The sequence below is a fragment of the Secundilactobacillus paracollinoides genome, assembly GCF_001702155.1.
In the GTDB taxonomy this organism is placed as follows: domain Bacteria; phylum Bacillota; class Bacilli; order Lactobacillales; family Lactobacillaceae; genus Secundilactobacillus; species Secundilactobacillus paracollinoides.
In genome coordinates, this window is the sequence record NZ_CP014912.1 from 2,652,888 (window position 1) to 2,883,573 (window position 230,686).

The following is a 230,686-nucleotide window of genomic DNA, read 5'->3' on the forward strand; positions in this document are numbered from 1 at the left end:
TGTTATTTTTAAAATAGCGACTCGTACACCCGTAACCGTGGGCAAGAAGCAGCGCAGGACCAGATCCTGTGTCGGTGAAGTAAATTTGTGGTCATCTGAAGTTATGTATTGAGCCATGATGTTGCCTCCTGAAATTAGAATATATTTTATTCTAATTATATTTTAATGTAAACAGAATCAGTTATTATTAAGAAACTATAAAAAGTCATGATAGCGTATCATGACTTTTGAGTAGTTATCGTTTGACTGACTTGATGCATAGCATTGAAATACCACCAATCAATGAGAAAATGAATGAAACGATGAAGATGGCAGAGAAACCGAACCAGGCTATCACGGCAGCAGCAATCACTGGTGCAATGGCTTGCGTAATGGTATTGCCAAGATTATAAATACCAAGGAAGAACGCGACTCGATCCGGATCTGGAATAACTTCTAGGTTCAACAGATTATCGAGTGAGTTCCAAATACCCATCCCAAGACCAGCTGCAAAGGCGTAGATGATGATTCCCGTGTTGTTACGTAATAAGAAGAGTGACAGGGTGCCGATTGCCAGAAAGATCGTGGAGAAGCCGACTGGCCATTTTAACACTTTAAATTTGTCTGAAAGGGGCCCAGCAACAAATCCCATTAAAATACCGAATACCAACATGATTGCATTGATAAGTTGGATTGAAGACTGGGTCTGATTACCTCTGTGAAGAAAATCGGTCATGATGTAGAGGATGTATCCTGTAATGGCGAAGTTTCCAACCCCTTGGAAGAGTTTTCCGATTAAAGCCAGATAATAATCACGGCCAACATGCCAGCTTGGAAAGATGGATTCTAAATCTTTGAGGGACATCCGTCTTTTCTTTTCTTTGGGCTGCGCTGTTTGTTCAGCAAGATTGCTTGGCTCATGAACGATGATGACGGCAATGAGCGTTCCAATGAAGGCGAAGATCCCAAAAATAATGAACCCAAGTCGAAACTGCCCTAACAACATTGCGCCAACCACGTTAAATGCATTGTTCCCAAGGGCCATTCCTAAACCACCATAGGCTGACGATGCGGTGCCACGACCATCCTTTGGGGCAAAAATCGATCCAGGCCACCATTGGTGCAACAATAAAGTTTAGGGCGGCTTGACCAACCATCCAGGCAATTAGTAGGTATGGAATGGTTGTTGAAAATGAAGCCAGGATCATGGCTAACATGAAGACGAAGGCGCCACCAATAATCCAGGGTGCTCGCTTGCCAAAACGAGAGCGGGTCTTATCTGAAAGCGCACCTGCAATCATGTTTGAAAGTGCAGCGACAATCATGCCACAGGTTGAGAACAGCGCAACAAGGTTAACCTTATTAGCGGCATCTAAGTGTTGAATTAATGCAGGGAGAAACAAGCTATTCATGACGATGTAGGGACCCAACCAACTGGCGGGACCAATAATGAGTCCTGGCACCAGTCGTTTAAGCGAAATCGTAGTTTTATTTTCCATTATTATGGTCTCCTTGTTCGTGATTGATGACGGTATAGTAGTTAAATTCGGCGTGTGAGTTGTGCTGGTAAGCGTCGACACTGCCAATAAAATTAAACAGGCCAGTGAAACCACCGATCTCACCTGGATCACCGTTGACACCTTCATCAGATAGATAAGTGACATCTAGTGTCTTACCAAATGGCGTCCATGCTGATTGTTCAGGTAAACGATCGAATAAAGACAGACTGCCATTGACGTACGTTAACTGCAACTCTGCCGTGCTATTAGGAACGGCAATTTCAGTAAACACGTGGTCAATCCGCTCACCGAGTTTTGCCTGCAGTAACTTTAAAACGGTACCGCTTTCATTTTCGGCTTGAGTGAGGTGCAGATAGACCCAATTATTTGAATCGTAGTACAACCCCAATCCCGCAGTTTGTGAATAGTGCGTTGGTTTAAAGGTTAATTGAGTTGTGACCGAATAATTGAACGAGGTTGCGCGGGTGGCCATAATGGCTGGGTTTAACTTTGAGAAGAAAGAGTTTTCACCTTTAATTGTTAACTGACCAGGATTTGAAGTGGTGTTGACCCAAGCAGATTTTTGCTCACGATAAGGGGTCATAAAACGGTTGTCATAAGTTGCGCCTTGGAAGTCCTCATGAATGTCGTTAAGCGTAAGATCCTGCCTGACGTCAGAACTGTTTTTCGGCGCCTCAACAGTGGCTTTTGCTAAGTTAGACCCGTCTGCCATCCGTAGCCACCCATCGGCTGTCCATGTCATTTTTTGGAGTGCCGTTTCGCGGCCAAGAGGATTTAATTTTGTGTTTGGTAACGGGCGAGACATCAGATGCGCAACGTACCATTCGCCGTCGGTCGTTTGAACGAGTGATCCATGGCCGGATTTTTGAATTTGTGCCTTAGGATTAAACATTTCGAAGTGCCCAGCGTCGGGGTCACCCAGTGAAAACAAATGGTTAGGCGATGAGGTAATAATTGGTTCGTTTGTTGGGTCCGACTCGTAAGGACCGAAAATCCGTTTCGAACGGCCAATTTCTACACCATGTGCGTAACCAGTGCCACCAGCCGCGAGTAGGAGGTAATAATAGCCGTTGTGCTGATAGAGCTGTGGAGCTTCAGCACAACCGCGTGTGGTAAAGCCGGTTGTGACGCGATGCCAATCGCCAATGATACCACCATTATCCAGGTCCACTTCGGCAATGACAATGTGGCCGGGGGCTTGATACCCAGTTCGAGTTTCCCATTCCAAAATTGATAGGTAATGTTTACCATTCTCTGCGTGTAATAAAGCTGGATCAAACCCGATCGAAGTTAAATAAATGGGCTTTGACCAGGGCCCTTCAATATCCGTCGCCCACATCGCAAAGGAGTCTGAATTAAATTCTCGACCAGCCATGTTTTGCATGTGGGAATAGGCTAACCAAAACTTCTTCGTGGTTGGATCATATGACAGGTGGGGTGCCCAGATACCTGCTGGTGTACTGGTCCCGCGAAGATCAATTTCATGATTGGTTAATGCGTAGGTCAGTAGTTGCCAATTAACTAGGTCCGTTGAATGAAAAATTTGAACGGCAGGGGTCCAGTGAAAAGTTGAGGTTGCAATGTAATAATCATCACCCACACGAATAATTGATGGGTCAGGTGCCATTCCAGAAATAATTGGATTTTGAATGGTTGCCATTATTAAACACTTCCATTTCTATTGTTGATAATTGCATTAAACAGGCGCTTTCTTAATAGTGAGCTGAAACGATGACTGTCTAGTGAACGAGATTCATGGTATTATGAAAGCGAATACACATCAATCGTTTCAGTTGGTTGTGTCATTAAATTAATGCTTATAGGTAAGAAATGTCACTTTTAGGAGGGTTACAATTAATGACAGCCCATCATGAACAAATTGTCTCAAATCTGGATATTGGTGTTCGCTTCTATGCGTCAAATGTGACCACAAGCGGTTACGTGCCGTTTCACTGGCATAGCAGTATTGAACTTGTTTGCGTGATGTCGGGAAAACTGACCTTTAAGTTTGACGGGGAATCACACATTGTTGGCCCGCACAGTTTATGGTCGTCTCGTCTGGCGTTGTCCACGATGTGACTAACAGTCCTAACCGCGCATTTGTGTTGCAGATTCCGCTCAGCTTCTTTGCACAATACTATCAACACCCTGAAACATTGAATTTTCGCATTAACCCCTCTAACTCAGTACGCTATCAACAGATAGTGGCGTCTTTTCTGAAGCTGAATGACATCGTCCTTGCTCATCGTGAGGGGTATCGCTTCGATATGGGGGTTCAACTATTAACGATGCTAAAAATACTGATTTTAAACTTTACGGATGCGGATGAACCGCTGACGAAAGATACGTCTGGTATCAAAGAGATCATTGTGTACATTAACGGACACTACGCAATGCCGCTGCAGGTTGAGACGCTCGCTCGTCAATTTGGATACAACGCCAGCTATCTTTCACGACTTTTTAAGTCACAAACCGGCGTCACTTTAATTCGCTACATCTATAACATTCGTCTCAATGTCTTTTATCAAGATCTAATCAAATCTGGCACTCCTATTGATAAACTGTACGCCAAACATGGATTAACGAATAAGCGGACCGCACGTCAATTGTTTAGCGACCAGTATGGTAGCTTGCCAAATGAGGTCCGACGTCGAGCACAACAAAAACGCACTACAGTTCAAGACGGGCTGTAGTGCGTTTTGCATTTTATTTAAATGGAAATGTTATTTTGGTTCTTGAAAACTTGGGAATGACTACTTCTCGCGTGCGTCCTCAAACGCCGTATTCAACACCCCCCGCAGCTGGGCTTCCCCGCCAACTGTCAACAGCCGCTGGTAAGACCGGTTTAGATCCGCCCATAACTGTTTCAGTGTGGGTTGCAGCTGCTTGCCATCGATCGTCAGCGTGACAATGACGCTGCGGCCGTTTGCGGTTCGCGTGATCAGGGTGCGTTGTTCAAGTTTGTCTAAAAAGCGGGTAATGGTTGAGCGATCGAGTGACAGGTCATCCGCTAATTGCGAAGGTGACACGTCGTCGCCGTCATTCAACGACATTAAAATGAAGGCCGCGGTCGGGGACAGGCCAACGCGTTTGAACTGCTGGTCACTAATTTTGGTAATTAGTCGCGTGAAGCGGGCGCTGGAAAAATAGAGACAGTCCGCAAAATCAATTTTACTCATTTGGATACTCCTTTTTAAAGTGGGATGTTAAACAAATTATACACCCGCTTGAACACTGGTCATGCCGCCGTCGATCACGAGCTCTTGGCCGTTGACGTAGCTGGCAACATTAGATGCTAAAAATGCTACTGCTTTAGCGATCTCATCCGCAGTCCCAAATCGACCCGCGGGCACATTGGCCATCATCTTAGTGAGTCGGTCAGTCGCAATCGTTGTTTCATTGAATTGTTCGGTGTTGGTGTAGCCTGGTGACACTGCGTTAATACGGATGCGGCGATCCGCAAGTTCAAGGGCCAGACTTTTGACGAGGTAGGCGATGGCGGATTTTGTTGAGGAGTAGAGACTAGCATCAGCCAGACCGCGGTGGTAAGTCCAGGATTCGTTGATGATTATACTGGCGTCCGTTGGCATTAATGGCAGTGCCTGTTGAATCGTGAAAAAGGTGCCTTTGTAGTTCAGGTTTACTTGCGCATCGAAATCCGCTTCTGTAATGCGATCAAAGGGTTTAAACACCCCAAAGCCAGCATTGGCAAACAGGGTATCAATATGGGTAAACTGTTCTTTGATTTGGGCAAACACTGATCTGATGGCACTTACCTGTGAAAGATCAGCTGTCAATACGATGAGCTTCGGGTACTCCTGGGCTACCTGTTGTGCTTTGGTTGCGTTGCGGCCGATCACGATGACATTGTCGTAAGTGTGCGTGAGGCGAAGGGCAGTGGCGAGGCCAATACCAGAAGTACCGCCAGTGATGACGGCGTTTTTTAATTGAGACATGTTTGGAACCATCCTTTTTAAAGTAATTGTTGTTGACTGTACATACAATTATAAACGCTGTCAAGGCATAGGAACCTAAACTGAACCTTAATTTCGCTGGTAAATATTAACGCTTTGGTAGTCTAGTTAACATAACAAAAATTATTCCAAGTAAGTAATCAAGAATATCAATCACCGACGATCGTGACAACAACAGGCCGTATCCCTCATTTATCAGTCAAAATCCCCGGGTCGTTTAAAGTTGAAATTCAGAATAAAAACTTAATCATTTTTTGCTGCGCATCCTAGCTCAGAAGGCGTAGAATGAATAAATTGAATTCAAAACGCAGAACGTGAGCGTTGATGAGGGGTGAGGGCATGAAGAAACGGCTTTGGGTCATTGCAGTGACGATTTTGATCATGATGGTTGGGTTCAGCCAGTTTACGGATGGCAAGCAGGCCAGCGTGAAACGACCGCTAAGAGCCGTAGCAACCCTGTATATTCATGGACATCATGCGGATCCCGGCGCCATGAACTTTTTGATGGCCAGTGCGGCTTGGGAGGACAACGCTCACTTCGTCGTCACGGCAACCGTGTCGTCTAAGGGAAAGGTCCACCTCAGCGGTAAATGGCCAGCTGGGACGAAGCACCCCATGGTCAAAGTGCTGTTCCAAAACAATCGCACGCGGAATTACCGCCTCTTGCGCGTTTGGCTGCATAACGTGTTGGTCACGCTGCATCATCGGTATGGCATTAAACGGTTTAACGTGGTTGCCCATTCCCTTGGCAACGCGGCAGTCATGAACTATGAATTAGCAAACGGGCATAAACGGGGGTTGCCGAGACTGCATAAGTACGTGGCGATTGCCGGTAACTTTGATGGCATTCCGGGCCGGCATAAGCATCAGCATCCGAACTACACGATGGCGGATGGCCTGCCACACTGGCGCGCACCATGGTTTAAATATGCTTACCGGCATCGCAGCCAGTTCAACATGCGCCAGGCTTCTATCCTGAACATCTATGGTAATTTGCGAAACGGCACGCATTCGGACGGTAAGATCCTGAACGCTAGTACGAAGTCGCTCAAGCCGCTGATTCAAGGGCACATTGGGCATTACGAAACGCAGGAGTTTGTGGGTAAAAATGTTCAACATCGCCACTTACGCGAGAATCCGCGCGTGGCTAGTCGTGTGAACCGATTTTTGTTTCACTAAAAGATGTCACGACAAAAAGCGCTTCTATCAGGTTGTCACAACCGCTGATAGAAGCGCTTTTTGTCGTGCAATGTGTTAAGACTCGGGATGACCATTTTTTATTGCCTGCAGTAGGCCGATTCCTTGAGGAGTCCAGTCGAGTTCCTGTTGGGTAAGCGAACTGCTGCCCCAAATATCGCGTGAGACAAATGGGGATAACCAGCCAAAGGTGGCGGGGGCGTCCGCGACGCTACTCTCTTTTACGGGAAGCTGATTTTCTTGTCCAATTAACGCAGCGATGTCCTTGATGGCCAATGATTGTTCGCCAATGCCGTGGTACACATGTCCTGGAAGCCCTTTTTCAACCGCAAGTCGATACAAGTCGGCAATATCGGCGACGTGAACTGAAGCCCAGTGCTTGCCGGCGATGTAGGCAGCACTCTTGTTTTCAACAGCAAGATGTTCTAGTTCAGCAGCAAACCCGTGTGCCGTTTCACCGTGCACGGTTGGCGCTGGTCGAACGATGCAAGTCGTGACCCCCTTTGCGGCATAGTCGAGGGCTAACCGTTCACTTGCACTGCGATCAGATCTCGCGAATGCCGGATCGTCTAAAACAGCAGCTGTTTTTTCGGTCGGCATGGGGTCGGCAGGAAGTTGACCTAACGCCGAGGTGATCACAAACGGTTTTGGGGTCCCAGACAATGCATCACCAACGGTTTTGATAAAAGCCTGATCCTGCCCGCTGGGGGTGTCTTCGAATGGGGTTCCAGGTTTTGGAAAACGCAGATCAAACGCCAGGTGGATGATAGCGTCAGCCTGAGTTGCTTGCTGAGAAATGAGGTCAAGTGAGGTGATATCTCCCATGACGGGGATTGCACCATTTGCAGTCGCCACTGCAGCTGAAGCATCTGAACGCGTGAGTGCCGTCACATGATGGCCGTGAGCGATGAGATTTTTGGTCAGCTCACTGCCGATAAAACCTGTTCCGCCAGTAATAAAAATGTTCATAAAGAAAGCCTTCTTTCATTGATCGCACGCTTAAGTCGTTTAAAATGAATCACATATTGGGCAGTATAACGAAACCTATTCCAAGCCCTCCGGAAAGGCATTCGCCAGCATTCCCTTTGCCATTTGGTGTTCGGCAGTATCAGGGTCAGTCATTGCCAACTTCTGCAGTTCGGCTGCATACCCGGCGTTGACGCGGATCTCATTGGTCGTCATACCAGAGATGGCCTCCGCAACCAGATCAGTCAGTTTCATATTGTTTGGTGCATCCGTTGAGACACTGTCCTCAAGGTTCGTTTCGGCAACCAGCGGCGGGACGAGTTCCATGACGTGAACGTTGTCGTGCCCTGCAAACCGCAACTGTTCGCGCAGCGCGTCGGTAAACATGTGAACACCCGCCTTTGATGCAGAGTAGGCCGGGTGAACGGGGGTCGTGAGGTTAGCGAGACCAGAAGAAACGTTGATGATCAGCGCTTCTGTTTGTGCAACAAGTTGCGGCAATAGCAGTTTATCCACGGCCATCGTCCCCAGTAGATTGATCTGAATATCCTTGACCATCGTTTGTGGATCAATGGTGTCGTCAAAGAGACTGAACCGGGACATGGTACCGGCAGAGTTGATGACGATATTTAAAGCGGGGAATTGTTGGCGCACCTTAGTCAGTGGTTCGGTGAGCGATGCCAGGTCACTGACGTCCGCCTGAACGGTGTCAAAACTGGGGTGAGCTGCCTTGACAGCGGCCAATTTGTCAGCGTTGCGGCCTAAAACGATGATGTGGTTATCCTGAGCACTTAGTGTTTCTGCCAGCGCGAGGCCGATACCTGACGTGCCGCCAGTAATTAAGATCGTGTTGTGTTGTAGATTCATAGATGTTGCCTCCTAATCGCAATTGGTTACATTTTATTTATATTGTAACTTAGAGACTAAGATACACGTTCCAGTTACAAAAGTCAATAAATGTTACCGAAAATGAATTTATGGTATACTTTGGCTATGGAAAAAATAACGAAAAACAAAATACTGGATGCGGCAGCCGCGCTGGTTGAACAGGGGAACATGCGCCAAGTAACGCTCACCCAGGTGGGCGACCAGCTGGGCATCAGCCACGCAGCGCTCTACAAACATTTTAAAAATAAGCGTGATCTGTGGACGTCCCTGTCATTGCGGTGGCTTGACCAAATTTTAGTTGCCTTATTTCCGTTTGACACGGCCGGTTACACGTCGAAACTGACGATTGCTCACGACTGGCTGTGGACGTTGGTCGAGGGAAAACTGCAGGCCAACGTGCGCGACCCGAAGATGTTTAAGCTGTACACGACCTACATTGATGATAATCCAGAAGTGCTGTCGATTCACCAAAACGACCTTAAGCAAAGTCTCATGCGGGCGTTGTCAACGGATAATGAGACTGCTGTTTCAGCGTTGCTGACTGCGTTCACGGTCTTCTCTGCGCCAGCGTTTTCCGCTTCGTGGGGTGATCACACGCAAACAGAATTTGAAGCCGTGTGGCAATTGATCGCACCTGGGTTACAGCGCACGCTAGACGAATAAACTGTTCCGGTTGTCAACTAGACTGGCCGGGGCAGTTTTTTGGTCTGCCAGATGAGAAGGGCGACATCTATGGTGATTGAAACTAGTGAATGACTGTTATTTTAAAAGAGCATCCATTTAATTAAAGGAGAAATAATCATGAGCAATTATTTAACATTTGACTGTTACGGCACACTGCTGAACGAGGCAACCTTGTACGACAAAGTGGCTGCCATTGCGTCTGAACTCGGGGTGGACCCGCAGGCAGCTCGCATACAGTTCACGAGCTACCAGGACAGCGCCGATAACGTCCATCCGTACCTGGATTACACGGTGTTATTGCGCAACAACTTGATTCATCTGGACTATGTTTTTGGCCAACAGCACGGGTTTGAGGCCCACTTCTTTGAGGTACTCGATGCTAATCGACAGCTCCAGCCGTTTCCAGAAGTTATCGACACGCTTAAAACGTTGCAACAGCGCGGGTATCAACTGATCTTGATGTCCAATTCGGCCTGGGATATCATGCCGGCTAATTTGGCCACCCTGCAGGTGCCAGTGGACGTTTGGACGGCAGAGGACGTTCACGCCTACAAACCAAACTTGAACTTCTTCAAGACGGTTGCTGACCACTATGGCTTTACGGCTGAAAACCACATTCATTTGGCTCAGGGGTACGGCACTGATATTGTTCCGGTTTCGCTATTACCGGATTGGCGCGCAATTTGGGTCAACCGCAATCATGAGACGGGTGGGGCAGCACGACCATGGCGGGAGGTTTCCCGATTGGATGAAGTATTGCGTATTTTGGTATAGCATATGTTATAGTGCCTGTGCTATAACATATGCTATAGGCAGTCGAGATGAAGCTGATGGCTATCCACTGGCTGAAATTGTGTAAATTGCTTGAAAGCGCACCTGAATGTGAGCTTTGAATTCACAAAAACCGACTTGATTCAATGATTTTGGCAAGCTTTCTGGCCGAATAAAGGTACTACACTTGAGAACACTATTACTAACGAAGAAATATCAGTTTAGTAGTCTTCTTTTGCTTGACTTTAACTGAACAACCACTTACTATTCTTGATATGAGATATAAAGATCAAAATAAAATTGAGGCCCTCCATCAGGCAGTAATTGATGTCATGCTGCACGACGGCTATCAAAACCTGAGTGTCGCAAAAATTGCAAAGCGTGCCGGTGTGTCACAGGCGACACTCTACATTTACTACGCCGACAAACAAGCCATGCTGGGACAGGCGTACCTGAACATTAAAAATAAGATTGACCCGATGCTTTTCTCGGGGGTGGATCCTCGAGCGGCCGTTGAAGACCAGTTCCGACTGGTGCTCAAAAACTATGCGGATGCGATGAACGCCTATCCGCGTGAAGGCGAGGTTATGCGGATCTTCAATAGTCACGCTGATCTGGTGCCGGAAGACGTCTTTACCGCTGGTATGGATCGCGCCAAACCGCTTGATTTTATTTATCAGAAAGGCGTTTCAGAAGGTATTTTGCGTGAACTTGCACCGGAGTTTATCATTGCGTACACCTTTACACCACTGGACCAAATTGCGGAAATTCGGTATCGGCATGATAGCAAGTTAAGTGATACAGACGTACATGCGCTGATTGATATGGCTTGGCAGGCGTGTCGGAAACCACAAAAAGAATAGCGTAAAAGTGCAAGACTATGGCCCACGGAGAATCCGATGGGCCATTTTTGACGATTTGAAGAATAGTTGTTTAGTTATAAACTGAACTAAAAGATAATCCAGAGATGTAGCCGTTAAGTGATTGATCGGTCATCATTGATAGTCTTGAAATGCTACTATATGTGTCCTTTGAATATTAATTTAACAGCATTTATTTGTCTAATAGTTGTTGAATATATATTCGTGATGATTTTACGTTGTTAATACAGGGTGCTCATTCTTTTATGGACATATTGTTAGAGCGCGCTTTGTGGATCAATCCTAAACCTCACAAGGTTAATTAATTGCTTTTCTAATTTCAGAACAGTAGTCTATTTTTAAATATGACGATACTCACAACGAAAAGGAGAATCCCTCATGAAAAAAGTACTGATATTAGGCGCGGGTGGCCAAATTGCACAGTTTGCCGAAGCTGAACTTGCTGATAAAACGGACCTGACGCTTTTCCTACGTCATCCAGAAGCTCTAAAAGCGCCAGTCGGTCATGTGATTACTGGTGATGTGTTTGACCATGATCAACTGGTAGCGGCCATGACGGGGCAGGACATTATCTATTCCAACCTCGGCCCACAGCCCATGGCGAAGATGGCACAGGCGGTGATCGAAGCTGCGGAACAGGCTGGCGTGCAACGCTTGATCTGGGTCGCAACGGTGGGCATCTACCGTGAGGAACCGGCTGACCACATTGCCGATGCCGAAGCAGTGTACGGGTCAACAGATGATCCGACCAGCTACTTTGGTGACGAACGCGTGGGCGCCGACTTGATCGATGGCAGCAGCCTCACCGCCACGATCATTCGCCCCAACACACTGACCAACAGCAATGACATTGAACCAGTAATCGTGGACGGCCGGCACGATACGGTGAGCGGCCAGCCCATCAGTCGGCGGACAGTTGCCCATTTCATCAGTGATCTGATTTTGAATGACGACCAGTATCAAAACGACTCAATCGCGATCAGCGCTCAATAATGAGTGGCAGATTACCGATCACATAAGGACTATTGAAGACCACCACGATGTCAGTAAGAGGGCATCGTGGTGGTCTTTTGTTTTTTCTATGCCTCATAGCTATGCTTACTATCCAATCTGGGCAATCGTTTCAGCTTCATTAGGGCGGTATACTAACCCTATAATGACCTGCTGCGCAAATCGCACACGTGTGCTATACGGTTTTGGTCAAAAGGTGATAAACTAGAACTGGAATTTGTATGCAATTGAACAAGCGTGTTGCGCACGGTTGCAGCAAAGTCTTCCGTCATTAATGAAGTGAAAGGATGATACCTTAATTATGAAATCTACTATTTTTGTTAAACCAGGCGAAGTTGCTGTCAAAGACATTGCGATGCCAACAATTCAAGCAGCGGATGACGTGATCATCAAGGTCGTTTTGACCTGTGTTTGCGGGTCTGACCTCTGGGCTTACCGTGGCCTGCAGGATGCTGAACCAAATTCGGAAAACTCTGGCCATGAAGCGATTGGGATCGTTACTGAAGTGGGCGATGACATCACGACCGTCAAACCAGGGGATTTTGTGATTGCCCCATTTACGCACGGCTGTGGCCACTGTGCCGCCTGTCGCGCTGGATTTGACGGTGATTGCCGAGACCACACCGATAACTTCAGCAGCGGCGTTCAGGCGGAATACATTCGCTTTGAACATGGCGAATGGGCGCTCATTAAGATTCCTGGGCAACCAGAAGACTACAGCGACGAAATGTTGAAATCATTATTAGCACTCGCTGATGTGATGGCGACTGGCTACCATGCGGCTCGCGTCGCCAACGTCAGCGCCGGTGACACCGTTGCGGTCGTCGGTGACGGTGCCGTTGGACTGTGCGGTGTGATTGCTGCTCAGATGCGCGGTGCTAAGCGGATCATCATCATGAGCCGCCACGAAGACCAGCAAAAATTAGCCGTTGAATTTGGCGCCACCGACGTTGTTGCTGAACGGGGCGACGAAGGGGTTGCCAAGATCATGCAGTTGACCAACAACGCTGGTGTCGACGCTGTTTTGGAATGTGTTGGTACTGAGCTGTCCAACGAAACGGCGATCAACATTGCGCGTCCGGGTGCCATTGTCGGGCGGGTTGGCTTGCCGCACGAACCTAAGATGGACATGAGCCGCTCATTTGGCACGAACACGATCATTGCCGGTGGCCCAGCATCCGTTACCACCTACGACAAGGCAGTGCTGCTGAAGGCCGTTTTGGATGGCGACATTCACCCTGGAAAGGTCTTCACTAAGCGCTTTAAATTAGCTGACATCAACGCGGCTTACCAAGCCATGACGGATCGTGAAGTGATCAAGGCGTTGGTTCAACCAGCTTAAGTCAGTCTGTTAGTTTGTAAATAATCAAAAATAACCGTATGCCGAAACTGGCTGCGGTTATTTTTTAATGCCATTTTACCGATCTTAGGCTATCATGATGAGTAACTATAAATGAAGGAAGGGTGTTTCGATGACGGATGAGACGCTATTGAAAGCCATTCAAGACCAGCTGCAAACCGTTTACGAACCGCAGCTGATGGTGGATGTTTACAACTTAGGGCTGATCTATGACATTACCGTGGCGGCCGGCCACTGCTACATTACCATGACACTGCCATCGATGGGCTGCGGCTGCGTCCCGCAAGTCACTGATAACGTGCAACAGGTCTGTAATCAAGTTGACGGGATATCGCAGACAACGGTGGCTGTCGTTTGGCAACCGGCCTGGACACCGGCTAAAATGAACCGGATCGCACGGATCACCATGCAGACGAACCGGGGCTGATTCTATTAATGAGTCGAAAATGATAAAAATATTTTGTTTGAAAGCGTTATCCTCGCTCAGGCTGGTTTTCATCAATTCAAATCGTGGTAAGATATTGAGTAATGGTTTATTCACGACGACACTAAACAAACATAGGAGCGAGTACATATTATGAGCGACAACGGTGACGAACACGCACTGGAAAACGAAAAGCTACCCCAAAATCACCATATGAAAATTCCCTGGAACCGCATTTCGGACGATGAAGATATCCCGGCGATGGACGCAACGGTTAAGTTAAAGTCGTCGCTGGTCGGCCGGGTCGGCATTCAAATGCTGTCGTGCGGGACGGGGGCCTGGCGAGTGCGCGAGGCCATGAACACGGTGGCGCGGACGCTGGGACTGATCTGTTCAGCCGACATTGGGCTGACGTCGATCCACTACACGTGTTTTAACTACGAACACAGCTATACGCAGGTGTTGGCGCTGGCCAGTACTGGCGTGAACACGGATAAACTGAATATTTTGGAACATTTTGTGAAACGATTTCCCGATGAATACGTCCATTTGACCATCCGCGAACTCCACCAGAGACTGGATGCCATTCAGGTGCGGCGGGGCAACTATCCGCCCTTTATTGCGGGCTGTGCCGCGGCGTTAGCGTGTGCCGGGTTTACATTTTTACTGGGCGGCGGACCCATTGAAATGATCTGTGCCTTCTTTGGCGCTGGCGCTGGGAACTGGCTGCGTCAGATCATGATCCGCCATCGGTTGACCTTGCTGGCGAACTTAGCAGTGAGCGTCATGACGGCTTGTCTGGTGTACTTTTTCGTCTTTGAAGGCATGCGGGTGTTCTTCCACGTGCCAGAAGCGCACGAGGCAGGGTACATTGGCGCGATGCTGTTTGTGATTCCCGGGTTCCCGTTCATTACGAGTATGCTGGACATTTTTAAATCGGACATGCGGTCGGGACTGGAGCGGCTGACATCGGCGTTGCTAATCACGATCGTCGCGACGCTGATCGGCTGGCTGGTGGCCATGCTGGTGAACTTCAGGCCGGAAAACTTCCTGCCGCTTGGTCTCGGTGTGGTTCCCATGTTGTTGCTGCGGCTCCCAGCAAGTTTCTGTGGGGTCTACGGTTTCTCCATGATATTCAACAGTCCGCAGAAAATGGCGATTACAGCAGGCGTGATCGGTGCCTTTGCGAACACGCTACGGCTGGAACTCACAGATCTGACAACGCTGCCGCCAGCAGCCGCAGCGTTCTGCGGGGCATTGTTGGCGGGCCTGCTGGCGTCACTGATCAACCGGTATAACGGCTATCCAAGAATCTCACTGACGGTTCCATCGATCGTGATCATGGTCCCGGGACTGTATATCTACCGCGCAGTGTATAACATCGGCTTAAACAACATCGGTGTCGGTGCGGAGTGGCTGACGAAGGCCGTTTTGATCATTATGTTCTTGCCGCTGGGACTGTTTGTGGCGAGAGTGCTGATGGATAAGGATTGGCGGCATAATGACTAGAGTAGAGTGTGGAGCAAGGCGGTTAGAAGGCGGAGTGTAAGTAACTCTGGTCAGAAAAGTCCGGGCCTGACTTTTTTGACCAGAGTTGCTTACACAGGAGCCTTCTGCCTTGCGGAACACGTTTCGGCAATATAAAATCAAACCACGTCGCCAAGACAACTTTGTAACAGAAGCGCTCCAACTCCGGGTCTGACTTTTAGGCCACAGTCCGTTACACGTTAACCCCTGCCTGGAACACGTTTCGACATTGCGAAATCAAGCCACGTCGCCAAAGTTACCTCAAAAAAGAGAAAGCCAAAGCAAGAAACAGAAAACAGACTCTATAATCAACTAAGCACCACCCAGAACTTCCATGAAGATTCTGAGTGGTGCTTTTTAAATTATTCGAGCACAATGATTACAAGCAATCATTACCCCTCAATAGCGACTAGGTAAAAATGCAGTAGTTCCAGTCCGCTCAGCAATCATCACAATCAGGTCCCAAGTATTTTCCGGCAAAGGCACAACTGTCCGCGGCGTTCCCAATTTAATTAAAGCTACTTTTGAAGGTCGTTCAACCTTGGAATCAGTTTGACTAGGTGCGGCCTTTTTCTTGTCAGGATCAGAACCTTGATACCCTTTTTAACGTAGCTCGTGACTCGGCCGTTAAACGCAAGCACATCACCGGCTTGCAAGTCACCAAGACGACGAAACTGCAGCCCCAAATTCAGCCAGAGATGGTCGGTAACCAGTTTTCCAGTTTCATCACGAAGGCCTTCCAACACAAGGGTTGGCTTGGCATGTGATTGGTAAGGTGCCACTTTGAAGCCGTAACGGCTAAATGTACCCGTAAAACGGTGTCGTTCAGTGTTGCCGATGACTTTTAGCTGGGTGCGAATTTCTTTATTGTTGGTCATAGTGAGGCGCCTTCCTTATTGCCAATAGCTACGCAAAGAAGTTTCTATTTTGACCAAAAAAGAGGTGTTTCAGTCTGAATGACCGGTATGCTAAAATAAATACGGGTTGAAAAGAAAGGAGCATTTCCATGATTAAAGAAATTGGGTTAGGGGTCGCATTTGCGGCCACCGTCACTATTTGCGGCCTAGCAACCGCACCGACGGCAAATGCGAAAACAACGTATCTGCCAACCAGCATCCGCAACCACGTTTGGTACCAGATCACGAGTGGCACCGAGGGCGGTTTTCACGATAAGACGACGTTTAAGGGAAACGCCATGACCGTGAATATTGCCGGCACCAATTATAAGTGGCATTTTACAGGGCTGAAGAAGTCCAGTAAAACAGTGTATTACGGGCGGTTACACTACGCTGGTGGTAAGTCTGACTTGGTGAAGATTAAGATCAAGAGCAGTAAGAAATTCGATATTATCCCAAAGCATTTCATGAATTTAAAGGGCAACTACACCGGCAACGAATCGTATGGTGCAATGATCTACACGCGCTAATTAAAAAGGTGCTCAACTCGCAGAAATTGCGGTTGAGCACCTTTTACTTTGTCTTGGTAAATGGCTTTATAGTTGGTAACGATGGCAAATGAACTTCAGGCAATTTAAGCTGTGGTTTCACACTGTCCGTCAGTTCACCGACAAACGTCGTTAACAGTTGACCGGTGACGCTGCGCCACTGGTGCCTAATTTGCGGTGTCGTGTCGCTGATCGCTTTCAAAATGAGGCGCAACGAGGTCTGCCAGTTGGCGCCCATATCCCGAAAGTCCTGATAGTGGGTGGCTTTGAGAATACTGAACAGGGAGTCCAAGAATTCCTGCTTGGTGGCGTTATCCAACTGAGTTAGCCAGGATGTCACGGATTGTTGGGTGAGCTGCGAAAACCGGCTGGTTGTGGTTAGGGTATCGAAACCGGTGCCACGCACGTTCCAGGTAAACGGGTCGTGTTGTTTGAAGCCGATGCCGTTGCTTTTAACGACCTGGTAGTCTGTTTCGGGCTCCAGCAGTAAACCAATAATGGATGCCTGAGGAATGAACTTTTTCACCTTCGATTGAATTGCGACTGGCAGTGGTTTCTTCGTACCAGGGCCGTCCACGGAATAAACCTGTTGAATCCGGTCTTGGAGGAAACCGCGACTATGCAGACACGTGAAAACGGCCAGGTTACCGCCCTTTGAATGGCCGCCTAAATAGTAGGTGCCCGGATGCCGCGTTGCCATTTTTTGGTAGTAGCGCAGCGCTGACCGTTGGGAGGGGATATCGCGCATGAAGGTCATATTGAAGTCTTCCTTCCAGTCGGTGAGTGTGGCAGTGGTGCCGCGGTAGGCGATGTAGTGGAAGTCGTGACCAAGGTCAAAAGTGACCGCACAGAATTGTTTTTCCGCAGCCGTATCGGTGTCCTTGACGAGGTCGTGCCAACGGATGTTGCGGAACCGTGGGCTGCTTCTAAGTGCCAGTAGGAGGTTGAAGTTGGCGGTGGGATTCCAAGTGAGATCGACAACGTGCTGCATCAGAACAGGATCAGTCAAATCAGCAAAGCCCGTGACGTGGTGCGCGACCAATGTTTCAAAGTCAACGTAGGCGAGTTGTGCCAAAATGACACCGTCCACGTCCGTCATGGGTAGGTCGGCAAATGACCGTTTCCCATTTGCGTTGACATAAGCAATTAGATCCGTCATCGTGAGGCCCCCCAATATCGTAGTCATTTCTTATAGTTTACCGCATTTGACGGCACAATTGTTACGACAACCTTTCTACAGATCCTTATAGAAATAGTAGTGCGATGTACCTGTGACAGGTGAGTCTTTGAACTCGTGCATGACCTGATAGCCGTGTTTCTTGTAGAAGGCGGGCGCGTTGAAACTCATGGTCTCCAGCGTGATAAACGTACAGTGATTGTCCCGGGCAATGGTCTCTGCCTGGTCGATCAAAAATGAACCAACGCCGTGCGACCGGCTTTCTGGTTTAACAGCAAACAGCGCGATGTGCATGCTGTTAAAAAAGATGCTGGCAACGAGGCGGCCAAGGATTTGGTCATCCTCCACGGCGCCAAGGCTGACGGCCTGACTGCCGAGCTGGACCCGATCACCCATTTTAAGTTGGGTATCGGTGTTGAGCCAATCGCCTGTGGTGGCCTGGTTTTCTTCGACGTTTAAGTGAACTAATTTCATGGCGGTGCTCCTTTTTTCTGAAGTCATTATTAGAATCTAATCTCTAGCATACACGATTATTTTTAGTCCTGACAATGAACGGTGACTGTTTTTAGGGATTCTATAATTTTTTGTGATCGTCGAGATAGACTTTATATTGCAAGATACGAACGTATGTTCTAAAATAAAAGTAATATCAACCGGGGAGTGGTCGTTCATGTCAGCGATTATTGCGCAACTTAAAACTGCATACCAAGCACATCAGGCTGTCCAACTATGGTTGCGGGTTGATCCAGACACGCCCTTGGACTCGGCAGCCTTTCGTGGTCGGCTACTGGCTGTCGATGACGTGACGATCGAAGTGTTAAATGAGGCGGATGAGGTCTATCGGGTTTATCATAGAGACATTGAACGTGTCACGACACTGGAGTAGTTGGAAGAAGGGCCTGTTTCTCATGACATTGACACACCATCTAGATGACCAATCACCAGCCGTTATTCACCTGATGCAGGTGGATAAACGACTCGCCAAATTAATCACCACGATTGGGCCAATTGATTATCGTGTTTCGGAAAATCCGTTTGGCTACCTCGTCGCAAACATTGTGGGACAGATGCTGTCAAATAAGGTGGCGGCTGTTATTTTAAAGCGTCTGCGCGATCTTTGCGGCGGTGAGATTACAATCACGGCGATTAAATCACTGTCAGATGAAGCCATTCATGGCGTCGGATTATCGCATGCTAAGGTTGGCTATATTCGTAATTTGACAGCTGCGGTCGAATCAGGAGAAGTTGTCTTTGACCAATATCCTGAGATGACGGATGCTGAAGTTTTAAAGGCGTTGACTGCCGTTCGCGGTATCGGCAACTGGTCGGCGAAAATGTATCTGTTTTCGGTGCTGGATCGGCCGGACGTCTTGCCAGTTGAAGACAAGGCATTCTTGCAGGGGTATCGCTGGTTGTATCACACTAGTGATGCTAGTGCAGCGGCAGTTCAGAAAAAGGCGGCAAAGTGGCGCCCATATCGCACCGTTGCTGCCAAATATTTGTATCGGGCGGTTGATCTGGGCTTGACCAAGAGCCCATTTCACCTGTTTAAGACTTAATTGGAGGCAAATTGATGAAAGCTTACGTAGTTGACCACGCTGGCGGGCCAGAAGTGTTGCAGTTAAAAGAGATTCCAACACCAAAAATCAAACCAGGGTGGGCGCGGTTGAAAGTGCTGGGATTTGGCATCAATCACTCTGAAATTTTCACGCGGGAAGGCAAGTCACCCAGCGTGCAGTTTCCCCGGGTCCTCGGCATCGAAGTCGTTGGTGAAATTGATGAAACGAGCGCGCCAGACACCTTCAAGGCTGGCCAGCGCGTCGTGTCGATCATGGGTGAAATGGGCCGCGCGTACGATGGCAGTTACGCGGAGTACGTACTGGTACCGAACGCCCAAATTTACCCAGTCAAAACCACGTTGCCGCTTCGAGACCTCGTGGCAGTTCCGGAAACGTACTACACCGCCTATGGCATCGTGAAGAGTCTGCAACTCAAATCAACGGATAACGTGCTGGTTCGGGCGGCAACCAGCGGTGTCGGCATCGCTGTCTTGCGGTTGATTCGCGGGTTTGACCCGCACATTCAGGTGACGGGGACGACGCGGGCGGAAGATAAGCTGAATGCCTTGTTGACAGCGGGATTTGATGACGTGATTATTGCTGCGGATAGTGAAAAATTACCGGCGGGCGTTGGGCGTTACGATAAAATTATCGATCTAATTGGACCACTGAGTGTCAAAGATTCTCTGCAACATCTGAATCCGTTTGGAATCGTGAGCGCCAGTGGTCTACTGGGAAACGTGTGGACGATGCCGGACTTTGATCCCATGATGGACGTGCCAAATGATGGCTATCTGACCGGCTTTTACTCCGGGATCGTCTCTGGCGCGCTGATGCAGGAGCTGTTTGACTTTATTGACCAGTATGACGTGCAGGTGGCACCCACTAAGGTATTTAATTTCAACGAGGTGGCGCAGGCACACGCTTATTTGAGTGAGAGTGACGGGTTGGGGAAGGTTATTGTGATGGTTGAACCGTAATGTGCATGCGGGTGTCTATGGGATTTAGTAACGCTTCAGCGGTTAACTGCTGTAAAATAAGATGATAAATACAGTTGAGCAGTGAGGTAGGTATGGTAAAGAATATTGATAAGCGGGCTGAAGTTCTGAAGGCAACGCTAAAAATCGTAGAAGATAAGGGCATCGAAGCCTGTTCCGTGGCGGAGATCGCCAAGGTGTCGCAGACCAGTATGGGCACCATCTATTACTATTTTAAAAATAAGGCCGGTTTACTTGATGACCTGTACGTCAGCATTCGCAAGGAGGCTTCGACAGCCACGGTGAAGGATTTGCGTGTGCCGGATAATGCTGCGAACATGCAGAGCATGGTGACGACCCTTTTTTCAAACTACGTTAATTTCTATGTTGCCCAGCCAGCAAAATTTCATTTTATGACGGCGATTCAAACATCCAAAACCTACACGACAAGCTCAACGCAAGCCTACGATGATTTTAAGCTGTTGCGCGCCCTATACCAGGTTGGCGTGCAGCAAGCGTTTTTCCCCAAACGGACGTTGATGATGCTGATTGCGTGCACCACAGGCGCCTGTAATCAGGTGATTGCCTCTGCACTTGCACAGGCGATACCGCTGACGCAGCCGATTATCGATGATGTGACCAGGATCTGCTGGGCGATGTTTACGGCACCGATTGCTTAATTTAAGAATGATGAGTAGAATCCCGAAATATTCGGGATTCTTTTTTTGGTGCGCCCGGCATGGGCGCCAACTAGACGGTGAAAGTCCGTTGCGGGCCGTAGTAGTCGGAACCGCAAGTCAATGACAAGGGTGTCCATCGTGAGGTGGAATCTGAAGGAAGTCGGCGACAAAGTACCGCATTGATGTACAAGAATCAGCTATAAGGCTGTGTTGGTCGGACGAGGTTGCCAAACAAACCAAAGTCCAATACTACTCGAGGCCATCGCAGTAAAGCTGGCAATGACATGGTACGAAAGTGGGCGTTCTTACCCGGGGAGGCCTGTATCGTACGTTCCCGACAAGAGGCGCGCTAAGCGCCACAGGAACAAACATCGCAGTGATGTGGTGCAGAACGATACAGGAGTCAGCCGAGGCCATAGTAGTGGTATCTGCCACGAAGGGCTGAACAATAATAGGTCATCATTGATATTGGAGGTGGAGACAGTGCAACAACCGCAGAATACAGAAAAAGCTGACCGCCGGCGGACAGTAGGACTGGAAGCCCAAGAACAAGTCGGGGTGCGTAGCACTGACTCTGGTGAAAATACGATGATGAACGGCACTAAGTTTCAAGAGTTAGTCTTAGACCGAAATAACCTGAACGAGGCTTATCTTCGCGTCTGCAGAAACAAAGGTGCAGCAGGACTAGACGGAATGACCGTTGACGAACTGTTGCCCTACTTGAGGAAACATAAACAGGAATTACTGCAAGCTTTACAAAACGAGACCTATCGGCCTCGTCCCGTTAAGCGGGTTGAAATTCCAAAACCTAATGGTGGTAAACGCAAGCTCGGAATACCAACTGTGATTGACCGACTTGTTCAACAAGCCATGGCGCAAGTCATGGTGCCAACATTTGAGCGTGTCTTCTCAGATAATAGTTTTGGGTTCCGACCGAATCGAAGTGCTAAAGATGCCATTGATAGAGTGGTTCAGTTCTACAATCAGGGCTATCACTATGTCGTGGATCTCGATTTAAAAGCATACTTCGATACGGTCAACCACGATCTGCTTATTAAATTTATTGAGCAGTATATTACGGATCCATGGATACTGCATCTCATTCGTCGCTTCCTAACCAGCGGTGTCATGAATGGTGGTCTATTTGAACGAAGTGATAAAGGCACCCCTCAAGGTGGCCCCTTATCGCCACTTTTGGCTAACATTTATCTCAACGAACTGGATAAGCTGTTAACTTCCAGAGGTCATAAGTTTGTCCGCTATGCGGACGATTGTAATATTTATGTCCGAAGCAAACGTGCTGGAGAACGGGTTCTGACTAATGTTACTCGCTTTCTTGAAGGCGACCTAAAGGTCACCGTCAATGAGGACAAGACATCAGTAAGTTCGCCTCTGCGGGCCAAGTTCCTGGGATTTTCCTTGGGGGTTGGTCGAGGAGGTGCGTATGCGCGACCTGCTTGGCAGGCCAAGCAACGCATCAAGTCTGCACTCAGGAAAATGACCAAGCGCAATCGGGGCGTTTCGTTAAACCTGGTGTTTAACGAGATTCATCAAAAGATGCGTGGGTGGTTACAGTACTATTCGGTCGGGAAAATGACCAATTTTATCCGTCACTTAGACGAATGGTTGCGAGCAAGGATTCGCCAGTATATTTGGAAACAGTGGAAGAAGCTCAAAACAAAGGTCAATCATCTTGTAAAACTGGGGCTTTCTGGCACCAGTGCTTATACAATGGCCAATACCCGTAAGGGTTATTGGCGAACTGCGCATAGCAAGACATTGACCTATACTCTGACAAACAAAAGACTGGAACGCCTTGGACTCATCAATATGAGCAAGACACTCCAGTCAATACAAAGTGCTTAAATTATTGAACCGCCGTATACGGAACCGTACGTACGGTGGTGTGAGAGGTCGGTAATTGAATTAATCAATTACCTCCTACTCGATTGGGTTGCGGAATCGCTCACTTTTAAACGGAATTTTTTAAAAAGTTGATATTCATTTTAGACCTATCTGTCCTTAGATAAAAGGCACTATAAGCTGTTCTAATATTAATTTTAGAGCATTCACTCTAAAACTGTTGACTTCCCATTCAACAGTGACTATGATGAACAGCAATTAGAGCAACCACTCTAAAATTTAAACTCAAAAAGGACGATCATAAAATGAAATCAGAAAACATTACAGTTCAACGCGCTAACTTAACTTTACGAGGGGTACTGAACACCCCGGAAAATGCGACAGACTATGATTTAGCACTCATCATGCACGGGTTTACAGGTGATAAGGGTAAGGCGCACGAGGACATGTTGTACGAACTGAGTGAAAAGTTAACAGCGAAGGGCGTGGCCACGATTCGGTTTGATTTTGACGGCCACGGCGAAAGTGACGGCGACTTTTCCGAAATGACCGTCCCAAGTGAGATTGCGGATGCGAGCGTGTTCTTAAACTACGCACGTCATTTGCCAAATGTAAACCAGATCTATCTACTGGGCCACTCCCAGGGCGGCGTGGTCGCCAGCATGGTTGCCGGGCTCTACCATGACGAGGTCACTAAATTAGTCTTGATGGCACCGGCAGCGACCCTAAAGGAAGATGCTTTGAAAGGTCGGCTGCAAAGCGCCACCTACGACCCAAACCATATTCCAGAAAAATTGCCACTGGGCGCACCGCTGGACTATTTGAATCTCGCTGTTGGTGGCCTGTATTTACGCACAGCGCAAGTGATGCCGATTTATGAAGTCGCTCAGCAGTTTGAAGGTCCTGTTTCGCTGATTCATGGGTCGGCGGATGTGATCGTAGATAATAAGGCTTCCCGGAAGTATGATGACGTCTATGCAAACTCGGAATTGCATATTGTTGATGGTGCCGGGCATACGTTTGAAGGGGCGACTCGGGAGATTAGTACTGATTTGGCTGTGGCCTTTTTGACTGAATAGATGATGACCTGTAAGAGGACTCAACTAAACCCCAAATTTAGGGGGTTAGTTGAGTCCTCTTTTTCCTGGAAGCAAAGCGTTTCTTTGTTACAGGGTCGTTTTTTTAGATGATGACTTTAGTCGTAAGGATAGGATGAATCCAAGTATTGCCATTAGGAAAGCGATAAGAAATGAGAACCAGTAGCCATGATTTAGTTGACTCACACTGGAAAGATGTTCAGACTTACCAATTTGAGTCCCGAATGAGACTAACATCATTAAAATAGCGGTACCAAGGGAGCCAGCGATTTGCCGAACTGTGGAAGACGCAGCGTTGCCGTGAACGCTAAGGCTTGGCGACAACGCATTGATGCCTTCAGTAAATGTTGGCATCATGACCGTCGCAATCCCGATGATTCTAAATGCGTAGGAGGTTGCAACGATCACGAGGTTTGTTGTTGGCGTGAAAAACAGCATTGGTAATGTGCCCAGTGCAACAATAGCGAAGCCTATCAGTGAAATGGTTTTAATGCCGTATTTATCATACAGCCTTCCTGAAATGGGGCTGAGTAATCCTTCAAGCAACGCACCCGGTAATAGTAGTAATCCTGACTGAAAGGCGGACAGCCCGTGGACACGTTGCAAATAGAGCGGTAAGACCAGTTCGACGCCCAATAAGGCTACGTTACTTAGCGCGCTTAAGGTGGTTGTGAGGGTAAATGTCCGATTCTTAAACACTGTTAAGTTGATGGGCGGGTTTTTAATCGTCAATTGACGATGACCAAAGGCAACAAGTATTAACATACCGATCAGTAGCGAGGACGCGCTGGTAATGGTCAGACTACCCGTGTTACCGATAGCTGAGAAGCCGTAGAGCAAGGTGCCGAACCCAAGGGAAGACTCGACAATGGACAACCAGTCGACATGCACCTCTTTTGACGCTACCACTGGGTGAACCCAAATGGCGGATGCGATGATAAGGAGTATTGCGAGTGGTATTAAAACGCCTGATAACCATTTGAGACCAAGATTATCAATGATCCAGCCGCCGACAGTTGGACCAAGTGCTGGTCCAAAGCCAACGACTAAGCCAATAATGCCCATGATCGTGCCCCGTTTACTTTGCGGATAGAGTAATAAAACCACGTTTTGAATCAGCGGAATCATTGACCCAGCTGCGATGGCTTGAATCAGCCGGCCAAGGAGCAGCAGGATAAAACTATTCGCAAAAAAGCCAATGATCGAGCCAACCAAGAAGATCGACGCGAGCACGATCACTGTGTGTCTAGTATTGAATTTGTGAAACATCCAGGCAGATAGTGGGATCATTAGCCCGGCCACGAGTTGGTAGCCCGTACTGATCCACTGGGCAGTGGCTTGTGTCACGTGATAGACACTGATAATGGTGGGAATGCCATTGTTGAAAAAGGTTTCGGTGAGGAGCATGGTAAAGGCGCCAATTAACAGGACGGCCAACATGAAGTTGCGTTTTTTGGCGGATGAATTGATCGTGAGTATAAGCAACACACCTTTCTTATGTAGCTAGCTACATATTTATTTAAAAATAAAACGCCAACTGGCGCTAATTTTCGTCTAAACTGGTAATCATCTTCGTCACTAATTGCGAGAGGGTTTGCGTTTCATCGAGGGTTAATCGACTGGTCAACTTGGTTTCAGAACGAGCGGTTTGCGCTTTTATTTGTGCTGAATTTTTTTCTAGAAAGGTGGCACCCGCAGTGGTTAACTGCAAAATAATTTGTCGTCGGTCAGTCGCGTCGGGAATTGTTGTGATCGACCCGGTGGCTACCAGTCGCTTAACAATACCGCGGGTGGTCGGATGGCTCAACCGCAACGTGGCTTCCACTTCTTTTTGCGTGAGCTGTTGCGGATCTCGGCTTGCTACCTGCATCAAGACCGCTGTTTGCGTGCCTGTTAGTGAAATACCAAGCTGTTTTAACCCGTTATTCATTTCTTTTTCAAAAAGAATGTTTAGAATCTTCAGTTGTTGTCCAAGGCTGTTGGGAAAAGATGAGTCTGACATCGGATCGCCTCCTTTTTATAATATGTAGCATACTACATATTTTTAAAAAGTCAAGGTGGCTGGTTAGTGCGTTGGTTGCTTGGTTTGTTAAGTGTCTTTCTAATGTTTGTTGGATCGCATAGTGCTGACAGGTCGCTTCGTTGCACGTTTCGGTCATGTAAGCGTGTTGCTCTAGCGATATTAAACGGGGCGACTACGCTAGGATCCCAGTAATCTATAGATAGTCACTTTCGCAGGTGGTGTTATGAACCCTGTAAAGTTGATGGTTACCGTAATTAGCAGATTATGAGAAGTAATAGGGATAAGAGCCTTACTAGCAGTCGAGCGCGGATTCTCTTCAAACTCGGTTTAACGCCGATGTGATGCTTAACTAGCTGAAAAAGTCAGCTCAATATCAGTGAAATTGTGTAATGCAACGGATTATCACCTAACAGTAGAAAGACCCTTTGGTAAACACGTTTGACGGTAATTCATTTGTACAGCATATTGACAACCGCCCCCGTCACGCTTATCATTGGAACAGAATTGAATAGTGATCGGCAATGACAAAAGAAGGTTGGTCAACCTAAGTGACAGCGATTTCGGAACAGTGTGAGCCGGGAAGACAGGTTGATCGATTGGCACTTTTCGAGCTGAACCAATTAAGCTGCTGGGTGCATCCCAGAAGTAGGGTGGAACCGCGAAATTAAACTTCGTCCCTATGTAGGTCTATAAGTCTACGTAGGGGCGTTTTTCTGTCTGCCGATCACAATTAATAGGAGGAATCATTTTTATGACCAAGAAATTGACCATGCAGCAAATTATCTTGACGCTGCAACAGTATTGGTCCGCTCAGGGCTGCATGCTCATGCAGGCCTACGATACTGAAAAGGGTGCCGGAACCATGAGTCCTTACACCTTCTTGCGTGCCATCGGCCCCGAACCATGGAACGCTGCCTACGTGGAACCTTCACGGCGGCCAGCTGACGGCCGGTACGCTGAAAACCCTAACCGGTTGTACCAACACCACCAGTTCCAAGTGGTGATGAAGCCTTCACCTGAAAACATTCAGGAACTTTACCTGAACAGTTTAAAGGAACTGGGCATTGACCCATTGGAACACGATATTCGTTTCGTTGAAGACAACTGGGCGAACCCATCAATGGGCTGTGCCGGTGTTGGTTGGGAAGTTTGGCTTGATGGGATGGAAGTCTCACAATTTACCTACTTCCAGATCGTCGGTGGGCTTGAAGTCGACCCAGTGACGTCTGAAATTACCTATGGGTTGGAACGACTTGCTTCCTATATTCAAGACGTCGATAACGTGTTTGACCTCGAATGGGGCGACGACGTGTTATACGGCGACATTTTCCGGGAACCCGAAATCGAACATTCCACCTATAGTTTTGAAAAGAGCAACCAAGACATGTTGCTGCATATGTTCGACGACTACGAAGCCGAAGCTAAGAAACAGATTGCAAATGGTCTGGTGCATCCGGCTTACGACTACGTGCTGAAGTGTTCACACACCTTCAACCTGCTGGACGCCCGCGGTGCCGTTTCCGTTACTGAACGGGCCGGCTACCTTTCCCGGATCCGTAATATGGCCCGCAGCATTGCCAAGGCCTTCGTTGCTGAACGAAAGAAGTTTGGTTTCCCACTGATCAAGGACGAAAAACAACGTCAAGCATTACTCGCAGATGGGGAGGACAAAAAATAATGGCACGTACCTTTTTACTTGAAATTGGCTTGGAAGAAATGCCCGCCCACGTGGTGACCCCAAGCATTAAACAACTCGTTCAAAAAACCCGTAAATATTTGAAGGAACAGCGCATCGCGTTTGACGACATCAAGCCGTTTTCAACGCCGCGGCGGTTAGCGCTTCAAATTACCGGTTTAGCTGATAAGCAACCCGATATCAATGAAGAAGTTAAGGGTCCTGCTAAGAAAATCGCCCAGGACGCTGACGGCAACTGGTCAAAGGCTGCCATGGGATTCACTCGCGGTCAGGGACTTACCGTTGACGACATCACGTTTAAAGAATTAAAGGGTGTCGAATACGTTTACGTTGAAAAACACATCGCTGGACAGCCCGTCGAAGAAGTTTTGGCTGGCCTGAAGGATGTGTTGACGTCCATGACCTTCCCAACGATGATGAAGTGGGGCACCTACCACTTTGAATACATCCGGCCGATCAAGTGGCTGGTGGCCCTGTTAGACGATAAGGTGATCCCATTCCAGATCCTGGACGTCGACACTGATCGGATCACCCGCGGTCACCGCTTCCTGGGGAAGGACATCACGTTAAACAACGCAACCGATTACGAGGCTGCCTTAACCGCAGAATTTGTGATTGCGGACGCTGACAAGCGTAAGAAAGAGATCAAGACGCAGATCGAACGCTTAGCTGCCGACAACAACTGGACCATCAACATTGATGCCGACCTGTTGGAAGAAGTTAACAATTTGGTTGAATGGCCAACGGCGTTCGGTGGCAGTTTCGACGACAAGTATCTGACCATTCCAGACGAAGTCCTGATCACATCGATGCGTGATCACCAACGGTTCTTCTACGTGCTCGACCAAGATGGCAAGCTGTTGCCGAAGTTCGTGTCAGTGCGGAACGGGAATGCTGAACACATCGAAAACGTGGTCAGCGGGAACGAAAAAGTTTTGGCTGCACGTCTGAGTGACGCCATGTTCTTCTATGAAGAAGACCAAAAACAGACCGTTGCCGACTACGTTGAACGCTTGAAGAACGTCAGCTTCCATGACAAGATCTCGACCATGTACGAAAAGATGCAGCGGGTTGCTGTGATTGCGAAGCAAGTTGGGACTGCGCTTGGGTTAAACGACACCCAGTTAGCTGACGTGGACCGCGCTGCCCACATCTACAAGTTCGACCTTGTCACTGGGATGGTCGGTGAATTTGCGGAACTGCAAGGGGTCATGGGTGAAAAGTACGCTCTGTTAAACGGTGAAAATGCCAACGTGGCCACGGCCGTTCGCGAACACTACATGCCAATTTCAGCCGATGGCGCATTGCCTGCTACAACGGATGGGGCTGTGTTAGCCATTGCTGATAAGATCGACAGTATTGTGACCTTTTTCAGTGCTGACATGGTGCCAAGTGGTTCCAATGACCCATACGCGCTGCGTCGGCAGGCAACCGGGATCGTCCGGATCATCCGCGCACAGAACTGGCATCTAGACCAGAGCTTGATCGAGGCCGCTATTAAGGCTGAAACTGACGCTAACGTTGCGCCAGACTTAGACCAAGCTGCTCAGATCGATGCTGTGATGGCCTTCTTGAAGGATCGAATCAAGGTGACCCTGTTGGACGAAAAGACCCGTCACGATATCGTGGACGCAGTGATTGCTGGACCAAACACGGATCTGCTGGACAACTTTGAGGCCGCAAAGACCTTGAGCGACCACCAGAACGATGCTGACTTTAAGGGCACCATTGAAGCCTTGAACCGGGTCTTGCGGTTGGCTGAAAAGGCGGATGCATCAACCGTTAAACCAGTGGATGCCAGCCTATTTGATAACGACAGTGAACCCAAACTTTTAGAGGCCGTGAACGCAGTGGCTGCCAAGGCAAACGACTTGGATATCCCAGCCTACTACGAAGCATTAGCCGGTCTTCAAGGGGTTATCAACGAATACTTCGAAGCAACTATGGTCATGGATAAAAACGAGGATGTGAAAAATAACCGTTTGAGTCAACTCAAACAACTGGCAGACCTCATCCTACGTTTAGGTGACCTGAACCAATTGATCGTCAAATAAGCACACTAGTTGGCGTCCAATCTAAAAAGTGCTATCATTAAGATGCTATTAATGAAAGCCACTTAATGTATTGAAACGCCAAAGCCAGTTGAGGAAGGATATTCCTGAGCTGGCTTTTTTGAGAGTGCAGAACCAGGGGCGGTTAGAGAGCGGAGCATAAGTTAACTTTGACAGAAATTTTCTGGTCTTGGAAATTTGTGTCGAAGTTGGCTTATGTGCAGCTCTCTGCCCCGTGTCGCACGTTTAGGCTAGATAGGATTAGTGCGGGATTTAAAAAGGCCTTTAGTAAAATCAAAAAGAGAAAACAGAGTGCAGAAGAAGGACGTCCTCAAGTGCTGTAAAAGAACGCAGGCTAAATTCCTTGTTTTAGCATAGAAAATCACCCAAACCCCACAATTTCATTCACCAACTACCCGCAATCATGTTCAAAATGGTACAATCGCATTAACACTAAACGGAATATGTTACTGCGCGGATGACCAAATCCGCGGTGCATCGATTCAGGGAGCAGGTGGTCAATTGAAAACAGAAAACACCGAAAAAACGGAAACAACGACAGCCCGCCTCATTTGTGCGGCCTGTGTGCTAGTCGGAATCGTCATAATCGTTGGCCTGCTTTATGCGCTTTCGAAAGATTTTCAGCAGGTGATTCAAAACGTGATCCACTATAATGAAAGTGTCCAAAAACAGTTTTGGGCGGGCATTCGACAACACCAAACCTCACCCATCACATTGCTGATTGTGTTCGCACTGGTGGCCATGTTGGCGGCGGTACCTGGCTTCCCAATTTCAGTGGCCTGTATTTTAATTGGGGTCATCTATGGCCGTTATTGGGGCTTTTGCATTAATTTAGTCGGCATCGTTTGCGGAAATTTGATCACATACTCAATTCTGCGAAAAGTTGGCTTGTCTAAGTCAGCGCAGCACCATGATGGTCGAGTGGTGCGCAACATTATGAAAATGAAAAAGCCAGTCGTTGGTCTCACTATCGGTTACGCAGTCCCAATCGTGCCAACGATTTTCGTGAATTACGCGGCATCAAAGCTGCACCAACCGCTAAAGGATGTTCTGATCGCGATGGGCATCGGCTCGATTCCAACGGCGTTGCTATACGCGATGGGCGGCGATTTCTTGAACCGCGGTGATTACAAAATCGCCCTGATCAGTGTGTTGGCGGTTGGCATCTTATTCCTATTGGTTAAAGAATTACGCAAGCACGAGGAAACACATGCAGAAAAAGAAGCTTAATCAAGGATTCCCGGTATTGGGAATGCGCTTGGTTAAGCTTCTTTTTCTGGTTGGAGATGCGGCTGATTCAAAACAATACTGTCAGGACAGCGATTCGCATGCACCTCACCCCAGTGGCAAAGCTGCATTAAAATAGTTTTTAACGACTCGCCGTATTCGGTGAAATGGTATTCAACGTGTGGCGGCGTTTCAGCGAAAACCTGGCGTTCCAAAATAGCATCGTTGATGAGCTGCTTTAACTGTTCAGTCAAGACTTTCTGTGAAAGACTTGGTAGTGCCTGTAACAGTTGCCCGTTGCGATTCGTCCCCGCACCGATCAGACACAGGATCGCTGGTTTCCATTTGCCAGCAATCACATTTAGTGACACATCAACGCCAACGTTAAATTTTTTGGGTTGCGCAACCATTGGAAACTCCCTTCATGACGCAAGCCTTACTTTGAAGTAAGCCACCTTACCTAAAAGTGCGGACTAGTGGTTTATCGGCTGGCTTGCTATCCTCTTACTTGTTGTTAGTCACTATTATAGAAAACAAGAGGAGAATATCAACTATGACAAACCAATACCCAATTAATTTTTCACACATCGGACTTTCGGTACCTGATATCGAACGTGCTGTTGATTTTTACAGCAATGTGATGGGGTGGTATACCATCATGACGCCAGCAACTGTCACCGAGGACGATTCTGCGATCGGCGTGATGTCCACTGAAGTCTTCGGCCAAGGATGGGGCAGTTATAGGATCGCCCACATGACTACTGGTGATGGTGTCGGCATCGAGTTATTTGAATTTAAGGACAATCAAAAGCCCGATGACAATTTCAAGTTTTGGGAAACCGGGATTTTCCACTATGGTGTGCAGGATCCTGATATTGAGGGGCTAGTGAAGAAGATTGTTGCTAATGGCGGGAAACAACGGATGCCGATCAAGGCTTATTATCCCGGTGAAAAGCCGTTTAAGATGGTTTATATGGAAGACCCATTTGGCAACTTGGTTGAGATTTATACGCATGCTTATGATTTAACGTATTCAGCGGGTGCTTATTAAAAAAAATGCGACCAGCAAAAATTCTTTTGCTGGTCGCATTTTTTAATCTTCTTCAGACCCGAAATTCAATTCACCCATTGAATCCTCAAGGCCTTCCAACATATCATTATTATCCATGTAACTGATCCACTGGTCTTCGGTGGCGCTGCCGGGAAGCTGAGACGTCATGCGACCGTAAATATTTCCGATAAACTCGTCAAATAATTTATCGGCTTCACGTTGCAGCATGGTGTCATTTAACCGGCGAGCCGGCGCTTTTTCCTCATTTTGTGACTGCAGGTAGGGCAGGCATTTATCCATGAATAGGTCGGCCACCCGGCTGTTTTGGGTTAAGTAGGTCTTTAATTCGTCTTCATTCATTACATATCACTTCCTGATTATAGTTTAGCAAACAAACGTTCGAAATGTAAACAGGAAGATGAAATCAGTGGCAATTAAATCAGCGTTTGTTTGCTCGTAAGCCCTGAATTGCGCGAGTGTTATTGATTGTAAAATAAGGTGAGCGTGGTACAATTTTAATTCTGGAAATGGACGAATAAAGCCCTAATCAGTCAGTCTTAGTCACCATTGTCAGCGCAAAATAAAGTTGTTCGTGCAGTACCTTATTTTTCGAGCAAAAAGATAGCTTTTTTCATGTTATGTGCTATCATATATTATGACTGTTTACGCCGTAATGAGAATTACGGCGTTTCCCAACAGTCCGATTTTCCGATTAAGCACTATTGCGAAAGGGGTGTTAAGCCAGTGGCAAAGATACCCGAAGCCGTGATTGAACAAGTCCGCGATGCCACCGATATCGTGGATTTTATTAGTCAGTATGTTCAGTTACAAAAATCAGGTAAAAATTTATTTGGCTTGTGTCCGTTTCATGAAGAGCGGACGCCTTCTTTTTCGGTATCGGAAGACAAGCAGATCTTTCACTGCTTTAGCTGCGGTCGCGGCGGCAATGTGTTCAAGTTCATTATGGAACTGGAAAACATTGGCTTCCAGGAAGCTGTTGTTAAAGTGGCTGAATTTTCCCACGTGGATTTGCCAGACTCAGTGGCGAACTCGGCCGCTTCAGGTCAAGCGCGCCAGGATTCACCTGCTAACCATCTGATTCAACTGCACGAAGGGGCGCAAAAACTCTACCACCATATCTTAATGAATACCGAGATCGGTCAGCCGGCGTTAGATTACCTGCATCAGCGGGGACTCACCGACAAAACAATTGAAGATTTTGGGTTGGGGTTTGCGCCTGATCAGCAGTTACTAAAACAATATTTTGATCAGCAAAAGGTGGATTACCAAGAGTTACGGCACACGGGGCTGTTTATTGAAAACCAGTCCGGTGAGTTGCGTGACCGATTCTTCAACCGGGTGATGTACCCGATCAAGAATGAATCGGGGCAGCCAATCGCGTTTTCTGGTCGGCTGTTAGTCAAGGTCGATGATCAGCCGAAGTACTTGAACAGTCCGGAAACGGACATCTTCAACAAGCGGCGGGTGCTGTTCAACTTTGACCAGGCGCGCAACGTGATCCGAAAAGAAGGGTCTGTGATCCTATTTGAAGGGTTCATGGATGTCATGTCGGCGCACCAGTCGGGTGTCGGTAACGGCGTGGCTTCCATGGGAACCAGTCTGACTGAGGAGCAGATCTACGCGATGCAGCGGGTCACCAAACAGGTGTATGTCTGTTACGATGGTGATACGCCTGGGCAACGGGCAACCAATCGGGCGCTAACGATCCTGCGAGATAATTCGAGTTTGAACCTGGGTGTCATTCAGATGCCTGAGGGAATGGACCCGGATGAATATCGCAAGAAGTATGGCGAGGAAAAATTGGCCAGTGCGTTGCAGTCAGCCAGGGAAACGCCAATTGCGTTTGCCATGCATTACCTGAAGTCGGAACACGATGTGAATACGGATGCCGGGCGGCTAGACTACATCGACCAGGTGTTGAAGTTACTCGCTACGGTGACCTCACCAGTGGAACAAGACGTGTACCTGACCCAGTTGGCGAATGATTACCAGCTGGATAAGGGCAGTCTAAAACAACAGTTGCTGATGATCAAACCAAAGCCCGCGAAGCCAACCCGTCCGGCACCGGCTGCAGCACCGTATAGCGGGGATTACCCGCAAGCTGGTTATCAAAACCAAGAACCGCCTGCCGAAGTCACGCAGTATCAGCAGGCGCCACCGCTGAACCGGACTGAAAAGGCTGAGCGTGGATTACTCCTGCGGATGCTTCACGACCATTCCGTTTGGTTGCGCGTCACTGGGATCGAGAATTTTAGTTTTGACAGTGACGATTATGAATTGATCTACATGCTGGCGCAGAAGTATTTTCAAACGCACCAGACGTATGCGCCAGCGCAGTTCATTGATCTCATTACGGATGATCATCTGCAAAACATGGTCATTGAACTGGAATCGCTCAATATCAACGAAGAGGCAGCCGACGAGGAAGTTGATGATTACTTACGCGTGATCATGAACGAAGCGCCACTTGAAAAACGGTTAAAACAAAGCCAGCAAGCATTGAATGAGGCGAAACGGTTGGGTGATGCCGACCGTCAGCGTCAGCTGGTGATTGAAATTATTAAGTTACAGCAGCAAAAGCAGTCTAATAAACGAGCTTAGGGGGCTTTATACATGGCAAAGGAAACAAAGAGCACCAACACGTTTGACCAAAAGGGATTTGACAAGGCTGTTAAGGACTTGATCAAGACCTATAAAAAAGACGGTTCTATCACTTACGATGTACTGTCCGACAAAGTAGCTTCCCCATTTAGCTTAAACGCTAAGAAGATGGACGAGCTGTTAGAAAAGGTTGAGGACGCTGGGATCAGTGTCGTTGACGCTAACGGTGACCCAGATGCACGTGCCGTTAAGGCTGCAAAAAAAGTCACAAAAACTGAATTAAAGGATACCTCCGCCCCATCCGGCGTCAAGATCAATGACCCGGTTCGGATGTACCTGAAGGAAATCGGTCGGGTTAAGCTGTTAACGGCTGACGAAGAAGTTGCCTTAGCCTTGCGGATCGAACAGGGTGATGAAGAAGCCAAGCAAGAATTGGCTGAAGCCAACTTACGGTTGGTGGTTTCCATCGCTAAGCGGTACGTTGGTCGTGGGATGCAGTTCTTGGATCTGATCCAAGAAGGAAACATGGGACTGATGAAAGCCGTTGAGAAGTTTGATTACCGCAAAGGGTTCAAGTTCTCAACCTACGCCACATGGTGGATTCGTCAGGCCATCACACGTGCCATCGCTGACCAAGCTCGGACCATTCGGATCCCAGTCCACATGGTTGAAACCATCAATAAACTGATCCGAATCCAACGTCAGCTCCTGCAAGACTTAGGTCGTGAACCGACGCCTGAAGAAATTGGGGCTGAAATGGACATGCCAACGGAAAAGGTTCGGGAGATCTTAAAGATCGCGCAAGAACCTGTTTCATTGGAAACCCCTATTGGTGAAGAGGACGATTCTCATCTAGGTGACTTCATCGAAGACGATGATGCCACTAGTCCTGCTGATCACGCGGCTTACGAATTACTGAAGGAACAGTTGGAAAGTGTTCTCGACACCCTGACTGATCGTGAAGAAAACGTGCTGCGGTTGCGGTTTGGGCTGGACGACGGCCGGACCCGCACTTTGGAAGAAGTCGGCAAGGTCTTCGACGTTACCCGTGAACGGATTCGCCAAATCGAAGCCAAAGCATTACGCAAGCTCCGTCACCCATCACGTTCAAAGCAACTGAAGGATTTCTTGGAGTAGCCAACTGAATTTAACTGATACGAGAACCACGACCTGTTATGGGTTGTGGTTTTTTTTTGCTCTGGGAGTCCGTTGCATTGCGCGATTTGGCACTCCATTCCACTCACAAGGTGCATATAAGTAACAGTTGCTAAACGTTGAAATGCAGTTAAAGATAGTTTGCAATGAATCCGCCCTCGACTGCTTAAACGGCCATTGTCAGCAATGCTTGCGATGATACTTGTTCAAATTATGGCAATTAATTTGATGAGTTAGATTTCTTTGATTGACTATGTTGATGGATAACTCATTGTAGCAAATCCTAACAATGTAGCGCAGTGGAGCTGGTCGGCATTGCAGGCTGTGGTGTCGGTGTTTGTTGGCGAGGGTTCTTTCCTCGCCTACAAACACGGGAGACGGAGGAGATCCTTGAATTTCTGAAAGACATTCACTAGCTCCCCAGAGCGACCCACTACAGCCTGCAGGGCCGACCGGCGTAACGGAGCGACAATTAACCACTCATCTTAACAGGTGAAATTTCTAGTTTAACAGTAGCCGAACACAGCGTTCATGTCCTATAATTAAAGGGTAAACTAAAACAGAGGAGTCGTTTAAATATATGAATGCATCGCATCTATCACTGCGCCTGCAGACCGTCGCGGATTTTGTGCAACCTGGCGCGCGGCTGGCCGATATTGGGTCGGATCACGCGTATCTGCCGGTTCATTTAGCCAAACAGGGGCTGCTCACTAAGGCGGTGGCCGGTGAAGTTGTCCGCGGACCATATGAAAACGCGGTGAGTGAAATTGAAAAAGAAGGCCTGGAAAACGTTATTATGGCGCACTTAGCTGATGGCTTGGCTGCCATTAAACCGGAAGACCAGATCGATACGATCACCATTGCTGGCATGGGCGGGACATTGATTACCCAGATTTTGGACGCAGGGGTGGACCGTTTGCGTCATGAAGAACGGTTGATCCTGCAGCCTAACGTTGGCGAAGATAACGTCCGTCAGTGGTTACAGAACCACGACTACGGCATCATTGCGGAACGCATCTTAGCGGAGGATGGCCACATTTACGAAATTATCGTCGCTGATCCAGTTGACACACCGACAACGTTTAATCCGACACAGTTAAAATTTGGGCCGTTTCTGTTACAGGAAAAATCCCCGGTTTTACAGGATAAATGGCGTAAAGAACAGGCCCGACTGGATGATGTTATTGCAACGATGCAGCACGCCCAACAGGCACCACAGGCGAAAATCGATGCCTTTATCGCCCAACGAAATCAAATTCAGGAGGTCATTTTAAATGAAGGTTAAAGAACTCATTGACCGGTTTGAACAATTCGCGCCGAAAGCGATTGCGGAGCCAAAAGATCCAGTGGGTCTTCAGCTGGGGTCATTGGACGCAGAATTTCACCACGTTTTAGTGACACTGGATGTGCGGCCTGAAGTGGTCCAAGAAGCCATTGAAATCGGGGCAGACCTGATTTTTTCACACCATCCGGTCATGTTTCGACCAGCGAAGAATTTAGATCTCAGTGACCCGCAAAATCAGATGTATGCAGATATTTTGTCACACCACATCACGGTGTATTCAGCGCATACCAATTTGGATAGTGCTGATGGCGGGATGAATGACTGGTTGGCAGATGCGTTGAAACTCAGCGATACCACCGGTTTGTGGGACGGTGTCGTGGATCCTCAGTACATGCTGACGGTACGTGTTCAACCCATGTATGCTGACGCGGTGCGGCTAGCCATGGTTGGTGCCGGTGCCGGTGATTTAGACCGGTATGCGGGTGCCAGTTTTGAATGGAACGGGACGACCTGGTACACGCCGCTAGAAGGCGCGGATCCAGAACTTGGCCCCGTTGGTGAGCGTAACCACGTGGATGAACTCAGTATTCAAGCACGGGTTCAGGGTAACCAACTGGCTAAAATCACCCAAGCGGTAAGTGAAGTCTATCCGGGTGGTCACCCTGCCTTAGAAGTGCTGCCGTTAAAAAACGGTGGGCACCAATATTCAATGGGACGGATCGGGACGTTAGCCCAATCAATGACTGTTCGGGAATTCGCAGACTACTGTAAAACGGTCTTTCAGGTACCAGGATTACGGTTGGTTGCGCGCGACTTGGACAAACCCGTTCAACGCGTGGCCGTCCTTGGCGGCGATGGTGGCAAGTTCTTCAAGCTTGCCCAGTCAAAGGGCGCAGACATTTACGTGACGGGTGACGTGTATTATCACACGGGACATGATATGCTGGCAGCAAACTTCCCAGTAGTTGATCCGGGCCACCATATCGAAAGTATTTGTAAACCGAAATTAGCCGAATTATTTGGTAAGTGGCGGATAGAAAACCGGTGGGACTTTGAGATCAGTGTCTCACAGCTGAACACGGATCCGTTTACGTTTATTTAGCCATCGTGTTGTTGAAATTGAGATGAATTGCCCAAAAAAATCGTTGAACGATTAACGACTTGTGAAAAAGGAGTGGTATGAAATGACCTACGAAACATTAATTCCACGTTTTTTGAAGTATGTGCAAATTGAGACCCGGTCTGATGAGACCAGCGACACGATCCCGTCAACCCAGTCCCAGGTTGCGTTTTTAAACCAGCTGGCTGAAGAACTGACGGGTATCGGCTTGGACAATGTGCACATCAATCAGCAGAGCGGCTACTTGTTTGCGACGCTGCCAAGTAATCTGGATAAGCCAGTCAAGACACTGGGCTTTATTTCACACGTTGACACGGCGGACTTCAACGCGAAAAATGTGACACCCAAAATCGTTGAAAACTACGATGGCCACTCAGTGATTCCACTTGATGACGCGGGTGAATACAAGCTGGATCCAGCCGTCTTTCCAAGTCTTAAAGGGTATCAGGGCTATACACTGATCACAACCGATGGCAGCACGCTGCTGGGGTCGGACGATAAGTCTGGCGTTGCTGAAATTATTACGGCGATGAGCTATCTTTTACAGCACCCAGAAATCAAGCATGGGACGATTCAGGCCGGCTTCGGCCCTGATGAAGAAATCGGTACCGGCGCTGACAAGTTTGACGTGGCTGACTTTGGCGCTGACTGGGCCTACACCGTTGACGGTGGGCCGCTCGGACAGTTGGAATACGAGACCTTTAACGCGGCTGACGGCCGGTTGCACATCACGGGGACGAACGTGCACCCCGGGAGTGCCAAGGGCGTTATGGTGAACGCCCTGCAACTGGCCATGGACTTCCACGCCGCTCTGCCAGTCCACGACCGGCCGGAAACGACTGAGGGTCGTGAAGGGTTTTATCATATTTATAAGCTGACTGGAGACGTGGATAGTGCCGATATGGGCTACATCATCCGCGATCACGACCGTGCCCGGTTTGAAAATCGTAAACAGCTGTTCCAAAGCATTGCGGATCAGTTGAACGCTAAGTACGGCGACGGGACGGTTACGGTGACCCTTAAAGACCAGTATTACAACATGCGCGAAGTCATTGAAAAGGACATGAGTGTGGTGGAACTGGCCAAAAACGCCATGGAAGACCTCGATATTGAACCAGACATTGCGCCAGTTCGGGGCGGAACTGATGGCTCCAAGATCTCCTTTATGGGGTTACCGACACCAAACTTGTTTGCGGGTGGCGAAAATATGCATGGCCGGTTTGAGTACGTGTCCGAGCAGGTGATGGCTCAGGCGGTGGATGTCATTTTAAAGATGATCGAACTCAACGCTGAATAACAGTTTGAAAAGGGGGCTTTTGACCGACAACTCGTTGATCGAAGGCGCTCTTTTTTTTAAGATTTTGAAAGAATTTATTATTAAAGGTCAAAAAAAGTCAAACTATTATCGCTTCACTTAGAATTTATGATATGATACCAATTGTTCACAAAACACAATAAATTCTAATAATGACACTTTAAAAACTAATAAAGGATGATGACAATATGAACCCAGACATCTTGACCCAATCGGTGACGGATGCAATTTCTGAAGCCCAAAAAATTGCCGTGACCCGGCAGCAGCAAAACATTGGCGTCTCACACCTCTTTAAATTTCTGACCCAGCCAGGTGAACTAGACCGTCAAATTTTTAGTGATTTGGGACTGGACTTAACCGAACTGGATAAGGAACTTGATCACGAGATCGACTCGATCAGCAGCGTGTCCGGCAGCGGCGTTCAGTACGGCCAAAATCTGTCACCAGACATGTACCGCCTGTTACAAAAAGCCGACGACGTGCGCAAGGAACTTGGTGACGACTACGTTGCGACAGATACCCTGGTCATCGCGGTCATTCAACTGGATGGCAGCCGGTTGGCCGACTATTTACAACAGAAGGGCATCACGTTACAACAGGTGAAGAACAAGGTTGCTGACATTCGGGGAGGCGAGCGGGTGACGTCAAAGAATCAGGAAGAAAACTACAAAGCTCTTGAAAAATACGGCGTTGAATTAGTTGCCGCAATGCGCAAGGGTGAACGCGACCCTGTTATCGGACGGGACGATGAGATCCTGTCAGTCACGCAGATCTTGTCGCGAAAGACGAAGAATAACCCGGTCCTGATCGGTGAACCTGGTGTCGGGAAAACGGCCATCGTGGAGGGCCTTGCGCAACGGATCGCCCGCGGTGACGTGCCCGAAAACCTCAAGGATAAGTCGATCTTCTCACTGGATATGGGGTCATTGATCGCTGGTGCCAAGTATCGCGGCGAGTTTGAGGAACGCTTGAAAGCCGTTTTAAACGAAGTGAAAAAGAGTGAGGGTCAGATCATCATGTTCATCGATGAGATCCATAACATCGTGGGCGCTGGCAAGACCGAAGGCAGCATGGATGCTGGAAATTTGTTGAAACCCATGCTGGCCCGTGGTGAACTGCATTTGATCGGTGCTACGACGCTTGATGAATACCGGCAATACATGGAAAAAGACCGGGCCCTTGAACGCCGGTTCCAAAAGGTCCAGGTCAATGAACCTAGCGTCGAAGACACCATTACCATTTTACGGGGTCTGCGCGAACGGTTCGAAATCCACCACGGCGTCAAAATTCACGACAACGCGCTGGTTGCAGCAGCCAAACTCTCTGACCGGTACATTACGGGCCGGTTCTTGCCGGATAAGGCACTGGATCTTGTCGACGAAGCATCCGCATCAATTCGGGTGGCAATGAACTCGGCGCCAACGGAACTGGACCAATCCCGCCGGCAAATGATGCGCCTGCAGGTTGAGGAAGCCGCGTTAAAGCAGGAAACTGATGACAACTCGCAGAAACAATTGACCGACGTGCAAAAAGAACTCGCCAACGTGAAGGAAAAGGTCGATAACCTGAACGCCCGCTGGCAGGATGAAAAACAGGCGCTTGGTGCCTTGAGCGCCAAGAAGAATGAGCTGGATAAGGCCAACCGTGATCTGGCGGATGCTGAAGCGCAGTATGACTTAGACAAGGCGGCTGTGTTGCAGCACGGGACGATTCCCGAATTAAAGAAGGAATTAAACACCATGGAGCAAAAGGACCACTCTGGCGAATGGCTGGTCAGCGAATCCGTTACGGAACAAGAAATTGCTGAAGTTGTTGCTAAAATGACGGGGATCCCAGTGAATAAACTTGTGGCTACCGAACGAGAAAAATTGCTGCATTTGGCGGATAACTTACACGAACGGGTTATTGGCCAAGACGAAGCTGTTCAAGCCGTTTCGGATGCGGTCCTGCGGTCACGTGCCGGGTTACAGGACCCCAGCAAGCCGCTTGGTTCATTTCTGTTCCTTGGCCCAACCGGGGTCGGGAAAACGGAGCTTGCCAAGGCGTTAGCCGAAAACCTGTTTGACTCCGAAGAACAAATGGTTCGGATCGACATGAGCGAGTACATGGAAAAGGAATCCGTTTCCCGACTGGTTGGGGCAGCCCCCGGCTACATTGGGTATGAGGAGGGTGGCCAGCTGACCGAAGCGGTTCGGCGCCACCCGTATACCATTGTGCTCTTTGATGAAATTGAAAAGGCCCATCCAGACGTGTTTAACATTTTACTGCAGGTCCTGGATGACGGTCGGTTGACGGATAGTCAGGGGCGGACGATCAACTTTAAGAACACCCTGTTGATCATGACCTCGAACCTGGGTTCTGACATTTTGTTGGAAGGTACCGACAGCAACGGTGTGATCTCAGACGACGCGAAGAAACAGGTGGCGACGTTACTGCAACGGTCATTTAAACCGGAATTTTTAAACCGGATTGATGACACCATCATGTTTAAGCCATTGTCGTTAGCTGACATTGATTTAATCGTTGATAAACTGATTACCCAACTGTCTGACCGGTTGCAGGAACAGGATATCACGCTGACGATTACGGATGAGGCCACCCGCTGGCTTGGTCAACGCGGGTACTTGCCTGCGTTCGGTGCGCGGCCACTGCAACGCACCGTGACGAATTTGGTGGAAACGCCACTTGCTAAGCAGATCATTGGCGGCGAGATTAAAGCCCAGTCCACGGTTGAAATTGGACTGAATGAGGCAAATGATGGGTTGGCATTTACTGTCACCAGTCACGCGCCAGCAGCCACGGAGACAACTGACTAACATGGTATTAGGAAAAAGGCTGCGTTCAGGAGAACGCAGCCTTTTTTGTGATATGATGATGGAAACGATGTTTAAAAAGGAGACACCATGGGAAAACGGACTTTGGTCGTCATCGATATGCAACGTGGTGTTCGGCCACGCTATCAAGAACAGCAAACACGCGCAACCATTAACCGGCGTTTAGACTGGTACCATGAATAGCACCAAACCGTTATTTTGGTGCAACATGAGGCACCAGAGATGCCGTATCAATCGACGCCTTGGCAGTTAGTGGCGAAATTGCATGTGTCGTCAACTGATCACCGGGTGCGAAAAACGCATGCGGATTCTTTTTACAAGACTGATCTTGCCGCAATACTTGACGAGCTGACGATTTCAGATATTGAAATTTGCGGGGCTGAAGTGCCATTTTGTGTTGATGCCACGATTAAGGCCGGCTTTGATCACGGCTACCGGATCTGGATGGTCCCTGGGGCAGTTTCGATGGTGGCAAAGGCTCAGCCACTGATTCCGGAAGGGACGTTGCTGACGCACTATGCCCGTATTTGGCGAGATCGGTTTTTAACTTATGTTGATGAGTAGGGAATCGTGGAGGTGCTTCGGAGGTGTTGTTGAGCAGCCAAGGGTAAAAGGTTGTTCATTAACTTACTCTGATATAAAAGTTCAGATTTTTCATCTTTCTCTGTTATGTAGCTGAAACGCGTTACAGATGGGGAGAAAGGTTGCGTACAAGCCTGCTCAGACAGGAAAGTTAAACCCGGACTTTACTTCTTTTTCTGTTATATAGCTGGAACGCGTTCCAGAAAACTGAGGGCTACTGCGTAAGCGACTCTGGCAAAAATGCCCAAACCCAGGCATTTCTGCCAGAGTCACTTACGCGCCGCCCTCAAACCGTTTTCTTCCACGCTCTACTCCACAAAAAGACCGCCAGTCTCAGACTGGCGGTCGATGTGCACCTTTAACTTACAGGTTAAGGGTTATTTAGCTTCTGCTTTGGTATCGGAAAGACCCAGTAACTTCACACCGTTGACGATAATGATACCGGCAATGGCAGCGACGATACCGATCTGCATCGTGTTGTAGGTCATAATTTCCAATGCACCACCGATGTAGCCTAAGACTTCACCGAAGATGACTGACCAAAAGATGACAACTAAGTTTGCTTCTAAAGTTTTCATGAAAGACACCTCTCAATCAATAAAAGTTTAGCACAATCGCTTAAAAAAGCAATTGGAAAATGACGAGCAAACGAATGTTTGGTATACTGATTGGAGAAGAAAGGGTGGTTAAAAATGGGCTTTGTGCCGTTACACGTTATCAGCAGCTACAGTCTGCTTCAAAGTACAATTGAGCTCAAAACATTAGTCACTACGGCGGTTGAACGCGGCTACAAGGCACTAGCGCTCACCGAAAACAACGTGATGTATGGCACCGTTGAATTTTATCAGGCGTGTCAGCAGGCGGGGATTCAGCCAATTATCGGGCTGACATTGACTCTGGAAGGCATTCTGGCCAGTGACCAGCAGTTTCCGCTGATTTTTTTGGCTAAGGATCTAACGGGTTACCAGCATCTGATGATGTTGTCGTCGCTGCACCAGCGACTGACGGGTGATCAGACGTTGACCCTGGCGGATATAAAACCCTACATGACACACTTAATGGTAGTGACACCCACCAATGGGGAAACGGCCTACTGGCTCAATCAGGGCAATCAGCAGGCGGTCAGTGACTACCTGACGACCCTTAAGTCAGCCACGGATGACAATAGTGTGTTGCTTGGGGTGAGTGCCCAACAGTCGGCTACGTACCGCCAATTGCTCAGCAAAACGGCTGCCGATCTGCGGACACCGCAAGTGGCGTTGCCCACGGTGCAGTATCTGAATGCGGACGACCGGTTTGTGGTGAGTGTGTTGGAAGCCATTAAGGATGGCACGACCATCAGTAATTTAGCCGAGGCCCAACAAAAAACGGGTCAGTACTGGTTAAAACCAGCAGCGACGTTTGACCAGGAGTACCAAGAAGTGGGTCTACAATCGGCGGCAGAAATGACTGCGCAGGTTGCCGCTACTTGTCAGGTGCAATTGAAATTTCAACATCCGCAACTCCCACAGTTTAAAACGCCAGATCAAACACCATCTAAAACCTATTTGCGCACCCAGTGTGAAACGGGGTTAAAACAGCGGCTGACAACGAATCAGATCACGGATGCTGATCCGTACTGGGACCGACTGAATCACGAACTTGACGTGATCGACCGGATGGGCTTTGATGACTATTTTCTAATTGTTTGGGATGTCATGCAGTTTACAAAAAAGGCGGGCATCACAACTGGTCCCGGCCGGGGGTCTGCTGCGGGCTCTCTGGTGGCGTATAGTTTGGGTATCACGGATGTGGACCCGATTTTGTATAATTTGTTGTTTGAACGATTTTTGAATGAGGAACGGGCTCAGATGCCGGATATCGATCTGGATATTCCGGATAACCGGCGTGAGGAAGTGTTGCAGTATGTCCATGACCAGTACGGCCACGAACGGGTTGGGCAGATCATCACGTTTGGGACGCTAGCGACCAAGCAGGCGATTCGTGACGTGGGTCGGGTCTTTGAGTTGCGCCCCTATGAGCTCAGTGAATGGAGCGCGACGATTCCAAATCTCCTGCACATTTCGTTAAAGGAAGCGTATAAACAATCGCAGCCGCTGCAGAATCTTGTGGCGGATGCCAGTCTCAATAAGTTGTTGTTTGAAACAGCCGAAAAGCTGGAAGGGCTGCCGCGACATTACTCCACCCACGCTGCTGGGGTCGTCCTCAGTGACCAGCCGCTGACCAACATTGTGCCAGTTCAAAACGGCTCGGAGACCATGTTGATGACGCAGTACACCAAAGACTACGTTGAACAGGTCGGGCTACTCAAAATGGATTTTCTGGGGCTCCGGAACCTGTCGATCATGGCTGCTGCCCTGGGTATGATTCAAAAACAGTACGGCAAGCCGCTCCAGATCAGTCAGGTCAACCTCAATGACCAAGCGACCTTACAGTTATTTCAAAATGGCGACACGAACGGTGTTTTCCAATTTGAATCTGCCGGGATCAAAAATGTGTTACGACGGTTAAAACCAGACTCCTTTGAGCTGATTGCCGCGGTGAACGCGCTGTATCGGCCAGGGCCAATGGAAAATATCGACCACTTTATTAAGCGGCGTTTCAACCAGGAACCGGTCACGTATCCGGATGACTCTTTGAAACCGATCCTAGCACCAACCTATGGCATTCTTGTGTACCAAGAACAGGTCATGCAGGTGGCGTCTGTTATGGGTGGGTTTACGCTGGGGCAAGCCGATTTACTGCGACGCGCGATGAGTAAGAAGAAAAAGGCCACCATGGACGCGATGCAAAAGAAGTTCCTTGAGGGTGCCGCCGCGAAGGGGTACCCCCAGGCAGCTGCTGAACAGACGTATAACTATATCGACCGATTTGCCAACTACGGGTTTAACCGTTCCCACGCGGTCGCTTATAGTAAGATGGCGTTTGAACTGGCTTACCTTAAGGTCCATTTCCCCGGCGCATTCTTTGCGTCGCTCTTAAACTCGGTCTTAAATAATACGGCGAAGACTAAACTTTACTTAATGGAAGCAAAGCGCCATCAGGTGACCATTCTGCCACCCGATATTAATGCCAGTGCGGCTTACTTTAGACTGACGAAGGATGGCATTCGGTTTGGACTGTCTTCAATCAAGGGCATGCGGCGCGATTTTCTGCAAGCAATCCTTGACGAACGTCAGCAGCAGGGACCGTTTAAATCCCTGCATCAGTTCCTAGTGCGCCTGGATAAAAAATGGCTGAAGGCGGACCTGATCGAAGGCTTGATCTACGCCGGTGCCTTTGACCAGTTCGGTAATAACCGGGCAGAAATGATTGCGAGTCTGCCGGAATTTTTAAGCAGCGTCGAATTAAGCGGGGATAACTTGGAGCTGTTCGAAGCACTGGCACCGAAGATCCAACGCCAGCCAGATCTGTCCCTTAGCGAAAAACTCGAAAAAGAAAACGAGTATCTGGGGGCTTATTTATCTGGCCATCCAGTTGAGCAGTACCACGACCTGGCAATATCGCGCCACACAGTTTCAATTGGCGACTTGGCTGCCGATCAACAGGTAAATCTGTTGGTCTACGTCACCAAGGTGCGCACGATTCGAACCAAGCGCGGTGACCAGATGGCCTTTGTGACCGGTTCTGACCTGACTGGCGAGATCAGTTTAACTGTTTTTCCCAACCTGTACCGCCGCGTTAGTACCTGGTTGGAAAAAGAGCAGGTCGTTTTTGTCAGCGGTAAAACTGAGACCAACCGCGGCGGGCTGCAGGTGGTTGCCAACAACATGACGGCGGCTGACCAGCTGCAGCCGTCAGCACAGCAGAACAGTGGTGAATTACCGCCGGCGCCACGGTGGTTCTTGCGCCTTGATCAGGAGCACGACACGCCAGCGGCCACGACCAAGTTGTTTGCGCTGTTAAGTGACCATACTGGGGACGTGCCGGTTATTTTGTACCGGTTGAAGGACGACAGCAAACGCGTTTTGGCTAAACAATACTGGCCAGTTGCGGATGAACAGTTGCAGCATGAGCTCGTCTTGTTATTGGGTGAACAAAACGTGGTGTTTCAAAGAAAAAACTAATTTATTAAATAAGAAACGTAAGTTAATCGCAATGAAAACGTTTTAACTTTCAGATTCGTCTCAAATCCGAAATTAGACGCAGACAATAATTTTGAAAAGTGTTAGAATAACTTTCGGAATCCAAATTGTACTGGGCTTGCATGGATAGTGAATTTTTCACGTAAGCACCAGTCTTAAAATCCAAAGGAGAGATTTTTCTTATGAAGAAAGTCAAGATCGTAAGTACACTTGGTCCTGCTAGTACCGATGTCGATACTATTGTTAAGTTGATTGAAGCTGGCGCTAACATTTTTCGGTTCAACTTTTCTCATGGTGACCATGAAGAACACTTGGGTCGCTTAACCAACGTTCACGAAGCTGAAAAGATTACTGGTAAAACTGTTGGTATCATGTTGGATACTAAGGGTGCTGAAATCCGTACCACTGTTCAAAAAGATGGTAAGATTTCATTCAAGACAGGTGATACTTTCCGGATCTCTATGGATGACTCTATCGAAGGTGACAAGGACAAGATCGCCGTTACTTACCCTGGTTTGTTTGACGATGTTAACGAAGGCGGCCACGTCTTATTCGATGATGGTCTGTTAGACACTGTTGTTGACAAGAAGGACGACGCCGCTAAGGAATTAGTTGTGACTGTTCAAAACGATGGTGTGCTTGGTTCACGTAAGGGTGTTAACGCACCTGGCGTTTCAATCAACTTGCCTGGGATCACTGAAAAGGATGCCGATGACATTCGTTTTGGGTTGGATCACGAAATCAACTTCATCGCTGCTTCATTTGTTCGTAAGCCACAAGATGTTATGGATATTCGCGAATTCTTGGAAGAAAAGCACATGGAACACGTCCAAATCTTCCCTAAGATCGAATCACAAGAAGGTATCGACAACTTTGACGATATCATCAAGGTTTCTGATGGGTTGATGGTCGCTCGTGGTGACATGGGTGTTGAAATCCCAGCTGAAAACGTGCCTTTGGTACAAAAGAGCTTGATCCGCAAATGCAACATCTTGGGTAAGCCAGTAATCACTGCTACTCAAATGTTGGACTCAATGCAAGAAAACCCACGTCCTACTCGTGCCGAAGCTTCTGACGTTGCTAACGCTGTCTTTGACGGTACTGACGCAACCATGCTTTCTGGTGAATCAGCTAACGGTGAATACCCAGTAGAATCCGTTGCTACGATGAACCGGATCGACATCAAAGCTGAAAACGCATTGAAGGACTTCGGGACTGACAACATGGACTTCCAGAACGGCGACGTTACTGAATCCATTGGTGCTTCAGTTGCCCGTGTTGCTAAGACCTTGGGCGTTAAGACCATCGTTGCTGCAACTGAATCAGGTTACACTGCACGGATGATCAGCAAGTACCGTCCAGACGCAGACATCTTGGCCATCACTTTTGATGACCGGACTCGTCGCGGTTTGATGGTTAACTTTGGTGTTTACCCAATCGTTGCTGAAAAGCCAGCTAACACTGATGAAATGTTTGACTTGGCTGCTGCTAAAGCCGTTGAAACTGGCTTAGCTAAGGAAGGCGACTTGATCTTGATCACTGCCGGTGTTCCCGTTGGCGAACGCGGTACAACTAACCTGATGAAGGTTCAATTGATCGGTTCAAAGTTGGTTCGCGGCCAAGGTGTCGGCGATGACACTGTTATTGGTAAGGCCGTTGTTGCAACGTCAGCTGACGAAGCTAACAGCAAGACTACTGAAGGCAGCGTTTTGGTTACTAAGAACACTGACAAGGACTACTTGCCAGCTATCGAAAAGGCCAGCGCAATCATCGTTGAAAACGGCGGTTTGACTTCACACGCAGCTGTAGTTGGTATCTCAATGGGGATCCCAGTTATCGTTGGTGCTGAATCAGCTACTGACAAGATCTCTGATGGCGAATTGATCACTGTTGACTCACGTCGCGGTGTCGTTTACCACGGTGCCTCAAACGCACTTTAAGATCTTTAATCTTAAACAATAAAGGAGCAAGTCCATTGTGGGCTTGCTCCTTTATTGTGCTATGAAGCTGAATAAGGGGTGGCTGGGGAATTCCGTTGCATTGCGCGATTTGGCACTCCGCTGTGGTGGCTCGCGAATGAGCTAACTCAATTTCCGCTGCGCGGCTCTTGAGTGGATCTCATGCGTCTCGCATATCACTAGGTGGCCGAAACCCGCGCCCACCAAGTGATATCGACACCACAACTCCGTGCCAAATCGCTCCATTCCACTGACTTTTGGGCCGCTTTTTACAATTACCTTAGCAGCAAAAATAGAGTTAAACCAAGTCTGCGGAGAATCCGCCCTTGACTGCGACCAATTCCACTGATAGCTAAACTTGTTACATCTTTTAGGTTCGTGCAACGCACGATTAACACATCTCGTAGTGTCACTATGAAATGGCAGTCAGAGTAGACGATTTCCACAATATCAGCGTAGTGGAGCCGGTCGGCATTGCAGGCAGTAGTGTCGGTGTTTGTTGGCGAAGGTTCTTTCATCGCCTACAAACACGGGAGACGGAGGAGATCCTTGAATTTCTGCCAAGACATTCACTAGCTCCCCAGAGCGACCCACTACAGCCTGCAGGGCCGACCGGCGTAACGGAGCGCGCTACAATAAGTTATTAAAAAAGCACAATCACTCAGTTAAAACCTGATTTTTCTTCATTGGTAACGGTTACCCAGTGAAAATGCGTCGCCTTTTGGGGTAAACTTGTGTAGAATGGAAGTACTTATGAAATGAACGGAGATACCAACATGGAGAATGAATTAAGCAGTTTGCTTGGACGCATAATTGGCGGCGAGGTCACTGATGAAAATGATAAGCAGTATTTTGTGTCGATCGACGGGCGGGCGTTTCGGCTGGATAAGCGCGAAATCAATAAACCATTGAAGATCGGCAGTCACTTTAAGGGCTACGCCTACGAAAATGAAAACCATAAGCTGCAGATCACGCGGGACGCGCCAAAGATTCAGGTCGACCACTACGGTTTCGGTGAAGTGGTAAAGGGCCAGCACGGGTTAGGCGTGTTTGTGAACATTGGCCTGCCCAATAAGGACATCGTTGTTTCCCTCGATGACCTCCCTGAAATGCCATCACTGTGGCCACAAAAGGGTGACCGGCTGTTTATGGCCATTAAGACGGACAAAAAGGGCCGCATGTGGGGCGATCTGGCAGACGAAAATCTGTATCGTGCCATTGCCCAACCTGCTAAAAAAGGCCTGAATAACAAGGATGTGCACGCCACTGCGTACCGGTTGAAGTTAGCCGGGACAATGGTGATGACCGACGACTATAATTTAGGCTTCATTAACCCGCCTGAGCGGGACCAAGAACCGCGATTGGGCCAACAGTTGGATGCCCGAGTGATCGGCACCTATCCTGATGGGACCTTAAAACTATCATTGCGGCCGCGCGCATACGAAGCGATCGATGATGATTCAAAGATGGTCCTGGCAACGTTGCAACATGCACCGGAAGGTAAAATTGCGTTTACGGATAAGAGCGACCCAGACGATATCAAGGCGTACTTTGGCATCAGCAAGGGTCAATTTAAGCGGGCTGTCGGTCATTTGATGAAGGCCCGGTTAGCGATTCAACATGACGGCTACCTGTGGCTTGAAAAGACTGAGGACACCACTGACAACGACTAACAAGGACTGATGCAACATGGATGACGTTATTGCGGATTATCTGCACTATCTTCAAATTGAACGGGGGCTGACTGCGAACACGATCAGCAGTTATCACCAGGATCTGAAGTCGTTTTCCGCTTACCTGAACGACCAGCACTTAACGCTAAGCCAGGTCGAGCAACTGACGATCCTCAATTACCTGAATACCTTAAGGGAAGCGGGGAAATCACGACGCACCGTGACCCGGGCAGTATCGACGCTCCGACGCTTCTTTCAATATCTCGTGCAAAATGACCAGTTGCCGGCCGACCCGATGGCGGAGATCAAAGCGCCAAAACAGGGGCAGCACTTACCGCAAGTGCTCACAGTCGAAGAGGTCGATGCCTTATTGGCCGCACCGGATACCAGTAATAAGTACGGCATTCGGGACCGGGCAATTTTGGAAGTGATGTACGCCACTGGCCTGCGGGTCAGCGAACTGGTGCATTTGAAATTAGCGGATCTCCATCTGGACATGGGGTTGATTCAAACATTGGGTAAGGGCAATAAGGAACGGATCATTCCCATCGGCGACGTGGCGATTCAGTGGTTGGACACCTATTTGGAAAAGAGTCGACCGGTATTGCTGAAACAACGCCAGTCGCCCTACGTTTTTTTAAATGCGCACGGCAACGGGTTGAGCCGCCAGAGCATTTGGCAAAAGATTCAGCAGTACGTCAGTCTGGCGGGTATCCGCAAACATGTGACACCGCATACCCTGCGGCATTCATTTGCGACGCATATCCTTGAAAACGGCGCTGATCTGCGGATCGTTCAGGAACTGCTGGGACACTCGGATATTTCGACGACTCAAATCTACACGCACATTACCAGGAAACGGTTGACTGAAGTGTATAAGAAGGCGCATCCACGCGCCTAGGCAAACAAGACAGGAGGAAACAGCATGTTACTCAAATACCGCAGTGATTATGAAAAAGTCGCCATGGGACTCCTGTCCTTTGTGCCCACACTCAAACAAATTGATCGGTTGCAGGCTGAACTGCAGTGGTATCAAGAAGGCGAGCACCGTCAACTGTTACTGTGGCGCGATGCAAATCAGGATTTCTCTGGCATTTTAGGCATTGAAGAACGGGACGACTTTGTGATCGTGAGATTGATCGCATTGACGCCTTCAAACAGAAACACGGGCCAGATCAACGGGATCCTCGATGAATTATCAGATATGTATCCGGATTCCAGAATCATGGGCACCTTGAACACCACCAAGTACATCGCAGAATGGGAGCAGACACATGGATAATCAACCGGTCATTCACATTCAAAATTTTGAGGGCCCGTTGGATCTGTTGCTGCACCTGATCAAATCGGCGTCAATTGACATTTACGATATTCCGATCGTCGAGATCACCGACCAGTACATGACGGCCCTGCGCCAGATGGAAGACCATCAGCTTGACGTGGCGGGCGACTATTTTGTGATGGCCGCAACCCTGATGAAAATGAAGGCGAAGTTATTACTGCCACAACAGGCAGAGGACGATGCTGAAGACGATGAGCCCTCTTTGGAAGAGATGCAGGCCGCCCTGGTCGAACAGTTGGTGACTTATCAGCGATATAAAGAAGCCACAAAATGGTTTAAACAACGCCAGCACGACCAACAGCGGTTTTACACGCGTCCCGAAGCCGATGTGCCGGCCAATGTTCGACTGGGTAAATTAAAACCCGGCATCACGTTTGACCAGGTGCAGCAAGCCCTGATTGATCTGATGGATAAACAGCGCGAGCCGGCCATGCCACTGAGAATGATCGACGGCGAGCGGTACACGGTCAAAGCGCAGATGTCAAAGATCCGGTTTCGTCTGCAGAAGACGAAGGTGGCAATCTCGTTTAAACAATTCTTTGACCCGAAACCGAATCGGGATGAAGTGGTGACCACTTTTTTGGCCCTATTAGAAATGACGAAACAACATGAGGTGACCCTCGACCAGCCCAGTCGGGTGCTCCCAATTACCGTTAAAAAAGCAAAGCTGGGTGATGCAAAATGACAAAATTAGAAGAAATTGAAGGACTGCTGTTCGTCAGCGGCGACGAAGGTTTAACTGTTAAGGAATTGGCCGGTCTGACTGGGTTAATGGTTCCAGCGGTGAATCAGCTGCTGGGTAAACTCAACCAAAAATACACAGACGATCCCGATAGCGCACTGGTCATCCTTGAAAATAACGACACGGTGCGGTTTGGCACCAAGGGTGAGCTGGCACCGATCGTGAGCACCTATTTTGAAGCCCCGAACTCAACGGGCCTTACGCAGGCATCACTGGAAGTGCTGGCCATTATCGCGTACCAGCAGCCGATCACCAGAATCGAGATCGATGAAGTGCGCGGGGTGCAGAGTTCTGGCACATTAAATAAGTTATTATTACGGCAGCTCGTCACTGAAAATGGTCGCAAAAAGGGTCCTGGGCGGCCTAAGTTATACGGCACAACGCAGTATTTCTTGGACTACTTTGGTTTAAAACAGTTATCGGACATGCCGCCGTTACCAGAGGCGCAAGACGATAAGCCGGCTGAAGACAATCTGTTTATGAAACAATTCAACGATCAGTTTAACGTGGAGGATAATGAAACCAATGGATAGATTACAAAAGGTATTAGCGCACGCCGGCGTGGCGTCGCGGCGAGGCTCTGAGACGCTGATCACCAGTGGCCGAGTGAAGGTCAATGGTGAAGTGGTCAAGGAACTTGGGACGAAGGTTGCCAAGCACGACCACATCGAAGTGGATGGCGAACCCGTTGAAATTGAAATGCCGGTGTACCTGCTGCTGTATAAGCCACGTCAGGTGGTCTCGACCGTGCACGATGATAAGAAGCGTAAAACGGTGATCGATCTGCTGGACAGTAAGATCTCCGAACGGGTCTATCCAGTTGGCCGGCTTGATTATGATACGACGGGGCTCTTGCTGCTGACAAACGATGGGACACTCGCAAATGAGCTGACCCACCCGAAGTATGAAGTGGATAAGAAATACGTCGCTAAGGTGCAGGGCATTCCAACCAACGATGAACTTAAACAGCTCCGCAAGGGTGTTAAGATCGACGGTCGGATGACCGCCCCCGCCAAGTCCAAGCTCATGTCCAGTGACGACAAGAAAAAGACGGCCATCGTTGCGCTGACGATTCACGAAGGCCAAAACCACCAGGTTAAGAAAATGTTTCAGGCAGTTGGCCACTCCGTGATGAAACTGAAGCGTGAAACGTACGCCTTTTTGGACCTGCAGGGATTGCAGCCCGGCGACTACCGGCATTTGACGCCGGAAGAGGTTAAGGAACTCAAGAAACTGATTGCCAAGCGCCAGAAACGATAAAATCCTTGCATTTGTGACAATCAGCACTTATACTGAGCTTAAGAATTAAATAAACTTGGTTCATCTTCAGGGCAGGGTGTAATTCCCGACCGGTGGTTAAAGTCCGCGACCTACCGTTATGGTAGTTGATTCGGTGAAATTCCGAAACCGACAGTTAAAGTCTGGTATATAGAAGATTGGGCTCGCATGAATTTAAATGTGAAACCGAATCGTTCTTCTCCCTGAGAAGTGTGGTTCGGTTTTTTATTTGTTGCTGCGGGTCCTTGAATTGTGAAGGTGACCATCCAGGAGGAATTTGTGATGGAACACAGTGCAACGTTTAGTATTCGCCAGGTCGTTATTATGTCATTATTTGCGGGAATTTCATTTTTACTGATGTTTATTTAATTCCCGATACTGCCATTCGTGTCGTACCTGAAAGTCGACTTTTCTGATATTCCAATCTTACTTGGGATGATCATGTTTGGCCCGGCTGGTGGGATTTTGATTGCCGCAATTAAGAGTCTGCTGTACTGGTTACTGACCGGGGTGGACGTGGCTAACTTGATTGGGATCGTGGCCTCATTCATCTCATCAATGAGTTTACTGTTACCGATTGCGGCTGTCTTAAAGCACACTCAGGGTAAGAAACTCTGGACCCGGTTGATCTTAAGCATTGTCGCAAGTACGATCAGTTTAAGCATCGTGATGGGCTTGTTGAACTACTTCATTTTGACACCGCTCTACATCTCCGTTCTGGGGATGAAGATCACGATGCCACTTGCAAAGCTGGTATTGTATGGGGTTGTCCCATTTAATCTGATCAAGGGTGTGATCGTCGGCCTGGTCTTCGCAATAGTGGTCGATCGGATGAAGCATTTCTTGAGCCAGCATTCGACGTTGATCTCTGAATAAGGGCGCGTTCATTAAAGATATCTTGAAAACTGTCTAGAGGGCTAGACAGTTTTTTTGTGGGGTGAGAAAATATAGAGCGTGAAGGAAAACGGGAACGACCAGAACCTAAGCACCAAGGACAGAAAAGTCCGGGTCTGACTTTTTTGCCCTTGGTGCTTAGGTGGCCGGTCGTTCCCGTTTTCCGAAACGCGTTTCGGCACAGTCGCCAAGAAAGACAACAGAAATGCCTGGTTTTGGCATTTTTGCCAGCGTTGCTTAGGCAGGAGCCCTCAGTTTTCCGAAACGCGTTTCAGCTAGAGAAGAGAGACCCACCAAGGACAGAAAAATCCGGGTCTGACTTTTTTGTCCTTGGTGCTTAGGTGGCCGGTCGTTGTTTTCCAAAACGCATTTCGGCACAGTCGCCAAGAAAGGCAACAGAAATGCCTGGTTTTGGCATTTTTGCCAGCGTTGCTTAGGCAGGAGCCCTCAGTTTTCCGAAACGCGTTTCGGCTAGAGGAAAGAGACCCACAAACCGAAAAATTATAGAGGTAAAACACCTCTTCAAACAAACAACACAGCTAATCTATATAACGATGAAGCCGTTACAGAACAATTAACAACTAATCTCACCTAAAAATTACATAAATAAAAACACAACAATTCACGTAGTTACCTATAAACCAAAAAATACATCCAGAAAGGAGTCACCCATGAACGCAACCCAACTCATCCAGTACCTATCCCCAACTAGCCCCCGCCGTATCAGGGTCATTGAAAATCTGCTGATCGGCAAACGCTCGGTTTCAACGCTATACTGGGGCATGCGATACGACCTGTTGAATTGGCTTGGCTACCAAAAACATCTGACGCGTGAAGAGATGGAAACAGCGGTGGCGGATACGGCTGATCAGGGGTTGATCACGGTCAACGACCTCCAGGCAGCATTAACACCGGCTGGAATCGCCCAGCAGACGGCTGACCAATCGGTACACTATCAGCCTCAGGCACTCGATATTCGGCTGAGTGTTGATATCCCTCAGTTTTGGCAACGCCTTTTACTCGCGGTGCAGGTGGTTTCTGAGTATAGTTACCATAACCGACAGTATTATCCATTGCGCGCAGACTACCGAAATCAGCGGGTTGTGAAGCAGTGGTTTAGTGCGCATAAGGCCGACGTTACCACAACGCTGCCAGAAGCGCTGACGTTATTTTTACAAACCCAACCGACCACCGTTGCCGATTTATTTGGCCAATTGCTGATGGGCCATGACACTCCCGGGTATACTTTGCGACAATTGACTGAAGCGGGAACAATGACCGTGGCGGAGGCGCAACTCATGGAGACAGACGCGATTTGTCAATTCGCAAAACAATTGATGCAAGCGCCTAACCACGTTTTACGGCCGTTACTGGCGGGGCTGCAGCAGTCACCAGTCAGCGACAGTGCGCTGGCAACGCTGAACGCGTTTCAGCAGGGTCAGTCGTTTGACCAGATCAGTCAACGGCGGCGGTTAAAACCCAGTACGGTGCGCGAACACTTGCTTGAAGCGGCAATCTTTTTACCGGTGACAGCGATTCCTTACGACCAGCTGTTACCGACTGAGATACAGGACGTTTTTCGCACCCGGCTGACTGGTCCAATCGATGACTGGCAGTACGAAACCGTCCGCGACGATGCGATAGAATTTTGGCAGTTTCGGCTGTACGCCATTTTAAGGAGTAAACAGACATGATCACTGAAGCCACGTTTTACCAGCAATTAAATGAGCAATACGGCTTCGATAGTTTTCGGCCGGGGCAGTTAGAAACGTTAACGGCGCTCGCAGCTGGCCAGCACGTGTTATCGATCATGCCGACCGGCGCGGGAAAATCCCTGATCTACGAGCTTTACGGTCGGGTGACACAGCAGCTAGTCGTCGTGGTGTCGCCGCTCATTGCACTGATGCAAGATCAGGTTGCCACGATGAACTACCACGGCGAAAAACGGGTGACGGCGCTGACATCAATGATGCCCTATAGTGAAAAGGTGTGGACCCTGGCACATTTAGACAATTATCGGTACCTGTTTGTGTCACCGGAAATGCTGACGCAAGAGAAGGTCATGGCGCGCTTGAGTCAGCTGAAAATCGGTTTGTTTGTGGTTGATGAGGCGCACTGCATTTCGACGTGGGGACCCGATTTTCGACCGGAATACCTGTTACTGGGGCGGACCCGTGAACAGTTGGGCGCACCCTTAACGCTGATGCTGACGGCGACGGCCACACCGCGAGTGCGTGAAGATATTAAACGACGGATGCGGTTGCCGGCAGCGAGTGAGATCACGCAACCCATTGACCGGCCGAACATCTATTTGCAGGTGGAAACCGTTGCTGACACTTCTGAAAAACAGCAACGCTTGGTTGCGCTGGTGAGTCAGTTAGCGAAGCCTGGTGTCGTTTATTTTTCCAGCAAGAAACTAGCCAATGAGATGGCAACGCTGATCAATGACCAAACGGCTTGTCGGGCGGCGGCGTACCACGCTGACCTGGCGGATGAGAGCCGCTTTAAGATCCAGCAGCAGTTCATGGCCAATCAGATCCAGGTGGTTTGTGCAACGAGTGCCTTTGGGATGGGCATCGACAAAAACGATGTTCGGTTCGTGATCCACTACCATTTACCGGTGGATATTGAAAATTACTGGCAGGAAGTCGGTCGCGCTGGCCGGGATGGTCAGCAGGCCATCGCTGTGTTACTGTATCAGCCAGGTGATGAGCAGATCGCAGACTTTTTGAGTCAGGTGGGGATTCCATCTGATGATGAGATCCACTTCTATTTTCAACAGGCAAAATTACCGGAATATGATACGGATCCGAAAGCGAACCTTGTGTGGTTCTATAAGCAACACGGGATGACGGAAGCACAGGTTCGGGAGCTGTTTACCAAGCGCCTGGCGCAACGCAACGGTGCGCTGCAGCAAATGGTGCGGTATGTGCGGACGGATAATTGTAAACGACGGTTCATTACCGGTTACTTTGGGCAGGCTCACATGACGCAGCCAGAAGCCTGTTGCGTGAGCGACACCCCAACGACGATTGCTGACCTTGGTCTGGAGACAACAGAACAATCACCGGTAAGGTCGGGATTACCCGACTGGCAGACTGTTTTGAATCAGCTATTTTTACGGGAAAAATAACCAAAATGATTTAGGGGTATGGTACAATTTGTAAGAACCTTTCTGAGGAGGGAATTTAATGGGTCAAAATAACGATGAACATTCAACCGAAAATAAATCTGAATCTAAGCCTTGGGATCAATCCTTTGCGGATGACCGGGATGATTCAGGGAACCTCTCGCGAACTAAGCGACACCGTCAAAACAATAACAACCGTTTGATCACGATCATTCTCGTTGCCATTATTATCATCATCGCCGTGGGATCATTGATCTACGGTTTAGCACGACAGAGTGCGATGAACAAACCGGCTTCTTCAGATACTGAAACGAGTCTGACAAGCCAAAAATCAACCAAGTCGAGTCACGCTTCTTCTAAGAAGGCGTCTAGTGACAAGACTAAGACCGCTTCGAAAAAGGCTTCTTCTAAGGCGAAAGCCAGTTCGAAGGAGACGTCTTCCACCACGGCTGCTGATACGGGTAGTACCGAGCAAGCAGCCTCGTCATCCACGACCAGCTATGCGGCGTCCTCAAGCACGGCTAGCGCCACGACCAGTTCCAGTACGGCTTCTTCAACAAAGAGCACCAGCGGCAAGTCATACGCCACTGTTGGCTCTGGTCAGGGGATGTATCGGGTAGCTGTCAATAACGGAATCTCCGTTCAAAAGTTAGAGGAACTAAATGGTCTGTCGGCAAATTCCACTTTGACGCCAGGCCAAAAATTGCGTGTTAAATAAATTTTTTATGTAGGTGAGAATAGATAATGGGTAGTAAAGGGATACAAGTTGCGATCGACGGGCCGGCCTCCGCTGGTAAGAGTACGGTTGCTAAAAAAATCGCCAACCGGTTTCAATACATTTATTGTGATACTGGGGCCATGTACCGCACCGTGACGTTAAAGGCAATGCAACAGGGGGTCGCACTGGATGACCCGGAGGCATTGGCTGAGATGCTGAAGCACACGGCCATTACGTTTAAGCCGGGAGATCCCGAACAATTAGTCTTCCTTGACGGCAATGACGTGACCGCCGCCATTCGTCAGGAGGACGTGACCAACAACGTTTCCACGACGGCAGCTCAGGGTACCGTTCGGGCAGACCTGACGAATCGGCAACGTGAAATTGCGGATGCGGGCGGCATTGTCATGGATGGACGCGACATTGGGACGACGGTCTTACCGGATGCCCAGGTGAAGATCTTTTTAGTTGCCAGTGTTGAAGAACGCGCCCAACGCCGGTTTAAGGATAATGCAGAAAAGGGGATCCATACCCCGATCGATGTGTTACGCCACGAAATTGAAGTGCGGGACCACAAAGATTCCACGCGGGCAATCTCGCCGCTGACACAGGCTGCGGATGCCGTTAAACTTGATACAACGTCATTGTCAATTGATGATGTTGTTGATAAGATCAGTGCTATAATTGACCAAAATACAGAGAAATCGAATTAATCGCGTCAACCTACTGGTATTATTGACCATTTTCGGTTAAAATTGACATTGGAGTTGTCGTAAGGAGGAAAAGTTCGTATGAGTGAAAACAATGCAAATGAGAACAACGATTTATTAAATGCTTTAAACAGCATCGAAACCGTTAACGTCGGTGATGTGGTCAAGGGTGAAATCTTAGCCATTGATGATGATAAGCAAGCAATCGTTGGTATCGAAGGTACCGGTATTGAAGGGGTCGTTCCACAAAAGGAACTCTCAACAAAACCAGTTGCTGATATTAATGACGTCGTTAAAGTTGGGGATAAGTTAGACTTAGTTGTCATTTCCCGCATCGGTAACGATAAGGAAGGCGGCAGCTACTTACTTTCAGTTCGTCGTTTGGAAGCCCGTAAAGTATGGGATGACATCCAAAAGAAGTTCGAAGCTGGTGAAACAATTGACGCCCCTGTTACCCAAGTGGTTAAGGGTGGCTTAGTTGTTGACGCTGGTGTTCGTGGCTTCGTTCCAGCTTCAATGATCAGTGATCACTTCGTTGAAGATCTTAACCAGTTTAAGGGTCAAACATTGACCTTTAAGATTATCGAAATCGAACCAAGCGAAAACCGTCTGATTCTTTCTCACCGTGCAATCGTTGAAGAAGAAAAGGCTGCTAAGCGTGAAGAAGTATTGGCTAACATCCAGGCTGGTGACACTGTTACCGGGACTGTTGCCCGTTTGACTAACTTCGGTGCCTTTGTTGACTTAGGCGGCGTTGATGGGTTGGTTCACGTTTCTGAAATTGCTTACGAACGTGTTGACAAGCCTTCAGATGTCTTGAAGACTGGCCAAGAAGTTAAGGTTAAGGTCCTTTCAGTCGACCCAGACCGTGACCGGATCTCACTTTCAATCAAGCAAACCCTACCAGAACCTTGGGACGGTATCGAAGAAAAAGCTCCTGAAGGCGCAGTGCTTGAAGGAACCGTTAAGCGTCTGACCAGCTTTGGTGCCTTTGTGGAAGTCTTCCCTGGTGTTGAAGGGTTAGTTCACATTTCACAAATCGCCCATGAACACATTGCTACCCCTAATGATGTGTTATCAACTGGCGAAAAGGTTCAAGTCAAGGTTCTGGAAGTACATCCAGAAGCACATCGTTTGGCCTTATCCATCAAAGCTTTGAAGGAAAAGCCAGCATCTAGCGAGCTAGAAAAGAAGCAATCAGCTCCTCGTCGTCAAAACAACAACAACAACAGTAACAACAATCGTCAAAATGTTGTTTCAACTGACGATGATGACGCTGGCTTTACTTTAGGTGACCTGATCGGTGACCAATTAAAGAAAGCACAAGATTCAGATAACGACTAGTCCTAGTTTATTCTAAGGGACAACATAACAGGTTGGGACGAAGGTGATTCGCCCTAACCTGTTTTGTTTTTGGAAACGATTTTATGTTTGAAAGAAGGGATTACAATGAGTATGCCAACTGTTGCCATCGTTGGCCGGCCAAACGTGGGGAAGTCCACGATCTTCAACCGAATTGCTGGCGACCGGATCTCCATTGTTGAAGACACGCCTGGGGTCACCCGGGACCGGATCTACGCACACGGCGAGTGGCTCAGCAACACGTTCAGTATGATCGACACTGGTGGGATCGATGTCGGTGACGAACCATTTTTAAAACAGATCACTGAACAAGCCGAAGTGGCCATTGATGAAGCAGATGTGATCGTCTTTGTGGTCAGTGCACGTGAAGGCGTGACTGACTCTGACGAAAAGGTTGCTCAGATTTTGTATCGGGCCAATAAACCCGTCATTCTAGCGGTCAATAAAGCTGATAATCCAGAACAGCGACAAGATATTTACGACTTTTATTCACTCGGGTTCGGTGATCCGTACCCCATTTCTGGAGCTCACGGATTGGGACTTGGCGACCTGCTTGATGCCGTTGTGAAAGCCTTTCCTGACGAAACAGGCGATGTTGAGGATACCAGTACTCGGTTCAGTCTGATTGGCCGACCAAACGTTGGGAAGTCCTCCTTGGTCAATGCCTTGCTGGGGGAAGACCGGGTAATCGTTTCAGATATTGCTGGGACGACTCGGGATGCCATTGACACAAAGTTTGTGACCGACAATGGTGATGAATTTACCATGGTTGACACGGCTGGTATTCGAAAACGCGGTAAGGTGTACGAAAATACTGAGCGTTACAGTGTCATGCGTGCGATGAAGGCTATCGATAATTCTGATGTTGTGTTGTTTGTGCTTAATGCTGAAGAAGGCATTCGCGAACAGGATAAAAAGGTTGCCGGTTATGCGCACGAAGCTGGCCGCGGCATCATTATTCTGGTCAACAAGTGGGATGCCATCAAGAAGAACAATCAGAGTCTGCATGACTTTGAGATCCATGTGCGTGAAGAATTCCAGTATCTAGCGTACGCGCCAATGCTGTTTGTTTCCGCTAAGACGCATCAGCGGTTGCATGAGCTGCCAGAACTGATCAAGAAGGTCTCCGTGAACCACAACAAGCGGGTCCAGTCTTCAACACTCAATGACGTGTTGATGGATGCCGTTGCAATGAATCCAACGCCAACCGATAACGGAAAACGGTTGCGGATCTTCTATGCAACGCAGGTTGCGGTGGCACCACCGACCTTTGTGATTTTTGTGAATGATCCAGAACTCATGCATTTTTCGTATGAACGTTATCTGGAAAACCAAATTCGCGAACATTTTGACTTTAGTGGGACACCAATTCATTTAATTGAACGACACAGGAAGTAGAATCTGTTGTCAAGTGAAAATGACGAAAGACGCCGTTATGTCGCGTTTTTCGCCATTTTTTAGCTAAATTTTATTCAAATATTACAAAACTAAATAAAAGTCGATGAAATTCACTCAAAAACGTTAAAAAGCCTTGCTGTGAAAGGCTTTCTGTGCTATCTTAGAAACAGAAATGATACGGAGAGCCGTTATTATTTCAATAGCTGATTTCAAATTCTGAGATCAACTAGATGAGATAAATTTGTACTCATCATAATTCATCCGAGGAGGTGAATCATTCATGGCAAACAAAGCACAACTTGTTAACGATGTTGCAGCAGCAACCGGTTTAACTAAGAAGGACGCAACTGCTGCAGTTGATGCAGTATTTGATTCAGTTCAAGCAACTTTGGCTAAGGGCGAGAAGGTACAATTAATCGGCTTTGGTAACTTCGAAGTTCGCGAACGGGCAGCTCGTAAGGGTCGCAACCCACAAACGGGCGATGAAATCCAAATTCCTGCAAGCAAAGTACCAGCATTCAAGCCTGGTAAAGCTTTGAAGGATGCTGTTAAATAATTCATTTTATTAAACAGTGGGCCAACCTGAGAAATTGGGTTGGCCTTTTTGTATGGTGCGGAACGGGGCGGTTAAGGAGCGGAGCGTAAGGCATCCATGACATAAAGCCTGGTCTTTGGCTTTGTGTCATGGATCCTTACGCGCAGCCTCCTTGCCCCGCGTAGCCTGATTAGGCTTGAGGAGAGGGGAGCGGAATGTAAAACGGGGCTTTTTTTGGTGTAAGAATCAACGACATGGTGCGGAAGAAGGGCGCCCCTAAGGTGGAGCACAAGGGGGAGCAGAATGTACGTCAGGTCTTCTTTATTTAAAGATAGCATTCCCGAATATGGTGCTAGGTAGACGCTGAAACAACTGAAAAAAGTACCATATGCGTAGCTTCGTTGAAAAAGCCCTATGCCCAATAAATTAATAATGGCTCAACAAAACAAGGAAAATAATAAAAAGTTATTTTAACTTAAAAAAAACAAACAACAAAAACCCACCACCCAAAGCGTCAAATTTGCCCAACCTGCCCATCTTATGCTATGTTAGTAGTTATGGAATTCAATAATGGAGGCGGCCCATGAGCTACTCAGAAGAAGCGTTAGATCAACTGGATCGTGGTCAGTTAGATAAATTTAAGAAGGCTTATGCCAGCGCGTTACGCCACGATGACGATGACACACTTTATAATTTAGCAGAAGAACTTTATACGCTCGGATTTTTGAATCAATCTCGGCGGATCTATGAAAAATTATTGGAACGGTACCCAGAAGAAGACGATATTCGGGTCAATTTAGCCGATATTGCGATCGATGAGGACAAAAACGATGAAGCATTGGATTACCTTAACCAGGTCAGCGAAGACTCCGAGGCCTATGTGCGGTCGCTGATGGTCGCAGCTGACTTGTATCAGACACAAGAATTATTTGAAGTCAGTGAGCAAAAACTCTTGCAGGCGCAAGCGTTAGCACCTGAGGAACCGGCGATTATTTTTGCGTTGGCAGAGCTGTACTTTACGATGCGTGAATTTACTAAGGCGATTCCGCTCTATCTTGATTTGATCAAGCAGGGGGTCCCAGAGTTCAGCTCAGTCAATTTGGTTGAACGGATCGGGGTAGCTTACGCCAATGCCGGACGGTTTGAACAAGCAATCGGGTATTTAAAACAAGTTCATTCGGGAGACATGACACCAGATGTTAAGTTTGAAACCGGATTCACATACTTGCAGCTGAAGGATGATAAGATGGCCATTCAACTGCTGAGTGAATTGAAAGACAGTGACCCACAATACACCAGTTTGTATATTCCGCTGGGGCAAGCGCTGGTTGACGAAAATCGATTAGATGAGGCGCTAACGACGTTACAAGAAGGGCTGGGTGTTGACCAGTATAATGAAAAACTATGGTCTTACGCGGCCGATATTGCGGCTCGTGTGAGCGATGAGCAGCTGACTGAACAGTATCTGAAAAAAGGTAACGCGCTAGACGCGGAAGATCTGGATATTGTGATTAAATTATCGAACTTATACGTAAAGCAGGAGCGCTACCAGGATACGGTTGACTTCTTAACAAACTACGTGCAAGAAGATAACCTTGACCCGCAGATCTACTGGAATCTGGCGACGTCATACGCCCAATTGGAAAATTACGATCAGGCACTGAAGTTCTACCAAGCGGCCGAGCCGTACTTCATGGATCAGGCGGACTTTTTGAAGCCGGCCGTCTACTTCTTCAGGGAAGCCGGCCAGCGTGAGGAAACAGTTAAGCTGTTGCAGGCTTATCTGAAGGTGGTGCCCGATGATTCTGAAATGGCCTTGATGCTGGAAGAATTACAGGATGATACCTACTAAATCACAAGAAGGAACTACGTGTAACTGGCGCAGTTCTTTTTTTAAATAGAAAAATAGAATAAATAGTTACTTTAACATATTAAAACTTAAAATAAAAAACACCCACTAGGAGTGTTTAAACCAGGTTCGCTTGGGCCGCTGATAGGTGAACCCTTCACCAATGGCCTCACTGACATCAAAAATCGTCATAAACGCGTTTTGATCCAAATCGCTAACGATCATTTGCAGGTCATGCAGTTCGCCTGGACTCACTACGATGTAGAGCACGGGACGGTCCTTATGTGAATAACCGCCTTCACCATGCAGGATACTGACACCGCGACCAAGCGAGGTCATGACTTCATCAGTAATTTCCTGAGTTGCGTTGCTGACAATTAGCACGCCTTTGGCCGAATAGGTCCCACTTAGGATGAAATTAACGATTCTTGAAAAGACGTAGGAACACAGAATCGTGTACGCCATGTGGCGAATGTCAATGTAAATGAGCGACGCACACAAAACGATGACGTCTAACCACAGCAGGGTTTGACCCATTGGAATGCCACGGAACCGTTCAAGGATTCGTGCGACAATGTCAGTGCCGCCGGTGGTGCCGCCGTAACGGTAGAGTAAGCCGCTGCCAGCACCGCCTGTCAGACCGGCTGCCATTCCGGCCAAGAATAAATCGTGGTGCAGCGGCAGGACGAATGGCACCCGTTGCCAGATCCACAGGAACAGCGACAGCATTACTGTTCCGTATAATGTATAAACAATGGCCCGCCGACCAAGAAACCGATAGCCAATGATAATAAGTGGAATGTTGATGACGATGGTTGAGTAGGCGGGGTTGATCTTAAACAACGCCCGCAAAATCAACGTGATCCCGCTGATTCCGCCATCCGCCAAGTGGTTGGCAATGTTGATGTAAACCAAGGCAAACGCGTACCCGGCGCATCCAATCGCGATCATTAATAAATCCAGCGGTCGAATGCGTTCTTCTGGTTTATTGACCATAATGCACGCCCCCTTAATAATGGTGAAAGTCCTTTTTCATCATAGCATACTCAACGACTAGAGTCGCGCCATGCCAGCTGTATCACCAAAATTTCAGAGTTGGGTTATTGGAAAATCACAATTCCAGGTTTAGGCCGACCGGCAAAATATGGTACTATAGTGAAGACTTTGAAAGGGTAGATCAGACATGAGAATTGAGACATTACCAGAAGAATTTATCACAGCCCAGCCGATTATCGATACCATTGATGCGGCGGGCTACGAAGCCTATTTTGTGGGCGGGTCGGTACGCGACACCTTGCTGGGGCTGCCGATTCATGATGTGGATATTGCGACAAGTGCGTACCCGCAGGAGGTCAAACAGCTTTTTAAGCGCACGGTCGACACTGGCATCGAACACGGGACGGTGATGATCCTGGATCACGGAACGGGCTATGAAACAACGACGTTTCGAACAGAATCCGGCTATCAGGATTATCGCCGTCCGGATTCAGTGACCTTTGTGCGGTCGTTGCAGGAGGATCTCAAACGGCGTGATTTCACGATCAACGCCTTAGCACTCCGGAGCAACGGAACCATTGTGGACTACTTTAATGGTCTCGATGATTTAAAGACCAAACGCATTCGTGCCGTGGGCAACGCAGATGAACGGTTTAATGAAGATGCGCTGCGTATGATGCGGGCTGTCCGATTCGCGAGCCAGCTTGATTTTGATGTCGATCCGGCCACGATTCAAGGCATTACCCACCATGGGCCACTCTTAGAGAAAATTGCGGTGGAACGGATTCACGTTGAATTCGTGAAGATGCTGCAGGGTAACTGGCCTGCAAAGGGGTTCCAATTATTTTTAGATACTGGCCTTTACCAGTATTGTCCAGATTTTAAAACGCAATTACCGGCTTTACAAGCGCTCACCACGCGCTTGACGGGTTCAGTTGGCAATGAAACGGCCGTTTGGACGCTGATCTGCACGCAGCTTGGGTTGCAGGGGCGTCAGATCGACCAGTTTCTCAAACACTGGAAGAGCGCCAACCATTTGATCGATGATGTCCGGATCGCAACGGACATGGTACTGGCGATTCAAGCCGAAAAGCTGGATGACTGGGTGCTCTACCAAACAGGTGAAGCGCTCATTCCCATCGCAACCCAGATTGCGACGCTCATGGGTGCGACCGACGTTGACGCTACTGATCTGGTCGCCAGGTATCGCGGACTTGCCATTAAGTCCAAAAAGGAACTGGCTGTCTCTGGGCAATCCCTGATGGCAGCCGGTATTAAGCCGGGTCCCATCCTTGGTAAATTATTGAACACGTTAGAGTACCGCGTCGCTACAGGTGAACTGCCGAATGACGCCGAAAAACTCACAGGCGCGGCACTCCAATTAGCAAATTCATAACTATATTTAGAAAGCGTGACATCATGCAGACATTACGAGCTGAAAACTTAACGCGAACTTACGGCGAAAAAACGTTGTTTGATCAAATTAGTTTTATTATTAATGAACACGACCGAATTGGTCTGATTGGGACGAACGGGAGTGGTAAAACATCGCTGCTCAACACCCTGGCCGGTTTGGCGCAGTACCATGGCGACATCATTACGCCAAATGATTACAGTATTGCCTACCTGACCCAAACGCCTGAGTTAAATCCTGACCAAACGGTGATGGATGCTGTCTTCTCCGGCTCACAGAAGGTGTTTCAGGTGATCCGGTACTACGAAGACACCCTCGCAGCCTACAGTAATGATCCGGAAAATGAGGATCTGCAAAAAAAGTACATGGCAGCTGAAGCACAAATGAACGAAGCTGATGCCTGGACAGCTGAAAGTGATGTCAAAACGATTTTGACGCAACTGCACATTACGGATCTGACACAAAAAATTGGCACCATGTCCGGTGGCCAGCAAAAACGGGTCGGGTTGGCCCAGGTGCTGATCCGGTCACCGGATCTCTTACTGCTGGATGAACCGACCAACCATTTGGATTTCGATTCCATTGATTGGTTACAGAATTACTTAGCCAATTACAAGGGCGCCTTACTCGTCGTTACTCATGACCGGTACTTTCTGGATCAGGTTGCCAACCATATCTGGGAGTTGTCGTTTGGCCGACTTTTCAGCTACGACGGTAATTACCAGGATTTCGTTGGTCAAAAGGCAGAGCGAGTCGAATTAGAGGCGTCACAAGACCATAAACAGCAGCAGTTATACAAGCAGGAACTCGCTTGGATGAAAGCTGGCGCTCATGCGCGTTCCACAAAGCAACAGGCACGGATCAACCGATTTAACGACCTTGAAGCCAATCTTGGCACCACACCGGTTGAACACGATGTCTCCATTGACCTTGGGCAGACTCGGCTTGGCAAGCAGGTGATTGAACTTCAGCATGCCAACTTGACCTTGGGCGACCACCACATTCTGAATGATTTTAGTCTGCTGGTTCAAGCAGGTGACCGCATTGGAATTTCCGGTGAAAACGGGGCTGGTAAGTCGTCGCTCCTGAATGTCATGGCGGATCGGCTACCGTTAGATTCCGGTACGCTCATCATTGGCGAAACGGTCAAAATGGCTTACTATACCCAACAGACTGAGCCAATTCCAGACGACAAGCGGATCATCAACTATTTGAGTGAAGTTGGTCAAAATGTAACCGATAAATCCGGCAATAAAATTTCCGTCTCCGAACTATTGGAGCAGTTCCTTTTTCCGCGATTCATGCACGGCACACTGATTCGGAAACTCTCTGGTGGTGAAAAACGGCGACTCTATCTGCTGAAACTCTTGATGGAACAGCCGAACGTTTTATTCCTGGACGAACCGACGAACGATTTGGATATTGGGACGTTAACGGTGCTGGAAGACTATGTTAAGCACTTCAATGGCACGGTGATCACCGTTTCCCATGACCGGTATTTCTTGGATAAAGTGACGGATAAGCTGCTATTCTTTGACGGGAATGCCAAAATCGAATCGTATAGTGGGCTGTTTACGGACTATTTGGCCCAGCAAACAGCAGCTAAGACTGAGTCGACCACGAGTAAAAAGGCTAAGGCAGTCAAGTCAGATGTTGACGCGCCAGCAGCACCTGTTAAAAAAGAAAAAACCAAGCTGACTTACAAGGAACAACAAGAATGGGCAACAATTGAAGATGAAATTGACGCCCTTGAGACAAAAAAGGCTGATTTGGAGTCTCAAATGACGCAAAATGGTGACAACTATGATAAATTAGCGTCATTACAATCTGACTTTGAGGAAACGGATCAAGCGTTGGACGATAAAATGGCCCGCTGGGACTATTTGAGTCAGTACGCGGAGTAGCTAGAATTGATATTGGAGTAGAGAGGAAGCTGGCAGTAATGTTAGAAGACGCTTATTTAGACTTACAACGATTTGTTTTAGAGAACGGCAACCGGAAATCTGACCGAACGGGAACGGGAACTATCAGTACCTTTGGTTACCAAATGCGGTTTGACCTCAGCAAGGGGTTTCCGTTGCTGACGACCAAGAAAGTGCCGTTTGGTTTGATTAAAAGTGAACTCCTCTGGTTTTTACATGGGGACACCAACATTCAGTATTTGCTGAAACACAAGAACCACATCTGGGACGAGTGGGCCTTTAAGAACTTTATTGAATCAAATGACTATACCGGACCAGACATGACTGACTTGGGGCGCCGTTCACTGGTAGATGCTGATTTTAATGCGCAGTATAAGGAACAAATGACGGCGTTTTGTGACCGAATCGTCAACGACGATGCCTTTGCTGAACAGTATGGCAACCTTGGCGACGTCTACGGCTCACAGTGGCGGGCGTGGAAGACACGGCAGGACGATACGATCGACCAAATTAGTGATGTGATCGAGACGTTGCGGACGCACCCGGATTCACGGCGCATGATCGTTTCCGCGTGGAATCCTGAAGATGTGCCAAGTATGGCGCTACCACCGTGTCACACGATGTTTCAATTTTACGTGGCTGATGGCAAACTCAGCTGCCAACTTTACCAACGAAGTGCGGACATTTTTCTTGGTGTGCCGTTTAATATCGCAAGTTACGCCTTACTGACAAACTTGATTGCTAAAGAAGTTGGTCTGGCACCTGGCGATTTTGTCCACACGCTTGGCGACGCTCATATTTACTTAAACCACATTGATCAAGTCAAAGAACAGCTCAGGCGCAAACCATCTGACATTCAACCACAACTTGAGTTGAACCCAGACAAGTCGTCGATCTTTGATTACGACATGAAGGACATTCACGTGACCGACTACCATCCAGCGCCAGCCATAAAGGCGCCGGTTGCCGTTTAGGAGGTTGCAAATGATTTTTATTTGGGCCGAAGACAACAACCATGGCATCGGGTATAAGGGCAACTTACCCTGGCACTTGTCTTCTGATATGCGCTTCTTTAAACGCACAACTACCGGCAACACACTGGTGTCTGGCAGCCGCACTTTTGCGTCCTATGGCAAGCCGCTGCCGCACCGGAAAAATATCGTGTTGACGACCAATCGTCACAAGACCTATCCGGAGGGCGTTCTCGTGTTGCATAGTGTCGACGACCTGCTGACTTATGAGGACCACCACCCAGATGAAACTATCTATATTAGTGGCGGTGCCAAGGTGTTTGCAAGTCTCTTGCCTTACGTCGACGAGTTATTGCGGACGCGGATCGACCATGAGTTTAAGGTCGATACCTACATGCCGGACATTGACTATTCACAGTTTGAGTTGGTTTCTAGCGAAGCTGGGGTTGTGGATGAGAAAAGTCCTTATGTGCATTATTTTGAAGCGTTTAAACGACGGTAAAATAAAAGGCCGCGCAGTCTGGGTGATTGCGCGGCCTTTTTTGAGCCTGAATTTTGAGGATTTTTTGCTGATTTTAATCGTTGAAGATTCGTTTTAAGATTGATTTAAGAGCTTTTAGTAGTTGGCTTTCTAGGCCACCGTGCCGAAACGAGTTCCGGAAGGCAAGGGGCGGCCATGTAACGGACTCTGACAAAAAATCCAGGATCGGGATTTTCTGCCAGAGTCCGTTACATTCTGCCCCTTAAACGCCTTCCTCCACTCTCTACGCATACAAATACACCGAAAAAAACATCAAAATCGTCCCAAGCAACACAAACAAATGCCAAATAACGTGGCCGAATTTTATATTTTTGAAACTGTAAAGGACTGCGCCCGCCGTGAAGGCTACGCCGCCTAATACTAACAAGAGAAAGCCGTGGGGCCCCAGGCCGTTATAGAGTGGTTTGAAGCCCAGGACACAGAACCAGCCCATGACCACGTATAGGATCGTGGACAGTTTTTGAAATTTTCCTAGCCAAAGACTCTTGTAGATGATACCCAGAACCGCAGTGACCCAAGTGACACCGAATATAACCCATCCTAGCGTGCCTCTAATGACGACTAGGCAGTAAGGGGTATAAGTGCCCGCAATGAGTAAATAAATGGCACAGTGGTCGAAAATTTGGAACACGTGGCTCGCCTTAGTGAAGTAGAGGCTGTGGAACATGGTCGAGGCAAGGTAAAACAGCACCAGAATTGCACCGTAGACGGTATACGCTGTAATGCGCATTGCGCCGCCAAGGTGAACTGCTCTGATGATCAGGAGCACCAGACCGGCAATACTGAGGCCGACGCCGATGCCGTGCGTGACCGAGTTTAAAACTTCATTAATGATTTGATAGCGTCGTGAAAACTGCGGCGCCACTGATCGTTTTTGTTTCTGGTTTGATTGAAGCAAGAAAAGACCTCCCATAAATGCTGGTGGGTCACCAAACACCCGTAATAAAATTATGAAAACACCCGCTAAATCTGCTATACTATTAGCGAATCGTTTTCGTGCTACTCGTGACATTGTAGCATGAAATGACAACCTTTTGGGAAGAAAGCGTGGTTATAACCAATTATGGCAAGTGTAAAGATAGTAACGGACTCTTCGGCGGGACTGACGGACGAAGAAGTCGAAAAATACCACATTACGATCGTGCCATTGACGGTCATGATCGATGATGTCGTTTATGTCGAACGGCATACGATTACGAACGAAGAATTTATTAATAAGATGGAAAGCTCAAAAACGTTCCCTAAGACCAGTCAACCACCGCTGGGGGACTTTATTAAGGTCTTTGACGAACTGGGCGCAGACGGCAGTTCTGTGGTCTGTTTGGACATGCTGGAAGGTATCAGCGGCACAGTGCACACAGCTGAACAGGCAGCAACCATCAGTAAGACTGACGTGACCGTTATTGACAGTGGCACCACCGACCGGGCGCTTGCGCTTCAGGTCATCGCAGCGGCGAAGCTGGCACAGCAGGGCGGCAGCAAAGAAGACGTTCTGGCCGTGATCGACAAGGTGCGCAACCACACCAAGTTGTTTATGGGTGTCATGACCTTAAGCAATCTGGTGAAGGGTGGCCGAATCAGCCGGGTCACTGGCGCAATTTCGTCACTCCTTAACATTAAGATCGTCCTGCAGGTCGGTGACGGTAATTTGGACATTCGGACAAAGGGCCGCGGCGCCAAACCGATCGACCGCTACTTCGACCAGGTCGTTGAACAGATGAAGGGGTTGAAGATCAATGCGATCGGTATCTCCCACGTAAACGCGATGGGGGAAGTTAAACGTCTGACGGACAAGCTCCAACCACTGTTTCCGAACGTGGACATTCTGGTCCGTGAAACGGTGCCAATCATTGCTACCCATGGTGGACCGGGCGCGTTTGCGTTGATCTACTCCTATGATTAAGATAGCCAAATGGACAAAAGTGTGATAAAGTCGAGAATTCAGAAGTGAATTCTTGATTTTTTCTTATATTGGGATTTGTCAACTTGGCATTCTCAGCGAATCTCAGTACCATTAACGCCAAATGACTTCAGATAATACGGCGAATGCGCGCCGTAAGTGTGAAAAAATAAGGAGTGTTGGTTTTAATGCGTCGATTAGTAAAATGGGTTGTGGCTGTGGTCGTGATCATCGTTCTTGGTGTTGGCGGTTATTGGCTGTTTCAGCAGCACAAGACGACCACAACTGAGCAGGATAAAACACCAGCGACTAAACAGGTCAAGCTGGTCGCAATTGGGGACTCCCTCACTCAGGGAATCGGGTACGCCAACGACCATAAAGGGTATTTACCGGATTTGAAAAACGATTTGCAGAAGGCATACTATGTGAAACTAAGTTCAAGCAATTATGGCATTGGCGGGCTACGGTCTGACCAGATCGATAAACGCGTTCGGACGAATCAAAAAGAACGGGCTTCGCTGAAAAAGGCGAACGTGATCACGTTGACGGTGGGTGGTAATGACTTACTGCAGAGTCTTGAAAAAAGCATCTTTGTATCTAGCAATAAGCAGTTAGATAGCAAGCTGACACCAGTGAAGAAAACCTACCGAAAGAAAGTTCAACGCCTGATCAAAGACATTCGTGCCGTGAATCCAAATGCAACCATTTATATGTTTGGTATATACAATCCGGTCTATGTTTACTTCACAAATGCCACGATGATCACCAATGCGGTGGCGCAGTGGAACGTTGTAAACAAATCAGTGGCACAACAAAGTGATAATGTTCACTTTGTCAGCATCAGTAAACAACTGACTTATGGCCAGTACCAATCAGCTGCATCAAAGGCCAAGTTAAAACAAGAAGTGACGAAGTCGAACAGTAAATACGTGTCGGCCTCGTCAGTCGAGAGTCTGTTACAGAACCAGACCAGCAAAGAAAAGAATGACTACCTATCTGACGAAGATCATTTTCACCCCAATCATCGGGGTTATCGGTACATGGCAAAGACCTTGGCTGGCGTGATGGGCAAGTACGAATCGTGGCAATCAAAATAGTGGGGTGATACGGTGCAACGTTCAGCACAAACAAAACAAAAACAACCAAGAAATCCGTGGAAGTGGGGCTTTTTAGGGCTGGTGCTCATTATCGTTATTGGATTTATCTTCCTTTTGACCCAGTTCACGGGGGCATCATCCGTTAAACAGCCAACTGCAACTACGGCTAAAAGTGCCGCTAGTTTCAATGTGAGCCTTAACAAGAAGCAATTAAACGCGATGTCAGACTATTATCTGGACCGATTCCAGGATAAGAATGACTCACAAATGAACTATAAGTTTCACGTAAAAAACGATGCAGTGGTTACCGGCCAGGCCAAGGTATTAGGCATCACGGTGCACTTTGGGTTATCATTGACGCCGAAGTTGCTGAAGAACGGTAACGTTCAGCTGAAAGCAAAGAAACTTGCGGTTGGCCAGCTCAGCGTGCCGGTTAAGGCAGTGATGAGTTACATTAAGAAATCCTATAACTTGCCAAAATGGGTCGTTTTAGATACCAAACAAAAAACAATTACGCTGAACTTGAATGCCTTTCGAACAAAGGGTGTGCAGTACCGGGCAACGAAGATCGACATGAGCAGTGCCGGCAAGTTTGAATTTAAAGTCTTAATTCCTAAAAAGTAACCAGCATCAACAGAACAAAGGGGTGATCTGATGCGAAGAAGTTTTTACCAATATCTCATGACACTGCGCAACCCAGAAGACCACGGATCCGTGGCTGAGTTTGCGAACAATGCGTTCTTAGACCAGGCGTTTCCAAAACAGGATACGCACTTTGACAGCATTTCAAAATATCTTGAAGAAAATGCGCCTTACTTACCGTCCATGACCATTTTTGATGAGGCTTGGACGATGTACCAGGCAGCGGAATAGTGAGGAGAGAGTAACAATGGCAACAATTCAGTGGTTTCCTGGCCACATGGCCAAGGCCATCCGTCAACTGGAAGAAAATCTACACGTGGTCGACATTGTGTTTGAACTCGTTGATGCCCGCATTCCGGACGCCTCACGAAATCCAGAGATCGAACGGCTGATCAAAGACAAACCGCATTTGATGATCCTGACCAAGAGTGATCTGGCTGATCCCGCTCAGACCAAAAATTGGATCGCGCATTTCAAGGCAATGGGACTGCCAGCCATTGCGGTGGATTCAAAGGCTAATATCACAACCAAAACAGTGACAAAAATTGCCCAATCTATTTTGGGAGATAAACTCGCTGCCGAACAGCAAAAGGGGCTGAAAGAGCGGCCAATTCGCGCGATTACTGTGGGCATTCCGAACGTCGGGAAATCCACATTGCTGAACCGCCTTGTTAACAAACGGGTCGCCCAGGTCGGCGATACGCCTGGTGTGACAAAGGGTCAGCAGTGGCTGCGGTCCTCTTCAAAACTGTCCTTGCTGGATACGCCAGGGATTTTATGGCCAAAGTTTGAAGATGAAGAAACGGGGCAGAAGCTTGCTCTGACCGGTGCCATCAAGGATAAGCGGTTTGCGAGTGATGACGTGGCCTTGTTTGCGTTGCACTTTTTCCGTGAAACTTACCCCGAAGCGCTGCCTGAACGGTACAAACTTTCCGATGCAGATCTCGACTTATCTGACGTTGATCTCCTATTGGCCATCACCAAGAAAATTGGGATGAAGGATGACTATGACCGGGCAAGCGAACGACTGATCCAAGATACCAGAAAGGCTAAGTTGGGACGGTATACCTTAGACAGAATGGACGGCGATAGGAATGACTGATAGACGTTCCATTGCCGACTATAAAAAAGGATTTATGGCCGTTACTTCTGAAACGGATCCGTTGTTTGTCGAAGCAGCTGCAGATTCGCGCAAGGGCGTTCAACAGCTGATCGCCCAAACTCATAAACGGCTCGCCAAGTTAGCCGACGCAAAAAACGCTTTTGAGAAGCGTTTTTTTTATGAAAACCAAGCTCGGGATAAAGGGCGCACAGTGATCGCCGGTATTGATGAAGTTGGCCGCGGACCGTTGGCTGGGCCGGTCATCAGTTGTGCCATTGTGTTACCTGCAGATTTTGACGTATTGGGTGTGAATGATTCCAAACAACTCAGTGACCATAAGCGCGAGGAACTGTACCCGCAGATCTTAAACGAAGCAGTCAGTGTCGGCATCGGGTGGGCTTCAGCTCAGCAGATCGATGACCTGAATATCTATCAAGCAACACGGGTCGCAATGCTTGAAGCGGTCAATCATTTAACCGTCAAACCGCAGCAATTACTCATTGATGCCATGAGCATCGACACTGATATTCCACAACTCAAGCTCATTAAGGGTGATGCCAAGAGTATCAGTATTGGGGCTGCCAGCATCGTGGCCAAAGTTTTCCGTGACCACGTGATGCAGAGCTATGACCAGCGTTACCCCGGTTATGAATTTAGCCATAATGCAGGGTACGGTACGAAAGCGCACCTGGCTGGTCTTGCCCAGTTAGGCCCAACACCCATTCACCGAAAAACGTTTGCGCCAGTTTCAGACTTTTTTTAACCATTTTGCGATTATCCTGCGTAGTTACTTCTAGGAACAAACAAAGGAGTGACAACCCATGGATAAACGACGATTATTACTGCGTCTCAGATTAGCGAAGGGCATTGGCATTAAGGGCGAAACATTGATCTACCAGTGGCTTCAGGCACATCCGACCGGTGTTAAACGACTATTGCCTGAAGACATGGCCCGCATTGCAAACCTCAATCCAACAAAAGCCAAGCAATTTTATACCAGTTTTACCAGTCAGCAACTCAGTGACGTGTTGACGCGCCACTTAAATGAAGCCAACTGGCTGACGATTTTGGACAAGCACTATCCTGCCCAACTCAAGGAAAGTTATTTGCCACCGAACGTGCTCTTTTATCAAGGTAATCTTGCCTTATTAACGGCGGGCAAACTACTCGGCGTTGTGGGCGCCAGGGAACCGAATCAATATGCCCAAACGGCGATGAAACGGCTTTTACCGCAACCGATTCAGCAAAACCACGTGATCGTTTCCGGCTTAGCAAAGGGCGTTGACGCGCTCAGTCACCGATTGGCCATTCATGCCGGTGGGCATACGATTGGCGTTATTGGTACGGGGCTGAACCTCACGTATCCTGCCCAAAATCGTAAGTTACAAGCGTACATGGCCGCTCACGAACTGGTCTTAATCGAGTATCCGATCGGTGACGTGGGCAAGCCGCACCATTTTGTGGAGCGCAACCGCATCATCGCAGGATTGACGGAAACGGTGTTGGTCGTTCAGGCCAAACAACATAGTGGCAGTTTAATCACTGCCAACCTTGCCATTCAAAATAATCGAAATGTTTTAGCGGTTCCCGGACGGATCGATGACCCCCTTTCAGCAGGGTGCAACGAACTGATCCTAGCGGGCGCTAAACCCGTGCTAACACCGCAACACATCCTTGAAGAATTTTTGTAATATCACCTGCAATTAAGAGCCGATTTCAACGGTCACCGACACATTTGCGCACTATAATATAGTAGTTCTTTGGTTGACAATCCATTTTTTATGAAATATGATGTGAAAGATTTGATGAATAAAAACCATAACATTGTATTTTTAAAAAAATTTGTTAAAGGAGTAATTGGATGCCAACATCAACCAAAAAACGGGCAAAGCGTAAGAAGCCGCAAAAGAAACTTGTGATTGTGGAATCGCCTGCCAAAGCAAAAACCATCGAGAAATATCTCGGTCGGACATACAAGGTGATGGCTAGCCTGGGTCACGTGCGCGACTTACCAAAGAGTAAGATGGGCGTCGACGTTGATCACGACTACGATCCCCACTATATTTCCATCCGTGGGAAGGGTGATGTCATCAAGGAATTACGTTCCGAAGCCAAGAAAGCTAAACAAGTTTATCTCGCAGCTGACCCGGACCGTGAAGGTGAATCCATTGCTTGGCACTTGTCCCACATTCTTGATTTAGATCCGAAAGATAAAAACCGGGTCGTCTTTAATGAAATTACAAAAGATGCTGTTAAGGACGCCTTTAAGACCCCACGTTCGATCGACATGGATCTGGTCGATGCCCAACAGGCTCGGCGGATCTTAGACCGGTTAGTGGGCTACTCGATCTCACCGCTTTTATGGAAGAAAGTGAAGAAGGGGCTCAGTGCCGGTCGGGTGCAGTCCATTGCGCTTAAGCTGATCATTGATCGTGAAACCGAGATCAAGAACTTCGAACCTGAAGAGTACTGGACCATCGATACTGAATTTAAACACAAACGGTCTAAGTTTGCCGCTAGCTTCTATGGTCGTAACGTCAAGAAGCAGGATCTGCCAAACAACGAGGCGGTGCAAAAGGTCCTCGCCGACATCGATCGTGACGGCGATTTTGATATCACCAAAGTCACTCGTAAGGAACGGAAGCGGTCACCGCAACCGCCATTCACAACGAGTGCCATGCAACAGGAAGCTAACCGGAAGTTGAACTTCCGGACGCGAAAGACCATGATGGCCGCTCAGCAATTGTATGAAGGAATCAACATCGGCAAGGAAGGCTCACAGGGGCTCATTACCTATATGCGGACCGACTCGACTCGGATCTCAAACATTGCCAAGCATGAAGCGTCATCGTTCATTCACGAAAAGTACGGTGCCGAATACGCCGCTACTAAGCCGATCAAAGGCAAGCTGCCAGAAGGGGCTCAGGATGCCCATGAAGCCATCCGGCCAACCTCTGTTTACCGGACACCGGCGGATCTCAAGGAATATTTGACCAACGACCAGTTCAAGCTGTATTCACTGGTCTGGAACCGATTCATGTCCAGCCAGATGACACCCGCTGTCATGGACACCATGGCGGTTACACTGGAACAAAACGGCGTCACGTTTAAGGCTAACGGCTCAAAAATGAAGTTCGACGGGTTCTTGAAGCTGTATAAGGATGGTAAGGAAAAGGATAACCTGTTGCCCGACCTCAACGAAGGCGACACGGTGACCTTGAGCAAGACCGACCCAGCGCAACACTTTACCCAGCCGCCGGCACGTTATTCTGAAGCCAACCTGATCAAGGCGCTTGAAGAAAATGGCGTTGGTCGGCCATCGACTTATGCACCAACGCTGGATACGATTCAGCGCCGGTACTATGTGAAACTCACGGGTCGCCGGTTTGAACCGACTGAACTGGGTGATATCGTCAATTCGATCATTCAGGACTGCTTCCCAGACATCGTGAACGTTGGGTTCACCGCTGGCTTGGAAAAGGAACTGGATGGTATCGAAGAGGGCCATCAAAACTGGGTCAAGGTTGTGGATGACTTCTATAAGCCATTTTCAAAGGAAGTCGACCACGCTCAGGACACCATCGAAAAGATTCAGATCAAGGATGAACCAGCCGGCTTTGACTGTGATATCTGTGGGGCACCAATGGTCATTAAGATGGGCCGTTACGGCAAGTTCTACGCCTGTTCACGCTTCCCAGACTGCCGGAATACAAAGCCGATCGTCAAGGAGATCGGCGTGATCTGCCCAAAGTGTAAGCAGGGTCAAGTGATTGAACGCAAGTCAAAGAAAAACCGAATCTTCTACGGCTGTTCAAGATACCCAGACTGTGACTTCGTGACCTGGGATAAACCAGTCGGCCGTGACTGTCCAAAGGATGGCCATTACCTGGTTGAAAAGAAGGTTAAGGGCGGCTTGCAGGTTGTTTGTCCTAATGGGGATTATGAGGAAGAGGTACAGAAGTAGAGAGTGCGGAGCAAGGCGTTTTGAGGGCGGAGCATAAGCTAACTCTGGCAGAAATGCCTGGTTTTGGCATTTGTGCCAGAGTTAGCTTATGCAGTAGCCCTCAGCCTTGCGGAGCACGTTTGGTCTCGAGGACAGTAGAAAGTAGAGAGTCCGTTACACGTTAGCCCCGTGCCTTGCGGAGCACGTTTAGTCTCGAGGACAGTAGAAATCCTAACTACCAAGGGCCTATACGTAAACTAAATTCACTCCTCAAAGCTTCTCAGCACCAACCCAACCAAAGTTAACCCCAAATAAACCAAAAAACAAAAAAGAAGACCAAGCCAGAACGAAAAAATCACTGGCAAAGTCTTCTTTTTACTGTCTCAAATACGACTATTCTAAAATAGTATTTCTCTATCAAAAAAATCAGCCAGGATCCATCAATCCCGACCCTCAAACCGCTTCGTCAACTTCTCCTCACTCCCACGAAGCAGCTCATCCGCACGAACCCCATACTTACTAGCACAAAACAGCACCTGATCCAACACATCCGCCATCTCTTCGCGCAGATTAGCCATCATTTTCGCATCGCTAGCCTTGCGTTCACCAGGATGGTCCCTGCCAATTTCCATCGTCCGCACAGCACGGGATAATTCGCCCACTTCCTCAGTCATAAAATTAATCCCGATCTGCGGTGAATAGGTGTCCCATCCGCGTTGGTGGTAAAAGTCGGCTAACCATTCTTGGTGGCTGTTTAAATCCATGTCATCATCTTCCTCACTTGTGTTTCATTCAGTATACCAAAGTCAGTCGGCCATGGACTTAAGTGGTTAATATCTTATTGAATCTGTTATATAATAGTTATTGTAACCGAAATCATGACCGTCATAGGCTGGTTTCGCGTTAGTTTGGCCGGTCAGACCCAGTCTTATGCAGAACTAATGCTGACAAAAGATTAAGTTTTCCTAAAAATCTTTGACCAATTTTGACCAAATGATTGAAACGTCTGTTAAAGTCTGTTAAATTGTTTGTCAACGGAGGTGGTTATGTGTCAGATTTAGAGGCAACCTTTATCACGTACCTCACTAGTGAACGTCAGTACTCCGATGAGACTGTTAAAGCCTATCGTGAAGACATTGACGCGTTTCGCCACTTCCTGTCAGAGACTGGCGGGGCAACTGATCTGTTAAGCGTCAGCAAACTTGATGTTCAGGTCTATCTGAGCCAGCTGTATGATGAACACAAGGCACGCACAACGATTGCGCGAAAGATTTCCAGCCTGCGGTCATTTTACGAGTTTATGGTTCGTGAACATCAGATCACGCAAAATCCGTTTGCCTATGTCACGCTGAAAAAACGGCCGGCGCCATTGCCTCGGTTCTTTTACGAAAAGGAAATGACGGCGCTGTTCCAAGCGGCTGCAGCAAATCCGGACGCGACCCTAGCGCTGCGGGACTCCGCAATTCTGGAAGTCCTGTACGCCACGGGGATCCGGGTCAGCGAATGTTGCGGGTTGCGACTCGACGACGTTGACGATAGTACCCAGCTCATGTTGATTCATGGGAAGGGAAATAAGGAGCGTTACGTGCCGTTTGGCAATTACGCTAAGCACGCCTTACAGACGTATCTGAGCGACTGTCGGGCACCGCTGATGGCCAAGTACCATCAAACGCACGACACCCTTTTTATTAATCACTACGGGCGGCCGATCACGGCCACGGGTGTCGAATACGTTTTGAACCAAGTGATCGATCGCAGTACGCTGACAGGGGACATTCATCCGCACATGTTGCGGCACACGTTTGCCACCCACCTGTTGAATCACGGCGCTGATCTGCGGACGGTGCAGGAACTGCTGGGACACAGTAGTTTATCCACGACCCAGATCTATACGCACGTGACAAAAGCGCACCTGCAGCGAGATTATCGTAAGTATTTCCCGCGGGCAACACACGACTAAAAAAGAAAGTTGGGATTTTAGATGACATCAATCGTAGCAGTACAACACAACGGCCACAGCGCAATGGCTGGTGATGGTCAGGTGACCATGGGTGAAAAGGTGATTATGAAGGGCCAAGCCCAAAAGATCCGTAAAATTTACGACGGTAAAGTCGCTGTCGGTTTCGCGGGCGGGGTGGCTGATGCCATTACTCTGGAAGAAAAATTTGAAGCTAAATTAAAAGAATTTGATGGCGACCTGCAACGGGCAGCCGTTGAATTGGCCCAACAGTGGCGCTCTGACCAGGGTCTTCAAAAGCTTGAAGCTATGCTGATCGTGATGGATAAGGATAACATGTTACTCGTTTCTGGGACCGGTGAAGTAATCGCGCCAGACGATGGCATCCTCGCCATTGGGTCCGGCGGTAACTTTGCGCAGGCTGCTGCGTTGGCGATGCACCGGCACGCAACCGATATGAGTGCGGGCGAGATTGCCAAGGCCGCACTTGGTATCGCCAGTGAAATCGATATTTTCACGAACGAAAACATTAAAGTCGAAGAATTCTAAATTAATCCCAAAAAGAAAGCTGGAATTTGAATGGATCCGATTACAAAAACACCAAAAGAAATCGTGTCACTGCTTGACGACTATGTTGTCGGGCAAAGTGATGCGAAAAAATCCATTTCAATCGCGCTGCGCAACCGATACCGCCGTATGCAGTTACCGGTAGCCATGCAGGACGAAATCACCCCTAAAAACATGTTGATGATCGGCCCGACCGGGGTTGGGAAGACCGAGTTGGCACGCCGGCTGGCAAAGATCGTTAAAGCGCCCTTTGTGAAGGTCGAAGCCACGAAGTTTACCGAAGTTGGGTACGTTGGTGGCGACGTTGAATCCATGGTCCGCAGTCTCGCTGATGTGGCCGTTAAGATGGAGAAGGACAGCCAGTTCGAAAACGTTCGTGCTGAAGCTGCAAGACGCGCTAACAACCGGCTAACGAAACTGATCGTTCCCGGTAAGAAGCCGAAGCAAAAACAACAAAACGACATGTCGGCCATGATGAACATGTTCTCACAACTGCAACAGGGCAACATGCCATCTGCCCCCGAACAGCCTAAAGAAGAGGTTACGGACGACATCAAGAATGAACGTATGTCCGTTTCGGACCAACTGGCAAAGGGCCTGCTGGAAAACCGTGAAGTTGAAATTGAAATGGATGATCCGCAACAAGCCGCTGCTGGCAATAATCCTATGATGAACCAGATGGGCATTGACCTGAGCGATACGCTTGGTCAAATGATGCCAAAGCGTCGTGTGAAGCGGAATATGCCTGTTTCTGAAGCCCGAGAAGTGTTGATTCAAGAAGAATCCGAGAAATTGGTCAACGAAGGCGACATCAACCATGACGCCATCAAACGCGCTGAGAATACAGGAATCATCTTCATTGATGAAATCGATAAGATCGCGTCCAAGAACAATCAAAACAGTGGCGAAGTTTCTCGTGAAGGGGTGCAACGTGACATTTTACCGATCGTTGAAGGGACTCAGGTCCAGACGAAGTACGGCCTGCTGAGCACCGACCACATCCTGTTTATCGCTGCCGGGGCCTTCGCTGAATCAAAGCCGAGCGACCTGATTGCTGAATTACAAGGGCGGTTCCCGATTCGGGTTGAATTGGATGATCTGGACAAGGACGACTTTGTCCGCATTTTGACAGAACCAACGAACTCACTGATCAAGCAGTACACAGCATTGATTGGGACGGATAATATCAAGGTCACGTTCACCATGGAAGCCATTGAACGGATCGCTGAACTGTCCGCTGAGTTGAACCATGAAAAACAAAACATTGGTGCCCGTCGTTTGCACACCGTGTTGGAGAAACTGCTGGAAGACCTCCTATATGAAGGACCTGACATGCAGATGGGTGACATTACCATTACAGAAAATTATGTGAATGACAAGATCGGCAACATCGTGAAGGATAAGGACCTTTCCCGTTACATTCTTTAACGCGTGTTGCATCAGAACTCAAAAGACCGTCACAGACCCGAAAATGGGGCCTGTGACGGTCTTTTCGTTTTATTTGCATGGGTTCAAGAACGTGGACAACCCGCTAGTCGCCCAAATAACACGTTTTTAGCCTAGGTACTGAGTTGCAACGATAAACGTCGTCGGTCTAATGTGATGCTCAGTCACTGATCTTCAGCACACAGGCGCCACGAATATCGCCTTTCTTCACGTACCGCAACGCTTCATCCGCTTTGTCAAAAGCGTACGGGGTCGTTTCTGGGTGAATGTTTAAGCGGTCCGCTAAGGTTAAGAATTCCTCGCCATCACGCCGCGTGTTACTCTCAACGCTGGTGAGATTCTTTTCATGAAAAATGTGATCCTGGTAGTTGAGACTTGGAATGTCGGTCAGATGAATCCCGGCTAGCGCTAACGTCCCGCCTGGAGCAAGTCCTTCCAACGCTTTCGGGACGATGTCGCCAACCGGCGCAAAAATAATCGATGAATCGAGTTTGACTGGTGGCAGGTCATAGGGACCCTGAGCAGATTTGGCGCCTAATTCCAGCGCAAATTTGCGGGCATCCGTCCCACGGGTCAGCACGTGGACTTCCATGCCCTGATCAAGCGCAATCTGGGCGGTAATGTGGGCCGACCCGCCAAATCCATACAGGCCAAGGCGGCCACCGGCTGGTAAGTTGGCACGGTGATAGGCGCGGTAGCCGATGATGCCAGCGCAAAGCAGTGGCGCGGCAGTGATATTATCAAACTGGTCGGGGATCCGGTAGGAAAATCCTTCGGGCGCAGTGACGTATTCAGCGTAGCCGCCATCGTGATCCCACCCCGTGTACAGGGAGTTAGGGCAGAGGTTCTCACGGCCTGAACGGCAGAATTCACACACGCCGCAGGTCCAGCGCAACCATGGGATACCAATGCGATCACCCAGTTGAAAGCGACTAGTTTCGGGCCCAGTGGCCACCACCTCGCCAACAATTTCATGGCCGGGTGTGACGTGTTCATGGTGAACCGGCAAGTCGCCCTCTGTCACGTGCAGGTCGGTGTGACAAACACCACAAGCCAACACTTTAACCAGGACTTCACCGCGTTCAGGTGTTGGTACTGGTTTGGTGACAAAGGCCAGTGGTGATTCGGCGCCATCAATGGGACCTGGCGTCGTGACCTGCCAGGCTTTCATTTCCGTTGGTAAATTTTGAATTTGAGTTGTTGTCATTTTGTATCGCCTCATTTGTGATAAATGCTATTTAATGTGTTCAGTGTGGCTAGCGCGGGACTGAAAACCATGCTTATCTTCATTCTAGTCAGGTTCGTGAGCAAGTGCAATGATTTACATGTCGCTATTAGGTTCAGGTCGTTAACGGTGTCAATAAGCGGTTAATCGGGCTTATCAAGCCGTTTCTGTGATAAACTAGAAGTGTCGCACAAGGAACCCTCCCGCTAAGATTTCGTAGTCAAGTTTAAAATGACTTTCACGGTGGAAAGGTCTATACTAATTATTAAATCAGTTGTTCGGAGGAATGTTCATGATTAGCTTACACAGCAATGATTTAACCGTTAAAATCAACGAAAAAGGCGCTGAGTTGACCAGTGTGAACGATGCTGCTGAAAAAATCGAATACATCTGGCAAGCTGACCCGATGTACTGGGGTCGACACGCGCCGATCCTATTTCCAATCGTGGGGCGCTTGCAAGACAATCAGTACACCTTGGATGGGGAAACCTATCATATGGACCAGCACGGGTTCGCGCGCGACTACACCTTTAAGGTTCTGGAGCACGATGACGGCCACGCAGTCTTTCAGTTGCTAACGGACGATGAGATGAAAACAAGATATCCGTTTGAATTTGACCTGCAAGTGACCTTTACCTTGACGGGGCACACGATGGATGTCAGTTACCACGTGCTTAATCTTGACGACCGGGCCATGCCATTTTCAATTGGCGGACACCCAGGCTTTAATGTGCCATTGAACCCGTATGAGGGCGGTTTTGAAGACTATGCCATCACAGTTGCACCACGGCGGTCGTACGCCCAAATCCCGTTGGTTGGTCCCTATAACGACGCGGATCATGAAAAGACGCTGAACTTGACGACACCACTGAAACTGGACCATGACCTCTTTAATCAGGATGCCCTGATCCTTGATTTGGACCACGTTGAAACGACCGTGATGCTTAGCAGCACGGTCAATGACCACGGGGTAGCGCTGACGGTTGAAAACGCGCCGTACGTCGGGATTTGGTCACCCTATCCAAAGCGGGCACCGTTTGTCGCTATCGAACCATGGTGGGGGATTGCGGACAGTGTCAATGCAACTGGCGATTTCCGCCAGAAAATGGGCATCCAGACAATTCAACCAAACGCCGAATTTACCGCAGACTATCAAATTAGATTCTTTTAAAACCAGTGAGAAGCGATTGATAAGTTGACTATCAGTCGTTTTTTTAGTGGGTTTAATAGTGAATATCCATTGATGAGTAAGGGTAATAATGCTGATGGGTCGCTTCGTTGGGCCGCGGAACTTGTTGCAACAATTTCCACTAGAAATTCAGGGATCTCTTACATCGCGTATTAGTCACCGATCCAAGGACGCTTGCTAACTAGTCCCGACGCCGCAGTTGCCATGCCGATCGGCTGCAACACACTACTGAGTTCATAATTAGATACGAACAGCGTGACCATTACCTAATGTTGGAAAGGGTCGGTTTGCACGGAACTATCATCATCTTTTAATCAAACGTAAGTTCTATTCGGCGATTTTTCGGGTATAATAAGAGATTGTAAGCAAAAAAGCACCCGAGAAAAAACCTCAGCTGCTTTTAATTGCGTCTATATTGAGTGATGGTCCTTTAAGAGAAAGCTTTATTTTGAAGACTTTTGGTTGCGGTGCCTGAATCCCAGGCCAAACGGTACCATGTTTTCAGTGCCTTCACGGATTCGTTTAATGTTGGTGCGATGTCTGTAGAACACGAAGATCGTCAGCACAATTGCGATAATTGACAGGTACACATCATGGAACAAGATGCTTAAAATTGTGATGATTGAAAAAGAAATCATTGACGCGAGGCTCACCATACTGGTTAAATAGATAAAGCTGATGAATAACAAGCAGGCAATGATGAAGAAGACGGGATTGTAAGCGAGTAACATGCCGGCACTGGTGGCCACAGCTTTGCCACCCTTGAACCCGTCAAAGATCGAAAAGGTGTGCCCAAGAATTGCCATTAGCCCAAATAATAGGGGGTTAACCGTGGTAATATGAAACCACATGGGTAATAACGTGGCCACGGTACCTTTGGCGATGTCCAGCACCATGACGGTGGTTCCGGCAACCGGACCCAGGACCCGATAGGTGTTGGTGGTGCCAATATTGCCTGAACCTGCTTTGCAAATGTCGGTGTGGAAAAAGAGTTTGCCGATCCAAACCCCGTTTGGAATTGCGCCTAGCAGATAGGCCAGGATGAGTAATAAAACGAGTTTCAACTTAATTTCCTCCAATGTGGATTCGTTACACTGCACTGGCCCATATTTTATCATGTTTTAAACAAGTTAACGAGAATTTATAAACAATTCACATTAAAATTGTGTCTCATCAGCGAGTAGGCTGATTGAAAGGAGTCTTTTTAGTGGCGAACAAGAAGCCAACTTACGATGATTCATCCATTCAGGTCTTAGAGGGCCTAGAAGCCGTTCGAAAACGACCCGGGATGTATATCGGATCAACTGACGGCCGCGGGCTGCATCATTTGGTATATGAAATCGTGGATAACGCGGTGGACGAAGCGCTTGCCGGCTATGGGGACGAGATCGATGTCGTCATTGAAGTGGACAACAGTATTACCGTCCAAGATCATGGTCGGGGGATGCCCGTGGGGATGCATGCTTCGGGCAAACCCACACCGGAAGTGATTCTAACTGTGCTACATGCCGGCGGGAAATTTGGTCAGGGGGGTTATAAGACCTCTGGTGGCCTGCACGGTGTCGGTGCCAGCGTTGTTAATGCGCTGTCATCTGAACTGACAGTCAACATTGTCCGTGATGGCGTGATGTACGAACAAAAATTTAAAGATGGCGGCCACCCGGTCACCACGTTGGTCAAAAAAGGGAATACCCGCAAGCCAACGGGGACTCGGCTGCACTTCAAACCAGATTCAAGTATTTTTACCACGACGGTTTACAACTTCAACACATTGGCTGAACGCTTACGCGAGTCTGCCTTTTTGCTGAAGGGCGTTAAGATCACTTTGACGGATAAGCGCCAGGATCAGGAACACGAAGAAATTTACCATTTTGAAGACGGTATCAAAGAATTCGTCAGCTATTTGAACGAAGACAAGGAGACCCTTGGCGACGTCATGTACTTTGACGGTAAAAAGGACGGCGTTGAAGTTGAAGTGGCAGCCCAGTACAACGATGGGTACACTGAAAATCTGTTGTCCTTCGTCAACAACGTCCGCACCAAGGATGGCGGGACCCATGAATCAGGGATGCGCAGTGCCTGGACTAAGGCCTTCAACGAGTATGCTAAAAAAGTGGGCCTTTTGAAGGAAAAAGATAAGAATCTGGAAGGCTCCGATGTCCGTGAAGGGCTGTCAGCTGTCATTTCACTGCGGGTGCCTGAAGAGATCCTTCAATTTGAAGGCCAGACCAAGGAAAAATTGGGGACACCTGAAGCCCGGACCATCGTGGATAGTGTCCTGAGCGAACAGCTTGGCTACTACCTCATGGAAAACGGTGAGTTTGCGCAAATGCTGATCCACAAATCATTGCGGGCCCGGACAGCGCGTGAAGCTGCGCGAAAAGCGCGGGATGAAAGTCGGAACGGCAAGAAGCATAAGCGTAAGGAACGGTTATTGTCAGGAAAACTGACGCCGGCCCAATCTAAGAATGCCGAAAAGAACGAATTGTTCTTAGTCGAAGGGGATTCTGCCGGCGGGTCTGCGAAGCAGGGCCGTAACCGGAAATTCCAGGCCATCCTGCCGTTGCGTGGGAAGGTGCTGAACACCGAAAAGGCTAAGCTGGAAGACGTGATGAAAAACGAAGAGTTGAACACCATGATCTATACGATCGGTGCTGGTGTCGGCTCTGAGTTCAATATCAAGGATGCGAACTACGACAAAATCATTATCATGACCGATGCCGATGATGATGGTGCGCATATTCAAACACTGCTGTTGACGTTCTTTTACAAGTACATGCGACCGATGATCGACGCGGGGCGGGTCTATATCGCCCTGCCGCCGTTGTACATGATTCAAGCCGGTAGCGGTAAGAAGACCAGTATCAGTTATGCTTGGACTGACGATGAATTGGCCAAGAAGACTAAGACACTTGGCAAAAACTACAAGTTACAGCGGTTCAAGGGACTTGGTGAAATGGACGCGGAACAGCTTTGGGAAACGACCATGGATCCCGAGGCTCGGACACTGGTGCGCGTTCGAATCGATGACGCGTCACTCGCTGAACGGCGTGTCACCACGTTAATGGGTGACAAGGTCGAACCACGTCGAAAGTGGATCGAAGACAACGTGGCCTTCACCCTCGAAGAAGACGGGAGTATTCTAGATAACAACGTGGCAAAATCAGCGCACGCTGACGCCGCAAACGCCGACTAATAACGAAAGGGGATAAGATGGTGGCTGATCATATTCAAGAACTGACTTTGGAAGAAGTCATGAGCGATCGCTTTGGTCGTTATTCAAAATCAATCATCCAGGAACGGGCACTGCCAGATATTCGTGACGGTCTCAAACCCGTTCAGCGCCGAATCCTTTTCGCGATGAACAAGGATGGCAACACATACGATAAGCCGTTTCGTAAATCAGCAAAGTCTGTTGGGAACGTCATGGGTAATTTTCACCCCCATGGCGATAGCTCGATCTATGAAGCGCTCAACCGTATGAGTCAGGACTGGAAGGTCCGTGAACCACTGATTGAAATGCACGGGAACAATGGGTCAATGGACGGTGATCCACCTGCCGCAATGCGGTACACGGAAGCGCGGCTCAGTAAAATTGCGGGTGAAATGCTTCGGGACATTGATAAAGATACCGTTGATATGGTGCTCAACTTTGATGATACCGAGTATGAGCCAACCGTGTTACCAGCGAAGTTTCCTAATTTGCTGGTCAATGGTGCCACTGGGATCTCAGCCGGGTACGCAACGGATATTCCGCCGCACAACTTAGGCGAAGTCATCGATGCGTTAATTTACCTCATGGACCATCCCAAGGCCGATTTAGATCAGCTCATGCAGTTTGTGAAGGGGCCTGATTTTCCAACCGGTGGGATCATTCAAGGGTTAGATGGCATTAAAAAAGCTTACAAGACTGGCCGGGGCCGGATCGTTGTGCGCTCTAAGACAGCCATTGAAGACATTCGTGGCAACAAACAACTTATCCGCGTTAGCGAGATCCCCTATGAGGTCAACAAAGCAGTGCTGGTCAAACGCATTGATGAGTTGCGTATGCTTAAAAAAGTAGATGGTATCTCTGAAGTGCGTGATGAATCTGACCGGGAAGGCTTATCGATTGCGATTGAGCTGAAACGGGAAGCTGATGCCCAAGGTATCTTGAACTATCTGTTTAAGAACACAGATCTGCAGGTGACCTACAACTTCAACATGGTGGCGATCAACCATCGCCGTCCTGAACACGTGGGGTTAAAAACGATCCTAGTCGCTTATTTAGAGCATCAACAGGACGTCATCACCCGCCGAACTAAGTTTGAATTGGACAAGGCCCAAAAACGTCAACACATCGTTGAAGGGCTGATCAAGGCACTGTCGATTCTCGACCAAGTGATCAAGACCATCCGTGCCAGCAAAAACCGTAAGGATGCCCGCGACAACTTAGTCAAAGCCTATGACTTCTCAGAAGAACAAGCCGACGCTATCGTTGCCCTGCAACTTTATCGGTTGACGAACACTGATGTTACGGCCTTGGAAAAGGAAGCTGCTGAGCTGGCTGACAGTATCAAGGAATACCATAAGATCCTTGATGAGCCCAAGGAGCTCAACAAGGTCCTGCGTGGCGAATTGCGCAGCATCAATAAGACGTACCGTAACGATCGCCGGACAGAGATCCAAGACGAAATTACACCGTTGAAGATTTCCACGGAAGTCGTTGTTTCTGACGAAGATGTTGTGGTCATGGTCAGTCGTGACGGTTACCTGAAACGCTCTGGTGTGCGGTCGTACAGCGCCTCTGATCCTGATGATAATGGGTTAAAGGAAGACGACTACCCGATCTTTATGGATAAACTCAGTACGCTGGATCATCTATACATGTTTACCAATAAGGGGAACTTGATCTACCGGCCAGTCTACGAAATTAGTGATGCCCGGTGGAAGGATACTGGCGAACACATTTCCCAAACGATTGGGTTATCTGATGATGAACAGATCATTGCGACCTACGCGTTTTCTGATTTAAAAGCGCCAGGTGAGTTCTTAATTGCGACCGATGAAGGCTATATCAAGCGAACAGAATTATCAGCGCTCCAACCAAGCCGGACCTATAAGAGCCGGGCAATGGTTTACGAAAAGTTAAAGGCCGATGATGCCCACGTGGTTGATGTCACCTTCATGGCTAAGCCGGAACAAACGACGGTCCTTTTAATGTCAAAACTTGGTCTGGCACTGCGGTTTGATATTGCTGAGATTCCAGTCAACGGTGCCCGGACAACGGGTGTTAAGTCAATGAATCTTGGTGAAGACGATTGTGTGACTGACATGCAGCTGATCACCGATGATGACGTGGTCAGTCTGATTACCCAACGTGGGGCCTTCAAGAAGATGAAGGCAAGCGAATTGCCAGTGACGAGTCGGGCACGGAAGGGTGTCATGGTGCTGCATGCGCTTAAGAATAATCCGCACGAAGTTGTTGATTTCTTAAAACTGCAAGATGACCAAGCCATTGAAGTAATCACCGACCACCGGCGTATGCACGATATCTTGCCGGCGGAGCATCCACTCAGCACCCGCTATTCCAACGGGTCCTTCGTGATCGATATTGAAAAGGAAGGCACACCGGAAATCCTGAGACTTAAGCCGACTTCCTTAACATTATCTTAATTTTTATTAGGTATTGGTTATTTTTAGATTACATTAATTGCGTATTTTGCAAAGTATGGTTATTATAGCTATAACAAATACCTTAGGAGGCTTTCCCTAATATGAAAAGCAAGCAAGAAAGCATCTTCAGTTCGAAGACTTTGACATACTTTTTACAATTATCAGAAACAATGAACTATACACAAGCTGCACAGATCCTAGGCATTACGCAGCCTGCCTTGACCCAACAAATTAAAAAATTGTAACGGACAGTAGGTGCCCGCTTATTCTACTCAGTTGGTAAGAAACTGCGGTTAACCGATGCCGGCTACACCATGTTGGACGCCACCCATAAGATTTATGATATCTTAAACGACGCCGCTGATGAGATTCAACAATCCACCAGTGCCACTCAGGGGGATATCAAGATTGGCATCTTAGCCTCTGTTGAAGACAGTGTCTTTGAGGACTTTGCCATTCAATCTTACCGGGAAAATCCTGATGTGAAGATCAGCTTCCACATGCTGACTAGAAAAGAGATCTGGGACCGTTTAGAAAACAACCAGATCGATCTCGCCATCATGTACCTGCCTGATGAATCCATCAAGAACTGGAAGCCGTACGAATCTAAGCGGATCATCAGCGATGACCTGTTATTCATTCACCACGACGAAAGTTTGAGCAAGAAGAAGCGGATCAAGTTCGCTGATCTGCCAAGCAAGCCATGGGCAACGTATCCAAATAACTACTACCTAAACCACATGATGCGCGAATCGTTTAAGAACGCCATGGTCGACATGCCAACTAGTGTGGCCCAATTTACCACACCGTTGCAGTTACTCCGGTTCTCGAAGCAAACTGGTGCTTACACGGCACTGCCGAACTCCTTCTACGTTGGTCAGGGTGATTTTCCAAACACCTGGACGGCACGATTCGAACCAAACATTCGCTTTGAATTAGCGTTTGTCTTCCGGAGTGGCAAGGATAAGATCCCACGTATCGGCCACTTCTTAGCACAGTTTGATCAATATTTGAAGACCAAGGATTACCTGTCACGGTTACAGGAGATCCAGGCTGAAAATAAAGAATAGCTGCATGCGATAGTTCATGAAATCCATTCTCTTAATTGAGGGTGGATTTTTATGTTGGCTGAACAGTGCAATGAAGCGGCATTCTTGAGAGGATTTTATATTTTACCCGGATTTTATGTTGAAGATGGTTCCCGCCACATTTTTTTGGTATAATTAACGTTGCGTGGAATTACATAGACAGCTTGGAACACCGTCGTTGTTGAGACGATCGGTTGAGCTGTTGAACGCTTCACTTAAAAAAATATTTTTAATGCTGAGGAGAGATATACAAATGGCAAAAGAACTTGTTTTTGGTCACCAAAGTCCTGATACGGACGCCATCGTGGCCGCAAAAGCTTATGCATACTTACAATCAAAGTTAGGGTACGACGTTGAAGCCGTTGCCTTGGGCGAACCTAACATGGAAACCAACTTTGTGTTGAACTACTTTAACGAACCAACCCCACGGATCATCAAGACCGCTGCGAACGAAGTTGATTCCGTTATGCTGGTTGATCACAACGAACCCCAACAAAGTGTCAGCGACATTGCTGACGTGACTGTTACGCATGTCGTTGATCATCACCGGATCAACGGGTTTAACACCGCTGCACCACTTTATTACCGGGCAGAACCGGTTGGCTGTGTCAGCACGTTGATCACTGAATTGTTTGATGAAAACAAGGTTGAGATTCCTGCACAATTAGCTGGTTTGATGTTATCAGCAATCATCTCAGATACGCTGTTATTAAAGTCACCAACCACAACTGACAAGGACCGTGCTGCCATCAAGGCCCTTGCTGAAATTGCTGACATCGATTACGAGACTTACGGTATTGAAATGCTAAAGGCTGGGACTAACTTGGCGTCAAAAACAGATGCTGAATTGGTTGCTAACGATGCGAAGTCATTTACCATGGGCGGCAAGAGTGTTCGAATCGACCAAATCAACACGGTCGACTTGAACGAAGTCTTAGCCCGTGAAGACGGCTTGAAGAAGGCTATGGCTGACGAAGCTGCTAAGGAAGGCTACGATTTATTCTTGGTCTTAGCTACCAACGTGTTAGACAGCAACTCTGAATTATTCGTCTATGGCGAACCAAAGGCCACTGTTGAAAAGGCCTTTAACACGACTTTGAAGGATGACCGTGCAAACTTACCTGGCGTTGTGTCACGTAAAAAGCAAGTCGTACCACCATTACAAGGTGCTTTTGAAAACTAGTCATCAGTGACGATTGAAGCAGCATTACCCTCCCGGTGATGCTGTTTTTAGTTCGGTGTCATGAGGAGGGTACTGGGTATGAAAATTGTGATTGCACCGGATTCGTTTAAGGGCGGCATGACCGCAAAGCAAGCAGCTGATGCGATCGAGACCGGTGTCAAACGGGTCTTTCCGGAAAGTGATCGTGTTAAGGTCCCAATGGCCGATGGTGGTGAAGGGACGGTTCAAGCGCTGGTCGATGCGACGGGTGGAACGATGCTCCAAAAATATGTCACCGGTCCGCTCGGTAAGCCAATTGCTACCAGTTCTGGTCTTCTGGGTGATCATGAAACAGCCGTGATCGAAATGGCAGCCGCTAGTGGGTTGGAAGCTGTACCTGTCAGCGAGCGAAATCCATCTGTAACGACAACTTATGGCACTGGTGAGTTGATCTTAGCGGCGATGGATCAGGGCGTTAAGCGCATTATTATTGGCATCGGCGGCAGTGCGACGGTCGACGGGGGTGCTGGAATGGCCCAAGCGCTTGGTGTCCATCTTCTAGACGAGACTGGCACCGAATTACAGGTCGGCGGTGGGCAGCTTGGCCAGTTAACACACATCGATATAACGGGTTTAGATCACCGCATTCAGGATGTTTCATTTCTGGTTGCTTCTGACGTGACTAACCCACTGATCGGCGAAAATGGGGCAGCTGCTGTTTTTGGCCCACAAAAGGGCGCCACTTCAGAAATGGTTAAACAGTTAGACCGGAATTTGGCCCATTTCGCGCAAATAATCGAGATGGATCTTGGTGTGAAGGTTGGCGAAATTCCAGGTGCCGGCGCTGCCGGTGGCCTTGGTGCAGGCTTGATCGCCTTCTTAAGAGGGCATCTTCAGCCAGGAATCGACCTTGTTATACGGTTTGCTGGCCTGCGAGAACGCGCTCAGGATGCTGATCTCGTGTTTACAGGTGAAGGGCAAGTTGATTTTCAAACCCAATACGGAAAAACGCCGCTGGGGGTCGCCCAGACAACGAAGGCGGTGGCACCTCACGCGCCCGTAATCGTGTTGACTGGTAATGTTGGGTCAGGCACTGATGTCCTATTTTCCAAGGGGATTGACGCTATTTTTCCGATCGAACAGGGCGTCACGACCCTTACTGAAGCACTCAATGACGGCGCGGCCAATTTGACCGCTACGGCTGAACAGGTTGCTCGGGTGATTGCCCAGACACGATGGTTGTGGCATTAACATGGTGTTGGTCAACGTCAGATGAGATAAGCGTTGGGGTTCTGGGCAGAATACTTGTTTAACCGCCAAATGATGCTATACTCAATCTAGCTGTACACAATCTATTTTGTGGGCAACCGAATACTAGTGTATTGAGGAGTGATCACATGACAGAATCTCAAGACGATTTAAAACAACGGTTAACACCTGAAGCCTACGAAGTAACCCAAAACGCTGCAACCGAACGCCCATTTAGCGGCCAATATGATGATTTCTATCAACAGGGGATCTACGTGGATGTTGTGAGTGGCCAAGCCTTATTCAGCTCTACTGATAAGTATGACGCCGGTTGTGGGTGGCCATCATTCACCCATCCAATTGACGAACAAGCATTGGACAGCCAGTTAGATACCTCGCATGGCATGATTCGTAATGAAGTTCAGTCGCAACAAGCAGGCTCTCACCTTGGCCACGTATTTGAAGATGGGCCTCAAGAAGCGGGTGGCTTGCGTTACTGCATCAACTCAGCCGCGCTTAAGTTTATCCCAGTTGAAGAACTAGATGCCGCTGGTTACAGTCAGTACAAGGCACTGTTTGACAAGGGGGAATAAGCCATGAGTGAAACGGCAATTTTTGCTGGCGGTTGTTTCTGGTGCATGGTCCGGCCGTTTGATGAACAGCCTGGCATTGAAAAAGTGGTTTCTGGGTACACCGGAGGTCACGTTGCCAATCCGACCTATGAGCAGGTTGCGAGTCATACAACTGGTCACACGGAAGCCGTTGAGATCACGTTTGATCCTGACGTTATTTCCTATGACCAGCTAGTGGATATCTACTGGCGACAAACGGACCCGACTGATGCCATGGGTCAATTTCAAGATCGCGGTGATTCATACCGGCCAGTTATCTTTGTGAAGAATGAGGACCAACGGCGTGTGGCAACGGCTTCTAGGGAAGTTTTAGCTGCCAGTGGCCGGTTTGATGCACCAATCGTGACACAGATTGAAGACGCTAAGCCGTTTTATCCTGCTGAAGACTATCATCAAGACTTCTACAAGAAGAACCCATTTCGGTTTCAAATTGAGGAAATGGGCGGCCGCGAAGCGTTTATCAAGGATAATTGGCAGGCGTAGTTTTATTAAGTTTAGTCGATGTTCACACGTTTTCAATACAACTAAAGTGTCAGGCTTAAGCGACATTAAGCTACTGAGAGATTGCGCGGAAAACAATCTCTTTTTGTTTGGGATGAGTTAAGCCGTATGACGACAGTGTTTTTGACCACTTCAAGGTGATTTGAAGTGTAATATCGTTTGCAAATTCACGTGATTTAACGGAAAATAGAGACTGAATAAAGAACTAAGGAGCTGGTTTTTTGCGAAAACAAGCAGTGATTTCATCGTGGGTCACAGCCATTTGTCTGTGCATCACAACGGTGTTGTCAGCAGTCTTTCAGCAGCACGTGACGTATATGATCTGGATCAACATGATCAGTTATTTAGGTGTGTATGGCATCTGTATCTTTTTATCAAAGAACAACTCAACGGAGAACAACTCAACGGAAAAAATCGTGCTCACATTAGTCGATATTTTAGCCATTTTTATGATGGCATCATGGATCTACATGGCCGTTCAGAAGTTTAGTGTCCTTGGCATTATATTAATTATCATCGTTGGGCTGGTCGGCATCGTCGGCGCAGCCTGGAGCATCTTTGCGAACAACAAGTTTCAAAAGATTGATTCAGATACGAGTAACTAGATTGATTTAAGACTTGAGCAATTGCTTGAGCTTTTTTATTTTGGAAATCAAGCTGAAGTCTGTGACGAGACGTTAACTGGTATTGCGTCATGCATAGTGAAATCGATAAGTGTGCGTGACGGGAAACTGAATTAAAGCGACTTCTCTCTTTTGAACCACTACTTTGAATAATATGTATTATGTAAAGTAGAGATAAATTTTTGGGGGAAGCCTAATTTTGACGACTTCCCTGTTTCTCTTTGTCGTAAAACTAGTTTCTGTTTTGTGTTAGCGTGATTAGTTGTTTAGGTGTCGACTCAATTCATTTACCTGATGATTATTCGCTAGCAACTCTAAATGACCTACGTGGCTCATGAATTCAACTAAAGTTCTACTAAACGTTCTTCACGCATGTTATCTTGTAATTGTTGCCGTAATCTCTAGTTTGACTCAAGACTTAATGTTGCAGAACTAGTTTGCAGTTTGATTTGCTAAATTGGCATGTTGAGTCATGGCTAGTCTAATAAAATAAGCTTTTTGCGATGTTTAGTACATCATGATCGACCAACGGTTTAACGCCAAAATAAATGGCGCGTTCTAAGAAAGTTTCGTGGTCAGTTATCCGTCTTAGAACTGAACTGTGCGTCAGAATGCGTCTGAGTAAACTGATTCTTGCTAAAGGCTGATATACCAGCGTTTATAGACCTAATAAAACTACAGATGCAGTGTGATCAAAGAAATAATGTCTGATTTGCTCCAGATTAGACTTGCTGATGTGTGCTGATGACTCAAACTTACGATGTGTTAGAAATTCCGTTGATGATTCATTACGACATGCTAGCGTTAACGATGTTGGTTACGTGAGTTTGGACTTTTTTTTTTGATCTTTTTTTGATCTGATGCAAGATTTAGACCAAAAATGCAACGTATTTTGCACCATAATATAGTCAAAAACACCGTTATATCAGCTTTTACACGGAATTTAACACTGATATTAACCAGATTCATCATCAAAGAATCCAGTGAATCAGAAAGGCAGCTGATTCCAGCCAGTATTCGTGGTATACTAAACTTAATAAAACTGATATTTTATTAAGTTTAACTATCATGATCCACCTCTCAACCAGTCCCACCAGCCAACTCAACACCCAAAATTTAAATCTAAGGTGGTTACCCATGCGCCAAGCTGACTACGTAAAACACAATGAAGAACTCGTTTCCCAAATGAATGCCGGATTTTATTCGCGATTACTATTTGACCAAGTCAACCGTCCCTCTTTCGGCTGCAACACTCTACCAATATTTGAATGAATTTCACCGGTTTTTCGAATGGTTGGTCGACACTGGCGTTTCCAGCGCACAATCCCCCGCTCAAATCGCGCTAGCCGACCTGGAGCACATGAAAAAACAGGATATGGAACTCTATAAGTCCTACCTACTTAATCGTGGCAAGCAAACGGCCAACAACCCGCAAGGCGCCATTTCACACCGGACGGTCAATCGCTCATTAAACGCGCTGTCTGCCCTGTTTCGTTTTCTAACGGAAGAGACTGAAAATCAGGACGGCGAACCCTACTTCTACCGCAATGTGATGAAGAAGATCTCGCTGGTACGTGACAGTGAAACCTACGCGGCCCGCGCCAACAGTATTAAAAGTCAGCTGATGCTGGGTAAGACTGACATGGATTACCTGAACTTTATTCGCGATGACTATGCTGACAGCATTAAGGACGATGCCAGGAAGATGCGCTATTTCCAGCGTGACCGTGAGCGCGACGTCGCCATTAACGCACTGATGCTGGGAACCGGCATTCGCGTGTCAGAACTCGCCAATGCGAATTTAAAGGACCTCAGTGTCAAACAAGCGACCGTCTCCGTGCGGCGCAAGGGCGGTAAGTGGGATACAGTGCCGGTCGCAAGCTGGGTGTTGCCCTATGTGACCCCTTATCTAGAAATCAGATCCGAACGCTACCAAACAACATCCAGCATCACTGCACTATTCCTGACCAAGGGCAAGGAAGCACCGCGCCGAATCACAACAGCGACGGTTGAACTGCTGGTATCAAAGTATTCGTACGCCTTTAACCACGTGCGGATCACACCACATAAGCTGCGGCACACGCTGGCATCGGAACTTTATCTGGCCACTAAGAATGAACATTTAGTGGCGACTCAACTGGGGCAAAGTTCGACCACGGCAACGGGGTTGTATACGCACATTATTGATACGAAGCAGCATGAGGCTTTGGACGAGCTGCATGAGGATGACTAGTCAGTTTTCAGTACTTGCTGTTGGTTTGATCGAGCCAAATTCTGCTGCACTGTTATCGATATTACTATCGTGTCGAATAAAGTCCTACCATACCCGCGCCAATGCTAGAAATATGCTAAGTTATTTGTCATCAGTCGAGGACGTGGCCTTGTTTGAAAAATGTTCAAGGTGGGCCTTGAGATACTTACTCGTGTGGCCTAAACCACTCGCAGCAACCTGCCGTGGTGTGCCAGTCGTCACAATGTGGCCGCCCTCACTACCACCGCCAGGACCCATATCCAAAATATAGTCGGCGTTGGCAACGATGTCTAAATCGTGCTCAATGACGAGGACGGTGCCGCCCTGATCAATGAGCTGCTGGAAGACCTGCAACAGCACTTGCACGTCCAATGGATGCAGACCAGTTGAAGGTTCATCAAAGACGAACAACGTGCTTTTTTGCGTGCGTCCCATGTGTGATGTTAGCTTCAGACGTTGCGCTTCGCCACCAGACAACGACGGCGTGCTTTCGCCTAAATGAAGGTAGCCGAGTCCCATGTCCTGCAGCGTCTTCAGCGTTTTTGCGATTGCGGGTTGATCCTTTAGCACACTCGTCGCATCGTCCACTGACAATGCCAAGAGATCAGCAATGGAATACCCGTGCCACTTGATTTCCAGCACTTCCGGATTATACCGTTTGCCGCCACAGGTGGGACAAACTTCCTGTATATCCGGCAAGAACTGGATGTCTAAATTTATCTGGCCGGTCCCGCCACAGGTTGGACAAGCACCCGCGGTCACGTTATAGGAAAAGTTGCTGGCCGTGTAGGAGCGTTTTTGTGCTTCCGGTTGCGCAGCGTATAGGGTCCGCAAATTATCCAAAATGTTGGTGTAAGTGGCGACGGTTGAGCGCACGTTCTTGCCGACTGGCGACGCATCAATGGCAACGACTGACCGCAAGCCGCCTTTTTTGACGTCGCGCACAAAAGCCGGAGCCGGTTGTTTTTTCGTGGCCGTCAGCGCAGGAATAAGTGCGTCAAAAACTAAGGTCGACTTACCAGCGCCTGAAAAGCCGCTCACAACTGACAGCTGATTAACCGGGAAGTTAACCGTCACGTTAGTTAAGTTGAATCGCTGGGTCACCGTTAATCCAAACTGTTTCTTCGCCGGATTTTCGCTATTTTGAGCGGTCGCACGGACAATATCGTTGGCGCTGCCATTGAGAAATGGACCAATCAGTGAGTGCGGTTTAGCCGCAATTTCGGCTGGTGTGCCCTGATTGATCAATTGCCCACCCGCCTGACCGACGCCGGGACCGATCTCTAAAATCTCATCAGCAGCCTCAATGATGGCCGTTTTATGATCGACAACCAGGACTGAGTTACCCTGATTAACTAAGTCTCGCATCACGGTGATCAACCCTTTAATATTGGCCGGATGCAGTCCAATCGATGGCTCATCAAGGACGTAGAGCACACCGGTCGTCTTCGTCCGCAACGTGCGGCTCAACTGAATTCGCTGCAACTCACCGGTTGATAACGATGCCCCGGCCCGCGCAAGCGTCAGGTAGCCCAGCCCCAGATCCATCAGCGGCGTCATGATCTGTGTCAGTTCACTGACAATATCGTGCGCTAAGTCATCCATGTCGTCCGGCAACCACTCAAAAATGGTCGGGATAAAGGCTTCAAGTTCGCTCAACGTCATTTCACTTACTTCCGCAATGGTTTTACCATTCAAAAGCTGCGTCAAGAGCTCCGGCTTGAACCGTGACCCATGACAGGTCGGGCACTCGCCGAACTCATAAAATCTGTTTAGCCGTTTGATTGCACGTTCGTTGGTCGTTGTCGCCATACTGTCTTCCACGGCATTAAAGGCATTTTCAAAAACGGCATTGTCCATGTGGAAGATCTTGCCTGTCTTACTTGGAATGTTGATGGCGTATTTCTGCCGTGGCCCGTGCCACACGAAGTCCTGCTGGTCCTTTGGAAGATCCTGAAACGGTGTGTCAATGTCCACGCCAGCGTACGAGGCGACAATTTGCATGAAATTGCGTCCCGGTAACCGCCACGACGCCACCGCACCATTTCGAATCGTTAACGTTGGGTCAGGAATTAAGCGGTCGGTTGCCAGCGTCTTAGCCTGCCCCGTCCCATCACAGGTCGGACAGGCACCGGTGGAGTTGAACGCAAAGTCTTCGGCGCCAAACGCCTTAAATTTTACCCCACACGTTGGGCAAACAATCTCCCCCATGCCGCTCTTACCATCGTTTGGCAGGTCCATGGCCTGGGAGATGGCCAACGTTGGCCATCTCCCAGGCCATTGGGACACTTGGGCGAGCCTAACCGAGAAAACATCAACCGAATGATGTTTAACGCTTCCGTTGTCGTGCCAACAGTCGACCGCACGCCCGGTACGACTGGCCGTTGTCTCAGCGCAATGGCACTGGGGATATGGTCAATGTTGTCGACCGCCGCGTGCCCCGTTTGACCGATCCGCCGGCGGGTGTATGTTGATAGCGAGCTGAGGTAACGCGGCGCATCCCCTCCGCATACAGGACGCCCATCGCAAGTGATGACTTTCCAGAGCCGCTGCGGCCCGTGACAGCAACGAGTTTATGTAGCGGGATATCCACGTCGATGTGCTTGAGATTGTTGACGTAAGCTCCCCACACTTCGATGGCGTTTGGTTCAGTTATATCCATCATGATCACTCCTTCTTCTCAGTTAATGAGTTGCCTTACTTCAAAATATACCTGACTTAGAGGAAAATTTCAAAATATCGGGTCGTTTCCTAAGGGGGAATCCTGGTGCCTTTGTTGGGTATGGCAGTTTTGCGGTTGTGTTGTTGCCGACCGCAACGAACTAAATTTCGAAAAGTAACTTAAAAAGCAGCTGGGCATTTTAGCTCGGCCGTTTTTTGGTGGCACTATTAATTTTTATTTCGTACTTGCGCCGACAGGTTCACGACATGTGATGCCAATAAAGGTGCCCTGCTCAAAATCATAGAGACCCTGATCAGTCATTTTAATGGTTGGAATGACCGGCAACGTCAGGAAGGACAATGTGATGAACGGGTCAAACGCCAGTGACTGTTTGTCGGCGATCACCTGGTAAGCTTCAAACAAGTGGTTGAGATCGGCTGCCGCTTCTGCGTACGGTTTATCGGACATCAACCCGGCAATGGTCAGCGGCATGTCGGCAATGACGGTGCCGTTTTGCGCAACTGCGATGCCGCCGTTGGTCTCAGTGATCCGCATAATGGCGGCGTAGATGGATGCGTCATCGGTGCCAACGGCCACAATGTTGTGGTCATCGTGCGCGATGGTGGTTGCGACGGCCCCATTTTTAATGCTAAAGCCCTTCACAAGCCCGACACTCGAAGTACCCAGCTCATGATGGCGTTCGACAACCACGATCTTTAAAATATCCTGGATGGTATCGCCGGTAAACTCGCCGTTTTCAAGTGGCACCTCACACTGCAGATGTTCGGTTTCGATGTGGTTGGGTTTTACGCCAATGACGTTGCAGGTTTCACTCGCTAACCGTAATACCAGGTCTTTTAACTTGAAATGGTGGTGCACGGTTTGACGATTAAACGGGGTTGTCTTTGATTCAGACATCTGAATCCATTGGCCCGCCTTCATCGTTTTTTCAATCGTTACTTCAGCTAAATCAGAAATCACAACGAGGTCGGCGTCACCGCCAGCCACGATGGCGCCCTTGGCAGTCAACTGCTGGGCTTGCGCAGCGTTGTAGCTGGCCATCGTGTAGGCGGTGGCAGGATTAATGCCGGCCTTGATTGCTAGCCGGATGTTGCGGTCAATGGCACCCTCGTTTAAAATGTCACTGATGGTTTTATCGTCCGTGCAAAATGAAAAACGTTGGGCATTCGCTTCGGTCACGATACCGATCGTATTTTCCAGGTCACGTTCAACGGAGCCTTCACGGAGGAAGACGTTTAAACCGGCGTTGAGACGGTCCTGAGCTTCCTGCAGCGTCGTACATTCGTGGTCGTTACTGATGCCAGCGCGCTTGAAGACCTGCAGCTGATCGTACGTCAATCCGGCACCGTGGCCGTCCGCGTGATAGCCCGCTGCCTGAGCGTCATGAATTTTTTGCATCGTGTCCGCCTGCTGACTCTCAACTGCAGGATAATCCATAACTTCTGCGAGTCCGTGGACCCCTTCGCGTTGGTACAGCGGCTTGAGTGCAACAGCCGGCAAAGACGCACCATTATGCGAAATCGTTGTGCATGGCACACTTGATGGCAGCATGTAGAAGATATCAAGCGGCGTTTGTTTGGCATCGCGGAGCATATAGTTGATACCGGGTACGCCGCAGACATTCGCAATTTCATGCGGGTCAGCCACGATACTCGTTTCTCCGTGTTGCAACAGCACCTTCCCCAGCTCACTTGGTGCAACCATCGCACTTTCGATGTGCATGTGCGCGTCAATGAAACCTGGCACGAGATAGTTACCGCTAAGATCCTGGTACTGGTCAGCATCAAGATGGACACTGGGTGATGACCCCGTTGGTGATGCCGACAGTTTTCAGTTCAAAAGTTCGATTAAACACGTTCAGTATCTTCGCATTTTGTAAACAAAGGTCAATCTTAGTCACGCTAATCCTTCTTTCTTGCCCGTGGGCAACGGTTTCGGAACAGTGATGATGGCATGAAATGTAAGTCATTTAACCATGGTTTAGCGCTTATGTGATTGACATTAGAACGAGCCTCCTTATATGTTGGATTTGTGTTCTAGCTGAAATTATTGTTGTCTATCTTACCGCGGGAGATGATGGGGATGCAAGGTGTTTTTTACGGATGGGTCAATTTGGCTTAGAGACGATTAAGAAACTTATGGTTTGTGACATTATAGTTATAGTGTTTGCAACCGTTATCAATTTAAATTAAAACAGTCATCCATTGTATCCTCACTTTTAGTGTGGTGATTTAATGACTGACTGTTCCATTAGTTATCTTCGTTTTGATGATCTATAATTTAAAACCATCAACAGTAATGTCACTAATTGCAGAATCAAAATCAGCCAATCAACCCAATTCATGTAGTCATCTCCTTGTTTCACTTATTTTCGTAAATTACTGAGTAACTATGGTTCTAAGCGTATCGTATCCGCTTAGAACTTAGCCACTTTAAATTAAAATATCAGATTAATATTTATAAAACAATAAGCTATTTGAACTACTTCCGGGAAGTTTTGGCTTTTCCATAAAGTGGTCTATAAGCCCGTTTTGACAAGTTTTCAATTTAGACATGGTTCAAAATCGGATCTATTAAAAATGGTATTATTTGTTACAACTATCCTGTGAATGAACCCATAAAGATGCTTTGGTGTCTTTGTAGCCAAGACTTTCTATTTCATGTTATAATGAATGTACAAAAAAGAGGCGCTGCGCTAACAGGGCCTCCAATGTAAACCGCTTTAAGAACGGTGGCATAGTTACAGGACGACGAGTCGCCTCATAACTCTACTAAAGTTATGATGAGGCGGCTTTTTTGTTACTTACGATTGCTGTTGATATACTTCAGTACGTCAATTAACAACTTGGCGAACGTTAGCATCAACATCAATGCGCTAAAAACACTCATTAGCTACGGAACCTTTCATTAGGATTATCGTGCCGAATTTTCATCGGTCATCACCCCTCTCAGGAAAAGCGCAGCCACCGCTCATAAAACTTTCTGCATGTTTGATTATATCAATAAACTAGCGTCTGGCATAGTGCAAATAACGTTGATTTATAAGGGATTGTAGACCATTATCCATTGCGATCGAGCCTTAGATAAATTGATTGAGCGGCCTTTGAAAATATTCCTGAATTTGGCGTTGTTTTTAGTTGCCATATTAGCTGGCGACATGCTATGCTTCTTTTGCATACCGTTTTAGAACGGTGGATAAGTTTATATTGCGTCAAGTCGCCTCATAACTGGCTAAAGTTATGGTGAGGCGGCTTTTTTGATGCAGATTTCATGCTCTATTGCCACTAACAATCTAAATTCAGCAAAAATAACCCTGATACGCGCCCAATCTCGGCACAGTCAGGGTATAATTAACTCAAAACACCCAAATCGAACAAGGAGACCCACTATGAATAATCGCGCAACCATGAACGACCTCGCCCGCGCTGTTGGCAACGAAGTGTTTGGCCTGGTCAATATGTTGACGCAGGAAAAAATGACCGTTAGCGCCGCCAGAAACTATTTCTACGGCTACGTCACTGGCGGAATGGACCTGCTGGCCGTGACCATGAATTACACGGATGAAGAAGCCGAAAAACTCAAGAAAATGCTGATCGAGTTATTCGGCAATTTGCTGATCGATGACGATATTCAAACCGTCCAAAACGGCAGTCTTGACCGTGACAGCTATCTGGCTACAATTGATTCGAAAATCACGACGTTGATCAAAGCCATTGTTACTGCATCAACGCACTAGTAAAACTAATAACCAGCACGCAAAAACGCCATCATTCTTAATTTGGAATGGTGACGTTTTTTTCTTTCACAACATTGGCAATCTAGTACCACATGCCAAATAAATCATCTGCCATAGCCGGATAAGCAAAAATCATCTTCTGCAATTCAGGGCCGTCGATCTTGCCGTTTAATAACAACGCAAAGTCATTGACAAGATTATCAGCCTGATCCCCCAGCACGGTCATACCAACGATTCGCTGGTCACTGTTTAGTCTAACGAGCTTCAGTTGCGTCGGGCGTTGATTCAGCCGAGCATAGGTTTGCCAAGTGGCAGCATCAATTGTCTGAATCGTGTAGGCGTTCGGTTGCGCCTTGGCAGTTTGGGTACTGACGCCGACCTGACCCAGTTTTGGCAAACTGAAAACGGTCATGGCTGGTACTGGGTAATCGATTGGATACTGATCCGGTCGCGTTAATTGCGCCACGAGGTACTTCGCCTGATAAATGGCATATGAGCTCAGCTTGGACACTGGCGCATCGCTGCAGTCGCCCACCGCCCAGATTGAGGGGTGTGACGTTTGCAGGGTTGAGCTGACTTGGATGCCATGTGGTGATTACTTTAGTGCCACGGTTTCCAACCCAAAGCCGGCAATATTTGGTACCCGGCCAGTCACGTTATAAACGGCATCGGCTGTTACTGTTTCAAGCTTGTTTTGATGATCTAATTGCACTGTCAGACCGCTACTCGTTTTCGTGATGGTATGCACTTGAGTGTCAAAGGAGAACGTGACATTTTGTTGCGCGAGCTGGGTCATCAGGGTGGTCACGAATTCTTGGTCAAACGCCCTCAAAGCAACGTCATCGTGCTGCACGATCAACACGTCGGCACCGGCCTCACTGGCGATACTGGCCAGCGCAAACGCAATAATGCCGGCACCAAGGATCACAATGCGCTGTGGCAGCTCATGTGCCCGCAGTAACGTGGCGCTGTGGCCGACATACTGCTGACCAGGAAAGTGTAACGGCCGCGGTTTCGCGCCGGTAGCCAGCACAATCTGGTCTGCTTGATACGTTTCACCCTGAACGGTAATGGTGTGCGCGTCTAAGAACGTGGCGTGACCTTCGATCGTTGTGACCCCGTTTTCTAAGAGCCGCGTTTTTGTCCGGGTGCTTTCGTCCATAATCAGCTGGTCACGGATGTTACCAGCAGTCCGCCAGTTGATGGGTGGCACCGAATCAAACCCGTTTCCTTGAAGACGGGTCAGCTGATGATGCGTTTCAGCAATCGCCAGCAAGGCTTTCTTGGGAGTACTGCCACGGTTGATCGTGGTGCCACCCAGTCGCGTTCTTCAACGATGGCAACTTCCCGGCCCTTGGCCGCCAATCCGTTGGCCACAGTCGTGCCGCCGACACCGCCGCCAATAACGATGACATCAATTTTCGTCATGGTCATCGCCTCACTTAAAGATGTCGCGGGCGTGGGTCGTCAGATCGTCTGGTGTTGAGGGTTCGGCTGGTGTGGTTGTCTTAGACTGGTCATACCAGATCACCGCGGCCTCTTCTTGCGGTAAACTAGCCACCGTCTCTGGTGTGAGGTTGAGGTGATCAGCGACCATTTGGGTTGGATTCGTCGCTAGCCACTTGTTGAGCGAAATGTCTGAGTAAACGGGATTCTTGAAGAGTTCAATGAAGATCAACGGCTCGGTGCCGATGTTTTGAATGTAATGGCCGGCAACTAATGGGATAACCCCCACATCACCCGCCTGAAAATTATACGTTCTGGCCAGGCCAGCCGAATTGAAGACGCCAACTTTGGCCTGCCCCTGCACGTAGTAGTCCCACTCTTCAGATTTTGGATGCCAGTGAAGTTCGCGCATCTCGCCAGGTTGTACTTCAACGATTGCGGCCGAAATGGTCTGCGCTGCTGGGAACACGGTTGAGTCGATGATCCAGACTTTACCAGCTTCAAACTGTTTTGGTTTGACCGACGCCATATGCAGCGTCAATGGGACGGGCATATCACCGTTCTTATTTGGCCGTTTAACACTTTCTAGCGACCCTGGAACGTCGCCACTGAAAATGTATTTTTCCTTACCGGGCAGACTGGTCAGCGCATCTTGAGTCGTTTTGAAGTTGGCGGCCACCACATCCTTTGGTGTGTGTGCCAGCCAATCGGTTAACAGGAAAGTATTATTTTCAGAGAAGTCGGGTTCACTAAAGACGAGTAAAAATTCACACCCCTGATCCAGCGCCTGAATCGAATGTGGTAATCCCGCTTCAAAGTCCCACAGATCACCGGCCTGAATATCGTCAATAAACGACCGGCCCTGCTCATCAAGTGCAGTGACCCGCGCGTTACCGGCAATCATAAAGGCCCATTCAGCCTCCTTGTGCCAGTGCAGTTCCCGGTATGCACCGGGCTTTAAGCACATATCGACACCGGCTAGATCATGACTTGCCGGTAATTCCCGGTTGGTCACTTCGCGGGTCCACCCGCCTTCTTCCAGCCGCTGGTGAGCGTCTGAGAAGTTAAACCGCATGTTGGGTAACGTACCATGGTCGGTAGTTGGCGGCACTAAAATATCGGGGTTCTGGCGGTCCCGTTCGATATTTCTGGGCCCCTTATCGATCCATCCTGAATGGTCACTGTTTCGAATTGGTTCTACATCTGTCATCGTGATAACCTCCTTCTTTGTGATACCTTGATTATAGAATGACCATCCTGACTATTCTAATAATTACCCTTGGAAGGCTGTTGTGACGGCGATTCTATTAAATAAACGTAACATCATCGATAGTAATTCACTGTCGAAAATCGCTTATTTGAAAACAATTCACAATAAATTGTGGGTCATTAACGTTCTGATAGGCAGTTCACTCAAGTCTGTTGAATTTTATAATTATACCTGGAACAGGCCAGTTAAATGCTGAAGCAGAAAGCGGACTATCTATTTTAAATAGTCCGCTTCTTTTCAAGACATTGATTTTGAGCGATTTACGCTTCGTTGCGCTGTTCGACCCTGCAGGCTGAAGCCAGAGTGTGGAGCAGGCCGGGTAACTCCACTACGCTACGATACTTGTAATCCTCACCATAGATGGTAAAGCTTCATAAACGGTGTCGTGAAGCCTGTTAATTCATCGTTACCTGTGAGTAAAATATAGTGAGGAGCATAGCAGTTAATGGTCTGATTAGCAGTCAAGGGCGGATTCTCCGCGAACTAGGGTTAACGCCATTGTGATACTTAGCAAGTGGAAAAAAGTAAGCTCAACGTCAGTGGAATGGAGCAATTTGGTACGGAGCTGTGGTGTCGACATCAGTTAGCGACCGCATTATGGTCGGTTACTGATGTGCGAGACGATGGAGATCCATTCGACAGCTGCACAGCAGAAATCGAATTAGCTTCATCGCGAGCCACCACACGGAGTGCCAAATTGCGGAATGCAACGAACAACTACCGCTCAGTTTTGTTGTGAGATTTGTTTACGCTATGTGACGGTTGATTAACGTCAGATTAAAAAAAGGCTGCAACGGAAACTAACATTTTCCGTTGCAGCCTTTTTTAGAAGTAGTGTTTAAAGCCGTTTATTCAATTTCTCGCCCAGTTCTTCAAACCCAGGCTTGCCTAACAAGGCAAACATGTTCGTCTTGTAAGCTTCCACACCAGGTTGGTTGAAGGGGTTGATCCCGTTCAGGTAACCAGAAATGGCAACAGCCACTTCAAAGAAGTAGATCAGGTAACCCAAGGTATATGGCGTCTGATCAGGAATGTGCACGCTCATGTTCGGCACATTGCCGTCAGTATGCGCTAAGGTCACCCCTTGGAAGGCCTTGGTGTTGGCAAAGTGCATTGTCCGACCTTCAAGGTACTGCAACCCATCCAGATTACCGTCTTCCTTAGGAATATCGATATCGTGGTTTGGCTTGTCAATGAAGACGACCGTTTCCATCAAGTTCCGCAGGCCTTCTTGAATGTACTGACCAAGTGAGTGCAGATCAGTTGAGAAGTTGGCGGATGATGGGTAGATACCCTTTTCGTTCTTACCTTCTGATTCGCCCATCAACTGCTTCCACCATTCAGCAAAATACTGCATGTTAGGTTCGTAGTTTTCTAGGAGTTCAGTGGTAAAGCCCTTCCGGTACAAGATGTTCCGGTAAGCGGCGTACTGGTAGGCTTCGTTCTTGGTGAGATCAGTGTCAGTGTAGGCGTTCATGGCATCCCGCGCACCGGTCATCAGTTGGTCGATGTCAATACCGGAAGCAGCGATTGGCAGTAACTCAACGGCAGTCAGCACTGAATAACGGCCACCCACGCCATCAGGAATAACGAAAGATTCGTAACCTTCAGCATCGGCTTCAGACTTCAACGCCCCGCGCTTTTGGTCAGTGTGGCGTAGATCCGTGTCTTGGCTTCCGCCTCACCATACTTGTCGATCAGGCGTTGCTTGAAGATCCGGAACGCAATGGACGGTTCCGTCGTGGTCCCCGACTTTGAGATGACGTTGACGGAGAAGTCACGGTCGCCGATCAAATGAATGAGATCATGCACGTACGATGGACTCAGTGAGTTTCCCGCAAATAAGATCTGTGGAAAATCACGCTGGTCATCTGGTAAATAGTTGTAGAAGGTATCGTGTAAGCAATCAACGGCCATCTTGGCGCCTAAGTAAGAGCCGCCGATCCCGATAACGACTAACACTTTAGAGGTTGACTGGATCTTTTTGGCCGCTGCCTGGATCCGAGCAAATTCGTCCTTGTCATAGTCTTCTGGCAGGTTTAACCAGTCACGAAAATCACTACCGGCGCCTGTCCCGTTTCTTAATTCCGCATCCGCTGCATTGACCAATGCTTGCATTTCGCCTAATTCATTGTCGTGAACAAATTTATCAAGCTTTGACGCATCAAATGAAATGTGTGCCATTATCTTCCCTCACTTTTTAAAATACAAAGTTACTCTAAATTAGCATGCCCGCTGGCGAGCTGTTCTTCCGAGAGGTGCCAAGCCGCCATGAGATCCATGACCGTGGCCTCCAAGAATAGGAACAATAGCTGTTCAAACAGTGCGCCCAGCGGTTGTTGACTCACCGCATCCGTCGCATACTTCGCCTTACCGCCGATGACCACCGTCTGGCTGGCCAGTTTAGCAATCGTGTTGTCGTCACTGGTACTGATGAGCAGCACGCCCGCCCCCGCATCTAAGGCCTTTTGGGCAAACTGCACGGATTGCGCCGTCTCGCCTGACCCGGAAGCCACGATCAACAGGTCGTCCTTCTTGATGGGTGGCGCGGTGACCTGGCCCACAACAAAAACGGGTTTGCCCATTTGTGCAAGCCGCATCGCAAACATTTGCAGCGCCAGTCCGGAACGACCGGCACCGTAGACGTAAATGGTCTTGAACCACTGGATGGCGTCGACCAAGGCTTTGTTGGCGTCCTCACCATAGTGGTCGGTCGCGGTTAGGAGTTCGTTAAAAACAACAGTTAGTGATTTCATATAAGGTCCCCCGTAGTTCTTTAGTCCTTTGGCATTAAGGCCTTGATCTGACGAGCTGACTCGGCTGGATCATCCGTGGTTGAGATCCCGCCGCCAACGATCAGAACATCTGGGCCTTCATCAATGATCCGTTGGGCGGTGTTGACCTTGATGCCGCCAGCAACAGCCGTCTTCGTTTTAGTCACGTTATCCTTTAAGATGTTAAACGTTTCAAAGGGTGTTTCCCCAAGTGCTTGCAGGTCATACCCGGTATGGGTCCCGATGTAGTCTGGGCCGATTGCGTCTAATTCCTGAGCTCGCTTAGCGACGTCGTGGATTCCAATCATGTCGACTAACAGTTCCTTGCCGGCTTTCTTAGCAGCGCCAACCGCATCCTTAATGGATTGGTCTTCAGCAGCGGCTAAGATCGTTGTGATGTCAGCACCGTACTTGTAGGCCTGTTCGACTTCGTAACTCGCGACATCCATGATCTTGATGTCAGCCAGTAAGGTGATGTCGGGGAATTTTTCCCGGATAGTCTGGAGGCCTTCAAGCCCAAAGTTGATAACTAATGGCGTGCCGTATTCAAAAATATCGACGGAATCCTTCGTCTTTTCGATCAGGTTGATGGCACCGTTAACGTCTTCAAGGTCAATTGCGAGTTGTAATTTCATAGTTGTGTTCTCCTTTTTTGTCATGTCAGTAAGCATCTATAAGAGTATGGTATAATTATGATACCTAAACGGGGATTTGAAAATAGGGCACTTTAAGGTAACCTTGCCGCAAATCATCGCAAACAGTCAAGGAGGCCTATCATGACGGACGTTGTGCGCAAAGATGTGTTAACAAAATTAGCGAATGGGGACTATAATTGTGAAAAAGAATTTACCCTCTCCATGTTTAGTGGCAAGTATAAACTGGTCATTTTGTGGGAACTTGGCCACGTCAGCAGCATGCATTTCAACGAACTCTTTCGGGTGATCGATGGCGTGACGAAGAAGGTCCTTTCTAACCAGCTGCACGAACTGGTCAGCGATAAGCTCGTCGAACGCGAATCCTATGAGGAAAACAACCGTGAGCTGGTCATCTACCGGATCGCGCCGATTGGCAAAACCCTGTTGCCGATCATCGACAGCATGTACAGCTGGGGGCGTGACCGGATTCAGGACTACCAGATCCCGTCGAGTTTTAAGTTGGATGTGGCTAAGGACCTCAACCATGAAGCAAAGTCATAACTCACACAGTCACCAAAAGCCTTGAGACCTTCAACTGATCTCAAGGCTTTTTGAATGCCCTACGTCTAAGTTAAACGATAGTTGCGCACCCGTCTCCATCACGCGAATACCCACCGGATCACGTCCTACTCACCCGGCACGTAATCGTGATCAATGATCAGCACAGGTTTGACGCCGGAGCCATCGTTTGAAGCTGCGTTAGCGTCGTTGATCTGGTCAAAGTCGTAGAACTTCTCCAGCTTGTCAAACGGGAACTGGCCCGCCTGCCAGAAATCGATCAGCGTTTGAATGGCAAGTTGCGGCACCGCATCCCCCCATTAACACACCATCAATGTGCTTATTTAAGGCGCTGAGCTGACCCCAAGTGGCCACGTCTAAGGTCTTTTGGGTGACGGCGATCGGTGCTAAATGACCGCCGCTGGCTAGTGCGTCCACCGCCTGCAGCATCACCGGAGCGACCCCGGTCGTATCTACCGCGTAGTCGACGCCTTCACCGTTGGTCAATTCCTTGACCTTAGCGACCCAGTCTTCGTTGAGGCTGTTGATTGTATCGGTGGCACCGATCTCCAACGCCGTTGCTAACCGGTTATCGTGAATGTCCACGCAGATGATCTTGCTGCAGCCCTTGATCTTTGCGGCCATCAAGGCGCCGGCGCCAACTGCCCCTGTGCCAACGATGGCGATGGTCGAGCCTTCCTCTGGGTCTAACCCGTTGAAGACTGTCCCAGACCCAGTCACGAACCCGCACCCCAGTGGGCCCACCTTAGTCAGGTCAATTTCTGGATCCACCACGGTAATGTTGCGTTCCTGCACCAGGGTCGTTGTCGTAAATGACGACTGGTTGAAGAAGTTACTGATGGCACTGCCGTTATCTTTCGTAAAGGCGTATGAGCCATCTGGCCGGGTGCCCGCAAAATTCAGGGCGCCCCAGTTGACGCAGGATGATGGGTGTCCTGTCAAACAGTGGCGACAGGTTCCATCGTAATCGTAGGACAGCACCACGTGGTCGCCCACCTTAACGTTTTGCACAGCCGAACCGACCTTCTCCACGATGCCGGCTCCCTCATGGCCGACGATTCCTGGATAGGTGTACGGCCCCGCAGAGCCGTCCCGCACCGCTTGGTCACTGTGACAGATGCCGCTTGCGACCATGTGAACTAACACTTCGTTTGGTTTCGGGTCGTCGTCCACTAAAACAGTCTCCAAAGTAAAGGGCGCGTTCAATTCCTCGATCACAGCCCCGGTAATTTCTTTTGTCATATGGTTCCCCTCCTATAATTGACGATGCAGCAATTAAATTTGGGAGCGCTTCCAAGTATAAAATAACCGTCTGCTGAATGAATGTCAACTAAAAGGTTGTGAAATTTAAAAGTGTTATAAACGCCAGTCAAATTAGGAACAGTTGTCATCACTTCACAAGCATAGTGCTGGCTAATTTAACCGCTTAAACTCCATAAAAAACAGCCAAACGAAATTGACCGTTTGGCTGTTTTTTATTTTGACTGTATCCGTTATTTTTCAATCTGAGCCTTCAAGGCCACCCCAGTTCGCGAGTCGCTGTGGTGTGTGCTCTCTTCCGGCGTTCCTTCAAAGCAGACCTGACCGCCGTACTTACCAGCGTCCGGCCCCATATCGACCAGCCAATCTGCCTGACTGATCAGCGCAAGGTTGTGTTCGATTAAAATGAGCGTATTGCCCTTATCGACCAAGTCTTCAAACAACCCGATCAACCGTTTCGTATCGTTTAAATGCAACCCAGTCGTCGGTTCATCCAAGAAGTAGATACTTCCCGTATGATCCAACTCCATGGCCAGCTTGACCCGTTGGACTTCCCCACCGGATAGCGTAGTCATGGCCTGACTGAGATTGAGGTATCCCAGGCCGACCTGTTCCAACAAGCTGACTTTCTTATAGATGGCTGGGAAGTCACTAAAGAAGGCGAGGGTGTCCGTAATCGACATGTTGAGCACTTCAGCAATGTCCTTGCCGTGGTAGGTGTACTGGAGGGCTTCTTGACTGTACCGTTTCCCGCCACAGAGCTCACAGACCTGAATGACCGGATCCATGAACGCCATTTCAGTAATGGTGACGCCCTTCCCCTTACACCGCGGACAAGCACCCTTACCGTTATAGCTGAAGAGTTGCGTTGAGACATTGTTCGCATCACCGAACAATTTCCGTAACGGATTGAGGATGTTCAGGTAGGTTGCCGGCGTTGACCGGATGTTGATACCGACTGCATCCTGGCTCAGATCAATGTAGTCTTGATCAGCAACCTGTTGTTTAATGGCATTGACCAGCGTACTCTTCCCAGAACCGGCTGGCCCAGAAATAATCGTCATGACGCCTTCGGGCACCTTCGCGCTCACATCGTTTAAGTTATGCGATGTGACGTGGTCGACGTGCAGCCACGATTTAGGCTGTCGCGGTTCCCGGAAGGTCGTTGGCTCACGCAACATCCGACCCGTGATCGTATCCGACTTCAACAGTTCTGGGTACGTCCCAGTAAATGTGACTTGGCCGCCGCCCTGACCCGCTTTGGGACCGATCTCGACCACGTAATCGGCTGACCGGATGATGGCTGGGTTGTGGTCGACCAGCACAATGGTGTTGCCGTGTTCTTTGAGTTTCGCTAACGATTTGGTGATCAATTGAATGTCGTGCGGATGCAAGCCCACACTTGGTTCATCGAGAACGTAAACGAGGTCCGATAACGAACTGGTCAAATACTTGGCGATCTTAATTCTTTGCGCTTCACCACCGGACAGCGTATCCGTTCCCCGGTCTAACGATAAGTAGCCTAAGCCAATATCGACGAGTGCCTGCACTTTACTGCGGAGTTCCCGGACCATCGTTTTGGCCATCGGGTCGGAAATACTATCCAGAAAGCTTAGGACGTTGACCAGATCCATCGCGCCGACTTCCGCAATGTTCTTACCTTCGATCTTGCCCTTCAGCGCCGCCTTGTTGAGTCGGGTGCCGTGGCATACCGGACACGGTTTACGCGTGACGATCTTCGCCAAGGCTGCCTGATGATGCCGACCCGAAGCACTGTGGATCACCGACCGCATCATCCGCGGAACTAACCCCTCGTACAACGCCGTCCGTCCCCACTCGGCTGGCGGATTCTTTAACTTTTGGCGTGGCGCATGCATGAACAGGTCATACTCTTCTTTGGAGTAATCCTTGATCTTCTTATCTAAATCAAACAGTCCAGAGTGCCCGTATTCATTCCAGCGCCAGGTTCCCGGCTGAAACCCGGAAAAAGTCATGGCCCCTTCATTGAGCGATTTTTCTGGATCGATCAGTTGCGATTCATCCACGTCGTCCACAAATCCGAGTCTCTGACATTCGGGACACATCCCTTGAGGCAGGTTAAATGAGAACCACTCGGAGTAGCCGACCCACGGTTTCCCGATTCGCGAAAACATCAGTCGGAGCAACGAGTAGATCCCTGTGTAGGTCGCTAACGTTGACCGCGAGTTGCGGCCAATGGGTTTTTGCTCGACCATAATGGCGACTGGCAGGTGGTCGATACTGTCAAAGTCCGGTTGGCCAAACTTTGGCAAGTACTGTTGCGTAAAACTAGGAAACGTTTCGTTGAGTTCTCGCCGCGACACCGCAGCAAGTGTATCAAACACTAGTGACGATTTACCGGCTCCTGAAAGCCCCGCAAACACCGTCGTCCGGTGTTTGGGAATATCGAGGTCCACGTTTTTGAGGTTGTTTTCTCGAGCACCGTGGACACTAATGGCGCCATCTTTAAACATATCAGTCATGCAGCGATCCTCCATTCAGAGTTGATCCTAAGTGACAGACGATAATACGGATGTTTTTAACGCGACGAATGATAATATTACCATGGTTGGTTTGAAAAGTTAAATGTTATGCTTGGTTAATTTTATGGTAACATTTTTTGAGCTTAAGGGGTGGAAATGGGATGGGTTTTTTGACGTTTTTTGAGATGGTGTGAAAGTGGTTCTGGTTGTAGGTTGCATAAAAAGCAGGTCATCGGGACGAGGTGACCTGCTTTTTTTGGTGCGCCCGGCATGGGCGCCAACTAGACGGTGAAAGTCCGTTGCGGGCCGTAGTAGTCGGAACCGCAAGTCAATGACAAGGGTGTCCATCGTGAGGTGGAATCTGAAGGAAGTCGGCGACAAAGTACCGCATTGATGTACAAGAATCAGCTATAAGGCTGTGTTGGTCGGACGAGGTTGCCAAACAAACCAAAGTCCAATACTACTCGAGGCCATCGCAGTAAAGCTGGCAATGACATGGTACGAAAGTGGGCGTTCTTACCCGGGGAGGCCTGTATCGTACGTTCCCGACAAGAGGCGCGCTAAGCGCCACAGGAACAAACATCGCAGTGATGTGGTGCAGAACGATACAGGAGTCAGCCGAGGCCATAGTAGTGGTATCTGCCACGAAGGGCTGAACAATAATAGGTCATCATTGATATTGGAGGTGGAGACAGTGCAACAACCGCAGAATACAGAAAAAGCTGACCGCCGGCGGACAGTAGGACTGGAAGCCCAAGAACAAGTCGGGGTGCGTAGCACTGACTCTGGTGAAAATACGATGATGAACGGCACTAAGTTTCAAGAGTTAGTCTTAGACCGAAATAACCTGAACGAGGCTTATCTTCGCGTCTGCAGAAACAAAGGTGCAGCAGGACTAGACGGAATGACCGTTGACGAACTGTTGCCCTACTTGAGGAAACATAAACAGGAATTACTGCAAGCTTTACAAAACGAGACCTATCGGCCTCGTCCCGTTAAGCGGGTTGAAATTCCAAAACCTAATGGTGGTAAACGCAAGCTCGGAATACCAACTGTGATTGACCGACTTGTTCAACAAGCCATGGCGCAAGTCATGGTGCCAACATTTGAGCGTGTCTTCTCAGATAATAGTTTTGGGTTCCGACCGAATCGAAGTGCTAAAGATGCCATTGATAGAGTGGTTCAGTTCTACAATCAGGGCTATCACTATGTCGTGGATCTCGATTTAAAAGCATACTTCGATACGGTCAACCACGATCTGCTTATTAAATTTATTGAGCAGTATATTACGGATCCATGGATACTGCATCTCATTCGTCGCTTCCTAACCAGCGGTGTCATGAATGGTGGTCTATTTGAACGAAGTGATAAAGGCACCCCTCAAGGTGGCCCCTTATCGCCACTTTTGGCTAACATTTATCTCAACGAACTGGATAAGCTGTTAACTTCCAGAGGTCATAAGTTTGTCCGCTATGCGGACGATTGTAATATTTATGTCCGAAGCAAACGTGCTGGAGAACGGGTTCTGACTAATGTTACTCGCTTTCTTGAAGGCGACCTAAAGGTCACCGTCAATGAGGACAAGACATCAGTAAGTTCGCCTCTGCGGGCCAAGTTCCTGGGATTTTCCTTGGGGGTTGGTCGAGGAGGTGCGTATGCGCGACCTGCTTGGCAGGCCAAGCAACGCATCAAGTCTGCACTCAGGAAAATGACCAAGCGCAATCGGGGCGTTTCGTTAAACCTGGTGTTTAACGAGATTCATCAAAAGATGCGTGGGTGGTTACAGTACTATTCGGTCGGGAAAATGACCAATTTTATCCGTCACTTAGACGAATGGTTGCGAGCAAGGATTCGCCAGTATATTTGGAAACAGTGGAAGAAGCTCAAAACAAAGGTCAATCATCTTGTAAAACTGGGGCTTTCTGGCACCAGTGCTTATACAATGGCCAATACCCGTAAGGGTTATTGGCGAACTGCGCATAGCAAGACATTGACCTATACTCTGACAAACAAAAGACTGGAACGCCTTGGACTCATCAATATGAGCAAGACACTCCAGTCAATACAAAGTGCTTAAATTATTGAACCGCCGTATACGGAACCGTACGTACGGTGGTGTGAGAGGTCGGTAATTGAATTAATCAATTACCTCCTACTCGATTTTTTTTTTTTTTTTTTTTTTTTTTTTTTTTTTTTTGAGTTGATTTTATTCTGTTCTGTTGATTTTATTCTGTTCTATAGTGGTCGTCTTTCTTTGCTACCACGCCGAAACGCGTTCCACAAGGCACGGGGCTAACGTGTAACGGACTCTGACCAAAAAGTCAGACCCGGACTTTTTGGTCAGAGTCCGTTACACACCGCCCCTAAACCGCCTTGTTCCACGCTCTACCCATTATACGCATCCACATTCTCCAAATAAGTCATCTCATCAATCGAAATCCTTCTCTGCAGCTTCTGCGCCAAATCCTGTTCGATCTGGCCCGATGAGATTGCTTCTTGAATCAGTTCATACTCTGCATGGAAGGCGCGCATGAACATTTGGTAGACAATGTCTGAATCCACATCCTTGGCGTGAATCCGACGATGACGGGTGCGGTAGAATCTTCTGACCAGGTTGGTCTCCACCGCGTTGCCCTGTTTTGTTTTCAAAAAGGCCATTACCGCGTCAAAGCCCACCTGTTCAATGGGTAAAATATCTTCGTCGTGTTCCTCAAACTGTTCGCGCCAGTAGACTTCTTCCAGCGCGATTGGCGCCGTTAGAAAGGCTTCCTGTGCCCGACTAAGGTCCTTATACTGGGTCCCCATGTGCAGGCTGAAACGAATCCGCAGCCAGACGTTTTTCCAGATCTTTTCGTCCGCCGTAAAATTATTAAACTGCAGGAACCGGCCGTAGTACATTTCTTCGTCGGCCGTGATCTGACCATCCAGAAACATCTGGTGCACCGCCTGCAATTCAACCTGGTGGCTTTCGCTGATCAGTTGCCGTTGCAGACGCCGGTTCGGCGTGGCATCTAACACGAGTTGCTGCTGCAGCGACTCGATGACGATCTGTGCTTCGGCCGGATGGTCCTTTTCGCCAGCTAGATCACGAATGGCGGTTTGGATCATCCGCCGCACCCACTGATACCGTGGTTGCGTATCCTGTTCACTTGGCAAAATTAACGGGACAAAGATGGTCGGCATGATCAGACTAACCAAAATGACGACCGCCGCTAGGAAGATCATCGTCCCGCGTAAGGCAAATGGCTGGCCGTGGACGGTGTTGGGAATCGAAAAGGCCAGTGACAGGGTAATGGTCCCATTGGCGCCGCTAAGGGCCATAATGAGGCTGTCTCGCCAAATATGTTCGGAGCGCTTATGTCGTTTGATCAAGAACCGCGTCCACAGAAGTCGTAACAGCCCCTTTGCCAGGTAAACCACGATACCGATCCCAATTAAGACCAGCACCGTCAAGTTCGATTTATCAGAAATATGCAGCGCCTGCGTCACTTCGGGCAGTGATAAGCCCAGGAGCACAAACACAGTCCCGGTCAATGCGCCTGAGATGATCTCCCAAACGTTGCTGGTGACCATCTGCATCCGCGAGCTAGTCAGGCGCAGTTTATCGCGTTCCGACCCCTGAACCAGGCCGGCCGCAACCACCGCCAGGATCCCGGACAATGCCAGTTCCTCCGCCAGCAGGTACACCAGAAATGGCGTCATCAGTGAGATCAGCACCATGATCAGCGGGGTATCGTCGTTGTACCGAATGAGCGCCAGCCGAATGCTGACGATGACGGCACCGATCAGTGCCCCAAACAACAGGCCGCCGAGGAACTCCCATAAGAAGAGTCCCAGCGCGTGATTGAGGGAAAACGACCCGGAGATGTAGGCCCCCAATGCCATGTCAAAGATCACAATGCCGGCAGCGTCGTTAAACAGAGATTCGTTTTTCAACGTCTCCGCCTGTTCCTCGGCTATCGGGTTGGCCTCAAAAATTGAATTGACCGCAGACGCATCCGTTGGCGATACGATTGCCAGCAGTGCGTAGCATAAACTCAGCGGCAGCAGGACATACAGGGCGTGCAGCCCAGTCCCCACCACCAAAACAGTCACGAGCACCAAGCCCAATGCCATCGATAGAATGTTGGTGATCGACCGGCCGATCCACCCGCGTGAGCTGTTCTGCGCTTCGTTAAACAGCAACGGCGCAATAATGCCCAGTGTAAACGTGGAGGGATCAAGCTGAAAATTACGGTACACGGGCAGCAGCGACAGCACCAGCCCGATCGCAATCAGAAAAAATGGCACGGGAATAAACGAGACGTGCCGCGCAAGAATATTGGCGCCCACGACGGCCGCCAGGATCACTGAAAATAAAAGCACAAAATCCATGTTGTGCGAAACCTCCCCTAATCTTTTTAATCTATAAGGGTTATTTTACGCCAAAATGGCGCTGAAAGTCGCCCGAATCGACTTACGAGTACCGTTGACCGACACATTTATCAAAAATTGTTGATGCATCGGAAACTATGTTCAGAAAAATAGGATTCAGTGATGGCGTTCGGTTGGATTGACGGCTATACTTTAACTAACGATTTTGCGTGACTATACTAATGCGTTAGGGGAAAACAATGTCTAGATATCAAAAATTCATCGCGAACCAACCCGTCCGTCGCGGCGTGGTCCTCATCAGCCTGGTGTTTATCCTGTGGCTGGCAAGAAGTGCCATGTCCACGGTCCTGCTGACGTTCATCTTCTCCTTCTTGGTGATCCAGCTGATCAACCTGATCCGCCGGCACGTCAATATTCGGCCGGTGATCGTGGTCATTCCGCTCTACCTCTTGATCATTGGCGGCATCTTTTATGCCATCATCAACTACGTGCCGTCCCTGGTCAACGAGTCGATCCACTCGGTCAACACGGTGATCAAGTTCTACACCAGCGGGGCCTTTGACCATAATGAAATGATCCAGTGGGCCGTCAAGAGTGTGAAGCAGATGAACCTGACTGGCCAAATTATGACGGGGCTTAGTGCTGTACTGTCGTATGCCGGCAGTATTGGCTCCGCCGGGGTCACCGTCGCGTTGTCGTTTCTTCTCAGTTTCTTCTTTACAGTTGAGATCGATGAGCTCAAGCACTTTGGCGGGTTGTTCCTCAAATCGCCAATGGGCTGGTACTTCGACGACCTGCGCTACTTTGCCATGAAGTTTATCAACACGTTTGGGGTCATCATTGAAGCACAATTGATCATCGCGGTGGTCAACACGACGATTACTACGATTACCTTGATTTTCCTGAAGATGCCAAACATCCCGATCCTAGCCGTCATGGTCTTCTTCCTGTCGCTGATTCCAGTGGCCGGGGCCATCATTTCAGTGATTCCGCTGACCATCATTGCGTACACGGTCGGGGGCGTGCAGTCAGCCGTGATCATTATTATCATGATCATCATCATTCACTTCTTGGAGGCCTACGTTCTGAATCCCCGGTTGATGGCCAGCCGGACGGAGCTGCCCGGGTTCTTTACCATCGTGATCCTGCTGGTGGCAGAACGTCTCTTCGGCGCTTGGGGACTGATCGTCGGGATCCCGATCTTCACCTTCCTGTTAGATGTGTTTGAAGTGAAAAAGATTGGCAGTAAAACGCCGAAGCAGCAGACACCCCCTTCTACGCCTCAGTCATAATCATCATTTTTAAAGTATTATCAGACAGTTAAAAAACACCCACCTGCGGATGACCTAATCATCCGCAGGTGGGTGTTTTCATGCTTGCTTACTTCTTGGATCAATTAAAAGGCTAGTCAACACTGAATTTTGCGGCTTCAGTGTGACTGGTGTCACCCACAATCGTGACTTTTAGAACCCTAATAGTAAACGGCGACCCGATAAAGCTGAGCCACAAAATCTTTTTGAGACAGACCATTTCGTAGCGGTGCTCGGTTACTAAACACGATGGCGGCGTGGTAGTTACCAGTGGTGGCGTAGTAGCCAGTATGGTAAGTCAATCCGCTAAACGAGCCGTTATTGTATTTAATACCATCGCGGTTCACATAGAACCCGCCGGAATAAACAGTACCATAGCGCAACAATTGTCGATACTGCTTCTTTGTGAGAATCTGCCCGTTTTGCATCCCCTGGATCACGGCGGTGAACTCCCCCGGTGTGGTCAACATATTGCCAGCGCCCACGAGTGCAGCAAACCGTGGCAAGGTAACCGATTGTGGGGTGGCATATGGATCTGCCGGGGTCCACGTCGCCGATTGAGCCAGCGTGGCCGTTAAACTGGGTTGCGACCGGGTGACCAGAAACGTGTGCGTCAGTCCTAATTTTGTGAGGACGCGCGTTTGGACATTGGCGGCGTAGGAGTTGCCAGTGACCTTTGCGATGATTCCGGCTAACAGCACGTAGTTGTCATCACTGTATTGAAAGGTCTTGTTGGTACTGGTCTTCAGTGTTTTAAGCGCAAGTGAAACGGCCTGGGTTTCCGATGGTGATTGGCGAGGAAACTGTTCGGGATTGGTGATGCCCGAGGTCATACTCAGTAATTCACTGATGGTGATCCGCTGACTGCCAGCCACTTGGGGGTAGTACCGGCTCAGGGGCGTTGATGGGCTGAGTTTCCTCTGACTGATCAATTGTTGAATCAGCGCCCCGGTGATGGCTTTTTGCAGCGAGGCTAACGGATATAAAACGGTGCCGTTATTGCTGTTGGCCGTTTTCGTTGACGCATCCGCCAAGCCGGCACTCACCACCGTTGGCTGTGTTTTGCCCGCGGAGATCAGGGCGGCCGTTCCACTAAAGTTCGCTTGTGCCATCGTCCCCGCAATCACTGAAGCAAACGAAACGCGCTTGATGCCGTGACTGTTCATCCAACCCAGTTGCTGGTTAAAATACCGCAGTTTCACATACGTGCCTGTCCGCGTCACCTTGGTCTGCATGACACGGACGTACTGGTTGGTATGGTCACTGCCATTCGCATCCCTCGTGAGCGTCCTGCGATTGGTGTGATACGGGCCTGCCGTATAAAGCGCATAGCCGCCCTTCCCAATTTGGTGCACGATTTGCGCGTCATAACGATGATTACGCATGCTTAAAATTGAATTGTAGGTGATACTGGCGGCACAGCTCATCCGCCCAGCCAGGAGTACAACGCCCAGTGTCAATAGGCCTCCAAGCGGTTTGACCCAGTGGTTGTGAATCATCCTTAAACTAACCCTCATTCTCTGTCTGATTGACGTGCTAAACGATCGAGTGGGTGCTAGGCGGCGCACGGGACCGATTTTTCATGATTAGTCCGCCACCTTTTTAAACATCGTATTAGCCAGCGGCAGAACGGACGCGTGTCTTCGGTAATCGTTTGAGAGTAGTACGACGCCGGTTCGGTCGTTTCGTGTCAAGAGTGCCGCCGACTCGTACCCATAGCCGATACCGTGTAGTCGAATACCATCGGGCTGGTTATAGACCCCGCCACCGTATGTGGACACGCTGCCGGGCTGATGCAATTGGGCGACCGCCCGTTTTGAAATGAGTCTGCCCTGCAGGAGCGCTTGTTCGACCCGGAACAGATCTTGGGTCGACATATAGACCTGTCCCGTACCCAGTTCGTTTTGCATTGCCACCGTGGATTCGTGATAGACCCGCTGGTAGTTTGGTACGATTTGACGATTGCTGATGTGATGGTAACTGGTCGTTCGAAAAACGGTATGACCCCACTGTTGCACAAACCCGCTGTGGAGCAGGTGTATCGGTCCCTTAAACATTGTGTTGAAATTTTGGGCGTACGACCGGTGTGTTAGTCGCATGATGATGCCTGTTAGCAATACATAGTTGACCGGTTCGTAATGCCATTGTCCGACCTGATTTGGTTGTGACGTTAAATGATCAGCATCGTAAGCAACCACCTGCTTTGCCGTTAATCGGCTAGGGCTTCCGTGCGTTAGCGACAAGCCGGAGGTCATATTTAAAAGTGATCGGATCGAGATGTGATCCGCATTTTTGATTTTGGGGTAAAACCGGGATAACGTGGTATTCAGGCGTAAACGATGTGCCGTCACCAACTTCATCACCATCGCTGCCGTCAATGATTTTTGAATCGAGAGGATCTGATATTCTGATTGGTTGTCGTTTGGCACTGACTGCCGCGCGTTTGCCCACCCGATGCCCTGCTGATAAATGACCCGGTTATTTTTGATGACGAGGGCACTGCCGACAAAGTGATGGCGGGTTAAATACTGTGTGACCCGTCTGCGTTTATGTGACGCTGTCTGGCGTTGCTTACCGGACTTTGTTGCGGGCTGCAGGCTTTGGTGTGACGTAGTGATCACTGTTTGGTGACGTTGGTGCAAATGCCAGCCAATCAGTCCGACGGTGCTGACTGCCAGCAGAACGGCGCCGATTTTTAATGCTTGTTTTCTGGGTTGCATGATTTTCCCACCATTCGTTTCGTTAGTTTCCATTTTTAAAATGAGGTTATCAACCAAGGTGCTGGTTGTTATCGTCATTTATCTTAGCGAAGCGGCAACGCTGGAAAAAGTGGTGGTTGCTAAACGGATGATGAGAAATTCTAAGGATTGTAATGGCCGTTCAGTTGCGGGTGTTGCAACCTTATTTTTTTGTCATATTTTGGCATTAAGCGATAATCGAGTATGACGCTTTAATAGTGACCCAAACATTGAATTTATAAGATAACAGTGTTATCCTAAAAATAGAAAGATAACACTGTTATCCTTCCGAAGGAGATCCTCATCTATGTCGTATGAAGAAACGACCAACAAAATAGTGGCTTCGGCGCTTGACCAGATTGAAAGATCAGGCGATGAAAGCTTGTCACTCCGGCAATTAGCAAAATCAGTTGGCTTGACGACCGGTGCTTTTTATAAGCATTTTGAGAACAAAGACGCCTTGTTCCGTGCCTTGACAGTGATTATTTCAACACAACTCGCTGATGATGCTAAGCACCAACTCAAACCAAATGATAGTCCCCAACAACAGTTATTGACCCTAGCGGATGTGTTACTGACGGCGTACCAAAATCGACCGAACACCATGATGTTCTTATTTTTTAATCCCGTTGCGCTGGCAACTCTGAATGATAAGAACACTGCCTTTCCGCTTTTGGAAGAAACACAGCGGCTCATCAGGGACTTAAGCGAGGATTATCCATCGCTAGACCCGCAACAATTTTTCGTTCAGATCTGGTCTTTCATTCAAGGTTACGGGGTCCTCATCAAAAACAAAGCCGTTGTGTACGATCAACAGTTGACTGCTGACACACTAACGGCACTACTAGGAGGCGTCAACTGATGACAAAAACGGTGATTCTCTATTGTCATCCCTATCAGGAAAGTTTTAGTCACGCTGTGTTACAAACCGTGACGACACATCTCGCACAGTCGCATGCTGATTATCAGATTTTGGACCTCTATGCGGACGGGTTTGATCCCGTTGTTGATTCGAGTGAACTGGCACTGTACGCTCAAGGCGGGACTCACGATGCACTGGCAAAGACCTACCTTACCGCCCTTCAATCTGCCACTCAATTGATCCTTATTTTTCCAGTGTGGTGGAACGACTTGCCGGCAATGATCAAGGGGTTCTTTGACAAAGTGATGAAACGCGGGACTGATCAGGCCTATGTGGCGACAAGGACTGGGCTACGCGGTAACTTAACACAGATCAGATCGACCCTTATTTTAACCAGTTCAACCTCACCAACACCCTATCTCAGACTATTTTGTGGCGATAGCATTAACCGCGTGTTGATTCACAGCACCTTAAAACAGTTAGGCATCAAGCACGTGACGTGGCGCAATATGGGTGGCATTACAACCTCGACGATAGCAAAGAGAACCGCGTTTTTAGGGCAAATTCCTAAGCTCCTTAACGCGCAAGTGAGGTAGTCGAAAATAACTGTTGACTGCTAAAAAGGGCGCTAGACTGAACTTGAATGGCATTCAGGCTAGCGCCCTTTTTGTGATGAGCAGCTCGCCTATCGCATTTTTTGAGTGGTGCACGAAAAGCGTTAATCGTTTGGGTTACATTTTGTCCGATAAATTCCAAAGCTTATTCGATGGTAGCAATCAAAGCACCTATTTTTGTGTCATTTTACAATTGACATTACAGGTTAATAACCTAATACTAATAGTATATTATATTCTGAAAAAGGGAGGGATCAGTTTTGCGCTTATTAATGAAAAGTTTAGCTCATTTACGATCACTGACCCCACCCGGCTATGTCCGGCCACTCGTGGATTCTAACCACATGGCCGTGCCGATTGTTGGTCCTTAGTCCTAATGGTTTAGCTCATGAAAACTAAATATTAGGAAGAAGGACTTCTTATGACAAAAATTATCGTGTTTGACCGGCGAGCTGATGAAGCAGCAACGTTTTCTCAGGTGCAACAGCGTAATCACATCGATCTTGAATTTGTTGACGGCCCAATGACTGCGCAAAGTCTGTTGGTTTTAACGGGCTTTGAGGCGGCCACGATTCAAGGGTCTAATCCATTTGTGGACGCTCACGTGTTGCATCAGTTAGCCAACTTAGGGTGCCACTATCTGGTCGTTCGAAGTGCCGGTTTCAATAACGTTGACCTGCAAGCCGCGCAAGAATGTGGGATTCGGCTATCAAATGTGTCCTACTCTGTTCACAGTGTCGCGGAGTTCACCGTGATGTTGATGTTGGCGACGTTGCGTCACTTACCAGCAATCGTTGCGCGAACAAACGCCCAAGATTTCACTTTAGCTGGGTTGCAGGGACGAGAATTGCATGACCAAACCGTTGGTATCGTTGGTACTGGGAGAATTGGGCACGCAGTCGCTGAGATCCTATCCGGATTTGGCTGTGACCTATTGGCGTATGATCCTCATCCAAGCACTAGTCTGACTTCGATGGTCACATACGTTGATTTTGACGCGCTCCTCGCAAATTCCGATATTGTGACGTTGCATTTGCCGTTACTAGCTGACAACCATAATCTGATTGATAGTGACCAGATTCAACGGATGAAATCCAACGCGGTGTTGATCAATTGTGCCCGTGGCCAATTAGTGTCCACGACTGCCTTAATTGACGGTCTTGCTTCTGGTCATTTGGGTGGTGCCAGCTTGGACACCCTAGCAACTGAAGCAACTCTATTTCAGCAAGATCACCGGTTGTCGTTTACCTATAACCATGACTGGCAGGTACTTAAGGGATTTCCCAATGTCGTCATGACGCCTCACACCGCCTTTTACACCGACACAGCAGTGACTGATATGGTCGAAAACGCCATAAGGTCTCTCATTTCTTTTCTCAAAACAGGCAACAGTCCCTGGGAAATACGTCCTTGATAGTGACGTTGTTGAGCTGGTTTTGATGAAGGGAAAGATGATCGTGAAACGATTTAAAAGGGAATATGTTTGGTTACTTGCCGCTATCCTGCTTAGCGGTTTTATTATGCGCGCACCTATTACAACACCGCCGCTGATGCTCAATCAATTAGCGCAGGCGGTTCACGTGCCACAGGGTCAGTTAGGCATCTTAACGACGATTCCGCTGGTCATGTTTATGCTGTTCTCCAACTTTGCTTCCCACTTAATGCGGCTGATTGGCCTGAAACGCGCTTTATTAGTGACGATGACAATCATTTCGTTTGGGTCGATCTTACGGTTGATACCAGCCTTTTGGGCCATGATCGTCGGAACGATTTTTATTGGGATCGGCATTGCGCACCTGAATGTCTTTATGCCATCACTGGTGGCCGCCTATTTTCCAGAACATATCGGTCTGTATACCACGATGTAATCGTTTTCAATGATTCTTGGGAATACGGTCTTTAACCTCGTTACGGCGCCGGTTGCCGAAAAATTTGGCTGGCAGTCAATCTTAGGGATTCTTTTGGTGCTTGCGGTGCTTGGCACTGTGAGTTGGGCTGTGACGGTTCGAAACGGAACGACGCCACAGGTTGAAACTGTGAGCACAAGTCAAACTACTGATGTGTCTTCATCACGGTCGATGTGGACCCAAGCCCGTGCTTGGCCGTTTTTGATAGCTTTTGGCTGTCAGGCGCTGTTAAGTTATACCTTCACGGCTTGGATGCCATCGCTAATGGCATATCATCATGTTGATGCGACGGAGACTGGGGTCATAATGGCTTTGTATGCCGTTATTGGTCTCCCATTATCAATGATTCTGCCTAATCTATTGGCAAAGTATTCTAAGCGCCAACTCACGTGGATCACACTAGTCATGGGATTATTCGGACTTTTAGCGAGTTTAATGTTATTTGTGCAACAGACCTCGTCCGTGTGGTTTTGGCTGACAGAAGGGTTACTGGTTGGGGTTACGATTGGCTACTTTTTCATGGTGCCAATGACGATGTTTGCTTTAAAGACGCGAAACCCTTACGAAACAGCTAAATTATCCGGAATGGCGCAAGCTGGCGGTTACTGTATTTCTGCCTTTGGCCCAACGCTGTATGGACTGGTCTTCGCGGCAAATCCAGTTGGGCAGTTGCAGAACGTCTGCTACGTTGTGCTTATTTTAGTAATGGTCGTTACTTGTACACTGATTGTGAGAAGTGATCTTTTTTAATCATTTCTAGATTCAATCACTTTTGTACCAGATTTTGACTTAAGAAAACGCGTGGAAGGGTCAGCCTTTCCACGCGTTTTTTCTATTATTTCAGTGGTTTCTAATCACTTTTTTAAAGGATAGTTTACTTCTTCTCGTCAATCAAAACAGTCCCCTGGTCCGGATTCTGTGCAATTGCGCCCACAATCTCATGAGGAACATACAGGGCTTCCAGATAGGCAACGTCATCAGCTGTCAACTTCAGGTTCAACGCAGCTGCGGCGTCATCTGAATGACTGGTTTTGGTCGACCCAACGATTGGGGATGCGACCCCCTTCGCCCACTGCCACGCAAGTGCAATCTGACTCATAGTTGTCTGGTATTTTGTGGCCAACTCATTGACCCGCTTAATAATGCCGAGGTCTTGTGCCTTAGCGCGATCATACTTACCCATGGCAACGCGATCTGTTTGGCTGCGCAGGGTGTCTGTTTGCCAATCCAAGTGACTCAGGTGGCTCGCAGCCAGCGGACTGTATGGCATCAGGGACACGTTATCCTGTTTGCAGATCGGAATGAGTTCCCGTTCGTCTTCTCGGTATAACAGATTGTAGTGGTTTTCCATGGTCTGAAATTGGGCCCAGCCGTGATCCTTAGCCACCTGCTGCATATTCTGGAACTGGTAGCCGTACATGGCGGAGGCGCCAAGTGCTCGAACTTTGCCAGCCTTAACGAGGTCATTTAACGCACTCATCGTTTCTTCAATCGGCGTGTCATAGTCGAACCGGTGAATGATGTACACGTCCAGATAGTCTGTCCCAAGTCGTTTCAGTGTGCCGTCAATTTCCCGTGCAATTGCGCCTTTAGAGAGACGGCCTTCGTTGAAATAAACTTTAGATGCGATCACGACCTTATCGCGCGCGACGTTTTTCTTCAATGCCTGGCCGAGGTACTCTTCACTGGTACCAGCTGAGTAAACGTTCGCGGTGTCAAAAAAAGTGATGCCAAGATCCAAAGCGTGTTTAATGACGGCTTCACTGTCGCTGGCGTTCAACGTCCAGTCATGCATGGTGCCAGCTTGACCAAAACTCATTGCACCGACGCAGATTTTGGAAGCGGTGATGTCGGTGTTGCCTAATGTGGTATATTCCATAGTTTGCCCCTTTTCTAAATGACGTGAAACGACTTCATACGTTTAGTGTAGTCCTTAAAGCCCACTTCAAGTCAAGAAAAGATTTAGGGTTGCGGCCGATGCTGCCAGTGCTGCCAGGTCGCAAAGAGCCCATAGGGAATGGTCCGTTCTGAGTGCGTTAGGAGTCGGTTGATATTTGGCCAGTGACGGGCTGTAACGAATGCAGAAACGACCGCCATGTACCCGACCAGCAGTGGCGTTGTCATGAACGCGATCGCAATGGTCGTGCCCCAAAGACCAATGATACTCGCAAGACTGACCGTACTGGTGATCGCCAGGGTCACCAAAAAGATGGCCAGTGCCAGCAGCAGGAGTTTCGGGTCGATGGCCAATAACACCTCGGCCGTCGTCGCAACGGACTTGCCGCCTTTGAATTTGAGAAAACACGAAAAAGCGTGGCCCACGATGGCAATCAATCCGGTGATCAAACTGACAAGTGGCGCGTGTGGCAACTGCAGCCAAAACGGTAATGTGGCTGCGACGTAACCTTCGAACGCATCACCCACCAGCGTCAGTAAGCCCACCGGTAAGCCCAACATCCGCGTCATGTTCGTTGTTCCGATGTTGCCGCTGCCGAACTGGCGAACGTCACGATGACTGATAGCTCGGCTGAGCAGCACGCCGGTCGGAATCGACCCGATAATGTAAGCCAAAAAACAAACGATATAGAAATGAATGCCCGTCATCACTGCCATTACGAGAAGACCTGCAGCAGTGATTTTGGCTTTGGCATCTCGGCCTGCAACCCAACAAATTTTTGATGCAACTCATGCGTTGCCCGTTCCCGCTGTTTGCGATTGAGCGGTTGATCCGGATCAGTGACGACCGGTTCACCCACAATTAAGGTGTTTCGGCCCCACCCGCGACTTTGAAACACGGCCGGAATAATCGGCGCCCCGCTATCATGTGCAACAACCAAGTAGCCGGATTTAAGGGTCGTGCTGTACCGTGAACCACTGGGAAACACGATCAGTGATTCGGGCTGTGTCTTGAGGTGGTCAATGGTGTCATGTAAGGCGGCCACATTGGCCTGCCCGCGATCCACTGGGAATGCGTTCAACCAACGCAATAACCGCCCTAAAACAGGTCGTTTAAATAATGCTTGCTTGGCCATGAAGAAAAACGGGGTCGGTGCCAGCAGTGATGCATACAACAAAGCATCCCAGGCGTGGTGGTGTTCCGCCACCAGAATGTAGGGCTGGTCACGTTGCGCCCGCTCGCGATGCTGAACCTTAACGGGGCCGAGTTTGAAAAAGAGATACAGGCGCACACACTGGCGCGCAAACCGATAGAACATGTGGGTCACTCCTTAGATTTGAATTTGTAGTTGGGCGCGTTCGCTGATCAGTTGGTCAGCCAAGACCTGCCAGTCATAGGCCCAGGCCATGGCGAGAACGCCACCACCGGTGTGACAGCCAACCCCGGGGCCAATGATGCCAGCACTAAAGCGGACATCGGTAAACGTTTCTTTTAGGTGATGCAGCCACGCGCGCTTTTCTTCTGGTGCGTTGCCGTCAAACACCACGGCGGCGTAAGGTAATTTCGGCGCGGCCTTAATACTGGCGGTTAAGTCGTCCTCAATGTGACGGATGGCACGCTTGGCTGTCCGTTCCTTTCCAATCGGCCGAATGATGCCAGTGTCCTGCGTATCAATCGCCAATATTGGGCGAACGCGCAACAGGTTGCCCAAGACCTGAGAGGTTGTCGAGATGCGCCCCGTGCGTTTCAAATAATTCAGGTCCTTAACGATAAATTCGATCTGCATGGAGTGCTGAAGCGTGGTGATGGCGGCTAAGATATCAGTGATCTCGAACCCCTCATTTGCCAACCGAGACGCCAGCAGCACCAGCATTTCCATTCCGCCACAGGTACTATTGGTATCGACGACGTGGACGCGCGGCATGGTCTGGTCCGCAACGACCGAAAGTGCACTGGTAAAGGAACTGATGCCCTTTGACATGGGGAGGATGATGACGTCGGTGATGCCCTCCTCTGCCAGGTCATCCAGGAGTTGGGTGATCGTGCCCATGCTTGGCATCGACGTTGTGGGCAGCGCCTTTCGCTTGGCCAACTGGTCGTAGAATTGTTTGGGCTGTAACGTTCTCATATCGTAAAACGTGTTATTGTCCCAATTGATGGCGATTGGCGTCACGTAAATGTTTCCGGCCCGGGCCACCGTTTGCGGCGACAGGTATGCTGAACTGTCCGTAATAATTGCGATTGACATAATGACGTCCTTTCTGAATTGCTTTTTAATTACTATACTAGTATAGTTACTGAATGAAACCTATACTAGTATAGTCACGTGACAACGTCAATCAAAAAATGATATGATGCTTGTTGAAACCTCATAAAACTGGGCGACCAAGGCATATTATTTTTTTCAAAGGAGGTTATGTTGTGACCACAGAACCATTAAAAAAACAAATTTTAGCCGTCAGTCTGCCCCTGTTTATTGAACACGGGTATAAAAAAGTCACCTATAAACAGATTGCTGACGCGGTCGGCATCAGTAAGTCATTATTGCAGTACCACTACCCACAAAAGAGCCAACTCATGGAAGACTTGATGAACGTGAACTTCAATCAGTGGCTTAAAACGATTCCAGAGGGTGAGCTATATACGCGACTGACAGCCTTTTTACTGATGTTCTTTGATTTCATCTCAGCCAATAAGGCCGTCAATGGGTTGATGACCGAGATCATCGCCAACAACGAGCTGTTTAATGCATTTATGACCTTCTTTAGTAAGTGGCTGACGGACAACAATTTTGTGCAGCGAGACGACAATAAGGTAAAGGCGGCGTTGTTATTTGCAATCAGCGGCGGCTTGCAGTTGTACCGGTTTAAGGACAGTTTGATGGTGCCGGTTAAACAAGTCACGCAAACGATTATGAGCACCTTGTTGAACATTGTCGGCAAGTCGAGTCAGCTGATCGATACGACATTTAAGAATGCGGAGAATTTGTATCAGCAACTGCGACCTGAGGGCTGGCAGTTGGTCTACTAAGTCAAATGGGCAATAAAAAACCGTAGCGAGTAATTTCGCTACGGTTTTTCGGCGCTCTATTCTTGTGTTATACGTGATAGTCGGCTGGTTCAATTTGTTGAATTTCAGTTTCCTGTGGATCTGTTACTTGTGGTACCCATTCATATGGGACTCGATAGGCGCGATAAGTCATGTTTAATGTTTTGCCTTCAAAAGCTTCATAGTATGGATTTATATATTCCCAAACAGTTTTATGTTGAGGTGTAACCTCAAATATTCGACCGTCAGATCCCTCTGTGATGAGTGTGTTTCCGTTTGGTAATCTTTGCGCGGCACTGATATACGGACTGAAGAAACGAGTATTGTCATTTTCACCAGCGTCTTCAGCAGTGTATTGCCATTTAATATCTAAAGTAGTCGGATCAGTTTCCAGGATTCGTGAATAATCGCGACGTTCACTTTGAGTACCATGTTCAGACACACCGTTAACAGCACCATATCCTGCCCAGCCACCATTGTCAAACATAAGCAAATTGCCTTCTCCTGGTAAACCTTTTGGAATCATGTGAAAGTGGTGTTGGCCAATAATTTGACCCAACGAAAGTTCGTCAAAGTTTGGTCCAATTCGCCAAACGATTTCACCAGTCTTCTTACTTGTAATTGCGAGAATATTTGCATTGCGTGAATCCCAAATAATATTGTCGGGGTTAAAACGCTCGTCACCATTATCGTACCACCGATTGGGACCTAATGTTGAGAGACAGTTAATGTGTAGCCAATCCCCCATTCCTCCTCCAGCAGGTACCATGCTAGGATCGCGGAAAAGCACATTTTTCTGAGTTTCATTGAACCCTAATTCATTGAAGTGATCGCTAGCCCGCCACTGCCAGAGTGTGTTTCCCGACCAATCAACTTCGACAAATTTATCATCAAGAAGGCGTTTGTCGGTTATGTTGTGATTGTACAGGTTTTCATGCGTCAATATTAGGGTATTTCCTCCCTCTGTTTGAGGTATCATACCAGGTGCGTAATAACCGGTTGTTGATCCTTCCCGTTCAAAGTTATGGTGTTGGCGGGCCATCCTGGTTGGCTTTTGACCTGGGTCGGTGACTTCTTCTGTCTGATCATATCGTCAAACTATGTTGCCGTCCCAATCAACCTGGACGAGATCCAGTTCATCTTGATAGCCCTGTTTAATATCACGTTCTCCAGTAGATCCAAGGACGTAACCACCGGGCAAGATCTTATTTGGAAATCCGGACAAGCCCGCCCATAGTTGAACTTCGTTACCGTCCATATCGATCAGAAGTGCGCCTTTAGCAGAAGGGAAAATGGTTAAGCCATTATAAAATCTTTTTGGATCATATATTGTGGTGCCGGTTGGATAAATTCTTGGATAGCCCATTTACAGTACCTCCTAATTTTGACTAGCGTTACCAAAAGTGACAACGCAGAAGTCATGTTCTGATGTTTTCGTTAGATTTTGTTTGGCATGCGGGTCGCGAACTGCTTTTAGCCGGTGCGGGTCGACGCCATCAACTACGGTGACCTTACCAGTATTAGCTCCATTTGGCGCCCCCGGGACACGTAGGTTTGTTACATTGAGTTGTGCCACTGGGGTTTCTTTAGGTTTTGATAAGTCTATTTGATCATATGGTATCCGAGTCATCCATTCAACGCGATTAGTCTTGTCACCTTTATTACCCCTGAAAAAGACGGGATTTAAATACTCCCATACCGTATCACAATCAGATGTAACTTCGAATATTCGTCCAATAATTCCCTCACAGATAATAGTATTGCCGTTTTTTAGTCTCTGGACTTTACCGAATGCCGGGCTGTAAAATTTATACGAATCGAGAGGTTGAACATTACCTGCTTCTTCAGGTGTGTACTGCCACTCAATCGTCATCGTCCGTGGATTGATTTCTAATATCCTCGAATATTCTCTATGTTGATTGTCGATACCATCCGGAGACAACCCATTAACAGCACCAAAGCCAGCTGCACCACCCTGATCAAAAATAAGTATGTTTCCGGCTCCTGGCAGTCGATTGTCAATCAACTGAGCATCAGTTGGATTAATAAGCCAATCGAATTGTTGATCTCCAGAAAACTTGTCATACGTGGGCCCGAGCTTCCAAACTATCTGTCCAGTTTGATGACTAATAATAACGACTACGTTTGCATTTGGTGCACTAAAGATGATATTTTCAGGATCGAAGCGATCATCACCGCCATCAAACCATATATTCTTTCCTAAACGGGCAACGTGTTCTATTTTAAGCCATGGTTTTTGCCACCCTAAGCGGTTATTTTGCTCAATGAGTCGATAAATAGCGTTCTCTGCTGTGGTATTAAAACCAAGTTCAGTAAAGTGATTGCTAGCTAACCAGTACCATTGCGTACCACCTTGATTATCTTTAATTATAATTTGGCTATCTAGGACTGGTAAGCTACTAAGTTGTGACCTTGATACTAATCTTGTCTCAACGATAATCTTTCCTTTTTTTGCCCTCGCAGGTTTGGTCACTACTACCTCACCATTCATGTCGATGAAATCTATTTTGCCATTTCTTGTGATTACGGTGTAGCCATTGTTTGCTTTTTCGGGATTATAAACGGTTGTTCCCGTTGGATAAACTGTTGGAAAACCCATGGAAAAGTCTCCTTTCAAGAGTTGGATTAATTAGTTGTCAGTTACGGTAGCACTCGAAATAGCTTTCTTTAATATTGATGTATCGATATAATCATTCACATCATAGTTATGCTTGAGATCACCGCTTTTTGAGAAATAATTATAAATTTCTTTGAGATCGGTGACTGTTGATTTGCTAAAGTCGATGCTAAAATCTGTGCTTTTAAAAACCTGAAGAACTGTGTTTTTAGGAACATTCAGTTTTTCTGAAACGACAGTTGCTGCCATTTTAGGATGCTTATTGACTAAATTGACAGCGTCATTAATTGCTTTCAGATACGCTTCTGCAGCCTTAGGGTGCTTTTTCAAAAATGAGTTGTTTGAAATTGCAAAGGCTAAGGTTGGCGACGTTACCTTTGATTGAGTCGTTAACACCTTAAACTTGCCGGTTTTTGCCAATTTAGCAGCATCTTGACCAGATGCCCATACGGCCGAAGCCTTGCCGGATTTCATAAGTGCCAACCCTTCCTGTCCTGTTTCAACCGACACCAGGTTAACTTGACTGGACTTTAAGCCTGCTTTAGCCAACGTTTTAGCGACCCAGTATTCAGTTACAGTTCCCTTATTAGTCAAAACCGTCTTACCTTTCAAATCAGATAAGGCATTAATTCCTTTCGCCACGTAAAGTTTTACGTTACTCCCGCTGGAACTTGACAGCTTTGCAAACATTTTAAGACCACTCTTGCTTGAACCACCAAATCGGTTCAACGCTGCAAAATCAGCAACATATCCGATATCAAGTTGACCAGTGGTGATAGCGTTCACAGATTCAATTCCAGATGAGAATGTAGACGTTTTAACTTTGATTCCGTATTTGCTGAAGTACCCCTCTTTTTGTGCAATAGCAGCCAAATACTGCCCGTCAGAGTTTGTCATCAGACCTAAACGAATGGTGGTCTTACCGGAATTAGATGAAGAATTAGTGCTTTTAAGACCAAGCACAGCACCAACAATCATCCCGATAATGACCATGATACTGGCAATCCAAATAATGATTTTTTTCAAGACAATAAACGCTCCCTTTAATTATTTTATGATTCGCTGTTTGTCAGAAATGCCGTATTTTCGGAGCGCAACGTTGCCAAATAATCTCAAAATCATATCCGAGATATAGCCAAGAAAACCCAGAATAAAAATACCAACAAAAATCCAGTCTGTTCTGTAATAAAGCCTTGACGTGTAAATTAAATAACCAATTCCATTTTGTGCCGCGAGCATTTCAGCTGCAACAATGGCAATGATTGCGCCACCTAGACCCAGTCGAACACCTGTAAAAATACTGGGAATGGACGATGGAATAACGACACTATAAAAAATTTGAAATTTTGAAGCGCCTTGGGATTGTGCAGACTCAATTTTTAGCGGGTCAACTGCAACAACACCAGTAATCGTATTGATAATGATGGGAAACATTGTCGCGTAAATGATTAACGTCACTTTTGAAACTTCACCAACGCCGAACCATAACAGAAACAGTGTCAAAAATCCGATAGCAGGAACAAATCGAAAAAAGTTGATTAGTGGTTCAATCAACCAGCGGACAATTTTGAATTGACCAACGACTAGTCCTAATGGTACAGCGATAATGGTGCCAATTAACCACCCACAAACTATTCTGAAAAGACTAACGAGAAGATCACTTTGCAGAGTTCCAGTTTTAATTAATTCTTCAGCGCCCGATAGAGTTTTCAGCGGTGTTGATAGAAAACTGTTGCCCATCATATTCGCGGCAATTTGCCATACTACAAGAAGTAACAGCCACGCTAGTAATCCACGTTGCGCAAAAAACGCCAGGGCATTTTTTAATTTTGAGCTATCCTCATCTTCAATTTGGCGACTTACCTTTTTTACTTTATGCAATGAATGTGTTATTGAGACCGGTTCTTTTGAAGGCTTGGCGTTTACTGTTTTCATTTTGCTGGTCCTCCTACTTCAAAGTAGTCATTAATCCTATTCACTAATTGTTCACTTTCATTTGAGTATAAGTTTCTTGGATAAGATTGATCGACAGAAACTGTAATTGAAATACGTGATTCCGGTGACTTAGAAAAGATACTAATTTTCTGACCAAGATACGCTGCTTCTTGAATGTCATGGGTTACAAATAGAATCGTTTTCCCTGTTTTTTCCCAAATGTTGATCAATTCGTTTTGCATAATTCGTCTTGTTTGGGCATCCAAAGCACCAAAGGGTTCATCTAGAATTAGGATGCTAGGATTGTTCGCAATACTTCGGGCAATTTGAACACGTTGCTTCATCCCTCCTGATAATTCATATGGATATTTATCTGCGTGTTCTTCTAAGCCAACCAACTTTAAACTATGATGAATAATTGGCTGACGTTTTTTTTCAGAAACGTGCTGCATCTTCATGCCATAACCAATGTTTTCTTGAACGGTTAACCAAGGAAAGATTGCTGTTTCTGCATCTTGAAATACGACACCTCGATCACTACCAGGCTTAGTCACTTCATGGCCATTGACGAGCACCTGGCCACTTGTTTTAGGAAGAAAGCCGGCTATGATGTTTAAAAGGGTTGATTTACCACATCCGCTTTGACCAAGAAAAACGTGAAATTCGCCAGTAGGAATTGTTAAATTGATGTCTTTTAAAACCAATGGCGATATCGATTTTGATTGGAATAGCTTGGTTGCTGACTGGTAGCGTTTGGAAACATGTTTAAGTTCGATACTATTTTCGTTCACTTAATTCACCTCGTTTTAGACTTATTGTCTGTTCGACTCACATCGTTAACTCATTGAGCAACAACTTGACTCTAATGCTAACTCGACAAATTATAGCGCGACAAATCATTAAAAATAATCAAATTTGCTACCTAGCAATCAGTCAATCAACTCAGACCGTGATTTAGTGTCTATAACCAGCGATAAGATTTACCCATCACGCATGAAAACAACTTAATGTTTTCTTTTGCTTTTTAGGTTGCGTTAAGATTCAACATTTTTCAAAATGAGCAAAATTTTGAGTGCTTTGTACCCTTTAAAGTGAAAGGTTGCCGTTGGTATTCAGTTAAACTGAAAAAATAGAAAGACTAAAAGATAATTTTTCAACATGGTTAGAACCGATATGTGTTTTTGACAATATTTTATTAAAAGATTCCATTTGCAGACCATTTCTTGAATTATTGAATTTATTTTAAAAATAGAACACAAAAACCGTAGCGAGTAATTTCGCTACGGTTTTTGTGTTCTATTCAGCTAAAAATCCATGTTCCAAAACATCGATATACCCCAGTGATTCTTGAACTAACCATTCCAAATCATCCACTTTGACGTCTGGATGGTCCGTCATATAGGCCTGTGCCTTGTCTGAGATGAGGTTCGCCATCATCAGAAATAGTCCCCTGACAGTTTCCAGACTAACCCCTTCACGCAGGGTCATGCGATCGAGCACAGGCCCCGCCAGATCTGTGGTGGCCATTTTCATTTCGCCATCCAATAGGCCCTGCAGTTTTGCTGCCAATGCTTCGGGAAATTTGTTTGTGCCGCCATATAGCGCAAGTGAAAATGCGAAGTCGTCTTGATAATCCAGCTGCATTTTGATTTTATATCGCATCGCGCGCTCGATCATCACCTTGAGGTTGGGCGCTGACTGCCAAACGTTGAAGTCAGCTGCCCGATTCATCCTCGCCAGCGACCACTTCGACACCTCGTAATACAGGTTGGCTTTGTTGCCGAAATAGTGAAATAACAACCCCTTCGACACCTGTGCCTCACTGGCAATCACATCCGTTTTGGCGTTGCGAAACCCGGCCTGCGCAAATTCGTGCAGCGCACTGGTCAGGATACGATCCACCTTTTCGGGGTCCTTTGGAATCTCGCCCTTCACTGCTGCTTTTGGTCGTGCTGCCACGGTCACCGCTCCTTTCTAATTCATCGTCAAGTCACGGCGCCGGTAGCACCCGTAACCAATCATCAACAAGATGATTCCTAAAACAGTCATCCAGCTAAAGGTCGTCCAATTGACTGCATGGCTGGGAACTGAGTTGACCCAACCGTATGGTGAAATGCGTTGCGCCCATTTTGGCAGGTCAAGCAACGCGCCAATGTACAGTGAGAAGACCCCGTAGATCGGTAAGATCCAAACGACCGACTGGACCTTTGGCAGCGCCCCAACTAAAACGGCCGCGATACCGCAGACAACTAACAAGGCTGGCCAAAAGCCGACGAAACCACGCATGAGCTGGCCGACCGAAACTGGCATGTACGCCATGGACTGCTGTCCCGCAAACGCCATGCCGTAGATGGCGAGCGCGAAGCTGACAGTGCCCACTGCCAAGGCATGCCCAGTATAGGTGATAAATAACCGCAACCGTGACACTGGTTTAGCATGGACGGCTTCCAAGTAGCCCTTCTTGTCGTCGGTGTTGAGCTTCAACAGCGTCATCAGCGGTGGAATCGACGCCACGACCACGAAAATGATCGTCAGCTTATTTGCCAGTCCCAGAATGATGGTCTTATTGGCACTCTTAACCGCCGCGCTGCCAAGCAGTTGGCCCAGCGTTGGATTCGTTTTGACCAGATCCCCCACCGTACCAAAGATTGAGCCGTAACTTGCCCCAAACAGCGCTAACCCAATGAGCCAGATGGCTGTGCTAACCCGGTCCAACCGCATAAGCAGTGTAATGGGTCCGCGCAACCACACGCTGGCAGTCTTGCGGCCGTTTCTCGGAGCAACTATTCCGGCACCAATGTCGCGCCGAACGGCCACGAGCACGGTGACAATCAGCATGACCACGCTCAGAATAAGCATCATCCAGACGGGTGTCCAGTCGTTACCGGTGTAGAGTTTCATTTTTTCGATCCAGCCAAAAATGGTCCACCACGTGTACTTGGGGTTTTGCACATCCGTCCCCATTCGGGCGATGAACAGCACCGCGAGGAAAATATAACTCAGAATCGTGGCACTCCGCCCGTTGTTGACGATTTGACTAAAGAAGAGCGCGAATACGCCAAACATGAATCCGAAAGCAGCCAGACCAAGGCCAAACAGCCAGTTACCAGCGGCGTTTGCGCCACTCATCCCAGCAAATTGAAGCCCCAACGCCTCAAGCACGCCGGCGCCAAGGTTAATGAAAACGAGTTCGCCGATTGCGGCCACTAATGGACTTTGCCGGCCAACCGCATGCGCCAGCAACAGTTCCGTTGTGCCGTCATCTTCTTGCATCCGGGTGGCGTGCACCGCGAAGTACAGGTTCATCATGGCGGCAAACAGTCCCATAAACACCATCATTTCGGCGCCATACACCATGGCGACAGTGTACGGCTTTGTTCCGGTAAATGGGCCTAATAGTGAAACCATCGCCGGTGTCTTTAACGTTGTGATAATGGAGTTCATGGCTTTGGTGGTCCCATACATGCCATCAAATTTTACAGCAGCTGCGGTCATGAGGCCGATCAGTGCGATCCACCAATACACGATCTTTAACCAGTCATGCCGTAAATTAAGTCTGAGTAAGGCACCAGTTCCTGTCAGTTTACTTGCTGTCATGACCATCACCCGCTTCACTGTTGTCCTGGTTGTAGTACCGCAAGAAGAGATCTTCAAGGGTCGGCGGCGTGCTCTGCAGCTGGAGGATACCCAGTTGTCCAAGCGCCGTCATAACCGAACCGACGTGCTCTGAATCAACTGAGAAGATCGCTTGGGTAGCCGTTTTTTCATCAAAACTATGCACACCGGTCATGTTGGCAACGGCCGCAAGCGGCTGGCTAGTCGTGACGGTGATGGTGCTCCGGCTCAGCTGGCGCATCTCACTCAAACTGCCGATCTCAATGATCTCACCCTTACGGATGATGGCGATGCGGTCACACATTCGTTCCACTTCACTTAAAATATGCGATGACAGCAGTACACTTTTACCAACAGTTTTTAACGCTAAAACCTGTTTTTGGAAGACCTCTTCCATCAGCGGATCCAGCCCACTAGTCGGTTCATCGAAAATGTAAAAGTCGGCATCACTCGAAAACGCCGCAACGAGCGCCACTTTTTGCCGATTCCCCTTGGAATAAGTTCGCGCTTTCTTCGATACATCCAATTCAAAGTCCTTGATCAACGCATCCGTCTTCGCAGAATGTTGCTGCCCATTCAGCCGCAGCAACAAATCAATCACCTCGCCCCCCAGTCAGGTTGGGCCAAAGATAAACGTCGCCGGGCACGTAGGCAGTCCGTTTATGAATCGCAACGGCATCCTGCCAGACGTCCATGCCAAAGATCTGCGCCGACCCCTTCGTTGGCCGTAAGATTCCCAGCAGTGTTCGAATCGTCGTTGACTTGCCGGCCCCGTTTGGCCCGATAAACCCAAAAACTTCCCCCGCATGAATCGTCATGGTAATGTTCTTTAAAGCTTGGAACTTCCCGAACTTCTTTTCTAGATGGTCCACTGTTAAAATGTCACTCATCATTCTCACCCCTCAGCGATACCGTTAATTCGCGGTATCTGTCTTGATGGCTAAAGTATAGAATGGCTGAACTTGCCAGTCAATGACTATCGAGTCAATGGAAGTCAAGATGAAAAGAACGCGGTTGTAGGCGTTTGACCTGAGAGAAATTCTGAGTCAATGAAATGATGAGTGGGGACTGAAACTACTTCTTCCGGGAGTCTTGCTACGACTAGGCAAGTTAGAGACTTGGGGTACTCTTTCTCTGTCATGTAGCGGAAATGAGTTCCGAAAAACTGAGACCGGCCACGTAAGAGCAGCTAGTGAAAAATCCAGGCCCAGGATTTTCCACTAGCTGCTCTTACGTTCTGGTCTCACCCGTTTTTCTCCACTCTCTTATTTTTGTGTAGGATTATGGAAATGAGTCGGCGCAGCATCCTGAATAGCGTTTAACTTAGCCATATCATCGTCGCTGATCGTAAAGTCTAATTCAGCGTTGGCTTCAATGTGCGCTTCTGAGGTTGACTTAGGCAGCGGCAGTAAGCCATTTTGAATCACAAACCGGAGTGCCAGTTGTGGTACAGAAACACTGTACTGGTCGGCTAAACTGGTCATGGTTGGGTTGGTCAGCAAATCACCGGTGGCCAGTGGTGAGTAAGCTTCAACCAAGATGCCATTATCCTGCGCAAATTTCGTATTTTCAGGCTGCGTAAAGCCTGCATAGTACTGAATTTGGTCGACGGCGGGCACAATTTCAGTGTTGTCCAGCAAGTTTTTAACATCATGGGCATCGAAGTTAGAGATCCCGATGCTCTTGATCTTACCGGTCTGATAGAGTTTTTCCAGTTCTTTCCAAACGGCCACGTTTTCCTTATCGAAGCGCGTGCCGATTTGGCTCCATGGCCACGGCGCATGGATCAGGTACAAGTCCAGATAGTCGGTGTCGAGATTACTGAGTGTCGTGTTGAAATAGTCAGCAACCTGGCTGGCATCCTTAACCTCACCAGGTAATTTTGAGGTCAGAAAGATGTCTTCCCGGGCGATGCCAGAATCGTTAATGGCCTTGCCGACACTCTTTTCGTTGCCATAGACGTAGGCGGTATCGATATGCCGGTAGCCTGCCTTTAACGCGTTAGCGACGGCGTTATACGCGGTGTCGCCATCGGGGATCTGCCAGGTACCAAACCCGACTTTAGGAATCTTAACGCCGTTGTTGAGGGTGAACGTTTCAGTTAAAATACTCATTTGAACATCTCCTTAATTGATTACAAGGATAAGCTTACGACCTTGAGTAGGGTCTAAGTCAACTAGTTTGCTTTGAAATTTAAAGCTGACTGTCCTTCCATTTTGGTCTCAAACTTTTTCCTTCAATTATTTATTTTTCCGTTGCGTTATGGTAATGGGTCGGTGCCGTGTCCTGCATTGCATTTAAGGTCGTCATGTCAGCATCACTGATGGTAAAGTCTAATTCAGTGTTGGCTTCAATGTGAGTCTTTGAGGTTGCCTTGGGCAGCGGCAAGACACCGTTTTGAATGACGAACCGAAGTGCCAGTTGGGGTACTGAAACGGTGTACTGCTTGGCTAAACTGGTCATGGTTGGATTGTTTAACAGATCATCGGTTGCTAGTGGTGAGTAGGCTTCAACCAAAATGCCGTTGTCTTGCGCAAATTTTGTATTTTCAGGCTGGGTAAACCCAGCCTAATACATGATTTGATTGACCGCTGGAACGATTTCGGCGTTGTCTAACAGATTCTTAACATCATGCGCATCGAAATTTGAAATTCCGATACTCTTGATTTTGCCAGTCTTATACAGTTTTTCCAGTTCTTTCCAAACAGCGAGGTTTTCCTGATCAAAACGGGTACCAACCTGATTCAGTGGCCAAGGCGCATGGATCAAGTAGAGGTCCAGATAGTCGGTGTCGAGATTGCTGAGTGTCTCATTGAAGTAGTCAGCAACTTGACCGGCATTCTTGACCTCAGCGGGCAATTTTGAGGTCAGGTAGATATCTTCACGCGCGATACCAGATTCGTTAATGGCCTTCCCAACACTTTTTTCATTGCGGTAGACGTAGGCGGTATCGATATGCCGGTAGCCCAACTTTAGCGCATTCGAAACAGCGTTATACGCGGTGTCGCCATCGGGAATCTGCCAGGTACCAAACCCGACTTTAGGAATTTTAATGCCGTTGTTGAGGGTGAATGTTTCGGTTAAAAGACTCATTTAAACATCTCCTTAATTGATTACAAGGATTAGCCTACGACCTTGAGTGGGCTCTAAGTCAACTAGTTTGCTTTAAAGTTTAAAACTAACAGGCGTTTGACTTAGACGCTACTCTAAGTTCTAAAATAATCATGAAAGGATGGATGACATGAAATCTGAATTAGAGAAGCTGAATAATGGTGACTGGTACTATTTTTTAGACAGTGCAGTTGTTGCGCGTAAAGCCCGTGCCGCACAACTTTGCCAGGACTTTAATGCCCTCCCTGCAACAGACGCGGCAGCCCAAACTGCAAAAATTCGTGACTTGTTTGGTACAGCGGGTACAAGACTGTCCGTCCAAGCCCCTTTTCATTGCGATTACGGCAAAAACATTCACGTTGGCGATGATTTTCTGAGTAACTATAATCTGACTATTTTGGATATCGCACCTGTCACTATGGGAAACCACGTCATGATTGGACCAAACGTCGGTATCTATACTGTCAATCATCCAATGACTGCCAGTGGGCGTCGAGAATACAAAGCCAAGGCTTTACCGATTACAATTGGCAACGATGTTTGGCTTGGAGGCAACGTTGTTATCTTGCCAGGTGTAACGATTGGCAATAATGTCGTAGTCGCTGCTGGCGCTGTTGTGAATAGTGATGTACCAGATAACACATTGATGGCTGGTGTCCCTGCTAAGCCTATCAAGTCACTTTCTGAATTCTAAACGTGTACTTATACCTCAAAGTAAAACAAAAAAGTCTAGAAATCTCATAAAGGTTTCTAGACTTTTTTGCTTTTTCATGATTAATAGCTCAACGTCGAGTTATCCAACAACCACCCATTATCGATCAACTGGTGGTACTTCTTGCCCATCGGCACCCAGAGTTTTGCTTTCAGGATACTGCGGACTTCTTCCCAGAAAAGCGGGTCCTGTTTCTCGGTTGGCGAAACGTTGACTTCAACCAGCGACCCGGTTTCGGTGCGGGCTTTAATAACGGGGTAAGTCACTTCAATGATTTGTGCTGCGGTAACGTTTTTTAGTTCTTTATTTTGGTCGATTAACATGGTAAGACACTCCTTTTTTTAATGACGATAGCGTGTCGGCTAGATTGATTGGACATGTGGTTTGGTTGTCCTGCATGTCTACGGTTACTAGTTAACCAATTTGACCTTAATTCGAACTAAAAAACAAATGTGAGGAAAATGAGAATTTGAATGATACGGGTTACATCATTGGTGTGACAGCGTTTTGTTCAAATGTCTAAGCTTCAGTAAAGTGCTTAAAAAATTATAAAATTCCGACGATGCACCGGGTCATTGTGGGACAACCAGCTTGGCGTGACTCTTGCCCTGACCCTGAGTGGCAACCTGAATCTGGTACGGAATCTGTGATTTTAAGGCCTCTACATGGGAAATGATCCCGATCATTCGGTGGTCACCTTCGATGTGTTCGAGGGCCGCCATGGCTGTTTGCAGCGAGTCGGCATCCAGTGAGCCAAACCCTTCATCGATAAACAGCGCGTCAATGGAGATCCCGCCAGCTTGGTTTTGAATGACTTCACCCAACGCTAACGCTAAACTCAGCGCGGCGATGAAACTCTCGCCACCGGACAAGGTGTGGACACTTCTGGTGTGGCCAACATTGTCGTCGTACACATCCAATTCCAAGCCGGTGTTTTTGGCGTACGTCCCCGCTTCTTCGTGCAGTTGAAGGTAGTAGCGGCCTGAACTTAGGGCCTGCAGATGACCGTTTGCGGCGTCCAATATTTCTAAGAGGTACTGCTGTAAAACGTAGCGCTCCAAACTTAATTTGGCGTCACCGTTGCCGTTGATGGTGCTCGAGAGTAACGTCAGCGCGTCAAGGTCATTTGCCTGTTTACGGATAGCCTTGGTGGCTTTCTCGATTGTTTCCAGAGTGTGCTGGTTCAGAATGTACAACTTACTGGTTGCTTCCATCGCGTCATTCGCCTGTTGCAACTCATCCTGAGCCGTCTTTAAGGTTGTTTGCGCCGAGGTCACGTCAATGCGCTCGCCGCTGACCATTTTCCGGTAGGTTTCTAATTGGGCTCGAACCGCCGCTACCTGTTGATTGTACGTTTGTAACTGTTGGCGTTGGTCAGTAATGGATGGTAGTTGATTCAGTAACGTTTTGAACTGATCCCAATCTGGTTCACCGTCAAAGTGCGCCTCTAACGCTGTTGTCAGCTGGTCATTCAACGCGGTTAACTGTTTGGTTAATTCATTTTGGCGGGCGGTCATCACATCTAGTTTAGAGGTGGATGCGGCCAGTGCGTTTTCAGTACTGGAGACTGTTTTTTGCGTTTCTTGTCGCCGCTGCTCAAAATCGGCAGTTTCTTTTTTAAGCGCGTTGAGATGGGCGTCGAGGCTGTCGAGGTCCTTAAAGGCCGTCGGTACCTGGGCTTGCGCATCCGTCAATTGGACAGTCACCGTCTGCACCTGTTGCTGCACCGTGGCGACCTGGGCTTGTTGATCAGTTGCCGCCTTAGTTAAGTCAGCCTGTTGTTGCGTCAATTCGGTGACCTGAACTGCTGCCTTTTGACTTTTGTCCAAGTCCTGTTGCACCGCCGCCAGCTGGCTCGTCACCGTTTGTGCCGCCTTTTGGAGCGCGGTTTGGCAATCGGCCAGTCCTGATCCAGCATCAACTGAAAGCCACTCAAGGGCGCCTAATTCAGTTTCAAATGACGTGATTGCCTTGTTTTGGGCAGTTTGTTGCGTCGTTAACTGCTGTTGCAACTGTTCAATTTCAGTTTGTTGTTTGGTCAGCGTCTGACTTTGCGCTGTGACCAGTTTGTCAGCCTTCGTGAGCGCTGCCTTGGTGACCGTTTTTCCTGCCACGGCGACTGCTGGGCTGGGATGGTCCACACTGCCGCAGATTGGGCATGGCGTGCCCGGGCTTAACTGCTGCGCTAACTCAGCAATGTGGTTGGCTAGGCGCTGATTCTCCAAATCGGCCTTGGCGGCTTCGGCAGTCTGGACTGCGGCCTGTAAGTCCGGCAGGGTTGCCTGCTTGGTAGTGATCTGCGCTTGAAGCGTGCTCAGCTGGTCATTGACCCCAGTCAACGTCTGGCCTTGCCGCGTGTAGCCAGCCAACTTGTCCTGTTGCTGCAACAAAGTCGTTTGTTGTAATTTCAATGGTGCTGCTTGGTTAGCAAGCGACTCTTGCTGAGTCAGGGCGTCACTGAGTGTTTTCTGCTGGGCTGTCATCGCGGTCAAGGCCGTTTGTGCCTGATCAGCATCCTGGGAGGCCTTCTTGAGTGCCGCAGTTAAGTGGGCAACTTTTTCAAATGAGGGCCGTTGCTGTTCCAGCAGCGGTATTTGCTGCTGCTTTGCAGCGAACTCAGGAGCCTGTGCCTGTAACATGGTCTGGGTCGTCTTGAGGGCCTTTAAGTCAGCCGTTGTTTGTGTCCGCGTCTTTTCTTCAGCAACGATCGACTGGGCCGTTTGCTGGTAACTGGTCGTCGTCTGTTGGCGGGTATCATAATCCGGCTTGAGCGATTGCGCCCAGACGAGGTCAGCAATTTGGGTCTTCAAGGCTGCCATGGCGGGTTCCTGGGTCGTTAATTGCGTGTGTTGGGCTTCCAATTTTGCGAGTTCGTCTAACTGTTGATTATGTTTGACGGCCTGTTCAATGGCGGTCTGTTGTTTTTGAACGGCAGTCTGTTTTTCATTCAGAGCGGTGCGTTGTGCGTGCCCAGTCGCTTCAGTTTTATTCTGCTGGGTCTTCAACAGGTCAACCTGAGCTTCCACACCGAGGTTGTCTAAGTCATCGGGGGTTTCGACCCACTGAATTGCCTTGAGGTTATCAGTGATCGTGCTCTTCCAGCCGCGGCTCTTGGCGTTGGCCTCTCGCAGCTGGTCCTTGATCTGATCGCCCCAGTTTTGGTAGAGCTGTGTCTTGAACAGCTTACGGAGCACGCCTTCCTTGCCTTCGCTATCAGAGATTAAAAACCGCCGGAAGTCACCTTGCGGCAGCAGGACAATCTGTGAAAATTGGTCCCGGTTGATCTGCAGTAAGCCTTCCAGTTCAATGTTGATATCTTTTAGTTTGGTGGTGTCTTCAACCTTTTTATCGTTATCAAACACCTTTAATTCAGCGGATGCGTTATAGGTCTTATCGCCAGACCCACGTTTTTTAGCGAGGGTTTGTTTAGGCTGCCGAGTGATCTCGTACTGTTTGCCCTGGTGCTCAAATAACAGGGTGACCTCCGTCGGTTCGGTGTCCACCGCAAAGTCTGACCGCAAGCTATTTGCTGGTCGATCTGACGTCACACTTTCACCGTATAGCGCAAAGGTCAGGGCTTCAAAGATCGTGGTCTTGCCGCTCCCTGTTTGACCAGAAATTAAGAAAACGGGGACTTCAGCCAATTTTTGAAAGTCGATCGTTTCGGCTTCATACGGGCCAAAGTTCTTTAATGTTAGTTTTAACGGTCTCACGGTTGAACCTCCTTATTGGCCTTCTTCAGCGCGTCCTCGGCCCACTGTTTCTGCTGGTCACTGAGGTCGTCTTTTGCCACCAGTTCGTAAAACTGTTCCAGCAGTGCCATTGGATCCTGATGCTTCACGTTGAGGGCACTTGGCCGCAGGGACGCCTGGTAGCCCTTTTCCCGTTCCAGCGTGATGATATTGGGATAGATTTCCCGTAATCGTGCCAACACGTTAGGAATCGGCTTGGTATCGGTCAGTGTGATGCCATAGTAGTTATCAAGGTCAAGCCCGTTGTAGAAAATGGGATCGATCAACGTTTCAAAGGACTCGTGCAGCAACTGAACGTCACGCAACGGCGTCAGTGGTTTGAATTCGCGAGTCATCGTTTCCGTATCGAGAATGTAGACGCCTTTTTCTTGAGTTGCCTCAGACAGTGAAAACTTGACCGGTGAGCCGCTGTAACTGGCGTTGTCGGCCTGGAGTGCCTGCCGGCCGTGGAGATGACCGAGGGCAACATAGTCAAAGTCTTTCAGTGTTTCCAGCGGCACTGAGGCTAATCCGCCCACCGTCAACTGCGTTTCAGAATCAGTGGTGGTACTACCGGATACGAAAAAGTGCGCTTCAAGAATGTGTTTTTTATCCGGGTCAAACAGGGTCTTCATCTTCGCCACGGCAGCCGCAACTGCCTGATCCAGGTGGACAATGGACTCATCATCAAAGTATTGGGCGGCCGCAAAGGGTTCGAAGTACGGCAATAGGAAGATCTGCGTATCCCCAACCGTAATGGGGTCAAACGCGTCCTTGATATCGGTTGCCATGTAGAACTTGGTGGCCTTAAACCACTGGGCACCGGTGGCGAGCCGAATCGCGCTGTCGTGGTTGCCGGAGATCGCGTAGATCGGAATCTGGTCGGTGAGGTTTAATTGTTCGATCATGGCGTTGAGTTGTTCAACGGATGATTCTGACGGCAGGCCACGGTCGTACAGGTCGCCCGCTAATAAAATGCCGTCCACTTTTTCGGCCTTGGCAATCGTTTCGATTTGAGTAAACGCATCCGCCTGAGATTCGGTCAGATCAAAGCCGTGTAAGCGACGGCCAATGTGCCAATCGGCTGTATGCAAAAAACGCATGGCAAATCCTCTTTTCTAAAATTTGGTTGGTTAGTAGGAACTACGTAGAACTATCCCTATTAGTTTACCATTTTAGAAATTTTTTCAGAAGATTTCCGTGCGTCTATTTTGTGGCATTTAAAAAATAAAGCGCATTATTCTGGATGATAGTGGCTAATCACGGTTTCATACTGGCGAATCAACCCATTCACGTGATGTTCAAACTGCAGCATCAAGTCGCGTTTGGACAGGTCTAACTGCGTGTCAGCACTCACCGGCTGGTCGTCGCCGTCCAGCGTAAACTGGTCTAAAAACTGGGTGCTGGCTTCAATGTAGTCCTGAACCGGCGTAACAAACGCGCCACCGGAGACGCGATAGGAATTGATCAATTTGTCGCCGTGGTTTTTGATGCTTTTTTGAAAGGGTGCTAAGTCGCCGACAGTGAGTTGTTCCGGCAGTGAGCCGCTCTGGCCTAGGATGTAGTCCCAAAAGGCGTGCAACGTTTTCTTGGCCGCTGATTTACTGCCGCCGCTGTGGTGGGTCGCCCCACCGAAATCAAAGTGTTTTTGAAGTGCCATGTTAATCTCGCTTTCTGTTTGGATGCTGTGCGCCGTGAACGATCCGGGTCGTTTGGCGGGTGCGATTGATTGTGGGCGCGGTGTGACTGGTCGTTAACACCTGCGCGCTCGTTTGGATGATCTGCTGCTGGGTGGCTTCGATCGTTTTCAAGTGGGCTTGTGCCTTCCGGGAAACGAGATAGAAATGCCGATGCTGTCCAGGCGTTAGCGGCAACGCTCGGGTTGCCGTCAGCTGGGCTGGAATCGTGATGCCTGGCAACACACCGATACCGACATTATACTGCACGGCACTGCGAATCGCAGCGTAGTCTTGGAACGTGGCAATTCGGTGCGGTTGGTAACCGGCTTCCTGACAGAGCCGCCAGACCCGGTCACTCAGATACGCGCCATCCGGTTCCATGGCCCAGTCCTGGTCCCGAAGATCAGAAATGCTGATCGCGGTCTGGGAAGCCAACGGATTTTGTGTGTTGACCAACACTTTGAGCGCGTCGGTACCAAGTTCAACCGCCGTTAGATCAGCTGGCAACGGCATCATGTCACCAATGTAGGCCACGATGGCCAGGTCGATCTGGTGGGCACTGAGCGCCGTCAAACTTGCGGGTGGTTCGAGTTCAGCCAACCGAAAGTCCACAGCTGGGAATTGATGGTTCACGGCCGCAGTTGCTGGGACCACCAATTCTTGTAGTGCACTGGAAAACGCACCGATGCGGACAATGCCTTCATAGTTGGTATCCGCACCTGTCAGTGACACTTCAACGGCTTCTAATTCATCAATGATCGGGCGAACCTGCGCGATGAGATCCTTGGCCGTTGGCGTCAACTCAACATTGCGGCCAACCTTTTCCAGCAAGGTGGTATTGGTGTCTTTTTCTAATTGCTTGAGTTGCGCCGACACGGCTGATTGCGTGATGGCCATGACGTCGGCCACCCGTTTCATTGTTTTTAACGTGTCAAATTGTATCAGAATCTTGAGTCGCCAAATATCCAGCACGTCGTCACCTCCTGACAAGATTATGGCGGAAAGCCCCCATTTTCCAGACTTCCACTATGATGTTAAGTCAATCAAAACCAAACTAATACTCAATATATTTTTGATTTTTTTATTAAAACACTTAAGCTATCATGAAGTATAACCTGATGCCGGGCATTGGTCAATCGCACCGGTATCTGTACTTGGAGGTTTTATCATGACAGACGAACTTGAACAATTAATCCATAAATTCCCACTACTAAATAATATGCAACACTATCAGCCAATTACCTGGATCAACCCAGAATTTGGCGAAGAAGCTGAAATTCCATTTACCCAAGCAGAAGTTTTTGATGTTGCTGCCCGTTTTAAACGGTTTGCACCGTATCTGGCGGCCGCCTTTCCCGAAACACAGAAAACAGATGGCCAGCTGATCTCACCATTGCTCAAGATCGATAAGATGCAGACTGTGTTGGAAGACCGGAATGCGGCCGAGATTCCTGGCAACGTTTATCTTAAAGCTGACAGTATGTTACCCATTTCCGGCTCTATTAAGTCTCGGGGTGGCATTTACGAAGTATTGAAGTTTGCCGAACACGTGGCCATGACTGAAACGAATTTGACCTACTCCGATGACTACGCGGTTTTGGCAACACCCGACTACCACAAATTATTTGCTGATTATGGCATCATGGTCGGCTCGACTGGTAACTTAGGCTTGAGCATTGGTATGGCCGCCGCTAGTTTCGGCTTCAAGACCACTGTTCACATGTCCGTTGATGCACGCCAGTGGAAAAAGGACATGTTGCGGGCCAACGGCGTGACCGTTGTTGAGCATGACGACAGTGTTTCCGTGGCGATCGCTCAAGGGCGGAAAGAAGCGGCTAAGGATCCCCACACTTACTTTATCGATGACGAAGGCTCAAAGGACTTATTCCTAGGTTATTCAGCAGCCGGCATTGAGATTCAAAAACAGTTAACTGACGATGGCATCTTTCCGGATGCGGACCACCCCGTTTTCGTGTATCTGCCAGCTGGCGTAGGCGGCAGTCCCAGCGGTGTCAGCTTCGGTCTGCAAATGATGATGCCTGAGGGAATCTATCCCGTGTTTGCTGAACCAACGCACGTGCCATCCGTCACCATGGGCATGATGACCCACCTCTACGACAAAATTGCGGTCACTGATCTGGGCATCGACGGCAAGACCCTGGCAGACGGGTTAGCCGTTCCCCGCTCATCGAAGATTGCTGGCCGCGTGATGCGCACCCTCTTGTATGGCGCCCACACCTTCAGCGACGACGATATCTACCGGTATTTAGCCCTGTTGGCTGATACGCAAAACATCTATGTTGAACCTTCGGCTGCGGCTGGTTTTAGCGCCATTGCTCCAACCGTTGCCGGATTTGAAAATCAAGCTGTTTTGAAGAACGCCACCCACGTTGTTTGGGCAACTGGCGGGAAGTTAGTCCCAACGGATGAGATGCAGCGGTATTATGACAAAGGCCGGGCATTACTGGCAGAACCACAACAGGTTTTGGCGAGATAATGACGGATATAGGACGATTAAAATAAGATTTGTTTAAAGAGATTGAAAGCTATTTTTCAGTCTCTTTTTGTTCCACAATTAAGATGAAAGTGATCTTTCAATATTGGCGGTAGACGGGCCAATACTGAAAGTTTAAACTAATTGTGACGCAGTTTCTCAGTTTAAGGAGGCCGTTAAAAACCAATTTCAACGACTGATAACGAGCCCATTATCGGCAACTGCGAAAGCCCTCACGTTATTTTCAGATAGTTCACGTTGGCAATACTTTGAAGATGACAACAAGCGAACCGCGTATTTCGCAGCTAATACTATTTTGCTGCATGCCGGTGCTGGTATCTTCACAATGCCACCTCATAAAATGGCTCACTTTCGAAGTTGGCTACATCAGGTCGATGCTGACGGCGACCCCGATCAGCTTATGCGTTGGTTGTTCGATAATTGCTTGTTTGGTGGTGAAGATAAGATCGACTAAACCACATTTAAGCTGCAAAAAGTCTTTTTAATTGACTTAAAGTACACTTTAAGTCCTATACTGTTTGTTGCATGCTGCACTTGCGGCATGGAAATTGTGTCAAACAGAGAGGAAGTTAGATTAAACAGTCCGGTTCTACCCGGCTGTGATACTGCATTGAAAAAATTAACTCAAGAAATTAACCAACAAACCTTAACGGGTGAACGGGCGTTGTTTCAAGCCCACGACACCCATATTACGAATAGTACTTTCAGGGATGGTGAATCGCCGCTCAAACACGCCAGCAATCTCGCCATCGACCACACCCTATTTAAGTGGAAGTATCCGCTGTGGTATGCCAACGACATTACCGTCGCGGATAGTGCCCTGCAACAGGGTGCTCACGCTGGAATCTGGTACACCCACCATCTCGCCATGCGTGATACCATGGTGTTAGACACCAAGACATTTCGTCACGCCACTGATCTTGACATTCAAAACGTCACCTTCAGTGATGCCGCTGAAACGCTTTGGTGGTGCACTGATGTGAAATTGGATCACGTCACAGCGACCGGGGACTACTTCGGAAAAAACTGCGAAAACGTGGTTGTCGATCATCTGAACCTCACTGGCAACTATGCCTTTGATGGGTCAAAGAACGTTGAGGTGCACAATTCGACGTTCATGACCCACGATGCGTTTTGGAATTGCGATAACGTGACCGTTTACGATTCCACGTTAATAGGTGAATATCTCGCCTGGAATTCGAAAAACATCACGTTTGTCAATTGCTGGATCGAAAGCGACCAGGGACTGTGCTACGTGGACCACTTGACACTTCAAAACTGTAGTATGGTCAACTCGGATCTTATTTTTGAGTACTGTTCCGACGTTGATACTACCGTGACCACCGCAATCGACAGTGTCAAGAATCCAGTGAACGGCCGCATTGTTGCTCCCGCCATTGGCCAAGTCATTTTCGATGATCCGCAGATCGACCGTCAGCGCACCGAAATACAAATAAGGAAGGATCAGCAACATGCCGTATGATTTCGAATCACCCGTAAATCGTCGTAACACCAACTCTGTGAAGTGGGACGTCAAACCAAATGAACTGCCGCTCAGCATCGCTGACATGGACTTTCGCACCGCACCTGAGATCGTCAGTGCGATTCAAACGCGAGCTGAAACGGGGATTTTTGGGTATGAAGAAGTGCCCCAGGCCTACTTTGAGGCCGTCGCAAACTGGTATCGTGACCAACATGATTGGCAGCCGAAAACGGATTGGATGCTGTTTGCGACCGGCGTTGTGCCCACCATCTCGTCAGCCGTGCGACGGTTGAGCCAGATTGGTGACAACGTTTTGATTCAGTCACCCGTTTATAATATTTTCTACAATTCCATTTTGAATAACGGCCGTCACGTTTTATCCAGCGACCTCGTCTATACTGACGGTACGTACACCGTTGACTGGGCCGACTTGGAAACAAAAATGGCCGACCCGCTCACGTCACTCATGATCTTCTGTAACCCGCACAATCCGACCGGGCATATCTGGGAAACCACTGAACTTGAACGTATCGGTGCGCTGGCTACTAAGTATCACGTGGTGGTTATTGCCGATGAAATTCATGGTGACGTCACGGATACGGGCTATCAGTACGTGCCGTTTGCGTCTGTAAACGACGTGAACGCGCAAAATAGTGTCACCTGTGTTTCGCCAAGCAAGACCTTTAACGTTGCCGCCATGCACGTTGCAACAGTGATCGTGCCCAACCCAGAATTACGGGCAATTGTGAACCGCGGGCTGAACACGGATGAACTGGCAGAACCAAACCCGTTTGCGGTACCCGCAAGTGTTGCCGCCTATACCCTTGGGGCGCAATGGGTCACAGAATTGCGCCAGGTCATTACGGCCCACAAGCAGCAGTTAACTGCATTTATGGCCGCCAACCTCCCTCAGGTCCACGTGATCACTGGTCATGCCACGTATTTGATGTGGCTGGACGTCAGTGCTGTGACGACGGATGCTGCGGCACTGACCGCGTTTTTGCGGGAAAAGACCGGGCTGATTGTCGCTGACGGGAATGCTTACGGACCAAACGGTAAACTCTTTATTCGGATCAGCGTGGCCTGTCCCACTGCCGAGTTGACGGATGGGTTGAACCGGTTGAAACAAGGCATTGATGCCTATCACGATTAAACCGAATGATGGTTTAGAAGGCTTTCTTAAAACTGGCACGTGGTGGTTTAAGGAAGCCTCTTTTTTGGTTGGATGCTATGGTATACTCGGTACAAAAGGACGTGAGGCTCATGACTGTGATCACAGACTATATTGACCAGGCGCCAACCCTGGCACAGCCCCATCTACAACAAATTTATGCACTGTTGAAACAATTGTTGCCTGACGCCGAGGAACGCATCAGTTATGGGATGCCGACGTTTTGGCAGCAGCACAACCTTGTGCACTTTATCGCCAACAAGCATCATCTAGGGTTTTATCCCACAGCGGCACCCTTGGTCGAGCTGGCGGATGAATTGGATGGCTACACCCATTCTAAGGGTGCGATTCAGTTTCCTTATGATCGCCCCTTGCCGACCAATCTGATCACGAAGTTGGTGCGGTCACGGTTAGCTCACCCTGAAACGGCAGCGCGTCACCGACGATCGACTGAGGCCATGCCGCCTGAAATTCAACAAGCATTGACCCAAGCTGGCTTGCTGGCGCAATTTAACGTGCGACCCCACTACCAGCAAAATGATTATCTGCGCTGGATTCAACAGGCCAAGCGGCCGGCCACGCAGGAAAAACGCCTGCAACAAATGCTAACAGAGTTGACAGACGGGCATTTGTATATGAAAATGAACTGGCAGACGAAGTCAAAGCGTGCGGGTGATAGGCAGGATTAGATGGGTGCGTGTTGCTCATTTGTCATCGTTGCTTTTGACCGCATCATAAAAGACGCAATTGGAATCTCTTGAATGGGATTTTGATTGCGTCTTTTTTTGTTTTTTGATGTTGGTGGTGAGGGCTTCTGTGTAAGTCGCTCTGGTCCGAAAAGTCAGGTTCGGATTCTCGGGTTTATTGCAATCGGGGAGTTATGGCTACTGCGCCCCTATTTTATATAGCGGAAACGTGTTCCAGAAGGCTGAGGGCTACTGCGTAAGCTGACTCTGGCAAAAAATCCAGGCCCGGGATTTTCTGCCAGGGTCAGCTTACGCTCCGCCCTCAAAGCGCCTTCTTCCACACTCTACTCTAAAACACGCCTCCTCCCGATCCACCACCAAAGCCACCCGAACTGCCGCCGCTAAAGCCTCCTGAACCGCCGGTTGAGCTGCTGCCTTCCGTTCTGCCCACGTTGGCGTTGAAATCGGTATTGAACTGGCCGGCGAAACTGTCGCTAAAGCCTGTGCCGTAGAAGAACATCGGGTAGTAGACTGGCATGCCTGTCTGGAGTTCGGCATCCGTAAAGTTGGCCTGCAGTGCCTTAATGACCTTCTTGGCTGACCCGAAGGCCACAGCATACGGTAGGATCTGTTCCCACAGAATTAAATCACCCACCTCTGAGCGGTCAAAATGGCCAATATCGTTTAACATGTCCTTAAAGCCCTGGATCGGCGCCACTTTGTCTTCGCCTTCCTGAGTGTACGGCGACAAGTGCCACATTCTGCGGATGGCCGTGACCAGGCTTAAAATAAACAGAATCAAAGTGAGCAGCCAACCAATTGCCAGCGGGGTACTGTCTGCGAAGGCGAACACAAGAATGCCCGCAAACGACAGGACACCGTTGATGATGATCAACATCCAGCCGTGATTCTTCACGCTTTGGTTGATATCGTTAAACAACCCCATGTTTTTGACGCGGGTGTAGGTGGTTGACTGCCAGGCTGAGAACTTATCGTACAGGTTATTGTGGCGGCCATGGCCAGTATAACGGTTGATTTCAGCCAAGGTGACGGTTCGGTGATCATCGCTACCGACCTCTCCCACCTGATCAAAGATGAAGTTGAGCATCTTATTTTTCTTGTGTTCAGCAGTCAACTTGGTGGTTTCTGTCAACCGGTAAGTCTTTTTGTGATGCTTGCCGTCTTCTTGGGCAATCGTGATCTCGCCAGCTGCCGCCAGTTCCATTAACCACGCGCTGAAGGCCTCATCCGTCGGGTCTTCCCGGGACAACAATACCTGGGACGTCACCGCATCGTACGCTGGAATCTCATAGTTGTGCACATCCGGCTGTTCCGTGATGTGTTGCGCCGGATGCGTGTTGAACCAGCGACGTTGATACAGGTAATGCCAAGCACCGATCAGCAAGATCACAATACCGGCAATAAGCGGTATCATGCGGGACCAAAACCGCTTTTGATTGGCCTGTTTTGCCAGCGTGGCTTCCTGCTGCTGCGCCTGTTTTAAATGACGCGTGTTCTTCTTATTCGTATTTGTCGGGGTCACGCTGGTTGGAAATAGCATGTGACTTTCAACAAACGTGTTGGCTGGCACTTCATCGACCGTCATGGTGACGGTACCCGCCTGTCGATTAACAGCCGTATGCCCCGATAGTGGGCCGTGTGTCCAGGCCTGGAGTTTGTCAATATTCTTGGCTGGTAAGGCAACCTTGATCTTGACGTTATTCAGCGGGACATCCCACTTGCTGCCGATGATCTTCCAGTTGAGTTGCGCGGTGTCGATATAGTTGGTGATGACCCCGTCGAGTTGATACTTATACTGGAAAGTCACCTGACTGTCACTGGTCGGATAAAAGACCTTAAACCGATAGTTCTTATTGCTGGCTGTGGTCTGGTAGGTATTCGCCGCTTCACTATTACTTTGGCGCAGTGTGGTTTCACGACCGTCTTGAGTGGCCGTGATCTGCGGATTCTTCAACCCCTTGATACCCGTTATGTCCTGGTTGTAATAGACCCCATTAAATGAGCCGTCAAACTTGTAGGTAATATTTTGCGTCAGTTCCGCGTTCCCGTTTTTGTCGACGGCAACGTTAATGTGGTACTTGTTAATGGTGTACTCGCGTGCGTGTGCCTGGGTGGTCGTGATCCCCATGGTCACCACGCCCGCCAAAATCGCGACGAGTACTGCTAGTCGGCGCTGTTTCATGTGTTGTTTCTCCCCCTTAACTGATACTTGAATTTTACCATGCTAGCGGCGGATGTGGGTATAATTGTGCGAAAACAAACATAATCGTCTGTCATGTTTGGCGACAAAAAAACGACTGCGGATGATTGGATTCACAGTCGTTTTTTGTGTTAAACGTGCTTTTTAATTAAAGTTTGTGCCGCTTTACGACCCTGATGGACGATCCCCGCAATTGCGGTTCCTGACCCTGGATAGTACGGGCCAAGCCAGCCGCCAGCCGTTAAGCCGGCAGCGTACAGTCCCTTGATCGGGGCATCGAGGACGTCGAGGACTTGGCCCTCAACGTTAATGGTCAACCCGCCGATTGCGCCGAGGTTCATCGCTTTTGTTTGGTGGACGTAGAACGGTGCGTCTAGTGGCGCGATCCCAGTTTGCCGGTCATAAACCGGGTCACCGCCATTCGCAACGTTGGCGTTCCACTCCTTTAATGTGGCGTACAAATTCGTTTCCGGTGCGTGAATTAATTTCGCAAGGTCAGCGATGGAATCGGCCTTTTTCACTTCGCCGCTGGCTAGATCCTTGGCGAGACTTTCAGCGGTCCAAGCACTCCCTTCAGCAGTGATACTATTGTCGTCGAAAATCATGTAGGTCGGCTTACCAAGCTGCTTTTCCTGCTGAAAAACAGCCCGCATGGTAAACGCATAGGTGGCATCTTCACAGACAAACCGCTTGCCCTTAGCGTTGACGTAGATCATTGGCATGGACGGTACTTGGTCATTCGTGGCATTACCGGTCTTCCCATCCAGGTCGATCGTGCCGCCCATCCCGTTGATCCCGGCACCGGCAGCCATGCCAAGAAAGATGCCGTCGCCGGTATCCGTCACGGCTGATAGATTGGCCTTATGCTGGAGGTCACTATAGTGTTGCGGGTTCAGCGCCTTTGCGAGTTCCAGGTTGTGGTCGATCCCGGCGGTTGCTAAAATAACGCCGCGCTTAGCAGCAATCACTTTCTTCTCACCATTTTGACTGACCACCACACCGTAAACGATTTTCCGGTCACGGTCCTGAATCAGCGCAGTAGTCGGCGTATCGTAACTGATAGTGGCACCAGCGTCCAAAGCGGCCTTTAATAGTGTCTGGGTCAGGACGATGCCGCCACCCTTGCCGTTGTCGTAAACGTGGATCCGGTCAGCAAAGTCCAGTGAACTGGTGGCCGGAATGTGGGTGTTACCATAAACGGACTGCCATTTAATGCCCATATCGGCCAGCCAGTCGATATTCTTGGGCGCATTTTTGGCGAGATCTCGGACAAGGGTCATGTCGACCTGGTCTTCACCAGCGTCGATCCAGTAACTGGCGTGTTTGTCTGGATTATCTGAATCGTAATCGGTCAGGTCCTTTTGATAGGACGTGCCAGCCGCCTGCATGACCCCGCCAGAAAAGTTAGTGGTCCCGCCTGGAATACCGGCCTTTTCACTAATGAAAACGGATAGGCCTGCCTGCGCCGCTTCGGTTGCGGCTGAAAGCCCAGCACCACCGGCACCGACCACGACCACGTCGTACGTTTCATCAAAGTGAACATCGCTGTTATAGGGAACGGGTTTTGTCACCGGTGATGGATTGCGTTCGACAACGTTGACGTTTTCAGAAGCACCAGTGGTCACATCTGCGAGTTTATAGGGGTCTTCAGTGGCGGCATCCAGTGCCTGGTCTGCTGTGAGATCACCCTTTGCGACCGCTGTGGCCTTGTGCACCGCAGCCTCAAACCCGTAAGAGCTGACCGTTGCCCCCGTGATGGCGTCCACGTCAGGATTGCCCGTTGCCGAAATGGCGTCAGCTAACCGGGCAACTCCCAGTGCACCAACCGTGCCCGGCTCAACTTCAGCAGTGACAGCGGTTATTTTGTCATCTTCTATGGTCACAGTGGCTGTGATGTTGCCGTGAAAGCCCTTTGCGGTTCCTTGATATTGTTTGCTCATAACAATAAACTTCCCTTCAAAAGCCGGCTAATAAAGCGCTTACATTATTGGTGACACTTATCAACCGGCATATCGTTTAATTGCCTTGCCTTAACGTCTCTATCATAACACGTTTTCACAAAATAATTGCAGGCAAAAGTAATCGTTTTCATGATTGAGACAGCACCTTTCATTTGTTTTCAGAAGGAAAAAGCCCCATTGACGATAATATACAGTCGGCTGTACATTATAAGACGGAGGTTACAAATGACAACAACAGACTATCAAATTGCGCGGGCGGTCTTGCTGCTTGCAAACACTGTCACAAAAACGCGAAATGCCCACCTGAAATATTTAGGGATTACGGCGGGTCAGGCTGATGCGATCAATTTCTTTGATGAACATCCCAACAGTACGATCACCGCGCTGAAGAATGGGTTTCACATTCAACACGCAACGGCTCAAATGCTGATTCAACGGTTGATCAAAAAGGATCTGATTTCACTTAGCGTGGACCCAACGGATCGGCGAGCAAAACGCGTACAGTTAACCGATGCGGGTCTCAAGGTGCGTCACCAGCTAAAAACAAATGGCGTGAACACTGGTGCAAAATTGTTGGCTGGTTTCTCACAAACCGACACTGCCCAATTCGCGGCCGCCTTACATACTGCTTACTTAAATTTAACGAACGAAGAGGCCTAACGCATGACAAAACCACATTTCTACAATCACAATATAATTTTAATTCTAGCGGCGAGTTTTTGCTATATTGCAAGCGCCATGTTCATTAACCCGTTGATCACAGGGTTTTCCAAGGGCATCGGCTGCACGACGCTCATGGCGGGCGTTGTGGCCGGTGCCATGAACATTACGTCACTCTTTTTGCGGCCGCTTTCCGGTCAGCTGACAGACCGGTACTCAAAGAAACTGCTGGCGTCACTTGGCGGTATCTGCCTGCTGATTGCGACGATCGGATACATGATTGCCAGTAACACTGCCTGGATGATGGTTTTTCGGATCATTAACGGTGTCGGCTACGTGCTGTGTTCCGTTTGTATGGCAACGTGGATGGCAAGTTTACTGCCGCGCGAAAAACTTGGGTCTGGCATGGGCATCTATGGGTTGATGAATGCGCTTGGCATTGCCATCGCGCCCGCCCTCAGCATTGCGCTCTACCAGCAGTTTGGTTACCGCAAAGCGTTCAGTGCCGCTGTCATCTGCAGTGCACTCATGATCATCCTCGTTCAGCTCGTGGGCGATAAGGGGGCGCCGATGGTGACCAAGGCAGAACGTCAGCCTGTTCAGCACAAGGCACATTTGATTCAGCCGAAGGTCTTTCCGCTGGCGATGATCTTGATGTTGTTTGCGCTGCCCTACTTTGCAACCCAGGCGTACATTGTCAGCTACGTTGAAACGCTGCACCTCCCCGTGGCCGTCGGCAGCTTTTTCCCGATCTACGCGGTCTTCTTGATCATCCTGCGCCTGAGTTTACGGTCCCTGTTTGACACCGTTGCTTTTGGTAAATTTTTGTACGTGAGTTTAATCAGCACCCTTATCGGTCTGATTGCCCTCACCCGCCTCACCAATAATGTGTGGTTGTGCCTTGCTGCATTGGGTGTTGCTGGCGGCTATGGGCTCATGTATTCCATCTGTCAGGCAACGTCCCTGCTGATCGTTCCCGAAAACGAACAGGGTCTTGCAAACAGCACGTTTTACATTGGCATGGATCTTGGAATGTCGCTGGGACCGATGCTGGGTGGCGCGTTAAAGAGCGTGTTCCCACTGCATTTGTTCTACCCAGTGATGCTGGTGACCCTGCCGTTGATTTGGGTGATTTATATGATGAACCGCAAGTCGTTTAACATCGTTGCGGCACGATAGGTGCTATCAAAAAAGACGTTTGGCAAGTAGCCGAACGTCTTTTTTAAAGGCTGAATTTCGTCCCGGAATACTGCTCTCCAAGCGACCAGAGTTTTGCTGCCAACTGTGGGTCGATCGACCATGGCCGCGCCCCGAATTTTGAGGTGCTCTCGGCGCTCACAGCCGTTCCAATGTTTGAATCTTCCACAAACACGCCGCCCTTATCTCGGAGTAACGGACTCGTGGCCGCCCACAGGATATCGGCTGCGCCCTGACTGACCGTTTTAAAATAATCGTATTCCGTTAGGCCGTAACGATGCGCTTTCATCGCGTTGCGGGTACTGATCAACCGGGTCGCCTGCAAATTGTTCATCACGATGCCCATGGCGTGCTGGAGGTGCGTATTGCTGTTCACAAAGCGTCCTAAACCGGTTCCTGGGACCAGTCCTGGATGAACGGCGAATGCCCGCACACCATCCTTTTGTGCGCGTTTATCGAGTTCAACTGCAAAGAGGATGTCGGCCGCCTTTGATTGCGCATAGGCGACGTGAGAATCGTAGTCGCGATGATCGAAGTTCGGATCCTGGAAATCAGCGCCGTTCCAAGATTGCGCCCGCGAGGTCACCACGATGACCCGAGACGTACCCGCTGCCTTCAAGGCGGGATACAGTTTGGCAGTTAATTGGAAATGCCCCAAATAATTCGTAGAAAACTGGGACTCATTTCCCCGGCTATCCCGCCTGAGCGGGGCAAACATAATGCCAGCGCACTCAATTAACAGGTCCAATTGATGATGCTGGGCGAGAAATTGGGCTGCGAAGGTGTCAATGGATGCCGGATCCATAAGGTCGAGGACGCCGAATTCAACATTGGGTAGATGGCCGGCAGCGGTTTGCGCTTTTTCAAGGGTTCTTGCGGGCACGATCACGTGGGCGCCGGCCTTGACGAGGGCTTCGGTCACTTTGAGGCCAATGTCGCTATAACCGCCTGTGACGATGGTTGTTTTACCGGTCAAATTGATGCCGCGCATGACTTGCTTGCTGGTCGCCTTCATGGTGAAGGGACTGTTAATGGGTTGTTGTGGGGTTTTCATTAGATTATGGTCTCCTTTGACGTTACACTTGTAACTGCTATGGGAACATGATAGTCTTGAGGCAAGTCAATTACAAGCCAATTGCGCTGTACCGTTACAGTTAGGAGGTCATTGTTACGTCAAATCCATATAGTCATGAGCAAAAAGCCTTAAGTCAAGAAAGTCTTCAGTTAGCCCTGTTTGCACTGATGAAAGAACAACCGTACCCTGCCATCTCGATCAGTGCCATCGCAAAGAAAGCGGGTATTTCGCGGATGGGCTTTTACCGCAACTACGACTCAAAGGATGCGGTGTTGCGAGATTATTAACCACTACATTGACCCATTCTACGATGAACTCAACGCGCTGCCGACAAAGGACCCCGCTGTGATCAGCGAGGCCTACTTTACCTATGTGGCACATAATAGTGCCCTGTTTGAGGTGTTGATTAAGAGCGGTGCTGAAACTATTTTGAGCCAGCAGTTCACCCAGCTCGTGAGTCAATTTTATTTGACCAACGCCCAAACGATTCCCTTTGAAGGTGATTACGCCCGGTATTGGAACAGCTTTGTTGCTGCGGGACTGTACAACATGACCATCGACTGGATCGAAGATGGCCGTCAAGCACCAATTTCGTTAATGGCTGAGATTGCCAGGAAGGTCGCGGGTTGACGTCAGGATAGTTGTCCAGTCATTCACTGTTTTAACCTTCGAATCCGACCTGTGAGCGCAATGAAATTCCAAATATAGATGCCGATCTCAAAAATAACAAGTGCAAGAAACACCATCATGCCAACCGTTTTTGCTTGCTGCACAAATGAAACGGAAAAAGGATCAATCAACCACAGTTCGAAAACAAATATCGCAAGGCCAAAAATCGTCCAACGGGTGCGGAGCCGATTTAACAAGGAGATCTTACTTGTCTTATCAGTGTATAGCTTGGCAGTCACGTCTGAATTGTAGAAGTAGAGCCAGGCCCCATTTAACGTTTCGTGTTTGAATATCAGCTGCCAACCGGCATCCTGGGCCAGCTTCACGTAGGCTGCAATATCTTCACTGGCTTGGAAATCGAGTTGAATCGTTCCGGATAAGGTTTCCGTTTGGACAAAGTGGTAGCGGGCCAGTCGCCAGTTCGTAAATTTCCAGCCTGCATGTGCCATTTTGGTCAAGTACTGTGCCTCTTTTTGATACGCCCATACGGGAAAAAGCTTAATCTGTTTGCGTTCCATGGTCGAGCACCTCCGCGTTCGTGATAAGTTCGTTTAGCCGGTTGCGTTCCGCCAAGAGTAATTGACGGCCAGTTTCAGTAACTTGATAGACCTTCCGATCAGTGGTTTGATCCACTAAATCGATGAGCTGGGCTTTTTGGAATTTCTTCAGCGTGCCGTAAACGGTTCCGGCCCCCAGAACGATTCGGTGGGCCGTAATCGTTTCAACGTGTTGAATGATGCCATACCCGTGACGGGGCGTTAGCAGCGATAATAAAATGTAGAACGCACTCTCCGTCATGGGGAGTTGATCTTCAATTGGCATGTGTATCACCTCTCTATATATCGTAGTGTGATATATTGTTTCTAGATACATTGTACTGCGATATGTGTGACGTGTCGAGTATTTTTGTCGGCGGTTGCGTTATCCGCAGTCTCATCCCCGGTATTAAAAGAGTTATTGACGGATTTTTGCAAAATAAAAACACCCATCCCGAATTTGAATCAAAATTCTGGATGGGTGTTTTTATCTGCGCGATGACTGACGCTGTTGTCTTGAGGCAACGCACCTATTAAATATCGCCTGAACGAAACGCGGAGATCATTGTTTTCGTCAGACTTAAATTATTATCATCGGTTGGAATGTCGTCCCGGTTAAACCATTTGGCAACAGCCAGCTCGTCTGGGTCCGACTTGTAATCATCCGTTGCATAAGTATCCCCGTTGGCTAAATCAGCAAAGAAGCCCATTAGGATCGATTGGGAAAAGCCCCACGGCTGACTTTTAAAGTACTGTAGATTGGTGACTTCAAGACCCGTTTCTTCGTAGACCTCACGACGAACAGTTTCCTCGATTGTTTCTCCAATCTCCACAAAACCGGCAATAAGCGCAAACCGGTCGTACCCTTTGGCATACTTCGTTAACAAAATCTGATCATGTCGTTTCACCGCAACGATGATGGCTGGCGAGATTCGCGGGAACAGTTCCTGCCCACAGTTTGGACAGACCAGCTTTCGTTCGCCAGCGCCTGGTTCGTATAAGTGACCGCAGCGGCCGCAGTACTGGTTATTTGCGTACCAAACAGCGAGGTGGCCCGCTGTGACGGATGCGAAGGCCCGCCACTTAGGTGCGGTGTGCCGCAGGGCGTTCATGGACTGGTACGAAAAGTCACCTAGCTCTGGCAAATCGGTGCTCAGGTAAAAGAAATGGTGGTCGCCCACCGCCAATAAATAGCGCAATGTTGCGAGTTTTTGGCCGTAAGTGGTCTTAATTTCAGCGTAGGTTGGCAGCCGGGTTTCGGCGCCTTCACCAACTAATAAGAGCTGATTTTGATGAATCGTCACGACGTAGGCATCGTCTGATAGCGGTGTGTTGAGGTACTGCGTGTCTAAAACATCTGGTGCAATTTCTTGAAACATGGGGCGATGGCTCCTTTATTACGGATTTTTTGTCGGTGCGTTGATTACTCCTACTGTACCCCTTATTTACCAGTATTAAAAGACGTAGTGCCTTCCAGTCTAGAAAGACGTAAAAATGGACATGTTTGTAACGATTTGATGTACGTTATGTAAAGAATAGCGCTGATTCTTTACACGAACGTATGTTTGATTTTGGTGAAATTTTACGCTATACTAAGTATAAATAACTTGTTTGAAGTCTTTTAATTTAGAAGCGGAAGTGAGTTTGGTGACCTTTAATAAGAATCAGCTTTTAGCAGAAGCGGTCAACCACTACCCCAGCAATTATATTTCATTAGATCTGGAATTTGCCTACACCAAAAATCAGGGCAAGTCCTTTCCTCTGCAGGTAGCCGCCGTTTACGTCCATCAAGGAAAAGTTCAACCCAATCGATTTAACCGGTTTGCCTACTACGATAATATGCGGCCGGAAGATTTTGTCCGGGGACTGGAATACGCAGACACAACGCCGAAAACCTATCGCAAATATGGGGATATTAAGGCGATTGCCCGGCATTTTCTCTCCTGGTGGACCAAGATGAGTGCCCGGAATCTCGGCTGGCCTGAAGACCAACTGAGGGACAGTGCTAACCTTTTGCCCATATTGGGGTACAGCGTGCGCAATGACCTGATTCAATTGACCCATTTTTTTCCAGATGTGATCTGTCCAGAATCCCTCGCCAAAAACTGCGTGCGGTATTACGATGTGGAGCAACTAGTCAAGCAAGTGATCGGTAAGGACAGCGTGCCGCTCCAATCTTTGGCGGCGTTATTCAGCATCGACGCAGGGCGCCCGCACACGGCTGACAGCGATGCGCTCACGTGTGCGACAGTCTTTGAGATTTTAAAGCGGCGGCAACAACGTCCAGCCCGGGCCAAACTCTCCATTCAAGATACTGGGTTTTTGACCCAGATCTCGGAACAGGCCGCCAGTGGTATCACTGATCAACTGGCGGATGCACTGCTAACTGGCCGGTAAACAAAAAAGCGTGATGTCTTCACCATTTCAGGCGAAGACACCACGCTTTTTAATGACTTTAATCTGCGAGCAACACAATTCGACCTGGCGCATGGTGCTGTTCCAACAGTTCATGGCCTTCAATGACACCGTCAAGGGTCAGTGGTAAGGTCTTAAAGATCTTGGCTGCCAGCGTACCATCACCCAGCATTTTTGCCAGCTGAGTCAGCGCCGTTTGCGTTTGATCTGCGTGTAACGGCCGGATATGTTCAAACGTAATTTCTTTATCCGCAACCGTAAGTTCACCACCAACGGAGGCAACGCGCCCGCCGTCTTTAACCACGGCGCCCAGCAATTCTCCGTTGTTACCGTTCATCGCAGCGTTGATCACAACGTCTGAACTATTTGCAAACTTTGCCGCAATATCTTCCTGATCGTATAAACCGATCTCGTCTAACGGCAATTCCTTTAACAGGGCTTCATTTTTTGAAGACCCCGTCCCGATAACGTAAGCGCCTAAATTTTTCGCAATTTGTGCCGCTAACGCCCCAACACCACCAGTCGCGCCATTAATGAAAACGTGGTCGCCGGATTTGATCTGTGTAAAGGCTGTTGCAGCGTTGTACGCAGTAATGCCTGGCGTGACAAGTGTGACCGCTTCAGCGTTTGACGCGTTGGCTGGTTTTTTGACCACCACTTGCGCAGGCACCACCACGTATTCAGCATACGCCGGCCCACCCTGGCCGATCACAACGTCGCCAATTGAGAGCCCGGTAACGTCATCGCCAAGGGCCACCACTTCGCCAACGACGTCTCGACCTGGGAAGATCGGAAATCGGCCGCCACCGAAATTGCCGGCCCGTTGACTGCGCTCAAAATTGTTAAGACCAACGGCGAGGGTCTTGAGTTTAACGTCCGTTGCCTGTTTCACGGATGGCTCTGGTAATTCGAATGCCTGAAACACATCGGGGCCACCAAATTTTTCGTATCTAAATGCTTTCACTATCGTCGCCTCCATCTAGATTGATAAGGCCATTGTACATGGTTTAGTCAAATGATGCGGAGGATATGCTCATCCGGCTACCAGTTTTGGATGACCTTGCCCCGTGGCCCGAATTCGCGCCAGTACAGCAACAGACCAATACAGGCGGTGATCACATCCGCAATGGGTTGTGAAACGATCACGCCTTGGTACCCCATTACTGACGCCACAATGAAGATGACGATGGTAAAGATAAAACCCTGACGTGAAATCGACATGATAAACGCGTCCAGCGGTTGGTTAACCGACTGAAACATCGTGGTAAAGACTAGCGAAATGCCGATAAATGGCGTTGTGGTCAGGAACCAGCGCAACATGTAGCTGGCTGCGTGCACCACGTTTTGGTCCTTCATAAACAGCCCGCATAGCCACGGGGCAATTGCAATCAATCCCAACGCGATGATGAACGCAAAGCCGGCGTTGACCAGAATATCAAATTGAATGATCTTTTTGAGGCGTTCCTTGTTTCGGGCACCATAGTTGTAGCCGATCAGCGCTTGCGACCCAAAACAAAACCCGACCAATACCATCGTCACGATGGTTTCAACTTTGGTGGCAATCCCAAACCCGGCAACTTTGTCAGCGCCATATTTGATCAAGAAGTTGTTCATGAGCGCTGTTCCCAGCATTGTCATAAAGTTAGTGACGGAAGCTGGAATCCCGATCATGAAAACGTCTTTGACTTCCGCGCCTGGAATGTGCATTTTGTGCGGGTTAATGTGGATGTACCGCGCCCGCCGAACCGTGTAGGCAATCAGAATCGAATCCGTGATCAAATAACCGACAACGGTTGCGAGGGCGGCCCCAGCTGCGCCCAAGTGAAAGCCGAAAATAAAGAGCGGGTCAAGGAAAATCTTAAAAACCGTTCCGGAGGCCGTTCCAATCATGAATTGAGTGGCTAAGCCTTCCGTTCGCAGGGTGTTAATGGGCACCAGCGACACAATAATCAAAATACCAGCAGCCGCCATAATCTGGTAGTAAATTGCCGCATACCGGTAAGTTTCCTGTGAGACACCCAGGAGGCCAAGCACCTGTTGTTTAAACACAAATAGACAAATCGTCACAATGACGCCCATCACCAAGGCCGCGTAGAAGCAAAAACTGTTAACCCGTCCAGCCACATCATATTTGCGCTGCCCCAGCAGTCGCGAAATTGCTGAGCTGCCACCCAGTCCAAACATGTCGCCAAGTGCGATCATCATGGAAAATAAAGGCGTACAAATTGTGATGCCGGCAACCAGATTAGCGTTTTGCGTTTGTGCCACAAAAAAGGTGTCCGTCAGGTTATAGATCATGGAAACCACAGTCCCAAAGACCACGGGTAAGGCCAGCGTAAAGTACGCTTTTGGTATCGGGGCCTTTTCAAACAACTCTATGATGAAAATCATCTCCGTAATTTCTTAGTCAATCCTCATTATTATACGCTTATGGCGTGTCAATATAAGGGACTATGCCGCAAAAAAAGAATAAAAAACGTGCAGCTCATTGAAGGTCCTTGGCTGCACGAATTTTTTATTTACTGCATTTTTCAATCAACTGTAACTGACGTGACGCGTCCTTTATAGACTGGGTTGCGCCTTTTTGGCTTTCTGAATCGCATCCTTAACCGCGTTTTTAATGGCTCGGCTGGAAACGGATGCGCCGGTGATACCGTCAACCTCATAGGTGTTGGCAGCAACCATTTTGTCTGGCAGTTTTTTAACGGCTTGACCACCAACTTCGCCGGTTTCACTTTGTGCGACAATTTCGATATTTTGAAGTGTTTCGTTGGCATAGGTGATTCGCACCACAATTTCGCCACCAATACCATCGTTATCAACGCCTAGATATTGGTTGTCACTCAGCGTAATCTGATTTAAATCAATGTCTGGCTTTAAGTCGCTGCTCAACCCATTATGGGCACTGGCACCCGTTGTGGTATCAGTGCTAGCAGCCATCGCAGCGGGCTGGGAATCTGCTTTGGCCTGGGCCGCATTTTCACCGGCAATCTTTCCAAAAATCAAACACTCCGCAAGATTTCCCCCACCTTGATACTGGTTCGCACAGATACCGCCAAGTTCGCCGGCACTATACAGGTGCGGAATGGGTTGGCCAGTTGTGTCCAACACCTCAGCTTGTGCATTTCGACGGGGACCACCCTGAGTATTCAACACGTCGTGGGTCATTTTAAGGGCATAAAATGGGCCGTTGTCAAAGGCTCGCATGGTGTCAGGCTTCCGGTTAAACACGTAGTCGTGACCGGTCTCAGCAAAGTGATTAAAATCGGCGACGGTGTTCGCCAAAATTTCAGTATCGGCACCGATCTTTGTCGCAAGGTCAGTCAGCGTATCAGCTTTAACTAACTGTTGTTCAAAATCTGGGACGGGGACGTTGCCGTTAGTCTGAATTTGATCATACTGTGTTTGATCAAAGACAAGGTATGGGTGCACGTTCGTTCGTGGTACGCGCCAAGTGCCGTGATCGTAAATGTGCCCATGACGATTCGGTTCGGTCTCGTCAAAGTACCGACTGCCATCGTCAGCAACCGTCATGATGCTGCCGTTTGCGATGTCTGGCCATGCTAACAATAGTCGGCCGCGTTCTCCTTCAGGAACCGCGACTGCCATGCCATGCAATAAGCCTAAGGCCTCGTAATTTTGCATGTGCCACATGTCAGCACCGACTTCTTCTCCCATCCGGATGCCGTCACCCTTATTGTAGAGACTGCCAAGCGGTGCAAGATGGTCAGCACCTAGATAATCCTGAACGGCTTGCGGGTCATTTTCAAACCCACCCATGGCCATCACAACACCATTTTTGGCTTGAATGTTGTACAGATGACCATCGCGTTCGATTTGAACACCAATAATGGCCTTGGTATCTGGATCTTGGATCAGGTGTTTGGCCGGTGAACTGAACCAGACGGTAATCTTATCCGTTCGCGAGATAACCTGTTGCCGAAGATTCTTCCAAAGTGCCGCGTCAAATAGGCCGTGGTGAACCGTCGTGAAATCATAAGCCTCTTGACCTTCGTACTCAGGATATTCGTGAACTGCGCTGTCCAAAGGTAATGGCGCGTCCACACTTGTAAAGTCGTTTTTAACACTGACGGGTTCAACGCCGAGATATTTTTTAACATAGTCGCGCATATGGGCCATCCCGTCGACGAAGGTGTCAACCATGGTCTCATCGAGCGCCATCGGGTACGTCAATCGCTGGTAGTATTTTTTACCAGCCTCAGCCGTGTCAACGGTGCCTATCAGCTGGGCAGAATATCGTGTATTCCCACCTTCATGTCCATTGGGTGCTGAATCAGTTAACAGCACCGACGCCCCAGCATCTGCGGCAAATCTGGCCGCCGTTGCACCGGCACCGCCAAAGCCTAAAATTACGGTGTCGAAGGTTTGATCCCAATTGAGTTGTGATGCTTTTGCTAACATAGTTAAAACCTGCCTTTCAGCAATCCTTGTTTTTATTTTCACAATAATGGTTTGGAACACATCACACCATTACTATAAACCTATTATGAATCCGCTTTCCAAAAATTGGAAATAACTTTTTATTTTTGTAGTATTACTGTTTTGTAATCGGTTTTATCCTATACTGACACTAGTTAACATAGATAGGAGGAATTGTTGTGGGAAATAGATTGCTTGTTTTTCTCGAGGCCATCCAGTCACATTCAAGTATGACGAAAGCTGCACAATCTTTGTTTGTTTCACAGCCCTATATTAGTCGCGTCATTAAAACGGCGGAGGCGCAGTACCAAATTACATTAGTCGATCGTGACCATCGGCCCATTCAGCTTACATACGCTGGCGAGCGGTTATTGACCTACCTTAAAAGTGCCGAGCACTTGAACCAAGCCATGGTGACTGAGATGACACAACTGAAGGAAACTGAATCGCAAACGATCACGCTTGGCATTACGCCACCCGCTGCGATGGCCTGGTATCCAGATACGTTACCAGCCTTCTACAGCCGGTTCCCGAACATGCGAACCCGCATCATCGAAGTCAGTACTTCTGAGGCAGAAAAACAACTCGTTGACCGTCAATTAGACTTTTTTATCGGAAAAACGATTCATAAACCGCAAGTTGTTTCTCTTCCGTTGACCACGATTGCGCTATCATTAGTTATCCCAGCAACGTTTGATGACTTTCAACCGGGCAAATTCTGGCGACCATTTTCTGCTGATGTGTTGACCCACCTCAATGGCCAACCCTTTATTCGGTCAATAGGTGAGTCACGGATGCAGGAGATGATCGATCACTATTTTTCAGATCAGGGCGTGCAAACCATTCCGTTGATCGAGGTAGAAAATTTGTTATTTGCGTTACATCTCGTATTAAAGGGACTTGGGTGCACAATTGTTTCCACAGCGATGTTGACGCGTTTATCGACAGCTCAACGCGCGACGATAAATGCGTTTAAACTGCCCATCTCGCAGCTCAGTGTGGACTTTAGCGCCTCCTATCACCGTAACCATCAACTCTCGGGACCGTTAGAATTTCTTGCCCAGCAAGCCCAACAAAAGTTTACAGCTGATATTTTACGCCAGTCTTGACTGGGTACTGAACATCGAAAAAACGCCATCTCAAAGATCGAGTTAGACTTTTGAGGTGGCGTTATTTTGTTTAAATCTATGCCTATTTTGTACTCATTTTACTTAACACATCAAAATCTGCGTCGCTTAACGCAATATTTTGAGCTGCAACGTTACTGATGACGTGTTCACTTGACGAAGTTCCTGGAATTGGCAGGATGACCTCAGACCGCTTTAATAGCCAAGCCAAGGCAATTTGTGACGGTGTTGCGTCGTATTTCTTGGCAATTGTTGTCAATTGACTGTCGTCCGTCAGTTTACCAGTCGCTAATGGGAACCAAGGAATGAACGCAATGTGATTCTCGTCCGCATAGTTCAGCACATCTTCATCCGCACGATCGATTAAATTATAGCGGTTTTGAACTGACACGATCGGCGTGATCTTTTGTGCCGACTTCAGCTGATAAATGGAGACCTGACTCAAGCCGATATGCTTGATCTTTCCCTCCTGCTGCATTTTTGCCAGTTCACCGATCTGGTCTTCTAACGAGTAGTTGGCATCGATGCGGTGCAGCTGCAACAGATCAATGTGGTCCAAGCCCAAGGAGAACAGGTTTTCTTCAACTTGTTGACGCAGGTAGGCTGGATTGCCTAATTCGGTCCATTCACTGGGTCCCTGACGCGTAAACCCAACTTTGGTGGCCACCAGAACATGGTTGTCAGGGCGTTGTGCTAGCGCTCTTTTCAGGTAGATGTTGGCAAAGAGCGGGCCATATGAATCCGCCGTATCGATAAAGTCGACGCCGTGGTCGATTGCTGTTGTAATGACGTTCACGGCGTTTGCTTCATCATCAGCTGGCCCCCAGACACCCGTGCCAGGCAGTTGCATGGTCCCAAATCCTAGCCGGTTGACCGTAATCTCGTCATCAAATTTGAATGTTAAGTTCATATCAGTTCCCCTTTTTAAAATGCGCTTAGTTTAGTGGCTAGGTCTAGTTTACGCCTAACCCGGGTGGCCATTTCAAGTCAGGTCCCCTGTATCTTGTTAAAACTTTAACTTTTACTATACCAGTCGGATGAGCACAACGCCAGCAACCATCACGATCAAACTGACAAGTTGCCAAACGGTGACGCGATTTTGCTTAGCCCCTAACCAGCCGAATTGATCGATCAACAGGCCGCCAGCCATCAACCCGATCAACGTAATCACAACGGCCAGTCCAGTCCCGATAACCGGAACGAGATAGACGTTTGCGAGCACAAACAACGCACCGATGAGGCCGCCGATCCACATCCACCACGGATGATGTTCAGTCCGTAAACTGTGTAAATGAAATGGTGGCCGTAAGATCAACACGATGATCAGCAGCACGACTGTTCCGACAAAGAACGAGACGAACGCCGCCTGGATTTTTGACTGCAACACGGCACCGAGGTAGCCGTTGATTGCTGTCTGCGAAGCGCTCAACATTCCGGCAAAAACACCAAGCAGACGCCAAAGCCACGCTTCGATACCGTGCGCTTCAGTCGTTTCCGAGATGGGGGCTGCACCTTCTTGATCCAAAACTTCATGACCTTCAGCAATCCCACGTTTGCCGGCGACAGTCCCAATGACACCAAGAATGACCAACAGTGCACCTGAGGCACTAACTAGCGTGATGTGGCTGATCGGTGAATGAAACCAACCGTAGTTATCGATAGCTAGTCCGGCGATGATCTGGCCCAGAACCGGCATGATCACTATCTGAACGCTGCCGAGCTTTGGAAATAACAAGATATTTCCGGTTAAATAAACGACACCAAATAGTCCGCCAAACCACAGCCAGATGGGTTCAGATGTCAGCAGCGACGGTAAAAATACCAATGTATGAACGACGATTAAACTCATAATGGCTAAAAAAATCGTGCCAACGGAAAACGAAATAAATGATGCTGAAAATGGGGACCCTAAAACGCTGCGTAAGCGGGAATTGATACTCGTTTGAATCGGTAACCCCACGCCAACGGCCAGGGCAATGATAATGGCGAACACGGTGTCGCCTCCAATCTTATTGTGATGCCAAATTATAGCGCCATCGTAACCTTAATGCCAGTAGTTGTTATTTGTAATGATCATCTGCTAAAGCGCATTGTGACCAAACATCAAAACCACAGACCGACTGGGGCGCTGTGGTTTTGAGAGATGTTTCATTTAAATAAGTGCTAATACCAATATTTAGGCTTTATAGATATCTTTGAGCCAGGCCAAGGCTAATGACTTTTCGCCCAGATGGGTTCCGATAACCGGACCAAAGTAACCTGTTTCAATTTTAACTTGCGGAAATTTTTCATGAATTGTTTTTAGCCAATTATTCCCGCCATCAGGGTCGTTCCCGTTGATGACAATGGCCCGCAACGGGTAATCCACTTTGCTGACAGCTTCACTGAAGATCTCTTCGACCCGGGTCAGCGCTTTTTTACGCGACCGCACTTTTTCAAACGCCACAATTTCGTGTGTTTCATCATCGAAGGTCAACAGCGGCTTAATTTTTAAAATGCTGCCAATAAACGCAGACGCATTTGACAGCCGACCACCGCGAACAAGGTGTTGGAGATCATCCACGATGAAGACTTCGTCAATGGTGGACCGAACGTCATCCAGCCGGGCAATAATTTGATCTGCATCGGCGCCCTTATCAGCCATCCGAGCCGCTTCAATGGCTAAATACCCCATCAGCTTAACGGTAATTTGGGAGTCGTAAACGATCACCTTCGTATTTGTCAGCTGACTGTTGACGTCTCGCAACGAATTCACAAATCCAGAGATGGTACTTGCGAGATGAATACTGATGATCGTATCGTATCCCTCATCGCCCAGCTGTTGATAGAGCTGAATCATTTCACCCATTGGGGGTTGCGACGTGCTTGGAAAGGATTTTGAATTCCGCAATTTCTCCCAGAATTCATCCAGTGTGATATCAACGCCCTCATTATAGGAACGGCCGTCGATGACAACCGGAATGGGCACAACATGAATGTGGTAACGTTCAACTTCCTCTGTTGATAAATAGCTGGTACTGTCTGTGACCACAGCTATTTTCATACAAAACACCCGTTTCTTTAGTTAAATTTCAATTTATTAAATGCTGTCATAAATGATATGTAACCCATTCTAACAGGTTTGCGGTCAAATTGCTAAACCTGCGCTAAGAATGCGTTTTCTCGTCCGCTGTGTCTTCCCCCGAAGTCACAGTGGCTTTTTGCAGACTACGATCCAGCCGCTTTAACATGATGCGCAACATCTCCTGCTCATCGTTTGGCCAGTAGTGAAAAATGGCATCGACAAGTGTGTCGTACGCCTGGTTGATCCCCGTCAGCGCATCTTGCCCCGTTGTGGTCAAAGCATATTCAAGCTGTCGACGATCTTTCCCAACGGCGGTCTTGCTGACCAGTTCCTTGGTGGATAAGTTTTTGAGCTGGCGACTCAGCGTTGACGTGTCGAGCTGCAAGGCACCTGCCATCGCATCCTGTGTAATAATGTTCGCGTCGATCTGACGCAGTAACTTCCACTCCGCAATCGTGACGTGGTACTTTTTCGTGATCTTGGTCGTCTGCTGCTGCAGATTCTTTGCCGATGTATTTAAAATATCTAGGATATTGTCCAATAAAAGCCCCTCCCTTGTGATGCAGTATGTGCTGATTGTATTATACATCTTTTTGTGGGATGTGCCTAGTCGGTTGTCTGTGAGATGGCTTTGGGGTGCGGGTTGTAGTGTGCAAAAGGCGGTTGTGGGTGGTGGTGGAATTGGGGTTATCGTGGATTGTTTGGCGCTGGGTAGGTGCTTTGTTGGCTTCTACGTTTTTGGGGTTATTGGTGGTGTTATTGAGTAGGATGCGTGTGTTGACTGGAGCGTCTGGGGGATTGCATTGGTGCGTTTTAACAGTGATTGTTCTTTTTTATGCTGTATTTCACAGAGCGTTGAGTGGCTATGTTGGGCCAGCCTTTTTTGTGGCCATAGTGTTTATGCGTCGGTGTTCTTCCTATTTACGTTGACTAAACGAGTTTCGCAAGGCTGAGCGCTACTGCATAAGTAACTCTGGTCAAAAAAGTCAGGCCCGGACTTTTCTGACCAGAGTTACTTATGCTCCGCCCTCAAAACGCCTTGCTCCGCTCTCTGACCACTTTCCTTGCCACTCCCCACCCAAATCTGTATACTAGTGTACGTATGCGAAAAAATGACCGTATAACTCTTTTCTATTTATTAAGGAAGTGAACACATGTCTTTTGATGGTGTATTTACCCATGCTATGGTTGGTGAACTGAATCAGACGCTTGCTGGTGGCCGGGTCTCTAAGGTGAATCAACCTTACGACAACGAAATTATTTTAACCATTCGTGCAAACCGGACCAGTTACCCCCTCTTGTTATCAGCGAACCCAACCTTTGCACGTATTCAAACGACGCAAATTCCGTACGTTAACCCCGTGGTGCCGACAAACTACACCATGATGATGCGTAAGTATCTCAGCGGTGCCATTTTAAGCAGTGTCACCCAACCCGCTAACGACCGGGTCGTGAACTTAGACTTCACCAGTCGAAATGAATTAGGTGATCAGATTAATCTTCGCCTCATTATTGAAATTATGGCGCGGCATAGTAACGTCATTTTAATCGACACCAGCGACATGACCATCTTAGATGCCATTAAACACGTGCATCCTGACCAGAATCGTTACCGGACACTGTTACCTGGCGGGACCTATATTAATCCCCCGGCGCAGGATCTTCGTGATCCCTTTACCGGCCCTGTTGAGGTGCTGACAGCCCTAGTCAAAGATTACCCAAACGAAACGGTGTTGGCGCAACAACTGCAAAAAACGTATCAGGGTCTTGGCAAGGACACTGCGCTTGGACTCGCCCGTCAGTTGCACCAATCCACTGACAGTGACGCTGAATTTACAGCATTCTTTAAGCGCTTTGAAACACCGGAACCGACCCTTGTTGTGACTGCCAAGAATAAAACGAGTTTCACTGCCTTCCCTTATATTGAAGACGATGGCACGACGACCCAATCCTTCAACACGTTGAGTAGCCTGCTTGATTTCTACTATCAGGACCGGGCCGAACGTGACCGGGTCCAGCAACAAGGCAGCACGTTGATTCACGTGGTTAAAAACGAGCTCAAAAAGAATCGGACTAAGCTCAAAAAGCTTCAACAGACCATGGCCGCAACTGAGAATGCAGATGAGTTCCGAATCAAGGGCGAGCTGTTAACGACATACTTACATCAGGTTGAACGGGGAATGACCAGCATTTCACTGCCGAACTTCTACGACAATGAAAAACCGATGACGATTTCCTTATCAAATCAGATCAGTCCCTCGCAAAATGCGCAAAAATACTTCAAGCGTTACAACAAGCTGAAGAATGCGGTGCAGTATGTGACGGAGCAGATCGATAAAACCAACGCTGAGATCACCTATCTTGATAACATTCAATCGCAAATCGAACTTGCTGCGCCGAAGGATCTCGCTGATATTAAGCTGGAACTGCAACAGGGCGGCTATCTGCGTGACCACGAGCACCGGAAGAATCAAAAGAAGAAGCGCCAACGCGTGTCGAAACCAGAGATCTTCCAGGCTGAAGATGGGACCAAGATCGAGGTCGGGAAAAACAATCTGCAAAATGAACAGTTGACCCTGCATAGTGCAGCCAAAACTGATATTTGGCTGCACGTTAAGAACATGCCTGGCTCGCACGTAATCATCCATGACGCCAATCCGTCTGATGAAACGCTGCTTGCAGCAGCCAACATTGCAGCTTACTATTCCAAGGCACGCCAATCCAGCTCTGTTCCAGTAGACTATGTTCAGGTCAAACGGATTAAGAAACCGAATGGCACCAAACCGGGCTATGTGATTTATGAAGGCCAAAAAACGTTGTATGTAACGCCTGATCGTGCCTTTGTTGAGGGCCGCATGGTGAAACAATAAAATGAGGTAACCGGTTCAAACCAAAAAGAGATGCCACTATGGCATCTCTTTTTGGTTACTCTGCATTTAGTCAGTCTTATCTTGATCTGCTAAAACCGCCTGCGAATGACTCCCAAACGCAATTTGTCCCCCCACCTCCTGAGTGGTCAGCCCAAGTTGTGTTGGTAATTGCAACTGTTTGAACGGGAACGTCCCCTGAACGGTTGCAACGCGGTCAGAATGAATATCAAGCGGCAAGTTTGCGATTAAATTTTCGTCAATTTCACCAAGTGCTTGCCGAATCAACATCCGGACCCAGTTGATGCCGGTGACTTTATTCAAGTAGGCAATCGTTGTTAACCGAGTTGGTCGAACACCGGCAAAGGCGGGTTGACCATTACTAATTGTATATAGCATTTGGACTAACCCGGTACGTGGATCGTTCATGAGGTAGTTAGTTGCATGCTGCAAAATGTGATCTAACTGAGTATCATCAATTTCGGCTGGCGTTTTCATGACAGTGATTTGATCAAATGTTGTGGCCATTCCCTGGTCAGAACGCAGGTCACTCACCAAGATCGGCACGATGTGATCTCTCGTAATAAAGAGATCCAACCCAATCGTTGCGTAGTTATTAACAAGTTCACTGCGTTTCTCCTGGTCGGGCGGTAACACCGCGATGCGCAGATGACGGCGTCGCAATTCGCGTGTCAGATAGTGCCGGTTACCGGGGACAAAAATAATCTCCGGTCGCTCGATTGCAATCACATTGAGCACGTCACCCAACTGAATCGGATCAATGTACTGTTTGTCCGTTAACGTCGCGACTAACGAAGCAGCGTTTGGATTCGTGTTCATAATGATGGTCTTGTACCCGGACTTACGGAGTTGATTAAGCATGCTCGTCGTAAAATAGTCCGCCGAGGCGTTGGGTCCTAACTGATTGCCACCGCGACCTAACACAAGTGCACTATGGTCAGAAAGGCAGTTGGATTCATTTTCGAATTCAAACGTGCTGTAGTAGCCAGTCGATTCGGCTAAAAATTCGGCAGCAGTGGGTTCAATCCCCTTGTAGGTGGGGACGACGTCGTGGTTGCGCCCGAGTTGACGGACATTGTCGATGTCCGTTCGCCACAGACGGGCGATCATCCCATCGCCAAACCCGTAATAACGCCCCTTTTTCAGTGACTTAGCGCCCATCGGATTATCCTTGATCTCAATTTCAATATCGAGGATATGCTTCAGCTTGTAAAAGAAGAACGGATCAATTTTGGTGAGTTCGTTAAGTTCATCAACTTGGTAGCCGCGTCTTAACGCTTCCAATAACACGAGTATCCGTGATGCCAAGGGATGAATTAACTGTGAGATGATCTGCGAATCAGACAAGTTACTCATTGAAGGCAGTTCATCCTTAGGACTAAATTGAGAGGAACGCAATGCCTTTAGAATGGCTTCTTCAGCACTGCGCCCGATACCGATTGTCGAGCCGACTGACCGCATAACAGTGCCAAGGTGGCGATCAGCGTTGGGAATATCTTCAAACGGCCAGATTGGGATTCGAACGACGACGTGATCAACCGTCGGCTCCAGTAATGCCGTTTGCCGAAAATGAAAGATCTCTGGCAACCGCACTTCAGTGAGTTTGAGGTTGAGGTATAAGCTCGCCGCTACCGTCGCAATCGGATAGCCAGTCGCCACCGCTGCCAGCGCCGTCCCCCGATCGTTGTAGGGGGTCACTTTTGTCACGTAAAAGAGTTCTTTTTGCGCATCGAGCGCAAAATGAATATGGCTGACACCTGTAAAATTAAACTTGTTGTTGATGGCAAACGTCATGTCGCGCAATTGCTGATATTCAGTGTTCGTCAACGTCTGTGTGGGCACAACGACCATTGAATCACCAGAGTGAATGCCGATAGGATCGATGTTTTCCAGCCCTGCAATCAGGACTTGCGTGCCCGTGAAATCACGAATCGCCACCATTTCAATTTCTTTATAGCCCACAATACTCTGTTCGATCAGACATTGGCTAAACCGGGACCAGGCAAACCCCTGGGTCACCGCGTTGATCAGGTCATCTTCGTTGTCGCAAAGAATTCGGTTTGTATCGAGCTTTGGCGCCACTGGTTTAACGATGACCGGGTAGCCGATCCGCATCGCCACACTAACGGCCTCATCAAGCGTGCCAACCGTTTCTGAGGAAATGACGGGTGCGCCGATCTGTTGCAAAACGTCATTAATGCGGTCTGGGTTGTTCACGTCAACCATGGATTCGGATGGGATGCCCAAAAAGCGGACCCCATTATCGCTTAACACACCGTTTTCTTGCAGTTCCTGGACCACACTGATGGCTAAAACCCCACCAACCGTTGGCAGAATAGCATCGGGATGCTCTTTTTCAATGATCCGTTGCACGTTTTCCACCGTTACCGCTTGGATAAACATGTTGGTGGGTTGCACGCGTTCAAGGGCAACTGAAAATGGATTGTTATCGATCAGTAATGTTCGAATACCCAGTTTCTGAAACGCCTGGATCATTTGTAATGTGGCCGCGTCCAGCTCTGTTTCGTGGCCAATTTCCGTTGGACCGCCACCGATTATTAGAATTTTTTGAATATCGTTATCCATGTAGACCCTCTCGTGTGCCCATTATTTCAATAAATTCATCGAAGAGATCGACCGAATCGTTTGGCCCCGGTGCGCCATCTGGGAAAAACTGCACTGAAAAAGCCGAGAAATCTCGGTGCCGCAGTCCCTGAATACTACTGTCGATCAAATCGCGGTACGTGGTGATCAACCGGTCGCGGTCAACCGACTCGCCATCAACGACGTATTCTTGACCCTCAAGCGCATAAATGATCTCGTTGGTGATAATTTTACGAATCGGGTGACTCGCACCGTGGTGTGCCACCGGCAGCGCCGTGATCTCGGCACCATTTGCCAGCGCAAAAAGTTCGTGTCCCAACCCAATCGCGAATAGAGGTACGCGTTCTTGAATCGTTCTGATCATGTCCAAAACGCTCTCAGGTAAGTCTAACGGTGACCCTGGACCAGTCGACAAAATGACGCCGTCCGGATCAAGGCTGATGATCGATTGGGCATCCGTCTTCCAAGGCAGAACGGTGACGTTACAGTTCCGTCGCGACAACTGCCTCAGGATCCCGTGCTTTAACCCAAAATCGACAACCACAACGTTATACCCGCTGTTGGGGTTGGGGTACGGCGCCGGAGTGGCCACTTGGGCGACTTGCTGATTGGTCAGTACCGTGGCGTGCAGCTGGTCAAACGCGTGGTCGTCATCCACATCTACAATGCTGCCCTTCATCGTCCCGTTCTTTTGAATCTGACGAATCAGATGGCGGGTATCGATCCCGCTGATGCCCGGAATGTTGTGTTGTTTTAAAAACTGGTCAAGGGACAGGGAACGCTGCCGGTTTTTGGAGATATCCGATACATCACGCACGACCATCCCCTTGGCTGTTGGCAAAATTGATTCATAACTGTCATGAGTGATGCCGATGCTGCCAATAGTTGGTTGTGAAAAAACAATAATCTGGTTGTGGTAGATCTGATTGGTCACAATTTCTTGGTAGCCCAACATACTGGTATTAAACACAAGTTCACCAGTGGTTGTGGCGCCTGCACCAAAGCCTTCACCCGGGTACGATGACCCGTCTTCAAGTATTAAAAATCGTTGTGCCATCATACATCAGTCCATTCTTGTAAACACCAAATAAACCGGTGCTTTTTTAACGATCAATAATTTCAACACTGTCTTGACCGTCAATTTCTGTGACGGAAACCTTAATGCGTTCAGATTGAGAACTGGGAATGTTTTTGCCAACAAAGTCAGCACGAATCGGCAGTTCCCGGTGACCGCGATCAACTAAAACAGCCAGGTTGATCTGTTCTGGCCGGCCAAGATCCATAATGGCGCTCATTGCGGCCCGAATAGTACGGCCAGTATACAGCACATCGTCCACTAGGATCACTTTTTTATCTGTAATGGGAAAATCAATTTTAGAGACTGTGACCGTTGGATCGATTTCTTGACTATCATGCTCGATGTCGTCGCGATACTTTGAAACGTCCAATTCCCCAACCGGAACCGTTGCGTTTTCTAACTGTTTTAAGCGACTTGCGATACGTTGTGCCAAGTAGATACCTCGTGTTTTGATGCCCAGAATGACGAGGTTGTCGATTCCCTTATTCCGTTCAATGATCTCATAGGTGATCCGGGTGAGTGCCCGTTGCATTGCCATTGCGTCTACAACTACTTTTGCCATGAGTTGCCTCCTTAAGAATTTAGGTACTGCTTATTTAAGCGAAACTGTGTTGACGTGAGTATTCAGCCTCAAGTTTAGCATAAAAATTGGGTTTTGCACTGTCAATGCAAGCCAGGTGTCTGTTCGCGTAATCGTCGCAGAACCCGTTCAAAATCATCTGGTAAAAGCGCTTCAAACACAAGCTGTTTGCCCGTTACGGGATGCTTAAACCCTAGTTTCTTTGCGTGCAGGAACTGTCCACTGCCGTTAATCGTTTTACGTGGGCCATAGAGAGGATCACCGGCTAAAGGATGGCCGATGGATTTCATATGCACTCGGATCTGGTGGGTTCGACCAGTTTCGAGCCAGCAAGAGATCAACGTATAGTTGAGGTAGCGTTCTAACACCTTAAAATGGGTCACCGCGTGCCGGCCGTCAGCAACGATTGCCTGTCGCTTTCGATCCTTGGGTGACCGTCCCAACGGTGCGTCGATTGTGCCCTCATCTTGCTTGATGACACCGTGGACTAACGCAATGTACTCGCGTAGATTTGTTTTATTTTTTAGCTGGGCTGCGAGGCTGCGATGCGCGTTGTCATTTTTGGCAACCATCAACAACCCGGATGTATCCTTATCGATTCGATGCACGATTCCAGGGCGGTACGTGCCGTTGATCGTCGAAAGCGGCGAGTGGTATAACAGCGCGTTGACCAGGGTATGGTCAGGGTGCCCCGGTGAGGGATGAACCACCATCCCTGCATGTTTGTTGACCACGATCACGTCGTCGTCCTCGTAAACAATATCGAGGGGAATATTTTCCGGCTCTAGATCGAGCGCGACCGGATCTGGAATGGTGATCACAACCTCATCACCAGGCTGCACGGGGTACTTGGGCTTCGTTAGGTTGCCATTAACCGTGACGTTGCCCTTATCAATGGCTTCCTTGAGTTGTGAACGACTCTCATCAGCCATCAGGTTGCTGAGCACCTTATCCAAGCGGCCAGTTTCGGTCGTGATTTTAAATGTTTCTTGGCTACTCATGTGAAGACCCCGTTCTGTCGCGGCGGTCCTCCAGCAGAATGGCAATCATCAGGACAATGACACCAACCGTTAAACAACTGTCCGCAAAATTAAAAATCGGAAACGAAATAAAGTCTAGTTGGAACATGTCGACCACGAACCCTTGACGTATCCGATCCACAAAGTTACCAAGCGTCCCCGCAATCATCAAAGCGAGTCCCAGTTCGTACCGCCAATCCGTGCGGTAACGAATGAGAAAATAGATCAAGACTGCCAGTGCGATGATTGACACGATGTAAAAAAACCACTGCTGACCTTCGAGCATACTCCAAGCTGCCCCATTATTACGCAGATAGGTGAGCGATAGAACCCCAGGAATCACCTGATGGACTGCCCCCAAGGCAATGTGCGCCACAACTGCGTATTTAATCCACTGATCGATCAGAAATAAAACGATGATCAAAACTGTAACTGATCCGATTATCAACGCACCGAACTCCCTTTTTGAATTATTTATCTATTATAGCAGACCCCGGCTTATCCAGCCACGGTGCTGTATTATTCTAGTTGATTTTCCGTTGGTAACTGATCTAGCTGTGATTTTTCGTTGGCGGGGCCTTTTCCTTGCCTAGTATTATGTGAGACGTTGAAATACTTAAATTTCTAGTTTGGATTGTCGAAACGTGTCCCCGCATGCCGAGACCGGCTTACGCCACTAGCGCCAGTTCAACCCAAAATAAAAAGCCCCTAAAGACAGCGGCTTTTTAGTGTGTAAATGATATTAATCGTTAGAACAACCCGGTGATCTTGCCATCAGCATCGATGTCCATGTCCAATGCTGCCGGGTGTTTTGGTAGGCCAGGCATCGTTAAGACATTGCCTGTCATTGCCACGATGAAACCAGCGCCCAGCTTGGGGACAAATTCGCGGACGTGAATGGTAAACTCTGTTGGTGCACCAAGCGCCTTCGCGTTGTCCGATAATGAATACTGCGTCTTTGCCATGCAAACTGGCAGCTTATCCCAACCCTGCTTTTGGAAGGTCTTTAACTGGCGTTTAGCCTTGGGTTCCAGTTCAACGTCGCGACCGCCATAAATATTTTGAACGATTTTAGTCATCTTGGTCACCAAGTCATCGTCGGAATCATAGAGTGGCTTGAAGGTTGATGGTTCGTCAGCAGCTGCCACAACGGCATCTGCCAAATCAAGTGCGCCACCACCCCCGTTTGCCCAAACTGTGGTATCAAAGGCTTGTACGTGGAGTTCATCCTTAACGTAGGCCAATAACTGATCGATCTCGGCATCCGTATCACTCGTAAAACGGTTCACAGCCACGATTACGGGCACACCGTAGCGACTCATGCTTGTCACGTGACGTTTCAAGTTTTCCGAACCGGTTGCTAACGCAGCCAAGTTCTCTTCCTGCAAATTGTTCTTATCCACGCCACCGTTGTACTTTAACGCGCGAACGGTTGCAACGATCACGACTGCATCCGGTGTTTTGCCAAGAACCGGGGTCTTAATATCCATGAACTTTTCGCCGCCAAGATCAGCACCAAAGCCGGACTCGGTAACCACGTAGTTTGCGAGGGCTAAGGCTGACTTAGTTGCAATGACGGAATTACAGCCGTGGGCGATGTTTGCAAAGGGGCCACCATGGATAATGGCTGGGGTGTGTTCGATCGTTTGGACAAGGTTTGGCTTGATGGCGTCCTTTAATAACAACGCGATCGCACCACCGACTTTTAAGTCTGCTACGGTCACTGGGTCCTTATCGTAGGTGTATCCGATCACAATCTTATTAATGCGCGCTTTCAAGTCTGCGAGGTCCTTGCTCAAACATAAAATTGCCATTAATTCACTCGCAACAGTAATGTCAAACCCATCCTGGCGTGGAATTCCTGAGGTACGACCGCCTAACCCAATGACCGTTTGCCGAAGTGCACGGTCGTTAATATCGATCACGCGCTTCCAAATCACCTGGCGTGGATCAATGTTAAGCTCGTTGCCCTGCTGAATGTGGTTGTCGATCAGTGCTGACAAGGTATCGTGGGCCTCCGTTAATGCGCCCATGTCCCCAGTAAAGTGCAGGTTGATATCTTCCATTGGAATAACCTGCGCATACCCGCCACCCGTGGCACCACCCTTGATGCCCATGACGGGCCCCAGGGATGGTTCACGTAATGCAATCGCGACCTTTTTGCCCTGACGCTGCAGTGCATCACCTAGACCAACAGTAACGGTTGACTTGCCTTCACCCGCTGGCGTAGGGTTAATGGATGTGACCAGGATCAGTTTTGACGTGCTGGCATCCCCAGTAACGGGGAGTTTAATTTTCGCTTTTACAGCACCATACTGTTCGATTTGGTCGGCTGACAGGTCTAATTTACCTGCAATTTCTGTAATGGGTGCTTCAGTAGCTGCTTGTGAAATTTCAATATCATTCAATGTGGTTTACCCCTTTTGTGAAATTTGTGCCTCTTGAATCAAGTTATTGAGTTCAATCACTGAGTTTACTGGTAATAAGAACTGATAGATCTTCCCGCCATAAACAAATCCTAAACGGTACTTAGACGCGTGGACATTGTGCACATCGCTGAGGCGAATCTGTACCCAATTATGGTTAAGGATTCGGCTCACACGGATCACGCCATTTTCAAGATAAATGTGGCGATAATGGATCTGCGCCCACACCAGCACGATAAAAATGACACCAATCACCCATGGGATCCAGTAATGATTTGAAAGTTCCAGTGCTAAAATAATACTTAAACAGAGCACCACGACCGTCCAACTCCATAAAATGATCGCAGACAAGGGGCCAGGCTGGTACAAGAATTGACGTTTTTGCTTTGAAATAATGGGAATCTCTTCCTTTCGAAAGGTGGTTTAAACCAATGTTTACTTTATATACAGATGCCGCAACCGACAGTGATCGTATTTTAAGTGCCGCCGGTATTTTGATTCTTCATGATGGACAGCAGACGCAACTTAAGGCGGTCCTGCCGGATGGTGACAATCATCAAGCTGAATTTCACGCAGCTATTACGGGCTTTGAAAAACTCGTCACGATTGCTGGTGATTCGGCGACGGCGTCAAGCGTTTTGTATTATACAGATAGCAAGATTGTCGCCGATAGTGTCGCAAAACAGTATGCAAAACACTATCAACCGCTCGTCGATCAGTTACTGGCGTTGCAAGCGAAGTTTAGCGTCGTCGTGACAAACTGGGTGCCTGAAAAACAGAATCAGGGTGCCCACAATTTGGCGCAACAGGCGTTAAAACAGCACCGCGCCGACGTCGACCGCTAACTGTACCCTGACGTGCTATGAGAAGTAATTTGCCAGGTTCTTTTCATACTTGCTCCAGTCGGGTTGACCGCCATAGATAGCTGTACCGGCTAATAGTCTGCCAATCATCGGTCCCGTTGTTAGGCCGGATGCCCCTAATCCGCTAGCCACCAAGATCTTAGGGTGTTTCGGTAACCGGCCAAAGAACGGTGAATGATCCTCGGTGTAAGCCCGGGTGCCGACCTTGGCCTCCGCAATACTGTCAGCCGTCAAGCCTGATACAAAGCGTTGAGCGCTTCCCAGCAGATCCTGAGTAGCCTCGTCAGTAACGCTCAGGTCATACTTTCCTTCGTCATCGTGGGTCGCGCCAACGATCAGTTCGCCGTGGCCGAGCGGAATCACGTCCCGTTCGCCCTCCGGCATCAGTACCGGCATGTTTTCATAATCTTGGATATCCTGCACGTTTAGCCGAATAAGTTGGCCCTTTTGTGGGCGGACCGCAACTTTAATGCCTAACGGCGCAACTAAATCAGGTAACCAGGCACCAGCCGCAAGAATCAGTTCGTCAAATCGTTTTAACCCTGCTGGCGTGATCACGCGACCCGCTTCGTCAAGTTGGACGCGGCCATGCTTCACTGTGAGGTTGACTTGACTGGCCTGCTGAAGCAGCTCGGTTACAAATTTAGCCCCATCGATACGGGCACCGCCACTCACCAACACGCCTGGCTGTCCTTTTGACAGAAGCGGAATTTTCTCCTGGACTTGTTCAGCAGTGAGTTGTGCGATCTCACCCATATCGGGATCATCCGCCGCCCGCTGTTTAGCCAGTTCCCATAATTTCGACATATCCGTCGGGTCCGTTCGTGTAATGATCGTTCCGGTCTGAGCATACACATCCGTGGCCAAATTAGCTTGACGCGCCAGCTGCATTAACAGTGAAGCACCATCCTTAGCGAGCTGATACCACTGGGAATTGCGACGCTTTGACAGCCACGGTGAAATGATTCCGGCAGCTGCGGAGGTTGCTTGACCAGTCCCGTCATCGTACAGGGTCACTTCAAGTTGATCATGACCAGATAACGTGCTGAGATAGTACGCAGCACTGGCACCAACGATACCGCCGCCGATAATTGCAATTTTTCGTTTCATAACATGCACACTCCTTCAGAATCAATCTGTCTAGATCAATTTTAGCATAGTTCTGATCAGTATCGGTAACTGGGCGACGAAAAATATTAACTGTTAACTATGATACCAGAAATTAAGAAATTAGTTCGTGAAATTTTAAATCATTCTTTTTAAAATGGCTAAATTACGATTTAATATAAAAAAAGACGAACGATGTTTCATGAACGAGATTGAAATGTTGAGACTCTGGTGATCGCTCCAGATTATCGTGGCTCACTACTGTCTAATTTTAAATCGAGTAGGAGGTAATTGATTAATTCAATTACCGACCTCTCACACCACCGTACGTACGGTTCCGTATACGGCGGTTCAATAATTTAAGCACTTTGTATTGACTGGAGTGTCTTGCTCATATTGATGAGTCCAAGGCGTTCCAGTCTTTTGTTTGTCAGAGTATAGGTCAATGTCTTGCTATGCGCAGTTCGCCAATAACCCTTACGGGTATTGGCCATTGTATAAGCACTGGTGCCAGAAAGCCCCAGTTTTACAAGATGATTGACCTTTGTTTTGAGCTTCTTCCACTGTTTCCAAATATACTGGCGAATCCTTGCTCGCAACCATTCGTCTAAGTGACGGATAAAATTGGTCATTTTCCCGACCGAATAGTACTGTAACCACCCACGCATCTTTTGATGAATCTCGTTAAACACCAGGTTTAACGAAACGCCCCGATTGCGCTTGGTCATTTTCCTGAGTGCAGACTTGATGCGTTGCTTGGCCTGCCAAGCAGGTCGCGCATACGCACCTCCTCGACCAACCCCCAAGGAAAATCCCAGGAACTTGGCCCGCAGAGGCGAACTTACTGATGTCTTGTCCTCATTGACGGTGACCTTTAGGTCGCCTTCAAGAAAGCGAGTAACATTAGTCAGAACCCGTTCTCCAGCACGTTTGCTTCGGACATAAATATTACAATCGTCCGCATAGCGGACAAACTTATGACCTCTGGAAGTTAACAGCTTATCCAGTTCGTTGAGATAAATGTTAGCCAAAAGTGGCGATAAGGGGCCACCTTGAGGGGTGCCTTTATCACTTCGTTCAAATAGACCACCATTCATGACACCGCTGGTTAGGAAGCGACGAATGAGATGCAGTATCCATGGATCCGTAATATACTGCTCAATAAATTTAATAAGCAGATCGTGGTTGACCGTATCGAAGTATGCTTTTAAATCGAGATCCACGACATAGTGATAGCCCTGATTGTAGAACTGAACCACTCTATCAATGGCATCTTTAGCACTTCGATTCGGTCGGAACCCAAAACTATTATCTGAGAAGACACGCTCAAATGTTGGCACCATGACTTGCGCCATGGCTTGTTGAACAAGTCGGTCAATCACAGTTGGTATTCCGAGCTTGCGTTTACCACCATTAGGTTTTGGAATTTCAACCCGCTTAACGGGACGAGGCCGATAGGTCTCGTTTTGTAAAGCTTGCAGTAATTCCTGTTTATGTTTCCTCAAGTAGGGCAACAGTTCGTCAACGGTCATTCCGTCTAGTCCTGCTGCACCTTTGTTTCTGCAGACGCGAAGATAAGCCTCGTTCAGGTTATTTCGGTCTAAGACTAACTCTTGAAACTTAGTGCCGTTCATCATCGTATTTTCACCAGAGTCAGTGCTACGCACCCCGACTTGTTCTTGGGCTTCCAGTCCTACTGTCCGCCGGCGGTCAGCTTTTTCTGTATTCTGCGGTTGTTGCACTGTCTCCACCTCCAATATCAATGATGACCTATTATTGTTCAGCCCTTCGTGGCAGATACCACTACTATGGCCTCGGCTGACTCCTGTATCGTTCTGCACCACATCACTGCGATGTTTGTTCCTGTGGCGCTTAGCGCGCCTCTTGTCGGGAACGTACGATACAGGCCTCCCCGGGTAAGAACGCCCACTTTCGTACCATGTCATTGCCAGCTTTACTGCGATGGTCTCGAGTAGTATTGGACTTTGGTTTGTTTGGCAACCTCGTCCGACCAACACAGCCTTATAGCTGATTCTTGTACATCAATGCGGTACTTTGTCGCCGACTTCCTTCAGATTCCACCTCACGATGGACACCCTTGTCATTGACTTGCGGTTCCGACTACTACGGCCCGCAACGGACTTTCACCGTCTAGTTGGCGCCCATGCCGGGCGCACCAAAAAACGACGAGACCCTTTCTGGGTTCGTCGTTTTTTTATGATACCGGAGGTGGGGTTCGAACCCACACGTCCTCAACGGACACTGGATTTTGAGTCCAGCGCGTCTGCCAGTTCCGCCACTCCGGCAAAATGTTATTCAATCGGGAAGACAGGATTCGAACCTGCGACCCCCTGGTCCCAAACCAGGTGCTCTACCAAGCTGAGCTACTTCCCGAAAACGATGTGCTGTAATAGACAACTTAATTAGTATACTACGGCGCGTAGGGTTTGACTAGCCTTTTTTGCATAATCACCGTAAAAAAATATATCCTCTTATTGTCTATTTCTCTCTAGCAAACAAGTATCCCTGACAAGCCGTTTATCGGATTTGAACCGATGACCTCTTCCTTACCATGGAAGTGCTCTACCTGCTGAGCTAAAACGGCAACTCCCATTATATCAAGGATACTGTTCTAGCGAAAGGTGTTTACCATGTTCGTTCATTTGGCGTAAACAAAAAACCGCCGACCTTAGTCAGCGGTTCTGGTTGCGTGGCAACGTCCTACCCTCGCAGGGGGCGATCCCCCAACTACTCTTGGCGTGCTGAAGCTTAACTTCTGTGTTCGGCATGGGAACAGGTGTATCCTTCAGGCTATCGCCACCACACTATTGAGAACTGATGCTCTCAAAACTAGATAATATCGTTTTCCTACCGGAAATCACCGTTTTCTTACTTGGTTAAGTCCTCGACCGATTAGTACTAGTCCGCTCCATCCATCACTGGACTTCCACTTCTAGCCTATCTACCTGATCATCTCTCAGGGGTCTTACTTCCATAAAGGAATGGGAAATCTCATCTTGAGGCGAGTTTCACACTTAGATGCTTTCAGCGTTTATCTCATCCACACATAGCTACTCAGCAATGCGCCTGGCGGCACAACTGATACACCAGCGGTGTGTCCATTCCGGTCCTCTCGTACTAGGAACAGCTCCTCTCAAATTTCCTATGCCCGCGACGGATAGGGACCGAACTGTCTCACGACGTTCTGAACCCAGCTCGCGTACCGCTTTAATGGGCGAACAGCCCAACCCTTGGGACCGACTACAGCCCCAGGATGCGATGAGCCGACATCGAGGTGCCAAACCTCCCCGTCGATGTGGACTCTTGGGGGAGATAAGCCTGTTATCCCCAGGGTAGCTTTTATCCGTTGAGCGATGGCCCTTCCATAATGACACAGCATCCACCGTTGTTTGTTTCGTAAAAATGGCCAGCATTTCCATAAAACTCTCCGCTGTATTGGCACGGTTGAGGTCCGCCAGTGGGTACCAAAGGATGCGGCCTTCATCGCCTTGTTTCAGCTGACCGGAAAACTGACTTGTGCGATACAAGAAACCGATTTTGCGATAGTGGTCTTGCGTGTCAAACCACTCAACGGTGCCGCAGGATTCTAGCTGACTAACAGTCAACCCAGTTTCTTCAAATACTTCGCGCGCCATTGCGGTCGCCAAGGGTTCACCAGGTTCAACGGGTTCTGTTCGATCTAATGGCATTTTATCCACCTCAATTTAAATATAAAAGCGTTGCTTGGATTTAGTATAACAAATCCAAGCAACGCTTTTTGTTTTCAGACCATTTATTTTGAGATACCCGAGCATTTCCGAGAGAATGTTAATGCAATCGTTATTTTTTACCAAGTTTAGCAGTTTGGCCTTGGAATTCAGAAGAGTACTGGTTCATATCAGACCGGTACCGGTCGAGATCCCGGCTAAATTCAACCGCGTAATCGGCTTCTTCACCGTGCTCGCCCATATCAAGGCCCAGCTCTTCTTCGCGCCGATCGACTCGCATGGGCATGAACAGCTGCATCACTTTAATGATAATGCTGCCCATGATGGCAACAAAGATGATCGTGCCAAACGTCGCTGCCAGTTGGACCAAGAACATATGCCAACCGCCACCATAGAAAAGGCCATTTTCTGGCAAACTGCCGTTGACAGTTTTGGTCGCAAACAGTCCGGTTAGAATACTACCGACGATTCCGCTCACACCGTGACACCCAAACGCATCTAAGGCATCATCGACACCAATGCGATCCTTTAAAACGTTGACGAAAAAGTAACTCGCCAGTGTGCCAGCCAGCCCAATGAAGAAGGCTCCGGTAATCGTCACGTAGCCTGCTCCCGGTGTAATTGCAACCAGGCCGCATAGGGTTCCCGTGCAGACGCCGACCAAGGTTGGCTTGCCGTTCTTCGTGAACATGTCGAGAAACATCCAACTTACCATGGCTGTCGCTGCGGCAACCGTTGACGTCAACATGGCTTGAACGGCCACTCCGTTGACACCCAATGCTGACCCCGCATTGAACCCATACCAGCCGATCCAAAGAATCGCGGTTCCTAAAAGCACCCATGGCAGGTTGTAATGGGTATGCGGAATATCGCCGTAGTGGATCCGTTTACCTAAAAAGGCTGACAGAACAAAGGCGGTGATCCCAGCGTTGATATGAACGACCGTCCCACCGGCAAAATCGACGGTTCCTAGGCGGGCTAATAACCCGTTGGGACTCCAGACCATGTGGACCATGGGATAATAGATCAAAATCGACCATAGACAAACGAATACCAACAAAAACCGGAATCTGATCCTACCGACAACGGCGCCAACGAACAGCGCTGGTGTAATGACGGCAAACATCATTTGAAAGATGGCATAGAGGCCAGTTGGAATTTTAGTTGCCGTCAATCGCGACATATTGACGCCATGCATGAAGATGTGAGACGCTGAGCCGATAAAGCCGCCAAGATTCCCTTCAAACGATAGACTGTACCCAATAATGATCCATAGCAGAATGGCCACCCCAGTCAGCATGTACACGGATAACATCGTGTTGACCACGTTTCGTTTCGAGACTAACCCGCCATAAAAGAAGGCTAATCCCGGGGTCATAAACAGGACTAAGATGGTTGCTAAGATCATGAATGCTACGTTGGCTAAATTCAACAGCATCACTTCCTCTCGTTAATGTTATAAAGTCTAACATCATTTATGAGAGAGAACCACTACTTTAGTGAGATGTCAGGTTGCCTTAGGAGATAAGGAAACCGCTTACTATACCAATTTACGACGTTAAAAAATGATTAAAAAATTTTGAGACTTGTTCAACGCAATGGCACGTTTTATGTCATATCTATGATGTGACATAAATTTCATTATTGCTAGTCAAGCGCCCGTCTTAACAGTATCGGCTCTATGATGCAGTTGTATTTCGAGGTTACATGACTGACCTTTCTCTAATGATTGTCCTTCAATGGACACTAAAATGCAGTCAACACAAAAAAGGTGTCAGCTCAACACCCATTTTGGTCATTAAGCTGACACCCGTTTATTCTAGTTGATATTAATGCTGGCGGTTCTGATGACCCCAATATTGGAAGTAATCGGTTCTGAGTGCCCCGTTATAGAGTTTTCGACGCTTGGTCGCCTTCTCGCCATAGAAGGACTCAAATGATAGATCAGCAGTCAGAATGTACTTCGACCACGTTGTCATTGGCTTAAAGACTTGCCCCATTTGCTTATAGATCTGGCGGACACTCTTTTGGTCCCCCATCCGCTTCCCGTAAGGCGGGTTAGCAATCATGACGCCGTTTTCTTGATCCGTCGTAAAGTCTTTTACTGCCAGCTGCTTGAACTGGATATCGTGAAGAACACCGGCACCATTAGCGTTTAACTTTGCAATATCGATCATTGACCCATCAATATCGTACCCTGTAATATCAAGGACTGGGTCAGTCTGTGCAGCCCGAGCTTCTTCCTTCAAGGTATCTGCCATTTTACGATAGTCAGGATGCCAGTCTTCACAGACCACGTGCCGGTTGAGTCCAGGCGCAATATTTCTGCCAATGAGCGCAGTTTCAATTGGAATGGTACCGGAACCACACATTGGGTCGACAAATGGCATATCCGGGCGCCATGTCGTTAATTTAATCAAGGTGGCCGCAAAGTTTTCCTTCAACGGCGCATCCCCTTTTTCCTGTCGGTAACCACGTTTGAATAAACTATCACCGGTCGTATCGAGTGTCAGCGTGGCAACATCCTTGTCTAACGCAATTTCAAGTGGGAAGAGTGCGCCCGTTTCTGGAAAACGTGTTTTACGATGGTAGGCCTCAGTCATTTGACTGACAATTGCTTTTTTCGTCACCGCCTGAATATCGGATACACTAAACAACTTTGAATTTTTTGAACGGCCATTAACGGGAAATTTGGCATCCATAGGGAGCCATTGATCCCATGACATTGCACTAACTGTGTCAAAAATATCATCAAAAGTTTTGGCTGGAAACTGAATTAATATAATTTTGATGCGGTCTGCTGTCCGCAGCCACAAATTAGTGCGTAAGATATCGTGCATGTTCCCTTTAAACGCTACCCGGCCGTTTTCAACCTGGACATCGTAACCCATGTCCCGCAGTTCCTGTCCCGCAATGGCTTCAATACCACTGGCAGTTGCTGCGTAGAGGTTCATTTCTTCGTTATTCATGTTGTGCTCCTATTCCTTTGTTTTCGGTGCGACAGTTCTGTTTTTAAAGCGAGACCGCTCGAAATCAGGTGCTGGCGAGATCAACCAGCCTTATTCATCACGATCCTCAATTTATAGCCATAAAAAAAGTGGACGCCTAAGCGCCCACAATCCTGATTTGTAAATCGCTGTAAGCCATGTTCCGTACTTCACCTAATGCCAGGGACAGTTAGGTCAAGCGGTAATCATCTATCTCGAGAGTTAAAAACTCTCCCCCCACAACTTAGTTCATTTCCGTGTGTGAAGCGCCCCTACCGTAGTTTGGGTTGCCCGCTCGAGGGGTTTACCACGTTCCACCACTACCGTTTCCAATAGCGTCATCGTCGCTGTGGCACTTTCAGAGGTATTAACGCATAGCCGAAACCTTAGCGCTTTTCCCCGCCGTAACTTCTTGCGAAGTCCCCCGGCTTATTTTTTCACCGAGCACGAACACTACAGGCATCGCAGCCTGTGCGAGCATGGACTTTCCTCAGCCGACTTAAGCCGACCGCGATTACCCACGATTTACAAAAAATGTTAACTTATATTAGAGCCGGTGTGACGTGTTACTATTACTGGAATCCAGTTGGGAACCAAACACATGACGTTCCAGGTTTGATAAGCGCTTCAGGATATCCATATTAGTCACATTACTTGCCGGTTGACTCGTTTGAACCGTTTGCTGACCGCCACCAACAGAAATCTGTTTCGTCAGCTCATCTACCTTGGCTAACAAACGTTCGTTTTCGTCTTGGAGGTGTTGATTCTCCTTCGTAAACGCTTCGTAGTCTTTGATGACATTATCCAAGAAACTATCAACATCAGCTGGGTCATAGCCCCGCATCTTCTGACGGAATTCTTTTTGTAAAATGTCCTTGGGAGTAAAATTGATCGTTGCCATTTAAATACACCTCATCATTTATTCAACACCAACATTTGAGATGATACCAAAAATTAGTCGAGATTGAAACCTTTTTTTGAATTTTCTTGAAATTCATACGAATACTCTTGCAATTGGTCGAAATCAACCAGCTGCAACGGATAGGTATGGTTTTCTTGCCAATGCATAATCGCATCATAATCGTACCGCGATTTGCCCTCGTTGTCTACATCATATACTAAAAGTGCCCCATCAGTGTGGGTCAGCATGAAATTTTGATAATTTCTTAATTGTTGTGGCGACGTGTAATCCTGATCACTGACGGGGGCTTGAAAGTCCACCTGTTCCTTTAGATCCGCCAGTTTTTCCTGGTTATCCGGTTTCCATTGATTGCCGAAATGCGCAAATGGCATCATTAATGCAACGTTAAGTTCAGGATAATCTGGCTTTAACGAAATGGCCGCCTTCGCTGCCATCTGTTCAATGCCAAGCTGGCCCCCAGTGATGACCCAAGTCGTGCCGTCTTCAATTGCTTGCGTGATCAGCTTAGTCAGCGCATAGTCGATCACTTGATACTTCGGCTCAGTTTCTGAGAATAAGCCTAATTCATATGACCGATAGCCAGTGATCCATAGTCGTTGTGCCATGTCTGCACGTCCTCCTTTATTGAATGGATGATCCACACTTGTTTTTGGGTAAAAATATTGGGTAAAAATCCGTTGCATTCCGCAATTTGGCACTCCGTGTGGTGGCTCGCGATTGAGCTAACTCGATTTCCACTGCGTGGCTCTCGAGTGGATCTCAATCGTCTCGCATATCAGTAACCGACCAAAGTACGGTCGCTAACTGATATCGACACCACAGCTCCGTGCCAAATTGCTGCATTCCACTGACGTTGAGCTCCCTTTTTATCACTGGTTAAGCATCACAATTGCGTTAAAACCAGTTTGCGGAGAATTCGCCCTCGACTGCTAACCAGACCGTTAATAGGTGTGCTTCTTACCATGTTCTAGTCACAGATAACAACTGACTAACAGGTTTCATGACACCATTTATGAAGCCTTGACATCTAAGATAACGATTAATCGAGTAGGAGGTAATTGATTAATTCAATTACCGACCTCTCACACCACCGTACGTACGGTTCCGTATACGGCGGTTCAATAATTTAAGCACTTTGTATTGACTGGAGTGTCTTGCTCATATTGATGAGTCCAAGGCGTTCCAGTCTTTTGTTTGTCAGAGTATAGGTCAATGTCTTGCTATGCGCAGTTCGCCAATAACCCTTACGGGTATTGGCCATTGTATAAGCACTGGTGCCAGAAAGCCCCAGTTTTACAAGATGATTGACCTTTGTTTTGAGCTTCTTCCACTGTTTCCAAATATACTGGCGAATCCTTGCTCGCAACCATTCGTCTAAGTGACGGATAAAATTGGTCATTTTCCCGACCGAATAGTACTGTAACCACCCACGCATCTTTTGATGAATCTCGTTAAACACCAGGTTTAACGAAACGCCCCGATTGCGCTTGGTCATTTTCCTGAGTGCAGACTTGATGCGTTGCTTGGCCTGCCAAGCAGGTCGCGCATACGCACCTCCTCGACCAACCCCCAAGGAAAATCCCAGGAACTTGGCCCGCAGAGGCGAACTTACTGATGTCTTGTCCTCATTGACGGTGACCTTTAGGTCGCCTTCAAGAAAGCGAGTAACATTAGTCAGAACCCGTTCTCCAGCACGTTTGCTTCGGACATAAATATTACAATCGTCCGCATAGCGGACAAACTTATGACCTCTGGAAGTTAACAGCTTATCCAGTTCGTTGAGATAAATGTTAGCCAAAAGTGGCGATAAGGGGCCACCTTGAGGGGTGCCTTTATCACTTCGTTCAAATAGACCACCATTCATGACACCGCTGGTTAGGAAGCGACGAATGAGATGCAGTATCCATGGATCCGTAATATACTGCTCAATAAATTTAATAAGCAGATCGTGGTTGACCGTATCGAAGTATGCTTTTAAATCGAGATCCACGACATAGTGATAGCCCTGATTGTAGAACTGAACCACTCTATCAATGGCATCTTTAGCACTTCGATTCGGTCGGAACCCAAAACTATTATCTGAGAAGACACGCTCAAATGTTGGCACCATGACTTGCGCCATGGCTTGTTGAACAAGTCGGTCAATCACAGTTGGTATTCCGAGCTTGCGTTTACCACCATTAGGTTTTGGAATTTCAACCCGCTTAACGGGACGAGGCCGATAGGTCTCGTTTTGTAAAGCTTGCAGTAATTCCTGTTTATGTTTCCTCAAGTAGGGCAACAGTTCGTCAACGGTCATTCCGTCTAGTCCTGCTGCACCTTTGTTTCTGCAGACGCGAAGATAAGCCTCGTTCAGGTTATTTCGGTCTAAGACTAACTCTTGAAACTTAGTGCCGTTCATCATCGTATTTTCACCAGAGTCAGTGCTACGCACCCCGACTTGTTCTTGGGCTTCCAGTCCTACTGTCCGCCGGCGGTCAGCTTTTTCTGTATTCTGCGGTTGTTGCACTGTCTCCACCTCCAATATCAATGATGACCTATTATTGTTCAGCCCTTCGTGGCAGATACCACTACTATGGCCTCGGCTGACTCCTGTATCGTTCTGCACCACATCACTGCGATGTTTGTTCCTGTGGCGCTTAGCGCGCCTCTTGTCGGGAACGTACGATACAGGCCTCCCCGGGTAAGAACGCCCACTTTCGTACCATGTCATTGCCAGCTTTACTGCGATGGCCTCGAGTAGTATTGGACTTTGGTTTGTTTGGCAACCTCGTCCGACCAACACAGCCTTATAGCTGATTCTTGTACATCAATGCGGTACTTTGTCGCCGACTTCCTTCAGATTCCACCTCACGATGGACACCCTTGTCATTGACTTGCGGTTCCGACTACTACGGCCCGCAACGGACTTTCACCGTCTAGTTGGCGCCCATGCCGGGCGCACCAAATATCGTAACGTAGTGGAACCGTTCCGCAGTGCAGACCGCGATCGACTCCAACTCAACCTACAGGGCCGAACTGTACAACAAAGCGGCATAATAGCACTATTTAAGTTCCCTCCTAAAATTGAAAAGAACCTTTGAGACCAATTGCTTTCACTATATACAGACGAAAATATAGCTTAATTTCATTAAACTTGTGCAGTGATGCCAATCAGCTACTTGAAAAACGGCAGACATAACCGTATCATACGCTTGCACACCTTAACCCAACTTTAAAAGCATCGGCAATTGTCCCATATTCGGACATTTCCCATACAAGTGTTCGATGATTTTTAAAGAACTAAGCCCGTTATCACGGGTTTTTTGCATTTACTTGTTTATTGAAAACGTGTCCCTTGGTATAATAACACTAACTGGGTTAACATAGTTTCGACGAATTCATAACGAAAAGAGATGATCCGGTCTGTGACAATTCATTATCCGAACGGCGCGTGCTTCTCGCCAGGTCAGCAACCCAACCAAAAGTTAAAGCTGACCACCTATGGCGGCCGAGGGATGACTTTAGAACAGGAGCTTAATGAGAGCAATCAATACTACCTGGCTAACGATATTGCTGTCATTCATAAAAAGCCGACCCCCATTCAAATCGTCAAAGTCGATTACCCCAAACGTTCCGCCGCAGTTATTCGGGAAGCCTACTTTCGGCAAGCTTCCACCACGGACTACAACGGTATCTATCGTGGCAGATACGTCGATTTTGATGCCAAGGAAACCCAGGAAACGACCCGCTTTCCACTAGATAACTTCCATAAACACCAGATTGAGCACATGAGAAGTTGTTTAAAACAAGGCGGCATTTGTTTTGGTCTGATTAAGTTTGTTAAATTAGATCAGCTATACTTATTAAAGGCTACGGATCTCATCACCTACTGGGATCACCAGGATACGGGACACAAATCGATACCCCTTAAAGTATTTGACGACATTGCGCTGCCGATCCACTACCGACTCAACCCAATTATTCCCTATCTCGATGCGGTTGATCACATTATTTAACGCCTTAATCAAAGGAGCTTACCTATGTCAAGTAATTCAAATAACGATGAGACGCGTTCTGGGCGTCGACAGCAAAATGCCAAGCCCAAACGAAAACGTCATTTATTTCGAACGATATTTACCAGTCTGCTGGTCTTATTCTTAGGCGCCATCCTATTAGGCGCTGGACTATTCTTCTACTACGCGCAAGGCGCGCCTAACATCACTGAATCCGAACTTTCAAGTGATACGTCGACCAAGGTCTACGATGCTGACAATAACGTTATTTCCCGGTTAGGTGCTCAAAACCGTGACTACGTGAAGTCAAGCAAGATCCCTGGTACGTTAAAACAAGCTGTTGTTTCCATTGAAGACCGTCGTTTCTATAAGGAACACGGGGTTGACCCGATCCGTATCGTGGAAGTCGCCTTTTCTAACATCCGCGGCTCTTCATTAGGGATGCAGGGTGGGAGTACCCTGACCCAGCAACTCGTGAAATTGTCTGTCTTTTCAACGTCCAATGCTGACCGAACTTTAAAACGGAAAGCCCAGGAAGCTTGGTTGGCCATCAAGGTTGACCAAAAGTACAGCAAGTCAAAGATCCTAGAATTCTACATTAACAAGGTTTATATGGGTAACGGGGTTTACGGCATGGAGACCGCCGCTAAATATTACTACGGCAAATCACTCAGCCGCTTAACGCTGCCGCAGCTCGCAATGTTGGCTGGGATGCCGCAAAGTCCGACAAACTATGATCCAACGCGCTACCCTAAGTACGCGACATACCGCCGGAACCAAGTGCTCGCCGCGATGGCCCAAAACAAGGTGATCAGTTCCGCTCAAGCAAAGGCTGCTGAAGCCACGAGCGTGCAAAGTGGTTTAGCCAAAACCCATCCGGTCACAACGGTCACGAATAAGAACCAAAAGTATATCGATGCTTACTTAAAACAAGTCTACGCAGAATTAAAGGCGGATGGCTATAACACTAGTACCGATGGCTTGCGGGTCTACACGAACCTTGATATGTCGGCTCAAAAACACCTGTATAACATCGTCAACTCCAACAACTACGTCGCCTTCCCAAGTAAAAAGTTCCAAGTTGGTGCGACGCTGATCAATCCTAACAATGGTAAGGTGACCGCCATGATTGGCGGCCGAAAGACTGGTAATGTCAGCTTCGGGCTTAACCGAGCTGTCCAAACTGACCGGTCGAGTGGGTCAACGATCAAGCCACTGATGGATTACGGGCCGGCTATTCAGTACCTTAAATACCCGACGTATGAACCAGTTAAGGATACGGCATACACCTATCCTGGTACTGATAAACAGCTAAACGACTTTGATGATAAGTATGAAGGCACCATTACCATGCGGAAAGCGCTGGTTGAATCCCGAAACATTCCAGCTATCCGAACGCTGGATGCTGTTGGGATCACAAAGGCGACTAAGTTCCTGAGTGGTCTTGGGATGACGTTTAAGGACAAACTGACCCTGCAAAACGGGATTGGGGCTTATATCTCCACCGAACAAGAGGCCGCTGGTTATAGTGCCTTTGCGAACGGTGGGACCTACTACAAGCCAAGTTTGCTGAACAAGGTCGTCACCAAGGATGGCAAGTCACACTCCTACGGCAGTACCGGGAAGCGCGCCATGTCATCAGCCACAGCCTTTATGATCACCAACATGCTTAAGGGTGTTATTAATAGCTCTAACGGTTCAGGAACGGCAGCCGCAATTTCTGGGTTATACCAAGCTGGTAAAACTGGGACAACGGCTTACCCTGACGACTATGTGAATAAGGTTCCAGCAAGCAGCACCATGGATTCATGGTTTACTGGGTACACCAAGAATTATTCACTGTCTGTCTGGACCGGGTACGACAAACAATTTGCCACGGGTGGATACGTGACTGAGGATGAAACCAAGATAGCCCAAGAGATCTACAAGTATGAAATGACCTATCTCGCACAAAACGAGAACGTTTCAAACACCGACTGGACCAAGCCGAACGACGTTGTTGAAACAACCCGAAACGGGGTCGATGAATACTATATTCAGGGGTATCCTGGTGATACAACCACGAGCGCTAACGGTGGCACCTCAACGAATGCTTATAGCAGTTCTGCAAGCAGTGCAACTGGCACCAGTTCAAGTAACGCAGCCACCACGAACCGGTCAACATCGTCGTCGACTAGTTCAACTGACTCCACGAGTTCTTCAACTTCAACCAAGCAAGAACCTAGTGGCGGAAGCGGCAGTGGTAGTGGCAACGATGGTAACAGCACGGAAACGACAACGTCATCGTCGACGTCAACCACCACTTCTGAAAGTACTGGTGGTTCAACAACCACTGGTGGTACCACTTCAACGAAGTCGAGTGCCAAGGCAAGCAGTTAAGGGACACATTTTAAATCAAAAACAGCTTGAATCCGTCTGATTGGATTCGATCTGTTTTTTATTGCCCCCCCTTGTAATCGTTTACATGTTATACTACAGCTAAACCCTGCATCATCATACGGAGGTACAACACCATGACAACCAACGAAGAACGGATGTTAAGTGGTCAGCTCTATAACGTTTACGACACAGACCTGGCTAAGAAAACGGATCGGAAACAAACCCTGCTTGCATCCATTAACGATCCCAGCACCACAACGGACGTTCAGCCAAAGTTTCGACAGCTTCTGGGCAAAACCGGCGCACACTTTTACATTGAACCGCCCTTTTTCTGCGACTTTGGCGACAATATTACACTTGGCGATGACGTGTACATTAACACCAACGCTGTTTTTCTCGACTCGGGTCGCATCACGATTGGGAGCCGGGTATTAATCGGCCCGCGTGTGAGCTTATTTGCGGCGAGTCATCCCATTGCGGCGGACGTCCGAACCAAAATGGTTAGCCGATGGTCACCCCATCGTAATCGGCGATAATGTTTGGCTTGGCGGCGGTGTCATTGTGAATCCAGACGTCACAATTGGCGACAACACGATCATTGGTTCTGGGGCTGTTGTGACCCATGATATCCCCGAAAATGTCGTCGCAGCTGGAAATCCCTGCCAGGTACTGCGGTCGATCACTCAGAAAGACCAGGACTACTGGCACCAGCAAGAACAGGATTATCTAGCTGAAATGGGCCGCTCGACTCATCGACGATTCAGTGACAAACAGCTCATCATAAAAAGGGCCTCCGAAATCACCCGATTCCAGAGGTCCTTTTTTATGGCGATCATAAAGGTTACTTGTCTTGGTCACCAATATTAAATAGCGGAATATCAGGTGTCTTAGTCGCATCTGATGAGTGATTAGATTGCTGGCCAGATTGCCTTGAATTGCCCTGATACCGTTCCTTTTCCTGCTGTACCTGTTCAGGAGTAGTAATGTGTTTCTTCTCCCAACTCAAAAGAATTCGATCCATGTATTTGAGACTGTAGACTTGACTGAGCACAGCTTCTTTCAAGGCCAACTGAATCAACTCACCTGAATAATGATCTTTATCCAACCACTGGGCAATCGTTTCGAGTTCAATTGGCGACAGTGGACGCCCAAATTCAGATTCAACCTGTTTGAACACCACCTGGCGATCATTAGTCGCTGATTGCTTGACCGTAGCCGTTTCCTGATTGGCAACGTACTGGGCCAATTTTTCATAGAGCTGGGTAAAATCATAGGCGTCCTGAGCAAGCTGATCCTTTTGATGGGTCGTTTTGATTTGCATCATGTTTTGACTGATCATTTCGTGTAACACTTGAAAGACCTGATTATCAGACAGACCCACTGACTGCGCGATCGTTGCTGTCGGTGGAAAGTCATTGCCCTGATCCGCGAAGGATTTTAACTGAAGATAGATTAAAAATTGCTCATTTGTCAGTCCAAGGTCACGATAATGACGCAGCAGTAACGTGGACACCACGGTGTTTCCAGACGACAACAATGCTGTTGTAAATGCGTCCACTCCGACGTCCTCCTTTTTATAAAGTCCTAACTTCAATAGGATAGTGGTTTGAGACAAAGAAGACAACTATTTGGTTTAATAGCTGTCTTCTTTAAGGATTTTGTACATTATTTGCTTGTGAATAGGCTGCTAAATTGAAACTTGCGCTGGAGCGTACTAGTGTTTCAGCGATTGTCTATCTAGGCGACATAGCCGAAACGAGTTCCGGAAAACAGAAAGCTGCATGTAAGCCAACTCTGACGAAAATGCCAGGTTCAGGCATTTCCGTCAGAGTTGGCTTACACTCCGCTTCCTACCGTTTTCCTCCACTCTCTACGGGTAGATCCGATTCAACAATCTTGGGAACGGAATGGTCTCACGGACGTGGTCTTCTCCTGTGATCCAGGTGAGGGCCCGTTCTAGGCCTAATCCAAATCCTGAGTGAGGCACACTGCCGTATTTTCTTAGATCTAAGTACCATTCATAGTCCTTTGGATCTAAGCCAGCTTTGACGATTTGGTCGTACAGGTAATCATAATCGGTTGCCCGTTCTGACCCCCCGATAATTTCTCCGTAGCCTTCTGGCGCTAACAAGTCGGCACAGATGACAACGTCATCCCGCGTTGGATGCGGCTTCATGTAGAATGGCTTGATGGCCTTTGGGTAGTTCAAAACGAACACTGGTTGGTCGAAATGGTCAGCCAAGAAGGTTTCTTCAGGTGACCCGAAATCAAAACCCCAATCCACGTCAAAGTCGTTTTCCTTTAACAGGTCGATGGCTTCATCGTAACTGATCCGCGGGTAAGGTAATTGCGTATAGCGTTTCAATGTTTCAACATCGCGATCCAAGGTCTTTAAGGCGCCGGCACAGTGATCGATGACGTTTTGAACCAAGAAGGCAATGTATTGTTCTTGAACCTCAAGACTTTGTTCCTGATGCATGAAGGCCATTTCGGGTTCGATCATCCAAAATTCAATCAAATGCCGACGTGTCTTTGACTTTTCAGCACGGAATGTTGGTCCAAACGAGAAGACCTTATCAAATGCTAAAGCACCCGCTTCTTCATACAGTTGACCTGATTGAGAAAGGTAAGCATCCCGATCAAAGTATTCCGTATGGAACAGGTCGGTCGTCCCTTCAGGCGCACTTCCCGTTAAAATTGGCGCATCGATCTTGGTAAAGCCATGGTCATTGAAGAATTGGTACGTTGCCCGAATAACTTCGTTTCTGATCGTCATAATCGCGTGCGGCCGACTTGAGCGTAACCAGAGATGACGGTGGTCCATCAAGAAGTCAACACCGTGTTCCTTTGGCGTGATCGGATAATCGTGACTTTCACCAACCACTTCAATCGTTTCAACTTCAATTTCATACCCAAACTTTGACCGCGCATCTTCGTGAATGACACCTGTAATCCACATGCTGGTTTCTTGTTTAATTTCCTTGGCCATCTCAAAAACAGCCTCGTCGACGTTCTTCTTTAAAACAACGCCTTGGAAAAATTCGGTTCCGTCCCGTAATTGCAGGAAGGCAATCTTCCCACTTGATCGTTTGTTGGTCAGCCATACGCCAATTTTGACTTTTTCATTGACGTGGTCTTTTGCGTCGATAATGTTAATTTGTTGCACCAATGTGTTTTCCTCCAGAACTATTGAATGTTTTGGTTCATAAACTTGCTTAAGCGGTCAACCGCCTTTTTAAGGGAAGCTAAATCCGTGGCATAACTGATCCGTAGATGATTATCCACACCAAACGCGTTGCCGTCAACCAGCGCCACGTGGGCTTCGTCCAAAATACGCGCCACAAATTCAGCTGTGCTCTGAATACCAGTCAGTTTTAAGGCTTCAGAAATATCTGGGAATAAGTAGAACGCCCCCTGCGGTTTAACGGCCATGTTAAAGCCGGGCAGTGCATTTGCAAGCGGATAAATGGTGTTCAACCGTTCCTCGAATGCATCGTGCATTTTCTCAACGGCACTTTGATCACCCTGCAACGCAGCTAAAAATGCATACTGACTCACAGCGGTTGGATTCCCCGTAGCGTGGGATAAAAACGCACTGAGCTGCTTGATCACTGAATCAGGGGCAATCACATACCCCATTCGCCAACCAGTCATAGAGTACGTTTTTGAAGCCCCATTGATGACGATTAAATTATCACTCAAGTGGTCGTCTAACTGGGCAATTGAAGTAAAGGTGGCACCGTTATAGGTGAGCTTGCCATAAATATCATCCGTTACAACGATCACATCGTTAGCGTCAGCCCAGGCCTTTAGGGCAATCAATTCCGCTTTATCATAAATGACACCAGTGGGATTTTGCGGGCTATTCAAAACGAGGGCACGGGTCTTAGCCGTTAGTTTCTCATCTAACTGTGCGGGGGTTACCTTAAAGGTCTCTCCCGTTGCGACCGGCACGGAGACGCCATCCGCCAACTTGATCTGTTCTGAGTAGCTGACCCAGTATGGATCAGGTAAGAGCACCTCGTCACCGGGATCAAGAATGGTTTGGAAAGTGGCGTACAGTGCCATTTTCGCACCTGTGGTCACCGCGACGTTGGTTGCAGTCAGATCCAACCCATATGCAGTATTCGTTGTATCAGCAACTGCCTGACGCAGTGGCATTAACCCTGCTGCCGGGGTGTAAAAGCTTGCCTTGCCAGTATTGATGGCATTAATGGCGGCGTCTTCGATGACTCTTGGGGTTTCAAAATCGGGTTCACCGATTCCCAAATTAATGACATCGATTCCGTCAGCAATCATCTGCTTAGCTTGCGCAGAAGTTTTCATTGTCGCTGATGGCTGAATCTGTAAGCTTCTCTTTGATAAGTGCAAGAAAAACGCCTCCTAAAGGTGTGTGAGTATGTTAACGCGCTGCAAGTGTTCCATGAACCATGTTACCGCATTTTATGAAGACACAAAAGCCAGTTCTCAAAAAAACTTGGGAGCTGACTTTTTTGCCACGTAAACCAGTTAAATATTTTCGATCAGTTGCAGCAGTTTACCGCTCTTAAAACTCAGGGTCTCGTAACACAACTGCCCCTTTTTATTCATGTAGCTCACGATCCATGCCGATTTACCGTTAAAGACACTCAGGGCTGCTGATAATACCTTCTTAGGGTTGCGCTGCGACCAAACCTTGCTGAGGACTTGGTTTCGCGTCAATCCGTCAGATTGTTGCATGACCCGCAGTTGGGCGCCCTTTTGCGGGACTAGCACATAAATGACCTTATTTTGTTTATTGGTCCCCGCAACGGTGTAGTAGGTCTTATTCAAATTAGTCCAATAGAAAGCCGACTCTTTTTTGAGACCCGCGTATTTTTCCGCCATTGAAATCGATTGTGACCGTACTTTGTTGATCGGCGCTGTCGCGTGATGATACCCCCACAATGTCCCAATGATCAAGATCACAATAATGACTAAAATCGAGCTTAACACGCGACGGCCCCGTCGACGGCGTCCCAATTGTTCTCTTCTCATGTTAAAACTCCTTTATTACATGGCCAGCGCCAAGGAACCTACTGGCCTGTGATGCGTCTAATTGTGCCGTTTTCGGCCTAATATTTAAAATTATAGCAGACTATCACGATTTGTGGCGTCCTGTTTGGTGAATCTTAAAAAATTGTGCTAAATCGTTCGTAATTACCGGCATATCTGCGGCAAGAACCGGCAACGATTCAGGGAGCGTCTTCATAATGGTCTGTCCGTAGTGGCGATTGACAAGCCGACTATCGAGAACGACCACGGCGCCGTAGTCAGAACGCGTCCGAATCAAGCGTCCGATACCCTGACGTAGTCGTAACGTTGCCTTGGGGAGTGAGAGATTATAAAACGGATTCTTCCCCTCGGACTTCAGTTGTGCAAACTGCACCTGGGTCTCTAAGCGGTCCGGTGAATCAAATGGCAGCCGGGCAATGACTAACACCTGCAGTTTTTCCTGAGGCAGATCGATGCCTTCCCAAAAACTGGCAGCCCCGAGGAGCACGGCATTGTCTTCATCCATGAAGCGTTTGATCAACTTTTCCTTACCACCAGAAACACCCTGGGCCAGCAACAACCGTGTCACGCGGTAACTGCCAGTAGTAAGTTGCTGGTAGACCTGTTGGATCATCTCAAGCGAGTTAAATAAGATCAGCGTTGGCCGGTTCGCGGCCCGTAACAGACCGCGAATCGCCCCAACGATATAGTCGGTATATGCGGCATCGTTCTTAATATCTGGAGCGTCTTTACTGATGTATAGCTTGGCCTGTTTTTCAAAGTTAAAATCGGATTTCAGGCGACGCACCTTAACGTTTTCCCGGTCTAAATCAAGCTGATCGTAAAGATACTGCGACCGGTTAGAGGAGAACAAGGTTGCCCCCGTGAACAACGGTGCTTGAAAGTTGCTATAGACCTGGCGTGACAAGAAGCCCTTCACCGACATGAGACTGGACGCCATAATGACGTGTTCAAGATCCTGACTGACCGTTACCCAGTAAAGGTAGGCGCCCCGGCCGTCACTGACCATGGTCGGTTGTTTTTGAATGGTGACAAGTCGTTGCCAATTATCAAACGCCGTCATCAGGTTGTTCGCAAAGCCGCTAAAGTGCTCGTTATCGCTTGGCAACCACTTTGCTGCCTGACTCTCGAACCGTTGAGACAGGGTCGTCAGCAACGTTTTCATCTTTTCGGCGAGGATGTTCAGTTGGTCAAACAACCCCTGATGGTCCTCACTAAACGCTTGCCATTCATCTGCATCCAGCGCCACTTCTTTATACGGTTGCTTGATTTTGCCTAACTTCGACTGCACCGTTTTTAACAAGTAGTCACTTAACGCCGTCAACTGGCGGTCAAATTCAACCAGCCACGCGCGCATAGTCGCAAAATCCCTGGTAAACGCTGGCTCATGTAACGCGGTGACCACCCCGTACTTATTATCAGGATCTAGTTGATCTAACTGGTGATGCACCAGGTTCAGCGTCACTTGAAAATCGAATTTCTGTCGGTTCGTTCGCAACGCATAGTCTGCTAAATGTTGTGCCTCATCAACGACCAGATACGGCTTACTTAAGTGGGCACCAAAGTAAGTCGCGTACTGGACCAAAAACGCGTGGTTAATAATGATAAATTGCGCATACGGTAGACGCGCATAAAGGCGGTGCAGAAAATCATTTTCGTAAAACGGCGACTGATCTGTCACTGTTTCCAGTCCTTCATGACGTACTTCGTCGAGATATGGCGGGTCATTTCGGAAATGTAACTCATCTAAATCACCGGTCACTGTTTGCGTTAACCAGACAAGCAGCCGCAACTTGATCAGTTGGGATTGTTTTGACCGTTCTGGATGCTTTAACGATGTCATGAAACGATTGAGATCTAAATAGTGTTGTTTCCCCTTTACGACGACCGCGTTAATATTAAACGGCAAAATATCATTTAATAGCGGCAAAGTCTGGTTCATGAGCTGCGATTGTAAGAGCACAGTATCCGTTGCAATAACAACTTGGTGGTCTTCATGACGTGCTAAATAAGCCAGCGGTAACGTGTAGCCCAGACTCTTACCGGTACCGGTCGGCGCTTCAATAATTAATGGCTGGTTCTGCGTTTTAGGCACCGTATACTGGCGGTAGATCAAATTCATCATCTTGGCCTGATCTGTGCGCCACTCCAAGTACTTTGGATAAAGTTTCAGCTTACTTTTCTTCGTCCGCGGAAACGTATACTCATGGTCATCAGTTTCATTTAATACCTTGTTTTTGCGCAACGCTAACCCGTTAGTGACGATCAGATCATCAGCTAGTGACTCGTGACGTTTTCGTGCATCGTGTAGAGCCCAGTCAAACAATTTTGCGGTCTGTTGCGGCAGGTCTGCATTGACGGCGACCATTTGTTGCAGGGTGACGATCGGTAACGACGTCAAACGCTTTAAAAGAACGATCAATAGTTTGGCGGTCACCAAAGCATCGTCATCTGCAGAGTGCGGATGATCGTGTTGAATGCTCAGGTAGCTGCTCAGGTCATGAAGCCGATAACTGTCCACCGTTGGCAGAAGAATCTGACTCAACGTGACCGTATCAATCGCTTCGATCGGTAACACGGGATACCCCACTCGTTCGAGTTCAGCATTCACGAAGGGAAAATCAAAGTTAACGTTGTGCGCAACAAAAACGGTGCCACTGAGGAGGCTATAAATCGTTCCAGCAACGTCGTCAAACAGCGGTGCGTGTTTAACCTGCTCATCCGTGATACCCGTTAAGGCCTTAATGGGTTCTGGAATTGATTGTTGCGGATTAACATCCGTTGCAAACTTATTAATAATTTGGCCGTTTTGAACTAAAACAGCGCCAAATTGGATAATGCGATTACCATCGGCCACGTTTGTCCCCGTGGTTTCAATATCAACGATGGCATAAATTGTATTAGTATCCATAGTTTTATTCACCAAATCTTTTCATTACTTGCCCTAAACATCATACTACATTCCGTCATAAAAGTGGTGAGAGAGTGGAGCAAACCGGTTAAAGACTGGAGCAGATACGGACGATGTTAGGTCATACCGGGTCTGGATTGCCTAACGTGTCCGTATCTGTGCAAGTCTTTGGTTTGCGAAATTCGTTTTGGCGTGGTGGCCTGGAAGCGGCCTGGTTATTTGTTTCTAAGACTTCTATGAATCGTTCATGGTGGCTATTTTTCACTTGTGTTTTGAGTTGAATAACCACTGATAGATCATGAATAATGATATTGTTAGCATTACTTTAATTCTTGATTAGTTGCTAGGTGTTGAAATTACTATTGCTGATAATTGGAATTGCTGATAATTGGAATTAATTTGATTTTAATGCTATGTCGAAACGTGCAATTCTTTCTTGGTTACCAAGCCGAAACGCGCTCCTGAAAGCAGAAGGTTGCACGCAACTGGACACTACCACAAATTCCAAAACCAGGAATTTATGGCAGCGTCCAGTTGCGCTCCACCTTCTAACCGCTTTCTTCCGCGCTCTTTAATTTTTCCTAATGATTGCATTCTAGCGTTTATCCCCAAAAAAGAGTATGATACAGTGTGTTTGCGTACTTTGAGGAAGAAAAACGCGATTAAATTTACCATTGAAAGGGGTCGTCACGTTGCCTATTTCGGCTACTGGCACAAGTCATGCCAAAATTATCTTAATCGGTGAACACAGCGTGGTGTATCACCAACCCGCTATTGCGCTGCCCTTGCCTGCTGTTAAAACCACCGTTACCATTACGGAACGTAGTGGGAACCAGCAGTGGCTGATCAGCCGCTACTTTTCTGGCAACCGCAGTGATGCGCCCATTCAACTTAATGGTATCAACCATCTGTTAGATGTCCTGCTTGCGCGTTTCAACCAGCAGCAAGCAGGCTTTACCCTTGAAATTAGAAGCCAACTACCTGCTGAACGGGGCATGGGGTCATCTGCCGCCACAGCGGTTGCGACTATTCGAGCACTCTATGCTTATTTAAAGGTGCCACTCACCCACGAACAGCTCCTGTCAGACGCTGATATTTCTGAACACATTATTCACGGCAATCCAAGCGGCCTAGATGTCGCAACTGCCAGTGCATCAGCACCAGTCTGGTTCGTTACTGGGGAAACACCTAAATCATTGCCGTTTCATCTTGGCGGGTACATGGTCATTGCCGATAGCGGCATTTATGGGCAAACTGGGTCAGCTGTCGCGAGTGTGGGCAAGATTCTTAAACGGCACCCACGGCGCGCTAAGAAGCTCATTGCCGAACTTGGCCGTCTCACAAAAGATGCTAAGGACGCTCTGGGGCACAATGCAATTCAAAAATCAGGTACCATTTTAGACGCTGCACAGGTACAATTAAAGGCGTTAGGTGTCAGCCACCCGACCCTTGATAAGTTAATTCAAATTGCCAAGACCAACGGCGCATTAGGCGCAAAATTGACCGGTGGCGGCATGGGTGGCTGCATGATCTGTCTCGTTGAAGACATCCACGTTGCCCAACGCGTGAAGCAAGCACTCAGTGATGCCGGCGCAACCGCAACTTGGGTTCAACCACTATTAAGTGAGGAATTAGCTGATGAAACCGACAACGTTACCCGTTAAAGCACGGGCACACACAAACATTGCTCTGGTAAAATACTGGGGCAAAAAAGACGAAGACCTCATTATTCCACAAAATTCAAGTCTCTCGTTAACACTTGATCAATTTTATACGGATACTGCTGTCCAATTTAGGGACGAATTGGCGGCTGATCAAATCACGTTTAATGGGCGCACCTTAACTGGTGATGCCCAGCGGAAGATCAGCCGCTTTTTAAATGTGGTTCGGGATCTTGCTGGCATTACTGAATTTGCTAGCGTAGAAACGACGAACCACGTCCCCACTGCTGCGGGACTTGCTTCTTCAGCTTCAGGCTTCGCAGCACTGGCTGGTGCAGCAAGTCGGGCAGCTGGATTGCAATTAGCACCCCGTGACCTGTCACGGCTTGCACGCCGCGGCTCTGGATCGGCAACTCGTTCGATTTTTGGCGGGTTTGCGGCCTGGCAAATGGGGCACAATGACGAAGACTCTTATGGCTATCCCATCGCTGAAAACGTTAATTGGGACATTGCCGTCGTGGCGGTGGTTCTAACTACAGCTGCTAAAAAGATCTCTAGTCGCCAAGGCATGCGGGCGGCCGTTAAGACATCGCCGTACTACCCTGCCTGGGTTCAAACTGCAACCCAAGATTTCGAAACAGTTCGCAAGGCAATTAACGACAAGGACTTTGAGACACTTGGTCACGTGAGTGAGGAAAATGCCATGCGCATGCATGCGCTCAATCTTAGTGCCGACCCAAGCTTTACATACTTTAACGCTGATACGCTGCGCGCCATGGCCATTATTACTGACCTGCGAGCAGCTGGTTATCCGTGTTATTTTACGATCGATGCGGGTCCCAATATTAAGGTGTTGTGTCAAAAACTGGCTGTTGAAAAGGTGGTCAGCAGTCTTCAATCGGCCTTCGGTGAAGATGCTGTTTTAGTGGTCCACCCTGGTCCTGGCTTGACCTTTATCACCGATTAGCGCACCATCAACTTAACTAAAGTGTAACTGACGAAAGGACATGATGTTTTTGATTTCTGTGAAAGCCCCAGGTAAACTCTATATTGCTGGCGAATATGCCGTTGTGGAAACAGGTTCCCCCGCAATTATTGTCGCCCTGGATCAATTTGTCACGGTCAGCATTCAAACGGCTGACCAAATCGGCAGTATTGTGTCCGCACAGTATCAAGAAAATTCGATTTACTGGCGGCGTGAAGACGGGGAAATGGTGTTTGATAACCGTGATAATCCCTTCCACTACATTTTGTCCGCCATTAAAGTGACTGAAGATTACGCAAAAATTTTGAAACAGCCTTTAGGCATCTACCACCTCACCGTTGAAAGTGATCTGGACAGTTCTGACGGTCGCAAATACGGGTTAGGCTCTTCCGCCGCTGTGACGGTTGCGACCATTAAAGCCCTCTGTAAGTTTTATCACTTACCCGTTGATCACAATCGGTTATTTAAATTAGCAGCGATTGCACACTTTGATGTTCAGGGTAACGGCTCATTGGGTGATATTGCGGCCAGTGTGTATGGCGGCTGGATCGCCTACCACTCCTTTGACCGCGAGTGGTTAAAATTGGCGCGGAAAACGTACTCGTTTGCCGACCTCTTAGACCAAAAATGGCCGGGCCTTGAGGTTGAATTATTGACCCCACCAGAAAACTTAAAACTGCTTGTCGGTTGGACCGGATCACCTGCCTCGACCTCGCATCTCGTTGACCGAGTTGCCCTGAATAAGGCCAAACAGCACGCAGATTACCAAGCCTTTTTAACGAATAGTCAGGCTTGTTTGAACCGCATGGTCGATGAATTTAGACACCAGGATCTTGCAGCAATTCAACGAGAATTGACCATGAACCGCCGTATTTTAAACGAACTGGATAGTTTTACGCACGTCCATATTGAAACGCCGTTGTTAAAGACACTCTGTGACCTTGCTGAAGCCCACGGCGGCGCTGCGAAAACGTCCGGTGCCGGTGGTGGTGACTGCGGAATCGCACTGATCGATAAGGCCAAAGATATCGATGCCTTGATTGCTGATTGGCAAGCGCATCACGTCACACCATTAGCGTTTAACGTCCACACTGTAGAGGAATAGCGAATGACTTCCAAACAATCACATCGTAAAGATGAACACGTGTCGCTTGCAGAAAAGTTTTATCAGCAACCCGATGACCAGGGGTTTAAACAAGTGCGCCTGATTCATGAGAGCTTGCCTGAACTGGCACTAACTGATATCAACACCCAGGTTAAACTGGGCACCTTTCAATTGCCATTTCCTGTCATGATCGAAGCAATGACGGGCGGCAGTGAGCGTACTGGTCGGCTAAATGACCTGTTAAGTCAGCTTGCTAAGGCGGTTAACCTGCCCATGGCAGTCGGGTCGCAAAGTGTTGCCATTCGTGAACCGGAACTCGCTGCAACCTTCAGTGTTGCGCGTCTCAATGATCCGGTTGGCATTCTTTTTGCCAACATGGGCGCTAATCATAGCCTAAAAGCCGCCAAGACGGCGATTGACATGATTCAAGCAAACGCCCTTCAACTCCACATTAATGCCGCACAAGAGACGGTCATGCCAGAGGGCGACCAAGATTTTCGCTGGCTCAAAAACATTCAACAGCTTGTGGCAGACCTCAATGTGCCGGTTATTGTTAAGGAAGTTGGATTTGGCATGACTGCTGAAACGGTCCAGCAACTTATGAGCGTTGGCGTGCAGGCAGTCGATATTAGCGGCCGTGGCGGGACTGATTTTGCGAAAATTGAAAACTTTCGTCGTGGTGATAAGGATATGGCCTACCTCGCTGACTGGGGACTCACTACCGTTGAATCCCTTTTGGAAATGCGACGATTGAAAACGAAGCCGGTGATCATTGCAAGCGGCGGTATCAAGACGCCTTTAGATGCCATTAAAGCGCTTGTTTTAGGCGCCGACTGTGTGGCGATGGCAGGCGAAGTGCTGCACCATCTGATTCAAACTGACTTAGATGCCACAATCGTTTGGTTCCAAGAATGGTTACAACAGTTCAAACAACTGATGTTGCTGGTTGGTGCAAAAAATGTTGGTGCTTTGACACAAGTGCCGGTGGTTTTTGACCAACCGCTTGTGGACTATATGCAGCAGCGTGGCATTGAGATTTGAATTTTAAATTGTTATATACAAAAAGCCAATGCTGCGGGCATTGGCTTTTTTGGTTTCTAATGTTTTCTGATTAGGTAGTTGGATGGAAGTAAATCATTTTTGACAAAAATCTAAATTTACCAATTCTGATCGAGTAGAGTGCGTTATCGCCCTTCTCTGTTATATTGCCGAAACGCGTTCCTCCACGCTCTACACCTTGAACCTCAACCCCTTCGGAAAGAAATTCTTCACAGTATTACCAACAACCTTCGCAAACACGATCGGCTGATCTTCACAGACCAGTCTTACCCACCCCTTTTTGATTGGGAGGTCATCACGCTTGAAGATATCGCCGTGAACGACCAGCTGCCATTCCTCTGGTGTAATTTCTAGTTTCTGCTTAATTTCTTCCGGTTTCAAGGCTAATCCAAGCGCGTAGCTGGGTTCTATCCTGCCCTTCTTCAATGTCCCTAAGTGCAAGCCAGGACGCACGACACGCAATTTTTCGAGGCGTGGCATATGGTCTGGCATGTAGTACAGCTGTTCACCAAACGTTAAGAGCCGCTTACTCTCATATTGAAATGCTGGTGACAAAGTTTCAGCAACAAATTGCTTAAAAAGCAAACTTTCTTCTTTACTCGTATGCGACGTTTCAGTTCTGACTTTTTGTTCTGCAACAAGTGGCGCATTCAGGCGTAATTTCGCTACAAAGTGTCCTTCGCCCTTCATCAAATGCGGAAACAGGCGTGCAGTTCCCGCTAAGTCAGGGTTCCCGTCAGCCCAATTTGGCCGACCATCAACAATGCCGGCTGGTTTATCGATCGGCACAATCTCAAATTGCGGGTACGTTTCCAGCAGCCACGCAATAATCTGTTCGTCTTCCTCCGGCGCAAACGTGCAGGTGGAATACACAAGTTCACCGCCAGGCTTGATCGTTTTAACCGCTTCAGCTAAAATCATGCGTTGGCGTTCTGTGCAAGCCTTCGGGTAGTCCAGCGACCAGTATGATATGGCTTCGGGATCCTTTCGAAACATCCCTTCACCAGAACAGGGCACATCAACCACTATCTTGTCAAAGTAGGCCGGAAAATGTTTGGCAATCACTTCAGGCGTTTCATTCAAAACCAGCGTGTTCGTTAACCCAAACCGCTCAACATTTTCAGATAATACTTTTGCGCGTTTTGGCATAATCTCGTTGCTGACGAGTAAGCCAGTATTGTTTAAAAAGCTGCCCAAATGCGTTGTTTTCCCACCAGGGGCAGCCGACAGGTCTAACACACGGTCGCCTTCAACGGGATGGGCTGTTTCGCCAACGAACATGGCACTTGGTTCCTGACTATACACAGCACCCGATTGATGCGCAACCGTATGACCGGTTACTTTGCCGTAGTAGCCCCATTTTGTATATGGCACTGGTTGTGATAGGTCCACGTTTTTTGGCAAGGATGCCCGCAATGGGTTGATTCGAAACCCACTATACTCAGGTTGGTCAAAGCTCGCCAAAAATGCTGGGGCTTCGTCACCTAAAAGCTGGGTATATTTTTTAATGAAATCTTCTGGTAAATTCACGGTATGACTCCAATCTCTATTTAATCATTCTGGAAAAGTATACGACATTTCTAGCCTGAACGCCACTGAAGGTGCCGTCAGATGACCTCTAGACCATTCTATGGTATAGTGAGCAGGATAAACTCAAAAGAACTGGATGTGTTGATTTGAAACGAAAGTTAATTGCGCTTGACCTTGATGGGACAACGTTAAACAACGATGCTGCCCTCTCACCGACAACGATCAAAACGATTCAACAGGTTGCTGCCGCGGGCCACATCGTCAGTATTGTGACCGGTCGACCGAACCGGATCTCGCAGCAATTTTATGATCAGCTGGGTCTAAAAACACCGATGATCAATTTCAACGGCTCGCTGGGTCATTTGCCTCACAAACATTGGGATAAGGAGTACCAGTACACTTTTAATCGCGAAATTGTATTTGATCTCATGCAGCATCAGCGTGAATTTGACGTTGAAGCCATGGCTGCTGAAGGCAAAACACTCTTTTTAGCAAACCAAACTAAGTCGCTGGTATATGGCTTTTTCCCGTCTGCACTCACCAAGCAGCAGGTGCTCACCCGCCAATCATTACAACAAAATCCAACTAGCCTCACCATTGCTTTAAAACGCGACGCTCAGCCTCGATTTATTGCGTACGTGCACGAACACTATGGCGATCAGGTCGATGTAAATTCTTGGGGCGGTCCAAACAGCGTCATTGAAATGGGCGCCAAGGGCATTCAAAAAGCTGTTGGTGTAGAGTTTCTTGCGCACCTCTATGATATTAAGCGTGAGGACGTTATTGCTTTTGGTGATGAACAGAATGACAACGATATGATCGAATACGCAGGTACTGGTGTTGCCATGAAAAACGCAACCGCGCATTTAAAAGCGATTGCGAATGATGAAACAGCATACACGAACGAGGAGGACGGCTTAGCCGACTATTTGCAAAAGGCCTTTCATCTTGAAAAGACGGTTACAGCGTAAGGCGACATTAAAAACAAGGCCAGTCAGAAATGGATACTTTCTGACTGGCCTTGTTTTTGTATTATACAGCAAACGTCAGAACAGGATGTAGATGAGTCATTTCATTCGGTTTGATTGCTGTGTTAACCAGCTTATTGATTTAACGGCGTCCACCATTCCAAATGGTTTTTGTACCATACAACTGTCTGTTTAATTGCATCTGAGAACGTTACTGTGGGTCGCCATCCTAATTGTTGATTAATTTTATCAGTTGCAATAGCGTACCGCAGATCATGTCCGGGCCGGTCGTTGACATACTGAATCAAGCCTTTATCTGCATGTGTAAGTTGACAGATTTCTGACACGATCTCATTATTCGTCAGTTCCTCGTGAGCCGCAATGTTATAAATATCACCAGAATGCCCCGAACGCAACACAAGGTCGAGTGCTCGGCAATTGTCTAATACAAAAAGCCAGTCTCTGATGTTTTCCCCCGTCCCGTAAATTGGCAGTGGGTGTTTTAAAAGCGCTTGACTAATCATTTTAGGAATCAATTTTTCAACGTTTTGATACGGGCCATAGTTATTTGCCGATCGGGTGATGACCGCATTGACATCGTAGGTGCGACAATACGCGTGAACCATTAGATCAGCAGCTGCCTTTGAAGCAGCATAGGGACTGCTTGGTGCTAACGGTGCCGATTCAGAGACGGGACATTGCGCAAGTGGTATATCGCCATAGACCTCATCAGTTGAAACTTGCAGCAGCCGGAGTGCTGGTCGTTTTTGTAAGATCTGCAGTAAACTCATGACCCCCTGCACATTACTGTGATAAAACACCGACGCGTCTTCGATACTACGGTCAACGTGTGATTCCGCTGCAAAATTGATGATGTGCGTAATCCCGTACTGGTCAATTAATTTTCTTAAGTCGTCTGTTTGGGTAATGTCTAGCTTGATAAACGTATAGCGTGAATCGTCCTGAATATCAGCCAGCGATGCCAAATTGGCGGCGTAGGTCAACTTATCAACGTTTAAGAGTGTAATGTCGTCATATTTTTTTAAAACGTAGTGAATAAAATTGCTGCCAATAAATCCGGCACCACCAGTGACTAAAAGCCGCAAATGATCATCTCCTTATGTCTTTTCTTCTGACTCAAACAAAAACCGGCATTCGCGTGAACGCCGGTTATCGCTAGATCTGAGTAAAACTGTTACAGTGTTTCATTAGGTTTAAAAAGCTGCGTCGCCTTTACGGCTGCTTGCCAGCCTTGATAGCATTGGTGGCGAGCATCCTCATCCATTTGCGGATCAAAGGTACTGCCGATCTGATGCATGTTTTTAATTTCGTCCATACTATCCCAGAACCCTACAGCCAGCCCTGCTAAGTAAGCAGCGCCTAACGCGGTCGTTTCAGCAATTGCTGCGCGTTGAATGTGGGTATTTAAAATATCTGCTTGGAACTGCATTAAGAAATCATTATTAGCGGCCCCACCGTCAACGCTGAGCGTCTTAATATCGATTCCGGTATTAGCACTCATGGTATCGACAACATCGCGTGTCTGGTACGCAATGGCTTCCAGTGTGGCGCGGATAAATTGTTCACGGGTCGTCCCGCGGGTAAGGCCAAAGACTGCACCACGTACTTCTTGATCCCAGTACGGTGCACCAAGCCCTGTGAAGGCCGGAACGACATACACATCGCCGGTTGTTTTTGCGTCAACGGCCATCTTCTCGGACTCTGAGGCATGCTCAAACAACCGCATCCCATCACGCAGCCATTGAACAGCTGAACCCGCAACGAAAATACTTCCTTCGAGCGCATATGTGATCTCACCATTGACGCCGTACGCAATCGTGGTTAACAAGCCTTTATCTGACAAGGTTGGTTCGGTCCCAGTGTTCATCACAATGAACGCCCCAGTCCCGTAAGTGTTTTTAACCGATCCTTTATCGTAAGCAGTTTGCCCAAATAAGGCCGCCTGCTGGTCCCCAGCAATGCCGGCAATGGGTACCTGAAGACCGAAGAAGGTGTATCCGGCTGTATAGCCATAGATTTCTGATGACGAGTGGACTTCCGGCAGCAAGCTTGCAGGAATGTTCAATAAATCAAGAATCTCTTCATCCCATTTAAGATCGTGAATGTTAAAAAGCATTGTCCGGCTGGCATTCGTATAGTCAGTGGCATGGATTCGACCACCGCTAAGTTTCCAAAGGATCCACGTGTCAATTGTCCCAAACAGTAACTCGCCCTTTTCCGCGCGTTCACGGACACCGGGAACGTTATCTAGGATCCACATGATTTTAGTTGCGGAAAAGTAAGAATCGATAACCAGACCGGTTTTTTGGTGAATCAGGTCCGCGTAGCCCTTTTCCTTAAGAGCATCAGCAATATCACTGGTTTGCTTCGATTGCCAAACTACTGCGTGATAGACTGGTTCGCCAGTTTGTTTATCCCAAACAATCGTGGTTTCCCGTTGGTTAGTGATTCCAATGCCGCGAACTTTATAAGGTTGGACTTTAGCGTTGATGACAGCGTCAGAGACAACAGACTGAACTGCGCTCCAAATTTCGGTTGCGTCATGTTCAACCCAGCCCGGCTTTGGAAAATACTGGTGAAATTCACGCTGCGCCTGCCCCACAATTTTCCCATCACGATTAAACAGAATCGCCCTAGTACTCGTGGTTCCTTCGTCGATTGCCATTATGTACTGTTCGTCATTCATGTTAGCCGTCTCCATTCATTCAATCATTTATAATCTGCGTTTTGAAACTGTATCTTTCCCTAGTATACCTAATAAAAGCGGTTACGCCAATTAAAAAACGTTAAAATAAAAACAAGAGTGTGGAAGAAGGCGCTTAAGGGGCAGCCATGTAACGGACTCTGATGGAAATGCCCGAACTTGGCATTTCCATCAGAGTCCGTTACATGGCCGCCCCTTGCCTTCTGGAACACGTTTCGGCAATATAGGTGAGTACCACTATCCTGGCAGAAATGCCCGAACTTGGTATTTCCGTCAGAGCCCGTTACATGGCCTCCCGTTGCCTGGAACACGTTTCGACTGAGAGGCCCAGAAGGAATCAGGTAAAAATTCTGGAAATTAAGAGACGTTATTTAGGAGAGAAGCCCACTTATACAAAGAGTAACCCACTGTTTCTCAATATAATAATACATAAAAATAAGGTAAAGAGACTTAGTTCCCGCTCTCCTGTCCTCGAGCCGAAACGTGCGCCACAAACCAGATAGCTACCACAGAAGGGCACTAATTAATAAAATCCAAACCCGGGATTTCATTGATTAGTGCCCTTCTGTTCCGCTATCTAAACGGTTTGTTCTGCACTCTACTACTTTTCATCACTCTTCAAAACGCCACCAACACTATACCGGTTGGTTGCCATTTCGCTTAAGATGACGTGGACGTGTTCTGCTGGTGCACCAGTGTTCTTTGAAACGGCGTCAGTAACGTCCTTAACAAGGTTTTTAAGTTGTTCTTGTGAACGACCTGCGATGAGGTCAATGTGTACAATTGGCATTTTTTAAAACGCTCCTTCTTAGTTAATTGCTCAAAATTATACTCGGTTTTTCATTAAATTTCAATGAGTGGATTGATTTCGTACTTTTAGTTGTTCTGTCTCATCGTAGAAGTTCCCTTCAATGTCAATTGTATTGACCAAGTTGACGAAGGACTGCGGATCAACTGACTTAACAACGTGTTCTAATTCGTACAGTTCATAACGCGAAATGACAACCATCAGGACTGACCCTGGGCGCCGTTTGTAGGACCCTTCACCTGGCATGATCGTGATACCGCGAATCAGCGTGTCGTGCAAGCCATCAATGACCTCATTTGTCTTGGTCGTCACGATAAAGGCAGTGAGCTTTTGGTGCCGAGTATGAATGGCGTCCACAACCCGTGACATTGCGTAAATCGAGATGATCGTATACAGAGCGTTTTCCCAGCCAAATTTGGTTCCTGCAATCAGCACGATGACAGAATTCGTGACCATCATTAAGGTGCCGATCGTTTTCCCCGTTGTTTTTTCCAGCACCACAGCCACGATGTCCATTCCACCGGTGGAAAAGCCATACTTCAAAGGATAGGCAACACCAATTCCAGTTAAGATACCACCGAACAGTGCACTCAGTAACGGGTTGTGCCCCGCAACACTTTGAATGGGCATGACAATTGCTAAAAATGACGTCAGAAACGAGGTTAAAAAGCTATAGATCGTAAACCCGCGGCCAATTTTTGCCCACCCTAAAATGCCAATCGGAATGTTAAACAGCAGGATCAGCCACCCAGTATTGACGGTCAGGTGAAACACATTTTTGAGTAACAGAGATAAAATTTGTGACACCCCATTGATCCCGGCACTGAAAATGTTCCCTGGAATCAAAAAGGCGTTCAGCGCAAAGGCACTGATGAGGGATGAGCCCACCATCAACGCTACTTTAAGCGCAAGATCTTTCTGGTCAATTTTTAATTGCATCTGCAGGTCCACCCTTCTTTTTTAACGAATAACATAAGGTACTATTTATACCATAAATCCCGCCACTGTACTACCGTTTTGCCGGTTAAATTTGCATGAGCAGGTTCACGGCGTGTTAATGTTTATTTGCCAAGGTTAATGATAGAATACAGGTATCAATACGAGTTTATTGGAGGGATTATTGTGCAATCTGAACCATTCTCAGCATGTACCAGTATCTTGATCGGTAAAAACGCGACAGTTGACGGCTCTGTAATCATTGGCCGAAACGAAGATTCACGTCCGGCGTGGCCAAAGAACTTTGTGGTCCATCCGGCTGTGACGCACGACGACTCACAAGTATTCACTTCCCAGGATAACGCCTTTTCAATGCCGCTGCCAACGCAGGCAGCCAAGTATACGGCAACGCCTGAGTGGACCACTAAATATGGATTGTTTGAAGAAGACGGCATTAACGAATATGGCGTTGCGATGAGTGCGACTGAAAGTACTTACGCAAACGCGCGCGTTTTAGCAGCTGATCCGCTTGTCAAAGACGGCATTGGTGAAGAGGCCATGATTACGGTCACACTCCCCTATATCAAATCAGCACGCGAAGGTGTGAAACGTCTCGGCACGATTGTCGCGACCTATGGTACTGATGAATCAAACGGCATTCTGTTTGCTGACCAAAATGAAGCGTGGTATTTCGAGACCGGCTCCGGCCACTACTGGGTCGCCCAGCGAATTCCAGATGATAGTTACGCCGTGATTGCCAACCAAATGGCCATTCAAGAAATTGATTTCGCTGATCCTGACAACTTCATGTGGCACCCTGGCATCCAGAAATTCGTTTCAAATTATGCGCTAAATCCTGTTCGTCAGGGGTTCAACTTCCGGAAAATTTTTGGCACCGCAAACCAGATGGATACCTACTATAACCTACCACGGGTCTGGTATGGACAAAAAATGTTCAACCCTGAAATCAGTCAGGCTGTCAACAGCTATGACCTACCATTCTTGCGGCAAGCAACCAATCTTTTATCAGTCGATGATGCTAAGACTTTCTTAAGTTCTCACTACCAAGGCACCGCCTACGATCCTATCGGCAGCGGCAGCCCAGAAGACCGTAAACGATTCCGACCCGTTAGCCTTGCAACGACTCAGGAATCCCATGTTCTGCAATTGAGACAATTCGCGCAACCAGAATTAGCAGGCATCCATTGGCTGGCTATGGGCGTCGCAGCGCAAAGCGTCTACGTGCCCTTCTATGCGGGCATCCTATCTACGCCAGCCGCCTATCAAACAAGTGATAAGGTCTCTTATCAACCAGATTCTGCCTATTGGGTCTATAAACAGGCTGGTGTTATGGTCGATAGCCACTACCACGAATTTGGCGGCCTATTATCTGACGTGCAAAAGGACTTAAACCAGCAGTTTGGCCAAGCGGTTATTGAAGCTGATCACGTTGGTCAAGACTTAGATGGTGTTGAATTAGCTGCATACCTCACCAAAGTCAGCACCGCGCAAGCCGAATTAGGGCTTAAACGCTATCGTGACTTAACAGCTGATTTGATCACGAAGGCCACTGGTCTGTCACCACTTAGGTACAAACAAGATCTAAACTTATAAGCGTCAAAAAGCGCCGAGCACATTGTAACATGTGTTCGGCGCTTTAATTTGCGTAGGTGCTTGGTTTGATTTTTAATTAATAGGTTAAAGTAACTTTTTATTCCAAACTAAGTTTCTCAAAATAAAATAGTGCCGCACCCCATTTTCGTGGGCTAAGCAGCACTATTTTGTAAACTCGAAGCTAATGCCGTTTTCTCTGGTTATCAGGTCGGCGTTTTCGTAAAATCACTAACACTGTTTCAGCAAGGAAGATGCCAATAAAGATCACCCCGCCAATGCGGGTTAGCCACTTCCCAACAGCGAGCCCTGGTGTTTCATACGTTAGCTTGATGCGGTGCGTGCCACCCTTGACACTAGCGCCCACAAACCCTGTATTGACCTTCTGGGTTGGCGTTGCCTTCCCATCCACTGTCAGATGCCAGCCTGTTGAATACGGAATCGACGTGGTCAAAATGGCATTTTGTTTCGTGGTTGAAACCCCACTGACCGTGTTATTTGTCACTTTCAGCTTCTTTAAGCCCTGGTTCTGCAAGCGATGAATCTTGGTCTCATATGACCGATTAAACGGCACAGCGACCAATTTCACGCTCTTGAAGCTAATACTATCCTCACCTGAGAAGCAAATGTTGATCAATCGGCGGGCAACCTTTCTTGAAGAATAGCCAAGGTTGATCGTGGCGCTGCCCTTCTGTTCATAATCAGACATGTTGTTGTAGCCCAGCTGAATCAGATTATTACTGCTGGTCGATGTGTTCATGCTCATCAGGTAACCGCCAAACGACGGGTGATTCAAAACGTACCGCCAGTGCGTGACTTTCAAGGCCGGTGTCGTTGGTTCATCCAACAAGGTTAACCGGTTTGACAACTGCGTCAGTTTCGATTGGGTCGTTGTTTGATTGATCTTGATACCCTTAATTTGCAGATACAGCTCAGAGTTTCGATAGCGTTGCGGATTTTTAATTTCCAGCTGATAAGCCTGATGGTTGCCGGCAACATCACTGGTCACCTTCTTCAGGCCGTTAGCATTCTCAGCGTTATTTTTAGTGACCATGGCAGCATTTTCAGTCAGCAGTTTGTTGACCCGTTTGGAAACGTGACCGAGTTTGGCGGACTTTGCGAAATACTTGACCAATTGCGCATCAGAATACTTATTAACATCTAGGTGATCTACCCGTAAATCGTTATTCTTAGTCAAACGATACCGAATGAGTTGCGCCAAGGTCGTGATTGGTTCACTTAGCGACTTCACCGTGTAACTCATAGGTTTCGAGGCTGACGTCGCCTTGGTCGTTTTAACACCGGCAACTTGATGATCGACCTTGGCCCCAGTCAGCAGCGCCTGTTCCTTGTCGTTACCAGATAGTTTATTGTATGAGCTGCTGTTCAGCTGACGCGTTTGCATGTAGGCCAGCGGCAGTGCATTCTGGTTCTTCAACAAGACGGTGCTGGAGTGATTTTCCAGCTTATAGACAGTTCGGTTAGAAAACTTCACCATCTTGCCCTGTTTATTGCGCACAAGTTTAAACCCATACGGGAACGATCGTCTCAGAGCCACGTCATCACGCCGTGCAAAAACGTACTTTACACCCAGAAGATTGAGCATCGTTGTGCGGTTGTTGGCGTCACTTGTCGGGTCATTCATTGTTTGTTGGTTATTATCCAATTGTTTATTAAAATTGTTGACTGCCCCGTTTTGGACGGAGAAATACGATTCAATCGTATGTGTCCCCAACAGCATCGGGATGTTGTTTCCGGCCGTGTCCAGGATGTCATAGTTACTCATCATGGACGTTCGGTAGAAGGACTTATCATATTTTTTAAGGAACTTATCTGCGCCATCAAAGAAATTCTTCGCCCAGCTGGTTGCACTCCCCGTTGGAATTTCATTATAAGCAACCGACGCGTTGAAGTTCGTACTATAAAAACTGGTGCCAATTGCGATCGCATTTAAACCGACCAACGCCAGCAGCATCGTTTTAAACGGCAATCCGTTCATCGACCGCATATAGCCATAGGAAAGGATCACCATGAAAATGAAGAGACACCCATAACTTAGATAGTGGCTCGGCCGCAGCAGGAAAGTAAAGCCGTTTCCAACGAACAGTAGGATCAAAAAACCGGTTGCAGCAATGATAAACCATTTGAAATCCTTAGTGGTCAGCGACTCCAAACTGTCCGTAAAACTGGCAACCGCTAACGCTAATGGTAAACTTGCCAGTAACAGCCAGCGGTTAGATGGCGTGCTCATCACATTCATAAAGGCGGCAAAGGCTGGAACTAAGACGCCTAACGCAATTAGAATCAAGGTCACATTAAGTGCAATGTGGTCTTTAAAGTGCCTAAACGTCCACACGACGGCAACAAATGAAAGCGCCCCAGTCCCAATGACGTCCCAGTAATACATGGTCCCAGTGGTATTAAATAGCGCGTTGGGCAGGTTGAGATAGTAGACCAGTGGATATAAACTCAACCCGTTCGCAAAGGTCGCGCTGCCCGTCCGAGACGATGACATCATCGCCAGTAACGTCGGCAACAGGATCACGCTCGCCACAGCTAACGCTAAGGCAACGGTTGCCGCAAAATATCCAAGTGATTTGGGAAATGACCGGACAAGTTCGCCACGTCGTTTTAAATCGGCATAGCGGGCTATCGCAAAGACCAGTGCGCCTAATCCCAACAAGTACGAGAAATAAATATTGCAGATCAAAACGAGTGCTGTAAAGCCGGTCAGCCAAAGAAATGACTTCCCCTGATAGATTTTATCAACACCCAAACACAACAGCGGGAAGAAAAATGGCGCCAGTAAGAAGAATGGGTGGTGGAAGCTCACGTAGAAGGTGAACCCGTTAAACGTGTAAATAAGTGCCCCCAACAGTGAGCCAGCACGCTTGAACCGCAGTTGCCTGGCCAGTGCCAGAAATGACAACCCGACCGCATACAGCCGAACGATCGTCAGCAGTTGGTACCCCAGCTCGATCTTGTCCGCTGGGAATAAAGCAATCAGATAAGCAAACGGATCGCCGACCACGTAATAGGCAAAACTTGTCATTTGATCAGCGCCAAGCCCCAGATTCCACGACCAGCTAAATAACGATTGGTGAACGGTTCCGTGAAGAATACCGTAAAATTCCTTTAAAATTGGAAAGTGTTGGGCAATCCCATCAACACGCCAAATATTCGTTAATCCCTCAAATCGCAGTAACCCAAACGTTGCGGTGATGACCACCGCAAACGCCACCGAGTAAATCAGCCAAACTGGGATCTTAAATGATCGTTTTTCCATCAGTTCTCCCGCCTTTTCAATAAATCACACTTTTTGTCAGAATTATGCCATCTTCCATTATGCCACGAATCTCCCTTTTGTCCTTAAAACCCGGTTAAGATGGCCGATTCTTAAGAATAAAAACAGGGTTTCGTCACATTTTTAGCACTTAGATTCAGTCTTTGCCAACAAAAAAGCACTCAAAGTCAGCTTAGCGCTAACCCCAAGTGCTTCATTTTTGCCAGATGTCGAACTAGTTACGAGGACGACGTGATTCTGGAATACGAGCTGCCTTACCATGCAATGCACGTAAGTAGTAAAGCTTAGCACGACGGACACGACCGTAACGTACAACTTCAACTTCAGCGACTCGTGGTGAGTGAACTGGGAACGTCCGCTCAACACCGACACCGTTGGTGATCTTACGAACAGTGTACATTGCTTGGATGCCGGTACCGTGACGCTTGATAACGACCCCTTCAAACAATTGGATACGTTCGCGAGTGCCTTCAACAACCTTGGCGTGAACACGAATGGTGTCCCCAGGACGGAAGTTAGGAATGTCGGTACGTAATTGATCTGCGTTGATCTTTTCGATTAATTGATTTTGACGCATGAATATCTTTCCCTTCGCCAACATTCATTCTCTTCTCGACAGCGGAATGTTGTTAATGTGGCTTTCAACAGCCAATAACTAGACTATCATATCTCAAGACTTGAGTAAACCCTAATCTGCATTTTCATCCAATTCAAGTTGAATGTCGCGCAACAAGTGCTGCTGTTTGGCAGTTAACTGTAACTTATCCAACAGGTCTGGACGCCGTTCCAACGTCCGTTTTAGCGATTGTGCTTCGCGCCAATCATCGATTTTTTGATGATCACCGCTGATCAGGACATCGGGGACTTTCATCCCGCGAAACTCCGCCGGCCGCGTGTATTGCGGGTATTCGAGCAGTCCGGTTGAAAAGGAATCGCCAGGAGCTGAGGCCTCGTTACCAAGCACACCAGGCAGCAGTCGGGTAATGGCATCAATCATCACCATTGCCGGTAATTCACCGCCAGTAAGCACATAATCACCCATTGAGACCTCGTCCGTCACAAGGGTCCGAATGCGTTCATCATAGCCCTCATAGTGGCCGCAGATGAACGTCAAATGGTCCTCGCGCGAAAAGTCTTCCGCCACCCTTTGGGTAAACGGAACACCTGCTGGATTCATTAAAATGACCCGCCCCGACGGAATCCCGGCCTCACTTGCCGTTTTCTGGGTTGCAGCGAAGGCGTCAAATAGCGGTTGCGCCTGCAACAACATACCAGCACCGCCACCAAATGGATAGTCGTCAACGTTGCCATGCTTGTTGGTCGAATACTGCCGAAAATCGGTCACTTCTAACGTTAACTGGTCGCGTTCCAGGGCCTTGCCAACAATTGAATCATGTAATGGCCCACTGAACATGTTTGGAAAGAGACTTAACACATCGATCCGCATGGTTACTCTAACCCCTCCATTAATTCGACGACGACTTGGTTTTTGTCTAATTCAACGCGTTTAACGACCTGATCGATGACCGGCAGCAGCAGATCATCTTTTTCCGGTCGCGCAACGACCCACACGTCGTTTGCCCCAGGCGCCAAAATTTCCTTAATTTCGCCCAAGTGCTCGCCATCTTCAGTCACAACAGCTAACCCGATGATCTGATGGTAGTAGTACTGTCCATCATCCAGGTCGCTGTCAGAGAGGTTATCGTCTGAAACCTTTAACGTTGTCCCCTTTAGTGGCAACACTTCGTTAATGTCAGCAACCCCCTCTAATGTGATCAGCATAAAGCCTTTGTGCTGGCGCGAGCTGGCAATGGTGATCGTCTGTTTCGGCTTTTGATCCGACTCCTTTTTAAAAACAGCTAACTGACTGCCCTTTTTGAATCGCTGGTCAGGAAAGTCTGTCGTGGTGACAACTTTTAGTTCGCCGCGAATGCCGTGGGTGTTTACGATGGTGCCTACTTTATAGTACATGCGGTCACTGCCTTTCTGGTTTTAATTTTTAGTTTATAGGTTTGATTTTGTATTGGATAGTCAATTTTATTTTGGGTTTTAACTGGTTATTTTTATATTGCTGAAACATGTTCAGCAAGGCAGAGGGCTCCTGCCTAAGCCAACTCTGACAAAAATTCCAAGCCCAGGAATTTCTGTTTTGCTTACTCGCTTCTTTTGCCGAAACGTGTTCAGCAAGGCAAGGGGCGGCCATGTAACGGACTCTGGCAAAAATACCAAGTTCAGGCATTTCTGCCAGAGTCCGTTACATTCTGCCCCTTAACCGCCTTGCTTCACACTCTTACAAAAAAAGCCTCCAAAAGAAGCAGTCTCAAAACCACTTCATTCAGGAGCCTTTGATTCGTCGTTAATGACTAAACGAACACGCTTTGGGCCTTTGACCCGCACGCTATATACAATCGTCCGGATGGCTGAGGCCACGTGGCCGCGCTTTCCGATCACCCGACCGATATCGTCACCAGCCACCGTTAGATGGAATTCGTAAAAACGATCTGTTTCTACCTCTTCGATACTAATGGCGTCCGGGTTCTCAACTAGTGGTGTGACAATTGTTTTAATGAGTTGTTTAAAGTCGGTCATTACTGATCACTTCGCTTATTTCTTTGAAAACTTAGCTTCGTGGAACTTCTTCATGATACCGGCGTTCGAAAGGATGTTCCGAACAGTATCTGAAGGTTGGGCACCATTGTTCAACCAGTTCATGATTGATTCTTCTTCAAGTTCAACCTTGGCTGGTTCAGCAAGTGGGTTGTAAGTCCCAACTTTTTCGATAAAACGACCGTCACGAGGGCTCCGTGAGTCCGCAACAACGATACGGTAGAATGGGCGCTTCTTTGAACCCATCCGCTTTAAACGAATCTTAACTGACATGCATTGACACCTCCTGTAATTCTTTCAACGATAAATAATATACCAGTAAATAAGAGGGTTGTAAAGGTTTTTTTCTTTACACCCTTAAATCTATTTGAATTTTTGGGTTAACCACTGCTGTGACGCGGTTGTAATGGCACGTTGATGGTGATTTAAAAACGCCATTACAGAACCATAGTCAGCCAAATCGAGCGTAAGTGGCACCAGCTGAGCACGTTGTAACGCTTGTGCAAACTGCAGATCTTGAACCGTGATCAGTTCACTCATGAGCGGGTTACTTGTATCGACTGACTGCCAATCATCCGCTAGTAGTTTTCTCGCACGCTGATAACGTGCATCATGCTGAATCACACTACGACAATCCGCTGCTGAAAGCATGTTTACTCCTCCTTTGTGGGTTAAGCAATAACGGTCACTGCGCCGCTTGGATTCTCGACTGAGAGGTCCTGAACGGTTGTCGTCAACCCCCAGATCACATTAGTGAACCGATGCTGTGATACGTGTTCCTCACCATGCCCATCAGTCAAGATCAGGGCCACCGCATTATCATTTCGATAGCCATTTGTCAGCAGCCAATCAAAAATCGGCTGATATGCTGTGCCGCCCCCACCGAACCGATGAGCGTCAAGTTGATTGGCGCGACGAATCGTTTGTGCCTGGTCGGCATGAACAACGGCGTCAAACGGAATAACAACAAGCGCATCCTGATACCGTTTGATCAGGGTCATCACCTGACCCAAAATACTGCTGACTTCCGCGTCGCTCATTGACCCAGACTGATCAACAAAGACCAGTACCGTTCTGACCGGACTGACGCGTGTTCCTGGCAGTTCCAACCGGTACGGCTGTCGCCGGTCAAACCGATTGTAGGCATCATCTCGCAACTTAAGCGTGCTGCCAAGCCCACGTTGCAAAAGCTGGCGCCAATCGAGTCGAAGCGGCTGAACGGTCACTTGCAGTTGCTGTTGCATCTGACTAGGCAGTAATCCGCGCTGCTTAACGGGCGTCCCATGCCAAGCCTGAGATAACAGCTGATCAACTGCTAACGTTGCCTGAGCGTCCGTTTTGTGCCATTCTGCGTGACTATCCAGTTGCGTCACCGTTGGCAGCTGAGTCGCACTTCCCGGTTGAAAAGACCGGCCCTGCTGTTGCGTGCCCAAATTCAATTTTTTAAGCGCACGCAAATACACACCTGAATCTTGTTTTGGCTGAAGATTTAAATGATATTGGTAGTTCATTTGTGAACGCGTAATCGCGCCCTGCGGCAAATGTGGCACATACTCATTGACCGCCATATCGGTGGCTAACTGGACAAACGGGTCTTCAGACTGGGCACCGTACCGGTCGATATGATGCCAAATGAGATGGCCCAAAACATGGGCCAGGATTGCCATTACTGATTCGGGCGTTTGACAAAGCCGAATGAGTTCTGCAGGGTCAACTAATAGTGTCAATTCCGGTTTCACTTGCAATTTAACGGCAGCCTGCTGGTCGTGAACCACTCGTTTAGGCAGTCGTAAGAGCAGCTCGCCATAAAGGCGCTGACTGCCCAGCATTGTCATTGTGGCCTGAGTCAACAAGGACAGACACGCCTCGTCTTGCTGACTGCCA

General features: G+C 48.2%; 196 protein-coding genes, 3 tRNA genes, 1 rRNA gene, 1 other RNA gene, 8 pseudogenes, 1 riboswitch and 2 other annotated features (2 of these 212 only partly in view). Of the genes and pseudogenes, 103 read left to right on the top strand and 106 right to left on the bottom strand.

The window, feature by feature from the left end:
- From AYR61_RS11585 to AYR61_RS11600, 4 genes are all read right to left on the bottom strand, one after another.
- Positions 1–85, bottom strand: the 5' end (the start) of a protein-coding gene (locus AYR61_RS11585) for an alpha/beta fold hydrolase (RefSeq protein WP_225356542.1). It extends 677 nt beyond the left edge of the window; the window shows 85 of its 762 coding nt (coding positions 1–85); it begins with the start codon at positions 83–85; its stop codon lies beyond the left edge, outside the window.
- Positions 86–235: 150 nt separating this feature from the next.
- On the bottom strand, positions 236–1,024 hold the full coding sequence (locus AYR61_RS11590; RefSeq protein WP_225356480.1) for an MFS transporter: 789 nt from the start codon (positions 1,022–1,024) through the stop codon (positions 236–238).
- A complete protein-coding gene (locus AYR61_RS11595) occupies positions 999–1,478 on the bottom strand; it encodes an MFS transporter (RefSeq protein ID WP_054711503.1) in 480 nt (159 codons plus the stop codon). Before AYR61_RS11595 ends, AYR61_RS11590 begins: the two co-directional genes overlap by 26 nt.
- Positions 1,468–3,159: a family 43 glycosylhydrolase gene (locus AYR61_RS11600; protein ID WP_065903089.1), complete on the bottom strand. Its 1,692-nt coding sequence runs from the start codon at positions 3,157–3,159 to the stop codon at positions 1,468–1,470. The genes AYR61_RS11595 and AYR61_RS11600 overlap by 11 nt, the downstream gene beginning before the upstream one ends.
- Positions 3,160–3,356: 197 nt before the next feature.
- On the opposite strand from AYR61_RS11600, the gene AYR61_RS15580 reads away from it, so the two are divergent.
- Complete coding sequence (locus AYR61_RS15580) at positions 3,357–3,578, top strand: AraC family ligand binding domain-containing protein (protein WP_225356481.1); 222 nt, start codon at positions 3,357–3,359, stop codon at positions 3,576–3,578.
- Positions 3,575–4,192, top strand: a complete 618-nt coding sequence (locus AYR61_RS11605) for an AraC family transcriptional regulator (RefSeq protein WP_225356482.1) — start codon at positions 3,575–3,577, stop codon at positions 4,190–4,192. The genes AYR61_RS15580 and AYR61_RS11605 overlap by 4 nt, the downstream gene beginning before the upstream one ends.
- A gap of 60 nt (positions 4,193–4,252) precedes the next feature.
- Here the strand turns inward: AYR61_RS11605 and AYR61_RS11610 are convergent, their stop codons facing one another.
- A complete protein-coding gene (locus AYR61_RS11610; protein ID WP_065903091.1) occupies positions 4,253–4,678 on the bottom strand; it encodes a MarR family winged helix-turn-helix transcriptional regulator in 426 nt (141 codons plus the stop codon).
- A gap of 36 nt (positions 4,679–4,714) precedes the next feature.
- Positions 4,715–5,455, bottom strand: a complete 741-nt coding sequence (locus AYR61_RS11615) for an SDR family NAD(P)-dependent oxidoreductase (protein WP_056987261.1) — start codon at positions 5,453–5,455, stop codon at positions 4,715–4,717.
- A gap of 357 nt (positions 5,456–5,812) precedes the next feature.
- Here AYR61_RS11615 and AYR61_RS11620 point away from each other — a divergent pair, with 357 nt between their 5' ends.
- Positions 5,813–6,652 carry an alpha/beta hydrolase gene (locus AYR61_RS11620; RefSeq protein WP_065903092.1) on the top strand — a complete coding sequence of 280 codons (840 nt, stop codon included), beginning with the start codon at positions 5,813–5,815 and terminating at the stop codon, positions 6,650–6,652.
- Positions 6,653–6,727: 75 nt separating this feature from the next.
- Here the strand turns inward: AYR61_RS11620 and AYR61_RS11625 are convergent, their stop codons facing one another.
- Together AYR61_RS11625 and AYR61_RS11630 are read right to left on the bottom strand one after the other, a co-directional pair.
- Positions 6,728–7,639, bottom strand: coding sequence for an SDR family oxidoreductase (locus tag AYR61_RS11625; RefSeq protein WP_065903094.1), 912 nt, complete (start codon positions 7,637–7,639; stop codon positions 6,728–6,730).
- Positions 7,640–7,714: 75 nt separating this feature from the next.
- Positions 7,715–8,503, bottom strand: coding sequence for an SDR family oxidoreductase (locus AYR61_RS11630; RefSeq protein WP_065903096.1), 789 nt, complete (start codon positions 8,501–8,503; stop codon positions 7,715–7,717).
- Between the two features lie 126 nt (positions 8,504–8,629).
- Between AYR61_RS11630 and AYR61_RS11635 the strand changes: the two genes are divergently transcribed.
- From AYR61_RS11635 to AYR61_RS11665, 7 genes are all read left to right on the top strand, one after another.
- Positions 8,630–9,187: a TetR/AcrR family transcriptional regulator gene (locus AYR61_RS11635; protein ID WP_054711553.1), complete on the top strand. Its 558-nt coding sequence runs from the start codon at positions 8,630–8,632 to the stop codon at positions 9,185–9,187.
- Between the two features lie 138 nt (positions 9,188–9,325).
- The gene (locus AYR61_RS11640) at positions 9,326–9,982 is read left to right on the top strand and encodes an HAD family hydrolase (RefSeq protein WP_054711516.1); all 657 of its coding nucleotides are present in this window, start codon (positions 9,326–9,328) and stop codon (positions 9,980–9,982) included.
- A 272-nt stretch (positions 9,983–10,254) separates the two neighbouring features.
- Positions 10,255–10,842 carry a TetR/AcrR family transcriptional regulator gene (locus AYR61_RS11645; protein WP_156770484.1) on the top strand — a complete coding sequence of 196 codons (588 nt, stop codon included), beginning with the start codon at positions 10,255–10,257 and terminating at the stop codon, positions 10,840–10,842.
- Between the two features lie 396 nt (positions 10,843–11,238).
- A complete protein-coding gene (locus tag AYR61_RS11650; protein ID WP_054711520.1) occupies positions 11,239–11,853 on the top strand; it encodes an NAD(P)H-binding protein in 615 nt (204 codons plus the stop codon).
- 319 nt (positions 11,854–12,172) lie between these two features.
- Positions 12,173–13,213 (top strand): alcohol dehydrogenase catalytic domain-containing protein, encoded by a 1,041-nt coding sequence (locus tag AYR61_RS11655; protein ID WP_065903099.1) that lies wholly within the window; start codon positions 12,173–12,175, stop codon positions 13,211–13,213.
- A gap of 130 nt (positions 13,214–13,343) precedes the next feature.
- On the top strand, positions 13,344–13,658 hold the full coding sequence (locus tag AYR61_RS11660) for a metal-sulfur cluster assembly factor (protein WP_054711524.1): 315 nt from the start codon (positions 13,344–13,346) through the stop codon (positions 13,656–13,658).
- A 150-nt stretch (positions 13,659–13,808) separates the two neighbouring features.
- Positions 13,809–15,164: a threonine/serine exporter family protein gene (locus AYR61_RS11665; protein ID WP_065903101.1), complete on the top strand. Its 1,356-nt coding sequence runs from the start codon at positions 13,809–13,811 to the stop codon at positions 15,162–15,164.
- Positions 15,165–15,700: 536 nt separating this feature from the next.
- Here the strand turns inward: AYR61_RS11665 and AYR61_RS11670 are convergent.
- Positions 15,701–16,060, bottom strand: coding sequence for a hypothetical protein (locus tag AYR61_RS11670; protein ID WP_054711526.1), 360 nt, complete (start codon positions 16,058–16,060; stop codon positions 15,701–15,703).
- Positions 16,061–16,188: 128 nt separating this feature from the next.
- Here AYR61_RS11670 and AYR61_RS11675 point away from each other — a divergent pair, with 128 nt between their 5' ends.
- On the top strand, positions 16,189–16,608 hold the full coding sequence (locus tag AYR61_RS11675) for a hypothetical protein (protein WP_056987265.1): 420 nt from the start codon (positions 16,189–16,191) through the stop codon (positions 16,606–16,608).
- A gap of 43 nt (positions 16,609–16,651) precedes the next feature.
- Here AYR61_RS11675 and AYR61_RS11680 read toward each other — a convergent pair whose 3' ends face one another.
- Positions 16,652–17,785, bottom strand: coding sequence for an Mbeg1-like protein (locus AYR61_RS11680; RefSeq protein ID WP_054711530.1), 1,134 nt, complete (start codon positions 17,783–17,785; stop codon positions 16,652–16,654).
- Between the two features lie 75 nt (positions 17,786–17,860).
- A complete protein-coding gene (locus tag AYR61_RS11685) occupies positions 17,861–18,277 on the bottom strand; it encodes a GNAT family N-acetyltransferase (protein ID WP_054711532.1) in 417 nt (138 codons plus the stop codon).
- A gap of 196 nt (positions 18,278–18,473) precedes the next feature.
- Between AYR61_RS11685 and AYR61_RS11690 the strand changes: the two genes are divergently transcribed.
- The 6 genes from AYR61_RS11690 to AYR61_RS11715 all read left to right on the top strand — a co-directional run bounded on the left by AYR61_RS11690 (position 18,474) and on the right by AYR61_RS11715 (position 23,961).
- Positions 18,474–18,689: a hypothetical protein gene (locus tag AYR61_RS11690; protein ID WP_065903103.1), complete on the top strand. Its 216-nt coding sequence runs from the start codon at positions 18,474–18,476 to the stop codon at positions 18,687–18,689.
- A 22-nt stretch (positions 18,690–18,711) separates the two neighbouring features.
- A complete protein-coding gene (locus AYR61_RS11695; protein WP_054711544.1) occupies positions 18,712–19,362 on the top strand; it encodes a DNA-3-methyladenine glycosylase family protein in 651 nt (216 codons plus the stop codon).
- Between the two features lie 14 nt (positions 19,363–19,376).
- Positions 19,377–20,342, top strand: a complete 966-nt coding sequence (locus AYR61_RS11700; RefSeq protein WP_065903104.1) for an alcohol dehydrogenase catalytic domain-containing protein — start codon at positions 19,377–19,379, stop codon at positions 20,340–20,342.
- 92 nt (positions 20,343–20,434) lie between these two features.
- Positions 20,435–21,019 (top strand): TetR/AcrR family transcriptional regulator, encoded by a 585-nt coding sequence (locus tag AYR61_RS11705; RefSeq protein ID WP_054711546.1) that lies wholly within the window; start codon positions 20,435–20,437, stop codon positions 21,017–21,019.
- A gap of 483 nt (positions 21,020–21,502) precedes the next feature.
- The gene (gene ltrA / locus AYR61_RS11710) at positions 21,503–22,885 is read left to right on the top strand and encodes a group II intron reverse transcriptase/maturase (RefSeq protein ID WP_065900954.1); all 1,383 of its coding nucleotides are present in this window, start codon (positions 21,503–21,505) and stop codon (positions 22,883–22,885) included.
- Positions 22,886–23,187: 302 nt separating this feature from the next.
- Positions 23,188–23,961: an alpha/beta hydrolase gene (locus AYR61_RS11715; protein WP_065903106.1), complete on the top strand. Its 774-nt coding sequence runs from the start codon at positions 23,188–23,190 to the stop codon at positions 23,959–23,961.
- Positions 23,962–24,048: 87 nt separating this feature from the next.
- Here AYR61_RS11715 and AYR61_RS11720 read toward each other — a convergent pair whose 3' ends face one another.
- Both AYR61_RS11720 and AYR61_RS11725 read right to left on the bottom strand, forming a co-directional pair.
- Entirely contained in the window at positions 24,049–25,467 is a 1,419-nt protein-coding gene (locus tag AYR61_RS11720) for a DHA2 family efflux MFS transporter permease subunit (protein WP_225356483.1), read from the bottom strand.
- Positions 25,468–25,522: 55 nt separating this feature from the next.
- Positions 25,523–25,981, bottom strand: a complete 459-nt coding sequence (locus AYR61_RS11725; RefSeq protein ID WP_065903107.1) for a MarR family winged helix-turn-helix transcriptional regulator — start codon at positions 25,979–25,981, stop codon at positions 25,523–25,525.
- Between the two features lie 772 nt (positions 25,982–26,753).
- Between AYR61_RS11725 and glyQ the strand changes: the two genes are divergently transcribed.
- The 3 genes from glyQ (at position 26,754) to AYR61_RS11740 (ending at position 31,000) form a co-directional block, all read left to right on the top strand.
- Positions 26,754–27,680, top strand: coding sequence for a glycine--tRNA ligase subunit alpha (gene glyQ, locus AYR61_RS11730; RefSeq protein ID WP_065903108.1), 927 nt, complete (start codon positions 26,754–26,756; stop codon positions 27,678–27,680).
- Positions 27,680–29,752 carry a glycine--tRNA ligase subunit beta gene (gene glyS, locus AYR61_RS11735; protein ID WP_065903109.1) on the top strand — a complete coding sequence of 691 codons (2,073 nt, stop codon included), beginning with the start codon at positions 27,680–27,682 and terminating at the stop codon, positions 29,750–29,752. The genes glyQ and glyS overlap by 1 nt, the downstream gene beginning before the upstream one ends.
- Before the next feature lie 519 nt (positions 29,753–30,271).
- Positions 30,272–31,000 carry a TVP38/TMEM64 family protein gene (locus AYR61_RS11740; RefSeq protein WP_065903111.1) on the top strand — a complete coding sequence of 243 codons (729 nt, stop codon included), beginning with the start codon at positions 30,272–30,274 and terminating at the stop codon, positions 30,998–31,000.
- A gap of 32 nt (positions 31,001–31,032) precedes the next feature.
- Here AYR61_RS11740 and AYR61_RS11745 read toward each other — a convergent pair whose 3' ends face one another.
- Positions 31,033–31,407, bottom strand: a complete 375-nt coding sequence (locus AYR61_RS11745) for a winged helix-turn-helix transcriptional regulator (protein ID WP_065903113.1) — start codon at positions 31,405–31,407, stop codon at positions 31,033–31,035.
- Positions 31,408–31,550: 143 nt separating this feature from the next.
- On the opposite strand from AYR61_RS11745, the gene AYR61_RS11750 reads away from it, so the two are divergent.
- Positions 31,551–32,048, top strand: a complete 498-nt coding sequence (locus AYR61_RS11750; RefSeq protein ID WP_056987950.1) for a lactoylglutathione lyase family protein — start codon at positions 31,551–31,553, stop codon at positions 32,046–32,048.
- 42 nt (positions 32,049–32,090) lie between these two features.
- On the opposite strand, the gene AYR61_RS11755 is transcribed toward AYR61_RS11750, so the two are convergent.
- Positions 32,091–32,408: a hypothetical protein gene (locus AYR61_RS11755; protein ID WP_054711728.1), complete on the bottom strand. Its 318-nt coding sequence runs from the start codon at positions 32,406–32,408 to the stop codon at positions 32,091–32,093.
- A gap of 384 nt (positions 32,409–32,792) precedes the next feature.
- On the opposite strand from AYR61_RS11755, the gene dnaG reads away from it, so the two are divergent.
- The 7 genes from dnaG (at position 32,793) to AYR61_RS11790 (ending at position 42,943) form a co-directional block, all read left to right on the top strand.
- A complete protein-coding gene (gene dnaG / locus AYR61_RS11760; RefSeq protein WP_065903115.1) occupies positions 32,793–34,670 on the top strand; it encodes a DNA primase in 1,878 nt (625 codons plus the stop codon).
- Between the two features lie 12 nt (positions 34,671–34,682).
- Positions 34,683–35,807 carry an RNA polymerase sigma factor RpoD gene (gene rpoD / locus AYR61_RS11765; protein ID WP_054711732.1) on the top strand — a complete coding sequence of 375 codons (1,125 nt, stop codon included), beginning with the start codon at positions 34,683–34,685 and terminating at the stop codon, positions 35,805–35,807.
- 598 nt (positions 35,808–36,405) lie between these two features.
- On the top strand, positions 36,406–37,110 hold the full coding sequence (locus tag AYR61_RS11770; protein WP_065903117.1) for a tRNA (adenine(22)-N(1))-methyltransferase: 705 nt from the start codon (positions 36,406–36,408) through the stop codon (positions 37,108–37,110).
- A complete protein-coding gene (locus AYR61_RS11775; RefSeq protein ID WP_065903119.1) occupies positions 37,100–38,212 on the top strand; it encodes a Nif3-like dinuclear metal center hexameric protein in 1,113 nt (370 codons plus the stop codon). Before AYR61_RS11770 ends, AYR61_RS11775 begins: the two co-directional genes overlap by 11 nt.
- A gap of 82 nt (positions 38,213–38,294) precedes the next feature.
- Entirely contained in the window at positions 38,295–39,527 is a 1,233-nt protein-coding gene (gene pepT / locus AYR61_RS11780) for a peptidase T (RefSeq protein WP_054711737.1), read from the top strand.
- Between the two features lie 206 nt (positions 39,528–39,733).
- Entirely contained in the window at positions 39,734–42,361 is a 2,628-nt protein-coding gene (gene clpB, locus AYR61_RS11785) for an ATP-dependent chaperone ClpB (RefSeq protein ID WP_065903121.1), read from the top strand.
- A 219-nt stretch (positions 42,362–42,580) separates the two neighbouring features.
- Entirely contained in the window at positions 42,581–42,943 is a 363-nt protein-coding gene (locus AYR61_RS11790) for an isochorismatase family protein (protein ID WP_263850093.1), read from the top strand.
- A gap of 395 nt (positions 42,944–43,338) precedes the next feature.
- Here the strand turns inward: AYR61_RS11790 and AYR61_RS11795 are convergent, their stop codons facing one another.
- Positions 43,339–43,539 carry a DUF2929 family protein gene (locus tag AYR61_RS11795; protein ID WP_054711740.1) on the bottom strand — a complete coding sequence of 67 codons (201 nt, stop codon included), beginning with the start codon at positions 43,537–43,539 and terminating at the stop codon, positions 43,339–43,341.
- Between the two features lie 114 nt (positions 43,540–43,653).
- On the opposite strand from AYR61_RS11795, the gene dnaE reads away from it, so the two are divergent.
- The 17 genes from dnaE to AYR61_RS11880 all read left to right on the top strand — a co-directional run bounded on the left by dnaE (position 43,654) and on the right by AYR61_RS11880 (position 64,638).
- Positions 43,654–47,028: a DNA polymerase III subunit alpha gene (gene dnaE, locus AYR61_RS11800; RefSeq protein WP_065903122.1), complete on the top strand. Its 3,375-nt coding sequence runs from the start codon at positions 43,654–43,656 to the stop codon at positions 47,026–47,028.
- Positions 47,029–47,228: 200 nt separating this feature from the next.
- Entirely contained in the window at positions 47,229–48,986 is a 1,758-nt protein-coding gene (pyk, locus tag AYR61_RS11805) for a pyruvate kinase (RefSeq protein ID WP_065903123.1), read from the top strand.
- A gap of 794 nt (positions 48,987–49,780) precedes the next feature.
- Positions 49,781–50,677 carry a CvfB family protein gene (locus AYR61_RS11810; RefSeq protein ID WP_056987974.1) on the top strand — a complete coding sequence of 299 codons (897 nt, stop codon included), beginning with the start codon at positions 49,781–49,783 and terminating at the stop codon, positions 50,675–50,677.
- Positions 50,678–50,693: 16 nt separating this feature from the next.
- Complete coding sequence (xerD, locus tag AYR61_RS11815) at positions 50,694–51,578, top strand: site-specific tyrosine recombinase XerD (RefSeq protein ID WP_054710034.1); 885 nt, start codon at positions 50,694–50,696, stop codon at positions 51,576–51,578.
- A gap of 24 nt (positions 51,579–51,602) precedes the next feature.
- A complete protein-coding gene (locus AYR61_RS11820) occupies positions 51,603–51,959 on the top strand; it encodes a hypothetical protein (protein ID WP_054710027.1) in 357 nt (118 codons plus the stop codon).
- Complete coding sequence (locus tag AYR61_RS11825; RefSeq protein WP_056987956.1) at positions 51,952–52,704, top strand: segregation and condensation protein A; 753 nt, start codon at positions 51,952–51,954, stop codon at positions 52,702–52,704. Before AYR61_RS11820 ends, AYR61_RS11825 begins: the two co-directional genes overlap by 8 nt.
- A complete protein-coding gene (gene scpB / locus AYR61_RS11830) occupies positions 52,701–53,294 on the top strand; it encodes an SMC-Scp complex subunit ScpB (RefSeq protein ID WP_054710017.1) in 594 nt (197 codons plus the stop codon). Before AYR61_RS11825 ends, scpB begins: the two co-directional genes overlap by 4 nt.
- On the top strand, positions 53,287–54,021 hold the full coding sequence (locus AYR61_RS11835; RefSeq protein ID WP_056987957.1) for a pseudouridine synthase: 735 nt from the start codon (positions 53,287–53,289) through the stop codon (positions 54,019–54,021). The genes scpB and AYR61_RS11835 overlap by 8 nt, the downstream gene beginning before the upstream one ends.
- Before the next feature lie 58 nt (positions 54,022–54,079).
- Positions 54,080–54,202, top strand: a riboswitch (FMN riboswitch).
- Positions 54,203–54,426: 224 nt separating this feature from the next.
- The gene (locus tag AYR61_RS11840) at positions 54,427–54,915 is read left to right on the top strand and encodes an ECF transporter S component (protein WP_191982250.1); all 489 of its coding nucleotides are present in this window, start codon (positions 54,427–54,429) and stop codon (positions 54,913–54,915) included.
- 689 nt (positions 54,916–55,604) lie between these two features.
- Positions 55,605–56,627: a helix-turn-helix domain-containing protein gene (locus AYR61_RS11845; protein WP_065903125.1), complete on the top strand. Its 1,023-nt coding sequence runs from the start codon at positions 55,605–55,607 to the stop codon at positions 56,625–56,627.
- Positions 56,624–58,066 (top strand): RecQ family ATP-dependent DNA helicase, encoded by a 1,443-nt coding sequence (locus AYR61_RS11850; protein WP_083215548.1) that lies wholly within the window; start codon positions 56,624–56,626, stop codon positions 58,064–58,066. The genes AYR61_RS11845 and AYR61_RS11850 overlap by 4 nt, the downstream gene beginning before the upstream one ends.
- 58 nt (positions 58,067–58,124) lie before the next feature.
- Positions 58,125–58,781 carry a LysM peptidoglycan-binding domain-containing protein gene (locus AYR61_RS11855; protein ID WP_065903127.1) on the top strand — a complete coding sequence of 219 codons (657 nt, stop codon included), beginning with the start codon at positions 58,125–58,127 and terminating at the stop codon, positions 58,779–58,781.
- Between the two features lie 26 nt (positions 58,782–58,807).
- Positions 58,808–59,494, top strand: a complete 687-nt coding sequence (gene cmk / locus AYR61_RS11860) for a (d)CMP kinase (protein WP_065903130.1) — start codon at positions 58,808–58,810, stop codon at positions 59,492–59,494.
- A gap of 78 nt (positions 59,495–59,572) precedes the next feature.
- Positions 59,573–60,835, top strand: coding sequence for a 30S ribosomal protein S1 (rpsA, locus tag AYR61_RS11865; RefSeq protein ID WP_065903132.1), 1,263 nt, complete (start codon positions 59,573–59,575; stop codon positions 60,833–60,835).
- Positions 60,836–60,940: 105 nt separating this feature from the next.
- Entirely contained in the window at positions 60,941–62,251 is a 1,311-nt protein-coding gene (gene der, locus AYR61_RS11870; protein WP_054709999.1) for a ribosome biogenesis GTPase Der, read from the top strand.
- A gap of 280 nt (positions 62,252–62,531) precedes the next feature.
- Entirely contained in the window at positions 62,532–62,807 is a 276-nt protein-coding gene (locus AYR61_RS11875; protein ID WP_054702092.1) for an HU family DNA-binding protein, read from the top strand.
- Positions 62,808–63,369: 562 nt separating this feature from the next.
- Complete coding sequence (locus tag AYR61_RS11880; protein ID WP_056987959.1) at positions 63,370–64,638, top strand: tetratricopeptide repeat protein; 1,269 nt, start codon at positions 63,370–63,372, stop codon at positions 64,636–64,638.
- A gap of 105 nt (positions 64,639–64,743) precedes the next feature.
- Here the strand turns inward: AYR61_RS11880 and AYR61_RS11885 are convergent, their stop codons facing one another.
- Positions 64,744–65,631 carry a YitT family protein gene (locus AYR61_RS11885; protein ID WP_054709996.1) on the bottom strand — a complete coding sequence of 296 codons (888 nt, stop codon included), beginning with the start codon at positions 65,629–65,631 and terminating at the stop codon, positions 64,744–64,746.
- Positions 65,632–65,818: 187 nt separating this feature from the next.
- Here AYR61_RS11885 and AYR61_RS11890 point away from each other — a divergent pair, with 187 nt between their 5' ends.
- From AYR61_RS11890 to AYR61_RS11905, 4 genes are read left to right on the top strand one after another with little or no spacing between them, the layout of a single operon-like run.
- Positions 65,819–67,027: a CCA tRNA nucleotidyltransferase gene (locus tag AYR61_RS11890; RefSeq protein WP_054709994.1), complete on the top strand. Its 1,209-nt coding sequence runs from the start codon at positions 65,819–65,821 to the stop codon at positions 67,025–67,027.
- Positions 67,028–67,050: 23 nt separating this feature from the next.
- A complete protein-coding gene (locus AYR61_RS11895; RefSeq protein WP_065903134.1) occupies positions 67,051–68,949 on the top strand; it encodes an ABC-F family ATP-binding cassette domain-containing protein in 1,899 nt (632 codons plus the stop codon).
- A gap of 38 nt (positions 68,950–68,987) precedes the next feature.
- Positions 68,988–69,941 carry a thymidylate synthase gene (locus tag AYR61_RS11900; RefSeq protein WP_065903135.1) on the top strand — a complete coding sequence of 318 codons (954 nt, stop codon included), beginning with the start codon at positions 68,988–68,990 and terminating at the stop codon, positions 69,939–69,941.
- A 10-nt stretch (positions 69,942–69,951) separates the two neighbouring features.
- Positions 69,952–70,440 carry a dihydrofolate reductase gene (locus tag AYR61_RS11905; protein WP_054709988.1) on the top strand — a complete coding sequence of 163 codons (489 nt, stop codon included), beginning with the start codon at positions 69,952–69,954 and terminating at the stop codon, positions 70,438–70,440.
- Between the two features lie 262 nt (positions 70,441–70,702).
- Here AYR61_RS11905 and trhA read toward each other — a convergent pair whose 3' ends face one another.
- A complete protein-coding gene (gene trhA / locus AYR61_RS11910; RefSeq protein ID WP_225356543.1) occupies positions 70,703–71,344 on the bottom strand; it encodes a PAQR family membrane homeostasis protein TrhA in 642 nt (213 codons plus the stop codon).
- A gap of 198 nt (positions 71,345–71,542) precedes the next feature.
- Between trhA and AYR61_RS11915 the strand changes: the two genes are divergently transcribed.
- The 8 genes from AYR61_RS11915 to topA all read left to right on the top strand — a co-directional run bounded on the left by AYR61_RS11915 (position 71,543) and on the right by topA (position 79,184).
- Positions 71,543–72,382, top strand: coding sequence for a DegV family protein (locus AYR61_RS11915; protein WP_056987961.1), 840 nt, complete (start codon positions 71,543–71,545; stop codon positions 72,380–72,382).
- Positions 72,383–72,567: 185 nt separating this feature from the next.
- Complete coding sequence (locus tag AYR61_RS11920) at positions 72,568–73,476, top strand: GDSL-type esterase/lipase family protein (protein ID WP_065903137.1); 909 nt, start codon at positions 72,568–72,570, stop codon at positions 73,474–73,476.
- 12 nt (positions 73,477–73,488) lie between these two features.
- A complete protein-coding gene (locus AYR61_RS11925) occupies positions 73,489–74,100 on the top strand; it encodes a YpmS family protein (protein ID WP_065903138.1) in 612 nt (203 codons plus the stop codon).
- Positions 74,101–74,130: 30 nt separating this feature from the next.
- Positions 74,131–74,349: a YozE family protein gene (locus AYR61_RS11930; RefSeq protein ID WP_054709977.1), complete on the top strand. Its 219-nt coding sequence runs from the start codon at positions 74,131–74,133 to the stop codon at positions 74,347–74,349.
- Positions 74,350–74,365: 16 nt separating this feature from the next.
- Entirely contained in the window at positions 74,366–75,220 is an 855-nt protein-coding gene (gene ylqF / locus AYR61_RS11935) for a ribosome biogenesis GTPase YlqF (protein ID WP_054709973.1), read from the top strand.
- Complete coding sequence (locus tag AYR61_RS11940) at positions 75,213–75,983, top strand: ribonuclease HII (protein WP_065903139.1); 771 nt, start codon at positions 75,213–75,215, stop codon at positions 75,981–75,983. The genes ylqF and AYR61_RS11940 overlap by 8 nt, the downstream gene beginning before the upstream one ends.
- Before the next feature lie 58 nt (positions 75,984–76,041).
- Positions 76,042–76,911: a DNA-processing protein DprA gene (dprA, locus tag AYR61_RS11945; RefSeq protein ID WP_065903141.1), complete on the top strand. Its 870-nt coding sequence runs from the start codon at positions 76,042–76,044 to the stop codon at positions 76,909–76,911.
- Positions 76,912–77,081: 170 nt separating this feature from the next.
- Positions 77,082–79,184 (top strand): type I DNA topoisomerase, encoded by a 2,103-nt coding sequence (gene topA, locus AYR61_RS11950; RefSeq protein WP_065903143.1) that lies wholly within the window; start codon positions 77,082–77,084, stop codon positions 79,182–79,184.
- A 419-nt stretch (positions 79,185–79,603) separates the two neighbouring features.
- Here topA and AYR61_RS11955 read toward each other — a convergent pair whose 3' ends face one another.
- The gene (locus tag AYR61_RS11955; protein ID WP_054709966.1) at positions 79,604–79,927 is read right to left on the bottom strand and encodes a MazG nucleotide pyrophosphohydrolase domain-containing protein; all 324 of its coding nucleotides are present in this window, start codon (positions 79,925–79,927) and stop codon (positions 79,604–79,606) included.
- Positions 79,928–80,211: 284 nt separating this feature from the next.
- Here AYR61_RS11955 and xerC point away from each other — a divergent pair, with 284 nt between their 5' ends.
- From xerC to hslU, 3 genes are read left to right on the top strand one after another with little or no spacing between them, the layout of a single operon-like run.
- Positions 80,212–81,123: a tyrosine recombinase XerC gene (gene xerC / locus AYR61_RS11960; RefSeq protein WP_056987964.1), complete on the top strand. Its 912-nt coding sequence runs from the start codon at positions 80,212–80,214 to the stop codon at positions 81,121–81,123.
- A 21-nt stretch (positions 81,124–81,144) separates the two neighbouring features.
- Positions 81,145–81,669 carry an HslVU peptidase proteolytic subunit gene (gene hslV / locus AYR61_RS11965; protein WP_065903144.1) on the top strand — a complete coding sequence of 175 codons (525 nt, stop codon included), beginning with the start codon at positions 81,145–81,147 and terminating at the stop codon, positions 81,667–81,669.
- 30 nt (positions 81,670–81,699) lie between these two features.
- Positions 81,700–83,115 carry an ATP-dependent protease ATPase subunit HslU gene (gene hslU / locus AYR61_RS11970; protein WP_065903146.1) on the top strand — a complete coding sequence of 472 codons (1,416 nt, stop codon included), beginning with the start codon at positions 81,700–81,702 and terminating at the stop codon, positions 83,113–83,115.
- A 178-nt stretch (positions 83,116–83,293) separates the two neighbouring features.
- On the opposite strand, the gene AYR61_RS11975 is transcribed toward hslU, so the two are convergent.
- Positions 83,294–84,340, bottom strand: a complete 1,047-nt coding sequence (locus AYR61_RS11975; protein WP_056987966.1) for a zinc-dependent alcohol dehydrogenase family protein — start codon at positions 84,338–84,340, stop codon at positions 83,294–83,296.
- 310 nt (positions 84,341–84,650) lie between these two features.
- Between AYR61_RS11975 and AYR61_RS11980 the strand changes: the two genes are divergently transcribed.
- On the top strand, positions 84,651–85,529 hold the full coding sequence (locus tag AYR61_RS11980; RefSeq protein ID WP_054709954.1) for an aldose 1-epimerase family protein: 879 nt from the start codon (positions 84,651–84,653) through the stop codon (positions 85,527–85,529).
- 461 nt (positions 85,530–85,990) lie between these two features.
- On the opposite strand, the gene plsY (AYR61_RS11985) is transcribed toward AYR61_RS11980, so the two are convergent.
- Complete coding sequence (gene plsY, locus AYR61_RS11985; RefSeq protein WP_318529558.1) at positions 85,991–86,611, bottom strand: glycerol-3-phosphate 1-O-acyltransferase PlsY; 621 nt, start codon at positions 86,609–86,611, stop codon at positions 85,991–85,993.
- 143 nt (positions 86,612–86,754) lie between these two features.
- On the opposite strand from plsY (AYR61_RS11985), the gene parE reads away from it, so the two are divergent.
- The 9 genes and pseudogenes from parE to xerS all read left to right on the top strand — a co-directional run bounded on the left by parE (position 86,755) and on the right by xerS (position 98,689).
- Positions 86,755–88,743: a DNA topoisomerase IV subunit B gene (gene parE / locus AYR61_RS11990; protein ID WP_065903150.1), complete on the top strand. Its 1,989-nt coding sequence runs from the start codon at positions 86,755–86,757 to the stop codon at positions 88,741–88,743.
- Between the two features lie 17 nt (positions 88,744–88,760).
- Positions 88,761–91,202, top strand: a complete 2,442-nt coding sequence (gene parC, locus AYR61_RS11995; protein WP_065903152.1) for a DNA topoisomerase IV subunit A — start codon at positions 88,761–88,763, stop codon at positions 91,200–91,202.
- Positions 91,203–91,303: 101 nt separating this feature from the next.
- Positions 91,304–92,272, top strand: a pseudogene (locus AYR61_RS12000) (LysR family transcriptional regulator).
- A gap of 271 nt (positions 92,273–92,543) precedes the next feature.
- A complete protein-coding gene (locus AYR61_RS12005) occupies positions 92,544–93,473 on the top strand; it encodes a manganese-dependent inorganic pyrophosphatase (RefSeq protein ID WP_054709941.1) in 930 nt (309 codons plus the stop codon).
- A gap of 78 nt (positions 93,474–93,551) precedes the next feature.
- Entirely contained in the window at positions 93,552–94,703 is a 1,152-nt protein-coding gene (locus tag AYR61_RS12010; protein ID WP_065903154.1) for a glycerate kinase family protein, read from the top strand.
- A gap of 146 nt (positions 94,704–94,849) precedes the next feature.
- The gene (gene msrB / locus AYR61_RS12015) at positions 94,850–95,293 is read left to right on the top strand and encodes a peptide-methionine (R)-S-oxide reductase MsrB (protein ID WP_054709938.1); all 444 of its coding nucleotides are present in this window, start codon (positions 94,850–94,852) and stop codon (positions 95,291–95,293) included.
- 3 nt (positions 95,294–95,296) lie between these two features.
- Positions 95,297–95,815 carry a peptide-methionine (S)-S-oxide reductase MsrA gene (gene msrA / locus AYR61_RS12020; protein ID WP_065903157.1) on the top strand — a complete coding sequence of 173 codons (519 nt, stop codon included), beginning with the start codon at positions 95,297–95,299 and terminating at the stop codon, positions 95,813–95,815.
- 239 nt (positions 95,816–96,054) lie between these two features.
- The gene (locus AYR61_RS12025) at positions 96,055–96,438 is read left to right on the top strand and encodes a hypothetical protein (protein ID WP_056987969.1); all 384 of its coding nucleotides are present in this window, start codon (positions 96,055–96,057) and stop codon (positions 96,436–96,438) included.
- Positions 96,439–97,645: 1,207 nt separating this feature from the next.
- Positions 97,646–98,689 (top strand): tyrosine recombinase XerS, encoded by a 1,044-nt coding sequence (gene xerS, locus AYR61_RS12030; protein ID WP_065903160.1) that lies wholly within the window; start codon positions 97,646–97,648, stop codon positions 98,687–98,689.
- Between the two features lie 120 nt (positions 98,690–98,809).
- Here the strand turns inward: xerS and AYR61_RS12035 are convergent.
- The 3 genes and pseudogenes from AYR61_RS12035 to AYR61_RS15900 all read right to left on the bottom strand — a co-directional run bounded on the left by AYR61_RS12035 (position 98,810) and on the right by AYR61_RS15900 (position 104,279).
- Positions 98,810–101,372 (bottom strand): annotated as a pseudogene (locus AYR61_RS12035) (excinuclease ABC subunit UvrA).
- Positions 101,373–101,603: 231 nt separating this feature from the next.
- A pseudogene (ade, locus tag AYR61_RS12045) lies at positions 101,604–103,290 on the bottom strand (adenine deaminase).
- Between the two features lie 899 nt (positions 103,291–104,189).
- On the bottom strand, positions 104,190–104,279 hold the full coding sequence (locus tag AYR61_RS15900; protein WP_225356484.1) for a putative holin-like toxin: 90 nt from the start codon (positions 104,277–104,279) through the stop codon (positions 104,190–104,192).
- Positions 104,280–104,778: 499 nt separating this feature from the next.
- On the opposite strand from AYR61_RS15900, the gene AYR61_RS12050 reads away from it, so the two are divergent.
- Positions 104,779–105,126, top strand: coding sequence for a hypothetical protein (locus AYR61_RS12050; RefSeq protein ID WP_054712634.1), 348 nt, complete (start codon positions 104,779–104,781; stop codon positions 105,124–105,126).
- An 82-nt stretch (positions 105,127–105,208) separates the two neighbouring features.
- On the opposite strand, the gene AYR61_RS14970 is transcribed toward AYR61_RS12050, so the two are convergent.
- The 7 genes and pseudogenes from AYR61_RS14970 to hxlA all read right to left on the bottom strand — a co-directional run bounded on the left by AYR61_RS14970 (position 105,209) and on the right by hxlA (position 111,251).
- The gene (locus AYR61_RS14970) at positions 105,209–105,661 is read right to left on the bottom strand and encodes an NAD(P)/FAD-dependent oxidoreductase (protein WP_191982251.1); all 453 of its coding nucleotides are present in this window, start codon (positions 105,659–105,661) and stop codon (positions 105,209–105,211) included.
- 60 nt (positions 105,662–105,721) lie between these two features.
- A complete protein-coding gene (locus tag AYR61_RS14975; protein ID WP_263850095.1) occupies positions 105,722–106,402 on the bottom strand; it encodes an FAD-dependent oxidoreductase in 681 nt (226 codons plus the stop codon).
- Positions 106,369–106,554, bottom strand: a complete 186-nt coding sequence (locus AYR61_RS15735; protein ID WP_083215551.1) for an FAD-dependent oxidoreductase — start codon at positions 106,552–106,554, stop codon at positions 106,369–106,371. The genes AYR61_RS14975 and AYR61_RS15735 overlap by 34 nt, the downstream gene beginning before the upstream one ends.
- Positions 106,555–106,564: 10 nt before the next feature.
- Positions 106,565–107,782: a cupin domain-containing protein gene (locus tag AYR61_RS12060; protein ID WP_083215552.1), complete on the bottom strand. Its 1,218-nt coding sequence runs from the start codon at positions 107,780–107,782 to the stop codon at positions 106,565–106,567.
- Positions 107,783–108,680: 898 nt separating this feature from the next.
- Positions 108,681–110,026 (bottom strand): annotated as a pseudogene (locus tag AYR61_RS12065) (glucose-6-phosphate isomerase).
- A gap of 29 nt (positions 110,027–110,055) precedes the next feature.
- Positions 110,056–110,598 carry a 6-phospho-3-hexuloisomerase gene (gene hxlB / locus AYR61_RS12070; protein WP_054707302.1) on the bottom strand — a complete coding sequence of 181 codons (543 nt, stop codon included), beginning with the start codon at positions 110,596–110,598 and terminating at the stop codon, positions 110,056–110,058.
- A gap of 20 nt (positions 110,599–110,618) precedes the next feature.
- Positions 110,619–111,251 carry a 3-hexulose-6-phosphate synthase gene (hxlA, locus tag AYR61_RS12075; protein WP_056987695.1) on the bottom strand — a complete coding sequence of 211 codons (633 nt, stop codon included), beginning with the start codon at positions 111,249–111,251 and terminating at the stop codon, positions 110,619–110,621.
- A 141-nt stretch (positions 111,252–111,392) separates the two neighbouring features.
- Here hxlA and AYR61_RS12080 point away from each other — a divergent pair, with 141 nt between their 5' ends.
- The gene (locus AYR61_RS12080) at positions 111,393–111,812 is read left to right on the top strand and encodes a winged helix-turn-helix transcriptional regulator (RefSeq protein WP_054707300.1); all 420 of its coding nucleotides are present in this window, start codon (positions 111,393–111,395) and stop codon (positions 111,810–111,812) included.
- A gap of 125 nt (positions 111,813–111,937) precedes the next feature.
- Here AYR61_RS12080 and AYR61_RS12085 read toward each other — a convergent pair.
- Both AYR61_RS12085 and AYR61_RS12090 read right to left on the bottom strand, forming a co-directional pair.
- A pseudogene (locus AYR61_RS12085) lies at positions 111,938–113,072 on the bottom strand (NAD(P)-dependent alcohol dehydrogenase).
- 251 nt (positions 113,073–113,323) lie between these two features.
- Positions 113,324–115,591 (bottom strand): ATP-binding cassette domain-containing protein, encoded by a 2,268-nt coding sequence (locus AYR61_RS12090; RefSeq protein WP_065903165.1) that lies wholly within the window; start codon positions 115,589–115,591, stop codon positions 113,324–113,326.
- A gap of 694 nt (positions 115,592–116,285) precedes the next feature.
- Here AYR61_RS12090 and ltrA (AYR61_RS12095) point away from each other — a divergent pair.
- Positions 116,286–117,668, top strand: coding sequence for a group II intron reverse transcriptase/maturase (gene ltrA / locus AYR61_RS12095; RefSeq protein WP_065900954.1), 1,383 nt, complete (start codon positions 116,286–116,288; stop codon positions 117,666–117,668).
- 308 nt (positions 117,669–117,976) lie between these two features.
- Here ltrA (AYR61_RS12095) and AYR61_RS12100 read toward each other — a convergent pair whose 3' ends face one another.
- Positions 117,977–119,965: a cation:proton antiporter gene (locus AYR61_RS12100; protein WP_065903168.1), complete on the bottom strand. Its 1,989-nt coding sequence runs from the start codon at positions 119,963–119,965 to the stop codon at positions 117,977–117,979.
- A 239-nt stretch (positions 119,966–120,204) separates the two neighbouring features.
- Between AYR61_RS12100 and AYR61_RS12105 the strand changes: the two genes are divergently transcribed.
- The gene (locus AYR61_RS12105) at positions 120,205–121,257 is read left to right on the top strand and encodes an AI-2E family transporter (protein ID WP_065903170.1); all 1,053 of its coding nucleotides are present in this window, start codon (positions 120,205–120,207) and stop codon (positions 121,255–121,257) included.
- A 179-nt stretch (positions 121,258–121,436) separates the two neighbouring features.
- Here AYR61_RS12105 and AYR61_RS12110 read toward each other — a convergent pair whose 3' ends face one another.
- Together AYR61_RS12110 and AYR61_RS12115 are read right to left on the bottom strand one after the other, a co-directional pair.
- On the bottom strand, positions 121,437–122,735 hold the full coding sequence (locus AYR61_RS12110) for a class A beta-lactamase-related serine hydrolase (protein ID WP_225356485.1): 1,299 nt from the start codon (positions 122,733–122,735) through the stop codon (positions 121,437–121,439).
- Positions 122,736–122,861: 126 nt separating this feature from the next.
- A complete protein-coding gene (locus AYR61_RS12115; protein WP_191982252.1) occupies positions 122,862–124,028 on the bottom strand; it encodes a serine hydrolase domain-containing protein in 1,167 nt (388 codons plus the stop codon).
- A 7-nt stretch (positions 124,029–124,035) separates the two neighbouring features.
- Here AYR61_RS12115 and AYR61_RS15415 point away from each other — a divergent pair, with 7 nt between their 5' ends.
- The 5 genes and pseudogenes from AYR61_RS15415 to AYR61_RS15220 all read left to right on the top strand — a co-directional run bounded on the left by AYR61_RS15415 (position 124,036) and on the right by AYR61_RS15220 (position 128,146).
- Entirely contained in the window at positions 124,036–124,221 is a 186-nt protein-coding gene (locus AYR61_RS15415; protein ID WP_191982253.1) for a hypothetical protein, read from the top strand.
- 99 nt (positions 124,222–124,320) lie between these two features.
- The gene (locus AYR61_RS12120) at positions 124,321–124,875 is read left to right on the top strand and encodes a TetR/AcrR family transcriptional regulator (protein ID WP_065903179.1); all 555 of its coding nucleotides are present in this window, start codon (positions 124,321–124,323) and stop codon (positions 124,873–124,875) included.
- Complete coding sequence (locus tag AYR61_RS12125) at positions 124,875–125,471, top strand: NAD(P)H-dependent oxidoreductase (RefSeq protein WP_065903181.1); 597 nt, start codon at positions 124,875–124,877, stop codon at positions 125,469–125,471. The genes AYR61_RS12120 and AYR61_RS12125 overlap by 1 nt, the downstream gene beginning before the upstream one ends.
- A gap of 439 nt (positions 125,472–125,910) precedes the next feature.
- Complete coding sequence (locus AYR61_RS12135; RefSeq protein ID WP_054707278.1) at positions 125,911–126,903, top strand: NAD(P)-dependent oxidoreductase; 993 nt, start codon at positions 125,911–125,913, stop codon at positions 126,901–126,903.
- Positions 126,904–126,940: 37 nt separating this feature from the next.
- Positions 126,941–128,146 (top strand): annotated as a pseudogene (locus tag AYR61_RS15220) (MFS transporter).
- Between the two features lie 124 nt (positions 128,147–128,270).
- Here the strand turns inward: AYR61_RS15220 and AYR61_RS12145 are convergent.
- From AYR61_RS12145 to AYR61_RS12160, 4 genes are all read right to left on the bottom strand, one after another.
- Complete coding sequence (locus AYR61_RS12145) at positions 128,271–129,275, bottom strand: aldo/keto reductase (protein WP_065903184.1); 1,005 nt, start codon at positions 129,273–129,275, stop codon at positions 128,271–128,273.
- An 83-nt stretch (positions 129,276–129,358) separates the two neighbouring features.
- Entirely contained in the window at positions 129,359–130,009 is a 651-nt protein-coding gene (gene plsY, locus AYR61_RS12150; RefSeq protein ID WP_083215553.1) for a glycerol-3-phosphate 1-O-acyltransferase PlsY, read from the bottom strand.
- Positions 130,009–130,611 (bottom strand): lysophospholipid acyltransferase family protein, encoded by a 603-nt coding sequence (locus AYR61_RS12155; protein ID WP_065903186.1) that lies wholly within the window; start codon positions 130,609–130,611, stop codon positions 130,009–130,011. Before AYR61_RS12155 ends, plsY (AYR61_RS12150) begins: the two co-directional genes overlap by 1 nt.
- Positions 130,612–130,623: 12 nt before the next feature.
- Positions 130,624–131,541 carry a DegV family protein gene (locus AYR61_RS12160; RefSeq protein ID WP_054707264.1) on the bottom strand — a complete coding sequence of 306 codons (918 nt, stop codon included), beginning with the start codon at positions 131,539–131,541 and terminating at the stop codon, positions 130,624–130,626.
- Positions 131,542–131,714: 173 nt separating this feature from the next.
- Here AYR61_RS12160 and AYR61_RS12165 point away from each other — a divergent pair, with 173 nt between their 5' ends.
- Positions 131,715–132,323: a TetR/AcrR family transcriptional regulator gene (locus tag AYR61_RS12165; protein WP_065903188.1), complete on the top strand. Its 609-nt coding sequence runs from the start codon at positions 131,715–131,717 to the stop codon at positions 132,321–132,323.
- 67 nt (positions 132,324–132,390) lie between these two features.
- Here AYR61_RS12165 and AYR61_RS12170 read toward each other — a convergent pair whose 3' ends face one another.
- The 11 genes and pseudogenes from AYR61_RS12170 to AYR61_RS12220 form a co-directional block, all read right to left on the bottom strand.
- The gene (locus AYR61_RS12170) at positions 132,391–133,383 is read right to left on the bottom strand and encodes an aryl-sulfate sulfotransferase (protein ID WP_065903192.1); all 993 of its coding nucleotides are present in this window, start codon (positions 133,381–133,383) and stop codon (positions 132,391–132,393) included.
- Between the two features lie 51 nt (positions 133,384–133,434).
- Positions 133,435–133,707 carry a hypothetical protein gene (locus AYR61_RS15590; protein WP_065903194.1) on the bottom strand — a complete coding sequence of 91 codons (273 nt, stop codon included), beginning with the start codon at positions 133,705–133,707 and terminating at the stop codon, positions 133,435–133,437.
- A 12-nt stretch (positions 133,708–133,719) separates the two neighbouring features.
- On the bottom strand, positions 133,720–134,961 hold the full coding sequence (locus tag AYR61_RS12180) for an aryl-sulfate sulfotransferase (protein ID WP_054707254.1): 1,242 nt from the start codon (positions 134,959–134,961) through the stop codon (positions 133,720–133,722).
- A gap of 30 nt (positions 134,962–134,991) precedes the next feature.
- Entirely contained in the window at positions 134,992–136,005 is a 1,014-nt protein-coding gene (locus tag AYR61_RS12185; RefSeq protein WP_065903196.1) for an ABC transporter substrate-binding protein, read from the bottom strand.
- A 21-nt stretch (positions 136,006–136,026) separates the two neighbouring features.
- Positions 136,027–136,914, bottom strand: coding sequence for an ABC transporter permease (locus AYR61_RS12190; RefSeq protein ID WP_082615663.1), 888 nt, complete (start codon positions 136,912–136,914; stop codon positions 136,027–136,029).
- A complete protein-coding gene (locus tag AYR61_RS12195) occupies positions 136,911–137,705 on the bottom strand; it encodes an ABC transporter ATP-binding protein (protein ID WP_056987689.1) in 795 nt (264 codons plus the stop codon). Before AYR61_RS12195 ends, AYR61_RS12190 begins: the two co-directional genes overlap by 4 nt.
- 505 nt (positions 137,706–138,210) lie before the next feature.
- On the bottom strand, positions 138,211–138,873 hold the full coding sequence (locus AYR61_RS12200; RefSeq protein ID WP_054707245.1) for a TetR/AcrR family transcriptional regulator: 663 nt from the start codon (positions 138,871–138,873) through the stop codon (positions 138,211–138,213).
- A 15-nt stretch (positions 138,874–138,888) separates the two neighbouring features.
- Positions 138,889–140,511, bottom strand: coding sequence for an ABC transporter permease (locus tag AYR61_RS12205; RefSeq protein ID WP_083215555.1), 1,623 nt, complete (start codon positions 140,509–140,511; stop codon positions 138,889–138,891).
- A pseudogene (locus AYR61_RS12210) lies at positions 140,498–141,422 on the bottom strand (ATP-binding cassette domain-containing protein). Before AYR61_RS12210 ends, AYR61_RS12205 begins: the two are co-directional and overlap by 14 nt.
- A gap of 372 nt (positions 141,423–141,794) precedes the next feature.
- Entirely contained in the window at positions 141,795–142,643 is an 849-nt protein-coding gene (locus tag AYR61_RS12215; protein WP_065903201.1) for an aldo/keto reductase, read from the bottom strand.
- A gap of 130 nt (positions 142,644–142,773) precedes the next feature.
- Positions 142,774–143,622: pseudogene (locus AYR61_RS12220) on the bottom strand (aldo/keto reductase).
- 148 nt (positions 143,623–143,770) lie between these two features.
- Here AYR61_RS12220 and AYR61_RS12225 point away from each other — a divergent pair.
- Complete coding sequence (locus tag AYR61_RS12225) at positions 143,771–144,334, top strand: sugar O-acetyltransferase (protein WP_054707231.1); 564 nt, start codon at positions 143,771–143,773, stop codon at positions 144,332–144,334.
- 80 nt (positions 144,335–144,414) lie between these two features.
- Here AYR61_RS12225 and AYR61_RS12230 read toward each other — a convergent pair whose 3' ends face one another.
- The 5 genes from AYR61_RS12230 to AYR61_RS12250 all read right to left on the bottom strand — a co-directional run bounded on the left by AYR61_RS12230 (position 144,415) and on the right by AYR61_RS12250 (position 150,734).
- On the bottom strand, positions 144,415–144,675 hold the full coding sequence (locus AYR61_RS12230) for a hypothetical protein (protein WP_065903203.1): 261 nt from the start codon (positions 144,673–144,675) through the stop codon (positions 144,415–144,417).
- Positions 144,676–144,924: 249 nt separating this feature from the next.
- Positions 144,925–148,065, bottom strand: a complete 3,141-nt coding sequence (locus AYR61_RS12235; RefSeq protein ID WP_065903206.1) for an AAA family ATPase — start codon at positions 148,063–148,065, stop codon at positions 144,925–144,927.
- Positions 148,062–149,186, bottom strand: a complete 1,125-nt coding sequence (locus tag AYR61_RS12240; protein ID WP_065903216.1) for an exonuclease SbcCD subunit D — start codon at positions 149,184–149,186, stop codon at positions 148,062–148,064. The genes AYR61_RS12235 and AYR61_RS12240 overlap by 4 nt, the downstream gene beginning before the upstream one ends.
- Positions 149,187–149,320: 134 nt before the next feature.
- The gene (locus AYR61_RS12245) at positions 149,321–149,743 is read right to left on the bottom strand and encodes a hypothetical protein (protein WP_054707223.1); all 423 of its coding nucleotides are present in this window, start codon (positions 149,741–149,743) and stop codon (positions 149,321–149,323) included.
- Position 149,744: 1 nt separating this feature from the next.
- The gene (locus tag AYR61_RS12250; RefSeq protein ID WP_054707220.1) at positions 149,745–150,734 is read right to left on the bottom strand and encodes a LysR family transcriptional regulator; all 990 of its coding nucleotides are present in this window, start codon (positions 150,732–150,734) and stop codon (positions 149,745–149,747) included.
- Between the two features lie 196 nt (positions 150,735–150,930).
- Between AYR61_RS12250 and AYR61_RS12255 the strand changes: the two genes are divergently transcribed.
- From AYR61_RS12255 to AYR61_RS15780, 4 genes are all read left to right on the top strand, one after another.
- Complete coding sequence (locus AYR61_RS12255) at positions 150,931–152,259, top strand: D-serine ammonia-lyase (RefSeq protein ID WP_056987685.1); 1,329 nt, start codon at positions 150,931–150,933, stop codon at positions 152,257–152,259.
- A 628-nt stretch (positions 152,260–152,887) separates the two neighbouring features.
- Complete coding sequence (locus tag AYR61_RS12260) at positions 152,888–153,760, top strand: DUF3737 family protein (protein WP_054707217.1); 873 nt, start codon at positions 152,888–152,890, stop codon at positions 153,758–153,760.
- Entirely contained in the window at positions 153,750–154,913 is a 1,164-nt protein-coding gene (locus AYR61_RS12265; RefSeq protein ID WP_056987684.1) for a MalY/PatB family protein, read from the top strand. The genes AYR61_RS12260 and AYR61_RS12265 overlap by 11 nt, the downstream gene beginning before the upstream one ends.
- 110 nt (positions 154,914–155,023) lie before the next feature.
- On the top strand, positions 155,024–155,620 hold the full coding sequence (locus AYR61_RS15780; protein ID WP_065903218.1) for a DUF1801 domain-containing protein: 597 nt from the start codon (positions 155,024–155,026) through the stop codon (positions 155,618–155,620).
- 346 nt (positions 155,621–155,966) lie between these two features.
- On the opposite strand, the gene AYR61_RS12275 is transcribed toward AYR61_RS15780, so the two are convergent.
- Together AYR61_RS12275 and AYR61_RS12280 are read right to left on the bottom strand one after the other, a co-directional pair.
- Positions 155,967–157,820 (bottom strand): DUF2207 domain-containing protein, encoded by a 1,854-nt coding sequence (locus AYR61_RS12275; protein ID WP_065903221.1) that lies wholly within the window; start codon positions 157,818–157,820, stop codon positions 155,967–155,969.
- Positions 157,821–157,969: 149 nt separating this feature from the next.
- Complete coding sequence (locus AYR61_RS12280; protein ID WP_065903223.1) at positions 157,970–159,778, bottom strand: FAD-dependent oxidoreductase; 1,809 nt, start codon at positions 159,776–159,778, stop codon at positions 157,970–157,972.
- Between the two features lie 246 nt (positions 159,779–160,024).
- Here AYR61_RS12280 and AYR61_RS12285 point away from each other — a divergent pair, with 246 nt between their 5' ends.
- The gene (locus AYR61_RS12285; RefSeq protein WP_065903226.1) at positions 160,025–160,459 is read left to right on the top strand and encodes a MarR family winged helix-turn-helix transcriptional regulator; all 435 of its coding nucleotides are present in this window, start codon (positions 160,025–160,027) and stop codon (positions 160,457–160,459) included.
- A gap of 3 nt (positions 160,460–160,462) precedes the next feature.
- The gene (locus tag AYR61_RS12290; protein WP_065903228.1) at positions 160,463–161,638 is read left to right on the top strand and encodes an MFS transporter; all 1,176 of its coding nucleotides are present in this window, start codon (positions 160,463–160,465) and stop codon (positions 161,636–161,638) included.
- Positions 161,639–161,681: 43 nt separating this feature from the next.
- Here the strand turns inward: AYR61_RS12290 and AYR61_RS12295 are convergent, their stop codons facing one another.
- Positions 161,682–162,710 carry an SDR family NAD(P)-dependent oxidoreductase gene (locus tag AYR61_RS12295; protein ID WP_065903236.1) on the bottom strand — a complete coding sequence of 343 codons (1,029 nt, stop codon included), beginning with the start codon at positions 162,708–162,710 and terminating at the stop codon, positions 161,682–161,684.
- A 188-nt stretch (positions 162,711–162,898) separates the two neighbouring features.
- Here AYR61_RS12295 and AYR61_RS14995 point away from each other — a divergent pair, with 188 nt between their 5' ends.
- Positions 162,899–163,018, top strand: coding sequence for a TetR/AcrR family transcriptional regulator (locus AYR61_RS14995; protein ID WP_082409100.1), 120 nt, complete (start codon positions 162,899–162,901; stop codon positions 163,016–163,018).
- On the top strand, positions 162,996–163,361 hold the full coding sequence (locus AYR61_RS12300) for a TetR-like C-terminal domain-containing protein (RefSeq protein ID WP_056987679.1): 366 nt from the start codon (positions 162,996–162,998) through the stop codon (positions 163,359–163,361). The genes AYR61_RS14995 and AYR61_RS12300 overlap by 23 nt, the downstream gene beginning before the upstream one ends.
- Before the next feature lie 23 nt (positions 163,362–163,384).
- Here the strand turns inward: AYR61_RS12300 and AYR61_RS12305 are convergent, their stop codons facing one another.
- The 3 genes from AYR61_RS12305 to nudC all read right to left on the bottom strand — a co-directional run bounded on the left by AYR61_RS12305 (position 163,385) and on the right by nudC (position 165,315).
- Positions 163,385–163,918, bottom strand: a complete 534-nt coding sequence (locus AYR61_RS12305) for a DUF2812 domain-containing protein (RefSeq protein WP_054707206.1) — start codon at positions 163,916–163,918, stop codon at positions 163,385–163,387.
- Entirely contained in the window at positions 163,899–164,222 is a 324-nt protein-coding gene (locus AYR61_RS12310) for a PadR family transcriptional regulator (protein ID WP_054707204.1), read from the bottom strand. The genes AYR61_RS12305 and AYR61_RS12310 overlap by 20 nt, the downstream gene beginning before the upstream one ends.
- Positions 164,223–164,469: 247 nt before the next feature.
- A complete protein-coding gene (gene nudC, locus AYR61_RS12315; RefSeq protein ID WP_054707201.1) occupies positions 164,470–165,315 on the bottom strand; it encodes an NAD(+) diphosphatase in 846 nt (281 codons plus the stop codon).
- A 268-nt stretch (positions 165,316–165,583) separates the two neighbouring features.
- On the opposite strand from nudC, the gene AYR61_RS12320 reads away from it, so the two are divergent.
- Entirely contained in the window at positions 165,584–166,333 is a 750-nt protein-coding gene (locus AYR61_RS12320) for a hypothetical protein (protein ID WP_065903238.1), read from the top strand.
- A 58-nt stretch (positions 166,334–166,391) separates the two neighbouring features.
- Here AYR61_RS12320 and AYR61_RS12325 read toward each other — a convergent pair whose 3' ends face one another.
- The 3 genes from AYR61_RS12325 to AYR61_RS12335 all read right to left on the bottom strand — a co-directional run bounded on the left by AYR61_RS12325 (position 166,392) and on the right by AYR61_RS12335 (position 170,773).
- Positions 166,392–167,315 (bottom strand): NADP-dependent oxidoreductase, encoded by a 924-nt coding sequence (locus AYR61_RS12325; protein WP_065903241.1) that lies wholly within the window; start codon positions 167,313–167,315, stop codon positions 166,392–166,394.
- A 77-nt stretch (positions 167,316–167,392) separates the two neighbouring features.
- Complete coding sequence (locus tag AYR61_RS12330; RefSeq protein WP_083215557.1) at positions 167,393–168,742, bottom strand: MATE family efflux transporter; 1,350 nt, start codon at positions 168,740–168,742, stop codon at positions 167,393–167,395.
- A gap of 171 nt (positions 168,743–168,913) precedes the next feature.
- The gene (locus AYR61_RS12335; protein WP_065903247.1) at positions 168,914–170,773 is read right to left on the bottom strand and encodes an FAD-binding protein; all 1,860 of its coding nucleotides are present in this window, start codon (positions 170,771–170,773) and stop codon (positions 168,914–168,916) included.
- 197 nt (positions 170,774–170,970) lie between these two features.
- On the opposite strand from AYR61_RS12335, the gene AYR61_RS12340 reads away from it, so the two are divergent.
- Positions 170,971–171,900, top strand: coding sequence for a LysR family transcriptional regulator (locus AYR61_RS12340; protein WP_065903250.1), 930 nt, complete (start codon positions 170,971–170,973; stop codon positions 171,898–171,900).
- 82 nt (positions 171,901–171,982) lie between these two features.
- On the opposite strand, the gene AYR61_RS12345 is transcribed toward AYR61_RS12340, so the two are convergent.
- From AYR61_RS12345 to AYR61_RS12360, 4 genes are all read right to left on the bottom strand, one after another.
- Complete coding sequence (locus tag AYR61_RS12345; protein WP_056987675.1) at positions 171,983–172,828, bottom strand: aldo/keto reductase; 846 nt, start codon at positions 172,826–172,828, stop codon at positions 171,983–171,985.
- A gap of 114 nt (positions 172,829–172,942) precedes the next feature.
- Positions 172,943–173,911 (bottom strand): DMT family transporter, encoded by a 969-nt coding sequence (locus tag AYR61_RS12350; RefSeq protein ID WP_054707187.1) that lies wholly within the window; start codon positions 173,909–173,911, stop codon positions 172,943–172,945.
- Positions 173,912–174,094: 183 nt separating this feature from the next.
- Positions 174,095–174,961, bottom strand: coding sequence for a DegV family protein (locus AYR61_RS12355; RefSeq protein WP_065903253.1), 867 nt, complete (start codon positions 174,959–174,961; stop codon positions 174,095–174,097).
- 103 nt (positions 174,962–175,064) lie between these two features.
- Positions 175,065–175,523, bottom strand: coding sequence for a MarR family winged helix-turn-helix transcriptional regulator (locus AYR61_RS12360; RefSeq protein ID WP_054707183.1), 459 nt, complete (start codon positions 175,521–175,523; stop codon positions 175,065–175,067).
- Positions 175,524–176,136: 613 nt separating this feature from the next.
- On the opposite strand from AYR61_RS12360, the gene AYR61_RS12365 reads away from it, so the two are divergent.
- Positions 176,137–177,852: an NFACT RNA binding domain-containing protein gene (locus AYR61_RS12365; RefSeq protein ID WP_065903256.1), complete on the top strand. Its 1,716-nt coding sequence runs from the start codon at positions 176,137–176,139 to the stop codon at positions 177,850–177,852.
- A 66-nt stretch (positions 177,853–177,918) separates the two neighbouring features.
- Here the strand turns inward: AYR61_RS12365 and AYR61_RS12370 are convergent, their stop codons facing one another.
- From AYR61_RS12370 to AYR61_RS12400, 7 genes are all read right to left on the bottom strand, one after another.
- Positions 177,919–180,456, bottom strand: a complete 2,538-nt coding sequence (locus AYR61_RS12370) for a carbamoyl phosphate synthase preATP-grasp domain-containing protein (protein WP_065903258.1) — start codon at positions 180,454–180,456, stop codon at positions 177,919–177,921.
- Positions 180,449–181,531, bottom strand: coding sequence for a carbamoyl phosphate synthase small subunit (locus tag AYR61_RS12375; RefSeq protein ID WP_065903939.1), 1,083 nt, complete (start codon positions 181,529–181,531; stop codon positions 180,449–180,451). The genes AYR61_RS12370 and AYR61_RS12375 overlap by 8 nt, the downstream gene beginning before the upstream one ends.
- 46 nt (positions 181,532–181,577) lie before the next feature.
- Positions 181,578–182,114 carry a bifunctional pyr operon transcriptional regulator/uracil phosphoribosyltransferase PyrR gene (gene pyrR / locus AYR61_RS12380; RefSeq protein ID WP_054707177.1) on the bottom strand — a complete coding sequence of 179 codons (537 nt, stop codon included), beginning with the start codon at positions 182,112–182,114 and terminating at the stop codon, positions 181,578–181,580.
- A gap of 101 nt (positions 182,115–182,215) precedes the next feature.
- Positions 182,216–183,133 carry an RluA family pseudouridine synthase gene (locus AYR61_RS12385; protein WP_065903261.1) on the bottom strand — a complete coding sequence of 306 codons (918 nt, stop codon included), beginning with the start codon at positions 183,131–183,133 and terminating at the stop codon, positions 182,216–182,218.
- Positions 183,126–183,593: a signal peptidase II gene (gene lspA / locus AYR61_RS12390; RefSeq protein ID WP_404814643.1), complete on the bottom strand. Its 468-nt coding sequence runs from the start codon at positions 183,591–183,593 to the stop codon at positions 183,126–183,128. Before lspA ends, AYR61_RS12385 begins: the two co-directional genes overlap by 8 nt.
- A gap of 307 nt (positions 183,594–183,900) precedes the next feature.
- Positions 183,901–185,559 carry a formate--tetrahydrofolate ligase gene (locus AYR61_RS12395; RefSeq protein ID WP_054707172.1) on the bottom strand — a complete coding sequence of 553 codons (1,659 nt, stop codon included), beginning with the start codon at positions 185,557–185,559 and terminating at the stop codon, positions 183,901–183,903.
- A gap of 6 nt (positions 185,560–185,565) precedes the next feature.
- Positions 185,566–185,979, bottom strand: a complete 414-nt coding sequence (locus AYR61_RS12400) for an EbsA family protein (RefSeq protein ID WP_318529594.1) — start codon at positions 185,977–185,979, stop codon at positions 185,566–185,568.
- A 29-nt stretch (positions 185,980–186,008) separates the two neighbouring features.
- Here AYR61_RS12400 and AYR61_RS12405 point away from each other — a divergent pair, with 29 nt between their 5' ends.
- Complete coding sequence (locus AYR61_RS12405; RefSeq protein WP_065903266.1) at positions 186,009–186,422, top strand: ribonuclease HI family protein; 414 nt, start codon at positions 186,009–186,011, stop codon at positions 186,420–186,422.
- Between the two features lie 15 nt (positions 186,423–186,437).
- Here the strand turns inward: AYR61_RS12405 and AYR61_RS12410 are convergent, their stop codons facing one another.
- The 12 genes from AYR61_RS12410 to ltrA (AYR61_RS12470) all read right to left on the bottom strand — a co-directional run bounded on the left by AYR61_RS12410 (position 186,438) and on the right by ltrA (AYR61_RS12470) (position 197,693).
- Complete coding sequence (locus tag AYR61_RS12410; RefSeq protein ID WP_065903268.1) at positions 186,438–187,550, bottom strand: NAD(P)/FAD-dependent oxidoreductase; 1,113 nt, start codon at positions 187,548–187,550, stop codon at positions 186,438–186,440.
- A gap of 356 nt (positions 187,551–187,906) precedes the next feature.
- On the bottom strand, positions 187,907–189,289 hold the full coding sequence (ltrA, locus tag AYR61_RS12415; protein ID WP_065900954.1) for a group II intron reverse transcriptase/maturase: 1,383 nt from the start codon (positions 189,287–189,289) through the stop codon (positions 187,907–187,909).
- 479 nt (positions 189,290–189,768) lie between these two features.
- A tRNA-Leu gene (locus AYR61_RS12420) sits at positions 189,769–189,853 on the bottom strand.
- Positions 189,854–189,867: 14 nt separating this feature from the next.
- Positions 189,868–189,941 (bottom strand) — tRNA-Pro (locus AYR61_RS12425).
- A 138-nt stretch (positions 189,942–190,079) separates the two neighbouring features.
- Positions 190,080–190,152: transfer RNA gene (locus tag AYR61_RS12430), tRNA-Thr, on the bottom strand.
- Positions 190,153–190,255: 103 nt separating this feature from the next.
- Positions 190,256–190,372: ribosomal RNA gene (rrf, locus tag AYR61_RS12435) — 5S ribosomal RNA — on the bottom strand.
- A gap of 80 nt (positions 190,373–190,452) precedes the next feature.
- Positions 190,453–190,715 (bottom strand) — a sequence feature (23S ribosomal RNA rRNA prediction is too short).
- 11 nt (positions 190,716–190,726) lie between these two features.
- Positions 190,727–191,245 (bottom strand) — a sequence feature (23S ribosomal RNA rRNA prediction is too short).
- 142 nt (positions 191,246–191,387) lie between these two features.
- Entirely contained in the window at positions 191,388–192,707 is a 1,320-nt protein-coding gene (locus AYR61_RS12445) for an ammonium transporter (RefSeq protein WP_056987705.1), read from the bottom strand.
- A 397-nt stretch (positions 192,708–193,104) separates the two neighbouring features.
- A complete protein-coding gene (locus AYR61_RS12450) occupies positions 193,105–194,244 on the bottom strand; it encodes a THUMP domain-containing class I SAM-dependent RNA methyltransferase (RefSeq protein ID WP_065903273.1) in 1,140 nt (379 codons plus the stop codon).
- Positions 194,245–194,409: 165 nt separating this feature from the next.
- Positions 194,410–194,788: RNase P RNA component class B (gene rnpB, locus AYR61_RS12455), an RNA gene on the bottom strand.
- Positions 194,789–194,809: 21 nt separating this feature from the next.
- Positions 194,810–195,163, bottom strand: coding sequence for a cell division regulator GpsB (gene gpsB / locus AYR61_RS12460; RefSeq protein ID WP_054707154.1), 354 nt, complete (start codon positions 195,161–195,163; stop codon positions 194,810–194,812).
- A 53-nt stretch (positions 195,164–195,216) separates the two neighbouring features.
- Entirely contained in the window at positions 195,217–195,789 is a 573-nt protein-coding gene (locus tag AYR61_RS12465; protein ID WP_054707152.1) for a DUF1273 domain-containing protein, read from the bottom strand.
- A 521-nt stretch (positions 195,790–196,310) separates the two neighbouring features.
- A complete protein-coding gene (gene ltrA, locus AYR61_RS12470; RefSeq protein WP_065900954.1) occupies positions 196,311–197,693 on the bottom strand; it encodes a group II intron reverse transcriptase/maturase in 1,383 nt (460 codons plus the stop codon).
- Positions 197,694–198,591: 898 nt separating this feature from the next.
- Between ltrA (AYR61_RS12470) and recU the strand changes: the two genes are divergently transcribed.
- From recU to AYR61_RS15790, 4 genes are all read left to right on the top strand, one after another.
- Positions 198,592–199,182 carry a Holliday junction resolvase RecU gene (gene recU, locus AYR61_RS12475; protein ID WP_156319208.1) on the top strand — a complete coding sequence of 197 codons (591 nt, stop codon included), beginning with the start codon at positions 198,592–198,594 and terminating at the stop codon, positions 199,180–199,182.
- 24 nt (positions 199,183–199,206) lie between these two features.
- Positions 199,207–201,558, top strand: coding sequence for a transglycosylase domain-containing protein (locus AYR61_RS12480; RefSeq protein ID WP_065903275.1), 2,352 nt, complete (start codon positions 199,207–199,209; stop codon positions 201,556–201,558).
- Between the two features lie 134 nt (positions 201,559–201,692).
- Positions 201,693–202,094: a maltose acetyltransferase domain-containing protein gene (locus AYR61_RS15785; RefSeq protein ID WP_304621838.1), complete on the top strand. Its 402-nt coding sequence runs from the start codon at positions 201,693–201,695 to the stop codon at positions 202,092–202,094.
- A complete protein-coding gene (locus AYR61_RS15790; RefSeq protein ID WP_318529559.1) occupies positions 202,015–202,425 on the top strand; it encodes an LbetaH domain-containing protein in 411 nt (136 codons plus the stop codon). Before AYR61_RS15785 ends, AYR61_RS15790 begins: the two co-directional genes overlap by 80 nt.
- On the opposite strand, the gene AYR61_RS12490 is transcribed toward AYR61_RS15790, so the two are convergent.
- The 5 genes from AYR61_RS12490 to AYR61_RS12510 all read right to left on the bottom strand — a co-directional run bounded on the left by AYR61_RS12490 (position 202,400) and on the right by AYR61_RS12510 (position 209,503).
- Positions 202,400–203,116, bottom strand: coding sequence for a DnaD domain protein (locus AYR61_RS12490; protein WP_054707142.1), 717 nt, complete (start codon positions 203,114–203,116; stop codon positions 202,400–202,402). The two genes, AYR61_RS15790 and AYR61_RS12490, sit on opposite strands and share 26 nt — an antisense overlap.
- A 312-nt stretch (positions 203,117–203,428) precedes the next feature.
- Positions 203,429–204,724 (bottom strand): asparagine--tRNA ligase, encoded by a 1,296-nt coding sequence (gene asnS / locus AYR61_RS12495; RefSeq protein ID WP_056987704.1) that lies wholly within the window; start codon positions 204,722–204,724, stop codon positions 203,429–203,431.
- Between the two features lie 20 nt (positions 204,725–204,744).
- Positions 204,745–205,929, bottom strand: a complete 1,185-nt coding sequence (locus tag AYR61_RS12500) for a pyridoxal phosphate-dependent aminotransferase (RefSeq protein WP_056987667.1) — start codon at positions 205,927–205,929, stop codon at positions 204,745–204,747.
- Between the two features lie 138 nt (positions 205,930–206,067).
- Positions 206,068–206,574 (bottom strand): cell wall elongation regulator TseB-like domain-containing protein, encoded by a 507-nt coding sequence (locus AYR61_RS12505; RefSeq protein WP_065903277.1) that lies wholly within the window; start codon positions 206,572–206,574, stop codon positions 206,068–206,070.
- Positions 206,575–206,677: 103 nt separating this feature from the next.
- Positions 206,678–209,503, bottom strand: a complete 2,826-nt coding sequence (locus AYR61_RS12510) for a helicase C-terminal domain-containing protein (RefSeq protein WP_065903280.1) — start codon at positions 209,501–209,503, stop codon at positions 206,678–206,680.
- Positions 209,504–210,195: 692 nt separating this feature from the next.
- On the opposite strand from AYR61_RS12510, the gene mvk reads away from it, so the two are divergent.
- From mvk to fni, 4 genes are read left to right on the top strand one after another with little or no spacing between them, the layout of a single operon-like run.
- The gene (gene mvk, locus AYR61_RS12515) at positions 210,196–211,167 is read left to right on the top strand and encodes a mevalonate kinase (RefSeq protein ID WP_065903283.1); all 972 of its coding nucleotides are present in this window, start codon (positions 210,196–210,198) and stop codon (positions 211,165–211,167) included.
- Positions 211,142–212,131: a diphosphomevalonate decarboxylase gene (gene mvaD, locus AYR61_RS12520; RefSeq protein WP_054707127.1), complete on the top strand. Its 990-nt coding sequence runs from the start codon at positions 211,142–211,144 to the stop codon at positions 212,129–212,131. Before mvk ends, mvaD begins: the two co-directional genes overlap by 26 nt.
- Positions 212,132–212,180: 49 nt before the next feature.
- Positions 212,181–213,254, top strand: a complete 1,074-nt coding sequence (locus AYR61_RS12525; protein WP_065903942.1) for a phosphomevalonate kinase — start codon at positions 212,181–212,183, stop codon at positions 213,252–213,254.
- Positions 213,255–213,257: 3 nt separating this feature from the next.
- Entirely contained in the window at positions 213,258–214,295 is a 1,038-nt protein-coding gene (fni, locus tag AYR61_RS12530; protein ID WP_065903286.1) for a type 2 isopentenyl-diphosphate Delta-isomerase, read from the top strand.
- Positions 214,296–214,484: 189 nt separating this feature from the next.
- Here the strand turns inward: fni and AYR61_RS12535 are convergent, their stop codons facing one another.
- Positions 214,485–215,843, bottom strand: a complete 1,359-nt coding sequence (locus AYR61_RS12535) for an RsmB/NOP family class I SAM-dependent RNA methyltransferase (RefSeq protein WP_065903289.1) — start codon at positions 215,841–215,843, stop codon at positions 214,485–214,487.
- A 146-nt stretch (positions 215,844–215,989) separates the two neighbouring features.
- Between AYR61_RS12535 and AYR61_RS12540 the strand changes: the two genes are divergently transcribed.
- Positions 215,990–216,814, top strand: coding sequence for a Cof-type HAD-IIB family hydrolase (locus AYR61_RS12540; protein WP_054707124.1), 825 nt, complete (start codon positions 215,990–215,992; stop codon positions 216,812–216,814).
- A 131-nt stretch (positions 216,815–216,945) separates the two neighbouring features.
- Here AYR61_RS12540 and rfbB read toward each other — a convergent pair whose 3' ends face one another.
- The 4 genes from rfbB to AYR61_RS12560 form a co-directional block, all read right to left on the bottom strand.
- The gene (gene rfbB / locus AYR61_RS12545; protein WP_056987663.1) at positions 216,946–217,917 is read right to left on the bottom strand and encodes a dTDP-glucose 4,6-dehydratase; all 972 of its coding nucleotides are present in this window, start codon (positions 217,915–217,917) and stop codon (positions 216,946–216,948) included.
- Between the two features lie 89 nt (positions 217,918–218,006).
- Complete coding sequence (glpK, locus tag AYR61_RS12550; RefSeq protein ID WP_054707121.1) at positions 218,007–219,518, bottom strand: glycerol kinase GlpK; 1,512 nt, start codon at positions 219,516–219,518, stop codon at positions 218,007–218,009.
- Positions 219,519–220,137: 619 nt separating this feature from the next.
- Positions 220,138–220,326 (bottom strand): 2-hydroxymuconate tautomerase, encoded by a 189-nt coding sequence (locus AYR61_RS12555; RefSeq protein WP_054707118.1) that lies wholly within the window; start codon positions 220,324–220,326, stop codon positions 220,138–220,140.
- A gap of 60 nt (positions 220,327–220,386) precedes the next feature.
- The gene (locus tag AYR61_RS12560; protein WP_083215558.1) at positions 220,387–221,283 is read right to left on the bottom strand and encodes a YitT family protein; all 897 of its coding nucleotides are present in this window, start codon (positions 221,281–221,283) and stop codon (positions 220,387–220,389) included.
- Between the two features lie 138 nt (positions 221,284–221,421).
- On the opposite strand from AYR61_RS12560, the gene AYR61_RS12565 reads away from it, so the two are divergent.
- Positions 221,422–222,894 carry a C69 family dipeptidase gene (locus tag AYR61_RS12565; protein ID WP_156770488.1) on the top strand — a complete coding sequence of 491 codons (1,473 nt, stop codon included), beginning with the start codon at positions 221,422–221,424 and terminating at the stop codon, positions 222,892–222,894.
- 181 nt (positions 222,895–223,075) lie between these two features.
- Here AYR61_RS12565 and AYR61_RS12570 read toward each other — a convergent pair whose 3' ends face one another.
- The 8 genes from AYR61_RS12570 to AYR61_RS12610 form a co-directional block, all read right to left on the bottom strand.
- A complete protein-coding gene (locus AYR61_RS12570; protein ID WP_065903291.1) occupies positions 223,076–226,177 on the bottom strand; it encodes a YfhO family protein in 3,102 nt (1,033 codons plus the stop codon).
- A 232-nt stretch (positions 226,178–226,409) separates the two neighbouring features.
- Positions 226,410–226,772, bottom strand: a complete 363-nt coding sequence (gene rplS / locus AYR61_RS12575) for a 50S ribosomal protein L19 (RefSeq protein ID WP_054707329.1) — start codon at positions 226,770–226,772, stop codon at positions 226,410–226,412.
- A gap of 111 nt (positions 226,773–226,883) precedes the next feature.
- Entirely contained in the window at positions 226,884–227,642 is a 759-nt protein-coding gene (gene trmD, locus AYR61_RS12580; protein ID WP_065903294.1) for a tRNA (guanosine(37)-N1)-methyltransferase TrmD, read from the bottom strand.
- Positions 227,643–227,644: 2 nt separating this feature from the next.
- The gene (gene rimM / locus AYR61_RS12585; RefSeq protein ID WP_054707103.1) at positions 227,645–228,166 is read right to left on the bottom strand and encodes a ribosome maturation factor RimM; all 522 of its coding nucleotides are present in this window, start codon (positions 228,164–228,166) and stop codon (positions 227,645–227,647) included.
- Between the two features lie 360 nt (positions 228,167–228,526).
- Entirely contained in the window at positions 228,527–228,784 is a 258-nt protein-coding gene (locus tag AYR61_RS12595) for a KH domain-containing protein (RefSeq protein WP_054707099.1), read from the bottom strand.
- A gap of 15 nt (positions 228,785–228,799) precedes the next feature.
- A complete protein-coding gene (gene rpsP, locus AYR61_RS12600) occupies positions 228,800–229,075 on the bottom strand; it encodes a 30S ribosomal protein S16 (RefSeq protein ID WP_054707096.1) in 276 nt (91 codons plus the stop codon).
- Between the two features lie 90 nt (positions 229,076–229,165).
- Positions 229,166–229,453 carry a hypothetical protein gene (locus AYR61_RS12605; protein WP_065903299.1) on the bottom strand — a complete coding sequence of 96 codons (288 nt, stop codon included), beginning with the start codon at positions 229,451–229,453 and terminating at the stop codon, positions 229,166–229,168.
- A gap of 20 nt (positions 229,454–229,473) precedes the next feature.
- Positions 229,474–230,686: the 3' portion of a vWA domain-containing protein gene (locus AYR61_RS12610; protein WP_054707090.1), read on the bottom strand. It continues 44 nt past the right edge of the window; 1,213 of the gene's 1,257 nt are visible here — the last part of the coding sequence; its start codon lies off the right edge, out of view; its stop codon occupies positions 229,474–229,476.

Coding starts and splice junctions, on each gene's coding strand:
- fni (WP_065903286.1), top strand. CDS start 213,258: ATGACTTCCAAACAATCACATCGTAAAGATGAACACGTGTCGCTTGCA.
- AYR61_RS11915 (WP_056987961.1), top strand. CDS start 71,543: ATGGCAAGTGTAAAGATAGTAACGGACTCTTCGGCGGGACTGACGGAC.
- AYR61_RS12010 (WP_065903154.1), top strand. CDS start 93,552: ATGAAAATTGTGATTGCACCGGATTCGTTTAAGGGCGGCATGACCGCA.
- AYR61_RS11660 (WP_054711524.1), top strand. CDS start 13,344: ATGACGGATGAGACGCTATTGAAAGCCATTCAAGACCAGCTGCAAACC.
- AYR61_RS11690 (WP_065903103.1), top strand. CDS start 18,474: ATGTCAGCGATTATTGCGCAACTTAAAACTGCATACCAAGCACATCAG.
- glyS (WP_065903109.1), top strand. CDS start 27,680: ATGGCACGTACCTTTTTACTTGAAATTGGCTTGGAAGAAATGCCCGCC.
- AYR61_RS12245 (WP_054707223.1), bottom strand. CDS start 149,743: ATGGCACTTCAAAAACACTTTGATTTCGGTGGGGCGACCCACCACAGC.
- AYR61_RS11695 (WP_054711544.1), top strand. CDS start 18,712: ATGACATTGACACACCATCTAGATGACCAATCACCAGCCGTTATTCAC.
- AYR61_RS12285 (WP_065903226.1), top strand. CDS start 160,025: ATGACAACAACAGACTATCAAATTGCGCGGGCGGTCTTGCTGCTTGCA.
- AYR61_RS11615 (WP_056987261.1), bottom strand. CDS start 5,455: ATGTCTCAATTAAAAAACGCCGTCATCACTGGCGGTACTTCTGGTATT.
- AYR61_RS12005 (WP_054709941.1), top strand. CDS start 92,544: ATGGCAAAAGAACTTGTTTTTGGTCACCAAAGTCCTGATACGGACGCC.
- AYR61_RS15785 (WP_304621838.1), top strand. CDS start 201,693: ATGACAACCAACGAAGAACGGATGTTAAGTGGTCAGCTCTATAACGTT.
- AYR61_RS12135 (WP_054707278.1), top strand. CDS start 125,911: ATGACAAAAATTATCGTGTTTGACCGGCGAGCTGATGAAGCAGCAACG.
- AYR61_RS11920 (WP_065903137.1), top strand. CDS start 72,568: ATGCGTCGATTAGTAAAATGGGTTGTGGCTGTGGTCGTGATCATCGTT.
- AYR61_RS11745 (WP_065903113.1), bottom strand. CDS start 31,407: ATGGTTGCGCAACCCAAAAAATTTAACGTTGGCGTTGATGTGTCACTA.
- AYR61_RS12345 (WP_056987675.1), bottom strand. CDS start 172,828: ATGAACTTAACATTCAAATTTGATGACGAGATTACGGTCAACCGGCTA.
- AYR61_RS12100 (WP_065903168.1), bottom strand. CDS start 119,965: ATGGATTTTGTGCTTTTATTTTCAGTGATCCTGGCGGCCGTCGTGGGC.
- AYR61_RS11715 (WP_065903106.1), top strand. CDS start 23,188: ATGAAATCAGAAAACATTACAGTTCAACGCGCTAACTTAACTTTACGA.
- AYR61_RS12300 (WP_056987679.1), top strand. CDS start 162,996: ATGCGGTGTTGCGAGATTATTAACCACTACATTGACCCATTCTACGAT.
- cmk (WP_065903130.1), top strand. CDS start 58,808: ATGGGTAGTAAAGGGATACAAGTTGCGATCGACGGGCCGGCCTCCGCT.
- AYR61_RS12605 (WP_065903299.1), bottom strand. CDS start 229,453: ATGCTTTCAGCAGCGGATTGTCGTAGTGTGATTCAGCATGATGCACGT.
- AYR61_RS12125 (WP_065903181.1), top strand. CDS start 124,875: ATGACAAAAACGGTGATTCTCTATTGTCATCCCTATCAGGAAAGTTTT.
- rpsA (WP_065903132.1), top strand. CDS start 59,573: ATGAGTGAAAACAATGCAAATGAGAACAACGATTTATTAAATGCTTTA.
- AYR61_RS12405 (WP_065903266.1), top strand. CDS start 186,009: ATGTTTACTTTATATACAGATGCCGCAACCGACAGTGATCGTATTTTA.
- AYR61_RS12180 (WP_054707254.1), bottom strand. CDS start 134,961: ATGGGTTTTCCAACAGTTTATCCAACGGGAACAACCGTTTATAATCCC.
- der (WP_054709999.1), top strand. CDS start 60,941: ATGAGTATGCCAACTGTTGCCATCGTTGGCCGGCCAAACGTGGGGAAG.
- AYR61_RS11895 (WP_065903134.1), top strand. CDS start 67,051: ATGCAGACATTACGAGCTGAAAACTTAACGCGAACTTACGGCGAAAAA.
- dnaE (WP_065903122.1), top strand. CDS start 43,654: ATGGGCTTTGTGCCGTTACACGTTATCAGCAGCTACAGTCTGCTTCAA.
- parC (WP_065903152.1), top strand. CDS start 88,761: ATGGTGGCTGATCATATTCAAGAACTGACTTTGGAAGAAGTCATGAGC.
- AYR61_RS11680 (WP_054711530.1), bottom strand. CDS start 17,785: ATGACGGATCTAATTGCTTATGTCAACGCAAATGGGAAACGGTCATTT.
- AYR61_RS12555 (WP_054707118.1), bottom strand. CDS start 220,326: ATGCCAATTGTACACATTGACCTCATCGCAGGTCGTTCACAAGAACAA.
- AYR61_RS11955 (WP_054709966.1), bottom strand. CDS start 79,927: ATGGATTTAAACAGCCACCAAGAATGGTTAGCCGACTTTTACCACCAA.
- AYR61_RS12105 (WP_065903170.1), top strand. CDS start 120,205: ATGTCTAGATATCAAAAATTCATCGCGAACCAACCCGTCCGTCGCGGC.
- AYR61_RS11655 (WP_065903099.1), top strand. CDS start 12,173: ATGAAATCTACTATTTTTGTTAAACCAGGCGAAGTTGCTGTCAAAGAC.
- glpK (WP_054707121.1), bottom strand. CDS start 219,518: ATGAATGACGAACAGTACATAATGGCAATCGACGAAGGAACCACGAGT.
- AYR61_RS12410 (WP_065903268.1), bottom strand. CDS start 187,550: ATGAAACGAAAAATTGCAATTATCGGCGGCGGTATCGTTGGTGCCAGT.
- AYR61_RS12480 (WP_065903275.1), top strand. CDS start 199,207: ATGTCAAGTAATTCAAATAACGATGAGACGCGTTCTGGGCGTCGACAG.
- AYR61_RS11635 (WP_054711553.1), top strand. CDS start 8,630: ATGGAAAAAATAACGAAAAACAAAATACTGGATGCGGCAGCCGCGCTG.
- AYR61_RS12505 (WP_065903277.1), bottom strand. CDS start 206,574: ATGAGAAGAGAACAATTGGGACGCCGTCGACGGGGCCGTCGCGTGTTA.
- AYR61_RS11630 (WP_065903096.1), bottom strand. CDS start 8,503: ATGAATCTACAACACAACACGATCTTAATTACTGGCGGCACGTCAGGT.
- AYR61_RS11835 (WP_056987957.1), top strand. CDS start 53,287: ATGGATAGATTACAAAAGGTATTAGCGCACGCCGGCGTGGCGTCGCGG.
- hslU (WP_065903146.1), top strand. CDS start 81,700: ATGGATCCGATTACAAAAACACCAAAAGAAATCGTGTCACTGCTTGAC.
- AYR61_RS12080 (WP_054707300.1), top strand. CDS start 111,393: ATGACGGACGTTGTGCGCAAAGATGTGTTAACAAAATTAGCGAATGGG.
- pepT (WP_054711737.1), top strand. CDS start 38,295: ATGACCTACGAAACATTAATTCCACGTTTTTTGAAGTATGTGCAAATT.
- AYR61_RS12465 (WP_054707152.1), bottom strand. CDS start 195,789: ATGGCACAACGACTATGGATCACTGGCTATCGGTCATATGAATTAGGC.
- AYR61_RS11810 (WP_056987974.1), top strand. CDS start 49,781: ATGGAGAATGAATTAAGCAGTTTGCTTGGACGCATAATTGGCGGCGAG.
- dprA (WP_065903141.1), top strand. CDS start 76,042: ATGGATAAACGACGATTATTACTGCGTCTCAGATTAGCGAAGGGCATT.
- AYR61_RS12565 (WP_156770488.1), top strand. CDS start 221,422: ATGATAGAATACAGGTATCAATACGAGTTTATTGGAGGGATTATTGTG.
- AYR61_RS11890 (WP_054709994.1), top strand. CDS start 65,819: ATGAGAATTGAGACATTACCAGAAGAATTTATCACAGCCCAGCCGATT.
- AYR61_RS12265 (WP_056987684.1), top strand. CDS start 153,750: ATGCCGTATGATTTCGAATCACCCGTAAATCGTCGTAACACCAACTCT.
- AYR61_RS11845 (WP_065903125.1), top strand. CDS start 55,605: ATGAACGCAACCCAACTCATCCAGTACCTATCCCCAACTAGCCCCCGC.
- AYR61_RS12375 (WP_065903939.1), bottom strand. CDS start 181,531: ATGGCACAACGATTTTTAATACTTGAAGACGGGTCATCGTACCCGGGT.
- AYR61_RS11645 (WP_156770484.1), top strand. CDS start 10,255: ATGAGATATAAAGATCAAAATAAAATTGAGGCCCTCCATCAGGCAGTA.
- AYR61_RS11795 (WP_054711740.1), bottom strand. CDS start 43,539: ATGAAAACTTTAGAAGCAAACTTAGTTGTCATCTTTTGGTCAGTCATC.
- AYR61_RS12060 (WP_083215552.1), bottom strand. CDS start 107,782: ATGACAGATGTAGAACCAATTCGAAACAGTGACCATTCAGGATGGATC.
- plsY (WP_083215553.1), bottom strand. CDS start 130,009: ATGGCAGTGATGACGGGCATTCATTTCTATATCGTTTGTTTTTTGGCT.
- AYR61_RS11595 (WP_054711503.1), bottom strand. CDS start 1,478: ATGGAAAATAAAACTACGATTTCGCTTAAACGACTGGTGCCAGGACTC.
- hxlA (WP_056987695.1), bottom strand. CDS start 111,251: ATGAAATTACAACTCGCAATTGACCTTGAAGACGTTAACGGTGCCATC.
- AYR61_RS15580 (WP_225356481.1), top strand. CDS start 3,357: ATGACAGCCCATCATGAACAAATTGTCTCAAATCTGGATATTGGTGTT.
- AYR61_RS11905 (WP_054709988.1), top strand. CDS start 69,952: ATGATTTTTATTTGGGCCGAAGACAACAACCATGGCATCGGGTATAAG.
- AYR61_RS11940 (WP_065903139.1), top strand. CDS start 75,213: ATGACTGATAGACGTTCCATTGCCGACTATAAAAAAGGATTTATGGCC.
- rpsP (WP_054707096.1), bottom strand. CDS start 229,075: ATGTCAGTTAAGATTCGTTTAAAGCGGATGGGTTCAAAGAAGCGCCCA.
- AYR61_RS12145 (WP_065903184.1), bottom strand. CDS start 129,275: ATGGAATATACCACATTAGGCAACACCGACATCACCGCTTCCAAAATC.
- AYR61_RS11625 (WP_065903094.1), bottom strand. CDS start 7,639: ATGAACATTTTTATTACTGGCGGAACAGGTTTTATCGGCAGTGAGCTG.
- AYR61_RS11650 (WP_054711520.1), top strand. CDS start 11,239: ATGAAAAAAGTACTGATATTAGGCGCGGGTGGCCAAATTGCACAGTTT.
- AYR61_RS12310 (WP_054707204.1), bottom strand. CDS start 164,222: ATGCCAATTGAAGATCAACTCCCCATGACGGAGAGTGCGTTCTACATT.
- rimM (WP_054707103.1), bottom strand. CDS start 228,166: ATGTACTATAAAGTAGGCACCATCGTAAACACCCACGGCATTCGCGGC.
- AYR61_RS12230 (WP_065903203.1), bottom strand. CDS start 144,675: ATGTTAATCGACCAAAATAAAGAACTAAAAAACGTTACCGCAGCACAA.
- AYR61_RS11820 (WP_054710027.1), top strand. CDS start 51,603: ATGTTACTCAAATACCGCAGTGATTATGAAAAAGTCGCCATGGGACTC.
- AYR61_RS11770 (WP_065903117.1), top strand. CDS start 36,406: ATGAATGCATCGCATCTATCACTGCGCCTGCAGACCGTCGCGGATTTT.
- AYR61_RS15780 (WP_065903218.1), top strand. CDS start 155,024: ATGACTGTGATCACAGACTATATTGACCAGGCGCCAACCCTGGCACAG.
- nudC (WP_054707201.1), bottom strand. CDS start 165,315: ATGTTTCAAGAAATTGCACCAGATGTTTTAGACACGCAGTACCTCAAC.
- AYR61_RS11900 (WP_065903135.1), top strand. CDS start 68,988: ATGTTAGAAGACGCTTATTTAGACTTACAACGATTTGTTTTAGAGAAC.
- AYR61_RS12595 (WP_054707099.1), bottom strand. CDS start 228,784: ATGACCGACTTTAAACAACTCATTAAAACAATTGTCACACCACTAGTT.
- AYR61_RS11750 (WP_056987950.1), top strand. CDS start 31,551: ATGACAAACCAATACCCAATTAATTTTTCACACATCGGACTTTCGGTA.
- AYR61_RS12160 (WP_054707264.1), bottom strand. CDS start 131,541: ATGTCAATCGCAATTATTACGGACAGTTCAGCATACCTGTCGCCGCAA.
- AYR61_RS12275 (WP_065903221.1), bottom strand. CDS start 157,820: ATGAAACAGCGCCGACTAGCAGTACTCGTCGCGATTTTGGCGGGCGTG.
- AYR61_RS11590 (WP_225356480.1), bottom strand. CDS start 1,024: ATGGCCCTTGGGAACAATGCATTTAACGTGGTTGGCGCAATGTTGTTA.
- mvaD (WP_054707127.1), top strand. CDS start 211,142: ATGAAACCGACAACGTTACCCGTTAAAGCACGGGCACACACAAACATT.
- AYR61_RS12155 (WP_065903186.1), bottom strand. CDS start 130,611: ATGTTCTATCGGTTTGCGCGCCAGTGTGTGCGCCTGTATCTCTTTTTC.
- AYR61_RS11775 (WP_065903119.1), top strand. CDS start 37,100: ATGAAGGTTAAAGAACTCATTGACCGGTTTGAACAATTCGCGCCGAAA.
- AYR61_RS12115 (WP_191982252.1), bottom strand. CDS start 124,028: ATGGAAACTAACGAAACGAATGGTGGGAAAATCATGCAACCCAGAAAA.
- AYR61_RS14995 (WP_082409100.1), top strand. CDS start 162,899: ATGAAAGAACAACCGTACCCTGCCATCTCGATCAGTGCCATCGCAAAG.
- rplS (WP_054707329.1), bottom strand. CDS start 226,772: ATGCGTCAAAATCAATTAATCGAAAAGATCAACGCAGATCAATTACGT.
- AYR61_RS11885 (WP_054709996.1), bottom strand. CDS start 65,631: ATGGTCAATAAACCAGAAGAACGCATTCGACCGCTGGATTTATTAATG.
- AYR61_RS12560 (WP_083215558.1), bottom strand. CDS start 221,283: ATGCAATTAAAAATTGACCAGAAAGATCTTGCGCTTAAAGTAGCGTTG.
- clpB (WP_065903121.1), top strand. CDS start 39,734: ATGAACCCAGACATCTTGACCCAATCGGTGACGGATGCAATTTCTGAA.
- AYR61_RS11670 (WP_054711526.1), bottom strand. CDS start 16,060: ATGACCAACAATAAAGAAATTCGCACCCAGCTAAAAGTCATCGGCAAC.
- AYR61_RS11755 (WP_054711728.1), bottom strand. CDS start 32,408: ATGAATGAAGACGAATTAAAGACCTACTTAACCCAAAACAGCCGGGTG.
- AYR61_RS15590 (WP_065903194.1), bottom strand. CDS start 133,707: ATGGGCTATCCAAGAATTTATCCAACCGGCACCACAATATATGATCCA.
- AYR61_RS11855 (WP_065903127.1), top strand. CDS start 58,125: ATGGGTCAAAATAACGATGAACATTCAACCGAAAATAAATCTGAATCT.
- trmD (WP_065903294.1), bottom strand. CDS start 227,642: ATGCGGATCGATGTGTTAAGTCTCTTTCCAAACATGTTCAGTGGGCCA.
- AYR61_RS12050 (WP_054712634.1), top strand. CDS start 104,779: ATGAATAATCGCGCAACCATGAACGACCTCGCCCGCGCTGTTGGCAAC.
- AYR61_RS12370 (WP_065903258.1), bottom strand. CDS start 180,456: ATGGATAACGATATTCAAAAAATTCTAATAATCGGTGGCGGTCCAACG.
- rpoD (WP_054711732.1), top strand. CDS start 34,683: ATGGCAAAGGAAACAAAGAGCACCAACACGTTTGACCAAAAGGGATTT.
- scpB (WP_054710017.1), top strand. CDS start 52,701: ATGACAAAATTAGAAGAAATTGAAGGACTGCTGTTCGTCAGCGGCGAC.
- AYR61_RS11620 (WP_065903092.1), top strand. CDS start 5,813: ATGAAGAAACGGCTTTGGGTCATTGCAGTGACGATTTTGATCATGATG.
- AYR61_RS12290 (WP_065903228.1), top strand. CDS start 160,463: ATGACAAAACCACATTTCTACAATCACAATATAATTTTAATTCTAGCG.
- AYR61_RS12280 (WP_065903223.1), bottom strand. CDS start 159,778: ATGAGCAAACAATATCAAGGAACCGCAAAGGGCTTTCACGGCAACATC.
- AYR61_RS12355 (WP_065903253.1), bottom strand. CDS start 174,961: ATGAAAATAGCTGTGGTCACAGACAGTACCAGCTATTTATCAACAGAG.
- AYR61_RS12335 (WP_065903247.1), bottom strand. CDS start 170,773: ATGTTAGCAAAAGCATCACAACTCAATTGGGATCAAACCTTCGACACC.
- AYR61_RS11980 (WP_054709954.1), top strand. CDS start 84,651: ATGATTAGCTTACACAGCAATGATTTAACCGTTAAAATCAACGAAAAA.
- topA (WP_065903143.1), top strand. CDS start 77,082: ATGCCAACATCAACCAAAAAACGGGCAAAGCGTAAGAAGCCGCAAAAG.
- AYR61_RS12295 (WP_065903236.1), bottom strand. CDS start 162,710: ATGAAAACCCCACAACAACCCATTAACAGTCCCTTCACCATGAAGGCG.
- AYR61_RS11640 (WP_054711516.1), top strand. CDS start 9,326: ATGAGCAATTATTTAACATTTGACTGTTACGGCACACTGCTGAACGAG.
- AYR61_RS12305 (WP_054707206.1), bottom strand. CDS start 163,918: ATGGAACGCAAACAGATTAAGCTTTTTCCCGTATGGGCGTATCAAAAA.
- AYR61_RS12205 (WP_083215555.1), bottom strand. CDS start 140,511: ATGACAGCAAGTAAACTGACAGGAACTGGTGCCTTACTCAGACTTAAT.
- AYR61_RS11725 (WP_065903107.1), bottom strand. CDS start 25,981: ATGTCAGACTCATCTTTTCCCAACAGCCTTGGACAACAACTGAAGATT.
- glyQ (WP_065903108.1), top strand. CDS start 26,754: ATGACCAAGAAATTGACCATGCAGCAAATTATCTTGACGCTGCAACAG.
- AYR61_RS11825 (WP_056987956.1), top strand. CDS start 51,952: ATGGATAATCAACCGGTCATTCACATTCAAAATTTTGAGGGCCCGTTG.
- AYR61_RS15735 (WP_083215551.1), bottom strand. CDS start 106,554: ATGACGAAAATTGATGTCATCGTTATTGGCGGCGGTGTCGGCGGCACG.
- AYR61_RS12330 (WP_083215557.1), bottom strand. CDS start 168,742: ATGATTTTCATCATAGAGTTGTTTGAAAAGGCCCCGATACCAAAAGCG.
- AYR61_RS11700 (WP_065903104.1), top strand. CDS start 19,377: ATGAAAGCTTACGTAGTTGACCACGCTGGCGGGCCAGAAGTGTTGCAG.
- AYR61_RS11610 (WP_065903091.1), bottom strand. CDS start 4,678: ATGAGTAAAATTGATTTTGCGGACTGTCTCTATTTTTCCAGCGCCCGC.
- AYR61_RS11600 (WP_065903089.1), bottom strand. CDS start 3,159: ATGGCAACCATTCAAAATCCAATTATTTCTGGAATGGCACCTGACCCA.
- hxlB (WP_054707302.1), bottom strand. CDS start 110,598: ATGAAATCACTAACTGTTGTTTTTAACGAACTCCTAACCGCGACCGAC.
- pyk (WP_065903123.1), top strand. CDS start 47,229: ATGAAGAAAGTCAAGATCGTAAGTACACTTGGTCCTGCTAGTACCGAT.
- xerD (WP_054710034.1), top strand. CDS start 50,694: ATGGATGACGTTATTGCGGATTATCTGCACTATCTTCAAATTGAACGG.
- AYR61_RS11685 (WP_054711532.1), bottom strand. CDS start 18,277: ATGAAATTAGTTCACTTAAACGTCGAAGAAAACCAGGCCACCACAGGC.
- AYR61_RS11975 (WP_056987966.1), bottom strand. CDS start 84,340: ATGACAACAACTCAAATTCAAAATTTACCAACGGAAATGAAAGCCTGG.
- AYR61_RS12385 (WP_065903261.1), bottom strand. CDS start 183,133: ATGAGTAGCCAAGAAACATTTAAAATCACGACCGAAACTGGCCGCTTG.
- msrB (WP_054709938.1), top strand. CDS start 94,850: ATGACAGAATCTCAAGACGATTTAAAACAACGGTTAACACCTGAAGCC.
- gpsB (WP_054707154.1), bottom strand. CDS start 195,163: ATGGCAACGATCAATTTTACTCCCAAGGACATTTTACAAAAAGAATTC.
- AYR61_RS11880 (WP_056987959.1), top strand. CDS start 63,370: ATGAGCTACTCAGAAGAAGCGTTAGATCAACTGGATCGTGGTCAGTTA.
- pyrR (WP_054707177.1), bottom strand. CDS start 182,114: ATGGCAAAAGTAGTTGTAGACGCAATGGCAATGCAACGGGCACTCACC.
- AYR61_RS11675 (WP_056987265.1), top strand. CDS start 16,189: ATGATTAAAGAAATTGGGTTAGGGGTCGCATTTGCGGCCACCGTCACT.
- AYR61_RS11665 (WP_065903101.1), top strand. CDS start 13,809: ATGAGCGACAACGGTGACGAACACGCACTGGAAAACGAAAAGCTACCC.
- AYR61_RS12225 (WP_054707231.1), top strand. CDS start 143,771: ATGAAATCTGAATTAGAGAAGCTGAATAATGGTGACTGGTACTATTTT.
- AYR61_RS12090 (WP_065903165.1), bottom strand. CDS start 115,591: ATGACTGATATGTTTAAAGATGGCGCCATTAGTGTCCACGGTGCTCGA.
- AYR61_RS11930 (WP_054709977.1), top strand. CDS start 74,131: ATGCGAAGAAGTTTTTACCAATATCTCATGACACTGCGCAACCCAGAA.
- AYR61_RS15415 (WP_191982253.1), top strand. CDS start 124,036: ATGAGGTTATCAACCAAGGTGCTGGTTGTTATCGTCATTTATCTTAGC.
- AYR61_RS12450 (WP_065903273.1), bottom strand. CDS start 194,244: ATGAATAACGAAGAAATGAACCTCTACGCAGCAACTGCCAGTGGTATT.
- AYR61_RS11875 (WP_054702092.1), top strand. CDS start 62,532: ATGGCAAACAAAGCACAACTTGTTAACGATGTTGCAGCAGCAACCGGT.
- AYR61_RS12120 (WP_065903179.1), top strand. CDS start 124,321: ATGTCGTATGAAGAAACGACCAACAAAATAGTGGCTTCGGCGCTTGAC.
- AYR61_RS12570 (WP_065903291.1), bottom strand. CDS start 226,177: ATGGAAAAACGATCATTTAAGATCCCAGTTTGGCTGATTTACTCGGTG.
- AYR61_RS11705 (WP_054711546.1), top strand. CDS start 20,435: ATGGTAAAGAATATTGATAAGCGGGCTGAAGTTCTGAAGGCAACGCTA.
- msrA (WP_065903157.1), top strand. CDS start 95,297: ATGAGTGAAACGGCAATTTTTGCTGGCGGTTGTTTCTGGTGCATGGTC.
- xerS (WP_065903160.1), top strand. CDS start 97,646: ATGCCGGATTTTATTCGCGATTACTATTTGACCAAGTCAACCGTCCCT.
- AYR61_RS12255 (WP_056987685.1), top strand. CDS start 150,931: ATGACAGACGAACTTGAACAATTAATCCATAAATTCCCACTACTAAAT.
- AYR61_RS12215 (WP_065903201.1), bottom strand. CDS start 142,643: ATGAGTATTTTAACTGAAACGTTCACCCTCAACAACGGCGTTAAGATT.
- AYR61_RS12240 (WP_065903216.1), bottom strand. CDS start 149,186: ATGCGTTTTTTGCATACAGCCGATTGGCACATTGGCCGTCGCTTACAC.
- AYR61_RS12190 (WP_082615663.1), bottom strand. CDS start 136,914: ATGAAAACAGTAAACGCCAAGCCTTCAAAAGAACCGGTCTCAATAACA.
- hslV (WP_065903144.1), top strand. CDS start 81,145: ATGACATCAATCGTAGCAGTACAACACAACGGCCACAGCGCAATGGCT.
- AYR61_RS12510 (WP_065903280.1), bottom strand. CDS start 209,503: ATGGATACTAATACAATTTATGCCATCGTTGATATTGAAACCACGGGG.
- AYR61_RS12365 (WP_065903256.1), top strand. CDS start 176,137: ATGTCTTTTGATGGTGTATTTACCCATGCTATGGTTGGTGAACTGAAT.
- ylqF (WP_054709973.1), top strand. CDS start 74,366: ATGGCAACAATTCAGTGGTTTCCTGGCCACATGGCCAAGGCCATCCGT.
- AYR61_RS11850 (WP_083215548.1), top strand. CDS start 56,624: ATGATCACTGAAGCCACGTTTTACCAGCAATTAAATGAGCAATACGGC.
- AYR61_RS15900 (WP_225356484.1), bottom strand. CDS start 104,279: ATGAGTGTTTTTAGCGCATTGATGTTGATGCTAACGTTCGCCAAGTTG.
- AYR61_RS12170 (WP_065903192.1), bottom strand. CDS start 133,383: ATGGCCCGCCAACACCATAACTTTGAACGGGAAGGATCAACAACCGGT.